Annotated in this window: 231 protein-coding genes, 2 tRNA genes, 6 pseudogenes and 1 CRISPR repeat array (2 of these 240 cut by a window edge); of the genes and pseudogenes, 119 read left to right on the forward strand and 120 right to left on the reverse strand. The window is 38.3% G+C overall.

Features of this window, described 5'->3' with window-relative positions:
- From CSP5_RS07745 to CSP5_RS07755, 3 genes are all read left to right on the forward strand, one after another.
- Positions 1-893, forward strand: partial view of a hypothetical protein gene (locus CSP5_RS07745; protein WP_148690055.1) — the 3' portion only. 391 nt of this gene lie to the left of the window's left edge; the window shows 893 of its 1284 coding nt (coding positions 392-1284); its start codon lies off the left edge, out of view; the stop codon is at positions 891-893.
- Entirely contained in the window at positions 890-1075 is a 186-nt protein-coding gene (locus CSP5_RS07750; protein ID WP_148690056.1) for a hypothetical protein, read from the forward strand. The genes CSP5_RS07745 and CSP5_RS07750 overlap by 4 nt, the downstream gene beginning before the upstream one ends.
- A 415-nt stretch (positions 1076-1490) precedes the next feature.
- Positions 1491-2012 (forward strand): hypothetical protein, encoded by a 522-nt coding sequence (locus CSP5_RS07755; protein WP_148690057.1) that lies wholly within the window; start codon positions 1491-1493, stop codon positions 2010-2012.
- Between the two features lie 376 nt (positions 2013-2388).
- On the opposite strand, the gene CSP5_RS07760 is transcribed toward CSP5_RS07755, so the two are convergent.
- Both CSP5_RS07760 and CSP5_RS07765 read right to left on the reverse strand, forming a co-directional pair.
- Positions 2389-3630: a TRM11 family methyltransferase gene (locus CSP5_RS07760; protein ID WP_148690058.1), complete on the reverse strand. Its 1242-nt coding sequence runs from the start codon at positions 3628-3630 to the stop codon at positions 2389-2391.
- Positions 3627-4364, reverse strand: coding sequence for an MvaI/BcnI family restriction endonuclease (locus CSP5_RS07765; protein ID WP_148690059.1), 738 nt, complete (start codon positions 4362-4364; stop codon positions 3627-3629). Before CSP5_RS07765 ends, CSP5_RS07760 begins: the two co-directional genes overlap by 4 nt.
- Before the next feature lie 121 nt (positions 4365-4485).
- On the opposite strand from CSP5_RS07765, the gene CSP5_RS07770 reads away from it, so the two are divergent.
- Positions 4486-4938: a hypothetical protein gene (locus CSP5_RS07770; RefSeq protein WP_148690060.1), complete on the forward strand. Its 453-nt coding sequence runs from the start codon at positions 4486-4488 to the stop codon at positions 4936-4938.
- Between the two features lie 1707 nt (positions 4939-6645).
- Here CSP5_RS07770 and CSP5_RS07775 read toward each other — a convergent pair.
- From CSP5_RS07775 to cas3g, 8 genes and pseudogenes are all read right to left on the reverse strand, one after another.
- A pseudogene (locus CSP5_RS07775) lies at positions 6646-6882 on the reverse strand (NYN domain-containing protein); the annotation flags it as partial.
- A 33-nt stretch (positions 6883-6915) separates the two neighbouring features.
- Entirely contained in the window at positions 6916-7155 is a 240-nt protein-coding gene (locus CSP5_RS07780; protein ID WP_148690062.1) for a hypothetical protein, read from the reverse strand.
- Between the two features lie 95 nt (positions 7156-7250).
- Positions 7251-11441: a CRISPR direct-repeat array (repeat unit 36 nt; unit sequence GCTTCAATAGAGCCATGATTATTCAATCATGGAAAC).
- Between the two features lie 318 nt (positions 11442-11759).
- Positions 11760-12050 carry a CRISPR-associated endonuclease Cas2 gene (gene cas2, locus CSP5_RS07785; RefSeq protein ID WP_021790462.1) on the reverse strand — a complete coding sequence of 97 codons (291 nt, stop codon included), beginning with the start codon at positions 12048-12050 and terminating at the stop codon, positions 11760-11762.
- Between the two features lie 3 nt (positions 12051-12053).
- The gene (cas4g/cas1g, locus tag CSP5_RS07790; RefSeq protein WP_148690063.1) at positions 12054-13742 is read right to left on the reverse strand and encodes a CRISPR-associated endonuclease Cas4g/Cas1g; all 1689 of its coding nucleotides are present in this window, start codon (positions 13740-13742) and stop codon (positions 12054-12056) included.
- A complete protein-coding gene (gene csb2 / locus CSP5_RS07795) occupies positions 13729-15189 on the reverse strand; it encodes a type I-G CRISPR-associated protein Csb2 (protein WP_021790459.1) in 1461 nt (486 codons plus the stop codon). The genes cas4g/cas1g and csb2 overlap by 14 nt, the downstream gene beginning before the upstream one ends.
- Before the next feature lie 10 nt (positions 15190-15199).
- Positions 15200-16261, reverse strand: coding sequence for a type I-G CRISPR-associated RAMP protein Csb1/Cas7g (gene cas7g, locus CSP5_RS07800; protein ID WP_021790458.1), 1062 nt, complete (start codon positions 16259-16261; stop codon positions 15200-15202).
- The gene (gene cas8g1, locus CSP5_RS07805; protein WP_021790457.1) at positions 16251-18620 is read right to left on the reverse strand and encodes a type I-G CRISPR-associated protein Cas8g1/Csx17; all 2370 of its coding nucleotides are present in this window, start codon (positions 18618-18620) and stop codon (positions 16251-16253) included. Before cas8g1 ends, cas7g begins: the two co-directional genes overlap by 11 nt.
- Entirely contained in the window at positions 18620-21109 is a 2490-nt protein-coding gene (gene cas3g / locus CSP5_RS07810) for a type I-G CRISPR-associated helicase/endonuclease Cas3g (RefSeq protein ID WP_172399443.1), read from the reverse strand. The genes cas8g1 and cas3g overlap by 1 nt, the downstream gene beginning before the upstream one ends.
- A gap of 161 nt (positions 21110-21270) precedes the next feature.
- Here cas3g and CSP5_RS07815 point away from each other — a divergent pair, with 161 nt between their 5' ends.
- The 3 genes from CSP5_RS07815 (at position 21271) to CSP5_RS07825 (ending at position 26270) form a co-directional block, all read left to right on the forward strand.
- A complete protein-coding gene (locus tag CSP5_RS07815; RefSeq protein WP_148690064.1) occupies positions 21271-22275 on the forward strand; it encodes a TrmB family transcriptional regulator in 1005 nt (334 codons plus the stop codon).
- 247 nt (positions 22276-22522) lie between these two features.
- The gene (gene malA / locus CSP5_RS07820; protein WP_148690065.1) at positions 22523-24427 is read left to right on the forward strand and encodes an alpha-glucosidase MalA; all 1905 of its coding nucleotides are present in this window, start codon (positions 22523-22525) and stop codon (positions 24425-24427) included.
- On the forward strand, positions 24420-26270 hold the full coding sequence (locus CSP5_RS07825) for an alpha-amylase family glycosyl hydrolase (protein WP_148690066.1): 1851 nt from the start codon (positions 24420-24422) through the stop codon (positions 26268-26270). The genes malA and CSP5_RS07825 overlap by 8 nt, the downstream gene beginning before the upstream one ends.
- Positions 26271-26321: 51 nt before the next feature.
- Here CSP5_RS07825 and CSP5_RS07830 read toward each other — a convergent pair whose 3' ends face one another.
- The 4 genes from CSP5_RS07830 to CSP5_RS07845 all read right to left on the reverse strand — a co-directional run bounded on the left by CSP5_RS07830 (position 26322) and on the right by CSP5_RS07845 (position 30902).
- Positions 26322-27443, reverse strand: a complete 1122-nt coding sequence (locus CSP5_RS07830) for an ABC transporter ATP-binding protein (protein WP_148690067.1) — start codon at positions 27441-27443, stop codon at positions 26322-26324.
- Positions 27444-27535: 92 nt separating this feature from the next.
- Positions 27536-28453, reverse strand: a complete 918-nt coding sequence (locus CSP5_RS07835) for a sugar ABC transporter permease (RefSeq protein WP_241869811.1) — start codon at positions 28451-28453, stop codon at positions 27536-27538.
- Positions 28454-28462: 9 nt separating this feature from the next.
- The gene (locus CSP5_RS07840) at positions 28463-29368 is read right to left on the reverse strand and encodes a carbohydrate ABC transporter permease (protein WP_021790450.1); all 906 of its coding nucleotides are present in this window, start codon (positions 29366-29368) and stop codon (positions 28463-28465) included.
- Positions 29369-29405: 37 nt separating this feature from the next.
- On the reverse strand, positions 29406-30902 hold the full coding sequence (locus CSP5_RS07845; RefSeq protein ID WP_077076889.1) for a sugar ABC transporter substrate-binding protein: 1497 nt from the start codon (positions 30900-30902) through the stop codon (positions 29406-29408).
- A 178-nt stretch (positions 30903-31080) separates the two neighbouring features.
- On the opposite strand from CSP5_RS07845, the gene CSP5_RS07850 reads away from it, so the two are divergent.
- Positions 31081-32361 (forward strand): MFS transporter, encoded by a 1281-nt coding sequence (locus CSP5_RS07850; RefSeq protein WP_172399444.1) that lies wholly within the window; start codon positions 31081-31083, stop codon positions 32359-32361.
- Between the two features lie 44 nt (positions 32362-32405).
- Here the strand turns inward: CSP5_RS07850 and bgaS are convergent, their stop codons facing one another.
- From bgaS to CSP5_RS07885, 7 genes are all read right to left on the reverse strand, one after another.
- Entirely contained in the window at positions 32406-33851 is a 1446-nt protein-coding gene (gene bgaS / locus CSP5_RS07855; protein ID WP_148690069.1) for a beta-galactosidase BgaS, read from the reverse strand.
- 80 nt (positions 33852-33931) lie between these two features.
- The gene (locus CSP5_RS07860) at positions 33932-35032 is read right to left on the reverse strand and encodes a DUF1648 domain-containing protein (protein WP_148690070.1); all 1101 of its coding nucleotides are present in this window, start codon (positions 35030-35032) and stop codon (positions 33932-33934) included.
- Between the two features lie 4 nt (positions 35033-35036).
- Positions 35037-35507: a GntR family transcriptional regulator gene (locus CSP5_RS07865; RefSeq protein ID WP_148690071.1), complete on the reverse strand. Its 471-nt coding sequence runs from the start codon at positions 35505-35507 to the stop codon at positions 35037-35039.
- 106 nt (positions 35508-35613) lie between these two features.
- Entirely contained in the window at positions 35614-36723 is a 1110-nt protein-coding gene (locus CSP5_RS07870; protein WP_148690072.1) for an electron transfer flavoprotein subunit alpha/FixB family protein, read from the reverse strand.
- Between the two features lies 1 nt (position 36724).
- A complete protein-coding gene (locus CSP5_RS07875; RefSeq protein ID WP_241869812.1) occupies positions 36725-37534 on the reverse strand; it encodes an electron transfer flavoprotein subunit beta/FixA family protein in 810 nt (269 codons plus the stop codon).
- The gene (locus tag CSP5_RS07880) at positions 37531-37806 is read right to left on the reverse strand and encodes a ferredoxin family protein (protein ID WP_021790441.1); all 276 of its coding nucleotides are present in this window, start codon (positions 37804-37806) and stop codon (positions 37531-37533) included. Before CSP5_RS07880 ends, CSP5_RS07875 begins: the two co-directional genes overlap by 4 nt.
- Before the next feature lies 1 nt (position 37807).
- Positions 37808-39094 carry an FAD-dependent oxidoreductase gene (locus CSP5_RS07885; RefSeq protein WP_148690073.1) on the reverse strand — a complete coding sequence of 429 codons (1287 nt, stop codon included), beginning with the start codon at positions 39092-39094 and terminating at the stop codon, positions 37808-37810.
- 585 nt (positions 39095-39679) lie between these two features.
- On the opposite strand from CSP5_RS07885, the gene CSP5_RS07890 reads away from it, so the two are divergent.
- The 3 genes from CSP5_RS07890 to CSP5_RS07900 are packed head-to-tail and all read left to right on the forward strand — an operon-like array spanning position 39680 to position 41652.
- A complete protein-coding gene (locus CSP5_RS07890) occupies positions 39680-39961 on the forward strand; it encodes a hypothetical protein (RefSeq protein WP_148690074.1) in 282 nt (93 codons plus the stop codon).
- A gap of 2 nt (positions 39962-39963) precedes the next feature.
- Entirely contained in the window at positions 39964-40683 is a 720-nt protein-coding gene (locus CSP5_RS07895) for a hypothetical protein (RefSeq protein WP_148690075.1), read from the forward strand.
- Positions 40684-41652: an SIR2 family protein gene (locus CSP5_RS07900; protein ID WP_148690076.1), complete on the forward strand. Its 969-nt coding sequence runs from the start codon at positions 40684-40686 to the stop codon at positions 41650-41652.
- Between the two features lie 519 nt (positions 41653-42171).
- On the opposite strand, the gene CSP5_RS07905 is transcribed toward CSP5_RS07900, so the two are convergent.
- From CSP5_RS07905 to CSP5_RS07925, 5 genes are all read right to left on the reverse strand, one after another.
- Complete coding sequence (locus tag CSP5_RS07905; RefSeq protein WP_148690077.1) at positions 42172-42642, reverse strand: chromate resistance protein ChrB domain-containing protein; 471 nt, start codon at positions 42640-42642, stop codon at positions 42172-42174.
- A 173-nt stretch (positions 42643-42815) separates the two neighbouring features.
- Entirely contained in the window at positions 42816-43979 is a 1164-nt protein-coding gene (locus CSP5_RS07910) for an alpha-hydroxy-acid oxidizing protein (RefSeq protein ID WP_148690078.1), read from the reverse strand.
- An 85-nt stretch (positions 43980-44064) separates the two neighbouring features.
- Positions 44065-45084 carry an N-acetylglucosamine kinase gene (locus tag CSP5_RS07915; RefSeq protein WP_148690079.1) on the reverse strand — a complete coding sequence of 340 codons (1020 nt, stop codon included), beginning with the start codon at positions 45082-45084 and terminating at the stop codon, positions 44065-44067.
- 30 nt (positions 45085-45114) lie between these two features.
- Positions 45115-46215, reverse strand: a complete 1101-nt coding sequence (locus tag CSP5_RS07920; RefSeq protein ID WP_148690080.1) for a serine hydrolase domain-containing protein — start codon at positions 46213-46215, stop codon at positions 45115-45117.
- Positions 46216-46217: 2 nt separating this feature from the next.
- Positions 46218-47204, reverse strand: a complete 987-nt coding sequence (locus CSP5_RS07925) for an SIS domain-containing protein (protein ID WP_148690081.1) — start codon at positions 47202-47204, stop codon at positions 46218-46220.
- 140 nt (positions 47205-47344) lie between these two features.
- Here CSP5_RS07925 and nagA point away from each other — a divergent pair, with 140 nt between their 5' ends.
- From nagA to CSP5_RS07945, 4 genes are all read left to right on the forward strand, one after another.
- Positions 47345-48502 carry an N-acetylglucosamine-6-phosphate deacetylase gene (nagA, locus tag CSP5_RS07930; protein ID WP_148690082.1) on the forward strand — a complete coding sequence of 386 codons (1158 nt, stop codon included), beginning with the start codon at positions 47345-47347 and terminating at the stop codon, positions 48500-48502.
- A 43-nt stretch (positions 48503-48545) separates the two neighbouring features.
- Complete coding sequence (locus CSP5_RS07935) at positions 48546-49370, forward strand: N-acetylmuramic acid 6-phosphate etherase (protein ID WP_148690083.1); 825 nt, start codon at positions 48546-48548, stop codon at positions 49368-49370.
- A gap of 48 nt (positions 49371-49418) precedes the next feature.
- Positions 49419-50492 (forward strand): dipeptide epimerase, encoded by a 1074-nt coding sequence (locus tag CSP5_RS07940; RefSeq protein ID WP_148690084.1) that lies wholly within the window; start codon positions 49419-49421, stop codon positions 50490-50492.
- Between the two features lie 118 nt (positions 50493-50610).
- Positions 50611-51615, forward strand: coding sequence for a BadF/BadG/BcrA/BcrD ATPase family protein (locus CSP5_RS07945; protein WP_148690085.1), 1005 nt, complete (start codon positions 50611-50613; stop codon positions 51613-51615).
- On the opposite strand, the gene CSP5_RS07950 is transcribed toward CSP5_RS07945, so the two are convergent.
- From CSP5_RS07950 to CSP5_RS07995, 10 genes are all read right to left on the reverse strand, one after another.
- The gene (locus tag CSP5_RS07950) at positions 51616-52632 is read right to left on the reverse strand and encodes a TrmB family transcriptional regulator (RefSeq protein WP_172399445.1); all 1017 of its coding nucleotides are present in this window, start codon (positions 52630-52632) and stop codon (positions 51616-51618) included.
- A 51-nt stretch (positions 52633-52683) separates the two neighbouring features.
- Positions 52684-54579, reverse strand: coding sequence for a TIM-barrel domain-containing protein (locus CSP5_RS07955; protein ID WP_148690087.1), 1896 nt, complete (start codon positions 54577-54579; stop codon positions 52684-52686).
- Between the two features lie 42 nt (positions 54580-54621).
- Positions 54622-55683: an ABC transporter ATP-binding protein gene (locus CSP5_RS07960; RefSeq protein ID WP_148690088.1), complete on the reverse strand. Its 1062-nt coding sequence runs from the start codon at positions 55681-55683 to the stop codon at positions 54622-54624.
- A gap of 4 nt (positions 55684-55687) precedes the next feature.
- Complete coding sequence (locus CSP5_RS07965) at positions 55688-56512, reverse strand: carbohydrate ABC transporter permease (RefSeq protein WP_241869813.1); 825 nt, start codon at positions 56510-56512, stop codon at positions 55688-55690.
- Positions 56502-57404, reverse strand: a complete 903-nt coding sequence (locus tag CSP5_RS07970; RefSeq protein ID WP_077076584.1) for a carbohydrate ABC transporter permease — start codon at positions 57402-57404, stop codon at positions 56502-56504. Before CSP5_RS07970 ends, CSP5_RS07965 begins: the two co-directional genes overlap by 11 nt.
- An 8-nt stretch (positions 57405-57412) precedes the next feature.
- Positions 57413-58972, reverse strand: coding sequence for an extracellular solute-binding protein (locus CSP5_RS07975; RefSeq protein WP_077076585.1), 1560 nt, complete (start codon positions 58970-58972; stop codon positions 57413-57415).
- 126 nt (positions 58973-59098) lie between these two features.
- Positions 59099-60508 (reverse strand): glycoside hydrolase family 3 N-terminal domain-containing protein, encoded by a 1410-nt coding sequence (locus tag CSP5_RS07980; RefSeq protein WP_148690089.1) that lies wholly within the window; start codon positions 60506-60508, stop codon positions 59099-59101.
- A 49-nt stretch (positions 60509-60557) separates the two neighbouring features.
- The gene (locus tag CSP5_RS07985; RefSeq protein WP_172399447.1) at positions 60558-62168 is read right to left on the reverse strand and encodes a CocE/NonD family hydrolase; all 1611 of its coding nucleotides are present in this window, start codon (positions 62166-62168) and stop codon (positions 60558-60560) included.
- A 77-nt stretch (positions 62169-62245) separates the two neighbouring features.
- Positions 62246-63457, reverse strand: a complete 1212-nt coding sequence (locus CSP5_RS07990) for an exo-beta-N-acetylmuramidase NamZ family protein (protein WP_148690091.1) — start codon at positions 63455-63457, stop codon at positions 62246-62248.
- Between the two features lie 59 nt (positions 63458-63516).
- Positions 63517-64206, reverse strand: coding sequence for a C40 family peptidase (locus tag CSP5_RS07995; RefSeq protein WP_148690092.1), 690 nt, complete (start codon positions 64204-64206; stop codon positions 63517-63519).
- Positions 64207-64435: 229 nt separating this feature from the next.
- On the opposite strand from CSP5_RS07995, the gene CSP5_RS08000 reads away from it, so the two are divergent.
- A complete protein-coding gene (locus tag CSP5_RS08000; protein WP_148690093.1) occupies positions 64436-64966 on the forward strand; it encodes a YdcF family protein in 531 nt (176 codons plus the stop codon).
- 34 nt (positions 64967-65000) lie between these two features.
- On the opposite strand, the gene lysA is transcribed toward CSP5_RS08000, so the two are convergent.
- Together lysA and CSP5_RS08010 are read right to left on the reverse strand one after the other, a co-directional pair.
- A complete protein-coding gene (gene lysA, locus CSP5_RS08005) occupies positions 65001-66296 on the reverse strand; it encodes a diaminopimelate decarboxylase (RefSeq protein WP_148690094.1) in 1296 nt (431 codons plus the stop codon).
- Positions 66297-66473: 177 nt separating this feature from the next.
- Positions 66474-67484 carry an alpha/beta hydrolase gene (locus tag CSP5_RS08010; protein WP_148690095.1) on the reverse strand — a complete coding sequence of 337 codons (1011 nt, stop codon included), beginning with the start codon at positions 67482-67484 and terminating at the stop codon, positions 66474-66476.
- A 369-nt stretch (positions 67485-67853) separates the two neighbouring features.
- Between CSP5_RS08010 and CSP5_RS08015 the strand changes: the two genes are divergently transcribed.
- Positions 67854-68954 (forward strand): DUF1343 domain-containing protein, encoded by a 1101-nt coding sequence (locus CSP5_RS08015; RefSeq protein WP_148690096.1) that lies wholly within the window; start codon positions 67854-67856, stop codon positions 68952-68954.
- Positions 68955-69003: 49 nt separating this feature from the next.
- Here the strand turns inward: CSP5_RS08015 and CSP5_RS08020 are convergent, their stop codons facing one another.
- Together CSP5_RS08020 and CSP5_RS08025 are read right to left on the reverse strand one after the other, a co-directional pair.
- Complete coding sequence (locus CSP5_RS08020; RefSeq protein ID WP_148690097.1) at positions 69004-69966, reverse strand: S66 peptidase family protein; 963 nt, start codon at positions 69964-69966, stop codon at positions 69004-69006.
- Positions 69967-70205: 239 nt separating this feature from the next.
- Positions 70206-73475, reverse strand: a complete 3270-nt coding sequence (locus tag CSP5_RS08025) for an ABC transporter substrate-binding protein (protein ID WP_172399448.1) — start codon at positions 73473-73475, stop codon at positions 70206-70208.
- Between the two features lie 279 nt (positions 73476-73754).
- Here CSP5_RS08025 and CSP5_RS08030 point away from each other — a divergent pair, with 279 nt between their 5' ends.
- The gene (locus tag CSP5_RS08030) at positions 73755-74849 is read left to right on the forward strand and encodes a D-alanyl-D-alanine carboxypeptidase (RefSeq protein WP_148690099.1); all 1095 of its coding nucleotides are present in this window, start codon (positions 73755-73757) and stop codon (positions 74847-74849) included.
- 50 nt (positions 74850-74899) lie between these two features.
- Here CSP5_RS08030 and CSP5_RS08035 read toward each other — a convergent pair whose 3' ends face one another.
- Positions 74900-75778, reverse strand: coding sequence for a GNAT family N-acetyltransferase (locus CSP5_RS08035; protein ID WP_148690100.1), 879 nt, complete (start codon positions 75776-75778; stop codon positions 74900-74902).
- A gap of 238 nt (positions 75779-76016) precedes the next feature.
- Between CSP5_RS08035 and CSP5_RS08040 the strand changes: the two genes are divergently transcribed.
- The 3 genes from CSP5_RS08040 (at position 76017) to CSP5_RS08050 (ending at position 79307) form a co-directional block, all read left to right on the forward strand.
- Complete coding sequence (locus CSP5_RS08040; RefSeq protein ID WP_077076603.1) at positions 76017-76742, forward strand: hypothetical protein; 726 nt, start codon at positions 76017-76019, stop codon at positions 76740-76742.
- A gap of 250 nt (positions 76743-76992) precedes the next feature.
- Positions 76993-78288, forward strand: a complete 1296-nt coding sequence (locus CSP5_RS08045) for an amidase (RefSeq protein WP_277868686.1) — start codon at positions 76993-76995, stop codon at positions 78286-78288.
- Between the two features lie 233 nt (positions 78289-78521).
- Positions 78522-79307 carry a hypothetical protein gene (locus CSP5_RS08050; protein ID WP_077076605.1) on the forward strand — a complete coding sequence of 262 codons (786 nt, stop codon included), beginning with the start codon at positions 78522-78524 and terminating at the stop codon, positions 79305-79307.
- Between the two features lie 46 nt (positions 79308-79353).
- Here the strand turns inward: CSP5_RS08050 and CSP5_RS08055 are convergent, their stop codons facing one another.
- Positions 79354-80463 carry a M20 family metallopeptidase gene (locus CSP5_RS08055; RefSeq protein WP_077076606.1) on the reverse strand — a complete coding sequence of 370 codons (1110 nt, stop codon included), beginning with the start codon at positions 80461-80463 and terminating at the stop codon, positions 79354-79356.
- Positions 80464-80468: 5 nt separating this feature from the next.
- Positions 80469-81557 carry an o-succinylbenzoate synthase gene (menC, locus tag CSP5_RS08060; protein WP_077076607.1) on the reverse strand — a complete coding sequence of 363 codons (1089 nt, stop codon included), beginning with the start codon at positions 81555-81557 and terminating at the stop codon, positions 80469-80471.
- Between the two features lie 184 nt (positions 81558-81741).
- On the opposite strand from menC, the gene CSP5_RS08065 reads away from it, so the two are divergent.
- Entirely contained in the window at positions 81742-82851 is a 1110-nt protein-coding gene (locus CSP5_RS08065) for a GNAT family N-acetyltransferase (RefSeq protein WP_077076608.1), read from the forward strand.
- A 79-nt stretch (positions 82852-82930) separates the two neighbouring features.
- Here CSP5_RS08065 and CSP5_RS08070 read toward each other — a convergent pair whose 3' ends face one another.
- Positions 82931-83944 carry an aldo/keto reductase gene (locus CSP5_RS08070; RefSeq protein WP_077076609.1) on the reverse strand — a complete coding sequence of 338 codons (1014 nt, stop codon included), beginning with the start codon at positions 83942-83944 and terminating at the stop codon, positions 82931-82933.
- Positions 83945-84709: 765 nt separating this feature from the next.
- Here CSP5_RS08070 and CSP5_RS08075 point away from each other — a divergent pair.
- From CSP5_RS08075 to speE, 3 genes are all read left to right on the forward strand, one after another.
- Entirely contained in the window at positions 84710-85450 is a 741-nt protein-coding gene (locus tag CSP5_RS08075; protein ID WP_021790439.1) for a DNA processing protein DprA, read from the forward strand.
- Positions 85440-86171 (forward strand): hypothetical protein, encoded by a 732-nt coding sequence (locus CSP5_RS08080; protein WP_077076610.1) that lies wholly within the window; start codon positions 85440-85442, stop codon positions 86169-86171. Before CSP5_RS08075 ends, CSP5_RS08080 begins: the two co-directional genes overlap by 11 nt.
- 172 nt (positions 86172-86343) lie before the next feature.
- A complete protein-coding gene (gene speE, locus CSP5_RS08085) occupies positions 86344-87168 on the forward strand; it encodes a polyamine aminopropyltransferase (protein ID WP_021790436.1) in 825 nt (274 codons plus the stop codon).
- Here the strand turns inward: speE and CSP5_RS08090 are convergent.
- From CSP5_RS08090 to CSP5_RS08115, 6 genes are all read right to left on the reverse strand, one after another.
- Entirely contained in the window at positions 87158-87535 is a 378-nt protein-coding gene (locus CSP5_RS08090; RefSeq protein WP_021790435.1) for a DUF3198 domain-containing protein, read from the reverse strand. The genes speE and CSP5_RS08090 overlap by 11 nt on opposite strands.
- Positions 87536-87567: 32 nt before the next feature.
- The gene (locus tag CSP5_RS08095) at positions 87568-88119 is read right to left on the reverse strand and encodes an XTP/dITP diphosphatase (protein WP_077076611.1); all 552 of its coding nucleotides are present in this window, start codon (positions 88117-88119) and stop codon (positions 87568-87570) included.
- Positions 88116-89696, reverse strand: coding sequence for a bifunctional N(6)-L-threonylcarbamoyladenine synthase/serine/threonine protein kinase (locus CSP5_RS08100; protein ID WP_021790433.1), 1581 nt, complete (start codon positions 89694-89696; stop codon positions 88116-88118). The genes CSP5_RS08095 and CSP5_RS08100 overlap by 4 nt, the downstream gene beginning before the upstream one ends.
- Positions 89697-89731: 35 nt before the next feature.
- Positions 89732-90949, reverse strand: coding sequence for a glycosyltransferase (locus CSP5_RS08105; protein WP_021790432.1), 1218 nt, complete (start codon positions 90947-90949; stop codon positions 89732-89734).
- Positions 90950-91040: 91 nt separating this feature from the next.
- Positions 91041-91946: a pirin family protein gene (locus CSP5_RS08110; protein ID WP_021790431.1), complete on the reverse strand. Its 906-nt coding sequence runs from the start codon at positions 91944-91946 to the stop codon at positions 91041-91043.
- A 75-nt stretch (positions 91947-92021) separates the two neighbouring features.
- Entirely contained in the window at positions 92022-92693 is a 672-nt protein-coding gene (locus CSP5_RS08115; RefSeq protein WP_021790430.1) for a helix-turn-helix domain-containing protein, read from the reverse strand.
- 54 nt (positions 92694-92747) lie between these two features.
- Here CSP5_RS08115 and CSP5_RS08120 point away from each other — a divergent pair, with 54 nt between their 5' ends.
- Positions 92748-93986, forward strand: a complete 1239-nt coding sequence (locus CSP5_RS08120) for an aconitase/3-isopropylmalate dehydratase large subunit family protein (RefSeq protein ID WP_021790429.1) — start codon at positions 92748-92750, stop codon at positions 93984-93986.
- A gap of 1 nt (position 93987) precedes the next feature.
- Positions 93988-94458, forward strand: a complete 471-nt coding sequence (locus CSP5_RS08125) for a LeuD/DmdB family oxidoreductase small subunit (protein ID WP_021790428.1) — start codon at positions 93988-93990, stop codon at positions 94456-94458.
- Between the two features lie 74 nt (positions 94459-94532).
- Here CSP5_RS08125 and CSP5_RS08130 read toward each other — a convergent pair whose 3' ends face one another.
- From CSP5_RS08130 to CSP5_RS08140, 3 genes are all read right to left on the reverse strand, one after another.
- The gene (locus CSP5_RS08130; RefSeq protein ID WP_077076614.1) at positions 94533-95651 is read right to left on the reverse strand and encodes a CaiB/BaiF CoA transferase family protein; all 1119 of its coding nucleotides are present in this window, start codon (positions 95649-95651) and stop codon (positions 94533-94535) included.
- Positions 95639-96682, reverse strand: a complete 1044-nt coding sequence (locus tag CSP5_RS08135) for a 2-isopropylmalate synthase (RefSeq protein WP_021790426.1) — start codon at positions 96680-96682, stop codon at positions 95639-95641. The genes CSP5_RS08130 and CSP5_RS08135 overlap by 13 nt, the downstream gene beginning before the upstream one ends.
- 91 nt (positions 96683-96773) lie before the next feature.
- Positions 96774-98141: an MFS transporter gene (locus CSP5_RS08140; RefSeq protein WP_021790425.1), complete on the reverse strand. Its 1368-nt coding sequence runs from the start codon at positions 98139-98141 to the stop codon at positions 96774-96776.
- 304 nt (positions 98142-98445) lie between these two features.
- Here CSP5_RS08140 and CSP5_RS08145 point away from each other — a divergent pair, with 304 nt between their 5' ends.
- On the forward strand, positions 98446-98835 hold the full coding sequence (locus CSP5_RS08145; protein WP_021790424.1) for a S6e family ribosomal protein: 390 nt from the start codon (positions 98446-98448) through the stop codon (positions 98833-98835).
- Complete coding sequence (gene eif2g / locus CSP5_RS08150; RefSeq protein ID WP_021790423.1) at positions 98832-100058, forward strand: translation initiation factor IF-2 subunit gamma; 1227 nt, start codon at positions 98832-98834, stop codon at positions 100056-100058. The genes CSP5_RS08145 and eif2g overlap by 4 nt, the downstream gene beginning before the upstream one ends.
- Here eif2g and CSP5_RS08155 read toward each other — a convergent pair.
- Positions 100031-100684, reverse strand: coding sequence for an endonuclease III domain-containing protein (locus tag CSP5_RS08155; RefSeq protein WP_021790422.1), 654 nt, complete (start codon positions 100682-100684; stop codon positions 100031-100033). The genes eif2g and CSP5_RS08155 overlap by 28 nt on opposite strands.
- 405 nt (positions 100685-101089) lie before the next feature.
- Between CSP5_RS08155 and CSP5_RS08160 the strand changes: the two genes are divergently transcribed.
- On the forward strand, positions 101090-101362 hold the full coding sequence (locus CSP5_RS08160) for an HU family DNA-binding protein (protein WP_021790421.1): 273 nt from the start codon (positions 101090-101092) through the stop codon (positions 101360-101362).
- A 20-nt stretch (positions 101363-101382) separates the two neighbouring features.
- Here the strand turns inward: CSP5_RS08160 and CSP5_RS08165 are convergent, their stop codons facing one another.
- Positions 101383-101673, reverse strand: coding sequence for a DUF5611 family protein (locus CSP5_RS08165; protein ID WP_021790420.1), 291 nt, complete (start codon positions 101671-101673; stop codon positions 101383-101385).
- Positions 101670-102707: a TIM barrel protein gene (locus CSP5_RS08170; RefSeq protein ID WP_021790419.1), complete on the reverse strand. Its 1038-nt coding sequence runs from the start codon at positions 102705-102707 to the stop codon at positions 101670-101672. Before CSP5_RS08170 ends, CSP5_RS08165 begins: the two co-directional genes overlap by 4 nt.
- 265 nt (positions 102708-102972) lie before the next feature.
- Here CSP5_RS08170 and dnaG point away from each other — a divergent pair, with 265 nt between their 5' ends.
- From dnaG to tatC, 8 genes are all read left to right on the forward strand, one after another.
- Positions 102973-104352, forward strand: a complete 1380-nt coding sequence (dnaG, locus tag CSP5_RS08175; RefSeq protein ID WP_021790418.1) for a DNA primase DnaG — start codon at positions 102973-102975, stop codon at positions 104350-104352.
- A 3-nt stretch (positions 104353-104355) separates the two neighbouring features.
- Complete coding sequence (locus tag CSP5_RS08180; protein WP_241869814.1) at positions 104356-105834, forward strand: ATP-binding protein; 1479 nt, start codon at positions 104356-104358, stop codon at positions 105832-105834.
- Positions 105835-105931: 97 nt separating this feature from the next.
- Entirely contained in the window at positions 105932-106540 is a 609-nt protein-coding gene (locus tag CSP5_RS08185) for a peroxiredoxin (protein ID WP_021790416.1), read from the forward strand.
- Positions 106541-106551: 11 nt separating this feature from the next.
- On the forward strand, positions 106552-106875 hold the full coding sequence (locus tag CSP5_RS08190) for a TA0956 family protein (RefSeq protein WP_172399449.1): 324 nt from the start codon (positions 106552-106554) through the stop codon (positions 106873-106875).
- Positions 106876-107010: 135 nt separating this feature from the next.
- Entirely contained in the window at positions 107011-107694 is a 684-nt protein-coding gene (gene pdo, locus CSP5_RS08195; RefSeq protein ID WP_172399450.1) for a protein disulfide oxidoreductase, read from the forward strand.
- Between the two features lie 45 nt (positions 107695-107739).
- On the forward strand, positions 107740-108105 hold the full coding sequence (locus tag CSP5_RS08200; protein ID WP_077076620.1) for a heavy metal-binding domain-containing protein: 366 nt from the start codon (positions 107740-107742) through the stop codon (positions 108103-108105).
- Positions 108106-108179: 74 nt separating this feature from the next.
- Positions 108180-108479 carry a Sec-independent protein translocase subunit TatA/TatB gene (locus tag CSP5_RS08205; RefSeq protein WP_077076621.1) on the forward strand — a complete coding sequence of 100 codons (300 nt, stop codon included), beginning with the start codon at positions 108180-108182 and terminating at the stop codon, positions 108477-108479.
- Complete coding sequence (gene tatC, locus CSP5_RS08210) at positions 108479-109315, forward strand: Sec-independent protein translocase TatC (RefSeq protein ID WP_077076622.1); 837 nt, start codon at positions 108479-108481, stop codon at positions 109313-109315. The genes CSP5_RS08205 and tatC overlap by 1 nt, the downstream gene beginning before the upstream one ends.
- Here the strand turns inward: tatC and CSP5_RS08215 are convergent.
- From CSP5_RS08215 to CSP5_RS08330, 24 genes are all read right to left on the reverse strand, one after another.
- Positions 109298-110041 (reverse strand): enoyl-CoA hydratase/isomerase family protein, encoded by a 744-nt coding sequence (locus CSP5_RS08215; protein ID WP_338417461.1) that lies wholly within the window; start codon positions 110039-110041, stop codon positions 109298-109300. The two genes, tatC and CSP5_RS08215, sit on opposite strands and share 18 nt — an antisense overlap.
- Positions 110020-110292: a hypothetical protein gene (locus CSP5_RS08220; protein WP_083705367.1), complete on the reverse strand. Its 273-nt coding sequence runs from the start codon at positions 110290-110292 to the stop codon at positions 110020-110022. The genes CSP5_RS08215 and CSP5_RS08220 overlap by 22 nt, the downstream gene beginning before the upstream one ends.
- Positions 110289-110639, reverse strand: a complete 351-nt coding sequence (locus tag CSP5_RS08225; RefSeq protein WP_021790408.1) for a hypothetical protein — start codon at positions 110637-110639, stop codon at positions 110289-110291. Before CSP5_RS08225 ends, CSP5_RS08220 begins: the two co-directional genes overlap by 4 nt.
- Positions 110639-112078, reverse strand: coding sequence for an NADH-quinone oxidoreductase subunit NuoN (gene nuoN / locus CSP5_RS08230; RefSeq protein ID WP_077076624.1), 1440 nt, complete (start codon positions 112076-112078; stop codon positions 110639-110641). The genes CSP5_RS08225 and nuoN overlap by 1 nt, the downstream gene beginning before the upstream one ends.
- Position 112079: 1 nt before the next feature.
- Complete coding sequence (locus CSP5_RS08235) at positions 112080-113567, reverse strand: complex I subunit 4 family protein (RefSeq protein WP_077076625.1); 1488 nt, start codon at positions 113565-113567, stop codon at positions 112080-112082.
- Positions 113568-115460, reverse strand: coding sequence for an NADH-quinone oxidoreductase subunit 5 family protein (locus tag CSP5_RS08240; protein ID WP_148690104.1), 1893 nt, complete (start codon positions 115458-115460; stop codon positions 113568-113570). It lies immediately after the preceding gene.
- Between the two features lies 1 nt (position 115461).
- On the reverse strand, positions 115462-115761 hold the full coding sequence (nuoK, locus tag CSP5_RS08245; RefSeq protein WP_148690105.1) for an NADH-quinone oxidoreductase subunit NuoK: 300 nt from the start codon (positions 115759-115761) through the stop codon (positions 115462-115464).
- The gene (locus CSP5_RS08250) at positions 115762-115980 is read right to left on the reverse strand and encodes an NADH-quinone oxidoreductase subunit J (RefSeq protein ID WP_241869815.1); all 219 of its coding nucleotides are present in this window, start codon (positions 115978-115980) and stop codon (positions 115762-115764) included.
- The gene (locus tag CSP5_RS08255; RefSeq protein ID WP_021790400.1) at positions 115973-116221 is read right to left on the reverse strand and encodes an NADH-quinone oxidoreductase subunit J; all 249 of its coding nucleotides are present in this window, start codon (positions 116219-116221) and stop codon (positions 115973-115975) included. Before CSP5_RS08255 ends, CSP5_RS08250 begins: the two co-directional genes overlap by 8 nt.
- Complete coding sequence (nuoI, locus tag CSP5_RS08260) at positions 116218-116658, reverse strand: NADH-quinone oxidoreductase subunit NuoI (protein ID WP_148690106.1); 441 nt, start codon at positions 116656-116658, stop codon at positions 116218-116220. Before nuoI ends, CSP5_RS08255 begins: the two co-directional genes overlap by 4 nt.
- Positions 116655-117695, reverse strand: coding sequence for an NADH-quinone oxidoreductase subunit NuoH (gene nuoH, locus CSP5_RS08265; RefSeq protein ID WP_021790398.1), 1041 nt, complete (start codon positions 117693-117695; stop codon positions 116655-116657). The genes nuoI and nuoH overlap by 4 nt, the downstream gene beginning before the upstream one ends.
- Positions 117692-118816 carry an NADH-quinone oxidoreductase subunit D gene (locus CSP5_RS08270; RefSeq protein WP_148690107.1) on the reverse strand — a complete coding sequence of 375 codons (1125 nt, stop codon included), beginning with the start codon at positions 118814-118816 and terminating at the stop codon, positions 117692-117694. The genes nuoH and CSP5_RS08270 overlap by 4 nt, the downstream gene beginning before the upstream one ends.
- A gap of 2 nt (positions 118817-118818) precedes the next feature.
- Positions 118819-119277: an NADH-quinone oxidoreductase subunit C gene (locus tag CSP5_RS08275; RefSeq protein ID WP_021790396.1), complete on the reverse strand. Its 459-nt coding sequence runs from the start codon at positions 119275-119277 to the stop codon at positions 118819-118821.
- Between the two features lie 5 nt (positions 119278-119282).
- The gene (locus CSP5_RS08280) at positions 119283-119747 is read right to left on the reverse strand and encodes an NADH-quinone oxidoreductase subunit B (RefSeq protein WP_021790395.1); all 465 of its coding nucleotides are present in this window, start codon (positions 119745-119747) and stop codon (positions 119283-119285) included.
- A complete protein-coding gene (gene ndhC / locus CSP5_RS08285; protein WP_148690108.1) occupies positions 119744-120184 on the reverse strand; it encodes an NADH-quinone oxidoreductase subunit A in 441 nt (146 codons plus the stop codon). Before ndhC ends, CSP5_RS08280 begins: the two co-directional genes overlap by 4 nt.
- 34 nt (positions 120185-120218) lie before the next feature.
- On the reverse strand, positions 120219-122033 hold the full coding sequence (gatE, locus tag CSP5_RS08290; protein WP_148690109.1) for a Glu-tRNA(Gln) amidotransferase subunit GatE: 1815 nt from the start codon (positions 122031-122033) through the stop codon (positions 120219-120221).
- Entirely contained in the window at positions 122033-123277 is a 1245-nt protein-coding gene (gene gatD / locus CSP5_RS08295) for a Glu-tRNA(Gln) amidotransferase subunit GatD (RefSeq protein ID WP_148690110.1), read from the reverse strand. The genes gatE and gatD overlap by 1 nt, the downstream gene beginning before the upstream one ends.
- Positions 123278-123372: 95 nt before the next feature.
- Positions 123373-124161, reverse strand: a complete 789-nt coding sequence (locus tag CSP5_RS08300; protein ID WP_148690111.1) for a DUF72 domain-containing protein — start codon at positions 124159-124161, stop codon at positions 123373-123375.
- The gene (locus CSP5_RS08305; protein ID WP_148690112.1) at positions 124158-125303 is read right to left on the reverse strand and encodes an acyl-CoA dehydrogenase; all 1146 of its coding nucleotides are present in this window, start codon (positions 125301-125303) and stop codon (positions 124158-124160) included. The genes CSP5_RS08300 and CSP5_RS08305 overlap by 4 nt, the downstream gene beginning before the upstream one ends.
- 131 nt (positions 125304-125434) lie before the next feature.
- Positions 125435-126010 carry a hypothetical protein gene (locus CSP5_RS08310; RefSeq protein WP_148690113.1) on the reverse strand — a complete coding sequence of 192 codons (576 nt, stop codon included), beginning with the start codon at positions 126008-126010 and terminating at the stop codon, positions 125435-125437.
- Positions 126011-126017: 7 nt separating this feature from the next.
- Entirely contained in the window at positions 126018-126701 is a 684-nt protein-coding gene (locus CSP5_RS08315; RefSeq protein WP_148690114.1) for a hypothetical protein, read from the reverse strand.
- The gene (locus tag CSP5_RS08320; protein ID WP_148690115.1) at positions 126685-127563 is read right to left on the reverse strand and encodes an ABC transporter ATP-binding protein; all 879 of its coding nucleotides are present in this window, start codon (positions 127561-127563) and stop codon (positions 126685-126687) included. The genes CSP5_RS08315 and CSP5_RS08320 overlap by 17 nt, the downstream gene beginning before the upstream one ends.
- Positions 127560-128432 (reverse strand): hypothetical protein, encoded by an 873-nt coding sequence (locus CSP5_RS08325; RefSeq protein ID WP_148690116.1) that lies wholly within the window; start codon positions 128430-128432, stop codon positions 127560-127562. Before CSP5_RS08325 ends, CSP5_RS08320 begins: the two co-directional genes overlap by 4 nt.
- Before the next feature lie 18 nt (positions 128433-128450).
- On the reverse strand, positions 128451-129176 hold the full coding sequence (locus CSP5_RS08330) for a hypothetical protein (protein WP_148690117.1): 726 nt from the start codon (positions 129174-129176) through the stop codon (positions 128451-128453).
- Between the two features lie 233 nt (positions 129177-129409).
- On the opposite strand from CSP5_RS08330, the gene CSP5_RS08335 reads away from it, so the two are divergent.
- The gene (locus CSP5_RS08335) at positions 129410-130060 is read left to right on the forward strand and encodes a phosphoribosyltransferase (protein WP_148690118.1); all 651 of its coding nucleotides are present in this window, start codon (positions 129410-129412) and stop codon (positions 130058-130060) included.
- Here the strand turns inward: CSP5_RS08335 and CSP5_RS08340 are convergent.
- Entirely contained in the window at positions 130051-131010 is a 960-nt protein-coding gene (locus tag CSP5_RS08340) for a carbamate kinase (protein ID WP_241810756.1), read from the reverse strand. The genes CSP5_RS08335 and CSP5_RS08340 overlap by 10 nt on opposite strands.
- Before the next feature lie 97 nt (positions 131011-131107).
- Here CSP5_RS08340 and CSP5_RS08345 point away from each other — a divergent pair, with 97 nt between their 5' ends.
- A complete protein-coding gene (locus tag CSP5_RS08345) occupies positions 131108-131494 on the forward strand; it encodes a DUF302 domain-containing protein (RefSeq protein WP_021790387.1) in 387 nt (128 codons plus the stop codon).
- Between the two features lie 66 nt (positions 131495-131560).
- Complete coding sequence (locus CSP5_RS08350; protein ID WP_148690119.1) at positions 131561-132376, forward strand: MqnA/MqnD/SBP family protein; 816 nt, start codon at positions 131561-131563, stop codon at positions 132374-132376.
- 28 nt (positions 132377-132404) lie between these two features.
- Here the strand turns inward: CSP5_RS08350 and CSP5_RS08355 are convergent, their stop codons facing one another.
- Both CSP5_RS08355 and CSP5_RS08360 read right to left on the reverse strand, forming a co-directional pair.
- On the reverse strand, positions 132405-132851 hold the full coding sequence (locus tag CSP5_RS08355; RefSeq protein ID WP_148690120.1) for a hypothetical protein: 447 nt from the start codon (positions 132849-132851) through the stop codon (positions 132405-132407).
- A 464-nt stretch (positions 132852-133315) separates the two neighbouring features.
- Entirely contained in the window at positions 133316-135070 is a 1755-nt protein-coding gene (locus tag CSP5_RS08360; RefSeq protein WP_148690121.1) for an MFS transporter, read from the reverse strand.
- 104 nt (positions 135071-135174) lie between these two features.
- Between CSP5_RS08360 and CSP5_RS08365 the strand changes: the two genes are divergently transcribed.
- From CSP5_RS08365 to CSP5_RS08375, 3 genes are all read left to right on the forward strand, one after another.
- The gene (locus CSP5_RS08365; protein ID WP_148690122.1) at positions 135175-135702 is read left to right on the forward strand and encodes a hypothetical protein; all 528 of its coding nucleotides are present in this window, start codon (positions 135175-135177) and stop codon (positions 135700-135702) included.
- A 144-nt stretch (positions 135703-135846) separates the two neighbouring features.
- Complete coding sequence (locus CSP5_RS08370; RefSeq protein ID WP_148690123.1) at positions 135847-137529, forward strand: B12-binding domain-containing radical SAM protein; 1683 nt, start codon at positions 135847-135849, stop codon at positions 137527-137529.
- Positions 137530-138630 (forward strand): Cdc6/Cdc18 family protein, encoded by a 1101-nt coding sequence (locus CSP5_RS08375; RefSeq protein WP_148690124.1) that lies wholly within the window; start codon positions 137530-137532, stop codon positions 138628-138630. It begins immediately after the preceding gene.
- Between the two features lie 4 nt (positions 138631-138634).
- On the opposite strand, the gene CSP5_RS08380 is transcribed toward CSP5_RS08375, so the two are convergent.
- The 3 genes from CSP5_RS08380 to CSP5_RS08390 are packed head-to-tail and all read right to left on the reverse strand — an operon-like array spanning position 138635 to position 141286.
- Positions 138635-140635, reverse strand: coding sequence for a type B DNA-directed DNA polymerase (locus tag CSP5_RS08380; protein ID WP_148690125.1), 2001 nt, complete (start codon positions 140633-140635; stop codon positions 138635-138637).
- Positions 140625-140852 carry a hypothetical protein gene (locus CSP5_RS08385; protein ID WP_145983999.1) on the reverse strand — a complete coding sequence of 76 codons (228 nt, stop codon included), beginning with the start codon at positions 140850-140852 and terminating at the stop codon, positions 140625-140627. The genes CSP5_RS08380 and CSP5_RS08385 overlap by 11 nt, the downstream gene beginning before the upstream one ends.
- On the reverse strand, positions 140795-141286 hold the full coding sequence (locus CSP5_RS08390) for a hypothetical protein (RefSeq protein ID WP_021790374.1): 492 nt from the start codon (positions 141284-141286) through the stop codon (positions 140795-140797). Before CSP5_RS08390 ends, CSP5_RS08385 begins: the two co-directional genes overlap by 58 nt.
- 100 nt (positions 141287-141386) lie before the next feature.
- On the opposite strand from CSP5_RS08390, the gene CSP5_RS08395 reads away from it, so the two are divergent.
- From CSP5_RS08395 to argS, 5 genes are read left to right on the forward strand one after another with little or no spacing between them, the layout of a single operon-like run.
- Entirely contained in the window at positions 141387-142442 is a 1056-nt protein-coding gene (locus CSP5_RS08395; protein ID WP_148690126.1) for a 3-dehydroquinate synthase, read from the forward strand.
- Position 142443: 1 nt separating this feature from the next.
- Positions 142444-143271 carry a shikimate dehydrogenase family protein gene (locus CSP5_RS08400; protein ID WP_148690127.1) on the forward strand — a complete coding sequence of 276 codons (828 nt, stop codon included), beginning with the start codon at positions 142444-142446 and terminating at the stop codon, positions 143269-143271.
- Positions 143247-144086, forward strand: a complete 840-nt coding sequence (locus CSP5_RS08405) for a shikimate kinase (protein ID WP_148690128.1) — start codon at positions 143247-143249, stop codon at positions 144084-144086. Before CSP5_RS08400 ends, CSP5_RS08405 begins: the two co-directional genes overlap by 25 nt.
- Positions 144079-145335 (forward strand): 3-phosphoshikimate 1-carboxyvinyltransferase, encoded by a 1257-nt coding sequence (locus CSP5_RS08410; protein WP_172399451.1) that lies wholly within the window; start codon positions 144079-144081, stop codon positions 145333-145335. The genes CSP5_RS08405 and CSP5_RS08410 overlap by 8 nt, the downstream gene beginning before the upstream one ends.
- Before the next feature lie 30 nt (positions 145336-145365).
- A complete protein-coding gene (gene argS / locus CSP5_RS08415) occupies positions 145366-147018 on the forward strand; it encodes an arginine--tRNA ligase (protein WP_021790369.1) in 1653 nt (550 codons plus the stop codon).
- Positions 147019-147443: 425 nt separating this feature from the next.
- Here the strand turns inward: argS and CSP5_RS08420 are convergent, their stop codons facing one another.
- The 3 genes from CSP5_RS08420 to CSP5_RS08430 are packed head-to-tail and all read right to left on the reverse strand — an operon-like array spanning position 147444 to position 152877.
- Positions 147444-150395 (reverse strand): hypothetical protein, encoded by a 2952-nt coding sequence (locus CSP5_RS08420; RefSeq protein ID WP_148690130.1) that lies wholly within the window; start codon positions 150393-150395, stop codon positions 147444-147446.
- A gap of 51 nt (positions 150396-150446) precedes the next feature.
- Positions 150447-151454, reverse strand: coding sequence for an amidohydrolase family protein (locus CSP5_RS08425; RefSeq protein ID WP_021790367.1), 1008 nt, complete (start codon positions 151452-151454; stop codon positions 150447-150449).
- Positions 151455-151461: 7 nt separating this feature from the next.
- Positions 151462-152877, reverse strand: coding sequence for an RtcB family protein (locus CSP5_RS08430; RefSeq protein ID WP_021790366.1), 1416 nt, complete (start codon positions 152875-152877; stop codon positions 151462-151464).
- A gap of 50 nt (positions 152878-152927) precedes the next feature.
- Here CSP5_RS08430 and CSP5_RS08435 point away from each other — a divergent pair, with 50 nt between their 5' ends.
- The 4 genes from CSP5_RS08435 to CSP5_RS08450 all read left to right on the forward strand — a co-directional run bounded on the left by CSP5_RS08435 (position 152928) and on the right by CSP5_RS08450 (position 155338).
- Positions 152928-153143, forward strand: coding sequence for a hypothetical protein (locus tag CSP5_RS08435; protein WP_021790365.1), 216 nt, complete (start codon positions 152928-152930; stop codon positions 153141-153143).
- 99 nt (positions 153144-153242) lie between these two features.
- Positions 153243-153572, forward strand: coding sequence for a hypothetical protein (locus CSP5_RS08440; protein WP_021790364.1), 330 nt, complete (start codon positions 153243-153245; stop codon positions 153570-153572).
- 4 nt (positions 153573-153576) lie between these two features.
- Positions 153577-154086, forward strand: a complete 510-nt coding sequence (locus CSP5_RS08445; RefSeq protein ID WP_077076904.1) for a GNAT family N-acetyltransferase — start codon at positions 153577-153579, stop codon at positions 154084-154086.
- Between the two features lie 292 nt (positions 154087-154378).
- Positions 154379-155338, forward strand: a complete 960-nt coding sequence (locus CSP5_RS08450) for a CPBP family glutamic-type intramembrane protease (RefSeq protein WP_021790362.1) — start codon at positions 154379-154381, stop codon at positions 155336-155338.
- Here the strand turns inward: CSP5_RS08450 and purN are convergent.
- Positions 155321-155917: a phosphoribosylglycinamide formyltransferase gene (purN, locus tag CSP5_RS08455; protein WP_148690131.1), complete on the reverse strand. Its 597-nt coding sequence runs from the start codon at positions 155915-155917 to the stop codon at positions 155321-155323. The two genes, CSP5_RS08450 and purN, sit on opposite strands and share 18 nt — an antisense overlap.
- Positions 155918-156010: 93 nt before the next feature.
- Between purN and CSP5_RS08460 the strand changes: the two genes are divergently transcribed.
- A complete protein-coding gene (locus CSP5_RS08460; protein ID WP_148690132.1) occupies positions 156011-156964 on the forward strand; it encodes a replication factor C small subunit in 954 nt (317 codons plus the stop codon).
- A 71-nt stretch (positions 156965-157035) separates the two neighbouring features.
- Here the strand turns inward: CSP5_RS08460 and CSP5_RS08465 are convergent, their stop codons facing one another.
- Complete coding sequence (locus tag CSP5_RS08465; RefSeq protein WP_148690133.1) at positions 157036-158571, reverse strand: DEAD/DEAH box helicase; 1536 nt, start codon at positions 158569-158571, stop codon at positions 157036-157038.
- Between the two features lie 155 nt (positions 158572-158726).
- On the opposite strand from CSP5_RS08465, the gene CSP5_RS08470 reads away from it, so the two are divergent.
- The 11 genes from CSP5_RS08470 (at position 158727) to CSP5_RS08515 (ending at position 165527) form a co-directional block, all read left to right on the forward strand.
- Positions 158727-158798 (forward strand) — tRNA-Ala (locus CSP5_RS08470).
- A gap of 49 nt (positions 158799-158847) precedes the next feature.
- Complete coding sequence (locus CSP5_RS08475) at positions 158848-160140, forward strand: site-specific integrase (RefSeq protein ID WP_148690134.1); 1293 nt, start codon at positions 158848-158850, stop codon at positions 160138-160140.
- A gap of 194 nt (positions 160141-160334) precedes the next feature.
- Positions 160335-160976: a hypothetical protein gene (locus tag CSP5_RS08480; RefSeq protein ID WP_148690135.1), complete on the forward strand. Its 642-nt coding sequence runs from the start codon at positions 160335-160337 to the stop codon at positions 160974-160976.
- A gap of 43 nt (positions 160977-161019) precedes the next feature.
- Complete coding sequence (locus CSP5_RS08485; protein WP_148690136.1) at positions 161020-161547, forward strand: hypothetical protein; 528 nt, start codon at positions 161020-161022, stop codon at positions 161545-161547.
- A 9-nt stretch (positions 161548-161556) separates the two neighbouring features.
- Positions 161557-161811 (forward strand): hypothetical protein, encoded by a 255-nt coding sequence (locus tag CSP5_RS08490; protein ID WP_148690137.1) that lies wholly within the window; start codon positions 161557-161559, stop codon positions 161809-161811.
- Positions 161812-161848: 37 nt separating this feature from the next.
- On the forward strand, positions 161849-162073 hold the full coding sequence (locus CSP5_RS09815; RefSeq protein ID WP_172399452.1) for a hypothetical protein: 225 nt from the start codon (positions 161849-161851) through the stop codon (positions 162071-162073).
- A gap of 64 nt (positions 162074-162137) precedes the next feature.
- A complete protein-coding gene (locus tag CSP5_RS08495; protein WP_148690138.1) occupies positions 162138-162767 on the forward strand; it encodes a helix-turn-helix domain-containing protein in 630 nt (209 codons plus the stop codon).
- Between the two features lie 33 nt (positions 162768-162800).
- Positions 162801-162983, forward strand: coding sequence for a hypothetical protein (locus CSP5_RS08500; RefSeq protein WP_148690139.1), 183 nt, complete (start codon positions 162801-162803; stop codon positions 162981-162983).
- Complete coding sequence (locus tag CSP5_RS08505) at positions 162976-163335, forward strand: hypothetical protein (RefSeq protein WP_148690140.1); 360 nt, start codon at positions 162976-162978, stop codon at positions 163333-163335. The genes CSP5_RS08500 and CSP5_RS08505 overlap by 8 nt, the downstream gene beginning before the upstream one ends.
- 3 nt (positions 163336-163338) lie before the next feature.
- A complete protein-coding gene (locus tag CSP5_RS08510) occupies positions 163339-163746 on the forward strand; it encodes a hypothetical protein (RefSeq protein ID WP_148690141.1) in 408 nt (135 codons plus the stop codon).
- Between the two features lie 5 nt (positions 163747-163751).
- Complete coding sequence (locus CSP5_RS08515; RefSeq protein WP_148690142.1) at positions 163752-165527, forward strand: ATP-binding protein; 1776 nt, start codon at positions 163752-163754, stop codon at positions 165525-165527.
- On the opposite strand, the gene CSP5_RS09820 is transcribed toward CSP5_RS08515, so the two are convergent.
- Positions 165522-165668: a hypothetical protein gene (locus CSP5_RS09820; protein ID WP_172399453.1), complete on the reverse strand. Its 147-nt coding sequence runs from the start codon at positions 165666-165668 to the stop codon at positions 165522-165524. The two genes, CSP5_RS08515 and CSP5_RS09820, sit on opposite strands and share 6 nt — an antisense overlap.
- Before the next feature lie 117 nt (positions 165669-165785).
- On the opposite strand from CSP5_RS09820, the gene CSP5_RS08520 reads away from it, so the two are divergent.
- From CSP5_RS08520 to CSP5_RS08585, 13 genes and pseudogenes are all read left to right on the forward strand, one after another.
- The gene (locus CSP5_RS08520; protein WP_148690143.1) at positions 165786-166538 is read left to right on the forward strand and encodes a ParA family protein; all 753 of its coding nucleotides are present in this window, start codon (positions 165786-165788) and stop codon (positions 166536-166538) included.
- On the forward strand, positions 166535-166810 hold the full coding sequence (locus CSP5_RS08525; protein WP_148690144.1) for a hypothetical protein: 276 nt from the start codon (positions 166535-166537) through the stop codon (positions 166808-166810). Before CSP5_RS08520 ends, CSP5_RS08525 begins: the two co-directional genes overlap by 4 nt.
- 40 nt (positions 166811-166850) lie before the next feature.
- Positions 166851-167285, forward strand: a complete 435-nt coding sequence (locus tag CSP5_RS08530; RefSeq protein WP_148690145.1) for a hypothetical protein — start codon at positions 166851-166853, stop codon at positions 167283-167285.
- A gap of 354 nt (positions 167286-167639) precedes the next feature.
- Positions 167640-168245, forward strand: coding sequence for a recombinase family protein (locus tag CSP5_RS08535; protein WP_148690146.1), 606 nt, complete (start codon positions 167640-167642; stop codon positions 168243-168245).
- A 261-nt stretch (positions 168246-168506) separates the two neighbouring features.
- Complete coding sequence (locus tag CSP5_RS08540; protein ID WP_148690147.1) at positions 168507-169550, forward strand: Cdc6/Cdc18 family protein; 1044 nt, start codon at positions 168507-168509, stop codon at positions 169548-169550.
- 43 nt (positions 169551-169593) lie between these two features.
- Positions 169594-172134, forward strand: a complete 2541-nt coding sequence (locus CSP5_RS08545; protein ID WP_148690148.1) for a DNA methyltransferase — start codon at positions 169594-169596, stop codon at positions 172132-172134.
- A 1-nt stretch (position 172135) separates the two neighbouring features.
- Positions 172136-175111, forward strand: a complete 2976-nt coding sequence (locus tag CSP5_RS08550) for a DEAD/DEAH box helicase family protein (protein WP_148690149.1) — start codon at positions 172136-172138, stop codon at positions 175109-175111.
- 601 nt (positions 175112-175712) lie between these two features.
- Positions 175713-177167 (forward strand): hypothetical protein, encoded by a 1455-nt coding sequence (locus CSP5_RS08555; RefSeq protein ID WP_148690150.1) that lies wholly within the window; start codon positions 175713-175715, stop codon positions 177165-177167.
- 2 nt (positions 177168-177169) lie between these two features.
- Positions 177170-177490, forward strand: a complete 321-nt coding sequence (locus CSP5_RS08560; protein ID WP_148690151.1) for a hypothetical protein — start codon at positions 177170-177172, stop codon at positions 177488-177490.
- Positions 177432-177968: a hypothetical protein gene (locus CSP5_RS08565; protein ID WP_148690152.1), complete on the forward strand. Its 537-nt coding sequence runs from the start codon at positions 177432-177434 to the stop codon at positions 177966-177968. Before CSP5_RS08560 ends, CSP5_RS08565 begins: the two co-directional genes overlap by 59 nt.
- Positions 177969-178153: 185 nt before the next feature.
- Positions 178154-179017, forward strand: a pseudogene (locus CSP5_RS09920) (IS256 family transposase).
- A gap of 109 nt (positions 179018-179126) precedes the next feature.
- A complete protein-coding gene (locus CSP5_RS08580) occupies positions 179127-180773 on the forward strand; it encodes an IS1634 family transposase (protein ID WP_148690155.1) in 1647 nt (548 codons plus the stop codon).
- Between the two features lie 60 nt (positions 180774-180833).
- Positions 180834-181067: a transposase gene (locus tag CSP5_RS08585; protein ID WP_148690156.1), complete on the forward strand. Its 234-nt coding sequence runs from the start codon at positions 180834-180836 to the stop codon at positions 181065-181067.
- Between the two features lie 282 nt (positions 181068-181349).
- Here CSP5_RS08585 and CSP5_RS08590 read toward each other — a convergent pair whose 3' ends face one another.
- The 6 genes and pseudogenes from CSP5_RS08590 to tnpC all read right to left on the reverse strand — a co-directional run bounded on the left by CSP5_RS08590 (position 181350) and on the right by tnpC (position 184891).
- Positions 181350-181577, reverse strand: a complete 228-nt coding sequence (locus tag CSP5_RS08590) for a transposase (RefSeq protein WP_172399454.1) — start codon at positions 181575-181577, stop codon at positions 181350-181352.
- A complete protein-coding gene (locus CSP5_RS08595) occupies positions 181562-181783 on the reverse strand; it encodes an IS110 family transposase (RefSeq protein WP_148690158.1) in 222 nt (73 codons plus the stop codon). The genes CSP5_RS08590 and CSP5_RS08595 overlap by 16 nt, the downstream gene beginning before the upstream one ends.
- Positions 181784-181872: 89 nt before the next feature.
- Positions 181873-182016 (reverse strand): annotated as a pseudogene (locus CSP5_RS10070) (FAD-binding protein); the annotation flags it as partial.
- A 224-nt stretch (positions 182017-182240) separates the two neighbouring features.
- Positions 182241-182663, reverse strand: a complete 423-nt coding sequence (locus CSP5_RS08605) for an FAD-binding oxidoreductase (RefSeq protein ID WP_172399455.1) — start codon at positions 182661-182663, stop codon at positions 182241-182243.
- A gap of 304 nt (positions 182664-182967) precedes the next feature.
- Positions 182968-183444, reverse strand: coding sequence for a hypothetical protein (locus CSP5_RS08610; RefSeq protein ID WP_148690161.1), 477 nt, complete (start codon positions 183442-183444; stop codon positions 182968-182970).
- Positions 183445-183520: 76 nt separating this feature from the next.
- Complete coding sequence (tnpC, locus tag CSP5_RS08615; RefSeq protein WP_172399456.1) at positions 183521-184891, reverse strand: IS66 family transposase; 1371 nt, start codon at positions 184889-184891, stop codon at positions 183521-183523.
- A gap of 233 nt (positions 184892-185124) precedes the next feature.
- Between tnpC and CSP5_RS09925 the strand changes: the two genes are divergently transcribed.
- The 6 genes from CSP5_RS09925 to CSP5_RS08645 all read left to right on the forward strand — a co-directional run bounded on the left by CSP5_RS09925 (position 185125) and on the right by CSP5_RS08645 (position 188745).
- Positions 185125-186108: a hypothetical protein gene (locus CSP5_RS09925; RefSeq protein ID WP_241869816.1), complete on the forward strand. Its 984-nt coding sequence runs from the start codon at positions 185125-185127 to the stop codon at positions 186106-186108.
- A gap of 363 nt (positions 186109-186471) precedes the next feature.
- Positions 186472-187092 (forward strand): halocin C8-like domain-containing protein, encoded by a 621-nt coding sequence (locus CSP5_RS08625; RefSeq protein WP_148690163.1) that lies wholly within the window; start codon positions 186472-186474, stop codon positions 187090-187092.
- Between the two features lie 29 nt (positions 187093-187121).
- Positions 187122-187364, forward strand: a complete 243-nt coding sequence (locus CSP5_RS08630) for a hypothetical protein (protein ID WP_148690164.1) — start codon at positions 187122-187124, stop codon at positions 187362-187364.
- Positions 187365-187367: 3 nt separating this feature from the next.
- Positions 187368-187577, forward strand: coding sequence for a hypothetical protein (locus CSP5_RS08635; protein WP_148690165.1), 210 nt, complete (start codon positions 187368-187370; stop codon positions 187575-187577).
- 132 nt (positions 187578-187709) lie between these two features.
- Positions 187710-188210: a winged helix-turn-helix domain-containing protein gene (locus CSP5_RS08640; protein ID WP_148690166.1), complete on the forward strand. Its 501-nt coding sequence runs from the start codon at positions 187710-187712 to the stop codon at positions 188208-188210.
- A complete protein-coding gene (locus CSP5_RS08645) occupies positions 188179-188745 on the forward strand; it encodes an IS630 family transposase (protein WP_148690167.1) in 567 nt (188 codons plus the stop codon). Before CSP5_RS08640 ends, CSP5_RS08645 begins: the two co-directional genes overlap by 32 nt.
- A gap of 28 nt (positions 188746-188773) precedes the next feature.
- Here CSP5_RS08645 and CSP5_RS08650 read toward each other — a convergent pair.
- The 3 genes and pseudogenes from CSP5_RS08650 to CSP5_RS08660 form a co-directional block, all read right to left on the reverse strand.
- Positions 188774-189100: pseudogene (locus CSP5_RS08650) on the reverse strand (transposase); the annotation flags it as partial.
- A 665-nt stretch (positions 189101-189765) separates the two neighbouring features.
- A complete protein-coding gene (locus tag CSP5_RS08655; protein ID WP_172399457.1) occupies positions 189766-190992 on the reverse strand; it encodes an MFS transporter in 1227 nt (408 codons plus the stop codon).
- Positions 190993-191015: 23 nt separating this feature from the next.
- On the reverse strand, positions 191016-191429 hold the full coding sequence (locus tag CSP5_RS08660) for a nuclear transport factor 2 family protein (protein ID WP_148690170.1): 414 nt from the start codon (positions 191427-191429) through the stop codon (positions 191016-191018).
- Positions 191430-191769: 340 nt separating this feature from the next.
- On the opposite strand from CSP5_RS08660, the gene CSP5_RS08665 reads away from it, so the two are divergent.
- The 7 genes from CSP5_RS08665 (at position 191770) to CSP5_RS08695 (ending at position 195679) form a co-directional block, all read left to right on the forward strand.
- Positions 191770-192048 (forward strand): AbrB family transcriptional regulator, encoded by a 279-nt coding sequence (locus CSP5_RS08665; RefSeq protein WP_148690171.1) that lies wholly within the window; start codon positions 191770-191772, stop codon positions 192046-192048.
- The gene (locus CSP5_RS08670; RefSeq protein ID WP_148690172.1) at positions 192049-192420 is read left to right on the forward strand and encodes a type II toxin-antitoxin system VapC family toxin; all 372 of its coding nucleotides are present in this window, start codon (positions 192049-192051) and stop codon (positions 192418-192420) included.
- A 200-nt stretch (positions 192421-192620) separates the two neighbouring features.
- Positions 192621-193556: a hypothetical protein gene (locus tag CSP5_RS08675; protein ID WP_148690173.1), complete on the forward strand. Its 936-nt coding sequence runs from the start codon at positions 192621-192623 to the stop codon at positions 193554-193556.
- The gene (locus CSP5_RS08680) at positions 193553-193855 is read left to right on the forward strand and encodes a transposase (protein WP_148690174.1); all 303 of its coding nucleotides are present in this window, start codon (positions 193553-193555) and stop codon (positions 193853-193855) included. Before CSP5_RS08675 ends, CSP5_RS08680 begins: the two co-directional genes overlap by 4 nt.
- Complete coding sequence (locus CSP5_RS08685) at positions 193855-194766, forward strand: IS3 family transposase (protein WP_148690175.1); 912 nt, start codon at positions 193855-193857, stop codon at positions 194764-194766. Before CSP5_RS08680 ends, CSP5_RS08685 begins: the two co-directional genes overlap by 1 nt.
- 112 nt (positions 194767-194878) lie before the next feature.
- Positions 194879-195274, forward strand: a complete 396-nt coding sequence (locus tag CSP5_RS08690) for a hypothetical protein (protein ID WP_148690176.1) — start codon at positions 194879-194881, stop codon at positions 195272-195274.
- A 195-nt stretch (positions 195275-195469) separates the two neighbouring features.
- Entirely contained in the window at positions 195470-195679 is a 210-nt protein-coding gene (locus tag CSP5_RS08695) for a hypothetical protein (protein WP_148690177.1), read from the forward strand.
- Between the two features lie 126 nt (positions 195680-195805).
- On the opposite strand, the gene CSP5_RS08700 is transcribed toward CSP5_RS08695, so the two are convergent.
- The 4 genes from CSP5_RS08700 to CSP5_RS08715 are packed head-to-tail and all read right to left on the reverse strand — an operon-like array spanning position 195806 to position 197944.
- Positions 195806-196315 carry an RNA-guided endonuclease InsQ/TnpB family protein gene (locus CSP5_RS08700; protein ID WP_172399458.1) on the reverse strand — a complete coding sequence of 170 codons (510 nt, stop codon included), beginning with the start codon at positions 196313-196315 and terminating at the stop codon, positions 195806-195808.
- The gene (locus CSP5_RS08705; RefSeq protein ID WP_148690179.1) at positions 196296-197171 is read right to left on the reverse strand and encodes an IS3 family transposase; all 876 of its coding nucleotides are present in this window, start codon (positions 197169-197171) and stop codon (positions 196296-196298) included. Before CSP5_RS08705 ends, CSP5_RS08700 begins: the two co-directional genes overlap by 20 nt.
- On the reverse strand, positions 197168-197467 hold the full coding sequence (locus tag CSP5_RS09930; protein ID WP_148690180.1) for a transposase: 300 nt from the start codon (positions 197465-197467) through the stop codon (positions 197168-197170). The genes CSP5_RS08705 and CSP5_RS09930 overlap by 4 nt, the downstream gene beginning before the upstream one ends.
- A gap of 60 nt (positions 197468-197527) precedes the next feature.
- Positions 197528-197944: an IS110 family transposase gene (locus CSP5_RS08715; RefSeq protein ID WP_148690181.1), complete on the reverse strand. Its 417-nt coding sequence runs from the start codon at positions 197942-197944 to the stop codon at positions 197528-197530.
- Positions 197945-198373: 429 nt separating this feature from the next.
- On the opposite strand from CSP5_RS08715, the gene CSP5_RS08720 reads away from it, so the two are divergent.
- From CSP5_RS08720 to CSP5_RS10000, 9 genes are all read left to right on the forward strand, one after another.
- Positions 198374-198568, forward strand: coding sequence for an SHOCT domain-containing protein (locus CSP5_RS08720; RefSeq protein WP_148690182.1), 195 nt, complete (start codon positions 198374-198376; stop codon positions 198566-198568).
- A 1-nt stretch (position 198569) separates the two neighbouring features.
- Positions 198570-198977 (forward strand): DUF302 domain-containing protein, encoded by a 408-nt coding sequence (locus tag CSP5_RS08725; RefSeq protein ID WP_148690183.1) that lies wholly within the window; start codon positions 198570-198572, stop codon positions 198975-198977.
- 50 nt (positions 198978-199027) lie between these two features.
- Positions 199028-199735 carry a class I SAM-dependent methyltransferase gene (locus CSP5_RS08730; protein ID WP_241869850.1) on the forward strand — a complete coding sequence of 236 codons (708 nt, stop codon included), beginning with the start codon at positions 199028-199030 and terminating at the stop codon, positions 199733-199735.
- Between the two features lie 457 nt (positions 199736-200192).
- Entirely contained in the window at positions 200193-200600 is a 408-nt protein-coding gene (locus CSP5_RS09880; RefSeq protein WP_197685803.1) for a DUF4396 domain-containing protein, read from the forward strand.
- Positions 200597-200791 carry a hypothetical protein gene (locus tag CSP5_RS09885; RefSeq protein WP_197685804.1) on the forward strand — a complete coding sequence of 65 codons (195 nt, stop codon included), beginning with the start codon at positions 200597-200599 and terminating at the stop codon, positions 200789-200791. The genes CSP5_RS09880 and CSP5_RS09885 overlap by 4 nt, the downstream gene beginning before the upstream one ends.
- A 107-nt stretch (positions 200792-200898) precedes the next feature.
- Positions 200899-201390 (forward strand): helix-turn-helix domain-containing protein, encoded by a 492-nt coding sequence (locus CSP5_RS08740; protein ID WP_148690185.1) that lies wholly within the window; start codon positions 200899-200901, stop codon positions 201388-201390.
- Between the two features lie 10 nt (positions 201391-201400).
- Entirely contained in the window at positions 201401-201547 is a 147-nt protein-coding gene (locus CSP5_RS09825; RefSeq protein ID WP_172399459.1) for a hypothetical protein, read from the forward strand.
- Positions 201548-201572: 25 nt separating this feature from the next.
- Positions 201573-202637 carry an argonaute/piwi family protein gene (locus CSP5_RS08745; RefSeq protein ID WP_148690186.1) on the forward strand — a complete coding sequence of 355 codons (1065 nt, stop codon included), beginning with the start codon at positions 201573-201575 and terminating at the stop codon, positions 202635-202637.
- 87 nt (positions 202638-202724) lie between these two features.
- A complete protein-coding gene (locus CSP5_RS10000) occupies positions 202725-202859 on the forward strand; it encodes a hypothetical protein (protein ID WP_277868662.1) in 135 nt (44 codons plus the stop codon).
- A gap of 13 nt (positions 202860-202872) precedes the next feature.
- On the opposite strand, the gene CSP5_RS08750 is transcribed toward CSP5_RS10000, so the two are convergent.
- The 5 genes from CSP5_RS08750 to CSP5_RS08770 all read right to left on the reverse strand — a co-directional run bounded on the left by CSP5_RS08750 (position 202873) and on the right by CSP5_RS08770 (position 206818).
- On the reverse strand, positions 202873-203148 hold the full coding sequence (locus CSP5_RS08750) for a hypothetical protein (protein ID WP_206744756.1): 276 nt from the start codon (positions 203146-203148) through the stop codon (positions 202873-202875).
- Positions 203117-204496: a transposase gene (locus CSP5_RS08755; protein WP_148690188.1), complete on the reverse strand. Its 1380-nt coding sequence runs from the start codon at positions 204494-204496 to the stop codon at positions 203117-203119. Before CSP5_RS08755 ends, CSP5_RS08750 begins: the two co-directional genes overlap by 32 nt.
- Positions 204497-204754: 258 nt before the next feature.
- The gene (locus CSP5_RS08760; RefSeq protein WP_148690189.1) at positions 204755-206173 is read right to left on the reverse strand and encodes a hypothetical protein; all 1419 of its coding nucleotides are present in this window, start codon (positions 206171-206173) and stop codon (positions 204755-204757) included.
- A gap of 151 nt (positions 206174-206324) precedes the next feature.
- The gene (locus CSP5_RS08765) at positions 206325-206579 is read right to left on the reverse strand and encodes a type II toxin-antitoxin system RelE family toxin (RefSeq protein ID WP_148690190.1); all 255 of its coding nucleotides are present in this window, start codon (positions 206577-206579) and stop codon (positions 206325-206327) included.
- On the reverse strand, positions 206576-206818 hold the full coding sequence (locus CSP5_RS08770) for a DUF7557 family protein (protein ID WP_077076664.1): 243 nt from the start codon (positions 206816-206818) through the stop codon (positions 206576-206578). The genes CSP5_RS08765 and CSP5_RS08770 overlap by 4 nt, the downstream gene beginning before the upstream one ends.
- A gap of 350 nt (positions 206819-207168) precedes the next feature.
- On the opposite strand from CSP5_RS08770, the gene CSP5_RS10090 reads away from it, so the two are divergent.
- The 3 genes from CSP5_RS10090 to CSP5_RS08780 all read left to right on the forward strand — a co-directional run bounded on the left by CSP5_RS10090 (position 207169) and on the right by CSP5_RS08780 (position 209684).
- Positions 207169-207279: a hypothetical protein gene (locus CSP5_RS10090; protein WP_449240207.1), complete on the forward strand. Its 111-nt coding sequence runs from the start codon at positions 207169-207171 to the stop codon at positions 207277-207279.
- 649 nt (positions 207280-207928) lie between these two features.
- A complete protein-coding gene (locus CSP5_RS08775; protein WP_148690191.1) occupies positions 207929-209236 on the forward strand; it encodes an ATP-binding protein in 1308 nt (435 codons plus the stop codon).
- A gap of 184 nt (positions 209237-209420) precedes the next feature.
- Positions 209421-209684, forward strand: a complete 264-nt coding sequence (locus CSP5_RS08780) for a hypothetical protein (protein WP_145984006.1) — start codon at positions 209421-209423, stop codon at positions 209682-209684.
- Between the two features lie 165 nt (positions 209685-209849).
- Here the strand turns inward: CSP5_RS08780 and CSP5_RS10075 are convergent.
- Positions 209850-210074, reverse strand: a pseudogene (locus CSP5_RS10075) (putative immunity protein); the annotation flags it as partial.
- Positions 210075-210267: 193 nt separating this feature from the next.
- Here CSP5_RS10075 and CSP5_RS08785 point away from each other — a divergent pair.
- Together CSP5_RS08785 and CSP5_RS08790 are read left to right on the forward strand one after the other, a co-directional pair.
- Positions 210268-210489 carry a DUF7557 family protein gene (locus CSP5_RS08785; RefSeq protein WP_077076667.1) on the forward strand — a complete coding sequence of 74 codons (222 nt, stop codon included), beginning with the start codon at positions 210268-210270 and terminating at the stop codon, positions 210487-210489.
- Complete coding sequence (locus tag CSP5_RS08790) at positions 210489-210743, forward strand: type II toxin-antitoxin system RelE family toxin (RefSeq protein WP_077076668.1); 255 nt, start codon at positions 210489-210491, stop codon at positions 210741-210743. The genes CSP5_RS08785 and CSP5_RS08790 overlap by 1 nt, the downstream gene beginning before the upstream one ends.
- Before the next feature lie 103 nt (positions 210744-210846).
- Here CSP5_RS08790 and CSP5_RS10080 read toward each other — a convergent pair.
- A pseudogene (locus tag CSP5_RS10080) lies at positions 210847-211026 on the reverse strand (hypothetical protein); the annotation flags it as partial.
- 581 nt (positions 211027-211607) lie between these two features.
- A complete protein-coding gene (locus CSP5_RS08800; RefSeq protein WP_148690192.1) occupies positions 211608-212132 on the reverse strand; it encodes a hypothetical protein in 525 nt (174 codons plus the stop codon).
- A gap of 319 nt (positions 212133-212451) precedes the next feature.
- On the opposite strand from CSP5_RS08800, the gene CSP5_RS08805 reads away from it, so the two are divergent.
- From CSP5_RS08805 to mtnC, 4 genes are all read left to right on the forward strand, one after another.
- Positions 212452-212937, forward strand: a complete 486-nt coding sequence (locus CSP5_RS08805; protein ID WP_148690193.1) for a GNAT family N-acetyltransferase — start codon at positions 212452-212454, stop codon at positions 212935-212937.
- Between the two features lie 308 nt (positions 212938-213245).
- A complete protein-coding gene (mtnB, locus tag CSP5_RS08810) occupies positions 213246-213902 on the forward strand; it encodes a methylthioribulose 1-phosphate dehydratase (RefSeq protein ID WP_083705384.1) in 657 nt (218 codons plus the stop codon).
- A 4-nt stretch (positions 213903-213906) separates the two neighbouring features.
- The gene (locus CSP5_RS08815) at positions 213907-214479 is read left to right on the forward strand and encodes a 1,2-dihydroxy-3-keto-5-methylthiopentene dioxygenase (RefSeq protein WP_077076671.1); all 573 of its coding nucleotides are present in this window, start codon (positions 213907-213909) and stop codon (positions 214477-214479) included.
- Positions 214476-215180 (forward strand): acireductone synthase, encoded by a 705-nt coding sequence (mtnC, locus tag CSP5_RS08820; RefSeq protein WP_077076672.1) that lies wholly within the window; start codon positions 214476-214478, stop codon positions 215178-215180. Before CSP5_RS08815 ends, mtnC begins: the two co-directional genes overlap by 4 nt.
- 5 nt (positions 215181-215185) lie before the next feature.
- Here the strand turns inward: mtnC and CSP5_RS08825 are convergent, their stop codons facing one another.
- Both CSP5_RS08825 and CSP5_RS08830 read right to left on the reverse strand, forming a co-directional pair.
- Entirely contained in the window at positions 215186-216379 is a 1194-nt protein-coding gene (locus CSP5_RS08825) for a M24 family metallopeptidase (protein WP_077076673.1), read from the reverse strand.
- 150 nt (positions 216380-216529) lie between these two features.
- Complete coding sequence (locus CSP5_RS08830; RefSeq protein ID WP_083705385.1) at positions 216530-217072, reverse strand: YceI family protein; 543 nt, start codon at positions 217070-217072, stop codon at positions 216530-216532.
- A 58-nt stretch (positions 217073-217130) separates the two neighbouring features.
- On the opposite strand from CSP5_RS08830, the gene CSP5_RS08835 reads away from it, so the two are divergent.
- From CSP5_RS08835 to CSP5_RS08845, 3 genes are all read left to right on the forward strand, one after another.
- A complete protein-coding gene (locus CSP5_RS08835) occupies positions 217131-217475 on the forward strand; it encodes a winged helix-turn-helix transcriptional regulator (RefSeq protein WP_145984007.1) in 345 nt (114 codons plus the stop codon).
- A 101-nt stretch (positions 217476-217576) separates the two neighbouring features.
- Positions 217577-218329: an ABC transporter ATP-binding protein gene (locus tag CSP5_RS08840; protein ID WP_077076675.1), complete on the forward strand. Its 753-nt coding sequence runs from the start codon at positions 217577-217579 to the stop codon at positions 218327-218329.
- Positions 218326-219948, forward strand: coding sequence for an ABC transporter permease subunit (locus tag CSP5_RS08845; protein ID WP_077076676.1), 1623 nt, complete (start codon positions 218326-218328; stop codon positions 219946-219948). The genes CSP5_RS08840 and CSP5_RS08845 overlap by 4 nt, the downstream gene beginning before the upstream one ends.
- Here the strand turns inward: CSP5_RS08845 and CSP5_RS08850 are convergent.
- Complete coding sequence (locus CSP5_RS08850) at positions 219945-220412, reverse strand: AAA-associated domain-containing protein (RefSeq protein ID WP_077076677.1); 468 nt, start codon at positions 220410-220412, stop codon at positions 219945-219947. The two genes, CSP5_RS08845 and CSP5_RS08850, sit on opposite strands and share 4 nt — an antisense overlap.
- 180 nt (positions 220413-220592) lie before the next feature.
- On the opposite strand from CSP5_RS08850, the gene CSP5_RS08855 reads away from it, so the two are divergent.
- From CSP5_RS08855 to CSP5_RS08875, 5 genes are all read left to right on the forward strand, one after another.
- Positions 220593-222197 carry a B12-binding domain-containing radical SAM protein gene (locus tag CSP5_RS08855; RefSeq protein ID WP_083705387.1) on the forward strand — a complete coding sequence of 535 codons (1605 nt, stop codon included), beginning with the start codon at positions 220593-220595 and terminating at the stop codon, positions 222195-222197.
- Between the two features lie 110 nt (positions 222198-222307).
- Positions 222308-224128, forward strand: coding sequence for an amino acid permease (locus CSP5_RS08860; RefSeq protein ID WP_148690194.1), 1821 nt, complete (start codon positions 222308-222310; stop codon positions 224126-224128).
- Positions 224129-224259: 131 nt separating this feature from the next.
- Entirely contained in the window at positions 224260-225081 is an 822-nt protein-coding gene (locus CSP5_RS08865; protein ID WP_148690195.1) for a glucose 1-dehydrogenase, read from the forward strand.
- A gap of 267 nt (positions 225082-225348) precedes the next feature.
- Positions 225349-226506 carry an NAD(P)/FAD-dependent oxidoreductase gene (locus CSP5_RS08870; protein ID WP_148690196.1) on the forward strand — a complete coding sequence of 386 codons (1158 nt, stop codon included), beginning with the start codon at positions 225349-225351 and terminating at the stop codon, positions 226504-226506.
- Complete coding sequence (locus CSP5_RS08875; protein WP_077076681.1) at positions 226503-226952, forward strand: DUF1641 domain-containing protein; 450 nt, start codon at positions 226503-226505, stop codon at positions 226950-226952. The genes CSP5_RS08870 and CSP5_RS08875 overlap by 4 nt, the downstream gene beginning before the upstream one ends.
- 25 nt (positions 226953-226977) lie before the next feature.
- Here the strand turns inward: CSP5_RS08875 and CSP5_RS08880 are convergent, their stop codons facing one another.
- The 4 genes from CSP5_RS08880 to CSP5_RS08895 form a co-directional block, all read right to left on the reverse strand.
- Entirely contained in the window at positions 226978-227325 is a 348-nt protein-coding gene (locus tag CSP5_RS08880; protein ID WP_077076911.1) for an ArsR/SmtB family transcription factor, read from the reverse strand.
- A gap of 1 nt (position 227326) precedes the next feature.
- A complete protein-coding gene (locus CSP5_RS08885) occupies positions 227327-227938 on the reverse strand; it encodes a formylmethanofuran dehydrogenase subunit E family protein (protein ID WP_077076682.1) in 612 nt (203 codons plus the stop codon).
- Between the two features lie 14 nt (positions 227939-227952).
- Positions 227953-228312 (reverse strand): DsrE family protein, encoded by a 360-nt coding sequence (locus CSP5_RS08890; RefSeq protein ID WP_077076683.1) that lies wholly within the window; start codon positions 228310-228312, stop codon positions 227953-227955.
- 170 nt (positions 228313-228482) lie between these two features.
- Positions 228483-228555, reverse strand: a tRNA-Pro gene (locus tag CSP5_RS08895).
- A 146-nt stretch (positions 228556-228701) separates the two neighbouring features.
- Here CSP5_RS08895 and CSP5_RS08900 point away from each other — a divergent pair.
- Together CSP5_RS08900 and CSP5_RS08905 are read left to right on the forward strand one after the other, a co-directional pair.
- A complete protein-coding gene (locus CSP5_RS08900; protein ID WP_172399460.1) occupies positions 228702-229931 on the forward strand; it encodes an MFS transporter in 1230 nt (409 codons plus the stop codon).
- Positions 229932-230010: 79 nt separating this feature from the next.
- Positions 230011-230686: the start of an oxidoreductase gene (locus CSP5_RS08905; protein ID WP_277868663.1), read on the forward strand. The gene runs 977 nt beyond the window's last position; only the first 676 of its 1653 coding nucleotides appear in the window; its start codon is at positions 230011-230013; the stop codon falls past the right edge of the window.

Below are 230686 nucleotides of genomic sequence, written 5' to 3' on the forward strand. Positions count from 1 at the left end.
GTGAAATATTCGCCGGACTTGGCCTTAAACTCATGCTTACCATCACCCCGGTTTCAATACATAACTTTGCATGGCTCCCCGTATGGAACTGGTGGGGTCTTTTATGGGCAGAACTATCCATGGTATTTTTGGTAGCTGTACGGGGCATGACAAAGTTGAAAGTAGTACTGATGGGGCGTATGATAAAACAGAAAATGCTTGGTTGGAGAGGAACCCTGCTCGAAGAAGGTTTCCTTTATCTTGGATTTACGGGACTTTCGTACGGTTTTCTAAATGTTTTCATGGGTTATATCCCTTTTACAGTAGTCTATCCTAGATTTTGGCCCGGAGCACTGATTATGGTTATCGCGGCAATAATACTTATTCCGGTAAGGGGTTACCTGAAGCATAAGGTTGACAGGATAACCATGTCCTACAGGCGCACACTTGGGCTAATGGCCTTGCTATACCTTGGTGTAATGGTTCTCATGTACGGAATGATTGTAATGCTCATGGGAAGATTCCTGGTAGTTACAACAACTCTGGGACTTGTTCTGGGGCTATTTTTACAGATACTTGGTATTAGTGTAATAGTATTTGGCAGGGCAAGATCGATAATGAATGACAGGAAAGGTATGCTGCCTCAGATGCTCTGGGTTTTATCCCATGCAGATGAACAGGACAGACAGAGAGTCATGAAAACGAGATTGGAAATCTTTGCATCAATGAATGAAAAGGAGAGGTATGTAAACATGAAGAATATGTATGATGCCCTTATGCAGCTACCAGATGAAAATCAGTCCAAAATGCTTGGAACACAGATGATGGCACTTTCTTATCTAGAATCAGAAAAAAGGGGCAGGTGCATGCGAACAATGGATAGAATAACTTCAATGGGGGTGTCACAAGAATGAGTGATGTGTTTGACAGGTTGCCTAAGGCCCCAAAGCTGCTATCAAGAATGGCTTGGTTGGAATATTCTACAGTAATTGCTGTTATTGTTTACTCACTAATTATTTTCAACGAAGCTATTCTCGCTATAGGGTTAGTAGGGATATTAATCGTCTATTCCCTTCAGAGACTTGGCGCCGCCTGAAGAAATTAATATCTAAGTGTCTCTTCAACTCTTTGAGGGTAAGTTATAAACTCATATTCATTTAAATTTTTTTGAAATCTGAAGAACTTTTTAAGATTGTCGATATATTAGATTTAGAAAGTGATTATAGACCATGTTAAAAGATCTAACACTCATAATGATGACATGAGGAAGCATTTCTGACCCATAAAATACGAATTGGCTCTAATTTCTATGATAGATGAATAGCAGGAAAAAATTAATATGCTATTAGGAATCTTCAATTATGAAGAATAAAATTCTGGTAATATCTGCAATAGTTGTCGCAATCATCTTAGTGGCAGGAGGTTTGTTCTACTTTACTAACAACTATAAAGTTCAGATAAAACCAAAGACATATACAGTAACCATTGGCCAAGCTGGTTAGCCCTCAGATATGAACTGGACAGTCTCCGAGCCAAATCAACCCTTTAAGTTTGTGAGTTCAAGTAGTTTTATTACTCTTCAACTTGGGAATGGAAAGTATAGTTTTTTACCTTTAGCGTCCCATTCCACTTACTATTCAAGTAGTATTAACATAACCGTATCTGGTTCAAATGTAACGTGTTTAGTAAGTTTTAATGCAATTCCACAATCCATTATTGCAGTCAACGTTGACTTTAACTACTTAGGCACAACAAGTGGTTATTTCGGTCCCTCCACTCAAACATTTGCGGGTTCTAATTATGATGCGGGTTTTACATTGATAGAAGACCTTGAGCTAAAATCAAGTGCCAGTTTATTTGATCATAACATTTCAAGCATTAGAACAAACACTCCCGGTTTTTCCGTAATTAGTATATCACCTGCTCTCCCGGTAAGTGTTTCTCCAGGTGGAACGGTAACTATTGTTGTAACTGTTCAGACCGCGCCAAGCAGATATTCGGGAGCTTTAGATTTGATTATAAATACTTACTAAAATTTCCACAGTTCCACTCTTTCACTCCCATTAGAAATTTTGACAATCAGGCTCAAACGCATGTTTTCTCTTTTTGAATTCAATCTTTACGTAAATTTTATTATATTATTAATCAATGGCTCTTCCGGATTTCAGAAAAACTAGTTAGTATGGAAATCAAAATAATATTATATTTACAAACTAATATTTTTAATACATTTACTTGGTTTTAGCACCTGCAACGATTAATACTATAATCTATTGCTCAATTTCATAGAAAAATATCTTAAAAAATTAAAAGTAATAAATCATTGAATATTACCTAAAAAAAATAAGTAAATCTAATATTTGAATTACCAACATCCAAGATCGATTTCCTGACATTCGTAGTGCAAAACTAATCCTTTCTCATAAGAATGATGTATTCCTTAGTCATAGTATCATCAAGTTTTCCCACCTTGTTAGAAGGGCTGTTCTTTGAGGGCATTCTCTTATTTGGTATGCCTCTTGTAAAAGTCTCAATATTTTTAAACCCATTCTTTTCAAAAAAGCATACGATGGATTTGTCAGTTGGAAGCAACACACCTGCAACCTTCCTGTTGGCTACAACATAACATGCATATCCACCACTCTTTATGGTCTTTGACACATTATTGATTGAACTCCTAAGATCTGAATAAAAGGAATACACTTCCAAAGATCTAACATGGTTTATTCCTTCTACTTCCCTAAGACTTCTATCCAGATCCTCACATCCAAAACTAACGGGCTTTGATTTCTTTCCGCCCATTGATGCTGTATCAACGTTACTCTTCAGGATCCCAAGCCATTCTGAAGAGAGTTTTGAATATTGACCATAGGCAACAGTGGTATGCGAATCTCCATAGGGCGGTGAAGTGATTACGATATCTATTGAATTTTCCCTTATTTTGCTCTTTGGGATTTGATTTACAGTATTGGCAAGATATATCTTTGAGATAGGCTGATAATTGAGTTCAGCCATCTTCCTGTGGAATGATTCATATCCTTTGAAATTCCTGACTAATTTTTCCTTCATGATGGCAAACGGATCTGGATTATAGTCTTTCAGCTTCTCTTTGTTATATCTATATAGCTTGAATTCACCTTTCCTGGTATTGGAGCTTTCCCTTATGGCCTCACTGGCAGTTGCTTCAAAGAATTTCCTGATCCTTTTGTCCTTGATCCTGCTGATATATCTTAATATCAGGCCTATGCCCTTTACTGCATTGGGCTTAAACCAGAATTCAAGGTTTTCTTTATCTATAATCTTTGGCGTTCCCTTTGGAAACATTGTAAATTCAACAAAACGGTCTATTTCGTTGCTTAAATCAATGGGTTCCATATGATATTCTGTCTTTGCCTCTGATATTAGTTTAGCAAGCGGGTTAATGTCGGTTCCAATTACGTTTAATCCTGCCAATAATCCTTCTACCAAGGAGCTGCCAGAACCACAGTAAGGATCAAATAATAAATTCCTCTCTTTCTCTTCCAGCATTCTTATTATGTTTCTTGGAATTTGTGGGATCATCCTTGCTGGGTAATCGTGGTATATATGGGTGTATTCCCTAGTATTCTCATTAAGAAATGTCCAGTCCCTTTCCTTGATCTCTTCTATCATAGCTTCCCCATTTTTGGTATTATCCTATCTCTATATGCAAAGCAGTCTTGAATGTTTCCCTCAAGCACTCTAAATGCTGTGCCATGATCATGAGGTTTTCCTTCATTTTTGCTTCCCTTTGGGTAGATTCCAAGCCTTAGCTCAACCTTTACAATGCCATTGCTGATAAGGGTTATAAATCTTTCAAATGAAAAGCCCATCAAAACCCATGCCTCATTGTAGTTGAATTCCTCATTCATCTTACTTCCCCTTTTATCAGCCTTCACAAGCAAAACTCTATACATTTTTAATTCAAAGGATTTCTTAAGTGTTTCATAATCCCATCCGCCATAGATCTTTCCATGAATATTCACAATGTCAATTCTGTCAGGAGTAACAGCAAGCTTTAATGAAGGAATGCCTTTGATCTCAGTTGTTCTATTTCCATAAAGATCCACATGGAGATTCTTCTTTGTCGGATCATTAACACTCTGGTAGCCGTAATCATCCAGCAGATTTTTTATGGACTCGCCAGGTTTAGGGCTCTTTGTAAAGAGGGTTATCATTGATGATGAATCTTTCCGTATGGATTTTAATTCCACCTTCTCTCCATTTGGCCCTGGAAAGTTGTTTTCTTGTATTCCCAATAGATCTTCAAGTGTTTTGCCTATGCCAGTATCATGGGTTCGATTTGAATGGATCCATTGGTTGCTGATTTCATTTAGTCGATCAACCAATTCGTTAAAGCCTTTCATTTGGTTGTGTAATGGATAAATGTATAATATAATTACTAGAGGTTAGATATTAGCATAGATGCTCATATGCTTTAATACCCCAAATCTTATAGGTTATAATAGCAAAAGAAAATAGTGTGAAGTGAGTAAAATCGGTTTTTCCAATAGGCAGATTACTGGCAACATTGGGCTGTATTACATTTGTTACAAGCTCTCGAGAATGGGATGGAACGTTCTTCCAACATCTAGAAATGCAAAGGGCATAGATATTATAGCTTATGGAAAGCAAGGCGAAAAGATGCTTATGATTCAAACAAAAGGATATACTAAGAAAGCCGCCGTGGGACCATTTAAAGATGTCAGCGAAATTATTGCTGATTTTTATATTGTATCTTGGAATGTTTACACATCGCCCGTTACTTATATATTGACGAAGGAAGAACTGAAATCGGTCTTGTCCAAACACAAAGGGGTGTATTGGGCAGAATCTAAGGATTATGCCAAGGACGACTTTCTCCAAAGATGGGATAAAATTGGATATGGATTTGTAAAAAATGAGGAAATTGAGTATATTACCAAACTTGATCAGGACTAATCAAGTAAATGTTTGATTTTACGATCATTTTTACAATGAAATATCACTTTTTAAAACAACAATCGCCGTCATATCCCAAAGCAGAAACAGAAAAACCTAGCTGCTTGATAGAAAAACCAGAGATATCAGTCTGGGTTCACTCACCACCTCTAATGAATTCTTCATTTTAATCTCTCTATAAATTCCGAGGTAGTCATTCCTATTATTTGCAAATAGATAAATATGGTAAACACCGAGGGATGAATTATGCGAAGTTACATTATTTAAAAATATACACAGTCTGTTGCGCATTTGCCTTTAAAGATAAGCGTGAACTCTTAGCAGGATTTGCATTTTGTGGTTCAGGCTCCAATATACTCTTTTAAGAACTATATTTCCAACGTCAAATGTCTGGAAGTCAGGATAGTCGCTATTCACGTTTGTGCCAAGCATATCTATTTCCTTCTAACTCTTTTATATTGATTCCTATAACTTCCTGATGCCATTGCCTGTATGAACACCAGCTTCAATCTGGCATTAGTTGAAATTGCCAGATAATGTGCTTACAAATTGCACTGAATATATTTTCAAACTCCCATAACAATTCTTAAATTATTTTTTTTATCCAAATCTTCATGTCATGGAAATGATGATCCTTGTCACTGTAACCCTGTCCACTTTTTCAATATTGATTTTTTCATTCATAATTTTTCATCTTAGTTAATTCTACCATGTTATTGATATGAGTATAGGGTTGTCACACCTGTCACACCCATAATTTTTTTTCTTAATTTTCTAATCTTCAACTTTTTGATCTTAGTTAATTCTACTAAGACGTATGACTATTTTAGGGGGGTGTCACCCCTATAATGCTTGTCATATATAGTCGCTTTTTAGGTGTGACAGTGTGACAGGTGTGACAGTGTGACAGCACTGCCCAAATCTTACGTGATTTACTGACTATTTAAGCTGTCACACCCATGACAAGGGGCTGTCACATGTGACAGGGGTGTGACAGCCTTTTAGACAAAAAAGATGTTCTGACCTGTCACATGTGACAGGGGGTGTGACAGGTAGTGTTCTAAAAAGGTATATTTTACAGCATTTACAAGCTGTCACACTGTGACAGGTAGTGTGACAGGGGGTGTGACAAGGTTATAGGTTGAAGCATGTCTGACATTCAAATGGCATGACAGTAGTGAAATATTTCATCCACTAATTAACAGTCTTCTTTCACATTTTATGATATGAGCAAGTCTTTATTGTGCACAGTGTCTATATTCAAGGTATATGTGTCTTAATAGCATATGCTATTTCCTATTCAGTGATGCATTTATAATTTCATGTATGGAGTACCATTTTGTTACGATTTCCGTGTTTGCAAAAATAATACCATGGAAATCCTTTTCATGATCTCATGGATACAAAATCCATGATCATTTACCACACTGTGATAAATGATTTCACAGTAAGCTTGTTCCCTATTTGTTAACAAACAGAAATTTCAGACAGGATTAATTGTGAAATAGATCAATCCAGTATTTTCTGATGCTTACATGGAAGGCAAATTCAGTGTAAATATTGAGATATTTTAAAGATTTTCTATCACTTATTTGTGTCATTATGAAATCTTTCTGATCAAAATCTCACCTTCAACTTCATAAAATCCAATATGTTCTGATTCTGAAATATTTATTCCAAATTCCAGTTCCTTAAATAAGTTTATATTTAGCGATGGAGAGTTGAATATTTAACAAGCACATCTTCAGTAAGAGGGTTTGCTCCATCACAGTTTCGTGCGAGTTCCCCATTATTATCTTTATTTGCAGACCAAAGATATACCATGGTTCCCTGATCTTGGACATATTTGACTACTGGAATGAAATCAGTATCTCCAGATACAAGAATGATATTTTGTATATTTGATTTTGAGAGTGTGATCATGTCCACTGCAAGCTGGATATCTACCTGTTTCTGTACAAAATGAAATCCTACCTTTTATTTCTCTCCACGCCCAACTTTAAAATTAGCCAGTTTTTCTAACCTGTCAAGGAGGACTTCATTTGATTTGAACTCACAATCATACACATAAGTTCTAAACAAAGAAGAATTATGTTTCTGGCATAATAAATCACAAAATGATTTATAATCAAGTTTGAAGGTGCCTTCCATGTGATTCAGCACTTCCTTTTTCAAATAATAGTTGTCAATAAGTATTGCTGCCCTTTCTTCACTCATTTTTTCTCCGCCTGTTTTCCTGAGATATTAATAATATGAGGTCTTCCAAAAACATTCACAAAAAACCATTTTCATGGTTATGTTTGCACAAATAAATTTCAATAGAGCCATGATTATTCAATCATGGAAACTAGTGGGCACTCTCGATATATGAAAGGATGGATTGCATGCTTCAATAGAGCCATGATTATTCAATCATGGAAACCAAGAAGTGGAGGGACATGTCGCCGCAGCAAAGAAAGGCTTCAATAGAGCCATGATTATTCAATCATGGAAACTCTTTAACTTTTCAGGCTTCAAGTACGGGATACAACGGCTTCAATAGAGCCATGATTATTCAATCATGGAAACCACCAGTAGCATTCTTTGTTACTGTTGAAGGGAAATCGCTTCAATAGAGCCATGATTATTCAATCATGGAAACCTTCACTCAGGGAGGGGACATTAAGGTCTCTGTCCTGCTTCAATAGAGCCATGATTATTCAATCATGGAAACACCCCAGACCTCTTCGCTTTCTTTCTGTGAGAGATTGCTTCAATAGAGCCATGATTATTCAATCATGGAAACGGCGTCAGATTCATCCAATGCCATCACCAGATCTGTGGCTTCAATAGAGCCATGATTATTCAATCATGGAAACTTTCTCCACCAACCTGCAACCAGAAGGAGGAATTTGTGCTTCAATAGAGCCATGATTATTCAATCATGGAAACAAGTCATTGTTATTGTTCCTATCCCAGAAACTCCTCCGCTTCAATAGAGCCATGATTATTCAATCATGGAAACGTTGTTTTACCGGCTTTTGAGAAAAATCCAGACATGGGGCTTCAATAGAGCCATGATTATTCAATCATGGAAACTATAGTTTTTTTTCAAAATATTTTAGTAGTAGTAGTGCTTCAATAGAGCCATGATTATTCAATCATGGAAACTCATATCACTGATGACAAAATATGTCAATCGAATGACGCTTCAATAGAGCCATGATTATTCAATCATGGAAACAATGGAAATTTGATGGTGATTTTTGTTGTAAACAGTTTGCTTCAATAGAGCCATGATTATTCAATCATGGAAACAAAGAGGACTATGCCAAATACTATTATCCAGTTTGCAGCGCTTCAATAGAGCCATGATTATTCAATCATGGAAACATAAAGGAATTCTTCCTTGAAGATGGTTGGATTGTTAAGCTTCAATAGAGCCATGATTATTCAATCATGGAAACGTGAATTTTCTTTTATTTCAGGATATCGATGTATTGCTTCAATAGAGCCATGATTATTCAATCATGGAAACGGTTGCTGCACATTGAGGTATGTATGAAGACCTTGTGCTTCAATAGAGCCATGATTATTCAATCATGGAAACTCTTATCATGTGAGCATCAGCCATACTGTAAGATTGAGCTTCAATAGAGCCATGATTATTCAATCATGGAAACATAGTTGATATTTACCAAATGTAAGGGGATTGAAAACTGCTTCAATAGAGCCATGATTATTCAATCATGGAAACTTTGTAATGAAGTCATGCCATCGTATCAGGTAAGGGCTTCAATAGAGCCATGATTATTCAATCATGGAAACAACATAGGGAAAACAAGCGATTCTATTGATTTATATAGCTTCAATAGAGCCATGATTATTCAATCATGGAAACTTGGGCTCTATGGAAACACTGGCACAATGCATATAATGCTTCAATAGAGCCATGATTATTCAATCATGGAAACCCGGACTAAGTACCACATACAAAGACCCAATAACCGTGCTTCAATAGAGCCATGATTATTCAATCATGGAAACTAAGGAATTATCTTGAGTATTTTATCCAGATTTTCTTCGCTTCAATAGAGCCATGATTATTCAATCATGGAAACCACCTCCAAGGTTTTCTGGGTTGGCTCCCTTTTACTGGCTTCAATAGAGCCATGATTATTCAATCATGGAAACATCGTGAATGATTACATACACTGAATCTGTACCAGATGCTTCAATAGAGCCATGATTATTCAATCATGGAAACCCTGTATCGGCAGGATTTACTGAGGATGATACTGAAGCTTCAATAGAGCCATGATTATTCAATCATGGAAACAGTTACTGGTAAGAATGTCAATGCAATCGTCAATTCGCTTCAATAGAGCCATGATTATTCAATCATGGAAACTTGTTCAGCTCTGCCACCGTCATGTTCGTCTCGACATGCTTCAATAGAGCCATGATTATTCAATCATGGAAACCCCAGTACTGAGGACGAGAACTGCACGCTCAGGGGACGCTTCAATAGAGCCATGATTATTCAATCATGGAAACTACGAGATTGCATAAGGTTCCTGAAAGGTGTGATCACGCTTCAATAGAGCCATGATTATTCAATCATGGAAACAGATCTATGAACTAAATGGACTTCCGGTGCCTGATCCAGCTTCAATAGAGCCATGATTATTCAATCATGGAAACGTTCTTCCCCTGATGAGAAAGTCAGGAGAGCTGTGGAGGCTTCAATAGAGCCATGATTATTCAATCATGGAAACAGTATGGGATAGGGTGCGACAGCCATGATATCATGCCGCTTCAATAGAGCCATGATTATTCAATCATGGAAACCCTCCGTGGAAAGTCTTGCAAGTTTTAACGCAATCATGCTTCAATAGAGCCATGATTATTCAATCATGGAAACTGCCACACCAATTTCGTGTCGTACAGATGAAATTTCTTCGCTTCAATAGAGCCATGATTATTCAATCATGGAAACGTTACCATAAGAGCATTGACAAAGTATGGGTCGAGTGCTTCAATAGAGCCATGATTATTCAATCATGGAAACTTCTATAGATGAAGCATGTTTTTCAACACCATTAGGCTTCAATAGAGCCATGATTATTCAATCATGGAAACAAGTTATCCGAGTAAGCCTGTTCCACCGTTTACAGCAGCTTCAATAGAGCCATGATTATTCAATCATGGAAACGTGTGATACAAGTCGGAGTGCTAATGAAAATGTGGCAGCTTCAATAGAGCCATGATTATTCAATCATGGAAACGATCTGGAATATGAATGTTGTAAACTGGAAAAGCTGGGCTTCAATAGAGCCATGATTATTCAATCATGGAAACTTTTTAAAATGAATAGTAGATATAATAGTTTTGAGAGCTTCAATAGAGCCATGATTATTCAATCATGGAAACAATCATTCAAAAAATAAGGAGGAATTGAAGAAATGGCTTCAATAGAGCCATGATTATTCAATCATGGAAACAAGATAACAGTAAAGTCATTTATCCAGACTATAAACGCTTCAATAGAGCCATGATTATTCAATCATGGAAACCATCGACAATAAGCAACAGCCATGCGATATACACCCAGCTTCAATAGAGCCATGATTATTCAATCATGGAAACCATTCCAGAAATGCCTTTAAGGGAAACAAACATCAAAGCTTCAATAGAGCCATGATTATTCAATCATGGAAACAATAAAGGAGTTTAAAGGCATGGATACCAGAACCATAAGCTTCAATAGAGCCATGATTATTCAATCATGGAAACTCCTCAAAAACATACTAGACCGGGAAATGACAGAAAGCTTCAATAGAGCCATGATTATTCAATCATGGAAACAGAAAACTCGCAGAGGAACTCCCACAGGAAGAGGAATGCTTCAATAGAGCCATGATTATTCAATCATGGAAACCAGATTGTGAATTCACAGCTCCACATTCAGGGCATTTGCTTCAATAGAGCCATGATTATTCAATCATGGAAACACCATACTGGGCCGTTGTTCACGGGATTTCTTCTGTGCTTCAATAGAGCCATGATTATTCAATCATGGAAACAGCAGACCTGATAATAGAAAATAAAAAAATCGAACTGGCTTCAATAGAGCCATGATTATTCAATCATGGAAACAACACTCCTACGGAAAATAGAAGATACCTTCAATCCCAGCTTCAATAGAGCCATGATTATTCAATCATGGAAACATAAAGGAGATCGAACAAACAAGGAAGGCGAAACAATGCTTCAATAGAGCCATGATTATTCAATCATGGAAACTCGATGGTACTGGAAGTTCAATACACAGCAAACCAATGGCTTCAATAGAGCCATGATTATTCAATCATGGAAACTGGACAGATGCAGATCATCCAGATCAGGGCCTAGATGCTTCAATAGAGCCATGATTATTCAATCATGGAAACCAGATCTCCCATGAGTTTGTCTGACTGTTCAGGTGCGCTTCAATAGAGCCATGATTATTCAATCATGGAAACAGGTATATATGACTAGTATTTGTATAAAGTTTACTTTTGCAGCTAAAACTTCAAATATTGATACGTGATAATTTATTTTTGCGAGAGAATGGCCATATTCTGTGGAACAAGAGTAAGATGTGGAAAGCTACCCATTAGAATAATCCATCATAAACCGTGAATTACCAAGATCGAGAGGGAAATGAAGTATTATCAAAGGTTCGCCTCTCGCAAAAAGGCAGTGATGTTAACGATCAGGATGAGATCCAATTCTCCACCTCCTGCCAAAGGCAGTGTTTTTCATCAAAACCGATTGGTAAATTAGGATAAATTCAAGCTTTATATAATGATTGCTCCACGATCCTCAAACTTTTTTACCTTCCCTATTGACATTATCTTATCTTGATATTTTGAACTGGAATTTCCAAGGTCAAAAATAAGGACACTATCCTCAGAATGATTTAATATGTGAGAAAGCTCAGAGATCATAATAATCTTTTCTTTATCGGATAGATCACAAATAAAGACAGAATACTGCAGTGCATCTCCATAGCCCTTCATTTTCTTGTATATCTGTCCTAATCTTTTTTGATCTGTTATATCATAGGATACCAAATATTTTCTTCTCATGTTTCACCTGGTTGTAAAAACTGGATAATGTTTTATTTCCCCGTTTAGGTACCTAGCAAGCATTCTTGCCTGAACCTCAAAAACTCTTCTATAGCTAACAGAATATTTGAACAGTGGATGACTGATTAGGTCATCAAGCCTTCTTTCATATGCCCTTATTGTTTTTTTCCTCCCATTAGATGTTAAGGCAACTGAATTCCCCCTCCGAATAAAGTCATCCTTGTTTATTTCGTTGCTATTAAGTGCTGTAATTACAACAGAGTCACAGATTATTGGTCTGAACTCTTCCATCAAATCCAATGCAAGTGCAGGTTTTCCATATTTTGGTTTATGTAAAAATCCCAGATAAGGATCAAATCCAACAGTTGCTGCAATAATAGTCATGTCCTTTGCAAGAATAGAGTATAGATAAGAAAGAATTGCGTTTACTGGATCCTTCGGTGGTCTCCTATTTCTGCTATTAAAATTGAAATCTGCATGATTTTCAGAACTCTTTAACATTTTAGTGAAATTACTGAAATAAATTCTGGCAGCAAGTCCCTCTATTCCCAATAGTTCACCCAAATTCTTCGATGTTAAAATTTTTCTTGAGAGTTCACTTAAATTTTCAAGTGTTTCAGATTTGATATCCTTTCCGTTTCTTCTAAGCATTGTTCTAGAATTCTTTATTTTTCCTGTAATGAATCCTTTTGCAATTTCTAGTGACTTTTCATTCTGCGATGCTGTATCGAACTGTTTTATTCTGAGATCTATATTGTTGCCAGAGATTCCATTTGTCATACCTGTAAACCATCCACCTGATGAAAAATAGCATATAGGAATGTTCCTGTTACATAGCTCTTTTATTGCCTGCGTTGAAATCTGGACATTGCCAAATATGGACACACTTGAAATTTCCATTATTCTGTAACTTCCGATTGTTACATTATCCTTTTTGGCTACCAGTTCCTCTCCCTTTTTAGATATATAAGCTCCCTGTTCCCCTACATAGAATGGATAACTATCCGATCTTGCTGGAAATAATCTCCTTATTTCATCTCCCGATTTTTCAGATTTTTCCATTTTTAAGGAAAGTGTTTCATCTGGCAGGCAGATTGAAACTAAGGAGCATTTAATGCACTTTGGACTATCTACTAGTGGATCAGGTATAATTTTTTTAGTTTTAAGATCTCTTGCCTGTTTTATAATATTTTTTGCCCACTCAATTGTAGCATCATCTATTTTGAGATTTATTTTTTTATTAGATTCTGCATAATATACTGTGGCCTCGCTGCATTTGTAACCGTTTTCAATAAGTATCATTGCTTGGACGGTCACTTGTAATTTATCTGAATCCCAAATTCCACCATTGCTTTCGTTCGGTCTCCCTTTTTTATATTCCACAGGCCTGACCTCTCCTCCATTTCCTTCGATCAGATCAATCTTTGCAACTATTTGTTCGATCTCGGAGGATAATGTAACTGATGTTGCATGTATTCTATCATTTGCATTGCTAAATTGGTCGGAATCTGGTAATTCACCACTCTCTTTATCAACTCTCTGGTGTTTAATTCTTCCCTCTATTGTGTCAGAAGAATCTTCGAAATATCCCTCTACGTATTCAAGATAAAATAATCTAGGACAGTATACAAATTCATTTATCATTCTGAGGGGTATGTAGTCTATATTTTCCTCTTCATTACTCCCTGTCACCTTCCATTACCTCCTTAACCGGCATGAATGTACCAAGTCCAAAATGGGCTCCATATCCTACAGAGAAAGGGCCAGGAACATAATCTTCAAAAACAACTTCAAATCCGTATCCCAGATTAACTGGATCATTTTTTCTATTTCTTCTAAAATCTAGCCAGTAATAACTGTGACCATTTTTTGATGATTTATTTAGAAGCTTAAATGATACTGGTTTTGGTAATCCATGATTTGCAAATTCATGGTTCAGTTCATTGCATAACCACTGATAATAATCACCCCTTCCTTTTCTATAATGCCTTGTTAATACCACAGGGGTGATACTTTTGAATCTTTTTGATTTCTGTATGACACTTATTTCGTTATCTTCGCCCCACTCTTCCGGAATGAGTTTAATATCTGGTCTTCCATTTGATTGCCAGATGGATCTTGTGCGATCGAGCGCGAGCAGTTCCTTCTGTGTGAAATATTCTTTGTTTCTTATTAATATATGACTTATTCGTCCATTATTATTCAGATCAAGGGGAAGGATAAAAATATGCCTATGGCCCTTAGAAATAGAACCATCAGGATTTATTCCGCTTAAATTTACTGATCTACCATTATTAGACATTTTTCCATAAATGCCATTAATTTTCTTATGTATTCTTTCTGCTATGATTAATGAATCTGTTGCCATTGGTGGAACCTTGGAATCTATTGAATAAAGAAAATTTTTAACTTTAAGTCTTCCTGCCAACGACTTTTTGCTTTTGTCTTCTTTTATTTCTGGATTTTCAATTAAGTAATATGTAAATTCCAATGCATATGGCGAACTTATTCCCTTATAAATTATATCAGAAGTTTTAAGCATTAGTGCATCAAACCACTCAGTTTTTTCATATTTATAATTTTTTTTCGCGATTGGAATTGCAACCTTGACTTTTTCCTTGTTACCATCAAAGTAATTTAAATCTTGTAAAGGCTCAACATTTATTTTGTCTCCAAATTCTTTAAAATCCTTTAGAGTTTCAATTTTAACCCATGAATCGCTTCTGCCCAGGTAATTTATTAGTGATAATATCTCTTCCAATTTTTGCACTTCTATTTCTGTAAATTCTACGTTCTTCCAGATAACATATATTTGATCCTCAGGATTGATACTTATAAAGCCATCATATATAAGCTGCTTTTTAGTGATCTCTTTTGAATTTTGACTCATATAACTGAGTATTACTCCTTCAGTGAACCTGGGTGTACTAAATAGCGGAGGGTTTTCAGATAATTTTTCAATTATCGTTTGCAGGATATCAATATCCCAGGATGGGCGCTTTCTAAGCCATGAATCAATGATTGCTCTTACTATTCTATACGGCGATGGAGGGAATTCTGGGATGCCCTCATTGACGTTTCTCCCCCAGGGGGTAGAATGGTATCTACCTGATAATAGTGTTATTTTGAAGGCTATCATAAAGCATCATTTATTCATCTTCTAATGTATCATCTTCATTTTCTTTATCTATATTCTCCTCGCTATTATTTGGCTTTTCCCCCTCTTTTTTCCATTTTGCCTTGACCTGCAGTTTTGTAACAGGAGGAGTGCTGAAACTATGTTCACATTTTTTGATGAGGTCGCTGAGGATTTCCATTATTTCTTTTTCCTCTGGAAATTCTACATATTCGTCTTTTTCTATATTAAATACAATATTGCTATCAACCATCAGATCGCATGCAGTCCTAAGTCTGAGAGAACTGTCAAGAAATTTTCTTATCTTCAACATACAGAGAAAGAACACCAACTTTGTCTCATTCTCTCCAAGCTCATAACTTTTCAGAAGAGACGTATCTATATTGAAATAGGCATTTATACTCTCTGCAGTAAACTCAGTCCTGTGATAGGGTACGTTTCCATACACATCTTTTGTAATTTCATTTGTCCTCAGTTTTCCTGTTGGGTCTATTGGATTATTTTTAACCCCTCCAGTGGAAACTTCCCTTATATTTTCAGCTTCTATAAAAGAGCTTAGAATTCTTGGTAGTTTTAACCTGCCATCTTCAAGATTTGCCATAAAAACTCCGTGAATTAAGGAATTAACATCGTATTTAAAGACTGCCTTTGCCACCTTTTTCCAGTTCATAGGCTGACCTTTGAAATACGAGGCTTCCTTCTTTAATTCTTCCCTGAAGTTTTTATCTGATATTATGTAAGGCGAGTTCATTCTATGTGCCTCGATGAGAGATGATGTAAATTTTAACTCTCCATCAGCTGACAGTTCAGATACTATATATGAAATTCCCTTCAGACTTTCTATCACATTGTATCCATCTGCACCAATTATAGTTGATTCGAGCCGATTGGCCATGGATTGGGCGCTTTCTACTAGAACCATCCTTGTTCCGTCTGGTCTTTGAAACTCAGCTGCACCTATTTCTGGAAACCCTGTTGGCTGAAACCTATCACCTTGTGTTGGCTTGAGCTTAACATCCATTAACAGCCTTGGCTCTTCAATCAATATTTTATAATCGAATTTTTTATTTATCATTGACCTCAACTTTCCTTAAAACCATACTCTTTAACTCCTTAAAATCTTTTTCCCTTAATGGAAATAGTAGAGAAGCCACATACCTTTTATCCATAGGCTTATCATTATCTATCTTTATAGGAAATACGTTTTGTTTCAACATCTGAATATTCACCAATCTAAATGTTTCTCTAGATTTGCCGGATAAGAGCAGATTTATCAGATTCCTGTCTGGATTAAAACTAACCTTTGAGTTTTGAGAAAATTGCTCCGGAGAAAGATATAGCCTTACCAATGCCCAGAGCCTATCTATTGGATAATCAAAGGATGAGTTTATTGAAATATAGTCATTCATTTCCATTATGTTTTGTGATGACTTGTTATCGTCCCATCTAATTAATGAAAATGCAAACAATAGTTCTTCAATGCATCTTTCATCTATTTCGCCATTTATAAATTTCATCACATCATTAAGACTTAATTTGATCCTAGAAAAGAAGGGGAAAGTAGAATTTTTGTTTGATTGAGCCTCGGTCAATCTCTTTATTAGTGTATTTATCAATTTTTCTGTAAGGTTAGCTCCAGTCCACGAAAACTGACCTATATTATCATCCCATTTTCTGTCATCCTGAAGACTTGTCCCTTCAATATTTGACCGAAATGAACCAACCTTTTCTGTTCTCCCTATTGAAGAAAGGGAAAGAGCTATCCTAAACTCGCTACTCTTATCATCGGATTTATTTATCCAGTTTGTACTCAGTCCAAACAATGGCCTGAGTTTCTGCCCTCCCTTATTTTCATATTTACCCCTAACTCTGGAAAAAGACATTTCTGCCCTTCCAATGGCCCTTAGCAATCGTACAGCAGTTAGAGGATTCCCGTTATTTAGAAGATCATATGTGGATTCATACATATTTCTTTTTATGGATTCATATATTTGAGGCAGGGTTTTTCCCGTCCCCTGAATTACTTTCAGATTTTGTTCAAATGTCCGATATACTAAGTCCAGATCTTCAATTAAATTTACATATTTGCTATATTTAACTCTATGCAGGCCAGATGGCAACGCTATATATGACTGACCCCTTCTTACAAGAAAACAATATCTCAGGAATCCAGTTATGCCCCTATCCACTCCTAGGGAATTTATGGCTTGAAAGAAGTCCAGTCCCTTTTTCACAACTTTTCCCCTCAAGGCTACCCTTCCTTCCTTGAATAGCGACTTTAGTTCGTCCGCGTATGCATAGTTATTCCATATTGGTGCCCATATTTCCAACGATTTCTTGAAATCCGAAACGTTTGAAGACTCATATCCGTAAGGAGAGTATGAGACAGTGAATGGTGTAACGATTTTTGTTTCTCTAATGGCATTCCTTCTTCCTATGGAATTGCTCCAGATAAGAATTCCTTCCATCATAAGAATAATGTCCCATGGATTTATTTTAACGATTTTTGTTTCTATTTCATTACCCTGATTGAAACCTCCAGCTTTTCCTGGATCAAATTTACCAACGGCCGATTCCTGTAATTTATCGGTTAAGTCTCCAAATAGTGAATTTCTCAGTAATTCAGTACTTGAATTTGTCTTGTTTACAAACACCTTAGTTAGAGAAGCTATAAACAGACTTGAGTAATCCAACCTACCTTCATTTCCACCGCTACCAGACAACGGAGGGAAAACAGGTTTCCCTTCTGCGTTGACGAGTATGGATGCATCGATCCACTCTAGATACCTTTCATTTATAGTATCCCTTAATTTTGTCACAATTTTACTTTTGTATTCATCCCTCATAATTTGATAAAAATCATTATTCAATTTTCCAATCTCTTTAATTTCTGACTTTAACTTAGAATTTCCAACCGCACTTAAAGTTTCTATGCTCTCTTTATCTATTTTGTCTGAATTCTCTAATTCTGTAATTATTTTCCCCTTAAGTTTCTTTATCTTTTCTATTTCCTTGTTTTTCCCTTTCTCAGTGAACTTTTCAATTAAGTCCTCTAGAGTTAGGGGTGAACCAAAAATCTCTGGAAATGATTTTCCAAGTGTTTCTTTAATCAACTTGTAGGTAGAAATGAAGTCACAAAATCTTTTATCTCCGAGATTTAAAATTTTATTTATGTTTTCTTTTGCTTCAGAGTCATTAGGATAAAAGCCACTTCCACCGTTCCAAGGAGACATTATTGGGGACGGGCTATATTCTTCTGAAAAAAATCTAATTAATTCATCTTGCTCACACTTAGTTTTTATTACTAAGTGATTATTCTCCCACTTGCACATTACTTCTTCATCTTTCTGCTCAGAAAGTATTTTGAATATGCCCAAAGCTTTTAAGTAGGAACTGAGGGGCTCTGTCTGACAGCCATATAATTTATGTTCCATTATAAACCACCACTTGCCCTTTGATCTGCAGCCCTCAATAGAGATTCCAAATAAGCTAACCTAAAAATGCCTATTTCTTTATCTTTAACCATATTTAAAACGGTCTGTACCCAGCTTTTTTTCATAGATTCTGAGCCCAGTTCCATTAAATCCAGATCTAGAATGACATTATTAATTGTAACGTTAGGGAGATTTACTTTTTTTATTTTATCTCCATCCCATACACCCTTTGCAAATCTTATTTTCTCATCTGTAGGTATTTTTTCTCCTGGCATAGACCTGATAGATGTCCTAATTTTTCCGTGATGAGATAGTGCAAGAAAAATTGCAATAGGGTCGACTCCATTTTGAATCGCTATTAGAGCTGAGGCTAGCTCATGACGGAAGTACTTTCTTCCACCTTCTGGATGGTTTATCCATTTATCATAGGGAGCTTTTGCTATCTGGTTTTCTTCGATCTCTTTTGGAACCCCTTCAAGTTTATTAATTTTTGATTGAAATGCTGGATGTGCCTTGCCTACATCATGCCATAGGGCTCCCTTTAGAAGAGCATCCTCAAATTTTTTCGAATTTTGAGGAATACCTATAACCTTTACTATATCACGACATTTGTTGACTACTTCTTCCGTATGCTCGTAAATTGACTTCCATGGAAATTGTGACGGATTATCGTCATTAAAACTACATGTTTCTCTTGTGTTTCCTGAACTTTGATTTTTTGCAACAATAGGAACCTCGTTTTTATCTTTTAGAGACCAGCCCATCACCTCAGAATAATGCCCCTTTTTTGAGTCTAGCATCACTATCTGGCCATGATATAGCCTTTCTCCCTTCATGAGCATGTTCCATCCTCCATTTATCCAGTCCCATTTATACAATCTTTCATCCTTAGAATTTTTCAATAGTTCATTTAACTCGTTTAGTGGAACAGGGCAAAGTTCATCCCTTTCCGGTAAATTCTCCTTTTTTAAATTTTCCCGATCTAAATCACGCCAGAAAACTGAAACATGCCTTTCGTCAGAATTTCTTACAAATCTTGAGATATCTATATCATAATCGGTTAGATCGGGTGATGTGTCAAATAGTTCTAAAATATCTTTTCTTCTAAGGGATCCATCATTTCTGATTTCAAAGTCAAAACCGTTAATACCTGATAATGAGAACTGTTTTCCATCGATCTCCTTAAGGAATTTTCTGGACTTCTCAATTTCTATTGTTTCATATGGGGCTGACATAGTTCTACCTTTCTTATCAACAGGATCAACCCAGAAAATATCTGACTGATCATATTCTCCAGATCGGTTACATCTTCCAAATCTCTGTACAAGTGATTGCAAGGGTGCAATTTCTGTGAACAAAGTTCTGCATGAAATATCAACCCCTGCTTCAATTACCTGAGTTGTTATTATTATACTGTCGTTGCTTTCGATATCATTTACTATTTTTTGAATAATTTTTTCTTTATCCACTGGCCTAAATTGTGAGTGCAAAAGCAAAATATCAGGTACCCTTATGTGTTCTGTATTTCTTCGTTTGGATAATAATTTCTGAATGTTTTGGAATAAAGTTTTGGCTCTTTCCACGGTATTTACTATTACAATGGTTCTAGAGTCTGTCTTGTGATTTTCAATTATTTCTATTGCAAGTTCATAACTTTCTAATGCATTATTCTTTGAAGCCGTCACCATTTTAGTTGAATTTATTATTTTATTTATTTTTATATTTTCTTTGTCATCCTTGGACAGTGTTAATATTTCTTCATCTGATATATTCCCTTTAAAGTCCACAGTGTAAAACCACTGCTTGTTTAAGGTAGCGCTCATCCATATTGAGTGGGCTTCCTTGATCATTCCAAAATAATTTCTATGAGAATCTAGTTGAATGCTTGTAGTTAATCCTGAACCCATTAGTTGAATTTCGTCTAACACCCACAGAGTGTCATTATTCAATAATCCAAACTGGATTGGCCATCTATATCTGCTTATTCCATATCCCCTGTTCAGAGCTCTAGACAGCAGCATATCCTGTGTTCCTACTATTATCATATTACTTTCTGGAAAAATATCCCATGGAATGGTCTCTTCTCCTCCCATTAGTGTAACTACGGAAATTTTCCCCTTTTTCGTGAAATCCGGGGTGTATTTAATTATCTTTGAATGATTTATCTTGTCCAATTCTAATTCTCCGGAAAGAAGACCTAAATTATTTAACCATAATATTGCACTGTCTCTTGTTTGCTCTACTATAACCCTCATCGGAAGAGCGTAAACTAACCTCCTCGGAGTAGCATTTCTTGAGTTCTCTTCCTGATAAAACCTCCTCCAAACCCATCCTATTACTATGTTGGCAGTCTTTCCAAGACCTGTTGGAACATTGATCCACTGATATAAGTTTTTACTTTTAGCAAAATTGGACTGATATGGATATGGTTGATTCCCAGTGGCTCTCTGAAAAAAACTTTCATACTCTTCGTTTAAATTATAATCCATGATAAGGACTGATAAACTGAACTGTATATTTAGTTTTTTACAGACAACAATTACAAATATCCAACACATAGAGCTTTGATTTTATTAAAACAATTACTTCAAATAGGATGTGTAGGATGAAACATTAAATACGGACAAACGCATTATTATAGGGTATCCCCATGGGCTCAGAACTTTTTGACATACTGAAGGATTTTGGTCTTACTGATTACGAGTCAAGGGTGATGGAATCTTTACTTCTCAACGATTCACTCACACCTGGAGAAATAGTCTCCATATCTGGAATACCTCAACCGAGGGTTTACGATGTTCTTGGCAAATTAAAGGAAAAGGGTATGGTTGACGAAAGCCCAGGGAAGAAAAAGATGTACAGGGCAAGGGACATTGAGGCATCTCTGGGCATGAGGGTGAAGGAACTTAACACAGGCATAGGCAGAATAAAGAAAATAGTGCAAAAAACTAGAACAGTGAATTCCAGTTCTAAGCCATACCTGTGGCTCATGGAGACGGAAAAGGTAATCATAAATGAGATGAGAAAGAGAATTGACAGCGCAAGGGATGAGATCATAATATCCTGCAGCAAGACCAGGCTGATCAGAATGAGAGAGAACCTTATAAATGCCATTTCAAGGGGAGTTACCGTTGCAATTGTTATATTTCCAGAACTTGACAAAAAGCTGCTCGATGATTTCAGGGGTGCCATAATCAAGGTAAGAAATGGTATGACTTCAGAGGTGCTCATAACAGACAGGTCAATGGCCATAATCAGCGTCGGCAAGACAATGGAAATGAAGGATTATGCACTGCTGAATGAAGAAGATGAGATAATTCACATAACAGGATACTTCTTTTATCACACAATTTGGGAACCATCAAGTATCTATTCAGCACCTGAGACCCTTTCAAAGCACACTTTCAGAACCACCTGGCTTCTTTGTGATGCACTGAATATGACTTACAGGGTATCAGATGGAATAAGGTGTCGGCTGAGTGGGTGGAGAAATGGAAAGGAGATAACCGTAAATGGCATCATTAACAGAGTAGAGATAGTAAATGGACTTAAACATTCTATTTACATACAAACTGGAAAGAAGACATACTCCGTTGGCGGAAAGACTGCAAGGGAAGAGGACATTGCCATGAAGGAGATAGAGATACTGAGCTGATCAATTGTAAATTTTTTTGGCTCCCACATAGATTTATCATCCATAAATGAACACTAACACGATCATGATTTTTTGAATTTTGTTTATCCTGCGAAAATAATACTACTTTGAGTTGTCTGTTTTACTTAATATAAATTATTATTATATTATATATAATAGCATTATAAGTAAGCATTTTCACGCACTTTGCAATGATTTAGATTAAATTTTTAAAAAGAATTATATCCCCAATATGACTTAGCCTTTAATGGATATAAAAAGCTGGTCAAACAGCGCTTATTTCAGGTATAATATAAATAATAATGAACCACTTGTTTCCTTCAATGATGATTCTGAAAAACCGGTGGAACAGAATCTGAAGGATTTTGGTATCGAGATCAGGGAGAATCCAGATGAACTTCTTCTCCTGATTCCACTTCCGCTCAATGCCCACATACTTGGACTTGGAGAAAGGGCAATTGGCATGGACAGGAAGAGGAAGAAACTCATATCGAAGAACAGGGATCCAGGAGGATACGGCAGAAATAATGATCCATTATACATTTCAATACCATTCTACTTTCAGGTTGTTGATGGAAAGCCCATGGGTGTATTCGTAAACTATCCAGGAGAGATCATATTTGATTTCGGAGTGGAGGTATACAACAAAACAAAGATCACAGTTAAGTCCAATTCTGTTGAATTCTTCATATTTACGGGCGGCACACCGGAAGAAATATTAAAATCCTATTCCAGCCTGACTGGGAAAACATTTCTTCCACCAAAATGGAGCATTGGGCATGCAATCTCCAGATATACCTACTATCCCTCAGATGTTGCAGTTGATGTAGTTAAGAGATACAGAGATTTTCTACCCGTTGAATCCATATATCTGGATATTCACTACATGGAGGACTACAAGCTATTCACATGGAATAATGAACGATTTGGAGATGGTTCAGATTTTATAAAGAGGATTCATGAAATGGGTGTGAAGGTTATTCCCATTGTTGATCCATCAATCAAGGCAGAGCAGAATTATGATATTTTCAGGAGAGGCTTAGGATCATACGTGGAGGATAGCAACAGGGACATATACACAGATAAGATGTGGCCAGGAAAATCTGTATTTCCAGATTTCATAAACAGGAATGGCCAGAATTTCTGGAAGGGTGAAGTCAGATCTTGGATGAAGCAGGGTGTGGATGGCATCTGGCTTGATATGAATGAACCCACAATTCTCACAGAGGATCACATGTTCGATCCGGAATCACTCCACAGGATGGATGATGGGAAAATGATTCAACATAGGAAGGTAAGGAATGCATATCCATATTTTCAATCAAGGGCAACCTACGAGGCAATGGAAGAGTCAGGAAAAGACCCATTCATACTCAGCAGGTCAGGGTACTCCGGCATACAGAAATATGCAGCCATCTGGACAGGAGATAACATGTCCACATGGGATGATGTGAAATTGCAGATTTCCATAGTTACCAATCTCTCAATTTCGGGTGTTGCGGTTGTGGGCTGTGATCTTGGGGGTTTCTTCGGGAGCAGCTCACCAGAACTCATAGCTGCATACTACAGGATGGCCCTTCTCTTCCCACTGTACAGAAACCATAAATCAATGGATGGCAATGATCAGGAGGTGTTTCTTTTGTCAAACAGGTCAAAGACCGACATTGAGACCAGTGTGCATTTAAGATATGACTTTCTTGATCAGATTTACAGTGTAATATATCTGTCACATAAGCTTGGTACTCCAACTGTTTCCCCGGTCTCATTCCAGAACTTCAGGGATAATGAAAGCTTCTTCATTGAGGATGAATACTATCTTGGTGATAACATCATTTATGCACCCCAGATATACGAAAATACCACAGAAAGAACTGTTTATCTGCCAGAAGGAAGATGGTACGACTTCGAGAAGGAGATAATGCTGGACGGCAGCTGTTACTTCAGGACAGAAAATAATTACCCCATATATGTAAAGGATAACTCATGCTTCCTCTTCAGAGGTGAAGCTGTTGTAATTGGATCTGGCAAATTCACCCTGTTCTTCAACGACAGGAAATATGAGATCACAGCTGAATCAGGAAGTGTTAAGGTTTCACCAGAAGGGCTGAAGGCAAAGATTATAAAAGGCAGGAAAAATACAGATCATGAGTGAATCTGGGATTCATAAACAGATCTTATTCTCCTTACCCTTTGAGGAAGGTGAAGAATCATGCTATCTGAAGGGTAGCTTTAACTGCAATGGTGATGGAAGTGTTGAACTCCAGAAAACTGATGATGGCAGGAATTGGGAAGTTACTTTGAAACTCCTGCCTGGAACATATAACTTTTTTTATTCGGTAAATCAGTACAACCTCTTCAACGAACACAGGGAAAGAATAAAAAAACCTGTGACTCTCCATATAAAACAGGAATACTTCTTTCACGATCCAGATTCTTCCCGCTTTTTTTCCAGAAATGGTGGCTTTTTTGTAATAAGATGCATAACACCTCCCGATGTTCTGAGTGTGAAAATTGAACAGGTTGGGAGCAGGAAGAAAAATAATGATTTCAAATTCAGGTCCAGCGATTACAATCTCTTTGAATTTATAAGCAGGACTGATGGAAAGTATATTTTTTATGACGACCATGGAAATAGATACGGACCTTTTACTCCGCCTGCTAGGGATGAGGCAAATAAATCATCGAATATTATATATCAGATATTCCCCGATAGATTCAACAGGAAGGGTTCACCAGATGCCGAATTCACAAAATGGGGTGAACCTCCAGAGAGAAATTCATTCTTTGGAGGTAACATAGAGGGGATTATAGAAAAGATACCATATCTAGCAGATCTCGGTGTGGATCATCTTTACCTCACTCCTTTCTACAGTTCCAGGAGTAATCACCGTTATGATATAGATGATTATTTCTCCGTAGACCGCAGATTTGGAACCCTTGACCAGCTAACCACTTTATCCAAAAAATTACAGGAAGATAAAATTTCAATGATCCTTGATATGGTTTTCAACCACACATCCATATATTTTCCACAGTTTGTAAGAGAACTCAGGGAAAAGTTACCCCACGATCAGAGCTGGTACAAATTCATAAAGGATACAGATGAAGGAATGAGGATAAGATGGCCTGTAAAAGATGGAAAAACAGATGCGTTCTATGAATCTTTCTTTGATAATGGAGGCATGCCCAAGCTGAATCACAGAAACGAATCCGTGAAGAAATTTATGCTTGACGTGATGAAATTTTATGCAGAAAGATTAAATATTTCATTTTTAAGATATGATGTTGCTGATTCGATAAATCTGAATAGCATAGGTGAGATATTCATGAAGTTCAAGGGAAAATTTCCTGAAATAGGCCATATTGCTGAAGTTTGGTGCGTTTCTGATATATTCTTTCGCAAAGGATTATACACATCATCCATGAACTATGGATTGCGAAAACTGATCATTTCCCTTATGAATAAGGAAATTAGTCCTAACAGAATGAACAGCGAACTCCTGAATATGAGATTTATACTTGGGGATGATGTATACGGAAAGATGATGAACATCATTGATTCTCATGATACACCCAGAATAAGGACCATCCTTGGAAGCGAGAAACTTGCCATGGCAGCCTATGGAATAATCATGATAATGGATGGAATGCCAAGCATATATTACGGTGATGAGCTATCAATGGAAGGTGGTCCTGATCCTGACTGCAGGCGTACGATGGAGTGGGAAAAGGTTGGAAGTGAATTCTATCTGAAATTCAGGGAATTGGTAAAAATCAGAAAGGAAAATCCTGCTGCCTACAACGGGATAATAAGATTTAGCAGGGATAAAAAAGGACTGATTAACATAACGAAGTATTCTATAGATCAAAAAATAGAAATGAATCTGAATCTTGGTGACAGTGAGATTAAAACAGAAGAAAAGAAGTCCTTGAATTCAATAGATGAAAAATCAACATCCATTAGCCCAGAAGCATTCTCCATTCATTTTTATTGAAGATATTGACTTTCCAACATAGTTCGATTAATGGGTATTGTTTTAGATAATTTAGTTGACTGCCTTAGGCATATCTTCTTCCTGATATTTCTTCCTTCCGTATCTATATATCAGACTGCCGGTATTTGTTTCAAACAGGTATATGGATTTTGGATCAATTACAACCATGGACCTGTCACCCAGTGCAAGCTTTGAACTTACAACATCCTGCCTTACTATGTTATCACCATGTTGTGTTTTGAAATATTCATATATACTCTTTCCCAGATTCTGAATCAGGTTCAACTCAACAGCGATACCATCATCACCAAGCTGTACATCCTCAGGCCTCATCCCGACCATGACGTCCCTGGGAGTCTCTCTTTCTGTATGAATATCTGGCATTTCTACGGCGAAATCTTCAACCGTCAGGTATGTTTTTCCATCCTTCACTGTGATCTCCCCCGGAATCATATTCATTGCAGGATCTCCAAGGAAGGTTGCTGAAAATGTATTCACCGGCAATGTGTACAGATCATTTGGATTTCCCATCTGAACTATTTTTCCTCCATTCATGAGGCATGCCCTGTCAGCAAGTGTTGTTGCCTCCACCTGATCATGGGTTACATACACAGTTGTTGTGTTGAATTCCCTCTGTAACCTCTTCAATTCCACCCTCATCTGTCCCCTAAGTTTAGCATCCAGATTGCTTAAAGGTTCATCCATTAAAAACAAACTTGGTTCTCTTACCAGAGATCTTGCAAGTGCAACTCTCTGTTTCTGTCCACCAGATATTTCCCCTGGCTTCCTGTCCATAAGTTCCATGATACCGAGTTTCATTCCAATTTCTTCCACTTTTTGATCCATTTCAGATTTTGGCATTTTAAGAATTTTCAGTGGAAAAAGTATATTGTCCTTCACTGTCATAAAAGGGTAAAGTGCATAATTCTGGAAGACCATGGATATGTTTCTTAGCTTTGGTGGAAAGTTTGTGATTTCTCTCTCATCAAGAAATATATGACCACTATCCACTGTTTCTAGACCGGCAATCATTCTCAGTGTTGTTGTCTTTCCACAACCGCTTGGCCCCAGTATTACAAAGAATTCACCTTCCTTTACCTCTAGACTGACTCCAAGTACACCAACGTTCTTCTTGAATATCCTCACAACGTCCTGTAAAACAAGTTTCTCCATGCATTATCCATTAGTGATGTCATTTAACTTATATCAGTTTTTCGAAAAAGTGACTATTTTAAGTAGTAAAAATAATGTTTAAAATTAAATATTTACTTGTATGTGGACAGGCTGAATCCCGATACAAGATATCTCTGGAACACAAAGAATAGTATGAATATTGGTATTCCCATTAGAACCGCAAATGCTGAATAAGTACCGTAATTTATCACTATATCTCCCTGGGAAACGTAATAAAGCCCGATTGCCATAGTGTAGAGGCTCTTTGATGTGATAAACTGCCCGGCCAGTGCATAATCGGTGTATGGACCCATGAATGCTATTAGCATTGCAAATATGATTACAGGCTTTGACATGGGTACAAGTATCCTGAACAGGGCAGATCTTCTACTTAATCCGTCTATTTGGGCTGCTTCCTCATAATCCTTAGGCAGATTGTCCACGTAATTCTTTATGAGATAGGATGAATAGATCAGTGCCCCTGCGGAATATGGTATTATCAGACCGATATATGAGTCAAGAAGATGGAGCTGTGCAAACATGAAGTAATATGGTATTACCATCATTGTGAATGGAAACAGTGTGAGTATGAGAAGCATGTACAGGAAAGCATGTTTTAAGGGTATATTGAACCTTGAAAGTGCCAGTCCGGAGGTTATTGAAAGCATAACTCCGATAATTGTTGAAACACCAGTTAATATCAGCGTGTTTTTTAGCCACAGGAAGAACGGATGATGATACAGTATGTTGATATAATTGGCAAGACTGGAATGGGCAGTTGGTAGCAGATCACTCAGACTTGCCTCGGCTAGTGATCCTATACTGTTAAGAGATGTAATAAATACATAGTATATTGGAAAGACTGCAAATATTGCGAATATGATCAGCACTATGTGAGAAATTATCCTTTTTACAATCTTCATTCTTCTGTAGTAATTGTTCATCCTGTAAACATTTTCCAAGCTATTTTCAGTCATTGTCTTATTTTTATTTGAAAATTTATTTTCCATCTTTTCACCTCAGTCCAGAATGGTCATCATCTTCGTGTAATGATTTGCAACAACCACGAAAACAAGCAGTATGACTATAGATATTACAGCGTATGCGGCACCGAGTGCGTAGTTGGAATAGGAAAATGCCTGAAGATATGAGTATGTGATAAGTATCTCCGTTGATATGCCAGGACCTCCACCAGTCAAAAGGAATGGTACGTAGAAGTTGTTCCATGTAAATATGAAACCGAAAATTGTTATGAATGCAATCTGTCTCCTTAGTAAGGGTAAAGTTACGCTTGTCAGTGTTCTCAGAGACCCATAGCCGTTAACCTCTGCAGCCTCATATAATTCCTGTGGTATGCTCTGAACAGCAGAAGTGTAAACGAATGTGTAATATGGAAATGAAAGCCAGAAATTAACAAGGATCAGCGATATCATTGCATATTTTGGGGATGTCAGCCAGTCTAGAGATTTAAATCCCATTACGTTAAGAACCTCATTTGCGACTCCTCCAGTATATGCAAGCATATTTGACCATACCAGTATTGTAATGAATGCTGGAAATGCCCATGGAAAAAGATACATTGTTCTGTAGATGGTCTTTCCTCTCATCTTTTTCTGATTCATAATGAGAGCCAGAGCAAATCCCGCAGGAACCATTACCACTGTGCTCCCAATGCTCCAAACTAGCGTATTCCCAATGACAGTCCATAGATCGGAACTTGTGAACACATAAATAAAATTAGCAAGACCTACAAACCCGAAATTGAAGAAGTGTGCAGAATTAAAATCTGTAAGAGAGTAGTAAACACTCTCGAAAATTGGATAAAAATCCAGAAACACAAGAACAATTATTGCCGGTAAAATATAAACTATGCTTCTGTACTCTACCTTCTTTTTTTTCACCTTATAATCATCTGTTTCAACCATATTACTCACTCTAAAAATTAAAAAATTAGGGTTTGAATTATTTTTTCTTTCTTCTTACGTATACAACGCTAGCAGCTGCTGCTACTATTATTACCACAGCTACTATTGCCAGTATATCATAGAGGCTTATGCTTATGGATGTTGGTTTTGCTGAAAGCTCGTTGATTTCATTAACAACGGCTCTCTGGAAATCGTTCATGGTCTGTGAAACATTGTTTGTTCCATTATCATAAAGGTTTCCAACATATGTATGGAAGTTTGGCCAGTAATAATTCATATTTACGAATCCTGGCTGAGGCATTGTATGGTTTTCCTGATCAAGCCAGCCCTTTATGAGGGGATCATTGTTGCTGTGTGCCGTTATATAGTTTCCAGCAGCTATGGATGAGGGGAAATCTCCTGCCTTGTCAAACAGATGGATCTGTGCCGTGGTGTTTGTAAGCATCTCAATGAATTTCAGGGATGCCCATATCTGTGAGGATGTTATTCCACTTGCCTGAGGTGATGATATGAAATATCCTACTGATCCCCATATGGGTGTTGGCCATAGGCCAGTTGCGTTGTTAAATGGCAGTGCAGTAACGTGAAGATTTGAACCAAGGTATTGGGTGTATGTGCTCTGATCCCATGGTCCATCTATCATGAAGGCGCTTTGGTTGTCTTCAAACAGATTATACTGCTGTGTCATTGTTGTTAATCCGGTTGGACTTACGTGATATTTGTATGTTAGATTATAGAGGAATGATACTGCTTTAATGTCCCCTGTAGAATTAAGAACAGGCATCTGCTTTGAGTTGAATAATGTTCCTCCAAAGGCCGGGAACCACGCTGCAGACCTGTATCCTGAATCTGTACCGAGGCCATATGCAAGCCCCCAGACCTTTGTTGCTGATCCAGATGGATTTAATGTTGTATTATGGGTGACATTCAACGCATCCTGAATCATCTGGTATACTGTTTTTGGTGCTGTTTTTACAAATTTACTGTTGTAGTAAAGACCAACACCGTTTGTGTTAACAGGTATACCATACAGAGAGTTGTTTGCGCTCCACGCGGTTATTGTACCAGGGCTGAAGCTTTTAATATATGTACTATTCAGATACTTGTTCAATGCAAGAACTGTTCCCTCAGCATAAAGAACACCGGCGTTATCGCTGCTGTCCCTGTAGATATCCGGAGCTTTTCCTGCATGAGCAGCACTTGTGTAAGTTGTAGAAGCTATACCAACGGCAGGACTATCATCAACTGTCACGTTTGGATATACCTGCTCAAAATAGGCAAGTGTGCTGTTAAAAACCTCTTCTTCTCCTCCCGGGGAACCTGATCCCCAAACAGTTATTGTTACATGATTCCCAGATGATGCACTGGGAGTTACCACACCTGACGAGCCTAATGTTGGGTGATCATATACCGTCACAAATGCAGTCAGTACAAAAATTCCCACAACCATTAAAACTGAAAGAACCTTGAGTTTATTCCTCACGGAAGTTCCAGTTATTTTTTTCCGTTTTAATTTAATATTATTATTTGCCATAATAACATCTCCCGTAGATATTAAAAAGACCATTGATAAACTTTTCTTATTTCCATACTATTTTAAGTAGTGAATTTATAGACAGACTTTATCACCGTGAAATACATGGTTTGAAAAATTCAGGTTATACTAAGAAAAGTCTGAATATTGAATTAATAAAGCTATGGGAGTGAAGTCGATGAAAACCAAGGCGAACAGATCTTATATTTACAGGAAGATCAGGGATTATACAGTTTCATCAGATGATATCATAAAGACAACTGCGAATCTATCAGTAACAGATGGACTTTTCTGGTCCATATATTCAAGCCTTACAACACCCTTTGTAATACCTCTTTCCATATTTCTACTGGGACAGAGTGCTCCTGTTGGTTACATTACAGGTTTCCCAGTCCTTGTAGTACCTCTTGCACAGTATCTTTCCAGATATTTTTCCAGGAAGGTGAAGGATTTGAAGAAACTTACTGTTTATACAACCCTTCTGGATAGACTGTTATGGCTTCCTGTTGTGTTTCTTGTATTTGTCCATGGACTTCTCCTGACATATTTACTTCTTATAATCCTGCTTTCAGCAAGGACATTCTTTGCATCATTTAGTGGAACAACCTGGACACTGTGGGTACCCGGCGTCATACCTGCAAGAAAAAGATCAAGCTACTTTGCATTCAGGAATTTTGTAATGAAGGTATTTTCGCTGGTAGGATATGCCCTGGCCCTTGGAATCTTCCTCGGAATAACAGATGAGGAAATTGCATTCATCGTTGTTTTCCTTTCAGGTGCACTAATATTCTCATCAGTTTCCCTTTTCATAATGACCAGAATTAGTCCATATTCCATACCCGATTCTGAAAGAACAACTACGAGAAAAAAATGGACCAGAACATTCAGCTATTTTGTCATATTCTCACTGGTATGGAACCTGGGATACAGCATGGTCATGCCATATTTCCAGCTATATCTTGTTTCTCCTCAGTACCTTAACCAGAGCGAGAGTTTCTATACGATCGTGTATGTTGTAATTGCCGTTTCTTTCATAGCCTCACAGATATTCTGGGGAAAACTTGCAAATAAGCTTGGAAATTTCAAGGTTATCCTCATTAATTCTTTTATTATTATCCTCTCTGCCCTGCTAATACCGTTTATTCATAGTCCTTCACTCATTTTTATACCATCCATATTATATGGAGTAGGGCAGTCTGGACTTACCCTGTCTATGTTCAATGAAATGCTGGGAAGATCAGAATCCTCAAGAATAAATTCCATATCAATGTACAATCTGGTTCAGTCTATATCCGTGGGACTGGGTCCTATTTTTGCAAATTTTCTCATTGAGATATTTGACGTTGACATACATTTCATCTTTGAGGTATCTATAGGATTCATGTTCTCTTCCATACTTTACTTCGTCCTAAGCGATCTCAGGATCAAAAAAATAGATAAAGAATTGTCATTAGATTGATTTAAGAAGTGTGATTGATGTTTTCAGTTACATGGTTAAGCCATTCAGTAAAACCTTTCACCAAGCCATTCCAGTTCCTCTGGAACGCCTGATTTTTTAGATATCTCCCTGAAGACCAGTGCACTTGGTCTAATAGATCTCTTCTTTGTTCTGTAATCCACCCTGAGAAGTCCGAACTTCTTGCTGAAACCACTGGACCATTCAAAATTGTCTGTCAGTGACCAGTGAAGATAACCTTCCACCCCTGCACCATCCTTAATTGCCCTTTCTATCATCTTCATATGGGATATAAGAAAACCTGGTCTATACCTGTCCATATCGTCTGCTATTCCGTTCTCCGTTACCATCATTGGCAGGCTGTATCTTTCTTGATAACCCATGAGAACGTCGTATAGTCCCTGAGGATATATCTCCCAGCCCATCTCTGAAACCACCCTACCATCCTTTGATTTTTCGTAGCCACTGCATAAGAAACCATATCCATCAATGGCTTCAAAACCACTCTCAATCCTCCTGACGACATACCTGCTATAATAATTGACACCTATCCAGTCCAGCCTGTTTTCAAGATCTTTCCTGAAAACGTTCTTCTCTGGCCATCTACTGTTTTCCTCCATATTCTTTGTGCTGAATGTTTTTCCAGATTTGATCGAATCTATGAATGAATAACGATTTCTCCATGTTACCTCCTCTACAAGCTCAGGATCACTATTCTCCAGAGATTCTATATGCTCGTTGGCATAAATGACACCTATTCTCTTCCTGCTGATGGTTCTTATGCAGTCATATGCCCTTGCATGGGCTTCTATAAAGAATTTCATTTTTGAATAATATTTCTTTTCTGAGTTGTTATTACCGCCTGAGAAGACGACATTTGGCTCATTCATTGTGGAGTATACATCCACCAGATCATCAAATGAATATGCTGCAAAAGCTGCAAATTTTGCGAATTCAATAACTGACTTCTCACTGAAAAAATTTCCAAGATTATTGCCTTTTGAGATTTCTCTCTTCCTTGGATCGTTTATCCATAGAGGCATGCTCCAGTGAAATAAATTCAGTATCATGTAGAAATTCCTGTCTTTAAGATCCATGAATATTTCTCTGTATTTTTTAACAGCATCCATATTGCATATTTTTTTCAGACTTTCGAGATCGCTCTTTTCTATTGTTATACCCGTAATATTGTCTCCGTCTCTGTCAATTCTAACTTTTACCCCTTCAGTTGATGTGGGAAATATCCTTGACCACTCAATTCCAATTCTTGTCGAATTCATTCCTATATTTACTGCCGTTTCGTGATCCTTCCTGAAAAGGTCCCAGTATGCCGCACCATTCTCAGGAAAATCACCTGATACCACTCCATTTTTTATATTGTACTCATCGTGGCACCACTGGTACCAGTCACTGTTCTCATCCTTTCCTGACAATCCCATTTCAGACTGAAACCCTGCGAGGGAAAAACCGAATCTGAACCCTTTTGGAAGCATGTATGATCATGTTTTCCCTATATTTACTGGTTATCCTGTTACTTAAACCCCAAAAAATTCAGGTGTTTAGTACTCTTCAGTTACTGCCTAAGAAGTATTAACAGAACGGTGAGTGTAATTGGTACTCCAATTATTATGATAAGAATAAGCCATGACCACTTGTTGGAGAAGTTGAATGTATATCCGACACCGTATCTTTTTGGAACAAGGATTTTGCTATCCTCTTTATTATGGTAAACAAGTCCACCAGCCCACTCTTTGTCGTCATCGACAGTATTGCCCTTATCGGGAGATTCCTCCAGATTCCTATACATTTTCCAGCCAGTTTGACCTGAACTTGCAGCAAACCAGAACACCAGAGGAAGAATCAATATTACCGGAAGGGTAAGGATGGCGACATATGATGAGGAAATAACGTTCCAGATAATAAGTGAACTGAGAAATAGTGTTGCCAGAATGATCATGTTTATTCCAATAAGCAGCTTGACCATTCGTGCATTGAATCCCTTCATCTGAATGGACGACTTTCTTGGTTGCGCATTGTTGCTTCCTGATCTTGTCCTATTAATTGCATAGGAGATACCCTCCAGAAGAACGGTGAGTGGGATGGCAGTGAATACGAGAAGTGAAAATACAGAGAAGATAGATTTTGTTTCATACTCGTTGGGTTTGCCATTCAGGCCGAAATGTGTTGCAAACCTGTTTGGAATGGCAGGATAGTGAAGTATTCCTGTAATGATGAAAATAATCAGTTCTATCCATGGGAGTGCGTACCAGACAGCACCCACCTTCATACTTGATTTTGAAATATAAGCTGATACTGTACTGTTTTTATTATTCTCCTCTCCTGCACTGGATTTCAACTCCTTTGTAGACATCCTGAAATGAAAATACACTAAAGTTAGAGGTATAATTTCAGCAATTGGGAAAAGAGAGGCAATTATTGCTGATGTATATACTGAAAGTATCAATGCCAGCACAAGGAATAAAACTGATATTAGAAGATCGTAAATGACATTCCTTTTTTTCATTCCATTAATTACTGGAACAAAGTTCTGGTAATCCATTAACCTGACTCCAAATATGAGTTCAGGTCTGGTGAAATATGGATTAAATGCAAAGAATAATCCTATGAAAAGGACCACCGGAATGAAGATTGAAAGAGTTAGGAAAGAAAACATTTGATCACCTCTTTTGTTCCACTATTTCCTCAATTAGCTCATTAATTCTTTGCCTTACCTGGTCCACTGAATACCCCTTTGATATTGACTCCAGTAGAAGATTTTTCATCTGCATTTCCCACATACTGTCCATCTTCCTTTCCTTACTTTCCATTATTTCATTTACGATAATGCGCTTCCTCCGATCCTGAAATATGTATTCCTCCATTTCCAGATACCCGTAGGCCTTATTCACCGTATGATAATTGATTCCAAGGATGGATGAAAGCTCCCTCGAGGATGGCAGCCTATCCCCTTTTTTCAATATTCCCATGGCAATGTTCTTAACAATGTCATTATATATCTGTTTATAAATCGGTTCTGGCGATGATAGATCTATGGTTATCCTGAAATCTTCATTTTCATTATACATATCCTTCACCCCGGATCTGTACTCTTTCCTGTTTCCAAATTTTTCATTCACAGATTCTGGCAACTTAAATCACTCTGATATAGAATATGTATAACACGTATTTAAATACTGTTGTTTAGAAAATACTGCAAAATAATAAAAAATAGAATATTTCAGTTTTTTTAAATGACTATTCCTTACTTTCCGGACTTACTTCTTTCTTCTCTTCTTCCTTTGAACTCTTACTTATTTTTTTATCGGGTGTTGATAATTCAGCCTTCTTTTTTCTTATGGCATCAGTAAGTTTTGGAAGAACTTCGTAAAGATCTGCGTTGATTATATAATCAGATATACTGTTAATCTCTGCCTCAGGATCAGTGTTTATTGAAACTATATTCTCGCTTAGCTTCATTCCCATAAGATGCTGTGCCTTACCTGAAATACCGCAGGCAATGTACAGTTTAGGCCTGACGGACTGCCCTGTCTGCCCAACCTGATGATCCTTTCCGATCCATCCCATATCAACTGTTGGCCTAGAAGCGCCGACATATGCACCAATCTCATCTGCCAGTTCCTGTATAAGCTTGAATCCAGAAGCTTTTCCCAGTCCCAGACCTCCACTCACTATGTATTTTGCAGAAGTGAGATCAACAGTGGTCTTTGGCCTGAAATCTACTACCTCTTTCTTTAGATATTCCTTCTTTATTTTTGCCTTCCTAACCTCACTTTCATATTTGGTATCTTTGTTTCTTTCAGGTACTGGGAATATTCCTGGCCTTGCAGTTGCCATCTGTGGTCTGTGGCTTCTGCACAGAATTTCTGCAAGTGTGCTCTCCCCATAGGTTGGCCTTCTTGCCTGAAGGATTCTTCCATTAGGGTCCACATCCAGTTCTGTACAGTCTGCAGTCACACCTGTTCTTGATCTAACTGCAATTCTTGACGCAAGATCTCTCCCATTCCTTGTTGCAGGAATCAGAAGTATATTTGGCTTCAGTTCCTGTATAAGGTCACTGAGCAGTGTTGCATATGGAATTGTTCTGAAATCTTTCAGATCCGGAGATTCGTAACCGATCACCCTGTCACATCCATACTCCCCTGCCTCCTTAACCATGGTACCTACTTTTTCACCAAATGTTATGCCTATGAGAATCTCATTTACCTTGTGGGCCATGCTTGCGCCAACAGAGATCATCTCAAGACCTGGTTTCTTTATCTTTCCATCTCTCGCCTCAAGGAATACCATCACATTCTTATAATCGTCAAGATTTTCCGGCTTCTCAGCATTGATTAAACCTACCATATCATTCACCTCCGAATTTGAGAATTTCCTTTGATACAAGCTCGTCAACAAACTTATCCATTTCATCAACTCCGAACTTCTTTCCCTCTCTCTTCTTCTCATTTATTGTTCTCATTGACTTGACAATGGTTGGCGATCCCTTTAGACCAACCCACTCTGGCTTAAGATTTATATCTGCAAGTGTCCATGTTTCAATACCTTTCTTCAGTGCATCTATCTTCATCCTGAGGGTTGCTTCCCTGGGTATATTGGCATTGGTAAGTACTGTTATGAGGCATGGTGGTTCCATCTTAACAGTCTCAACGCCATCCTCAAGCTGCCTCTCTGCAAACACTGAACCATCCTCAACCCATGAGTTTGATGTGTATGATGCCTGCTCAATGCCAAGGAATTCGGCCACACCAGGTCCCACATGTCCTGTTGATGAGTCCGTGGATTCCTCCCCTGCATAAATGATGTTAAACTTTCCAATCTTTGTAATGGTTGCAGCAAGTGTCAGACCTGTAGGATAGGTATCTGCACCTGCAAACGCTCTATCTGTAACCAGGATTGCCCTGTCAACCCCTCTTGCCATGCAGTCCAGAAGGGCAGTTTCTGCAAAGGGTGGACCCATGGTTATAACTGTGATATGGGTTTCAGGATTTTTATCCTTTATGAGGAGAGCCTGTTCCACTGCATTTTCATCTGCTGGATTTATTACATTCCTTGCTGCACCCCTGTTGAGAGTGAATGTAACAGGATCTATAACGACCTCTGAACTGTCAGGTACCTGTTTTATCATAACTATTATTTCCAGTGCCATTTTGATCATCCGTATTTGTATTTTACCCCATGACCGCCCTTTGTGTTTGTCCACAGGACGCTTCCGTGGGAACATGCAATATCACAGGTCCCGCATTCTACACAGTCCTCATACTTGAAATTCAACTGACCTTCTATGAGCGTATAGCATTTTGCAGGGCATGCAAATGTGCAGAAATGGTCCGGGCACACTGCACAGATATCATGGTTCACTGTGATATGCTCATAGGACTTGTCAATCTTGTAATTCAACAACGATAATCTGTCTTCTATTTTTGTCATTTTACAACCTCTTCATCATTCTGTACATATCCACAATCATATCCTTTCTTTTCTGCCTGTTCTTCAGGGCAGATTCCATAACTATTCTTGAAAGGTGTTTCTTCGGTTCTCCATTCTCTGAGAATATATTGAGCATTATCTCTTCTGCCATTGCAGGAACTGTGTTGTGAATGCTTTCACTCCATGTTACCCTGTCAGAACCTTTGAAGGTTTCCATGTCTCTCAGTACAAAGGTTTTCTTAAGGGTATCTTTGTATAATTCATATCTGTCTGCTGATGTGCTTCCCTTTGTTGCAATATATGCATCTGCTGCTGCAATTCCTGAAACAATGGCATAGTTCATTCCCTGAAGCACGAGTCCGTTACTGAACGTAAATCCTGCTGCATCACCGGCAATCATGTATCCATTACCATAAATCTGATCTACGGATTGCCCGGCCTCTGGCACTAAATGAGCGCTGTATTCTTCAACCCTTCCATCTGCAAGAAGTGGTGCAATGAATGGATGTTCCTTGAACTGTTCAATAATGTTGAAGGAGTAAGTTTGATTATTTTTTCTTAGATCCTCCATTGAAATAACCGCGCCAATGGATATGGATTCCTTATTTGTATACAGGAAACCTCCTGCCTTTACTCCACCCTCAAGAAAGCCGAGAACATATTCAGATGCATATCCTCTCTTTGCGCTTGTCAGGTTGAATCTTTCGGTGATGGTCTTTTCAGGTAGTTTTATAACCTCTTTCACACCGATTGCCATATGCCTGTCATCTGGTTTTTTCTTAATCCCAGAATCAATGGCTACCCTTGAATTTGCACCCTCAGCAAGGATCACAGTATCAGCTGTAACAGTTTCACCGTTTTGCATCACGCCTGTTACCTTCTTTCCTTCCATTGCCAGTTTATCCACTGTAACACCTGATACAACCATTACACCTGCATCCTTTGCCTTTTTTGCAAGCCATGCATCAAACTTTGTCCTCAGTACGGTGTAACCGCTCTTTACCTCACCAAATTTTGTTGATCTGAAATCCAGGGCAATTTTTGAATCCTTTGTAAGAAAAGTAACACCCTTTGCCTCAACGTATCTTTCAAGCATATTGCTTTTTTCCCAGTCGGGTATGACCTGACCCAGGGAATCACCCCAGAGTACTCCTCCCGATACATTTTTGCTTCCTGGGGGATCTGCCCTGTCTATAAGTAAAACGTTGGCCTTAGCAGAAGCTAACCTTATGGCTGCTGCAGAACCGGCTGGTCCGGCACCAACTACGATGACATCAAACTCACTCATTAAACCTACCTGTTATCTGTTAATTACTCCTGACGTAATAACTGTTTTCCAAATATTTAAATCGTTTCGTATAACTAGCGCTTACAATTGTTCTGATAAACCATCAACTAAGATTCAACGCTTAGAAATTATTGAATGACAATTAACAAACTTCTAGCAGTGTCATGAATCTGATTGACAGAATTTGTAAGATTAATTATACTTTTTTAAAATCTAACTGAAATAGAAAATTGATATTAAATAATGATTTCTAAAGAAAGGCGCGTACACTATTAGCTCATGCTGAGTAAGGAAGATATTAAGGGACATGACCCATCTACTATCATATACATTGTGAACAAAATTTCTGCAGTGCAAAATTCATTCGGCAATTCCCTGATGTGGAAAATTTGTCGTTAAATAAAATCCATTTATGCTCTGTGTTTAAAATATTATTTTCTTGAGTTCAAATTGGAGTTATTGATAGAAAAAGCTCATGAAGCAATCTCGAAAATTAGCATTGCCTGAAACTTAACAGAATGACTTCATTCCATTTATCTATTAAATCTATTGAAAGTATTATTTAGTGATATATGATACTATTTTATGGATTCGAATGAAAAAAGGATAGTCAAAGTTATTTCTATTCAACCTTTTCCAAGATCAGACACTGGAGAAAACCAGTTTCAGATTACATTTGGAAGATTTGCTCCTGTTCCAACGGAGAATATTGAGTATTTCAAATCTGACAATGCTGTTCCTCCAAAAACATTCCCAATAGTAGAGTTTGTTCTGTTTATGGAAAAAGAGGAAATTCCATATAGAGTAGGAGAGAACTGGGAGTTAACCATCGAGGAAAAAGGAAGTTTTAGACTAAAAAAGATGTGATTATGCTTCACGAACTGGCAAAACTTAAAATTTCTCCAATACCTTTCAAAAGTAATTCTGGTTATTCAGCTCCAAGCAAAAGAAATCTGGAAAAAAGATATGGGAGAGATAGAGAAGAAAATGAAAATTACGCCATGAGATCAGTATCTTATTCTGGTCTGATAAATTCGGAAATGCAAAGAGTGACCAAACCATATCTCAGAATAGATCGAACTCAAAGAAAATATGGAAGTAATATAATGGAAACAGGTCATATCAAGGTATCAAATTTCCTCGGGGAGATTTCAAATGAGGACCTTCTGAGCTACTCAACAATTAATCCTTTTATGCAAAAATTTTTGCAAAGTAACCATGTTATTCTCATATCAATTGATGATAAAAATAAACTCCTTGACGTGAAGGATTTGAAGTCAATGATAATTACTCAAAAATTAAATAACGCCCTCACAAGTAAATTTGAATCAATATTGTATAGGGATATCAATAGTAAAGCACAAAAGAATGTTTATCAGATTGACGCAATTATAAAACAAAAAATGGATTATATGCTAAAAGAGAAGACTTTCAAAGCATATCTAGAAGTAGAAGCTATTTTAGAATACTCTAAGCTCCACAGCGAATTGTGGCAAAAATTCGATAATAAGGAGATTGATTTCGACACTTTGCTTAGAGAATCTCAGGAAAAATACAATTTAATTTTATCAGATTTGAAAGTTGATTGAATGGATTTTAGTTACTTAGGCAACAGATTATCTAAGGATATTGAGGGTGAACTGAGTGAGTATCTACCAGATTATCCGGATATTGGATCTCTTGCCTGGATAGTAGCCAATACAGTGATTACTGAAGTTGAAAAGAATGGATCAAATATACTTCCTATGGATGGTATTGACCCTGAGATTTATTTGTTGCTTTTAGCAAGAGAATACTCCAAAAAGATATCTGAAAGGGTTTTTAAACTAAAAAACGAGGCTAAAGGTTTTTTTCAAAGTAACTACAAAATCTTACTACTTGTTGGTGCTGGTTTATCTTACGAGGCCGGGATGCCATTAACCAGACAATTAAAGGCGATTTTGAAAGCCATTGGCATTAAAACAACTGATGATAGAAATTTGAATGAGGCATTTAAGACAGTAAAGACGAACCCTAGTTTAGATATAGAATTCAAGAAGAGATTTAGAAATTTAATCAATCAAAAAGTTTGTGAAAATAGTTCCCACACACTGATAGCACAAAAATTCCTGGATGGAAGTATGCAGGAAATATTTTGTTTGAACTGGGACAACTTAATAGAACAAAGTTACAATAAATTGAATGGCAGTTATCCCATCAAAAAAATATCAAGTGAAGATGATTGCCCTCAAATTAATGATTCTTTTATTCACGCACTGTGGAAATTAAATGGTGATGTAGATGAAATTGATACAACTTGGATCTATCCTGGCGAGAATGGGAGAGTGTTCAATGGTTTGGATAAATATCTAAATTTTTTATTTAAGCAAACAGAAAAAACATTTATATCCTTAGCTGTGGGATATTCTGAATCTGATGAGAATATAAATAATAGTATAGTAACTAGGATCGAAGATCATTCAGCGTTTTTTAGAATTGGAATGGACATGCGACTTTTCAATAAATACGAAAATTATTTTTTAGTTTCGGCACAGTGGATACTACCTCAACTATTATGAACATAAACATAAAAATTTAAAAAACTCAATAAAGATTATTGTTTGGATTGAGTTTGCTTAGTAATTTCTGTTACTCTTACCTGAGAACAACTCATCGCTCAATTCCTTTAGTGAGAGTTTAGGAAAATATGTAAAGATTTCATTTGACACCGCACTTCCCTTATTCTTGCATATACAAGATCACAAAAACTGTTTTTAGATGCAGAGTTCATGAAGTTTACTGGTAATTGTTTAATTTTCTATTTTTATAAATGCTTTTAATAAATGAACACGAAAGGAGTTTGTTTTGTGGATAGATTTGTTATATGATAAAGTAGGATATTCTCACGACCATAACCTATCAAAGGTTCTCACTTACAGTAATTTCAACTAAATTAGTTAATCTTCATTTTGAAGATGCAATATATTTAAATTTTGCATCATTGGCATCAGAGAAAAATCACTAAAAAACTTGATATGTACACTCTTATTCCAGACAAAAAAAGAATTACTTCTTAATATACCTCTGTTTTACAGTAATTATTTTTTTGCTGAATGCTCCAGTTTCTGTCCAGATTCCACTCTTTCCTTACAGTAGGCGTACAGGGCATCGTACATTGGAAACTGCAATTTCATATTTTCCATATCATTATGAGCAATAATTCTGAAACCCATTGCAGCTGCTTCAAGTCCTGCAGATTCCACTGGTGCATCAGGTATGGATGCATCTGCTCCCCTTACTATTTTTGCCAGATCTAAAAGAGCCCGATCCATGATGTTGTATTTTTTAATTATTGCGTCAAAACTGACGTATTCCTTTCCATTCTCCTGAAAATGCATCAGCTCAACACCTGGAAAATCGAAAGGAGTAGCATTTTCCTTTTTTGCAGTTTCCATTACCTTGTCCTTTGGAACGAAGAGAAATATAGCGTCTTTATCAACAAATCTTGAAATCAACCATGGACATGCAATTCTATCTACTTTTGCCTTCTCCCTTGTGACCCACTTCATATCAATCTTTTGTTCTATCTCCGTGGAGTATATAGTTATTGCTGAAAGGATAGTATAAGCTGGGAAATACGACTATCCCAATGTTTCACTTTTATGGAACAGATATAACATGACTCTGATGATAGAACATGTTATTTGCACATCGTTTGAATTATTATTTCCACCCTAAGGAGTTATTTATAATACTTCCTGTACAGTGATTCCCTGTTTAACTCTTTCAGGTTTTTAATTCCTGATAGACCCATTTCAAGATCCATCTCTGCCATCACCTGCTCAAGATATAATTCTATGCCTTCCCTGCCTGCAACTGACAGTGCATACGCGTATGGCCTTCCTATCAGTATACCACTTGCACCAAGAGCAATGGCTTTTATTGCATCTGCTGCATGCCTGAACCCACTATCAAACAGAATTTCTCCCTTTAAGTCACCACTTTCTGTAACTTCCTCAAGTGCGTCCAGCGATGATATGGCACCATCCACCTGCCTCCCACCATGGTTTGATATCACCACAGCCCTCGCTCCGGATTTGAACGCCAGCTCAACATCTTCCCTGTGGGTTATGCCCTTCAGTACTACAGGAATTTCTGTAGTACTGCATATTTCTTTGAAATCCTTCCATGAAAAAGATGGGTTTACATATACCGATGTGAATTCCATAATGGCACTTATCAAATCTTCCTCAGGTGGTTTTTCCAGTCTCTTTCGAAATTCTGGATCTGAGAAGAAGTTTGCCAGTCCCTCACCTCTGAGAAAGGGCAGGTATGCATTATTCAGATCCCGCTCTCTCCATCCAAGCATTGTTGTATCTGCAGTAACAACAATTGCCCTGTACCCTGCTTTTTCTGCTCTTTTAATGAAACTTCTAATAATGTTTTTGTCCTTTGATGGATAAAGCTGAAGCCATTTCTCCCCTTCTGGCGACTTTTTCACTATTTCTTCCATTGTAATGGATGAAACAGTGCTGAGTATGAAAGGCATATTCATTTTTGCTGCAGCCCTTGCGCTTGCAATTTCTCCGTCTTTGTGAAGTATGGACTGCACCCCTATGGGGGCAAGTATGAATGGTGACTCACGATTTTGACCAAGAAACTCTGCCTCCATTGTTCTTTTGGAAACATCTTTCAGATATCTTGGCCTTATACGCCACTTCTTGAATGCTGATCTATTTTCATGAACGGTATCTTCATCCCCCGCTCCGCCTTCAAGATAATCCCATGCATCTTTTGTTAGTGTGCTCCTTGCCCTTTCCATCCATTCATCGACCGACTGTGGCAGCTTCCTGTTTTCTACACCTGTAAAAATCTTTGTCTGGTATTTAGTTCCCTCATCTGTCATTATGAATTAGTATGCATTCCCAAGTATATTTTATTTAGGGGAAGTTATAGCTGAACTATTTCTTCACTGCGGGAATTTAAAGATTTCAATGCATAAGGAGGTATCTATCCCTTTCATATTCTGAAATCCTGCTGATCTGATTTTCTATGGATTTTACCTCACTGTCGAGATCAAATTTCAAATCCATATTTTCCTCTTTGAGCATAAGATATATGGAACCAATCACTGCATGATATCCGTATAAAGGTTCAGATGGAAACATATCTGGATGCTGATCTAGTACGATTTTTCTGATTTTATCCCAGTAAATGTTTGATGCTCTGAATAATCCCCCATAGCCACTAAAATGTACCTTCTCCTCACCAAACATTGATTCCGTGAGTGATGTAATACATCTTGCTGCCTCTGCGGCAGATTCTTCCATGAGCAAAGTTGCAAGATCATCCTCTTTTTCAGCCAGTTTTGATACTATGCTGGCGAATGAAGCTATTCTTCCTATTTCAGGTGGATTTGTGTACACCTTATTCACAATCTCTTTCAGATCATTTATTTGAAAATAGTCCTTAACATAATCTGGAATATCACTTCTTATGCCTGAACGACCATCATAAATTTTCATTGTTTCCTGCAGTGCCCTTTTTGCTATGTAAAAAGCTCCACCCTCATCGCCCAGTATCCACCCCCATCCACTGACTCTTTTGAATATGTTTCCCTTCCTTCCATAGGAAACCATTCCTGTACCTGGACATATTACTATTCCATCCATTCCTGGAAATCTGCATTCGAATCCCGCTTCTCCATCGTTAAGTACTCTTACCTTTGAAGCCCTTTCCTTATCAACGATACTTGATACAAGTTCATTTTTTAAATTTGAGTCCTTCACACCTGCCAGTGCTATGGAAAATTTTGTTATTTCACTCTCATCCACATCTGCCCTGTGAACAGCCCTTAATATGGCTTCCCTTATGTTTTTTCCAGCTTTCTCAACTCCAGCGGTCCTGTAATTGCCTGAACCTGAAATGCCCATTCCGTGGATAATTCCATCTTCAGAATAACAAACCGCCACGGTCTTTGTGGCACCACCATCCACGGAAATAAACATCATTCTTACTGTTAACCTTCAGGAATACATAAATTAATCTGAATTGTTGAGCACAGAGAATACAAAGTTATGAAATCTTCTTCTGAATTTTAGTATCCTGATATTTTCCCTTGTTGGATATACCCTGTTAGTCAGTACAATTGCATAGGATCCTGTTTTTGGATCTATACAGATGGATGTTCCGGTGAATCCAGTATGTCCGAATGCACCATAATTAACAGTTTCTCCCATGAATGCATTGTAACCAAATGATGGCCCTGAAACCAATGGTCTTGGAACCTTTATCATCCATCCCAGGCCGAACATTCCTCCTATATTCTGGTTCTGTGGTGTTATCATTTGATTAAGTGTTTCCTTTCTGACAATTTTTCCGTTTAAAAGAGCTTCAGTAAAGATGCCCAAATCGTGAGTGCTGCTGAATAACCCTGCATGGCCGCATACACCCCCATAAAAAAATGCCTTCTCGTCATGTACCTTTCCCCATACTGGCATCCCCCTTTCTGGATCCTCCTCTGTTGGTGCAATGTTTTCTTTTGCAACAGAAGGATTGAAGAATGAGCTCTTCATTGAAAGAGGTGAGAATATCTTCTCTTTTGCAAGAATATCAAGAGATTTTCCTGAGATTTCCTCGAGAAGGAAGGCAAGCAGTATGAAGTTTAGATCACTGTATTCTTCCGTTGCTGGAAGGGTATTATGCTGGTGCATCAATCCAATGGTTCGGAGGTAGTCTTCCTTCGTTTTTCCATATTTGTATAGAGGAAATGTTGAGGTAAGACCTGATGTGTGTGTTATGAGCTGTTTAACCGTTAGATTGGAAATTAACAGATCCTGATTATAGAGACCAAGTGATCCAAGGCTGTCCTCCAAACTTAGTTCTCCTCTCTCCACATATTTCATTACAAGACTTGCTGTTACTACCGGTTTTGTAAGAGAAGCCATATCATATATGGTATTCTCATTATATTTGAAATTGAGTTCTTTTATTTCTCCTGTAAAATATGATGTTTTATATGATCCTTTTCCAACCAGAACGTTCATTCCTGATGATACACCCTTATAATTTTTCTCAACGAATTCCTTCAGCTCTTCTGAGAAACCATTCATATTCCTTCCACTTTTGCGGTTTTCACCCATGTTCACCACCTCACGACCTTGTTCAGATTCGAAGGATGATCAGGATCCAGACCCATACTTACAGCCTTGAAATTTGCAAGAAGCTGAATGAAAACAAGTGAATTGAAAACTTTTTGAAACGGTTTTTCCTCGTTGAATTTCAGCACTGCTTCTCCATTCCCTATTGTAATTATTTCTCCAGATAGTTCCTCTAGTTTTTCCATAATTTTTTTGTTTGGTAAACTACCCTCAGTCAGCCATATAATAGTTGTTTCCCTGTCCAGTCTGTGGATCGGTCCATGAAAATATTCCCTTGTTGGATATGATTCTGTGATCAGTCCAGTGGTTTCCTTGAACTTAAGACCACCCTCAAGAGCCACTGGATAGCTCTTTTCTGAACCCAGGAAAACAACCTTATTATGGATTTCAGATGAAAGTAATCTTATTTGCTCTGTCAGTGAAAATATTTTTTCTATACCACTGCATAAATGATCCAGATCTTCAACCAGTTTTTTATCATTCCTGAGACTGTAGTCCATGAGCATCGATACAGCCACCTGAGCAGCGTGGGACTTGGTTGCCGCTATGGACTTTTCCTTTCCAGCGTGTGTGAGTATGGGATGATCGGATTCCATGAATAGCTGACTTTCTTTCTCATTTGTTATTCCTATGACTGTAAATCCATATTTCTTTGAAAGCTTCAAATTGGATATTGCATCGCTACTTTCACCTGACTGGCTAAAAATTATGTTAGTGATAGTGCCTTTCATATTCCTTACAATATTTTCAGTGTATTCTGACGATGTCATCGCCACTGATCTTATGCCGTTTTCCAGTAATGTATAATTTAGGATGAGAGCAGCGTTATAACTGGTTCCACTACCTGTAATAAAGACCAGAGATGAATTTTTTATTTGATCTATTACTTTTTTAATTTTATCAGCGTTTTCATTGATAGTTTTCCTTATGGCCTCAGGCTCTTCCTGGATCTCTTCATACATGACTGTCATATGGGGTTGTATGGGTATTAACGCTATAAATCTTCTTTTGACTCATCCTGCATTTATATCTGTAGATTACACATTTCAATTTCATGTAACCGTTTACATTAATATCTTATATAGATGGATAAACTCACTTTATTAAAGTGATGAGTCTGGAAAGCAGTATTCTTTTGAAGAGGATCATTACAATCAATGGTTGCAGGGATAACTGCTATCTAAATGTGAAAGATGGAGTTATACACAGCATAACGGAGAAGAAAATTTTTGATAACGAAATTGTGGATTTTTCAAATCTCACTGCAGTTCCAGGATTTATAGATATACACACCCACGGTTATTTTGGTGTTGACGCAACATACTCATCTGAAGAAGAAATTCACAGATGGGCACAAATGCTTGCAAGAAAGGGCATCACCTCATTTATACCCACATGCGTCTCCCTTCCCCTTGAAACCATGATAAAATTTATCAATAAAATCAGATCAGCATCACTTCATCAAAAGGAAGATGAGGCGAGAATACTTGGTATGAGGAGTGAAGGCCCATACATAAGCCTAGAACAAAAGGGTGCACATAATCCACTGTACCTGAGAAGACCAGATATAGATGAATTAAGAAAAATAATTCAGGCTGCTGGCAGTTCCCTTTTCATAATTGATATGGCTCCTGAACTTGAAAATTTCAGAGAGTCGCTGGAGTATCTACTGGAAAATAATAAGGTTGTTTCTATTGGACATTCAAATGCCTCCTATTCCCAGGCCACGGCAGGAATAGATTCTGGTGCAAGACTGATGACACACTTTTTTAATGCCATGTCTCCCCTAAAGCACAGAGAGGCCGGAATGGTTGGTGCTGGTCTCTTATCTGATTCAGTTTATCTGGAACTCATAGGAGACATGCATCACGTTTCCAGAGAAGCTATTAAGATTTTGCTGAAAACAAGAGACATTGATCACATAATTGGAATAACGGACTCATTATCCATAGGAGGGACAACTTCAGCTGATGCAAAGCTAGGAGGTCTTGATGTCATTAAGAAGGACGGTGTGGCATGGATCAGGGATACAAACACCATAGCTGGTAGTATCCTAACCATGGATACAGCGTTCCAGAATCTTCATGAAATAGTTTCTGATCCGGTGAATCTTACAAAGATATTTTCTACCAATGCCTCGAAAGCACTGAGCCTGAAGAACATTGGATATATAGATGTGGGAATGGATGCTGACATAAATATCATTGATGATCATATGAAAGTTAAAGGAACCATGATAAGGGGATGTATGATCGGTGATGTAAAATGAAAATCTTTAAGGAGCAAAACCATAAGGTGGAGAGATACTAAATATGACTCTGTCCACTGAAGATGTAAACCCTTTCTCCATAGATATTGGTGAATGGGATATAGAAACAATTAGCTCATTTATTCACCTCTCAGATATAGCTGCATATGAAGCAGTTGGAAAAGCAATGAATAAAATTTCTGAAGCCTGCAAAATGATTCTGGAATCGCTCGAAAAGGGTGGTAGGGTTATTTATCTTGGAGCAGGTACAAGTGGGAGGGTTGCTGCCCAGGATGTTGTTGAACTGCTTCCCACATATGATCTTGGCACAGAATTTTTTGATTTTATACTTGCTGGAGGACCCGGATCGCTGGTGAAATCCGTTGAAGGGGCAGAGGATGACGAAAATGGATCTGTTGAAGAATTGAAGAAGAGAAATATCAATTCGAAAGATATTATTGTTGGAGTAACGGCCTCAGGTTCTACCCCTTTTGTCCTTGGTGGTATGATCTACGGAAGATCCTTAGGATGCAAGACCATAGGAATAACAAACAATCATGCCAAAAGAATAGAGCAGTATTCTGATCTGTGTATAGAGCTGATTACTGGACCGGAAGTGATACAGGGATCAACCAGAATGAAGGCAGGTACCGCACAGAAGATGGCACTGAATATAATTTCAACTACTGTAGCAGTAAAACTAGGAAGAACGTATAAAAATACCATGTCTCATATGGGTTCATGGTACAATGAGAAACTGAAGAAACGATCGGTTAACATACTTATGACACAGTTCTCAATGAAGGAAACGGAAGCCATGAAGTTGCTTGCTGAAAACAATTATAACATTAACAAATGCATAGAAATTTTGAAAAGGGTAGATAAGTAGAATATTGCCCCAGTCAAGTTAATATTACCAATTATTATGATCCGGTAGATGATAAAATCAGTAAAATTTAAAAAGATGAATCTTGAAATGAAGAAGCCCTTCAAGATTGCACTGGGCTCAACGGACTTTTATGAAGGTTTTCTTGTTTCCATAGAAACCGATGATGGGATAACCGGTTATGGAGAAGCTACAACAACACCATTCATTACGGGAGACACCATAGGTTCAATAGAAAGTGAGCTAGCCTTCTTTTCAAAGAAACTGGTTGGCGAAGATGAATCACCAGAGACTATTAACACAAAGATGAAAGCGTGGATGAGATCATCAAAGGCAAGCAGAAATGCTATTGACTGTGCACTGTGGGATATCATAGGAAAAAGAGCAAATATGAATCTTGTAAAATTGCTGGGTAATCATAAGAAGTCAATCCTGACATCATACACTGTAGATCTTGTTGATTCAGAGACAGCCAAAACACAGGCAAAGGAACTATTATCACAGGGTCTCAGGGTATTCAAGATAAAGGTAGGTTCTGGGATCGAGGAGGATCTTAAGAGGGTAAAGGTTGTAAGAGAGATAGTTGGGGAAGACAAGATGATTTACATAGACTTCAACCAGGCATACAGCGTGAAGAATGCGGTTAAAATATCAAGACTTCTTGAGCCCTATAATATAGAATTTATGGAACAACCCATAGCATCTACGGATATTTCTGGACTGCGTTTCATCAGAGATCATTCTGAAATACCTGTTTATGCAGATGAGACTATTTTCACACCACAGGATGTTTCTGAAGTTATGAGGAGAGAAGCCGTGGATGGCATAAATATAAAGCTTATGAAATCTGGAGGTATTTCTGATGCAATGCAGATGGCGAACACAGCAAAGTCATTTGGAGTGCCTGTAATGATCGGATGTATGGTTGAAACCAGAATTGCAAACACCTCTGGTCTTATAGTAGCTTTGAGTAATTCTGCAGTTAAATATGCTGACCTTGACGGATACAATAACATAAAGGAAGATCCTGTCACAGAGGGCATTTTGATGAGTAAGGGAGAGGTAAGGTTATCTAATGATTTACCAGGTACGGGTATATCTGTGAAAGAAAAATTCAGGATATAATAAATTTATAAATTATATTAATAAAAATTTTAATTAAAAGAATTAAACAATTAAAATTACAGGTATTTTTGTTTTATTAATTGCCAAATGAGTAAATTTAAGTTCGTTCCTTACATCAATGAGTATGTTGCTTGCCATTGACGGGGGATCTACAAAAACCATATCTGTTGTATTTGATGAGGAAAAAAATGAGATAGTTTCTGTTGGACTTAGCGGATCAGCAAATTATACTACGAATAGTCTGGAATTTGCCATAACAAACCTAAGCAAATCTATAAATGATGCAATAGAAGCGGCAGATATAACAATGGATTCGATTGAAAAGGTAATCGTGTCAATAGTAGGAATAGGAGATTCAGAAGAAGCAACAAAAATGGGAAATGAGATAATTTCCAGTCTTATTGGGAAAAGAGAATATAGTGTAATTAATGATGGCCTGGCTGCTTATTACTTAGGAAACGGTAGTGAAAATGGTATAGTTTTTGCACCTGGTACTGGAAGTGTGGGATACATAAAGATAGAAAATAGAATGAAAAGATTTGGAGGATGGGGATGGAGCATTGGAGATATGTCCTCTGCCACATGGTTTAGTAAAAAATCTGTTGAGGTTGCAATGATGGAAATGGATTCAGAAAGTGGTAGAAAACCATTTCTTGAAACTGTAGAGAATCATTTCAAGACTTCGTTAAGGGAATTATCCTGGCAGATTGAACGCAGATATATACAAAAGGAGAAATTAGCCTCATTTTCAGTAAATCTATCAAGGATGGCAAAGGATGGAAACAAAGAGGCACTCGCACTGTTCGATGAATCTGCATCCTATATGGGTAAAATTATTAATGGAATTAGAAGTAAATATTCTGATGCAAAAAGAGTTTCCATAATGGGTGGGACAATGCAGGCAGGAGAATTTTATTATAAAATGATTAGAAAATATATACCTGATGTTAACATATTTTTTGGATATGAAATTGTAATTGGAACTATTATGCATATGAAGAATGAGATGGATTTTAAATTCAGAGACAGTTTGCTTAAGCAGCTTGATCATTCCCTTGAAAAAATACCGGAAGGTGAATTAAAGGGGTATTTGAATATAGACAAACCAATGAAACTTCCATGATCATTCTTTTTCAAAATTGAAAACGCCAGATACCATCTTTATATCCTCAAGGGTGGCATTTTTTCCCCCTACTGTATAAGTACCAGTTATAGTTTTGATTACAAATGCGTACTGCAAACCCTGAATTCTCTTTACAGAGATAACATCTGCATTAAGTGAAACAGGTCCACTGGCGTCAAATCCTTCTACTTCAACCTTGCACTTATATCCTTTTGAAAAAGCGTTATCAATTAGTTCACATGCAAGCCAGGATGAAGAAATTTTAACATTTTCCATTCCATCGAAGTCGCGGTAATATCTTGATGAGACCCAGTTCATATTGAAAAAGTAGTAATCGAGAACATCAACGAGCTCTTCCTCCTGTATAAATATAGAATAATCAGAAGTTTGAGAAAGAGAATTTGCATTCAAGAAAGCTATTTTTCTATCAACAACCACAATTTCAACGGGCATTATACTTCTTATTCTTAGTATGCCAAGTTCAGATAATGTGACCAAACTTTTTTCATCTATGCTCTCTTTCATAACAGAGCATATTGTGACCCCTCTTTTTCTGGCCCTCCTTAATGCAGGCAGGAGTTCAGCTAGCTTATGATATTCCATAGATAATATAATTTCTGAATTAGACTCTGAAATCATCAATTCAAGCTTCAACATCACGCTCTTGCTGTTTTCTATAAACCATACATTGGGAGCCCTAATTTCAAAATCACTCCTGTTCTCCAGAATATATTTATCCAAACGATCAATGTACTCATTCATATATTCTACATTGTGCCTGAGAGCTGCTGAAGGCATTATGGCCTCATAAGTTTTGTTTATGCTCGAGTTCATGATTATGAGCCCTTTTCTCTGAAGTTTACCAAGAACATCATATGTTCTTGGCTGGGGAATTCCAGTAACCTTTATTATTTCACTGGCGCGCATAGGACCCTTTAACAACAGTGAGGAATAAGCCTTGATCTCGTAGTTAGATAATTGAAATTTTTCTAAGTCTCTGAATGTATCTGAATCCAAATCGATCACATAGTTCATGCGTTAAAAATATTTAACTATAACATTATATCGTTATTTACTTATTTCAATTGCCTTAACTTGAATTCTCTTTTCCCCTATTAGAATATCTTTATCCTTATCAGAATCAGAAACTTTGAATTCGTCTCCCAAATACATATCGAAACTCCCCTTCCCATAAATAAGTATTTTATCATCGTAGATAATTGCTGAATTGTTCTTTACAAAAATGGGAAAATGATCATCGACTTTCAAATAGGCTGGACCGATAATCTTTTCGTTATTACTGAAACGAATCCATTCACCTTTCGGAATGTAAACCTCCCTTGATTCTTGATTTTCAATTTTTGGTGCATATATTAAATTGTCTCCGAGCATATACTCATCCCTCAGATGAATAGTAGTTTCATCATTCCAATAATAAAATGAAAGTGGTGATATGCTTGGCTTTAGATATTTGTGAGAGAAGAATAAACACTGATATATTTGATCCGTAAATTTGTAGCGCATTAGTACACTTTTAATTATATCATCCCGGATTCTTGGTGGCTGGAGAAAAATCTCCTGTTCATTCCCAGCTATGTCTTTGTGGTTTCTGTATAATGGAAAAAGTAGGGCCATCCTGTAATAGTCTGCAAGTAGCTGAGGGTTGCTATTACTGAAAAATCCTCCAAGATCGCATCCACAGGAAGTTATACCACTTATTGAAAGAGATGGAACCATAGACATTTGTAGATATAGATCATCATAGGAAGAAATATTGTCCCCGGTCCACATAGCAGCGTATTTTTGTATTCCAGAATATCCAGCTCTTGTTAGTATGAACGGATTTAGATCTTTTTCCTTCATAGAGTAAAATGTGGCCATTGCTTGAAAATTTGGATAAGCGTTTCTTATTTCTTTGTGTTTCCTTGTAGTTCCATCATCACACTTATGAATGGATTTGCCGTCTATTATTTTATCCCCCTGAAGAACAGTGGGCTCATTCATATCAAGCCATATGCCATCTACACCATACTCAAGCCATCTTTTAATTTCATTTCCCCATCTCTTTCTAGACTCTTTGTTAAAAAAATCAGGAAAGGCAGATGTACCTGGCCACATTGAACCTGAATATATCTCATTATTCTCCGTTTCCATATATGTACCGTTCAATCTATTAAAAACTTCATAATTCTGATCTATTTTAATAGAAGGGTCGATAATAGTTACAATTTTTGTGTCTCTTTCGTGAAGACTCTTTATGAATGATTTGGGATTTTTGAAACGTTTTCTATTCCATGTGAAAAGTTTGTAATCCTGCATATGATGTATATCAAAATACATAGAATCTACAGGTACAAACTTTTTGTAATTAATCAGAACCTCAAGTGCGGCCGTGTCAGGATAATAGGTATAACGTGATATGGAATGCCCTGTAGCCCATTTCGGTATTAAAACTGGGCTTCCTGTCAATCTAAGATATTGCTCCAATATTTTTTCCGGAGTGTCTCCATTAAAGAGGTAGAAATCACATTTCTTAGAATCCACTGTTATCTTAATTTTGTCATATATCTCTACACCAAAATCAAGCACTATTTTACCGGGATAGTCCACAAAGTATCCAAATGCTTTATCTTCCAGTGTTAGGATGAAAAATGGAATCGATGAATATATTGGATCCTCGCCAGTTTTGTATGTATCCGGGTCTCTATTCAGCATTACAAATTTTTTCCGCTTCCTATCTACTGGAAAAGCTTTTGCTCCCAGTCCTATAATATGTGACTTGACTGCGAGGTTGATCAGAATGACAATACAGTCATTCTCCACACTAAATTCTATACCGTCTGGCATTGCGTCAACTTTCCTCCTTTCCTCCTCCTTTTTGGTATTTCTGAAATTCATAATGGATCGATATCCATTAAAACTTACCAACCTATAATCATCAAATAAACTTATTTTATAAGCCATGCTTTTACCCCTATTTTTTAATATAACTATTCCCAATATTCCTCAGTTTTTATCTATTCTATTCCCATTTTTTCCAAAGATGTATAGGTCAGATATGGAAATGTATAGAGCCATTTCAGATTTAGAATTTAAATCAAAATCTTCACTAAGTCTGACCCTTACCTCCTTATTTGATTTTGATTTACCTATGATCACTGAATAAGAGCCAAAACTTTCTATTGTTTGTGGCCTTATTTTTAGTTCTATATCATTTTCTTTTTCCCGTTTCAACTTCATGGATTCTGGTCTTATACCTATATTTATTTCCTTTTCTTCAGCGTTTATTCCCTTGATGATCAGGTCATCTGAAACATAAACTCCAGAATCTTTTACCATTTCAAAGAAATTTATAACAGGTTCTCCCAGAAAAGCAGCCACATATTCATTCCTGGGATTTTTGTAAACTTCCATGGGGGCTCCTACCTGTTCTAACTTTCCGTTTCTTAGAATCGCGATATGATCTCCAAGTGACATTGCTTCCTGCTGATCATGGGTTACATAAATGAAGGTTTTTCCTAAATTTTGTTGAATCAGCTTCAACTCTACTCTTATTTGGTTTCTTATTTTTGCGTCCAAATTTGAGAGAGGTTCGTCAAGAAGAAATACTCCTGGGTCCCTTACAAGTGCTCTTCCAAGGGATACCCTCTGGGCCTGACCTCCAGATAGTTCTCTTGGGTATCTATTTAAATACTCTTCAAGTCCAAGGGTTTTTGCTACTTCCTCCACCTTTTCATCTATTACATCCTTTGTATATTTTCTCATTTTTAAAGGAAACGCTATGTTGTTTCTAACTGTCAGGTGTGGGTATAACGCATAATCCTGAAACACCATTGCAATTCCTCTCTGAACTGGACTCATACTATTTACGATTTTATCGTCAAAAAGTATATCTCCGGAGGTTGCTCTTTCAAGCCCTGCAATTATGTTTAGCGTCGTGGATTTTCCAGACCCCGAAGCGCCAAGAAGAATAAAAAATTCCTTGTCCTCTACATTTAAATTCATGTTGTTTAATACAACAGTGTTTGAAAATTTCTTGTTTATATCTTTAAGTTTTACCGATACCATACTTTCACCCCTTTACTCCTCCAACTGAAAATGCTTTTATTAGGTACTTTTGAGCGAATATGTACATAATTAATGTGGGAATCATGTAAACTACTGATGCTGCTGCAAGCTGGTTATATTGTACTGAATATGCACCGAAATATGTGTAGATATATACTGCGATAGGAAATAGATGCCTCGAACTTAGAAGTATATATGGAACATAGAAATTCCCCCAATTTGTAATAAAATCAAGAAGAATAAGAACTGCTATTGTTGGGAAAGCAAGTGGAAGGAAAACTCTTGTAATTGACTGGAATGAGGACGCACCATCAACCAACGCTGCTCTTTCAATTGATCTGGGAATCTGATCGAACGAGTTTTTCATTATCCAGATTGTTATTGGTAGATTTAAAACTCCCAAAAAAAGGATTACCCCTATCTGAGTGTTATAAAGATTGACATTCTGATAAAATACATACATAGGGATCAAAAGTGAAAAGACAGGAAATCCCGTAAAAAAAAGTATTGTTAATATAAGTGCTATTCTGAATGGAAATCTCTTCCTTGAAAATACGTAAGATGCGAAGACAGCCAGTGTGATTGAGATTGCTGTTCCACCTAAAGACTGGATCAGGCCATTTTCTATAGATAAAGAAAAATACTTATTTGTAAAGATTTCCGCATATGCAGCAATAGTAAATGAGCCAAAATTACCGAATCCCTCATTGCTAATAGATGCAAATCCTTCCACGAAAACCCATACAAAGGGTATAAGGAAAAAAATAGCCAACAGAGTTAATAATATATATGAAAGTGAACTTTTTATTGTAGCATTTTCAATCTTCAATTTTGATCACCTTCAGGTATAAAAGGGACATTATAACACCAGCCAAAATAATGATAACTCCGATGGCATTTGCCAGACCAACGTTAAAAACGGAAAACGCAGTGTTATACTGGTATATTGTTAGAATATTAGTCGAGTCTGATGGCCCACCATGAGTAAGTACAAAAATGAGAGTAAAAGCACCAAGTGTCCATAAAGTGATGAGAATCATATCCGTAAGGATAGTTTGCTTTAACATTGGAAATATTATTCTAAAGAATCTTGAAAAGGATCCTGCACCATCTACAACAGTTGCCTTGATGACTGATGGATTTATGTTTTTAATTGCAGAACTGAATAAAAGGACTGAAAATCCCATTCCCAGCCATGCATTTGCAATAATAATCATATATAGCGCGTTATGAAACGATAGAAAATGGATTGGAGCGACACCAATACTATTTAATATATAATTGGCCAGTCCCATCGGCACATAACTCAGGGTACTGTACCATGTTATCCCACTTACCACTTGGGGAGTTGCCCACGCCATAAGTATTGTAAGTGTGATTATAGTTCCAAAAAATTTATTAGTTCCATTAATAACATAGGCCACTATAGCTCCAAAAAACATCTGACCAATTACCGCTGAAAATACAAAGAAAACGATAGTTATAACAATTGATTGTTCAAAAATAGAACTTGTGAAAAGCCTCGTATAGTTAAAAAATCCTACGAAATTAAAGTTGTTAATGTTTAATAATGAAATGTTTGTAAAAGAGTAATATATGGAAAGAAACAATGGATAAATAAAGAATATACCTAAATATAAAAAAGCCGGTATTAATGCTAAAATGTAAAAAATAATTGAATTTTCCTTGTCCTTCAGTTGCCTGCTCTCTGATGGGAACATTTTTTCACTCAGGCTTTAATTTTTGATACTAAGTAAAGGTTGTTATAAAACTGCAGTGATGGTGATTGAACGTCCTTAGATTGTAACTGAGCATATTGAGTTGCGATAGAACTGGAAGCTGATGGTCCTATTTTTGGACCTTTCACTATTTGTACCTTTGAACTGCCGAAGTCTGTTACGAGTGCGGAATCGTATGCACTTAATGCACTGGATACACTCATTTTGCCCACCACGACATCACTCATCGCAGCCTGTAGTGCCGTTGAGACTGTTGGGTATGTTGATACTGGAGGTCTATAACTTCCATATTTCAGTGCTTTTGCATAGAATGTATCAAGTTGTGGTGCGTTAGGCATTAGATCTTTGAACATTGGATTGCTTGATGCACTTGTTGTAGCTGGTAATCCTCCCGCAAGCGCCTGGCCTGGCAAATTTATTTTTATTTGATTTGTTGTGTTATCCAGTGCCTGCATGAATGAGTAAACGAGGGACTTGTTGCTAACGCCGTTATACATTGCCCACCCCCATCCACCTACCATGGAATTATAATATGGGGCCTGACCAAATTCAGTTGGTATATACGCGAGACCAATATATTTTGTAAAGTTATGAATCTCATGAGATCCGGAAGCCCATTGGTAACCATACATCCAGCTTCCATCTACAGCAATTCCTAACTTACCTTCCTGTAAATACTGACCTGTGGTTATATAAGGAGTTGTGCTAAGATCAACTGATGCAAGGTTGTCTGTCACAAATGCTGTTTTATAGAAATGTAATGTAGCATTAAGACCAGGATTGTTACCATACCACTGTGAACTTGAAAAGTTATAAAGACCCCATCCAGTTCCATATAGTAACCCTTCAAATCCAGTAAAGCTTGAAGCCTCTCCACCCCTGGTATCAGTGTATATATTCATTGGAATGAATCCTTTTATTGACGATAGATTAGCCTTAAGTTCCATTGACGTGTGAAGTATATCTGCCCAGCTTGTTGGTTGCCATGGAGTTTTTATACCGGCTTCGTGGAAAAGTGACATGTTGTAATATATTAACGTGTCTGTTACCTGGGTTGGCATACCATATATTGTTCCGTTTATTTCCATCTGACCCAGGGCTGACGGGAAGAATGAATTCTTTTCTGTGGAATTCATATAGTTATTTAGTGGTGCTATCACTTTTTCATGTGCATAGGTTGCAGTATAGAACATATCCTCCAGCATCACATCTGGAGCAGTAGAAGCTTTTGATGTCATCAAATCAAGCTTATCATAATACTGTGCCTCACTACTTGCGTCAAAAGGCCCTACGAATTTTATTTCCACGTTTGGATGTGCTTTCTGCCACACAGCAGTTTCGTTATTTACGAAATTCTCCCATATGGTTGAACTAGAGCTGTACACAGGTCCAGCTACCGTTATTGTTACCTTTTTAGATGTTGTCGTTGGATGGTTTGTTATAATAAAATAGGTTCCAATACCAGCAACAATAAGTACGATTACAACAGCAATAGCAATTATTACTTTCTTGCTACTTCCTCCACTACTATTAGTCCCACTACTTTGCATAGTATAACCCATGATTAAAATACTATATATGTTTTTTTATGGGTTTAAATATTGCCATGTCCAGTGTCGCAAAATATCGTGCCATGTTTTCCAATTTGAATTATTGGAGCTATAATACAACTGCCTTCACGCCATAAATCCATATGCTTTCAGAATTGCTCCAACAATTACTGAGGGCTTCTTTGAGTAGGCGCTTATATATCCCATTTTTTCTGAAACTATTCCAATGTCTCCGTCAAAACTGGTAGATATAAAAACACAGTTGTTTTTTCCAGAGATCGCATTCATTAAATTTACCCTGGACCTGAGATGTTCATTTCTTCCAACAAGGATGATCTGTCTTCCCGATTCTTTCATGTTTTCCAAAAATTCTGTTCCGTAATGCAGTTTCAGTTTTAGATTTAAGTCTGCCAGGTGAGTTGATACAAGATTTGTTGATTTGGATATTTCAGCAACCTGACTCTCATCCTTCGAATCCATTAAAACGAGATCTGCTTCAATATCTGGATTAAGTATTTTCCTTCTTCGTATTCTTGAAGAAACTGTCTCTACAGATCTCATGAGCAGGGGAGATGGTTTATATGATAGTTTCTTAAAAGGCTGCATGAATTGCACGATTCTCTCTTCCTTAGGTTTCAGCAATGCTGTGTCTATGTTTTGGATTTGTTCATAAAACTCCATTGATCCAACAATATCTGCATTTTCGATCACATCTACCTCATTTTTAATTGAACCTTTGATTATTTCCGAAACATCATATCTTCCCTTAACAGCCTTCATATCCATTGAGTCAGATATTATGAGATTTTTATAATTGAAACTGTGTCTTAGCAATTTCTGTACTTCTGCAGAAAGGGTGGCTGGATAATTCTCATCCAGAGAGTTATAGAGAACGTGTGACAGCATTATGGAACTAACGCCTGCATCTATGGCTTTTCTAAATGGGTATGAATCATTGATAATTGATTCTACATTTCTTTTATCTTCCGGTAGATCCACGTGGGAGTCTACCATTACTGATCCGTGTCCTGGAAAGTGTTTAGCTGTTGCCCTAACATCATAAGACTGAATTCCTTTTATAAATTCTGCACCATGTTTTCCAATAGTTTCTAGATCAGAACCGAATGACCTTTCAAGAATTACTGGGTTATATCCATTTAAGGTATCCAGAACAGGGGCAAGGTTCCACCTTATCCCAAGAGAATTTAGCTGGTAACCTGTCAGCATACCTACATAATTTGTGAATTCTGGATTGTCTAATTTGCCAAGAAAAAGATTGCTTGGGCTGTAATCAATCCATGGAATTCTCACCACATTTCCGCCCTCCTGATCAACTGCAATAAATGGGGCTGGAACATTATTTTCAACAACATAGATGTGATTTATCTTACTGATCAGTTCAGTCAATTCCTTCTCATTGCTGAAATCGTTGCCGAATAAAACAACGGAAAGAGGCAGCATTTTTGAAATGTACTTTAAGCTTTCCTCTCTTTCAACTCCCCTCAAACCTGTTTGAATAAATAATCCAGTTCTCATGGCACTCTTATCCTGCAAATTTATTAAATATATTCCTTTTTAAGATTGGTTAAAGATTATCAACAGTTTGCATCTCTATTTCTGATGAGTACTGCTGTCCATGGTAAACCTTCTGCTTTGCAACCTTATAATTGGTAGTATCATACTGATTTCCTGCTATATTCTGGTTTCTGGCGTACTTTGGAAATGCACTGGAAGATATTTCAATCCTTAATCTGTGATCTTTCTTTATTTCATGGAACATACCCCACATATCAATCTCTATCTGAATGATTTTTCCAGGTTCATAAGAAGCCTCCTGGAATGGACCGTTCCTGTACCTCAACCTTGTTATACCGTCCTGAAGTCTCTGTGCATATCCATCCTGATGAACATCAAGTATTTTCATTGTAAAGTCTGTATCCTCACAATCAGAAGAGATGAATATTCTCCCAGTAATTTTTCCGGCAATTGTTAATCCTTCTTCCATTTTCCCTGAAGTATATACAAGAATGTCCTTTCTCTTTTCTATTTCTGAATAGTCATCTGGTCCTCCTATCTGAGCAAATCCCTCTCCAGATAGGTATGGTACAGGATCCATGGGATCGTATGTGAACTGATCGGTTCTCAGTCCATATGACGGTTTATCAAAAATCAGTCTTCCATCTCCAGATATACCTGCCGCACTTTTTTCTGATGATAGATACATATGTATGTTTTTGCAACCTTTGAGAGGCCAGTCGCTGGATTTTATCCATCTATTGGGTCCCATTGCAAAAACCATAACCCTCTCGTCATTATCCACATATCTATGTTCAAGAATAGTATTTATCCACTGAGATTCTATTTCAACCAGATCTAGCTTAGAGTTGTTTCCAAAGTCAATATGATCGTTTTTTATGTCCTTGTTAACTGAATGTCCCCACGGACCAATTATAAGACTCTGGTTATTCCTTGAAAAATCACTTTCTGAATATTTTCTCATATTCTCATAATTTATGAATGTGCCTATCTGCTCATCATCATACCATCCTGAAATGTGCATCACTGGGAGATTAATATTATTCATCTTTCCCTGATAAAAAAGTGGTTTCCAGAAATCGCTTTCCGGCCTGTTTATGAAATACTGTTTCCAAAAAGGAATGTCTACTCCAATTTTTTCAGGCATATTAATCAGAGGTAAACTCCCATACACTTCTTCCCAGTCTACGCTGTTGATGTTCTGCATTCCTCTTCCCCTGAGAGAGAATAGCCAAGAAAGATTCATTGGTGAAGTCGAAACTGACGGATTTTCAACAAATGGATCAGATGGTGGGACAATACTTATCATTCCCCTCAGATGCTCAGGTTTCTTCAGTGCAGTTAACCACTGAATCCTTCCCGAATAGGATGCTCCCCATGTAATTACATTCCCATTTGACCATGGTTTGCCCGCGAATATTTCAATGAGCCTTGAACCATCCTCTGCTTCTGAAAAGTATGGTATAAATTTTCCATCGGACTCTCCCCTTCCCCTCACATCATTTGCAATAAATACGAAACCTCTTTTGCTGAATTGCCTTGCAGTATTGAGTAATTCATCTGAGTTTTTACCGTAGGGAGTTCTGAAAAGTATTACGGTACTCTTTCCCTTTCCCTCTGGTAGATAGATATCTGATGACAATTCGATCCCATCTGGCATTTTAGTTCTTTCATCATAGATAATCATATATTTTACCGATCATGAGTTGATTTTCATATATAAAACAGACATTTTTCTCAATAAAGCATTATTTCCTTTATCTCCTCCCTGTATCTTTCCAATTCTCCCTGATAACTTTCTATAATATCCAATGGACTATCACCTGAAATGATCCTTTTCCTTATTTCCTTATTACCCGCAACAGAATCAAAATAGTGATCATAAAATTCTATATTATCAGAGTGGAATGTGTATATTGATGATAATAGATGTATCACAAATTCAAATGGCTTGAATAGATTTCTGTTACTCACATTAATCATTATCCCATTGCACTTTTCTCCTGTGTATTTGGAGAAATAGGGCTTGAATCTTACCTCATTCAGAACGACTCCTGCAAGTTTTTGCTTCTCAATAGCTGAAATTACCTTTCTTGCATCCATCCATGGGGAACCTATGAGCTCGAAAGGTCTGGTCGTTCCCCTCCCCTCTGATATGTTTGTCCCCTCAATTAAAACGCATCCTGGATAAACTATGGCAGTCTGCAGCGTTGGCATATTTGGAGATGGCAGGGTCCATGGTATTCCTAGCTGATCGTACCACATATCCCTTTTCCACTGCTTCATTTTTACTATTTTAAGTCTAACATTTTCTCGGGATATTTTTCTGTTGAAGAAATTTGCAAGTTCTCCAATTGTGAGAGAATGCTTAATTGGAACTGGCAGAGAACCAATGAAAGATTGAAGATTATCAAGAAGCACTGGACCATCAGGATTCTCTCCGCTTAAGGGGTTTGGCCTGTCAAGCACTACAAAATCTATGCTAGATCCACCTACTGCTTCCATTGCATATATCATTGTTGCAATATATGTATAAATCCTGCATCCCACATCCTGAAGATCGAATATGATTGTGTCAAACTGATCCATAACATCTCTGGAAATAAATTTGGAAGAATCTTTAATTGAATCTGTTTCCCTCATTTCCCTGTCAATATCAATGGAACCTGAACTTTTTTTAGAGTCAGGTTTCCTGTAAAGACTTTCTACCTGTACTCCAAGTGCATTATCGTAATAGGATTCAACTGTCTCTCCTGACTGATAATCACCAAAATACCCATGCTCAGGGGTCAGTAAGGTTAGATTTCTGTAACCTCCAATTTGTTTAACTGCGTCGAGAGATGACAATCCTTCATGATTTCCGGCCCAGTTGTTTGTTATCAACCCTACCCTCTTATTCTCTATAAAATCTGTCTTTATGGAACCTAACTGATCAATCCCCATCAACATGGCTGCATATATGTACGGGGAATTTAAATTATAATATTGGTTATTATTCTGTCAGCCAGTTACAGGCTTTTTGTTACACGCCCAATTTTCTCAAATATTTCGTGAAGATTCTTAGAGTATTTGCTTCCATCAAAGAGATTATTCACCGATACACTTGCTGAATTTCCGTTTGCGTGTATCATATTTCCATCACCAAGGTAGAGACCTACATGACCCTTAAAAAACACCAGATCACCTGGTTTAGCACTGTCAAAATTATCAACAGTCTCTGTAAAATCTCTCTGTGAACCAGAGTTTCTTGGAATCTGTACACCTGTGAATTTGTAGAGCCTTTGTACAAAACCCGAACAGTCATATCCAAATTCGGATGTTCCTCCCCACAGGTATGGTACCCCTATAAATTCCATTGAAAGATCACATACAGAGAAGTTGTTGTTTGAAACTCTAACAAGCTTATTTTCTGGTATTTTATATTTTTCAGCCTCTTCCTTACTCACGTAAGAACCAAAAGGGAGCTTGATTTCTGGATGACTGTGAAATCTTCTTAATTTATATGACTTATCTGTGTATTCTGTAATTATATTTGTTTTTATATATCCCTTAACGTGATCCTGAGATTGGATCAGCGAATAGGCATCTCCCCTTTCCAGAAGATCAAATTTCTCTCCAAAAACAACCTGAGTTTCTCGTTCAGATTCAAACATCGCCTTACTTCTTAAATCTCCTACACCTATTCTTATCTGATACATTCTGCAATATAGCCCTTAGGGATATGAAACTTATTATTGCTATCTGACCTTTATAATGAAAAATCTGGTTCTTTGGAGAATATATTTCATGTTAGTAAAGTTCACTCTAAAGTTCACTCAAAGCTTAATACAACTTTTATGCTTTTGTGTAAACAGACAAAATATGTGATTAAATCTAAGGTATAATATTGTTGGAGATTATTTAATAAAAAAATACGAAGGGAAGAATATGAATGTTGCAAATGTAGTAATCTTATTAGGATGCAGGTCCTCTGGATGCTCCCCTACTGAGGAGCTTAAGGGAAGAGTTAAGGAGACGGTTAATCTTTACAGATCATTGAAAGAAAAAGCTGTTATAATTCCATCAGGGGGAGTCTCAGAAGATGGTTGTGGTTTATCAGAAGCCGAATTTATGTTAAGGGAACTTTTAAAATATAATATTCCAAGAGAGAGAATATTCTTAGAGGAAAAAGCCAAAACCACAATTGGCAATGCATTCTTTTCAAAACTGCTTATTGAAAGTAATAATATTGAGTATGAAATGATTCATATCGTAAGTTCGTGCTACCACATGGATAGATCAGAGCTCATTTTCAAGAGCATATTTTCAACAGAAAACATTGGAAAGGGATATTGTTTTGGTCATGTTCAGGAAAGAGAAAGCGAGATTGATAAACTGAAGAGAGATTCTTCTATTCTGGAAAAGATGAAGGGAAAATCAGCAGAATATATAGAAAACACTTTTAGGGAATATCTTTAGTTTAAGTTTGTAATTTTAAGAGTTAAACATAACCTTAATCCTTTAAAGTTTTAGCAGACTCGTAGAATTTTGTGTGCCTGACAATGTCCTGGAAATTATCCTTCTCCCTTATTGTTATTAGTTTCCCATCACTGATCAGTAATTCCATTGGAAGTAACCTGCCGTTATAGTTGCTTGCCATAGACATTGTGTAAGCCCCGCAGTTGAAGACTGCAACTATATCACCTATTTGTGGCTCCTGCAGCATTACATCCTTCCCGATCCTGTCAGTGTTTTCGCAGATTTGTCCTGTTACATCAGTTTTAAATTTTCGTTCTTCGTTCATCCTGTTTGCTATGAGTATATGGTGATAGGCTCCGTAAAGAGCTGGTCTCATAAGTATGTTCATCCCTATATCTGTACCCGTGAAGTTTGACTCCTGTCTTTTAACGTCTGTAATTTTACCCACTAACAATCCTGAGTTGGAGCTTATGTATCTACCGGGTTCAATCACGAGCCTTGGTATTTCCCGACCTTTTTCTGTGTAAAATGCTTTGAATACGTCAGCTATGTTTTTGGCTGTGTCCATAACATCCAGTTCATCCTCTTCAGGTCTGTATGGTACACCAAATCCTCCTCCCATATCCACAAATTCGAATTCAATACCAAGCTCTTCCTCGAAATTTTTAACAACTTCCAGAATCTTTTGAGCAACTAATTTAAAATGGTCGGCGTTTCTTACGTTTGATCCAGCCATAACGTGGATTCCGAACATCCTGCATCCCTTTTCCTTTGCCTCCCTGTAACCCTGTAATGCAAGCTCCGGAATTTCTCCAAATTTTGCCCCTTTACCTGCTGTTTTTATGCCTGGAAATTCCCCCTTTCCATAATCAATTTTAATTCTAAAACTCACTATTTCTGGTAAGTGATCAAGCACCATTCTGAACTGACTTAGAGAATCAAAGTTTATTGTTATATTCTTATCAATTGCAAATTTTAATTCTTCTATAGTTACATTATTTGGTGTAAAAGATATATTATCAGGAGATACCCCACTCAGCAGAGCTATTTTTATTTCATTTACTGACGATGCATCCATTCCACATCCCTCAGATGAAAGAATGGAAATCAGTGAGGGATTGAAATTTGATTTTATTGCAAAATCTATGGACACATTTTTGAAATATTTATTAAAAGCATCTTTAATTTTTCTATAATTGCCACGTAAAATATTCTCAGAATAGATAATAAAAGGCGTTCCATAATCTTTTGCTACCTCTACAATGTCATTACCATACCAAAATAAATTCCCATCTATTATTTCCGTATAACGTGGCAGGATTTCATCCATTTTATGTCATTTTACCTAGGTTATTTAAGGTATCGAGTACGAACCTATCTTCGCCACTAATCTGATACACATGCATGTTAAAATGGATATCGAAAATTGTACCTTGCAATTCAAACCGTAAGTTGCTTATTTGTAGTTTATAGTTTAAATTACTATAATGCTTTTCCCACCCATGTTTTATAATTTTGAGTGAATCATTCTTTTCATCTTTAGGTACCGATGTTCAAGAATTATTTGAGTTATATCAGCTTCAGGGATTGCATATTCGAATCCGTGGAAAATGCCATCATATACGTGAAGGTCTACTCTTCCGTTGGAATTTATAAGTTTTCTAGCAAAGTCAACTGATTCATCTCTAAAAACCTCGTCGAATCCTACCTCAATATAAGTTTCTGGAAAACCTTCTAAATCGGTTGCTATGGATGGAGAGGCAAATTCAGATATCTCTTTTTCTGAGCCAAGATATCCTCTCCATCCCATTCTGTTATAGTACGTTGGCCAGAAAGGCCAGCTACCATCATACTGAGCACTGGAAAGAGTTGTATTCCTGTGATCTAGCATTGGTGCCATAAGGAATAGGTTCCTTATTTGTGGGCCATTTTCTCTAATTGAGCGCAAAACAACTGAAGCAGCAAGGCCACCGCCAGCACTTTCTCCCATTATGCTTAACATTTCCGAATTAATTCCAAGACTTTCGGCAAGAGCTGAACAGTACTGGAACCCGTAATAACAGTCATTCAATGGGATTGGAAATTTAAATTCTGGTGCAAGTCTATATTCTATGTCAAAAATTTTACATCCCAATTTAAGCGATATGGAAGCCAGCCTATTTATTTCCTCATCTATTCCTCCTACAAGTAAACCTCCTCCATGGATATGAAAAATACATGGGAGTAAATCTTTCGATCCTGACGGTGAGTAGAGCTTCGCTCTTATGTGCGTTCTATGAAATGATTCGTTAATTTCTGCAACTTCAATTCCTGGGATATCAAGCGAATCTGATGTGACACCGGCGGATTTTCTTGCATTAAGTAGATTTTGCTTAAATTGAATAACCCTATCTTCTACATTGGAAATTCTATTCAACTTCTCAATGTTGTTTCGAACAAGCAAAGACCTTCTAGCTGCCTCTTCTCTTACTTCCATCACAAGATTACTAACACGTGAATGGATTTCACTTGCTCCCATCAGGGGTCTAATACATGTTGTGTAAATAATTGTTTTTATCAATACCTTATGATCAGTTTTCAGATCTGTTTACATTTTAGTAAATCAAATCTCCTGAAATATTTATTTTCTAAATTCATAAACAGTCACAAATTCCTCTATGAGATATAAAAATGGATTAATATTGCCGATTTCCTTTGATACGAATAGAACATAACTTTTTGGCCTGAATTTAATAAATATTAAGTCGAAAATTGCCGTAAAACCTGGAAAAGTCGTTTGAAGGATCTCAGTTCGATGACCTTACTTTATTATTAATGTTAATATGGCAGAAATGGCTGCAGTATTCTATGATAAATAATATTATTATGTTATTCCAGATACAAACCAATGTCCTTTAACCTCGGGATTGAAAATCTTGGAAAAAATAGAATAAATGAGAATGTGGCCTTATTAACTAATGCCAGTGGAGTAACTCAGAATTTAGAGCAAAACGTTGAATTTCTAATAAGAAAAGGGTTCAGAATTAGAAGGATTTTTACAGCGGAACATGGTTTTTATGGAACACTAAACGATGGGGATGATGTTAAAAATGAGACATATAACGGGATAGATGTTGTATCCATTTATTCTGCAGATAGAAAGTCCATAAAACCGGAAGAGCTGGAAGATGTTGATACAGTGATATATGATTTACAGGATGCTGGCACAAGACCATATACATTTATCTCTTCGCTAAAAAACCTATTAATCACAGCCTCGGAGCTTGGAAAAAAGGTTGTTGTGTGCGATAGACCCAATCCCCTTTCCAACATTGTAGATGGACCTGTGTTAAAGAAGGAGTTTGTTTCATTTGTTGGAGCGGACGAATTTCCACTAAGATACGGAATGACCATAGGTGAATTAGCTCAATTCATGAATAGAAATATTGGTGCAGATCTGAATATTTCAAAGATGACAGATTACGATCCGTCAAGATATTATGACAATTACATGAAATATTACGTCCCACCATCACTGAACCTAAATTCTCTAGACTCAATGTTTAACTTTTCAGGAATGGTATTAATGGAGGCAGCTAATGTTAGCGTTGGTAGAGGCACTCCATACCCATTTATGCAGTTTGGATTGGAAGATCCAGTAGATCTTAGATCTGATGAGTTCGAAGGTGTCATTCTGAGAAAAACTTCCTTTATATCATTGCTAAATCCGCTTAAAGAAAAGAAACTAATAGGATATTTCATTCATATAAAGGATAAAAAGAGTTACAGTAGCATAAGGATGGTAGCCACTATCATGAAAAAACTCTATAACATGGATAAAAATCTAATTAATTTAAAAAAGCTGAATCTTAATTACGGATCTGATGAGATGTCAAAATGGCTTGAGAAAAATGAGATAGTCACAGATCTTTATGAAAAAATTAATTCAGAAATCTCCGAATTCATGAAAATCAGGAAAGATTACTCACTTTACAGGTTTCCTAATTAATGAACCATAATCTTTATTTTACATTCTTACATAGTTTTTTGTTTTGATCTCAATCAACCATAGATTCCATCAGTTCAATATAAGGTTCTGATTCGCTTATTCTTACCTTCAGGTTAAGAGGTATTAGCATCTGTTCATTTCCATGCCCAAAAGGTGCCATGGCTAGAGATGGTTTTGAATATTTTACCATGTATTCCCTTATTACATCTTCTATTGATGGTTTTCCTTCTCCTGAGGTTGACCTATTCTTAAATTCCCCAAATACAAATCCTGCAAGTTGATTAATCGTGCCATTGAGTATCATTATGTCCAGATATCTTTCTATGTCTACTGATCTTTCATTTGTATCCTCACAGAATAACACTTTATCAGTAAACTCCGGCATATAGGGTGTTCCAGTTAGAGATGAAAAGACTGACATGTTGGTTCCCATGGACCTTCCCTGGGCACTTCCTCCAACCACATACTTTACCAGTCTTTTTATATATGGCTTTAGGTCTGACAGTTCTCCTCTAAATATCTTAAACATTGTTTCCAGTTTTTCCCCTCGAAATTCTTCAGTGTCTGTGTCTGGCATAGGACCGTGAAATGTGACTAACCCAGAAATCTTATTTATGGCCATATGAAGATTTGTAATATCACTGTACCCCATGAATATCTTTGGATTATCTCTTATTACATCAAAATCTAGAAATGGTAAAATCTGCCTTGCTCCATGGCCACCTCTTGCACAGAATATTGCCTTTACCTTATGGTCCCTAAAAGCATCCATCAATTCTTTAGCACGCAACTCTGGATTTGCTGAATGATAAGTTTCCTGATTGAGCTTTTTCACGTTGATACCATATGTTACCTTATACCCAATTCTGGTTATTTCCTCAACTGATTGGTTTAAGGATATAATTTCAGGGTAACTTGACGGGGCTATTATTCTTATTTCATCCCCTATGTTCAGTCTAGCAGGCTTTATTACCTCTTTCCGTTCTCTGTAATTTTCAGAACTTCCTGTCATTTCATTCAGTTTGTAATATGGACTCCATATAATAAATTTTTAAGTATCAAATATAAATTTTAGACTAATAGCTTGTGGAAATGGTTGGGATAATTTCAGAAACAGACACAGGTATCCAAGGAATCTTAACCAATAAAATTAATGTGAAAATTGAAAATAAATATTTGGGTAAATGTTGAAATATAAAAGAAAAGATTTGTGATGCCAGAGATCTTTATCTGACATATTCATTTTAAAAATTAGTTTTTAGGTATTTTCGGTTTTCTTATGAGATAAACACCTGCAACCGCAACAATAACTATCACAACTGCTATTATGGCAATTATCTCATAGAGGTAGTTGCTGCTTGATGGTTTTACAACTTTTTCAGTTACGGTGTAATTGACGAAGGAGTATGCAGGTACGACAGAGCTATTTGATGTGCTTGCCTTGGCAACAATGCTTTCATTTGCCGTGACATAAGACCCGCTTCCTGAACTTGCATCCCCTACCGTAAATGTGAATACCGCAACACCAGCGCTATTTGTTGTCAGGTTATATCCACTGATTCCAACATTTACACCGGAAAGACTATATGATGTGATGTTAACATATGCTCCAGGTACCGCGGTTCCATTTTCGGTCACTGTGAATGTTATTTTACCTGTTTGACCTGACGTGTAACTGGTACTTCCCAAGTTATATGACATAACCAGAGATGGATTTATTACGAATACATTGTTGTATGCGTATCCCGCGCCTGTTTGGTTCTGGTTTCCCACAGATGCGACTGCAGTTATGTTAATCTCCTGATAATAAAGAGACATGGGATTTCCAGATGAACCATATGTTGTCATTAAGTTTGAAAGTGTCTTAGGAATTGTGAATGTGAAATTTGCACTGTTTCCAGTAGATGTGTTAAAAGTGAATGCACTGCTTGTAACACTTCCGGGTATTCCCGACATTACCACGGTTATGTTTGCATCTTTTACCTTTGTTCCAGTGCTATTAGTTACAGTGTACATGTATTTACCGCTGCTTCCTGCAGATAGATGGGTTTTGCCTGAATAAGTAGATGTAACTCTTAGATTATTCTTTTCGTTTGTGTTTATCAACTCTATGTTAAGATATGTTGATGTTGTAATTGTATGAATATCCTTAGTGGGTGGATTTACTGTTGCAGAAATGTTAACCTCTTCATCTGGCAGGTTTATTATGTTTCCGCTGCTTGATGTTGTTTGCAACAAAAGGTTGAGATTTTTGAATACTTCATACTTCCAAGTTGCTTGACCAGCTGAGTTTGTAGTAAGCTGGTTGGATGTTGTGTTGATCAACCCTTTTGCTATGGATGATACAGATACTCCAACTGTGGCACCCTGAACCGGTAAACCAGTTGTCTTATTAAGAACTGTGTATGTTATACTTCCACTATCTCCCTGCTTTTCTACGAGAGCTCCTGTTAATTTCTCTTGTACCTGCATGTTATACTTATAGCTTACGGAAGTTGTTGTCTTGGCCTTGTTTACCTCCATAAGTGTGAAATAAAGGCTGAATAGAGAATTCGAGTTCTCTGTGGTAAAGTTAGAGAACTGGTTTGTTTGGAATGCATCTATCGTTGTTGTATATCCAAGGTTGATTAGAGTTGCTTCTTCTATGATTAATGTCTGAATCTCCTTTGAAATATGAATTGCCTGCTGATATGAGTCCGACTGCAACAATTCATTTGATAGGTTGGTTAGAAGAGTGGTCACCTGTTGACCGGAAAGATGTTTCCCATTAAAGTTCAACGATGTATATGGTCCTAGAGTACAACCTACACTGAAATAAGCTGGGGCATCATTTATGAATAATGCGCATAGGTCTGCTGGATCTCCAGATTCTGTTCCCTGTCCATATTCTGCCATCTGATAGAAATTTCCTTTACCAGTGATGGTTTCGTATATGTTGTTAAACATTGTTGTGTAGGCTTCTTCTTTTATCACCGTCGTTATACCAAGGGCTGCGAATGAGGTTGACATTTCATTTGCAATTTCAGCAGCGCAAGGTGTCTCACTTCCTGGAGCTATCTGTATTTGAATTGTTACCTTCTTACCGTTATATGTCAGCGTTCCAGAATTGTTAGCCATTCCAGGTATGGCACTAATCATTGATTTGGCTTTCTGCATATTATAAGTATACTGCGGGCTTGATGAATTGTACCAGAGCACATTGCATGGAGGTACGGTATTTGAAGATGGTGTTAAGAGTCCATCATATACTGTTCCATCTATTGTTTGGTATGGAGTTGCATAGCTCAATGCCTGTCTGAAGGTAGTAATGTTAAGAGGCGTTTCGTTTTCATTTATTCTAACTGCACAGAAAACCTGAGATGGCTTAATATAAATATATGCTCCTGGAGTTCCCTTAACCAGTGACAGGAAAGATGGTGTTACTGGTAGAAGATCCAGTTGTCCTTTGGTGAAGGCTGCTACCATTGAAGACTGAGAAGAATAGTATGGTTGATAGAATTCATATATCTTTGGAGAGTACTGTCTTAGGCCACTGCTCGCGTTGGCGTACTGTGCAAAGAAATGTGGATTTACATAAAACTTATCATATTGGTTTGGTACAATGCCACCTTGAGGCATACCGTATCCATTAACGACCATAAATGGTCCGTCTCCGACCAATCCTGGAGCAGAACCAGTTGCGGTGTTCCATCCTAGATCCCAGCCATAATATCCATTTCCAGAAGACATTCCTGGAGTGTAATTGAATAATCCTTTAACACTCGTAAAGTCGTGATGTACCCAGATATTATATGGAAGAATATATGATTGCAGGGAGCTTGATTGAATTAACAGTGTTGGTTTTGGTACAAATACCTTTACTGAAAGATTTCCATTAGGAATTACATTAACTACTCCTGGCCATCCACCAAGGGCAGCCTCAAGCCTCCAGCTCAGAACTACATCCCCAGACTGCAGATAATATTTCTTCATTACAGTCGGTGCATAGCTCGTGTATGTGTGCGTGAATGATACTCCTGTTGAATTTCTATAATCTACCTTGTTCGAAAATGTATATGTTTGCGAAGCATTTGCCTTTGACCAGTCTGTCCACTGTGCATATGGTCTCAGATATATTGTGTACACATATGAGTAATTCGTCATTTTGCCAGTTTCAATGTCAAAGGTTTTATTGTTTGACGTAACGTGTGTCAATGTGTAGTTTGTGGCAAGCCATGGTTCTATTTGCCCATCAGGCATTGTTTTGTAAAGACTCCCGTATACCAATTTGGCAATGAATAAATCGCCAAAAGTAATTCCGGTAAATGTATTCAGATCACCTATGGTACAGTCGAGACCACAAGTAAATGTTCCATTAGTGTAACCGGGCTCTTCCATTGTAGTTGTTGGCATTTGCCATGCTGTTGATGATGAACCATCAGGCTGTACATTCAAATAACTACTCTGACTAATACCAGTATTTGTAGATGATGTATTAATTGGTAAATTAGTTCCAAAGACGAAAAACGCGGAACCTACCATTAATAATACCATAAATACTGATAAAACAATTTTTTATTTATCATTAGTGTCGAATCTGATCTCTTATTAATAAACATTTCTATAATTTTTTTTCCGATATAAAAGTTTTAATAATAAAAAGTAATCCCCTACCGTGTTTTTGACAATAACACATATTTTCTGATTGTCATTATCAAATTATTTAAATGTTCTTAAACTAAAAATTTAATTGATCTGATTTATTTCTTGTATCACTTATTGAGGTTCAAAAATTTAATTATCAGATTCCCATTTCTCACCATGAAAATACATAGAGAAAGTGTGACTTCTTTTTGCTTTCTGGATTCAGAGGGTAAGATTGTATTATCAAAAAACGAAAATTTACCAGTAATTCCTGCTTCAAATATGAAATTGGTCACCTCCCTTTGTGCACTGGAGTCCCTAGGAACGGATTATATATTTACCACAAGTTTTTCTTCAGATAAAGATGATTTACACATTGATGGTGACCCATCTTTCTTTTTAAATATAGGTGAATGCAGGAGAATCATTAAAGAATTAAAAATTGAAAAGGTAAACAACATTTATCTTGAAAAACCAAGAATCGATAGAGAGTTTTACAATGGTGATTGGGTTTATGGTGATTCCAAGTACAGTTATCAGCCAAGAATATCTAATTTTTTTATTGGTGAGAATTGCAAAATTAAAAGTGGTTTCAAATTTGACAATAATGATTTCAACTATATTCATCAGAACGAGCAATTATTTCAACCAGTTAAAAACCCAGATAAACATTTAGTAGAAGCTTTTTCAGAGGAAAAAAATCTGAGGACAATAAGGAAAAGTTTGTCTTCTAATAATAATTTTGAAAAAGTTATTTCCCACAGTGCGAATATAAGAGATGTTCTAAGACATATTCTCTTCGAAAGCTGTAATTTTTATGCTGAAGTTATATTCAAGTATCTTTCAAGTAGCGAAAAATCGCTGGGCACATGGGAAAATTCTTCTAAATTTGTAATGGATTATATTTCCAGGATAAATGGATCTGAAAATGTAAGGATTAAAGATGGATCTGGACTGAGTAGAGAGAATTTCGTAACCACAGGATTTCTTTCTAACATGCTTTTATATGCTAAGAAAAATTTTGGAAACACCTTTATAGAACTAATGCCAACAATAGGTCAGGGAACACTGAGGAAACGCCTTATTTCTCTTGAAAAAAATGGAATTTATGCAAAAACTGGAACACTATCTGGAGTCTCTGCTCTTAGCGGATATATAAGTTCAATGGATACTTTTTTCTCTATAATTATTAATAATAGTCTTGATGAAGGATCAGTTAGGCAGATGGAAATAGACAGGATTCTATCGGAATTTATTGACAAATATAAATAGAGAAACTATTTTTCAAATTGTTTGATTTACCACATATAGGCTGAATGATTTTACAGTAATAATGACATTATCTGAAATTTTCTTGTAATTCTGAAACCAAACCTTCCATATAGATGTGAAGCCTTTTCTGTAGTCCATAAAAAGTATGCATGTCTAATTCCATTTGATTTCATGTTTATTAGTGTAGCCGTCAGAAGCTTGCCTCCTATTCCCATTGAACGGTAATCCTCCAGAACCTCAAAACATCCGAACCTCTCGCCTGGAGATGATTCAAATGGCCCTTCTCCACTTGCATACATGGAATAACCAACAATTTTATTATTTACTATAGCAATGGTGATCTGATCTAAACTTCCGTGCTTTATTACCCCATCGACTCTAAGGTAGCAATCATAGGGAAAGTTACTTCTTACCATTTTTAGGAGTTCTTCTGTTTCTTCAATTTTTAGATTTCTGATTTCTGCTTTGCCTCCTTCTTTTTGAATATATTGGTGTTCCCCTATCTCTGCTTCCATTGCTAAAGCCTCTGATTCTGCAGTGAAACCTACTTCGACAAGCGAATCGTATAGATCTGAATATTTCTCTCTATCAATGCCAGGAAAGAAATACCCCGGTGAAAAATTGGAATAAAATATACGCTGTACTCCAACCTTTTTGGCCTGTTCTATCTGTTTTTTTAGAAGTTTTATAAGATCATCTTTCTTTGTATACCCGGCAGCAAAGATCCATGCTTTCTTTTCTGTATCTTCATCTATACCATTTCTTGCACACAAGAGTGAGAATGCCCCCTCGTTTACCTGCTCACCTATTGGAACCACGTACTCATTTCTAAAATATTTCCTTTCCAGTTGAAATTGAGATGTTGGATCGAATTTATAAAACTCATTCCAGATTTCCAGAATTTTTTCCCTTTCTGTGATCTTGATCATATGTTTTGGTATTCGAAAGTGATTTAACTAGATTTTCCAAGCTTTAAGATCCTTTTTTTATAACTAATATTTTCGGACAGATTGCATTTGGTATATTACCATTCAAAGAAGAGAATATTTTTAATTTGACTTATTTTAAAATTAGAGCTTAGACTCTTAACTTATTATGATATAAAAGCATTAAAGATGGGATTTGAATATTTATAAAGACCATCAAGATATAGCTTGAATGTGTCGCATGTTTTGTTTATCTGGAGATTTCTCTAAAGAATATAAAAAAATACTGGACTCCTTTATTGAGGTCACACGAAACGATCCTCTCTCCGTAAACAGTGATGGTAGTTTAACATCACATGATCATGGATACGGATATGTAAGATACGATAGTTCTTCACTGGATTTTTTTAGATCACGAACTCCGGTGTTTGAATCTAATATTCCAGACTTCAGGTCAGGTCAGTTTATTATGCACGCCAGAAAAGCTGCCCCTGATGAACCAATTGGAACTCTAGAGAGTCATCCCCACTATGAAGTTGATGAAGATTATGAAGTATTTCTAGCGCACAATGGATGGTTTGATAAGAAAAAAATTGCGGTAGAGCTTGGTATTGAAAACTTTACGAGATATGTTGATAGTCAATTATTTCTCAAATATATCCTTTCATTCAATGGAGAATTTAGAACTCGTTTGGAGAAAACAATATCCCTTGCAAAAGAGAAGGATTTGATCAGGGCAACCGCCAATTTGATGATTCTTTCAATAGATCGCAATACGCGAAATTCCAAGTTGTATTACTATACAGATGTAAAAGAAGGTAGTGAGTATAGTGATTATGTGAAGTTGTATCACGGAAATACAGACCTGTGGAATGGAGTTTTTTCTTCCAGTATTATAAAGTCCATTTCCTTCCCTAAAAATGTTACTATGAAAGAGGTGAGGAGAGGCGTTTTAAATGAGCTCTAATTTTTCTTTTTTTGTGAACTAATCTAAGAACGATGATAATATTTTAATATGTTTTGTTTTTATAATAAATAGGCTAAATATTAACTTTCGAAATTTTACTTTCTCTAAAAATTGGCTAAAAATAATCCATAGACAAGAAATAGTAATTATTTTTTAAACCAGTTGACTAAAACTAATACGTAGTTTCAATTACTAGAGAGAATAGTTAGCGTGGTGATAAATTTTGGAACTGAGTTTGGAATTTAGATCGTTGAATGAGATCGAAAGTCTAGTAAAAAGTAATGCAATTTCCCCATGCACGGTTTTAGAAAGACTCATGGAGAGAATTCACAAACTGGACACAAAACTCAAAAGTTACACAAGATTGAATTTAAATTCCCTTGAAGAATGCGCAAAAAGAGCGAAGTCGTCGGAAAATGTAATACCAGTTTCAGTCAAAGATTTATTTGATACAAAAAATATTGAAACAAATTATGGATCAACGATTTATAGAGATCATTTTCCTTCCAAAGATTCCTCGGTTGTAGCAAATATCAAGAAAAGAAATGGTATAGTTATAGGTAAAACTGTGACTCACGAGTTTGCCCTTGGAATAATTTCTTCACCAACTAAAAACCCATGGGATTTGAGAAGAATTCCTGGAGGTTCTAGTGGAGGGTCTGCTGCGGCTGTAGCAGCCGGATTGTCGGTATTTGCTACTGGAACTGATACTGGTGGATCTATTAGAATTCCAGCGGCGATGTGTGGTGTTACTGGATTTAAACCTACTTACAACCTCATACCCAGAGGTGGAATTTACCCAGAATCCTGGTCTCTGGACCATGCAGGGCCTATAACCAGATATGCCAGTGATTTGACCCTTGAACTGGAATTAATGACCAGAAAAAACTTTATTATTAAAGGAAGAGAAAGTAAAAAATTTAAAGTGGGTGTTGCCTGGGAAATGTTTGAATACTGTGAATCCAGTGTGAAAAAAGTCTCATTAGCTGCACTTGAGAAAATTAAAAAAGAGCTGAATATTGAATATATTCATGTTAAAGAAAAATGCCTGAGATTTAAGGAAATGAAGCACTTTCATGAGATTATTGATACAAGTGAAATTGCCCTAATTCACAGGGAGAACTATGAAAAATATCCAGATAGTTATTTAGATAGCTCTATTGAGCAGATAGAAGAAGGTATGCGGGTTAAAGCTGTGGATTATGTTAATGCTAAAAGATCCAGAGAGAAATACAGGGAACTATTAGACTCACAGTTTAAGACTCTCGATATAATTATAATTCCCACATTACAGGACGTGGCCCCTCTTACAGTTCACCAAAAGAAAAGAGAGGAAGTCGATGATATATCTGAAATTGATTTTCTTTCGCCTTTAAATTATTCAGGAAATCCTGCATTAACTATTCCAGTTGGGTTTTCACATGAACTTCCTGTTGGAATGCAGATAATCGGAAAGAATAATTCAGATTTAAGATGTATTGAGTTTGCTTCTCTTGTGCAGGATCTCACTGATTGGCATAAAGCAATTCCACAGGGCTTTTCCTGAACTATCTTTGTCTGGCACGGTAATCTTAGAAACCACAAATGGCAATTGCATTGTAGGATTGGCTGTTACATAATATCTGTGGTATTGTATTTCTATGACCTTATGAGTGATGCAATTAACTACTTCCTATATATTTCTATTTAAAATTAGTATAAAATTGAGCTTTTACTGATTTATAGCTATATCCTACTTATAAGAATATATTTATCATCTCAAGTACATTACAGTACTTTGTGGAAATTGAAACCGTAATGGATCCTGATAAATTAAGAGGCATGATTCCGATAATTAAATCAGCATGGGGAATGAGCACCATGGATCAACTTGTGAAAGATATGATTGCTGCAATGAGGTTTCATGGTGGTTTGGCCCTAATTGCCATGGAAGATGAAAAAGCGGTAGGAATGCATTTTAGTTTTACTGGAAGAAGAAACGGTAAGATATACCTTTACTCACATATGACTGGAGTTCTAAGTGATAAAAAGTATTCAGGTATTGGATTCCAGTTGAAAATGAGACAAAAAGAGTGGGCTATTGAGAATGGTTTTGATCTTATAGCATGGACATATGATCCACTCATGGATTTAAATGCCAATTTTAATATTCACAAAATTGGAGCCATTTCAAGGACATATCTAAGAAATTTTTATGGAGATATGGAAGATTCGATCAATTACGGGATTCCAAGTGATAGGTTCGTGGCTGAATGGTGGATACTTGACGACAAAATAGAGCAAAAAAAACCATTGATTAGCGTCAATACAGTTGATGAAAATCAGGAACTGAATGCTAAAGAATTGCCAGATGTGATTTCATTTAAAATCCCCGTGGATTTCTTATCTATAAAAAGAAATGATAAAGATACATCACTTAATATTAGATTATCAACCAGGGCTATGATAGAAGATTTGTTTTCTGACGGATTTATAGTGACTGATTTTAAAAGAGATTCCTCATCGTATATCATGGTTAGGCGTAATAAGGAAGATTTAGAATACCATAAAAATTTTTTTACCTGACTTCGCTACACCAACTATTAATTGGTTTTGAGATTAAATTTTGTTATCACATGGTCATTATCAGGCCTAAAAGGGCTGAACGTTCTGGAAGAGTATCAAGGAGCAGATATTCATTTTCTGAATGTGCACCATCACCGACAGCTCCAAGACCATCGATTACTGGACAGTATTTAGAGCAGATATTTCCATCGCTTGCTCCAGAAACTGAAACTTCATCAATATTTAATCCAATATTGCTGGCAAGTAGCTTTACTTTTTGAAAAAGATCTTTTGTTAAATCTGTTCTGGTCATGGGTTCTCTCATTCTGTAGGTAACTGATGTTGTAGAACCTGCCAGCCCTGTTTTTAATGATTTTAGAAATAATAACACATTTTCTGCAGATTCTTCAGAGCTGTATCTAACATCTATTCCAATCTCACAGAAATCAGGTATCACATTGGTTCTTGTGCCACCATGGATCGTACCTATGTTAATTAACGTACCATCATTAATACCCGCGGAAAAGTTTTTAATTTGCTCAATTATGGAACTCATTGCATTTATTGCATTAATACCTTTCTTTGGGTCCAGTCCTGCATGCGCCGCCTTTCCAGTTATTTTCAGCATTATTGTTCCAACACCTTTTCTTTCGGTTTTGAGATTTCCATTAAGAGATGCTTCCATGACCAGAGCAAATTTAGATCTCTTTGCCTCTTCCTCGATTATTGATCTGGAGAAGGCTGAGCCTATTTCCTCATCTGACGTAATTAGTAAAACAACTTTGTTTTTTATTGTTTTATTTCTAACAAGATATTCCATGGCAAAGATAGTCTGCACCAGGCCTCCTTTCATATCAAAGACACCGGGTCCATATGCTTTTCCACTTTCAATCCTGAATGGATTTTTCTTTGTGGTTCCCTCATCAAATACGGTGTCATAATGAGTTAACAACAAAATCTGTTCCTGTGCGTCAGGGTTGAATATACATCTTATAATGTTTCCAGCAGATTCTGACCTAATTAATTCACACTTTAACCCCGTTATATGTTCTATTATATCCAGAAGGTGATTTGCAAATTTATCCAGAAGTGGTTTATTTACTGAAGGAGTTTCCATATTGACAAAATCCTCCAGCATTTGTATCATATCCATCTTTCTGCTTTTCATATAATCCATTATGTCTATGATAACACCCCTTCTTCAACTTTAAATTGTGTTAGGACTGATTCATTGATTTTGACACCTATTCCGGGAGAATTGAATGGTTTTATAATTCCATCATTCATTTCAAACAGCCTATCCACTATATCCTGACTAAAATATCTTTCGTTTGGAGATGTGTCCCCTGGGTAGTCTATGAGTTCGCTGGAAGCCATTGCTATGTTGAATGATCTTCCTATGCCAGTTTCAAGCATACCACCAATCCATGCATGTCCCTTATTATTACTGGCTATTTTTGCTATAAGATTTGAATTATAGAGTCCCCCTACCCTTCCTGGCTTAATGTTCACAACTCTACATGCACCTATTTCAAAAGCATTTTCAGCAATTTCAGGGGATGTAATAGATTCATCCAGACATATGGGTGTTGAAAGTATTTTAGCCAATTTCGAATGGTATATTATATCATCATGGTAAAGAGGTTGCTCAAGGTATATCAAATCAAATTTGTCAATTTTTTCAAGCGTCTTAAAATCCTTTACTGTATAATCACTGTTCGCGTCCGCACTGAGAGGTATATCAGGAAAGTGGTCCCTTATTGGGGCCAATATTGAAACTTCTCCTCCTTTCCTGATTTTTACCTTGATCCTTTTGTAACCCTTATCCAGCGATTGCTGAATTTTCTCAAGTGTTACATTTATTTTATCAATACCAAGTGATATTCCAGCGTTTGCATAACCTCTTGGTTTTTCATTTATAAATTCAAAAAGGGGTTTTTCTGCCACTTTAGAATGATAGTCATACAGCAACATCTCCATGGCTGCTTTTGCCATATTGTTCCCCCTGATAAAATTTGAAATCTCATTAAACTTCTCCGGAGATGGCAAATTTTGAATCAATTTCACAAGATAATTCTTAATTATATGAAATGCTGTTGTATTATCCTCTGGTCCATAGAAAGGATCTTCACTTGTGATTAGTTCTGAGAATGCTTTAATACCATCATGATTAAGTTCAAAAATGATCACATCCTTATCCAGAGTAGTTCCAAAACTTGTGGTAAATGGAGACTTCATTGGAATCTTCAACCTGTAATATTTAAGGTTCATACAAATTCGATTGATGTGATATAGATAAATATTTTGCAATGTTCTCTAGGAAATTGTAAGATTTCAACAATGTCGATTATATATTTATATTAATTTATTAACATTAACTTAAGAAATACTAGCCTTCGGGCCTAATTTTAAATTTGTAGCAAACTTAATTTAATCAGGAATAATGTGAAGAATCATGTATAGTGAGGTTAAAAGAGGTTCAGTAGAAAATAGACAATTGCTTATAGATTCTCTTGATTCAGTTTTTCGACCAGGAAATGTTCAGGGCTCATCAATGGCACTTGAATTCCCCCATCTTTTTTCTGATGATAATATAGAAAACACCTTCTATATCGATGATGGCAAAATTCCTGTTAGCCAGGCAAGTGTACTTTTATCAAAAACATGCATAAACGGAGCCATACTTGACGTTGCTTCACTTGGTTCAGTATCCACAATGAAGGATCATAGACACAAGGGTTTATCCACAAAAATCATAAACAGAATGATTGAAGTTTACAGGAATTCTGAAATAGACCTTCTCCTGGTTTCAGGGGAGATTGAACTGTATACTAAGCTCGGTTGTGTGAAAACAGGATCGGATTATTCAGCAGTAATAGAAAAAATTGGAAAAAATGAAGATATAGAACAAAATGGAAAATATTTTGTCAAACTGTCCTCACCGGAGGAAAGAATTGCTAATGCAGTAGAATACCACAGGATTCATATTAAAGAAAAGTTCAGGTACATGAGAACTTCTAAAGAATTCAGTATCTTGTTAAACGCTCTATGGTTTAAGAGAAATGGATTTCGGATGGACCTGTTTGAAATCAGAAATGAGAATGAAACTATATTAGCTTACGTTGTAGCATTCAAGAAAATAGGAGATTCAAAGTTAAAGATAATGGAATATGCAGGTTCTCGAAAGGCCATAGCCAGTTGTCTTCTCGATATAATGGCTAAAATGGAATGTAGTGAAATTAGATTCAGAGTAAACGAGGAGGATTTTAATTTTATTGAGGAGCTCTCCAGATTAAATGTTAAGCTTGTTCAGGAAAACTCACAGGGAACTTTAAAGATTCTGAATTCCCAGTCCATCTTCAGAAAATTAAGACCGCTTATAATAGAAAGAATAGGAGAATATTTTGAATTTAGGGAAATAGGCAATGAAAAGTGGTTATTTATATCTGGTTCATTAAAGAAGGAGATTAATGGATATGATGATTTAACTCACTTCATATTTGATAAGAAGGAGGGTTCTCTGGGTATTCCCCTGATGTTTACCGATGATTTGAATTATATATGATGCGCTGTCTTTGCCATTTTTTTATTTGTTATTAAAGGGATTCAAGGATATAAATTAAAAATGGTAGAAATAATAACTTTCAATCAGAAATTCTCCCTGCTTTCTGCTGATCTTCTGCACGCTGATCATAGGGGTAGGTTACCTCCAATTCACTTGCATTGTTTATCCTTGCTATATCAGCTTTTGACAGTTCCCATCCGGTTCCACCAAGATTATCCTTCAGCTGTTCAAGGTTTCTCGCCCCTATTATGGGTGAAGTAACAGCTGGATTTCTCAGAAGCCAGTTAATAGATACCTGTGCCATGCTTTTATGATTCTTCTCGGCTACTTTTTCAAGTGTGCTGATTATGTTCTTTGCCCTTCTTGTTTCGAACTGTTTGTAAAATTCGGCATTGTTTGAGTCTCCTATTCTGGTTCCTTTAGATGCACCTTCTATTCCACCTTTGTATTTTCCAGTCAGGAACCCTCCTGCAAGTGGACTCCATGGCATAACGGCAATATTTTCTTCTCTGGCCATGGGTAACAACTCAAATTCAGTGGCTCTTACGAAAATATTGTAATGGGGCTGAAGACTTACCGGTTCATTCCATCCCTTTGATCTGCATAACTGGAGTGCTTTTTCAAACTGCCATGCCCTGAAGTTACTTATTCCAATATATCTTACATAGCCATCTTCAACCATTCCATTGAGTGTTCGAAACGTTTCTTCCAGTGGAGTCAGAGCATCCCATGTGTGCAACTGTAAAAGATCTATATAATCAGTATTCAATCTCTCCAAACTTTCCTTTACTGAATGGATCAGATGTTTTCTCGATAATCCGACACCGTTTGCATGATCACTCATCCTGAATCTAGCTTTCGTTGCGATGACCAGGGATTCCCTATCCTGTCTTTTTAGCCATTCACCTATAATTGTTTCAGATTTACCGTGTGAATATACATTTGCAGTATCAATAAAGTTGCCTCCATTTTCCGTGAAATGGTCTAATATCTCATGGCTTTGAACCTCATTTGCCTGCCATCCAAAGGTCATAGTTCCAAGGCAGAGATCACTAACGAGCATACCTGTATTTCCAAATTTCTTCATTTCCATAATGGAACATATAAGCCCTTAAACTTAAAAATGTTTACCCGCGTTTTAAAATCCTTTATTAAGGCTATTCGGGACTCCAACCATTGGTCAAACAACAAGAACCAATAATACGCCCTATGATCTTTACCTGACCTGATTTATCAACACTGCGCAATTGCATACCAATATCCTCTCAACAACAGAAACATCATAATTTCTGTTGCAGACATAAGATATATTAGAAATGATGTATCTTCCAAAGAATGAAAAATGTCCAATCTATCTCTTATCATAACATGTTTCTTCCGATTTCTCTTTTTCATTGATATTATCCCCTTGTTTCCCGTTGAATATTAGATCGCCAGCAAAATTCACCTACCACTATTTATATCATTAAGTGGAATTGCATATCTATTGCCCATGAAGTTTGTCCGCGAAGTAATAATATATATTTAATAAATCATAAGCAGTATGCATGAGAATGTATTCATGACCTAGAATAGAATCTATACTTCAGGTTTTTCTGAGAGAATTTTATGGCAGAAAATTTTAATCAGTTTAAGGGTGTTCTTTCCTTCAAATTAAATCAATACATATTAGGCAAGCGCATCACCTGATTTGATAGGGTAATTTCATGTTTAATCTCAGTCTATTGGTGGATATAACAGTAAATTGAGGTAAATAGAAAATATTTGTTAGCCTTCATCCTGCCATACGAAGCGGGAAATTGAGATGCCAACTGCCTGAGTTAGTCTAATTTTATGTTAAAAAATGATGATTTAAAGAATGAAAAGTGTTTATAACCCTTTTACATTTATAATACAGATGCTAGGAAATGAAGGTAACTTGAAAACACTGAGTTGCGAAAATATTCTTGGAAGGGAATTAAATGATGTGGAAAAAAAGTATGCACCTCAGAAGCTCTTTGTAAAGGGATCAATTCCTTTACCCATATATAAACCTAGGATATCAGTTGTTGGAACCAGGAAGCCCTCTGAAGTTGGAATAAATATTACCAAGAACTTGGTCAGATTGTTAGTTAAAAATGGTATTGCTATATTTAGTGGGTTGGCACGAGGAATAGATACTGTTGCGCACAAAACAGCAATAGAAGAAAATGGTGATACCATTGCGGTGCTGGGTACTCCAATTAATCGTTATTACCCACCTGAAAATAAAGAATTACAAGAACTCATGGAAAGAAGACAGCTGGTTATAAGCCAATTTGACATGGGTCACTATACTAACAAAAGGGACTTTTTAACGAGAAACAGACTAATGGCACTTCTCTCTGATATTACTATAATAATGGAGGCAGGTGAAGTAAGTGGCTCAATTTCTCAGGGATGGGAGACACTAAGATTGGGTAGAAAGCTTTACATATGTTCTCCTACTTTTGAGAATGAAAGCCTTGAATGGCCAAGGGAAATGCAAAAATATGGTGCAAACGAACTTGATATAGGTAATGTTGAACTGATATTAGAAGAAACATCAAATTATGTTAAGGCAAGTATGGATGATCAGTAACAAAAATGAACTTCATTATATTTCCATACTCTCATATCTGCCAAAAAAATACCTTCAAAGTATAACAGATAAAGACACTCTTAAGGATGCAATAAAATCAATTGATATAATGAGAACCTTGAAACAAAACCTTCATGTGATATCTCAAGGAAAGAGCATTCCCATCACAGAATGGTTGACTCATTATATCACACATGCAAATCAAGATAATTTAGGTTTAGACTTTGATAATTTTTTTAGGTCAGACACTGTATTAATCCCTGTCCCCAGAAGCATTATTATTAAAAAGGATACTCTTTGGGTTCCTAAAGACATCGCTACTACTTTCAGCAAAAAGATGAACTTAAAAATGATCCCTCTTCTAACGAGATTAACTCCAGTTAATGTTTCTTCTAAAAGTTTACCTAATAATAGACCTAAACCACTCGATCACTTTAATTCCTTATCATTATCAAAAGGCATGGATAGTCAAATTAGAAACATAGTAACAAATAAATTGGGAATTATTCTTGTGGATGACGTGATAACGAGAGGTTCCACTTTAATGGGATGTTACTGGAAAATTTTGGAAATTTTTAAATCGTATCAGTATTACCCACAAATATCGGGCTTTTGTGCAATGAGAACTATTAGTAATAGTCTTGAGTTTAGGAAACCAATTGACCCCCACGAAGGAGATATTACATATAGAGATTCAAATGGTGATACCTTGAGAACGTGATTGACACACAGAGAAACCATCGTGGAAATGGTATCATGATTTTGCCTTAAATTTCAAGAAAGTGTAAGAAGTCTAGATGAAAGATGAGTTTGGTCTATTCAGTTTCGATTAAATGGACATATAGAACTCATTCATGAAAAATAATTAAATCACAATCAGCATATACCCCATAATGAAATTAATCGAGAATTGGTTTTCGGAAAGGTATTCAGATAACCTTCAGCTGTCTTTTAGAGTTAGTGATCAGTTGTTATCAGTAAAAACTGATTTCCAGAGAATTGACGTTTTTGAAACCTACGATTTTGGAAAACTACTTTCCATAGACGGAACTGTTCAGCTAACAGAAAAAGATGAATTCGTTTATCATGACATGATAACAAGGATGCCCTTTTACTATGCAGATAAGATACCTGAAAAAGCACTGATAATTGGGGGTGGAGATGGAGGAGCTGCTGGGGAATTATTGAAGCTTGGACTTAAATCCATAATTAATGTTGAGATCGATGGCCAGGTTGTAGAAGTCTGCAGGAAGCATTTTCCAAAATTAACTGCTTCATTCAATGATCCTAAGGTGAAACTTATTGTGGATGATGGAATAAAGTATGCAAGGAACACAAAGGAAAAATTTGATATTATAATTGTAGATTCCACTGATCCTGTAGGTCCAGCAGAAGATCTATTTAATGAAGAGTTTTACTCCAATGTATCCAGAATTCTGAATGATGGTGGAGTGGTAGTTACCCAGTCTGGATCACCATTCTACCAGCCCAGGGGAATTGAACTGGCCAATAAAGGAATGAGAAAATCCTTCCCTCATGTGGCAAGTTATGTGGCATTCATTCCAACCTATCCAAGTGGCTTCTGGAGTTTTACCATGGCAAAGAAAAGCCAGATTAAACTTAGAACAGAAAATGTGGAGAAGGGTGAATATTTCAATCTTGAAATAGCAAAATCAAGTTTTGCACTTCCAGAGTTTGCAAAAAAACTCACGCTTTGATTTTCCAGAAACTCTTCTTATTTTGTAGCATCTGCTGGTAGAGGCTACCATGCTCCCTTGCAATTTTTTCCAGTTTTTTCATGTTTTTCATAAAGTGAGATTTACTATCTGAGTTGATATTTTTCATGAAGAATCTGTCATCATCAATCCACTTATACACATAGTACAGGAAAGCCCCGCTTACGAATAAAGAAATGATAAATACCCAGTCGTTCCAGTTTCCTATGGTGTTCATCCCAAATGAGTATGTGTTTACTGCTCCGTTGTGGAAGAAAATGTAATTTGTCGAAAATAGCAGGAATATTAATCCAACCACTGCAATTACAAGATAGAAATATAGTGAGAATTCTCTTAATTTTGATGCCATCAGTCAACACATATATATTTTAAATTATAAACTTAGTCCTCTATTCCTAGATAACTGATAAAACTCCTTAAGGCATTGATCCTGTGAGAATGCTGATTCTTTTCCTCAATGCTCATTTCTGCCAGTGTTTTTTCGCAGTTTTCCGGTACAAATACTGGATCGAATCCAAATCCTGTTTTGCCCTTTTCTTCCTCTGCAATTTTCCCATTCAATTTTCCCTGAAATGTCAGAACATTCGCTCCATCGAAATAAGAAATAACTGTCAGGAAATAGGCTGATCTTTCTTTATTTTTCAGGAGATCCAGAATTCCTTCGTTTCCTATTGTCTTTGAAATATACGATGAATATGGCCCTGGAAACCCCTTAAGTGAATTTATATACAATCCTGTGTCTTCCAGAAAGAATTTATCATCCATCTGTCTGGACAATTTCACTGCACTGTCCCTTGATATTTCCTCTGTTGATTCTCCCTGAATTTCCTCGTATTTCATCTTTACCCACTGGCATTCGATTCCAAGTTGTCCAAGAAATGCCGATATTTCATTGTATTTATGCATGTTACTTGTGAGAAATTTTAACTTCATGCATATCTCCTCCTTTTCTCTATATCATGAAGCACATTTATTACCTCGTTGCTAGTTTCACTCATTTTGCGGTAAATTTCTTCAAATCTATCATATGGCTCGCTTCCGTAAATTGAAATCATGCTTTCCTTCAGAAGTCTTATATCATATGCCTTATCGGTAACCGTTTTTGATATTTTTCCCATGCTTGGGTCAAGAATGTAAAGTGTGTTATCATGTATGATCATATTGTTCAATGTCAGATCTCCATGAATTATATCCCTTTCGTGGAGCTTTGAAACAGATTCTGCTATCTCTTCCAACAGTTTCTTATCCATTTTTTCAATGTTTGACGCCTGAGTTCCATGTATTTTTTCCATCTCAAAACTTACTCTGTCTTCATTAATTGAAAATACAGCAGGTACATTTATGCCTGCTTCCATCATTCTGTGGAGCATTACTATTTCATTTTTCATTCTTTTATTTCTCAGTTTTAGATCCAGTTCTACATTCCTGTAAGACTTTCTTATTCTTTCCTTTACTATTGAATCATAGTCGTGGAATTTTCCCTCAGTTATAACAGATTCTGCCCCCCTGTTGCTATATATAATATTCATCTCCGAAACCCATGGAGTGTTAACTTCATCAATTCTATACATCTGGTCAATTGCAGTATCTTCAATCTTCTGTGACCCAAAATTGTTATATGTGAGAATTGCAGCCTGTCCTATCATCGCACCATTATCCATACAGTATTTTTCCGGTGTTTCAAAAACCCTGATCTCAAGATCGTCTGCCATTCTTGAAATCATTTCCTTCAATCTGCTGTTTCTTGCAACCCCACCTGCCAGGAGTATTTCATTTTTTCCCGATGTGTATAACGCTCTCTCAAGAGTTTCTACAAGCATGGAGAACGATATTTCCTGAATGCTGAATGAGACATCATTTTCGCTCTCCCCCTTTTTTAGTAAATTTTTTGCCGCCGTGTATATGCCAGAAAATGAGCAGTCCATTCCATTGACTGAATATGGAAGATCAAGTAGTCTTGATCCATTGAGTGCCATTCTTTCAATTTCGGGTCCACCCGGAAATGGAAATCCCATATCTCTGGCTATTTTGTCCAGCATATTTCCAATTCCGATGTCAAGTGTTTCACCAAATACCCTGTATCTACCGTTCTTGTGTGCTATTATCTGTGTATTACCCCCTGAAACGTATAGCATTACTGGGTCATTTGCACCAGTTTCCCTCCTTCCGATTTCTATGTGCCCAAGAGGGTGATTTACCCCTACAATTGGTATATGGAGCTTTAACGCCATAGCCCTGGCAGCAACTGCTGTTATTTTCAGCGATGGAGGGAGACCTGGACCTTTTGAAAATCCCACCATTTCTATGTCATTTTCCGAGAATCCAGATTCCTTGATTGCAGTATGAATTACATCAACAACATTTTCAAAATGAAAATTTGCAGCTTCTCGGGGATTTATTCCACCCTTTTCCGGTTTATATGTTCTGGATACCATGGAGTATATTTGTTTCTCATCCAGTATGGATGCGCTTGTAGTATGAGCTGTGCCCTCAAGTCCCAGAGTTAGCATTGAAATGCATATGTCAGATCTTTATTTAATTATGATCAGGCCTTATTGTAAGTAAAAAGAGCGTATATTGTGGCAATGAAGAGTATTCCAGCTCCTATTGAACCGTAAGCAAGTGTTTTGAGCCTGTTCTTTAAGGTTCTGGTTGCAACGGAACCTGCGAAAACCATGGATGCAACAGCTGATGAAGTGGTACTTAACCTGTATAATATGTCTAAATTAGAAATATGACCATGAAAATGAAATCCAATCATGCTGAATATAGCGGGTATGAATCCCCTGAAATGTAACACTTCAAGAAAGATAAGTCCCTTTAGGAGAATAACTACAAGAAATACAATTGGAAGGGTGTATGTGAATATCTGCTCAAACTTATAGAATTTATTTGCTTTTTTCAGAGAGCCGTTTCTTAGACTCTTGAAGAATGTTCTCCATCCAGTCCTCGACCATCTTATGTTCTGTTTCATATAACTTTTTATGCTGTCCTTGGGGAGGGTTGTTACCCTTGCTTCAAAGGATTTTGTAGCGACATAGCCCTTACCAATTATGTATGAGGTAAGGTCTGCATCGTCACCACCTCCATAATATGGAATGTTTCCCTGAATCTTGAAATCATAAAATTCTGGTGATGTTATGTATTTTCCAACCACATCCATCCTGTAAGATCCGAAGCCACCATCTATCAGCATTACACTTCCGAAATGCTTCATTGATCTCTGGATGATTTCCTTTGATCTCTCTATGAATTGAGAGGCATAGGATACAAACTTACCATCCATGGTGTCAAATGTTATATTACCGCCAACACCTCCTACTCTGGGCGAGTATTCTTTCATGATATTTCCGATGGCATCAGATTCAGGGATCATATCCCCATCCATGAACACTACCACTTTCGTCTTTACTTTTGAAACTCCAAGAGCCATTGCTTTTCTTTTTCCTGAATGTATTCCAGTGGATAGAAAGGTAACACCTTCATCCCTGCACATGGAAAGATATGGTTGCTCAACACCATCCCCTACTACTATTATTTCACTGACCTGATCTCTGACTGAAGCTATGGCCCTTTTCAGATGCTCCACTGATTCGTTGAACACAGTTATAACAATAGTTGCATCCTGCGGTGTTAATCCCTCGGATTTTTCTTTAGGTGTATTCCTTTTTCTTGAAAGATATGAATTTAAAAGGTAATATGTAACGGAGAGTACGGATGAAACCGCCGTGATGGTAATAAAAAGGAGGAATTCTATTCGCATTTAATACTATAGTATATTACTGAGTAATACTAATAAGTTAGTGGTACGACTATTTAGTACATATAGTCTCTGTATCTGTATTTAACGAAAATCAGTTGAAGACAGGTTCCTTTTCTCTGACAAATGTGCCATTTCTCAGATCTTTAAGTGCTTCGTTCAACTGTTCCCTTGTATTCATGACCACAGGGCCATACCACTCAATATGTTCATCGGTGGGATTTCCTGCTATAAACATTATATCGCTTTCCCTTTCCCTTCCCTTAATTTCTATGTAGTCTCCGTTCCTCGAAAATATGAAAGCTTTTCTTTCTGTCATCTCTGTTTCTCCATTTATCCTCACATTACCGGAAAAGTTGAACATAATGGCCCTCTTTCTTTCGAGGTTACTCAGTTCGATGCTGTCCCCTTCCTTTATCTTTATATGATAATAATGAAGACTGAGGTCGTATGGAGATCTGTATGGCCCGGTGGCGTCTCCAAATTCTCCGGCAAATACCTTTACAATCGATCCGTTATCCGTTTTGTACTGAGGTATATCAGATGATTTGTAATATGCATATTCTGGTGTTTTCATCTTTCTTTCTGCTGGGGTGTTCACCCATAACTGCAACCCCAGAACTGTCCTGTCGAAGTTTTTATCGTTACTCCCTTTCATATTTAATGATGCTGGCATTTCCTGGTGAAAAATACCACTACCAGCACTCATATCCTGTACATCACCTGGATAGATGGTGCCCTTATTTCCGTTGCTATCCTCATGATCCGTTTTACCCTTTACCTGGTATGTGATGGTCTCAATTCCTCTGTGAGGATGCCATGGAAATCCCTTTTCGTACTCCGATGGTTCAGATGAGCCGAAATAATCAAGCAGAAGAAATGGGTCGGTGTATTCAAATGTAGAAGGCCCGCCAAAAACTCTCAGAAGCCTGACACCTGCACCATCTATTGTGTAATTACCACTCATTTCAGCTTCAATAGATTTGCTTTTGATATTCATATATAAGGAATCAAAAAATGAGAATAAGCATTATCGTTTTGTTTTACTTTTGTTACCTAATTTACTTTTTGGCAACTACCTTGCATTTTTCCTGAATAAAGTTTCCATAATCTTTTTCTCAGCATTTCTTATGTGATATAGTGTGGTAACCTTTGATGCTCCATTGTCTAAAGAAATCTCTTCCAGCCCATTTTTTCTGGGCCATTCATAATAGCCCGAATTAATGGCAACCTTCAGGGTTTCAATTTCCCTGTCTGTCAAACCATACAATGACGGGGAGGCACTGTGCAGAATATTTCCAGAGATTATATCTGATATGGATACCCTGTCGATAATCTGCCTTTCCACAACATTTTCTCTTCCAACTTTATCAACTATATTCTCAAGATCTGCCCTGAATCTTGATACCAGACGGAAATTCTCTATTCCATTTCTTGCAATTATAGGGAAGAGCATAAAAACATCCTGATTCATCACTGCCTTTAACATTCCATGCCCTATCTTATATGAATCAACAAACATGTTTCCCTTTAATGTTGATGTTTCATAACTCCTGAAATCACCCTTTAACACTTCTAATACCTGATCACTTTCTCTTTTGGCGACTGTCAAAATAACGTGGTTCAGGTTTCCCTTTATAATTCTTGCATTCTGGATCAGAATCGAGTCTGGACTATAACCACTGGCATTTGCTATGCTGCATTTACCTCCGACTCCCATTTCTAAATAATACAATGCGCTATGCATGAAGTGGATAAACTTAAATCTTTTGAAGGTGCCCACTGCATATTAATAGTATGAATGCATTTTTTGGTCGTGAGGACTCAAAAAACCGCAGCAGAGAAGATTTTTTCTGAAAAGTCAGGAATGGATGCCCACTCTGGAGAATATGTATGGGCAGTTCCGGATCTGGTTTACATGCATGATGTTCTTGGCCCTTCCTCGATTAAAGCTCTCAGGGAGATATCAGGAGGAAAGACAAGGTATAAGGGAAGGGTAATTGTTGTAAATGATCATATATTTCCTCCAAAGGATATTGAAAGCTCCAATAACATAAAAAATATGAATGAAACTTCAGAAAGTGAAGGATGGGAAACTATTCCATTTGGAGAAGGCATAGAACACACGTTGCTAATTGAAAATGGAATAATAAAACCAGGTATGCTTGTTGTGGGTACAGATTCACATACAGTTACTGCTGGTGCAGCTGGTGCCATGGGAGTAGGTCTTGGTTCTACTGACATTGGATCTCTACTGGCAATGGGAAAACAGTGGTTCAAGGTGCCCGAAACTATACTGCTCAATGTATATGGGAGAAAGGGGAAGTACATTACTGGAAAAGACCTGATTTTAATGGTTCTAAAAGATATAGGAGTGAATGGAGCTAATTATGCTTCCATGGAATTTCATCTTCAGAAAGATACTTCTTTTAACATGGATGATGATCTATCAATTGCAAATATGACCGTTGAAGCAGGAGCTAAAACGTGCATTGTAAAGAATTCAAGTATTTTAGAAAGTAATGAATTTCCAGAGAGCGATGCTGGTTCAGAATATACAGAAAAACAGTATGATATTTCTGAGCTGGAACCTCAGATTTCGATGCCATACTCACCCGGAAATGTAACGGATGCGAGAGAACTGGAGGGAACCGAGGTAAATCAGGTATACATCGGAAATTGCTCTAATGGCACAATAAGTGACCTGAGGGAGGCTGCTTCTGTCCTGAAGGGTAGGCGTGTTAAAAAAGATGTGAAGATGATAATTATCCCGGCAACAAGGAAAATATTCAAGCAGGCAATAAGTGAGGGGTTGATAGATATATTTATTGATTCGGGAGCAACAGTTGGGCCATCAACATGCGGGGCGTGCGCTGGTCTGCATATGGGAGTGCTTGCTGAAAATGAGGTGTGCATAACAAACATAAACAGAAATTTCAGGGGGAGAATGGGTCACCCAACAAGCAAGGTATATCTTGCAAACTCATACGTTTCAGCTGAGAGCGCAGTAAAGGGATATATACATGTGCCAGGTGAATAAGTTGGTATCTGTTTTTTTATTAGGAGATAATATTGATACTGACAATATTGCCCCTGGAGGATACCTGCATCTGTCCATAGAGAAGCAGGTTGAGCACTGTCTTGAATCAATAATAGATGGTTTTTCTAACAAAGTTACAAAGGGAGATATAATAGTTGCTGGGGAAAACTTTGGTACTGGTTCCTCAAGAGAACAGGCGCCGGTTCTTCTAAAGACTATTGGGATTCAGGCCGTGTTTGCCAGAAGTTTTTCAAGATTGTTTTTCAGGAACGCAATCAATGTTGGACTGTACCCGGGAATATATAAAGGTAATATTCCATTTTCAAACGAAGAAAAAGTGAATATTGATTTCGAACATTGCAAAATAAAAGGTGATCTTGGTATTTTGCCATTCGATTCACCTAAAGGAATTCTGAAGGAAATACTTGATTCGGGCGGGATGGTTAATTACGCGAGAAAAATTATAGAATGAGTATATGAGAGGTCAATGGTTTTAGATTGCATTATGTGAATAAGGAGAAACCAAATATTGAAATGATCTCTATGTTACTTTCCTGAAATTTTAGTGATTTCCACAGTGCTAAATCCGAGACTGGAAAGTATGTCAACTGTATCCTCACCAAGTTCAGGCACACGTTCTTTCCTGTTTGACGAAACTGGCACTGCTGGTAGAAAAATTTCCCTATCCCTGAATGTAACACTATTCATCCCCTTTAAAGCATCCTCATCATCTAGAAGATTCCAAGGTTTTCTTAGGAATGAATAAACTATTTGATGCTTATCCAGTAAGTCAGAAAGCTCCTTTGAGGCGTATTTTGAAATTGTTTCAGAAAGATATGGAATCAGTGTTTTCCTGTTTTCATATCTGTCCCTGTTGGTAGCATATCTGTTAGAAATATCTTCTCCTATTCCGAATACATTGCAAAATTTCTTCCATTGCTCATCAGTCGTAACTGCAATGAATATCTTCATGTTATCTGAGGTTGGGAAAAAATCATATATCCCCCATGCGAAACCTGCCTCGTTTATTGGTAATAATTCCTTCTGATTTATCTGATATGTTGATATGTGCTGACCTATCATAAACATTGCATTTGAAAATAATGAAGAGTCTATGCTCCTACCCTTTCCAGTTTTTTCCCTCTCAAGAATTGCATCATAAATTCCTATTACTGCCATTGAAGCTGAAAACATATCTACCAGTGAAGCACCAACCCTCATTGGCCTGTCCTTTAAACCATTCATATAGGCTATCCCGGAATCTATCTCTATTGGGTAGTCAAGGGACCTCCTTCCCTCCTTTTTTCCCTTGCCATATCCTCTTATTGATACATAAATCAACCCCGGGTTTGTTTTCTTCAGATTTTGATAATCAAGTCCTAGACCCTTAAGAAAATCACTGCTGAAGTTGTCTATTACTATGTCAGAGCTGTCTATCAATCTCTTAAGTGCCTCTCTACCATCTGGAACTTTTGTGTTTATGACAACACTCCTTTTGTTTCTGTTGTAATAAGGAAATGAACCAGCACTCTCTCCAGTAAGATTTCTTGCAATGTCTCCAACACCAGGTCTTTCTACCTTAATTACTTCAAAACCCATTTCGGAAAGAATTAAGCCAGCGGTTGGACCTGCCACTATATGTCCCAGTTCAACTACTCTGTACATAGATCCCTTGCCTCCTTAATTATTTCATCAGCTCCAATTACTCTTCCCTGAGTGGCTGAAATATCCTTTACCCTCCTCATCAATAGGGACAGATCCTCCTTTGTCAGATCGATTCCTCTTCCCTCAAGAATCTTCTTCAACATGGATTTTCCTGTGTAAACATTCACGGAAAAGTCATTTCCCTCAAATACATCGGAAAAAGCTGCATGAGTTCCTGCTGTATGTGTATTGGTATTTTTCCCAATATTTGGAAGATTGTTTTTGAAAAAATATTCACCGGTTTTCTTTATGACAATGTCCAGAAACTCAATTGACAATCGATCAATCTTTTCAGTTTGCAAATCGTTTGCCTCACCGATTTCCTTCAGGTATCTTGCCAGCGTGCCTGTATCAGTGATTCCGTTTCTCTCACCAAGGCCTAGAAATGTGGTATCAATTATGTCTGCCCCTGCTTCTATTCCAGCTATTGCGTTAGACACAGATAAGCCTCGATCATTGTGGCAGTGAATTTCAATCTTTGATTCTGAAACCTTTCTGGATTCGCCCACTACATTTCTGATTAATCCAGGAGTTGCCTTTCCCATGGTATCAGGGAGTTGTATTGTATCAACGCCCAGGCCTGATAGAATCTTTACAATTTTTACCAGTTGATCTGTTTTATACTGTGTTATATCTACGATACCAACTTCAACCTTCTTTCCCAGTGATAGGGCATATTTTACATTGCTGTATATTTCATCTAGAGAATCATACTTGAAAGGGAAGTGAAGAGATATATTGGCTCCAGTTGAGTCTATGAGATCAATATCTTCTTTTATTGCTCTCCCAAGTCCATAAACCTCTTGAAAATATCCCTTCTTTGTAATTTCAGATGCAACTAAAGCCTCTGATTCGTGCGCCGATGGATAGGAAACCAGTATTCTCTTCAATCCGCATTCAGATATTTTTTTCGCAAGGTTAAGCTTTTCATCTACACTAAAACTTATCCCGGGAGCCTGCATACCTTCCCTTAGAGAATCATCAGAAATCATAGTCAAATATTCGAAATATTTACTTAAATCAATACCCTAACACATTAGAATGAAATAAAAAATGAAAAGTGTTTATAAATTTTAGGAGAGTTTATTTTGCTATTGCTTCAACAAACTTGTTCGTGCTCTTAGGTCCAAGTAATATGAGAACCAGTGAACAAATTATGACCAATATCCATACAAAGGTGAAGATTCCGGGGGCGTTGTGACCCCCTATAAAGAATGCTATGAACAGCACAAGTATTGTTGTTGAAATCCTGCTTATGGAATAAACAAATCCTGCGGCGGTTGTTCTGACTCTCGTAGGAAATATTTCTGCATTATACTGGTGCATAAAGTTCGAGAAGTTCCATAACATGAATGCAGTAAGGAAACCGAATATCACTGCCTCATCTATTCCATGTATTACCGCAAAGAATGTGCCAAAAATACCTCCCAGAACTGCGAAAAGTATGATACCCCACTTTCTTTCTATCTTATCAATTATGAATATATTGAAAACGCTTCCTACCAAAAATCCAGAGAAAATTACTGCTGCAGCACCTAGAGGATCACTTGTAGGATATTTCACAGAAACCAGTCCTGGTGCAAAGGTTGTAAAACCATAGAATATACCGGATTGGAAAAACATAAAGATGGCCATCATTATTGTCTGATTCCTAACATCTGGAGCAAATATTTCTTTATACTTAGATACGTGCACTGGAGCCTCTATTGTATCTGTAACTGGAGGAAGAGCTGTCAATTTTGTTTCTTTTAAAACCTCAGCCTCGATTTTATCCATCTCTTTCTTTGCTTCGTCCATTTTTCCGTGAGTAGAAAGCCATCTTGGAGACTCTTTCAATCTGAACCTTATTAACCAGACCACTATTCCAGAAGCTCCCATGAACCATAGTGGAATTCTGAACGAGTAGTATCCAAGTCCTGCAGTCAAAGCTGTGATATATATTATAAGAGGAGCAGCTGTAACTGCTATAGTATAGATGAGAGCCAACCATGCACCTCTCCTTTTCCTGACAAAGATTTCTGTTCCATAACTGTCTACCAGTGGGAATTCTCCACCCACTCCAATTCCGCCAATTAGTACAAAGACTGCAACGAGTTGCCACGAATCCATGAAACCGGCTATTATCATACCAAGCCCAAAAATCAGTTGGTTATAAAGAAACACTGCTCTTCTTCCCCTGGTATCCGCCAGTCTACCAAAAAATATAGACCCCAAGAACTCTCCCACGAAGAAGAAAGCAGGCAAAGCATAGGTTGCTAATACAGAGGTGCTTGATATTGCAAAGTATGTTGCAACCAAACCAAGGATTGCTCCGTTACCCAGCAGCATTAAACTCTCTGCCCACTCTCCGCTCGTCAGCATAAGAGCAAATTTCACATGAAATCTGCTATATGGCAGCCTTTCCAATCTTCCGGCAATATTATTATCCGGATTCGAGTCATTTTCTACCATGGTGAAATAAAACTTCAACTCTATATATAGTGAGATTATAACAGGTTAGGGGTTGCGTGTGTCGTATATTATTGAATACTTATAAATATAGATAAAATTTTATTTTTTACCACTATATTCATAAATAGACTCACCAAAATAAATCTATGATACATGAACTAAAAATTTAGGCGCAACGGAATTAAATTGTTCTGTAATACATGGTAACTAAAATTTGCCTCTAATATGATAGAATATTTTTGAATTGATAAATTTATAAGCCATTTTAGTATTTCCCATAATCTTAGAAAGGAGGATTAATTAAATGGCTGGAGGAAATTCGTTGGCAATCATTGCTGACAAAAAGACTGGAAAAACATACAAGAAAGAGATTAAACCTGAGAACCTTAGTCTGCTTAATGGAAGGAGAGTAGGAGAGGAAATAGATGGGATATTTTTTGAAATGCCAGGTTATAAATTAAAGATAACTGGTGGCTCTTCAATAGACGGCTTCCCTATGAAGCCTGATCTTTTCATTCAGGGAAAGAAGAGAATACTTGTGACCTATAGTAAAGGGAATAGGGGAAAAAGTGGATTAAGGGAGAGAGTTACCTTCAGGGGAGCTATTGTGGGACCAGATATTTCTCAGTTAAACTTTATTGTTACCCAATATGGACCAGATCCACTTGAGAAGCCTGAGGAAACCAAAGAATGAGCAATCAGTTGCCACAGCCTGTGGTAAATATAGGAATGGTAGGTCACGTAGATCATGGTAAGAGTACACTTACAAAGGCATTAACTGGTAAGAAAACAGATATACATTCAGAAGAGATAAAGAGAGGGATATCCATAAAGCTGGGATACGCTGATACTCCAGTGTATATATGTGAAAATGGAGAAAAAGTTTATTCCAATAAACCAGTTAATGAAAATTGTAAACTTGAGCGTGTTATTTCTTTTGTAGATGCTCCTGGCCATGAAACTCTGATGGCGACAATGCTTTCCGGTTCGTCTATTATGGATGGTGCACTTTTAGTTGTTGCAGCCAATGAAAAATGTCCCCAGCCTCAAACAAGAGAACATCTAACTGCACTGGAAATAATGGGAATAAAGAATATAATAATTATTCAAAACAAGATTGACCTTGTTACTAGAGAAAGAGCACTGGAGAACTTCAGAGAAATCAAGAATTTCGTCAAAGGCAGTGTTGCTGAAAATGCGCCCATAATACCGGTGAGTGCTTATCATAACAAGAATATAGACAAGGTTTTTGAGGCAATTGAGGAATATATCCCAACACCAAAGAAGAGAAAAGATCTTGATCCAATTATGTATGTGGCCAGGTCATTCGATATAAACAAGCCTGGACTTATGCCTTCAGAATTAAAGGGAGGTGTTCTTGGAGGGTCACTTGTTCAGGGGACACTGAAGATTGGTGATGAGATAGAGATAGCACCTGGGATTCAACAAACCAAAGGAAACAAAAATGTATGGGAAAATATATTTTCAGAAGTTTCATCTCTCATGGCTGGTTCAAGCTCTTATAATGAAATTATACCTGGTGGTCTCTCCGCAGTTGGGACATACCTTGATCCATTTTTGACTAAGAATGATTCCCTTACGGGGAGGATTCTTGGAAAAGCTGGAAAGGTTCCAGCAGTTGCTACGTTCATAGTGGCTGAGTCTCATCTTTTGAACAGGGTTGTTGGATTTGATGAGGAAATGAAGGTTGAACCAATCAAAACAAGGGAAAGCGTGATGCTTACCTTTGGTACTTCAAATACCATAGGAATGATTTCCAATGCAAAAGAAAATGAAATAGAGATAATGCTTAGATATCCAGTAGCAGTTCAGCAAGACGAAAGAATATCCATTGGAAGAAGGATCGCAAACAGGTGGAGACTTATAGGTTACGGTTCAGTCAAATCCTTTTCATAATTACAGTTCTGCCTGAGAAAACAGATTTCACAGAGTGGTTTTGATTTACATATTTCTTTGCTTATTTCAACTATTTCCCCGTGAAAATTTTTGAGATCCTCAAGATCCATATTCCGCTGGATTTCAACACCCATGGAATAGGCATTATTCATTCCTGGTTCAATGAGTCCTAATCTGGAGAAAAACCTTTCAGTGTATTTATCTACAACGAACACTTTTCTGTTGAATGCGTAAATCATTATGTCCTGCATCGTTTCAATACCAATCCCCTTAGTGTTTAAGAGAAAATCCTCGATATCACTATCTTTCATTTGATCAATCTTCTCAATGCCACCCAATTCCTGAATTCTAGTGCATATTTCCTTAAGATAGACAGATTTCTGGTTAAAGAAACCTGCAGGTCTTATCATTTCTTTCAGATCCTCCTGATCCACATTGGTAATTTCTGGTATAGTGTCAATTTTCTTTTCTTTTAGATTTTTCAGAGCTGCCTCAACATTTTTCCATGATGTATTCTGCGTTAATATCGCACCGATTATTATCTGATCTCTTGTTTCCGATGGCCACCATCCAAGGTTTCCATATTTTTCCTTTAATATTTTATGTAATTCAGAATAATTCAACATATCATGATGATTTCTTAATAGGTAAGAATTACCATTTTAATTGTGTCCAAAAATCAATAAAATATAAGAAAAAGATTTCGCATTGTTATTCCTTCCATAGGTTTTTGATCTCCATTTTGAAGGATATTGTCAGGTTTTAATTTACACCCAATCTAACATATTACTCAACTTTTTTTATCCCCGTTGATCCAATATTCGTGACATCCGGGTTCCTGAATACTTTATTCATAAATATGGAAAATAATCAGTAAAAATCATTAAAATTTAAGTTTGTCCGATGGAGTAAGACAAATTATTATTTTAATAAAAATAATAGTATATCCCGTATATGGCATTTTTACTATGTTTACTAAAAAAGGAATAAAAATATTTTAATACTAGTATGTGTATTAAGTATTGGTAAAAATGGTAGGCATAAGCGAATTGTCGAAGGAGGTTTCTAAAAAAACCGGACAGACACAGAAAGTTGCCAGAGAGGTCATTAAGGTCTTTCTGGACGAAGTTGTAGCTGAGGCAAACAGGAAGCAGAAAATAAACCTGGCAGGCTTTGGAATTTTCGAAAGAAAGACACAGAAGCCCAGGACTGCTAAGAACCCGCAAACAAGAAAGGAGATAAAAGTCCCACAGAAAGAAAAGTTTGTTTTCAGACCATCAAGCAAAATAAAATACAAGAACTGAGTTCAAATTTTTTTTTATTTTTAAAGTTTAGAAAATCTTTTTTTCCTTTCTTTAGAATCAAAGCCCGTTAGTTCCAGTAGTAGATTGTTGAATATTTTTATAGAATTCATTGGCTCTTTATAGGTTTCATCTGTTTCGGTTGAGATGAAAAGATTCTTCTTGCCGCATTCAACATCCACTTTCTTAAGACCTGGTAAAGTGAATGTGATTATTTCCCCATTTGCCTTTGCGTCCTTTGCAAATTTTCCAACTTTCTCCAGTACTGTGCTTACGTCAGTTTTGTATCCTTTTTTAACCGGGTATTCCCTCATTTTTCCTTACCTCTCTCCTTTTTTCTCTGCAGATGCCTTGCAAAATTCCTTGCATATATAACTTCCATATACTGAGCATCGTGTTCCAGCAATGGCGAACATGAAATTAGTGTGAGATCATCCTGATAATCCATCAGCACCTCAGACATTGTTTCAAACTTCAGATCACCGTGTTTGATGGCCGTTAGCTTTGTTTCTGTTGAACCGCTGTAATCAACACCTGCAAACTCAATATACAGGTCACCCTTGGAATGAGCTTTGAACTTATTTATTACTTCTGTAAAATCCTTTGCCTGTATCAGGCTCCCATTTGTTCTTGCATGATAATGAGGCATATTCAGGATTGGCTCAACAGATGGGACCTTCTTTGCTATGGAAAACAACTCTTCAGCTGAACCAAATATTTCTGGTTTTCCAGATGTTTCAACTCCAATGTATGGAAAGCCATGGTCAGTGCCCATTTCTTTATCGATTGATGAATATATCTCAATTGCCCTTTTGAGACTCCCTTTTTTTGTCTCGTTGTAGAAACCAGTATGAGTAACAACTCTCTTGGCACCCATGGCTTTTCCTATAATAAGAGACCACTTAAGGTGATTTATTGATCTCTCTGAAATATCCTCATCGTTTGATAAGGTCTTTGTCGTTAACATATCCATATAATATGGACTGTGGAGTGAAAGCAAGACATCAAGCTCTCTGGCAAGATCTCCCCCCATCTTGAGTTCATCATAGTTTTTTGCCATGTTCCAGAACAGTTCTTCCACAATATCGTCTTCCTGAATTACTGTGTCAGTTCCTATACTTGAATATATACCCTCTTCGTTTGGTCTTAGAACGTCAATTATTATGGAATTTTCGTTATCTTTTGGTAACATTCCCGCGTATTCAATACCCTGATTTTCCTGAACATTTACCCTGAGTAGCTGCACTTCCAGCGCCTTTAGCCCCAACTTATAAATTTCCTCAACGGAGTCGACAAATGTTCTTCCCTTGCTGGTAAGTGGTATCCCAGCTATACCATATCTTATCATAAACTCTTAGTATATTGAACACACCAATTTATTAGTTTTTATTTTCCACAGACACAACAGTTCATTACTGAAAATTGAAAATACCCATTTTTGCAGTCGCATAATAATTGAAGTTATACTTTTCAATAACTATAAAATTAAATCGATTCTTCTCTTTATATGAGAATAAATTAAATATTAACATGCAATCAATTCTTAATGGATGTAGATTGGGATAAATTAAATATTAGCCATATTCTACCCATAAATAACAAAGGTGTACTTAATGAATGTAGATCCAAATATCACAAAATATCTGATAAAAGCAAAAATTTCTGCCGATGGGGTGGTTGAAAAACCCGATGTTGTTGGGGCCATATTTGGCCAGACAGAGGGTCTTCTTGGTGAAGAACTTGATCTTAGAGATCTCCAGAAAGGAGGAAAGATTGGAAGGATAGAGGTTGAGATTGACAGTAAAAAGGGAAGAACAGAGGGCTTTGCTCTAATACCATCTGGTTTAGATCAGGTAGAAAGTTCTATCCTGGCTGCTTCTCTTGAAACAATAGACAGAATTGGACCCTGTAAGGCGAAGGTAGAAATTGAAAGCGTTGAAGATGTAAGACAGGAACGCAGAAAGAAAATTGTAGAAAGGGCAGAACAGTTATACAAAAAAATGAGTGAGTCTGGAAAGACTGTTAGTGAAAGTATAATTTCAACCGTAAGAGAAGAAGTTGAGAGGGGAGAGATTATATCCTACGGAGAGGAAAAATTACCTGCAGGTCCAGCTATAAGAGATTCTGATTCAATCATAGTGGTGGAGGGAAGAAACGATGTCCTTAACCTGCTAAAGTACGGTATAAAAAATACAATAGCAGTACAGGGAACAAACATTCCAAGAGCTGTTCAGAAGCTTTCAACTGAGAGAACTGTAACGGTATTTCTTGATGGCGATAGAGGAGGAGACCTCATACTGAAAGAAATGCTTCAGGTTGCAGAAGTTGATTTCGTTGCCAGAGCACCACCAGGAACTGAAGTTGAGGAACTGAGCTACAAGCAGATTGTCAAGGCACTGAGATATAAGACTCCCACAGAGCAGTATCTTTCAATGAGAGGGATGAATGACGAGCTCAAGAGCTTTAATGAGAAGAATGACAAGGACGCGAACAAGGAAAAACACGAGCCAGAACATGTTAAAAACGACCAGAAACTGCATGATCATGAAAGACATGAACAGAAGAAGCCAGATCATAAAGAGCAGGAAAATGAGCCAAAACATGAAAAACAGGAGCATCATCAGAGAGAAATCCATGTAATAGAGGAAAAGAAAGAGCGACAGCCTGAACCCGATGAGGTCAAAAAGACCAATAAGTTTTCCATAATGGATCCAAACAGTGTAAGAAGAAGAATAACAGAGCTTCTGGAGAAAAAGGAAACTCAGGTCGTTGATGAAAAGGGAGAGCCCATGGAAAGCTTCAATCTGGCAGAGGCACCAGATAAAATTTCAGAAATGGAAAAGGTAGAGTATGTTATGACTGGAGGTGTTATTTCCCAGCGGCTTGTGGATATCTGTCACAAAAAAGGTGTTAAGATAATCTATGGCGTAAAAAAAGGGAATATCACCAAGAAACCAGAAAATATGAGAGTAGTACCAATAGAAGAGGCGTAGATTTTGCCAAAGAGAAAAGTGAATACAACAGAAGATGTTAAAATACCATCTAACCCACTTGACAGGGTTATAGGACAGGATGATGCTGTTAAGATAGCAAGAGTTGCAGCAAAACAGAGGAGAAATCTTCTGCTTGTAGGACCACCAGGAATTGGAAAGTCAATGATCGCACAGGCGATGTCTTTTCTTATAGAGGTTCCAGAACACGAAGTTAGGGTTATACATAATCTAATGTACCCCGAAAGGCCATACGTAGAGGTAAAGAGCCGGGCACAGGTTGAACAGGAGAGTGATGAGATCAATGCAGCTGATGGTATTATTGTAAGCCCCGAAGATATACCTGCAGATGTGTCTGAGAAACTCGGGTACAGATGCCCATCATGTGGATACATTTCCCTTTACACCGATACAACCTGTCCAAGATGTGGGGAGCCAAAAAATAAGAATAATGCACAGGGACCATTCGGAGATATGTTTAATGTTCTGGGTGCTGCCCTTGGAGTACAGAACAATATGGAAAGAGTATCTTCCACCAGAAGAGTAGGAGAAAAGGAGGAAGTGATAATCTACGAACGATTCAATGACAAGGTAAAGATTCTGGATGAGAAGGCCCTGGAAAGAAAAAAGAAAATGGAGAAGAAAAGCCCAAGCAAGGTCATAGTACCACTGAACAGAAATACATTCATTCTTGCAACAGGTGCCAGTGAAACAGAACTACTTGGAGATGTGAGGCATGACCCATACGGGGGTCACCCACAGCTTGGAACCATGCCCTATGAGAGAGTCATAGCCGGATCTATCCATGAGGCACATGAAGGTGTTCTCTTTATAGATGAGATAACACACCTTGGAGAACTGCAAAGGTCTATACTGACTGCAATGCAGGAAAAGAAATTTCCCATAACAGGTAGGAATCCTCAAAGTGCTGGTGCAAGTGTCAGGGTGGATTCAGTACCAACTGATTTCATTCTTGTGGGTGCATGTAACATTCAGGACCTCCCACAGATTCTCAGTCCTTTGAGATCGAGAATTGCAGGAAATGGATACGAGGTGCTGATGGAGGTATCCATGCCATATAACGAAAAGAATGTTGAAAGATATCTACAGTTTATTGCTCAGGAAATAATCAGTGACGGAAAGATTCCACATATGGAAATAGATGCAGCCATGATCATCGTTGAGGAGGGAAAAAGAAGGGCCAGTATAATAGATCACAGGGAAAATGCATTGACTCTAAGGTTAAGGGAACTCGGTGGTCTGATCAGGGCATCAGGCGATATTGCTGTGAGCAAGGAACATAAATACATAACAAAGGATGATGTGATGGAGGCATTAAAGATATACATGCCAGTCGAGGAGAAGATAAACAAGATATATGGTAATATGGGTAATGCTATTTCCAGCGAGTCAACAGCCTCACAGAAAATGTCTGGTTATTATGGTGGGTTTCATAACTACTATGTGGACCCTTCATACCAATAATATATTTTTTAATGTATTAGAGTCTTTTGCTATGTGCAAATTATGCATGTCATGACGATAGTTAATAAAGTTAATATAATATCTACATGGTGATTAAATGCCTATAGCACTAGGGGAGAAAGTCCCTGATTTTACCGTAAACACATCGAAAGGTCCCATAACCATGTCTTCCTATAAGGGAAAGTGGGTTTTACTGTTTTCACATCCAGGAGATTTTACTCCGGTATGTACAACTGAATTCATGGCTTTTACAGAAAGATATGATGATTTCAAGAAACTTGGAGTAGAACTAATTGGTCTCAGTATTGATAGCGTATTCAGCCATATAGCCTGGATAAGAGATATTAAGGAAAAGTATGGAGTAGAGATACCCTTTCCCATAATTGCTGACGTGAACAAGGAAGTAGCAAATATATTCAATATCATAAACCCGGCTGATGGAATGACTGTGAGGGGTATATTCATAATTGATCCAAATCAGAAGGTAAGGTGGATGGCTTACTATCCTGCTGAAGTTGGAAGAAGCATATCAGAACTCATTAGGGTTCTCAAGGCCCTTAAATTCAACTGGGATAGAAAACTAGCAACACCCGCCAACTGGCAGGAAGGTGATCCAGGAGTCATGGGAGCACCGGGAACACTTGAAGAAAGTTACGCAAGAGAAAAAGATGGCGCTGAGAGATGGTATCTTAAAAGAGTCAAATGACCGATTGCGCAATGTACAATCTCACACTGGATGGATCACATCCATCCACCATATGTGTGGAGATTTCAAATTTGAGGCCATCACTGGAGTCCCTATATGAAATGTTAGATTCCGAATACCTTTCAGAATATTTGTCCGATTTCATTTCCGACTTTGCAAGAACTGATGAAATTATGCCAGAAGATCACACACTTGGCTTCGTCATAATTAACTCGAAGAAGAAGCATCTTTCATTTGCATTCAATGGATTGAAAGAGAACTATATTAAGGATATCAGGGAAATCGGAACTAAGATTCAGCAAAAGGGTTACACAGTTGAATATGATATTGAATGATGTAATCAAAATTAAAACAAATTTTTCATTATTTTAAATCACGCTTAATTCTTAAATTTTATATTGCCACAAATAGATGCTATTATAAAGTGCTGTGTGATCAATTTTATATATCCAGCAATGTATGAGGTTTTCATGATAAACGAGAATACTGAACACTCAGCACTCATAAGGGAAGAAGATAAAAGATTTTTGGCAAACCAGTTCAGGAAGAAGCTGAGCAAAACTGTAACTCTGATAGTATTCACATCAAGTGACAAGAAATGTATGTACTGTGATAAAGCAGTTGAAATTATTGAAGAGGTTTCCAGCCTGAGCGATAAGATCAAGACAGTGAAATACTCCTTTGAAAATGATAGGGAAATGGTTGAAAAGTATAATGTAAAAAAGTACCCTGCCATTATTGTAACATCAGAAAGAATTAGGGATAGTAGGGTTGTTTTCTATGGCCTGCCATCCGGGTATGAATTCGGTTCCCTCGTGGAGAGCATAGAGAGTGCTTCCATGGATGAACCTGAGATTGCAGATAAGACTAAAGAAATAATTTCAGGGATCAATATGCCTGTTAAAATAACTGTTTATATCACACCTACGTGCCAGTATTGTCCCAGGGCAAGTACCATAGCAAACAAATTTGCCATACTGAATCAAAACATAAGTTCCGAAATTACAGAAATCCTGGAATTTGGGGATGAAGATGAGATAAAAGATATAGAAAAGGTTCCATACATTAAGGTAAATGACAGAATTATAGTAATAGGAACGCACACTGAAGAACAGTTTGCAGAATTTGTAATGGGAGCTACCAAAGAACAATAAATGTGATTTGCGAAAGATATATTAGTATAATAAAGTTGTTGAATTATGGAGAGCAACGAAATTATTGCAGTATCGACAAACTACATTACTGGATATCGGGTTACAAAGGTTTTTGGAACGGTTTGGGGATTGACCGTAAGAAGCAGAGGAATCGGTGGGAATGTTATGGCGGGTCTGAGATCTCTGAAGGGAGGGGAGATAAAGGAATACATAACATTACTAAACGATGCAAGGAATATTGCACTTCAGAGACTTAAGGATGGAGCAAAGTCACTTGGAGCTAATGCCATACTGGATGTGAGATTTGATTCATCTGATTTTGCTCAGATGATGACGGAAATAGTGGCCTATGGTACTGCTGTTATAGTAGAACAAACTGGCAAGCAGGGAGATCTTGTATCACTTTCCTGATTTTACAGTTAATAACGGAATATAATTGCAAATAGATCAAAGACTTAAATAATCAATTTACATTTAGTATTATTATGATAGATTCACTATGGGAATGGCTGATAGTAGGTGTTGTTATACTAGCCTTGTTTGGAAGCGCCAAGAAAATCCCAGATTTTGCCAGAAACCTTGGAAGGGCAACAGGTGAATTCAAGAGAGGACAGACTGAGATACAGCAGGAAATTAAGAAATCATTGCTGGAGCCTGAGAAAGTTAACACCCCTGAAAACGAGAAATTAATTGCACTTGCACAGTCAATGGGAATTGAAACAAGCGGAAAGGATCCGAAACAGATAAAGGTTGAGCTTTCAGAAAAGCTTAAAAGTGATAATTAATGGAAAATGGCCCGCTGAAGGTCATTACAAATAATATTGATGAACTGCGTTTCAGGGTTATAAGAATTGTAGTTCCGATTCTGGTCTTTTTTAGCATTTTTTTGCTGTTTGATCTAAGGTCATTTTATATTGGTCTTGGGTCTATTTCCTTTCATTTTCCCTTCATTTATCCTGATCCCTATGAAAATATGGGAGCACAATTCCTTAAACTCATAATTGACCATGTAATAACAGAACATTTCCAGCTGATTGCCATTAAGCCCACAGATGGTGTTGTGGCTGATTTTTACTCCTGCCTGTTCTTATCCATTATTGTAACTTCGCCAAATATTTCATACCAGACGGGGAAGTTTATTGGACCTGCGCTTAAAGCCTCAGAAAAGCATCTGATTAAGACAACAATTTACCCAGCACTTATACTATTCCTGATTGGAGCACTTGTGGGATTCTATTTTGTAGCCCCGCTTATGTTTAGAATACTGTATGACTTTGATCTTGGCGTTGGAGCCCAGCCTACAATGAGCATAACTTCCTTTGTCTCATTTTTCTTCATCTACGTTCTTTCCTTTGGATTATCCTTTGAAACACCTGTGATAATGGTTGGGTTGACCTATTTATCAATCGTACCAGCAAGCTACTGGAGGAAGAACTGGAGATATGCCATAGTGGCGGCACTTATCTTCGGTGTAATATTTTCTCCAGGAGTGACAGGATTTACCATGATTCTACTCGCCATACCCATAATCGCCCTTTATTTTGTTGGAATTTATGCATCCCAGAGAACGGAGAGAAGGAAAAATAATGAAATTCAGAAAGATCTAGGCGGTCTCTCTTAATTTTTGCCGGAAAGACTCAAGTTCTTTTAATCTGATTGTTTTTGTGTTAATTGTTTCTATGTGATGGGCATAAGCCTTTATGATCTCATTTTTCATGAACCTTGAACCCTTTATTCTCCTGAAGAAAGTGTTATTTAATGAAGTAGCCATGTTTTCGGCGTCTTGAAGATTTCCATCGCGAAATATTATACCATGTTCCAGTGACTCATTAAATGTTAAGATCCTCCCCGTGGCAAGTTCCTTCACAGTGTTGCCTGAAATGAAATGCCTCATTCCTTCAGGAGGTATTATGATTGATGGGAAGTTAAAAAGAATATCCGGTAAACCATATTTACTGTTTTTTTCGCCAACAGAATAGTCACTTATCAGGGTTAGTTCAAGTCCTGCCCCAAGGGTGAACCCCTTACAGTATGAAACAACAGGTGCCTCATAGTTTCTTATGAGTTGCATTATTCCAGTTCCCAGAGATACAACTGACAACAGGAAATCATTGTCTTTTACAAGATGACATGAACAGTCGTAACCCATTGAAAAATTATCTCCCCTAGATCTGATGACCACAGGTTTAAAATTACCATCTGAAGTTATTGCGGATAAATTTATGAATAATTGCTGCAGAACTTCCATATCCATTGAATTCTCAGGTATATTATTTATAATTAAAGAATGAAGAACATCATTTTCCTCATGAATTACCTTATTGCTCAGTACATTGTCAGGTTGTATCTTTCATCAACCTCCTCGTATGTCTTCCTGTCACTGATGCCGAGGATTTCTGAAACTTTTTTCATGATGCTTTCGTATGGTGAGTCTTCCTTTCCTTCAATATATGGCCATTCTTCTCCTATGATCAGTCTTTTGGCCTTATCACTGTACAAAAACTGATAACCTTCTTTTTTCATCTCATGGATTCGCTCTGCAACCTCTTCAGGTTTTTCAAGATTACTGAACTTGTGTTCAAGTTCTCCTATCATCATAGATCACCACATCTTTTGCCATTGAATTCCGGGAACCTCACATTATATCTATCAGCAGCATAATACAGATGATATATGAAATTCTTTAGAAAGCCCTCCTTATCATCAACATCATAGACAAAGTTTGAGTTCATGACGCTTTTCACTGTATCAATATCTATCTTCCCTGTTAAGAAATCACTAATCGACTGCATTACCCTTAAATGACTCCTGATTCTTTCGTTTTTTGATATATTTTCTGCGTTTTGAAGACTCTTAATTTTCTTTTGGATAAGTTTCATTGCATCATCTATCTCGCCCGAAAGGACCGCAGAATCTATTACTTCCAGATCATACAAAGGATTCATTACACACCAACTCCTAATCCTGAAACTATACTGCTCAAATATGGATATCCATAAATCAGGAATGAAAGCCCTATGGACATTACTGCTCCTATAACAACAGGTAGAAGTATGGAGCCTGAGAGATTAAATTCTCTGTCCTCTGTTGCAGGTCTGAACATGACCACAATTACTCTGAGGTAATAGAATACAGATATTGCACTGTTCAATATACCTATTACTGCAAGATACCACAGATTTCCGCTTATGAGTGAAAGGAATAGATAGTATTTAGCGAAGAATCCTGCAGTTGGTGGTATTCCTGCAAGGGCAAGCATCATTATTCCTAGAGAAATGGCGAATAGAGGTGACTTTAGACCAATGCCTGAGAGATCATTTATCATGATTTTTTCCTTCTTCACGGCACCAGATGCAATAAAGGCTCCTCCCTTCATGAAAATATATACAAGAGAATAGTACATTGCTGCAAAAATTGCTACTGTGATCGCAAACTGAGAGGCAGTACTGGAAACCACCGTAAGTACCAGGATCAGATATCCGGCCTGAGCTATGCTTGAATATGCAAGCATCCTTTTCAGATTATTTTCAGAGAGTGCCGCGAAGTTTCCATATGTCATGGTTATTATGGAAACTATGGTAAATAGATAGAAAACATCAGTACTTAATGTGGAGAATCCAACCAGAAATACTCTCAGTATAATAAGAAAGGCAAGTACTTTTGTTCCTGATGAAAGGAAAGCTGAAACAGGATTATTTGTCCCATCGTACGCATCTACTGCCCATTGCTGAAGTGGTACTAGAGCAAGTTTGAATCCAAATCCAACAAAAAGGAGTATTAAGGCAAGAAGCATTGAAGGTCTGGTAACATCAGAGATTGAAAACGAAGAAACAAGATTGAATGTGCCTGTTGATAGGAAATAGAATGATGAACCGAGTACTATAAAGCCTGTTGCTATAACTCCTGTAAAGAAATATTTAGCAGAAGCTTCCAGGTTTCTTTTTGATTTTCCATGAGCCGACAGAATGTAAGTTCCAATGCTGATTCCCTCAAATGCTATGAATATGAATATGAGGTTCAGACTAAAGGCTGCTATTATCATGGCTATGTTTACAAAAAGAAAGACAGAAAAGAAAATTTCAGGATCATGCTTCAGTTCCGAACCTGCTGTAAATGAGACATAAAGGGATGATGTTATTAGGATAAGTGCAAAGAACAGTCCGAAATTGTTGATAACAAAGGCTCCTCCAAAGAATGAAGAATTACCTGAATCGAGCAGAATTAGCATAATCATTGATATGAGCAGTGCTATAATTGAAACTGTGGTGTAGACCATCCAGTTTTTTACCCTTCTTCCCATCAACAACATTCCAAAAGCCACCAGGCCAAGGAATATCTCAGGGTACAGAGATTTTAGAATTGAAGAATCTAATATAAACGTCATCTTAGAATACCCCCTTTACGAAGCTTAGTATTGGACCAAAGAACAGATTTGGATATATCCCGAGGAGCAGTATGAGTATGAAGAGAAATGAAAGAAGTAATATTTCTGTTCCCTTTGCATCCTTAAGTTTTCCCATGTTTTCATTGAATGGGCCATTAAGAGTCTTTTGTACTACCCAGATGTGATAGGATGCAGTGATGATCATCCCAAAAATAATTAGGAAAATAATGGCACCGATCACATAATATGATGATAATACGATAGATGCTTCGGCTATGAACCCTGCAAGTCCCGGAAGACCCAGTGAGGCCATTATTCCTGCAAGGAAAAATGCTGAAATATATGGCATGTCCCTCCACAAACCGCTGACTGAAAGATTGGATTCTGTTCCAGCCCTCTGTTTAATTAGATACAGTGATGAAAAGACGAGACCCATTATGAGGCCATGTGCAAGTATTTGATAAATGCCCCCTGCATATGCTGTGTATGAGACCTGACCACTGGTGAGTATACCATCTCCAAGGGATATGCTAATAAAACCCATTGAAGCCGCACTGGCATACGCCATCATCTTCTTGGTGTTTGTCTGAAACATAGCAGTTAGAGCAAAATATATCAGACTGAAAATGCCCAGTCCGATTATTGTCCATGCTATTCCTGCTCCAATGACTGATGCTATTGGCATCAGTACAGCAAAGAAACCATAACCTCCCATAAGGGAAATGGCCCCAGCAAGTACAATGGTTACGGGGTATGGTGCAGATGTATATGCATCCGGTAACCATGAGTGAAGCGGGAAAGATGGCATTTTTACCAGGAAGGCAAAGAAAAATCCAAATAGGGCAAAATATGTCCAGAATGGTACCTTATTAGTTATATCATTGATTATAAATGATGGATTTAACAGCGTCGACATGTTTAACGTAAAAACGTTTCCATGTGAAGAACCATAGTAAGAGAATAGTGTCAGTATGGAAAGCAGAAGGAAAACAGATCCTATTTGTGTATATACAAAGAATTTTAGTGATGCCTTTTCCTTTCTTGAATCCCCGTATATGGCGATTAAAAGGAATACAGGAATGATGATTGCCTCCCAGAATACATAGAAGAACAGGAAATTTCTTGAAATAAGCAATCCATAAAGCCCAACTTCAGTGAACATCATCAAGCCATAGAATCTTCTGTCAAATTTTTCATTCTTCGCTGTATATATAGCAGCAAACATTATGACAGTTGTCAGAAATAGAAGTGCTATGGAAAGACCATCCACACCAGTGCTGAACGTAATTCCTATTGATCTGTCAATTGGGTATGAACTTATGGAAATTAGCCCTCCCGTATATGATTGAAATCTTACAAGAGCATAAATTACAGTTAATACAAGAATTACGAAACTCTCTGTTACTGCAACTTCCCAAACCTTTTTTTTAAGGAGAATGGATACGATTGCGAATATTATGGTTAATAAAAATATATATAAAATAAACATCTAAATCCCTCCAAGTAGCTCAAGGAGAAGCATCAGTATTGCCACACCTGCTATAAGAAATACGAAATAGTATTCCACCACACCATTCTCTATTCTCCTAAGTACTCCTCCAAATCCCATGGCTACCTTTCCAGTTCCTTCGATGGAAATTGAGAATCCTTTCTCAAGCCTAGATACACCAGAAGAAAGTGGAAGGATTACCCTCTCTGCTATGACTCTAGTAAATAAGGCATCCAGAAAGTACTTTGCCTTTAGAAGCCTGTAGACAGGGTTCCTGTCATAGTTCATTCTCTGCCATCTGGTTGTTGCATAGAGTCCTATGGTTATGAGAACACCTATTACAACCATTGTTAATGGTGTATATTCAATGAACAATGGGACAACAACCCTTGTGGTGTCTGGTACTATAAAGTCATAGAAACGGTACTGTATAAGCCCGAGTGTTAGAGATAGAAATGCAAGTATCATAAGTGGTATCAATACAACCTTTGGTGGATCTTTTGCCTCTTCTGCAAGCTTAGATCTTGGTTTACCAAGCGCCACCAGGAAGAACATTCTGAATGTGTAAAGAGCTGTCATTAAGGCACCTATAACCAGGAAAATCCAAGGTAGTATAGAATAAACGTTGCTACCATTCATTATGAAATAGTTATAAGCAACATCTATAATGGTATCTTTTGAGAAGAATGCTGCAGTGGGCGGTATGGCTGCCAGTGTTATGGAACCAATGAACATCAGGGAAATTGTTACCGGCATCCTCTTCCAGAGACCACCCATTTTCTTTACATCTCTTAGTTCCATGAGAGTCAGTAAAATGACTCCGGCTGACATGAATAGTAATGCCTTGAAAACAGCGTGAACAACTAGATGATAGATAGAATAGCCTATCACACTCTCACCAAAGGTGGAAACCATTCCAAGCGCTGCCATCATATATCCTATCTGGGAGATTGTAGAATATGCAAGAATCCTTTTCAGGTCGTTTACTACTATCCCTATTGTTCCTGCAAACAATGCGGTAAACGCACCTATGTAAAGTACTGACTCTGCTGCCAGAGGTGTTGCATTGGCATAAAGTGGAAGTACCCTAGCTATAAGATATACACCGGCTGTTACCATTGTCGCAGCATGAATCAGCGCTGAAACTGTGGTAGGACCTTCCATTGCATCTGGAATCCATACATGTAATGGAAACTGTGCTGACTTACCGGCTGCTCCTCCCAGGAAGAGTAATCCTATAATGGTCAGGTTTTGTGCCCCTATTTCTGTGGCTATTGTGTGGGCATTGTTTATCAGATATGGTATGCTAAGTGGTGATGAAACTCCTCTTACTGTTAGGAGGGAATACAGAACAGCGAGCCCTATTATAAATAGCAGATCACCTACTCGTGTAACTATAAACGCCTTCTTTGCTGCAGAAGCTGCATTTGGCTTGAAAAACCAGAATCCTACAAGGAGGTATGAACATAGTCCCACCAGTTCCCAGAACAGAAAGAATTCAAGAAGATTGGATGCAAGTATAAGACCAAGCATTCCTCCTGTGAAAAGGGCTGTCTCCCCGAAGTATGTATTCTTCCTCGGGTCATCCTTCATATAATACATGGCAAAAAGATGAATCATTAGGGAGACAAATGATACCATTAATACCATTACAACTGCAAGGTGATCTACATATATTCCAGCGTTTATGTTATCAAACCAGTTATAACTCTGGTAAATTGGTGTGGATGTTCCTCTTATATTTAGCCATACAATTATTGAAAGTATGAGCGATATAAATATTGACAGTGACGCTAGTATACCAGCTGTTACTTTGCTTCTTTTTCCAGCAATGACGCTTATGGGTGCAAATATTATTGGTGTAAGGAATATGAACCATGCATAGTTTAACATTTTACCACCTTATCTCCTTCAGCAACGAAATATCAATCTTGCCGAATTTCCTGTATATCGAAACCAGTATACTTATTCCAACTGCAGATTCTACTGCAGCAATTGCAATTGTGAAAAGGGCCATAACTAGTGGATCTACCTTTCCTGTGCCAATAGCTGCTGAGACTAGACTCAGTATGGCCCCATTCAACAGTATTTCAACTGAAATTAGCATCTTGATCCCCACTTTTGATACCATTATGCCGTAGAGACCTATGGTGAATAGCGCTAATGAGATTAACTGAACTATGAACTGATCCATTTATTCATCATCCTCCGCTGTATGAAACATTCCTATAATTCCTGCTACCAGTACGACAGAAAGAAGTTCAAATGGTATAATGTACGTACTGAATAACTCCTTTGATATGCCAGTTATGCTCTGCTGGGTGGGTACATATGTTCCAGAAATACTAACGACTGAGACAGCCATTACTATGAAGAACAGAATTGCAGATATGGAAGCCGGAATTTTATTCAATTTCCTTACCTCCTGTTATCATCATTGTAAATACCAGAAGGGCACTGACTGCTCCAACATAAACAAGCAACTCTATTGCTCCTACCAGTGTTGCTCCAAGAAATATAAAATTTGCAGAAAGTACGAAAAGGAATGCCATGAGGAATATGATACTTCTAACAATATCTTTCTGTTCCACAGAAATTGCTGCAAGAACTACGAGAATTATTGCGAATATAATTGTAATTATTGTAAAGATCATCTTCTTACCTCGTCCTCCCCTTTCTCAAGGTCTGTAGGAGAGTATAAGAAATTGTTCTTAGTTCTTGCAGTCTCGAACACTTCCTTAAGATATATAGCATCTGTTGGGCAGATCTCCTCGCAGTTCCTGCATACTGTACATGTACCAAAATTGACTGTTGGGTATATCTTCCTCTTATTTCTCTGATTCTCCTTGTCCAGATTCATCATGGTGATTGAGAGATTTGGGCATACCTGTTCACAAAGTGTGCAACCTACACAGTCATCAGTGCTCAGATAGACTCTGAATCTGAATCTATCTGGTATTTCACCCTTAACTTCTGGATACTGAACTGTGACAGGCTTTTGAAAGAGATGCTTGAATACGGTAAACATCCCCATAACGGAACCGATTATTGGAATTCTCTTGGGTTCCTTCACTTCTTTTATTTCTATCATGCTATCCCTCCAAATATTATGATTCCAGTAATTATCAGGTTGATAAATGAGATTGGTAGTAAATACTTCCATCCAAAGTTCACGAACTTATCTATTCTTACCCTTGGCATTGATAGCCAGATTGTAAGTGATATAACTACCAGCACAAGTGTCTTTATCATAAGCCATATAAATCCAGCATAGTTTGTGTATGGCCCAAGATATCCACCAAGATATATGGTGCTTATAAGCATTGAACCAAGGAAGATTGTTCCAAATAATCCAAGGTAAAAAAGACCGAATCTTAGACCACTGTACTCTGTGGTGTTTCCAGTGACAAGTTCACTATCACTTTCGCCCATATCAAATGGTGAATATGATGCCCTTGCAGCCATGGATATTAGGAAAACGAAAAATCCTAAAGGTTCCAGAATGGCAAAAGGTATTGACTGGGCAACAACAACTCCGTTTATGTCCAGTGGATCAGACACCTTGACTGATGCCATCATCACAACCGCAAGGATGGAAAGCATCATTGGAACTTCAAAAGATATATCCTTCGCAACACCTCTGAGTGCCCCAAGTACAGCATACTTGTTGTTTGAGCTTATTCCAGATAATATTTCTCCTATGGGCATTATGGCTATTAATGCGAATAATATGATAATACTCACATCAGAATGAGATACTGTAAGCTGTCCAAACCATGCAAGAGGCCCGTATGGAATGAATATAAATCCCATGATCAGTCCAAAGAATATTAGGATAGGAGCGACCTTGTATGCAAGATCATCTCTTCCTTCTGGTAAGATTGATTCTTTCTGTATTAGTTTCAGACCGTCAGCCATCACCTGTAATACTCCTCCCTTGCCCACCCTGTTCGGTCCGATTCTCATTTGGACCCTTGCCATATATTTCCTGAAGAAATACACCATGCCAGCGACAACGACTGTGGCAAATATTATTACTATCAGGGTTTCAATTATATATGCCAGAATGTATGAAGGATAGTGCCCCAGAACTGATAATATATCAGCTATCCTCAGGAGCAAATTCATCTATCCACCTCTCCAAATACCAGATCTATGGAGCCTGAAATTGCGACCATGTCTGCAATCAGTACATCCTTTGCAAGATAAGGTAGTACAGAAAGATTCTTGAATGATGGACTTCTGACGTGAACCCTGTATGGTTTTACAGATCCGTCTCCCACCAGATATACACCAAATTCACCTTTCGTTGATTCTGTTCTTGCATACACATCTCCTTCTCCTCTCAGTCTTACCATAAGTGATTTCTTTGCTTTTGGGTTGAAATAAGGTCCGTCAGGTATCTTGTCCAGAGCCTGATTTATTATCCTCACTGATTGCCTCATTTCCTCAAATCTGACTACAAACCTGGCAAGTACATCTTTTCTCTTTGATATTGGAATATCAAAATTTACTTTGTCGTATGCAAGATATGGTTCTGCCTTACGTACATCATATGGTATTCCGGACGCTCTCAGCATTGGACCTGTTACTCCATAGTCCAGTGCAACTTCTGGTTCAAGTATACCCACATTCTTTGTTCTTGATATAAAAATATCATTCTTTGCAAACAGGTTATAGACCTCGTCGAGTTTCTTCGGAAACTGCTTTGTAAACTCCTTTATCTTATAAATTATCTTATCATTGAAATCCTGATAGACACCGCCTATGCTCATATAGTTTGTTTCCTGTCTGGAGCCACATATTTCTGTGAACAGATCCAGAACTTTTTCCCTCTGTTCGAATACATAGAAGAAAGGTGTAAGCATTCCAAGATCCAGCCCAAAGGCGCCTGCCCATACAAGATGCGAGGCAATCCTGTTGAGTTCAGCCATGACTGTTCTTATCCATACCACTCTTTCTGGAGGTTCTATATTAAGGAGCTTTTCTGCAGCCTCAAGATAACCCACTTCCATGTTCATTGCTGCTACATAATCCATCCTGTCGAAATATATTAGAGCATCACAGTAGAAATCAAGTTCACATATTTTTTCAGCGTTTCTGTGAAGATATCCTATAACAGGTTCTACCTTCTTCACTGTTTCTCCATCCAGCAATAATTTTAATCTGAGCACTCCGTGAGTTGATGGGTGTTGCGGACCCATATTAAGCTCAATATATTTCTCTTTCAGTCCGTCTTTCTCCATCATTGTTACCACCCATCTCCCGGATCAAAGCTTACCTGATCGTTTCCTTCATCATCCATGTTTACATACTGTATCTTACTCAGATCGTAGTCCTTTCTTAATGGGTACCCAACCCATCCCTCTGGCAGCAGTATTCTTTTGAGATTAGGGTGACCCTCGAATATTATCCCCATCATATCATACTGCTCTCTTTCATCCCAGTTTGCGCTTTCGAAAAGTGATGTAACACTTGGCATTCTAGAATCTCTAGTTTCTGATTTTATAACAAGCATTTCCTCTGTTTTTGAATTGGTGAGATGATACACAACTTCAACCCTGTCCCTAAAATCAACTGTGCTTATGAGACTGAGTGAATCGAATCCTCCGTTCTTCATATCTTTCATAAGGTCCAGCAGGTCTTCTTTAGGTATCCTCAGAACCTTTCTGCCATCCTTGCTTTTTTCTTCCTTAACTTCATAGGCCATCAGGTTCACCTCTCTGCTTCATTTCTTATTTTTTTCTGTAAAAGTATTATCCCATTTGTCAGTGCTTCTGGTGTTGGAGGGCATCCTGGAACGTACACATCCACAGGTACAACCCTGTCAACACCAAGAACTACCGAATAACCCTGGTTATAAGGTCCACCCTGAATCACACATACTCCCATTGCGATAACGTATTTCGGGTACGGCATTTCATCATATAATCTTCTGAGCCTTGGTGCCATTTTCTTGGTTACTGTACCTGAAACGATCATTAAATCGGACTGCCTGGGAGAGTTTCTGAATACTTCACTACCGAATCTTGAGACATCAAGCCTTGATGCCTGTACCGCCATCATCTCAATTGCACAGCATGCGAGTCCAAAGGTTAGTGGCCATATGGAATTACTCCTTGCCCATTCCATAGCCTTATCCAGTGTTGTAGTTACAAAGCCTGTATCACCAGTTTTCATTTAATCCACCTCATATACCCCTTTCTGAACGCATAAAAAACCACACTCATAGGCATTGAAATAAAAATTATTGTCTCAATGAATGCATATACACCAAGACTCTTAAAATCGTATGCCCATGGAAGAAGCAACGCCATATCAACATCAAAAAGTATGAAAAGAAGCACTATTACGTAATACTGTACCCTTACAAATGAACGATATGAACCTCTTGCAACTTCTCCAGACTCATAAGGCTTTGTATATACAGAGCCCTTCAAGGGAGAGGATTCCTTTGAAAGATTAGATATTATGTCTGAAGGTTTGAATGAAATCTTTGCCGCTGGACCTTTTGCCCTCCCCTTATCCAGACTTGGGAGAATTGTGAAGACAAGGTACATAGCCAGTGCCAGTAAAATGATTGTAATGAGCGCAGGTATGTATCCATACAGTAACATAGTTCCATATTTTAGGAAAATATTTAAGTGTTGTTTAATTTGAATCCTTATTTCTTACCGTGTTTATTAACCTGGCAACAATTGATGGATCAATTACACCTTCATTCATAGAATTGAGCTTTCTCACTATATCAGTCATGTTTGAGTTTATGTCTATGTCACATTTTTTTATAAGATTCATTATGGATTCCTCAGAAACTGGTTTTAGCAAATTGAGATTTAGTATTTCCTTGACTGAGTTACCTGAATACAGCATATCAATTGCTCTTTCCATCGAATATCTTCCCAGTGAGTTCTTGATGCAGTATTCAATTACAATCCGTATTTGATCCCAGCTTACCTCTTTCCCGTATTTTTTATTCATCTCTGGTATGGTCTGGTTTATTATTCTGGATAATACCTTTCCATTTTTTTCATTAGCCAGGAGTGCAAATTTTTCAAGCTTTCCGTCGGATATAATTGTTTCGGCATCCTGAATTGATATTCCGTACTTCCTGCTAATACTACTTGTGAAAGATTCCAGCCCTTCTGGAATTTCCTCAGAAGCTTCTTCCAATATTTGCCCATCTATTTTAATCACCGGAATATCTGTCTCAGGATACATCCTGCTGCTCCCAGATAGTGGCCTCATATACCTCGTGGTATTGTCTTCCAGTGCTGCTCTTGTTTCTGAGAAATCCAGTGACAGTAATTTTTCAATTCTTTCTTTTATTACAGTAGATGCATCCTGGACTTTATCTGGCTCTATGATCAGTAAGAGGAAAGAATCATTATCTTTCAAACTGAAATATTCTGTTATGGTTTCCCTCTCATTGATTGTAAGTCCATAGGCTGGTAGCTCCTCATAGTGAATTACACCCTTTATGTTTATCTGTTTCAGTGCATCAGCAATCTCACGACCAAATCTGAAATGATCTGTTTTCATCACTCCCCTGAAGTTTGCGAGTTTTGTTGCATATATTTTTTTTCCGTCATTCAGTCCTTTCCATATTATTTTTGAGTCTGTATCCGTAAGAAGAGGTGTAACATCACTGAATTCCAGTTTTTCGAATCCACCATTTGCTTTTACCCTTTTTACTGCTTCTGCCAGCCACTTCTGTCTATCTGCTTCATTTTCAAGAATTTCTCTGAAAGCGGATAGTTTTGAAACTCCCTTTATCTCTACTCTTCCATATCCCATGGAGAAATTTACATCCTGCCTTATGGCGTCTGCCCCTTTTCGTAAAAGGCCCATAACAAGCATCCTGTTTCCTATTTCCCTTGCTATGGACATTGCATCTTCTGCGCTTTTCATGTCTGGAGAGGTTGAAATCTCTATAAGTGGTAACCCCAGTCTGTCCAGAGAATATACAACCATATTGGCTTTTTCCTCTACCTTTCTGCATGAGTCTTCTTCCAGACATATGGTTGTTATTCCAGCCAATGCCTTTCCTGATTTGATTTCTCCTCCGATTCCAATAAGTGAAGTTCTCTGAAAGCCACTGGTGTTTGATCCATCAATAACCACCTTCCTCATTACGGAAACTCTGTCCATTATGGAGGAACTGAATGCCATGGACATTGCAAGTGCTGCTTTCAGAGCCTTTCGATTTATCTCTAATGGAGGTTCCTCATCTGCTTCGACTAGACAGGAATTTTCTGAAACAATGTACTTGAATAGCCTGTCACGTGCCTCTTCATAATATGTTGATATATCTTTGGACCCTATTTCGCCGGATGATGAGTGAAGCCTTCTAATAAATGATTCTTCTAAAAGCTGACCCTCTGTATTACACTTGCAGAAAAGCTTTCCCACGTCGATCTGCATATGCACTTCGAGACCTATCATCGTATTATCCGGTAATACCATCAGAGAAACACCCCCAATTCCTCCCTTTCGATCAGTTCACCGCGCATATTTTTTCTCATCATGGTTTCAAATTCTTCTTCCTCATAATTACCCAGAACATGCATCATCTTGACATAGGCAGTTTCTGGTAGTATGTTTCCCACTGATATTATGCCTGCCTTTTTCATTTCCCTTCCTGTTGAATATATGTCAAGATTCGTTGTTCCAAAGATGCATTGAGTTGTTATTACAGCCTTCATTCCATCTTTCACCCTTTCACTGATGGACTCTAAAAATTTTGTTGCAATGTGTCCAAGTCCGGTTCCCATGAGAATTATTCCTTTCTTACCATCCATTGATTTTGCAAGTTCTTCATGCGTTAAACCTGGATACATGTAAATTATGGATACCCTCTTTTCTAGATTCGTTTTTAATTTATTTTCATTTTTTTTCCGCCTGTATGATCCATTCAGATTGACCAGACCTTCCTGGAATGACCCTATGGGTTGTTCACCTATTGCCTTGAATGCATCCCTCCTCGTTGAATGCATTTTTCTTGATCTGGTTCCCCTTATCAGGTCTATCCTTTCGTCTGATGTGTTGTGGTGCATTGAAATTCCAACCTCTCCGAAATCTGTGGTTGCAAAATCAACTGCAGCCTCAAGGTTCAGGTATGAATCGCTGCTTGGCCTATCGGAGCTTCTCTGTGATCCTACCAGTACTATGGGTCCGGTCTGTTCTTCAAACATGAATGCAAGTGCTGATGCTGTGTATGACATTGTATCAGTTCCGTGTGATATTACAACGCCCTCTGAATTATTTAATTCACTGCTTGCTCTTTTGGCAAGGCTTATCCACTGATCTGGTTCCATGTTCTCACTTAGAATATTTGAGAAATCCACCCTCTTCAGCCTGTATTTGTTTTCCATATACCTGAATTTGGATGTTAGTTCTCCTATGTCAAGAGATGGAAAAACCGCACCTGTTTTATAATCCACCCTGCTCACTATGGTTCCTCCCGTAGTGATAAGTGAAATAGGTTTACCTGTTCCAGACTCTCTCGCCTCTTCTCCTTTACTTAACGCCTGAATCTTGCCTTTTTTTAAAACAGTAAACGAATCGATCTTAACAGAAATATTATAACCATTTTCCAGTTTAATATTGAAAAAATCATTATCCATTGATATAAGGGTTCCGGTCATTTCCCTTCCCCTCCAGCTAAATTTAATTGTGTCACCCATTTGAGGTTTCCTTGAATCTGGCATGATTCATTATGTTTGATTCTTATTTTAATTTTTAAAAAAAATATGAATTTACTAGAGAAGTAAATCCATACTACTTTAGAAGACTCTTTATAGACTCACAAAAGTCTACTCATTTTATTTATTCCAAGCATGTTTCCAAGTTCCATTGCATTTAGAGGGGCATTTCCGTTAGGATGGTTATTAAAAAATATGAAAATTTCATTAAATTGCTTCTCGTATCTCATTATTTCATCCTTTATTTCAAGCAATTCCTTTTGATTGTATGCATAATTGAATTTTTCCATTCCTGATTCTTTTTCTGAAAATGCGGGGTTCCTTCCGTGAAGTCTTATGTAAACGCTTCCTTCATTTGAAATGTTTAACCTCAACGGATTGATATAATTGTCTGTGAAAGATATACTAAATCCGGCATTTTCAATCAATTTTTGTATTTCAGGGAAATCTTTCTCTTCCAATATCCTTGGCTCGCAGTATATATTGCTTTCATTAAATGTGATTTCTGACATGCTTACGAGATATTCCTCCAGGTTGTGATTTGATATCCATGGTGGCAGTGTGAATAGAAATTTTGATTCCTGATCTCTTTTTCTGGCTGGATTCATTACGTTTTTGATGAACAGATCCATACTCTTTTTCCTGTCACTAATTTCTCCAAAGTGACTTATTGATGAATGGATTTTAATTGATACCTTTATATCTTTATGAATTTTCCGGATTGAATTTTCAAATGTTTCCTTTGGAGGAATTGAGTAATATGTTGAATCTATTTCCAGTGCGTTGAAAAAATTTGTGTAGTAGTTGATTGATGGCCTTGTTCCTTCTGGATAGAATTTGCCCACCCATTCCCTGTATGCCCATCCACATGTTCCAAGAAATATTTTCAAGGATTAAGTTCCCTCATTACTTCCCTGGCAATTATTACTCTCTGAATCTGGTTTGTGCCCTCATATATCTGAGTTATTTTTGCATCTCTCATGTGCCTTTCCGCATCCAGATCTGTTGTGTATCCATATCCCCCGAAGATCTGAAGTGAATCAGTGGCTATCCGGTTTGCTGCATCAGAAGCGTAGAGCTTTGCCATGGAAGATTCCTTTATGCATGGTTCATGTTTGTCCCATCTTTCCGCCGCATTGTAAGTCAACAGTTTAGCTGCTTCAATTTCAGTGGCCATATCGGATATCATAAACTGTATTCCTTCCATATTTGATATATTCTGGCCAAACTGTTTCCTTTGCTGTGAGTAAATAACTGCCTCTTCAAAGGCTGACTCTGCTATGCCAAGGGCCTGAGCTGCAATACCTATCCTTCCTGCATCAAGGGTTTCCATCACCACCTTAAATCCCTCGTTCAATTTACCTACAATATTTGATTCTGGAACCCTTACATTTTCAAATATGAGTTCAACTGTTGATGAACCTCTTATGCCCATTTTATGGATATCCCTGCTAATCTTGAATCCAGGAGCGTCTGAGTCAACTACGAATGTTGTTATTCCCCTGTGACCTTTGGATGGGTCTGTAACAACATCAACGACGAAAAATTTAGCAAGTCTTCCATTTGAAATAAAAATCTTGGTTCCATTTATTACATAATCATTTCCATCCTTAACCGCAGAGGTTTTAATGGCTGCTGCATCGCTACCTGCTCCCGGTTCAGTAAGGGCCAGTCCCCCTATTTCACCCTCAGCTACCCTTTTTAAATATTTTTTCTTTAGATCTTCCGACCCGAACATCAGAACAGGCTCACCAAATAATGTTAAGGCGCCATCAAGAACTAATGAAGTGCTTGGACAGGCTTTTGATATGATTTCTATTGCTCTAATCAGGAAGCTAAAACTCATCCCATATCCACCATATTCTTTTGGGATGTAACTCGCAAATAACCCAAGTTCCTTCATTCTATCAATAAGTTTCCGTGGAACCTCCTCTTTTAGATCTATATCTCTTGCAAGTGGTTTTACCTCTTCATTGGCGAATCTCTTTATGTATTCAAGAACATCCTTTTCCTCTTCCCTTAATTCACTCATACCCTAGTAATGTTATTTCAGATATTATTTTTTGGTGGAATTTAATATGACCTTATATTTTTCAGATTTCACATTTTTGAAGTATGAATTTTTCAATGTAAGAAACAACAAAATAAACTGGTATGAACGGTTTAAATAGGTATTCTATTTTTACTTTTTTTGAAGATCAGGGAAAGCAATCCTATAATAACTAAGCCATCAAGGATTTCAAAATAGTTCAATACTGAAAACCCTTCCTGATTCATAATTATAGTATTCTCCTTTCCTGAAAGCGTGCTATTAAGAAAATCAGATTTGTTGTAATAGTCAAATATAGTTACCGCATCAATTTTGTACCTCCCAATTCCAAGTTTTATATTTTTACCATAAAATTCCTTATTAGTAATTGTAAAATTATAGAATTTAACCAAACCAGATGCAGTATCACCCTTCAAGCCACATATTTTTATAGACTCTATAATATTGGCTCCTTTTTGAGATGTACTGTTATAAACAAAATTGTTGAAAATGTATAGTTTTGCCATTCCAGTATAGTCAGAAAAGGTTGAAGTGCTAAAAATTTCACCACACAGATTTTTTGTGTTTAGTGTTTTACATGAATTTGCCTCGAAACGAATTTCGTTTCTCTGATAGGGAGATGCGGAAAATATCAACATGATTATTAATAAAGAAGAAAGAATTACAACCATCCTTGTATATTTTATCATTCTTGATTCACCTTCCACTCTTTAGTCCAAAATTTAGCAACAACCTACTTGAAATCACAACCATTAATATTGAAACTACCAATACTACAATAGACTCTATAAGTATGTAGAAAGGATCGATTGAAGATAAATTTAGGTGAAAGTACAATTCTAACTCTATATCGGCTTTATTTTTTGAATTCCCCGCTATACTAATAGCCTCATACGCAGCAAAAAGTACACCCATTGAAGCGATTCCATCCCTTACAAATACACCTATTATTCTTCCCGCTGCAATAAAAAGTGAGATCACAGCAACTGAAGCAATCCAGTATAAAACAACATCTTCAACTGGAATGTAGAAGAATTTGATATATAATAAAAGAGATATTTCAATTATTATGGCAGAGGGTAATATTATAATATCTATAAAATGGCTTACAAGTAGTGTTGTCATTCTTTTCAAAGGTGCAGTGAACAGGTATCCGAAAACGCCAGATTCTATGTTTCTTCCATAAAAATATGACTTTATAAGAGCATAAGCTAATATAGGATAGAAAGCAAAAGACATTGAATTATATAAAAAATATCTATATCCAAAGCTAACAGCTGAGTATCCTATTATAAGAGATGAAATTAAAATAATTAATTCCTGTACGTGATACTGATTTGAGAGATAGTCAGAAATCCTTATATTAGGGTTTCTGAACATATGAAAATTCATCCTCCATGACTCTTGGAACTGGTATGATGCTCATTATGCTGGCAACCTGATCTGCATTAATTGACGAAATGAAATTTTTGAAATCTTCATCTCTTATCAAAATATTGTTCCTGATAATTTTATACACTAACTTTCCCTCAATTTTCTTCACTATCTGATCTATTTCCCTAAGTTTTATGGAAAATAGATTTTCTCCAATTCCTGTTTTTATTGGTATTGGTCCTATTATTTTTTCTGGTCTAAAAATCACTATATTTTCAGCAATTGGAAGCAAATCATCAAGAATATGGCTTACTATGATGAATGACAGATCATTTTCATGTCTAAGTCTCTGAATAATGTTGGCCAGAATATTCCTGTTTTCCAGATCTATGTTTGAATTTGGCTCATCCAGTACAAAGAATTTACATTCAGTAGAGAGGCAAATGGACATGGATATAAGTTGGGTTTCACCCATGCTAAGGTATTTAGTTCTGGCTCTCTTTAAGCCGTAAACTCCTAACTCTTCCATTATCATTTTTAATCTTTCAAAATTAATCTTTCTCAATCCAGAATAAAACTCGATCCAGTCCATTACAGTAAACCCACCTATGGGAAGCGGTCTTTCAGGCAAAAAAGAGACGTCCCTAAAAGCAAGATCTGGATTATAATACGGAAGATGTCCCCCAACCTTTACTTCATCTTTTCCCTCTATCTTGGCCAATCCTTCTATGACAGAAATGAGTGAACTCTTTCCTACGCCATTGTGACCTATTATTATTGTAATCCCATCTACAATTGACACATTAAGATCAGAGAGAGATCTATTCTTAGCATAACTTACCTTTACATGATTTACTTCAAATTTCATTGATTTATCCTCCTTCTAATCCTCTTTCTTACATGTCTTACTGTTAGAACTAAGAATAAGACTCCCACTATCCATATGGCAGCTATAAGATTTATATTCTCAATAAGATAATAAGTATAGTCTAAATTAAACTTGACATTTGTTCTTGTTAGAGATATGGTAAAATCGCATATAACTTGATCTTTTGTTCCGAGTAATTTATTTGCGAGGGAAAAATTTCCTCCCTGCATAACCATATCTGATAAAACGTAATAAGAGCCACTTTGAGACAACCCAACCATACTTTGAGGAAATTCCTGGTAAGCAGAGTGTTGAGATGGATTTTTTATTATCGACTCATTATTAATATTTAATGGCACATATAGTCTTTCAATTGCAACTTCTCCATTTATATGAAATACATCTTGAGGCGGTCCAAAATCAACAGTGTCATCAGAGCAGATGATCTTTCTTGATGCTACTTTCAACAACAGTGAACCGTATTCAAAAAATTGCCCAAATTGGGAAAGATTTCCCATAAAATAACCTATTGTGCTACCATTTCTGCTTTGAATACCTGAGATTTTAGACAGTTCAGGTTTTCCTTTTTGACTGCAGCCGTGTATACTTAATGAGTAGCTGTATTTATTGTTTCCAATGCTAGTTATATTAAGATATGAACAAGGAGTTTCAAGTAAAGTTGTTCCATTTCCATCGTTCTTTAGAATGAATCCACCTATCTGATACGAAAAATTTGCACCACTACTATCTGGATTAGCCACATAATTGTTTAAAGATGTCTTCTCTATTTCTAGCGGTATAACTGAGATGGTGATTGTAGATATGATAAGTATGATCAATGTTACAACTATAAAAATTTTAAGTTTCAACCTGAGGTTCACCTGTTACTATTGAGCAAATGATGTTCCTGCCTGTAATACTGTATTTATGATACTAGACCAGCTTATTGATGCACCTGATTTGACTGAATATTTTCCTATATCAGATCCGTTTATTCCCCCGTTTCCTATTAGCATATACATTTCTACTGTGGTACTAGTTTTAGTTACTACGTTTACCGTGTTGAAAAATGTGAATGACCAGATATATAATGTTCCAGTTACCCCATCTTTAGTAATTTGAGTTAAGTTCATTAAAGTTCCTGTTGAAAGAGATGCTCCACCTGTCAGAATTGGATTAGGGTTAATAGATGCAGAGTTTTCAACCTTAAGCGGGATATTGCAAACTATAACTGGATTTTGCCCTGGATATTCATAAACCTTCTTTTCTATAAGGAAAGTTAATTTACCTGTTTCTTTCACACATACTGGTGAATATTGTGGATACGCTTGAACATAGCAGGTTTGACTAAATTCAATCCCTCCTTGTCTAACTTGCGTTCTACATGTCGGTCCTCTTGATATTGTAGAACAATTGACGTTGGTAGAAGAGATTGCTGTTTGTTTATTACCACTCGTTGGAGTGTTAATATTTTTGGAGTTTCCAAAGGGCATGGCTATCATTGAAATTATGGCCAGGAAAAATAACCCCCCCCCAATTACTAATTTTATGTCAGAAAATTTAATTTCTGCATCCATCAGGGTTGAATCCCATGGTTCGTTTATCTTTTTCATAAAATCAAATTCTTTTAATGTTATATAAATATTGCTGATATTTATATCACACGATTACTTTTGTTCCAAAAATAAAATAAGATAATTGTTTTAATTTAGAACTAAATTTATGAACAATTTTTAAACCACAATTTTATGAAAATTATACTGTTATACAAAACTTAAAAATTGCATGAATGACCATCGTTTTATTTTTGCAAAAGATTTTTACTTATGCACTAATGCCAATCCCAATGGAATTTAAAGCTAAACTGGTTACGTGGGATGATATTGAGAAGTGGTGTGAGGAGATCAATAAAAAGATGCTAAAAGATGGAATTCCGGATGCGATTATTGGACTGTCTAGAGGTGGTCTTGTTCCTGCGAGAATACTCTCCGACATGATTCTTATGAAAAACCTCTATGCTATAAAGACAGAACACTGGGGATTAACTGCAACGGTTGACGGAAAGGCAGATCTGAAGTATGGTCTCAATGTGTCTATTGAGGGAAAGAATGTTCTTGTGGTGGACGATATTACAGATACAGGACAGAGTATGAAGCTTGCATACGACTATATAAAAACACTTAAACCAAAATCTGTAAAGACTTCCACCATGCTTCACATTGGTCACTCTTCCTTTGTTCCGGATTATTATGCCCAGTTTGTTACTGACAAAGAATGGACATGGTTTATATTCCCATGGAACGTTTACGAGGATATTACTAACCTATCCTCCAAGATTGAAATGAAATCAAGTTCTGTGGACGAAATAGTAAAAAAGCTTAAAGAAAGCTTTGATCTCTCCGTGAATCATAGTGTTCTGGAAAAAATTTTGATGCAGATGGTACATATGGGAAAGGCAGAACTGAAGAACGGGGAATATACTTACATTCAGGCCTGAATAATCGTTCCTGATGTGCCTTCTATTACATTATTTGCGTCTTTAAGTGAACCTATCCTTGCAACTTTTCCACCATGTTCCACAAAACTCATGGCTGCAAGAACCTTTGGTCCCATGCTACCGGTTGAGAACTGACCTTCATCATAATATTTCTTTATTTCGTTCAGCTTGACTTTATTCACTGCTTTTTGAGTACTTTTACCAAAATCAATGAATGCATTCTTCACATCAGTGAGTATGACAAACTCCTCGGCGTCCAGCATGTGTGCAAGAACATATGAAGCAAGATCCTTATCTATTACTGCATTTACTCCACTGTAATAATTGCCAGTTTTGATAACTGGAACGCCTCCACCGCCTGTACATATGGGGAGGAAGCCTGCGTTTAGTGAACTTAGAATTGCATTTTTTTCCAGTATATCAAGAGGCATTGGAGAAGGGACACATCTTCTCCAGCCCTTTTCCGTCCTTATAAATTCCCAGTCTGTGCTGTTCTTTAGTTCGCTGTATTCCTGATCTGAATAAACTCTTCCAACAGGTTTTGTTGGATTCATGAAAGCCCTATCATTTTTGTCCACGATGGTTCTTGTTAGTATATTTATTGCCTCTTTCCCAATGCCATATCTTGATCTTACATTCTCATATGCTTCAATTAATATTTCTCCAATCAGACCCTGAGACATTGCGCCAAGGGTATGCATAGGCATGGGTGGAGGCAATTCCTTTGTATACTGATTTCTCAGTATTAGATCTCCGACCTGAGGACCGTTCCCGTGAGTGATTATGACATCTTCCTTAACGATTATATCAGTCAATGACTCAAAGGCATTTACGGCCCTTCTTACCTGTGTTTCATAATCCCTTGAATCACCGCTCTCCATCAAGGCGTTTCCTCCAAGTGCGATTACAATTTTGCTCATTATATCACGGAAAACACAGATTTGTTGCACCTATATAAGAGAAAGCTCAGTTTTTAAAGGCTGGTTTCTGAAACTACGGAATTTAAAATAATGAAAGAGCTTTTAAATCATACTGCAATTTTATTATATGAATGTGGAAATTCGAATTAAGAGTAAAAAGAGCTTTGATGATTTGTGTTCAGAAGTCCCTAAAAAAGTTAGTGAAGCAGGTTTTGGTGTACTTGCTGAGATTAAGACCAGTGATGTTCTTAAGTCAAAGGGTTATGAATATGCTCCTCTGAGAACTTTTGAGATATGCAATCCAGAATATGCTTCAAAAATACTGAATACAGATATCAGATTTGAGTCCATGCTTCCCTGCAGGATTGTGATAAAGGGAACAAAAGACGGAAGTGAGGTCATAGGGCTTCTACCTGAGGCTATGGCGGGATTAGTTGGAAACAGAGATGCAGATGAAACAATGCTTAAGGTTCAGGAACTGGTTAAAAAAATTGTTAAAAATATTGCAGAATAAATTAACTTTATTAGAAAATTAAAATATTCTGCGAACCTCTTTTATGTAATCAAGAAATACCTTATTATGAAATTAACAGTAGCACACACACCAGATCCGGATGATGCATTTATGTTTTATGCGATGATCACTGGAAAAATTAAGACCAGTATGGAGTATGAACAGATAATAAAGGATATAGAAACTCTTAATCATGAGGCTGAAACAGGAATGTACGATGTTACAGCCATATCTGCAAATGCATATGCCGATGTGAATGAAACCTATGCCCTGACCAGATCAGGCGCAAGCTTTGGACTCACCTATGGACCTTTAGTGGTTGGTAAGAGTGAAGTAGATTTTAAAAAAGCGATTATAGGTTCTCCGGGACTTGGAACCTCGTCTCACTTACTTTTCAGAATGTTTGTTGAAAAAGATGCAGATCTAAGGCCCATGAGATTTGATCTAATACCTGATTCAATTGTTAAGGGTGATATTCAGGCAGGAATAATTATTCATGATGAACAGCTAACCTTTCAAAATAAGGGTTTGATAAAGCTTGCAGCAATCTATGATAAATGGAAAGCATATGCAGGTGATCTGCCTGTACCTCTGGGTTTTAACGCAATACGAAAGTCCCTGGGAAAGGATGTTATTGCCAACTATATCAAGGACTTCGAAAACTCCATAAAATACGCACAGCAACATGTAGAAGAGGCTGCCACTTATGCAATGAAGTACGCAAGATACAAAGACCTTGAATTGGAAACAAAATTCATACAAATGTATGTTAACGATCTTTCTGTTGATTTTGGAGAAAAGGGGAGGAAAGCACTCAAAATGTATTACGAAAGAGCATTCAAGATGGGTTTACTTCCGGAATTTAACATGGAAATTGTTTAAAAATTTATATTTATAATTCATTTTGTTGTTAATTATCAAGTACATTAGATTGATACTTGAAAAGAGATTTCCCTGCATAGTTGCAAACTACAATATGGATAAAGCCTTCTGTTACTCTATTTGCAGATATTCTCCAGTATCCTCTTGGTGATAGGGCATAATTTTCAGGAGATGAATATACCATCCCAGTACCTCCTCCAGAATTTCTTCCGGGTTTTCCTGTCAGGCAACTTGCTATGCAGTTTTCTATTTCTTTTGCTGCCGATGTTTTATTTTCGCTCTTAATTAATAATAACCCCGAAACATTTGTCCTACAAACTATATTTGTAAAATTTACAGATTCTCCTATGTATATACAACCAAGCGTTTCGTTGCCATCCACCGTAAATGTTTTATTGAAAACAATCCTGTAAACAGGAGGGTATGTTACCTTGGGTATTACCCTGTTGGTTGGAGAAGTTTTATGTTCGCTCAAATGATAAAAAGTGTATCCAGCAAATATAAAAACTATTACCAATATCACTGTTATAATTTTATTTTTATTAACCAATTAAGTATACCTCCTTTTAATATATAGAGTCAAGGAACATAGATTAATACTGATTTATTTTTACCTTATTACAGATATAAATGCTTTTATATATATATATATATACATTTCTGTTATTTTAATTTAGTTTTCACAATAATTACTTTTCTTTTTCAAGTCTAATGTTTATCGGTTATTAGATGTATAAACTATCTTAAACTCTCTCAATTCAAAGAAATTTTGTATTCAGAGCATTATAAAATAATTTTAATATGTCAAATAGTAAAATGTTCATTGCATTGAAACATTCTAAAAATGAACTCTTCCATTTCTATAAATTGTGGAAAGACATTTTAATTTAGTAATAATTTATGCGTAGTTTAAAATCTATTATTAAAATTTTTAAAATTTTAGTTTCTTACTTCCTCTGTCTTCACTGTTGAAGGAGATACAGATGGTGAAGGAGAGGATGATCCAGATTCATTTACAACCTCCTTCTTGGAATCGTCATATATAACCCTCTTTCCCCTCAGTGCTGAAAGTATTGCTCCCACAATGAAGATGAAGAATCCAGCTATGAATGCCATCCTTAGAGATGTCATGAATGATCCTGCCAGTGCAGTTGGGAACCATATCTTTCCTTCAAGTGTTACGATTACTGAATGTGGTATTAAGGCACTTAATCCAGCCAGTGCGGGTTCTGAAAGAATTGTACCTACTGGATTGTAGCCAAGAAATGCTGAGAACAGTGCTGAGGTTGGAGGCAGCTTATCAAATATTGGTATGAGAACAGGTGCACCGGATGTTGCAAGTGCAGGACCGAAAGAACCCGGTATGAGTCTTGTTAGATATACAAGAACGATTGTGAAGAATATACCCATACTTGCTGTTTGACCTGTGTTTTGCAAGGTCGCTCTCATTCCTGAGGCAACACCTCTTAGCTGTGGCTTTACTGAATTCATTACCGCTGTTATGTTTGGAGCAGCGAACATTCCCATTCCTGATCCCATCATAAATAGCATCAGGGCAAATGGAACGTACGCGAAGTTATATGGTAGGGTTGCAAGTAACAGGAATGCAACTGCACTTATTACTAAGCCAACCGTGGATATAAGTCTGGCTCCTATCTTGTCCGATAAAGCGCCACTAACTGGACCGAACACCACAAATCCCAGCATCATAGGGATGGTATAAATCCCAGCCCAGAATGGTACGGAACTGTAACTGTAACCGTGCAATGGTAGCCAGATTCCCTGAAGAAGAATGATTATCATGAACATCAGACCACCCATTCCCATTGACTGTAGCATACTTGCAAAACTTCCAGTTGCGAACGCCCTGTTTTTGAATAATGAGAGGTTAAACATTGGCTGTTCAACTGCCCTTTCTATGAATATGAATGCAATAACCAGAATTACGCCGATCGCCATTGAAGCAATTACATACGGATTTCCCCATCCCATGCTTGAGTTATCATATGGCATAAGACCATAAGTTACGCCGAGAAGTATCAGTGTTAGACCTCCAGCGAACGCAATATTCCCTGGAATATCCAATTTTTGTTTCTCGTGACGTGTTGAGGTTTCCTTAAGCTTTGCATATGACCATACTGTACCTATAATACCAACCGGAACACTCACCAGAAACACATCTCGCCAGTATATTGTAGCAAGTATTCCTCCAAGAATTAAACCAATAAGGGATCCAGCAAGGGCCGCTATCTGGTTTAGCCCCATGGCTTTTCCCCTTTCATTTGCGGGGAAACTGTCTGTTATGATTGCTGCAGAGTTTGCAAATAAGAATGAAGCTCCAACTGCCTGAACCATCCTGAATAGAATTAATTCAAGTCCCGCTGTATCTCCCGTTCCGGGTGTAAGATAAAGCAATATGGAACCTACTGTAAAAATAAGAAAACCAAGGTTAAATAACCTGACTCTTCCAAATATATCTGATAATCTCCCAAATGTAACCAATAGCACTGCGGTTACCATCATGTAACCCATCAGTATCCAGAGCAGATATTGAAAAGATGAACCCAGGAAAGGATTCAAATGTATACCTTTGAAGATAGCTGGTAAGGATATTAACACAATGGTGCTGTTAATTGAAGCCATCAAAACACCAAGTGTAGTATTAGATAATGCAACCCATTTGTACTGAACCATCTTTAATCAAGCTTGTATTTCAGGGTTGTATAAATACTTAATTCATAATTGATTAAGTAATGAAATATTAATAACTATTTTATATGCAAATGTAATCACATCTTATGTTAGGCAGAAAAGGAGCTATAGTTTTAACTGTGGCACTTCTTGTTGTATTTTCTGGAATGACTTATGTGACAATATTCAACAGCAAGACCGCCCTATCTACAACAGGCGGTTATCTGAACGTTACTGCAGCACAATCACAAAAGGATCTGGTATTTGTCAAAAGTCCCGGATGCATAGAATTTAACATAACAGTGAAGACAGACGCATCCACTGTTTCTGTATTTTCCTTTGGTAATGTTTCAACCGGTTCTGGTAGCCAAACAAACCTTACATCTTTCATCAATACGTCATCCACTTATAATGGACTGGTAGTAAATTCAACGGATAAATACAATTACATCACAGTGACTAACTTTAAGAATAATACCATAATAAACCTAAAAATGATGGTTTCATTAACTGCGTTTGAAAATATGCAAACATTCAATCCTGAAAACAGTAACACAGTGTATCCTGTTACGATCTTGGTTATAGGATCTAACGATGGAGCTGATGGAACCGGTTTCGGTCTGGCAAAAATGTGAGTAGTTAAGATATGTTATTTAGTAAAAATCAATTAAATGTAATGAAAAAACTGGTAAATACGATGCGAATTTATCTATTTATGTTTAACGGTATTTTCAAAATATTTATGAACCATAAGTTTTTAACTGACTGAGGGTGAAAAAATGACGAGATTTGTATTAATATCGGATAGCACATTGAGTTATGAATACAGGAATTTTCCACTTTTAGATTTTCTACCCTGTGCGCCTGGAAAGGCAATACCAGAAAGAGTTTACAAATTCCTGAAGGGGCCTGCTCCCCCTGCTAAACCAAATGGAGAAACAGTATTTGCACCATATGCCATAAGGAAGCTTGAAGCCAGTCTTCTTACTAAATTCAAGAGAGAAGAAATAGCAGTTGCACACGAAGATCATCTTGAGAATTTTATCAAGGATGACACGGAAATCATAGCTGTTTCAACTATGGATCCACTGGGTATCGGACCGACAACAATGTCCTACTATGCACTTTTTGGAGGTAATCTCGATGCATGGGTAAGGAGAGACTGGGATAAACTGATGGATAGAATCAACGTGGTAAGGAAGGGAAAGAAGGCAAAACTGATCGTTGGTGGACCAGGAGTATGGGAATTTACAATTCTAAGAGACGAGATAGAGAAATATCATTACGACTATGTATTTTCAGGTGAGGCAGATGATATTGCACCAATGTTATTTGATCAGATAGCATCAGGTGATATAGACAAAAATGTTTTCAGAACTGGTTTTGTAAGTTATGATGAAAACTTCAAAAGAGTTACAATAAATGATCCACTTTTCCTTTCAAGAGGATTTTCCAAGGCAGCATACCCGAGACTTGAGGAGATACCTAGAATTGTTGCACCTTCCATGAAGGGAATGGTTGAAGTTATGAGAGGTTGTGGTGTGGGGTGTGATTTCTGTGAAGTAACACTAAGACCGCTTAGATATGAGCCTACCGAAAATATCGTTGCTGAACTTGAGATAAATGCATCCGCCGGGATAACTAATGGGTGGCTTCACTCAGATGAATTCTTCGGTTACAAGCACGGCAATTTATTTGCACCAAATGAAGAAGCACTATCAGAACTTCTAACGGCAGTAATGAATGTTAAGGGTATCAAGACGTCAAATCCGACCCATGGACGTGTTTCCATACCTGCAGGTTATCCAGAAATGATGGAAAAACTTTCAAAGATACTTAAAACAGGACCGAGGAACTGGATAGGTATCCAAACAGGAGTGGAGACTGGTAGTGATGAACTTGCCAAAAAACATATGCCTAACAAGACCCTTCCACTCAGAATTGGTCCAGACGGAAGCTGGCTGGATATTGTCTGGCAGGGAGTATACGTAGAAACAAAGAATTACTGGAGACCGGCATTCACATTACAGGTTGGTCAGAACGAAGAGACTGAAGATGATAACTGGCAAACGGTTGAAATGATAAACAGACTCAGTAACTCATACTCTGAAGGTGGCAGACCTTTTGAGTTTACAGTCACACCACTTGTAAATGTTCCTCTTGGGAGAATAAAGTCCAGATCGCTCAACACAAATATGCTCACAAAGGATATGATGGCAGTTTACTATGCATCCTACAGACATCTTTCAAAAATGGCCACAAGAGATGGTTTCAGGGACACCGATGGTAACTTCTTATCAAGGATAGGAACAGGATCACTTATTTCCGGTGGTGGATATCTTATGATGAAATACATCGAAAAGAGGGCTGCAAAGATGGGAGTGGATATAGAGAAAGTGAAGCACTATGGAGTAGAGCATTCCAGGGAAATCACATCCCTATCGGCACTTGCAAGAGCATAATTGGGAAAAATAATAAAAAATCCTGAACCCCTGGAGACATCTTATATTCCAGGGTACCTTATTAACAGAGATAATGAGATAGATTCTTTACGGAAGAATGTAGTATTTCCAGTAATGAGAGGTTTATCAAGCAACATTTTTATCTACGGTCAGTCAGGTACAGGTAAAACTGTTACACTGAGATTTCTTGCATCCATGGAAACTGGATGTTATTTCCACTATGAAAATGCCATATCAGTAGGTTCCTTCAAGAGAATTGTGGTAAAGATACTTAGTTCACTTGGAAAACAGGTCTCCGAGAAACAGCCATTTGATTCTCTATTCATGGCACTCAAGAGATCTACCTCCATGCCCATTATACTTGTTGTGGATGAATGTCTGAATCTTGTAAAGACTGATCCAGATGGATTATACAATGTGCTCAGGTCGGCAGAGCTTTATGATCTCAGAATGGGTCTGATCCTCGCATCAGTTGATAATCCTGCCCTCCACATGACATCCAGGGAGATCAGAAGAATCGGTATTTTCAACGAAATGAAATTTAATAAATATTCAACGTCAGATCTTTCAGGCATTCTGGATCACCGGTCTAAGGAATCGCTTTATGATGGTGTTATTGAGCCAGAAATAATTGATGGTATAGCGTCCATAAGCGAAAGATCTGGAAGTGCAAGGATGGCCATAGAAATATTGCAGAAAGCTGCATTCATCAGTGAATATGATAATCGAAGGACAATTGACATGGAAACTGTCAGGAAGGCTTCTGCAATGATCAACCCGTATATTACTGAAAGTAAATTGATGGAACTGGATCAGAAAGAACTGCTGATCCTCCTGTCTATCTGTCAGATACTTGAAAGAAACATTGATGCAACCATGGAACATATAACCGATCAGATAGGAGTAAATTTTGAAACAAGGGATCAACCAATCCCAGATCTTCCTCTTATCTACAGGGCAATAAGACACCTGGAATCTCTTGATATAGTTGAGGGTGTGAGGGAAAGTTTAGGCAGGGGAAAGGGGGTTAAAAAGAGATTTTTCATGGGCGATCTACCAGTTTCAGTCCTTATACAGAAAATATTTGAAATAATAGAATGAAGATTTAGAACCACCATGAAAGATCTGATTGCTTTTTTACAATGAGTTTGGAGAAGAGAAAATCGAATGGCTCAAAGTTTCTAAGAAGAATCCTGGTGTAGAACTTCCTGTCAACCGGTTGATCATCAAAGTTAACAACCTTTTTTACTGAATCATTGATTATTACATTCATGGATTGCCCTGGCATGATCTCGATCCCATCCTCCATCAGCGATTCCATTGATGCTTTCTGTATGTTCTTAATCATATAATCCTCATAATATTTTGACGGCCTCAGAGTGAGTGAAAAATCGCTTTTCGGAAATCTGTCAATGTTTCTTACATATCTGTCTTTTAATTCTATATATCTTGTGTATATGGAGTGATCATTTACCCCCGGCTCAAGTTCTTCAAGTAGCCTCAGTATATCTTCCTGAGCCCTTATTACCAGTGACGGAGAATCTGAACGTCTAATCCCTATTCCTCTCACCTTGTAGCTCCCGTCATATTTCAGTCCGAAATATCTGTTTAACGCACCAAGACCAGATCTTGCTGGCAGAAACACCATCCACTTATAGTATCCATCCATCACTATATTTATGGATGTGTTCTTCCTCACCCTTTTCAGAAGATTTTGTATGTTCCCATTTCCCTGAATAAACAGTGAATCCACAATTCCATGTATGGGGGTGAAACCCTCAGATTCGCCTATCCTCATGGCCGTCTCAAGTGCCCATCTTCCAACGGAAGTTATGGCTTCATGCATCTCTATCTTTCCAAACCTTGCGTTCTTGAAACCTGTGTATCCAAAGGATGTTAGAAGAAGCCATTTCAGAACCTTATCCCTCAGTTCAAAATCTCTTCTTATCCTCTTATTATATTTGTATATAAGTCTCCTCTTGAGCAGTATGTCAAGTGATGAGGGGATGAATCCTTTCAAAACGCTGGTACTGTATGGATTATCCCCAGGGAGTTTTACCTGTTTATCTGTCCCTATTGTTTCTGGTGACATATTGAAATGATGCATTATGGATGGATACATTGACGAGAAGTCAATCTCGTAAACATTTCGATAAAATCCCGGGAGCGGCTGAAATACGTATCCTCCACGATCACTTTCCATGAAAGCACTCAGTGGCTTTGGATCTTCATGATCATCCTTGTCTGTAATTATAAGAATCCCTGATCTTATGGCCTCGTAGTTTTCCAGTGATGATACAGCAGTTCCAGGTGTTACCCTGCATACTGTCTCTGGAGAGAGCCCGGTTATGCGACTTATCTCAAATATGCCTTCAATGCCGCCTTCTTCATACATGAAAGAATTCCCATTTATTGATATCTTTCCATTTATGTGTATTGAAGGTGTGGAATATGAGACTCTTCCATATGACATGAATGATCTGCCACCACTTATTCTGTATCCTATCCTCTTACCGATGATCATGTCTATGCGTGAAAGGAATGTTGCCATTGAAGTTGCATCGTAGTATATTATTATGGGAAAACGCTGGAAATTATCCATAAAGAATTTCATGGCATCCATTTCGTTGGTGAATTCCACACCATTTATTTCAGCATGTTTCCATCTGTATCCATTGTATTTAACATTGAACTTCATGTAGGGTATTTCTGGATCATGATCCAGAGGGTTTTCTATGGAAAAATAGGTTAAATTACTGGCAGCCATGATCTTCAGTCCAGGATCGAGGAGACCATTATATATCCTGAATTTCCTTCCATATCCTATGCCCTTTATTATTTTTATGAATTCCCTTTCCCTGATCTGTGGTATATAGATTCTCAAACCTTCAATTCTTGAATATACATCTCTTTCCACCGAATGTTCATAAACTATATCTCCAGCATCTTCCATTTGCCTTTCAAGAAATTCCATATCAAACTGGTCTCCGGTGACGAATATCCAGTTCCTCCAGTGGATCTTTTCATATTGTATTTTGCCATTTTCATAAATCCAGAGTGCAGGATTTTTCCCTGCTGTAAGATTGACTATGGTTCTACTGCCCATGATCTATTCTATCCATCATTTCCATGATTACTGATATGAGAAAGGCTGTCTCTGGAGATAACTTTGAAAGGTCCATCTGAGAGGCATGAATCCTACCCATGAGGAGTATTTCATCAAATAACCTCCTGTCTCTTTCAGGCATGGAGCTCTCCATGGACTTCATTGCCTTTGCAAGACTTTCCATAACCTGCCTTGACGTGTACGTGTTTCTGCCCATTTCTCATCACCCCCTGTATCTGGCATGTAAAATGCTCTCTTCATTAAGTGGTTTGTTCTCACACTTATGGGTGGTTTTCCAATGAATTCAACGAATGCAAAAAGTCCACGGGTAATGGGCCATACGGCCATTGCATCCATCATATAGCTTACGGATTCTGAGTCCCAGTCCTCAACTGCCCTGCTATTAAGAACCATAGCACATGCTGTTGTCTCCTGCTCCCCCATCACCCTTATGAGCTGGTGAGATGTAAGTATTCTCTGTATCTTTACATTTCTGACTGAGAGATGTGAGAGGAATGAAGGGGAGAGCATTATTCCATCGGTTATAAGAAGGTTCAGTGAATCAACACCTTCGAATTTCTCCAGTATTTGTCCCTGAGCTATCTCAGAGAATGAATTGTATACAATTATGGTCAGTGAGCCTCTGTACATAAATTTGAAAACTCTTATTTCCCTTAATAAGCTTTGGCATGAGAAAAAAAATGAAAAAATGTAATTTTTCCGCGAAATTCAACACGAAAAGGTGGGCAACATGAGTGGAGAAACAGTGAGAAAAAAGCTTACCATAGGATATGATGAAACTGAGTATGTATGCGGAAAAAATGCAATAGAAGTTGAGAACGATGAGGGAACATTCATTGTAAGTGAAACTATAAGTAATATTTACCCAGAGAAGATAAAAAGGTTTTCAGAAGGAAAAATTATCTTTGTTGAAGATGGTGAAAATTCAAAGAGAATTGATAACTATGAAGAAGTCTGCAGGATTTTAATGGAACGAGAAGTGGAGAGGAACAGCTACCTGACATATATAGGAGGGGGTACCATTGGTGACCTTTCTGGTTTCATAGCATCCACGTACAAGAGGGGACTGAGACTGAAAGCAATACCAACAACTCTACTATCACAGATTGACAGTTCCATAGGTGGAAAGAACGGAATAAATTTTTCTGGAGTAAAGAATGCCATAGGAACATTCAGGAACCCTGAAAGAATAGTGGCTGATACTGACTTTCTGATGAAAAATGATCAGATTATAAGAGAGGGCATGGCTGAGATAATAAAACACGGATTTTCCATGGATTACACTATAATTGAAACGCTCCTGAATAATGATATAGAAAGTGTGAAGAATGGAGATATTCTCAGAGATCTGATAGTGAAAAACGCAGATATAAAAGCTTCAGTGTGTAATCAAGATCCATATGAACTTCTGGGAAGAAGATATGTACTGAATTTTGGGCACACAGTAGCACATGGAATTGAAGCAATATCCAGAAACAGAATAACCCACGGAGCGGCAGTGATATATGGAATTATGTATGAAATGAAGATGTCAGAGATCTATGGAATGATGAAGTATGATGGGATAAGTATAATGAACAAACTGATGAAGAGATATGGCGTAAATAAGATAGCGGTCAGTGATGAAATGCTTGATGGAAGCCTTTCATACATAATGAATGACAAGAAAATAAGAAATGGAAAAATTTCAATTCCAATGGCCACTAAACCGGGAATAACAAATATGGCAGAACTTAAAATAGAGGTTTTCAAGGAATTGTTTTTAAAAGCAGGGAGAATGATGTGAGATGATGTATGGACTTCTTGGATCACCCGTTGGAAAGTCCTGGAGTGAGGTTCTATTCAACAGAATATTCGAACTGGAAGAAAATAATAATATTTACACAGCAATAAATGTTAGTCCTGTAACATTGAAACGGTTAATGGAAAAAATGGATGTGAGCTTCCAGGGCTTCAACGTGACAATTCCATATAAGGAAGATATCCTCAGGTATACTGAAAACAGGGACCCGCTTGTGTGGAAGGCTGGTGTTTCAAATGTTATAAAGCGTGAGGGAAATGGTTTTACAGCCTTCAACACAGATTATGCTGGAATTGAGGAGCTATTCACTAAGAATGGTGTGAGGGTGGATGGAAAAAGAGTTGCTATAGCTGGAGCTGGTGGAGTTGCCAGAATAATGATCTATTACATACTTACAAACTTTAGCCCTGACACCATGCATATATTTACCAGAAATCCAGAAATAACCAGAAAAAAAATTAAGGGAACATGGCAGTACGGGAACATGAAAATTAGAAGTTACGATGATATGGAAAAATATGATGTCCTGATCAATTGCACACCACTGGGAATGAATGAAGATGACCAATCACCGTTCTCTCCATATTTTTATGACGAAAAGGCCACTGCCATAGATCTCACATACCAGTATGATGAAACAAAATTCATGAAATATGCTGCTGAAAGTGGAGGCAGGGCAATCAATGGCAGGGATATGTTCTTCAGACAGGCAGAAGAGACTTACAGGATCTTTTTCATGGATGAATGCGAAAGGGAAATATTCAGCAGGGCAAGAGGTGATACTTTAAAATGGATGACGGAACGCTTATCCTGAAAATGAATTCGGGGATATCTGTTCTCAGTGCTTTCGTGAACTGGAAAGGGGCAGCACTGGCACTGGACTATCAGATGGAAATAATGGCAAGAAAAGGAGAGGCAAAGAAAAACCAATGGAATATAAGGAGGATGCTCTCCATATTGAAAAGCCAGTATGGGAAGGATTCAGAACTGCAGATAGATGTAAACAGGAAGATACCTTCAGGGATGGGGCTTAAGAGCAGCAGTGCTCTGGTTTCTGGAGTTGTGAAGGCTTATTCCCTATTCAATGACATTAAAATGGAAATAGAAGATATTGTGACAGTATCAAGCCGAATATCAAGACAGATAAGAGTCTCAGCCACTGGAGCATCTGATGATCTATATGCTTCGGTGCTTGGTGGATTGTGCATAACAGATAACAGGAATGCGAAGCTGCTCAGGCATTACAGGATTAAGGAAAAACATTACATAATAATAACCTCGAAAGGAAGAAGATCGAGTTATGATTTTGGCAAGATTGATCTATCATTCCTCAGGAATGCATATGAGAGAATGTTTCAGAGACTGAATTCATACAACTTCGAGGATATTGCCATCATGAATGGATTTTATCTTGGAACAATATCGGGTATCAATATGCCGGGTGAGATATTGAACAAACTCAGGTTCAACATAATGGGAATAAATGGTAAAGGGCCTTCCCTCTTTCTTCAGTATGAAAACCCAAAAACACTGGAAAGAGACGTGGAAATTCTCAAAAAAGATAATGTGGGCTTTCTTGTTGCCTCGAGTACAAACATTTCTTCATCTCATGAGTGGAAAAATGAGTAGGATTTTAATTCCGCAAGAACTAAATGGAAAGGTGGATGCCCCTTCTTCCAAGAGCATGTCACAGAGGGTTTTATTGCTTTCTGCATTCCTTCCGGGTCACAAACGAATTGGACCGATCTCTGGATGCGATGACGAAATAATTGCACTGGGAATATGCAGTTCTAACGGAATGAAGATAATAAAGGACGGAAAATATTACAATATTTACGGTTCATTCACTAATCCGGAGTTAATAAATGTTGGAGAATCTGGTACTGCTCTCAGAATGGTGCTTGGCCTTCTTGCATCAAGAAGATGCAGTTGCGCAATTGAGACTGAAGGGAAGCTTTTGGAAAGACCATTGAAACCACTTATAATTTCACTGGAAAGCATTGGATGCAGATTTTCAATGAATGGCAGAACACTCATTTTTGATGGTACTAATGCCAAATATGTGAGTGAAATATCCATAAACGGAGAATTGAGTTCCCAGTTCACCAGTTCTATTCTTTTATACATGGCACTCAACCCCATAGACGAAAAGATAGTACATATTGAAGGAGAGATTAATTCAGAAGGATATCTAAATATGACTGCAGATATACTTAGAAAATTGGGGCTGACCATAAAAAGAACCGGAAGTGATTTCATTATAAATGGAACGCTGAATGAAATGAATACTTCATTTGAAATAGAAGGAGATTATTCATCAGCCTCATTCCTTATTGCAGCTGGACTATTACTATCAGGAAAAGGAATAGAGATAAATAATCTGAAAAAGGAAAGCATGCAACCTGATGCAAATATTCTAAATTTGCTTAATGGACTCCTGCAATATGGAGAAAATTCAATAATTGCCATGAAAAAAGATATTACTAGTATGCTAGAGGTTGATGTCAACATAAATCCAGATCTGGCACCAGTTATAGCCCTTCTTGGAATGTTTTCCCAAAAGGGAGCCAGCATTAAAAATTCAGATAGACTATCAGGAAAGGAGAGTGACAGGAAAATGGCCATTATTCAAATAGCTGAAGCCTTTGGGTCGGATGTAACTGAAGAAGACGAAACTCTGTATATTGGTCCATGCCGAGACGATATTTCACCTGCACTCCCAATCTCATTAGATCACAGAATTGTTATGGAGACCATTCTGGCTCAGTCTATGGTATCAGAGAAATTCATTGTACACAATCCTGAAAGTCTTAACAAGAGTTATCCTTCATTTATAGATGATTTAATTTCTCTTGGATTTAAGGAGGAATTGGAATAAGGATTATTAGCAACCAAATGATTTCAAAACATGCTTTTATTTCAGGACATATTGGAATTAACAAAGTCTGAAGCCAGAAAACACATCGAGAATCTGGATGAGAAGGATGTGATTTTTGATCAGACTGAACATGCACATATTACAGTCAGATTGGTAAGATATGAGAAAACGGTTGATAACTTTGATACTAAATTAAATGCAATAATGAATGAGCTGAAGAAACTTCCATTTGTGCAATCCCTGGAATATGAAAATGGTTACATAAATATCATTACAGATGGTTGGTATCTCCTGAATGCCATGCATGAATCCCTTCAAACTACGGGATCTTTTCCTGAATCATTTCAGGACCCGGAGAGGGTGTCTGTTGAACATACAAGCACAAATCCCACTGGTCCCATACATATGGGGAGAATTAGAAATTCCATAATAGGGGATTCCATAGCAAGACTGATGGAAAGGTATGGTTACAGGGTTGTCACTCAGTATTATGTAAATGACTCCGGTAAACAGATGGTATCACTGTATCTCGGCTATGAGAAATTCCACAAAGGTGAGACATTAACAAAGGAAATCCTGCTAGATGGATATAAAAAGATTTATGAATATTTTGAACAAAAAGGTGACGAGAAAGAAGTAGAATTACTAATGGAGAAATATGAGAAAGGGGATGATGACCTCATAAATCAGATCAAGAATATAGCCCAGATAATGCTGGATGATATTGTTTCTGATCTAGAACTCCTCAACATAAAGATGGATGAGTTCACATGGGAGTCAGAATTTATTGTTACTGGAGAAACAGAAGAAGTTATTAAAGATCTATCAGAGTATATACTGGACGAAAATGGGGCATTATACATAGACGTCCCCAATGTCAGGAAGATTTTTGTCAAAAGAAAGAACGGTACAAGTCTCTATGTAACAAGAGATATTGCATACCATATGTACAAATTCTCACAGTATGACAAATGCATTGTTGTGGTAGGGGAAGATCATAAGGAACATGGAAAGATCATGGATTATGTTATGCATCAGCTCCTTGACTATAAGAATTCTCTTGATTTTGTGTATTATGGAATGGTAAATTTAGAATCTGGAAGAATGTCTACAAGAAAGGGCACGAGTGTCACCGTGAAGGAAGTTTATGAGAAGTTATATGAAAAGGCCAGAAACGAAGTGCTGAGTAGATATAGTGAAGAAAAGGATGTTGACAAAATAAGCAGGGATATAGCAGTTTCTTCCCTAAGATTCTATATGCTGAAGATCAATATGCAAAAACCCATTACATTCAAGTGGGAAGATGCCCTGGATTTCAATGGAGAAACTGCTCCCTTTATTATGTATTCCTATACAAGGGCAAGTAGCATAATGGAAAAGGTAAAATCAAGTTCAGAGGAAGCGTCATCTAAAAACATTGAAAAGGAAGAAAATGATCTCATTCTTGAGATGTATAAATATCCATATAAAATAATGAACGCAACCAAAAGCCTGAGACCAGATATCATCACAGGTTATATTCTGGATTTATCTAAAAAATTCACTACATTTTACGAGAAATGTAAGGTACTCGGTGAGGAAACAGGTATACAGGAGAGAAGATTAAACATCCTGAAAACATACATGAACATTATTGACGACAGTTCACAAATTGTTGGAATAAAGAATGTGAAAAAGATGTAAGAGGTATATTAATACTGTAGGTTATGACTCAGGGAATATAGATAATAATAGTTAATAGTTTAAATAATTTAAAAAAATTCTGAAAGGATAGATTTGTCTGGTTTGTATCATGTAAAATGTCCCAATTGCGGAAATGAATTCAATGTGAATTATTCTGAGTGGAATAGTCTTTCTGACACATCATTAGGTTTGATTTTCAGGTGGGGACCTTACTCTTTCTCGGTAAAGTGTCCACAATGTCACAAGAGAGAAAGGTATCATGTTACGCCTGAAGATGCAATTTCTCAGGAAGGACAGCCTCAGGATTAGAAATATTTAAAGACTCTTACCTGTTGGAGAATCTTTTAAACTTTGATGAACTCAAAAATAAATCTATTATGCTGTAAAATAAATTATTAATAAATTTAATTGTAAAAAATAAAGGATTATTGTTTTGTGTTACTGTCCTTCTTTGGCACCTGCTTCTGGTCTGTTATCTTTTTCTGGTTGGACTGTGGGAGAGACTGTTGCCTTACTCTTGCTGCGCCTGGGAATTTTCCCTTTGTGAGCCTGTAATACAGTAGGGCAAGTATCAGTATTATTACTATAATTGCAACTATAACCAGAAGTACTCTATCGGATGAAACACCCACACTCACAGTCTTAACAAGCTGGCCATCCTTCTGTACAAAGTTTGGCTGCGCTGAGTTAGAGGCCTGGAATGACAGGCTCTGTGAACCAGAATTAGCCAGTGATATGTTAATATCATATGTTCTGGTCTGGTTAACTGCCAAAGTTTGTGTGAATGATTTGCTTTTCAAAAGAGCACCATTATCATATACAACTATGGTAAGCCCTGTAACAGATACTTTACCATGATTCGTAACGTTTACCTGAACCTCCTTTGTAACACCTTGAGAGAAAGTTCCCGAATAATGAACACCGCTAACAAGCAGTTTTGGTCCACTGTAAGTAGTTGTGTATGAAATGTTATCATAACCACTCAGTACAGGGTTCGTAACCTTTAGAGATATGTGGATCTTTGCAACAAGGTTGAATTGAACTTCCACCCATGCTGATCTATTCCAGACACTGGAGGAACTGTCATACTTTAGAATTGTAAGATTTGCTGTGTTCGCAGGTATTTTCGTTCCGTTTGCAAACATGAATGTCCAGTTATAGCTAAGCTTTGATTTTCCATAATATTTGTCAGCTGAGTAATTAGCTGTCAGTATCACTGGTGAACCTGCTGGGATTGCAGTAATATTCTTATTTGATGGATTCTGAATTGTTACAACTGCACTTGGATTTGTTGTATCATTGACTATTGCCTTTATCTGAACAGACCTTGTTGTATTTCCTGCACTGGTAACGTTCAGCATTCCAAGTTTAGGGACTCCGTTAATTGTTGGAGTTGTAAACTGGTAGTTTACGGTTGCACCTTTAAGTGTTGAATTTGGAAACATCCAACTGTAACTTAACTGAACACTGTATTTTTCTTTGTTATAGGTAAGGTTCAAGGAACTCAGTGAAGCGTCGAACGTGACCTGTGAGTTTTGTGGTACCGTTATTGATACTGTTCCTGTGTTAGCTGTTGATGACATCACTTTGTGAACTTTGCCGTTAAATGTGTATGTAAAATTTACATTTGGTGATTCAGTGTTCTTCAGCACAATGAACGTTACATTAGTAACATTGGAGAATCCAGAGCTATCCATACCAGTAAGCAAGAACTCTGTAGTTTTCATCAACTTCAAGCTGTAGTTATAGCCATTGTAACTGGTTGTAGAATTTTTCCACATAAACGATACTGGTGACTTATACTGATATTGGCCTATAATTGGATTATAAAGAGTCTTTGACATGTTAATTGAGAATATAGTATTGTATGGAACCACTACAAGTGTGTTTCTTGCAGTTGTGTTAATTACTGAAGAAGTTGTAACCATTCCCTTGTAATATACTACTGCATTTGAGTTTACGAAATATGGATTCTGAACCTTTCCAAAGGAAACAGTTACCATTGAACTTTTGCTTACTGGCATAATTTCAAATGGATTTCCATAGGTAACAGATGATGATGCGGACTGGACTGAAACATTGATGTTGTTGTAATTAATGTAAGTTAAATAGTTTACAGTTGATGGAGTATATTGTGTTCCTTTCTGATAAACCTTCAATACAAGATTCTTATAGTCTTTTGAAGACATTTTTGTATTTGTGTAATTGGCAAAGGTGTAAAGGCTAAGGCTGTATTTATTGTACACCAGGCTTTTCATATCCACATGGCTGTTTGTTAAATTATAATAGGAATTGTTTGCCATGAATGAATAATATGTGTTCGCAGGCATATGTCCTGCAATCTTTTCAACATCATTCACGAACCCCGTTGATAAATTATCCAACGCCTCCTGATATGATAGACTCATTACTGTACTGTTTGCCATATCAGGAAAAGCAGTTCCTGAATTCAAGTTGTAATGTGTTACTACAGATACTGTTTGTAAATTCTTACTTAGGGAATAGTTCTTGAAAACGTTTGATGTGGATGGTATTAGTGTTAATGTTCCTGATGTGGTAATTGAAACCGGTTTATAGCCATTAGCTGCTATCATGAACTCAGTACCACCCTGAGCACTAATATAGTATAAGCCTGAATTAAATGACACAGTTGTATAATGATTTATTGTTGAGTTGAACTCAACTATTTTAAACGAATTTATCTTTGAACCTGATTTTGAGTATACTGCTCCGAAATAGTTAACGGCACTTCTACCAAGCTCTATGGTGACAGTATTTTTTGATTCCAGTGTGAGAATTTGAGATGTTACTCCCTGACTTGGCTCGCTGTTGTAGTAACTGTTTGCATAGAACATGGTGCCATTTGGCAGATATGCGCTGAAAGATGAAGAATTTGTTGTCTTTGTGAAAAAGTTATAACCCTCAGTGGTGGAAAACATTAAAGTCGTGGTTTCACCATTTAGATTTTTTAAGTTAACCGTTGAATATGTGAGAACAACTGCTTTCAGATTTATTGCAACTGCCTGATTTGCAGAATTAACATCCAAATAGTAATATGTCTTGTTTGTTAGATAATGCGCTCCACCTATTATGGAAAGTGTAGGCATTACCGTTACCAGATAACTTCCATAACTTAGTGATACATTTAAGCTGTTGCCAGTATCCGTAAATGTGTACTGACCCTGTGAGGCATTTATGTATATTACAGGGTTAACTGCGAACCCAACTTGATTTTTCCCTTCCATCACATACATGTTGAGATTAACATGGGACGTGGAGGGAGCATAAGAACTTGACGATGATGCTGCGGTGACATTTGCCATGCCCGCAAGAAATACTGCTATCAGAATTGCTGACAACACTTTTTTACTGTCCAATGTGATCTTCCTCTTTTTCGCTAAATAAACTCATACTTATAAACATTCCTTTTAAAGTTCTATTTCCGTAGTTTCTACAGGATTCATAAGATGAAACTTGGTTACTATCTGATATGGCGTTGGAATTTTTCCACTGAACTTAAGCCATTTCTTTTGAATTTTTATGTTCATTTGCTTGAGGAAGTTATATGGGTTCTCAAACGCCATTTTCATTATGTCTTCATGCGAGATTCTGCTGGTATTTTTTTGTATTCTATAAAGGAAATCCATTTCTTCAAAGATACTTGGATTGACAGTCATTACATTATCAGTGCCAAGCATGAGTTTAAAGCCACTTTCAACAAAGACACTGTAATCCGGTCTTATATTAAAAAAATAATTTGACCTTGGTGTTATTGCAATATTATCAGTGATTTCTTTCAGTGGAATAAGCTGATCTTTTTTCAGGGCTGTACAGTGAATCAGAAGGTCCGGTTTGAGATCATATAATGGCCCTATGGGTTCCTGCCTATTTTCACTAAAATGAATTGACACTATGAGCCCCATTTTCTTTGCTTTTTTCCCTATTGATATAATTAAATCATTATCATCATCAGAAACTGCACTAAACCCAACTCCCTGTATTATATCCTTGATTGTTTCAAGATCTTCAATATTTTCTGGTCTTCCAAGCGTTATAGCGTTTGGCTCAGCCTCCCTTATTGCCCTTAATGTTTCAATAGATTTTGATCCAGCTTCTCTGTAGTCAAAAAAACTGCCTGTTCCAATATTCTTCATATATGAAATGGTGTTTTTCATCTCCTTTATTATTTTTGGGTTGCCAGCATTTTTTAGATTTTTAATCTTGAACCCACCTGGGCCAACTACTTCTTCGAGCGATCCGGTTGGTTCGTCCTTGATGAATGAGTCTCCAATGTGCGTATGGGCATTAATTGGTTTTGTAATATAGAAAGCTTCTTCCTTTATATTTTCGTTCTCCTCAAATATCTTTTCGTCGGTATAATAAATGCCTTTCTTATATTCTCCGTTTAAATAGAAAGTTCCTCTGTATTCTGTCATCTCACATTCACCCCTTTATAACCCCAATCGGTTTCAGTCTTGCGATTCCCTCTGCAATTTTTCCACCTACTATGGAATTATATATCTCATCTATATTTTTGTAACTCTCTGGTGCCTCTTCAGTGAGCGCCGAAGTACTTGCAAACTTCATTTCAATCTTCAATGCTTCAAGCTCTTTTTCAATTAATTCTGGAGATAGTTTTTCTTTGGCCATCTTCCTTCCCAGAACTCTCCCTGCACCATGGCAGCTGGTTGAGAATGAAATCTTGCTGTTTCCTCCTACTCCTCTCAGTACATATGAGGCTGTCCCCATACTTCCTGGAACAATTACAGGATGTCCTATTCCAGCATAATAACCGGATGTAGATTCTGGAGGGAGTGCTCTTGTAGCACCCTTTCTATGAACAAGAACCTTTTGTCTCCTCCCTTCGATATCATTCTCCTCGAAAGCTGCAATATTATGTGATATATTGTAAACCAGTTCTGACTCATCTTCCACGAACTCATTCCCCATCACTTTTTTTAGTGCATTTCTAATTAGACTTATGATCATTTGCCTGTTTGCGAATCCATAGTTCGCAGCCCCATTCATGGCGGAAATGTATCTTTCAGCATCCCTGCTGCTCAATTCCATATATGATAGCTGGGCGTCCTTCAGACGTTTGTTGTGATCCAGATCCCTGATTTTCTGAATATAATCTGTTGCCACCTGATGTCCAAGACCTCTTGAACCGGTATGAATCATTACATATACCATGTCCTTATGAATTCCAAATTCTTCTGAAATTTCACTGTTAATGATCTGATCTGCGAATTGTAATTCAATGAAATGGTTTCCGGATCCGAGTGTTCCAAAAAAGTTCATTCCCCGTGAATAAGCTTTTTCCGAAATGTTCGCTGGTTCTGCGCCAAATATAGATCCATTATAATCTGTCTTATTTATATCGTCCTCTGTTGCCATGTCCCTGAAATATAACCACTGAATCCCTTCAGAAGTTATAGCTTCAATATCTCTCCTAGATAATTTATTTCTGCTTCTGGCCATACCTACAGGTACCTGGTTGAATATTTCTTTTAATATATCCTTAATATGCAATCTACATGTCTTTTTGTCCATCCCGGTATTCATCAATGCAACCCCACAGTTGATGTCGTAACCTACCCCGCCTGGAGATACGATCCCGTTATCAGAATCAAATGCAATAACAGACCCGATTGGGAACCCATATCCCTGGTGAATGTCAGGAAGACCAATAGGTATACCAATCTTTCCTGGAAGTTCTGCCATGTTGAGGAGCTGTGTAATAGCTTCAGTTCCCATTGCCTGATTTATTATATTCTCTGTACCTATGACTCTGGCGATTGAATGACCATCTTTTATTAAATAGGAAAAATCTTTTTCTCTACTAACTTTCAGTCCCATCCCAGATGATATTTAATAATACTTAATAAACAGTGAAATATTAACATCATATGGATGATATCCTGGAAGTTGAAACACTTGAGGCCGACTTTTCATTCAAGCTTCGTCTGGAGATATATCTAAGAAATACTGCAATTAGAATAAGGGCCCGCTCCAATACTCCAGAAAAATTTGATGACTATATAGCAGAAAGAGAGAAGATAATAAGGTCTATGATAGGAAAAGAACAGAGTGTTTCAGACAAGGGCAAAATAATTTATCCATGAAAATTCTTTATAAAATCTACTTATCACTTTGCCTAAAAAGGAAATTATATTTTTTCTAAATAAGAATTAATATTCCTTAATGATTGTGGATGGATTATTGTGGCAATTGGAGATAACGTATTTAAGGAACTGCGGGATGCGCTGGAAACCGCAAAAAGGCATATTAGTATTATTGAATCTCTTATGAGAGAACAACCCTCAGGAATTATCAAAATTTCTCAACTCACAGGTCTGCCTGATCATAAAATAAGGTATTCCCTGAGAGTCCTTGAAAAGGATGGCATTATAATACCATCAAAGGACGGAGCGATCATTACACCAGATTTTGTTGAAAAGAAGGAAGAACTTCTGGATGGTATCAGAGATATCCTGAAAGACATGAACTCACTTGAAGATGAGATAAACAAATCACTTGTGGGAAGAAAGTGAATCAATGGAAGAAAACTCCTATGAAATAAGAGTTGCCGTTCCGTCTGATGCAGCTGGCATCATTAAGTGCATGCAGAACGTAATGAGTGAAAAAATATACCTCGTAAGCGAGATATATCTTTACACAGAAAGAGGACAAAAGGATATATTGCGAAACCCCGATGATCTTACTCTTGTAACCGTTTTTAATGGGGAAATAGTTGGAACCATGAATATACAGAGAGGCTTTTATAAGAAAAATCGACACACGGCCAACCTTGGAATTGCGATTGTTTCTGAACATCGGGGAAAGGGGATAGGAAAAAGGATGATCGAGAATGGAATAAAGTGGTGCAGAGAGAATGGAATTATAAAGCTGAATCTGGAAGTATTTTCCTCAAATGAGAATGCAATATCACTCTATAAGAAGTTAGGATTTACTTTAGAAGGACAGAGAAAAGGGCAATTTCTGGTTGAAAATAGCTATGTTGACGACATATTAATGACCATTTATCCCATGGAGCATAAAGAATAGGAACCCTAAAGGATTATGACGTTTTGAATAGAACTTACAATTTAGAAGAACAACAAAAAGATGATCAATGATTTTAGAATTGTTTAATGTTTTCAGAGATTTATAGGTATCCGCTGATCATGGAGATAGATTTATTATTTAGGATAACAGGCTACGGAATATGGTGTTATAAGTTGAAGGAAACCTTAAATTCTACTAATTTTTTCCATATAAATTTAAAATTAGAAACCGGGAGCAATTCATTTTAGACTGTGGAAAGTGATTTAAACCCTTAAAGCGATCAGTACTAATAATGAGGTCGTTCGGAAAGTCAGATATATTATTTCTGATATTTTTTGCAGACATGACCGTGCTTATGTTATATGGAATGAGTGAACTTCTCAGTTACACATATATACACGGTGGGATGGTAGCATCATCCATAACCTTGAAGAATATGTTTGTCTACTTTTACTATCCACCGAAGAATATTCTCTCCCTGTATCTCCCTATTCCATTCTTTGCTGGTATTGGTGTCCTTTTTGCACTATACCTGTATATTTTCTACTATAATTACAGGACTACCGCAAATCATAGAGGTAAAAATCCCCTTGATTCTCCAATTGGTTATATAGCTGGCATTGGCTCACTCATATACTTTTTATCTATAGTTCTGGTTCTGTTTCAGGATGCTTTGGGAGCCCCAATCAGTGCAAAGGGGATCACTGAAATTGAGAATACAGAACCCGTCTTCTTTTATTTTCAACTAATTTATGCTCCTTTTGTGGAAGAACTTGAATTCAGGATTCTTCCTATTGGTATCTATCTGGCAATAAGATATTATCTGCAGAAAAGAGATTACAAAATCTGGGAGGTATTTCTTGTTCCGGGGAAACTGATGAAGAAATTCCATAGAAAACTTGACCTGTACGACTGGATAATGATTTTTGGAACCAGCATTCTATTCGGATATGCCCATTATGCATATGGAGACTGGAGTCTTTCTAAAATACCTCAGGCTGCTCTTGGTGGATTTGCCTTTGCTATTGGATTCATGATCTTTGGTCCATTTGTGGACATTCCAATGCATTTCTTATTCGACGGTACATTTACAGTTGATATACTGCCATATGGAAGTGCAGCCCTGTCTCCAATAATAATCGGGATAGTACTGGTTTTCATATGTGCAATCATCACCATAATTCTCATAATTATCAGGTATACAAAGAATAAAATGGAAGGAAATGAGGAACCTTCAATACAGGTTCAGTAAAAATCTATTTTTCTCTATTTTGAAGTTATTTTTGAGCATACTTTGGATTACTGCTGGATAGTATTGTAGTTCGTATTTATGAATTCTTTCCTGTAAAGATTCAGGGGAATCTTCTGCAAGAACAGGAACAGCATACTGAAAAATTACTGGTCCACGATCAACTTCGCTGTTCACAATGTGGATTGTGAAGCCGCTGTACTGTACCCCATAATCAATGGCTGCTCTATGCACTTTGATTCCATAGAAACCCTTTCCTCCAAATGATGGAAGAAGAGAAGGATGGATGTTTACAATTCGATCTGGAAATGCCGCCAGAAGAGATGGTTCTATTATCCTAAGGAATCCTGCAAGGACTATCATGTCTGGTTTCTTCTTTTTAAGAATCCTTGGAGTTTCTGAGTTATATTCTATGATTTCCACACCATTGTTTTTGGCTATACTTACAGCCCCTGATTTCATTCTGTCAGAAACAAGGCTTGCCACATTGAAAGATGAATCCTTTCTGTGTGAATATTCTAGTATTGCACTGAATGTTGTACCGGAGCCAGAGGCAAAAACTATTATGGATTTTCCTTTCATATTGTGGTAATTATCCCTTAAATAAAAGAATGACCATTATTTGAATGGAAATCATTCGTTCAGTTTATATGTGTGATATGTGATAAGGAATGGATGGAAATCTGGATTGAGAAATACAGACCAGAAAAGGTAAGCGATGTTGCTGGTCAGAAAGAAACAGTAAAGATGCTGGAAGGTTTCATCAAGTCGGGAGAGATGCCCCATCTTATTTTTGCAGGTCCACCAGGTGTGGGAAAAACAACAATGGCTCTCTGTCTTGCAAGGGAGATGCTGGGAGAAAACTGGAGAGATCACCTGCTTGAGCTTAACGCATCTAATGATAGAGGCATTGACGTTATAAAGAATGATGTTAAGGAATTTGCAAGAAATGGATCAATAACTGATGGGAAATTCAAGATTGTTTTCTTTGACGAGTCAGATCAGTTAACGCCAGAGGCTCAGGCAGCCCTGAGAAGAACGATGGAGATATATTACAAAAATGTGAGGTTTATATTTTCATGCAATTACAGTTCTGGTATAATTCCACCCATACAATCGAGATGCGTTATTGTAAGATTTAGAAAGATATCATTAGAAGATATGGTAGAAGCCCTTAAGAAAATTGCCGACACAGAGAAACTTCCAGTAGATGGAGAGATACTTGAGGCAATTTTTGAAAATTCTGATGGCGATATGAGAAAGGCAGTAAATATTTTACAGTCCATAAGCTTTATAGAGAAACCCACAGTAAAAGATGTTTTCGATGTGGCAGGGTCAATAGATGAAAAGGAGGTTGTGCCACTTTTAAGCAACATGAGGCATGGGAATTTTGTTGAGGCTTCAAGGATTTCTACAGGTCTCATAGTGGATAAGGGATTTTCCGCCATAGATATTATAAAGGCGCTTCATAAATTAATATCAAGAGAACAAACATCACCAATAATAAAGAGAGAAAGTTTCATGGCTCTTGCAGAAGTTGAACTGAGGCTGGCTCAGGGTGGTTCTGATAATATACAGTTAGACTATCTTGTAGCAAGGATGTGCAAGCTGTCAACTGAAAATCTATGAGGATTTATACTAAGGATGTCCATGTAGATTATATCTAGATGGATTGCCCGGCTTGATAATTTTCCAAATTCCTAATATTCGTCAATTTTTCTATTTCTCTTTGAATCCATGTCCTTCTTCATTCTTGTTACCATTACCTTTTCTTTTCTTTGACTGGAATAATAGTATGCCTGATCCCTGGTTCCACTGAATATCAGTATGTATACCTTTCCAGCCTTGAACCTACCTGTTCTTCCTCTCCTCTGGATTGTTCTTATTTCTGACGCAACTGGTTCGTAAAATATTACAAGATCTGTTGACGGTATATCCAGACCTTCTTCTGCCACACTGGTCGCAAGCATTACATTATAGGTACCATTTTTGAATTTATCTATACCTTCCCTCTGAGAACTCTGAGACATTCCCTTATCTCCTTCCCTGTTTCCCTGGCCAACAAACCTGATTGCCCTAATGGTTGCTGAATTTTCTTCCAGATACTTCAAAAGAATTTCTGATGTTTTCCTGTAATGTGTGAATACCAGACACCTTGACTCTGGATGTTCCTTTATTAGAAGTTCTGCCATTTCCTTAACTTTTTTGAATTTAGGGTTTTCATAATTTTCTGAGGCTGTTTTAATAAGTGTTTCCACCTGCTGAAATGTCGAATTTCTCTTCCACAGGTTCAGGGTCCTGATCAGAGACTTATCTTCTGAACTTTCCATTTCCTGCAAATAATTATTTCCTATTTCTATCCCCTGTGTTTCTATGTATTCCATCAACACATCAAGTCTGATTACTGCGGTAAAATATGGAATGGATGTAAATAATGACTTGTCTCCAGAAGTTGCCCTTTTTGATAGATCACGAATGTATTCACTCATCTCTGATCTTGATGCACCTTTCTTAACATAACTGAATTTCTTCTGGATCTGGTCCATAAAATCCTTCTTGGTTTCCCTGAGAAGTGAAATACACTTTTCCTGTTCTGGGCTGATCCTTATGAAAACGGGTTCTGTGTCCGAACCCTTAACATAAGGAGCAATATCAGGATCTTCATCGGTTCTGATCATTACACTATTAATTTTCAGATTCTCCTTGATCTCGTCAACTTTCTCATTTTTAGAGCCTGGACTTGCGGTCATTGCAAGGATTCTCCTGTCGGGTAGATTGTGAAATTCCTTAGCCACGTTAACGTAGGCATAGTTACCAGTTGCCCTATGTGCCTCATCCACAATGAGAAGGTAAAAATTGTTCATAAAAACTATTTCACGCTTAATGTCCTTTTCCACCGTCTGAGGAGTTGATATTATGAACTGTCCTTCTGCCCATTCACTCATTCTCTTATCCACAGGGTCATGCCCCGTAAGGCTTCTTATTTTGATATTCTGTCCTTCAAATAGCTTCGTCATAGTCTGAAAATGCTGGTCAACAAGTGGCCTTGTGGGTGAAATCATAATGACTTTTTTGTTTTGCTTAATGTATGTATATGCCAGCATGGCAGAAACTAAAGTTTTTCCAAGTCCGGTTGGGAGTATCAGTAAAAGATTTGATCTCAGTGCTTTCCTATATGCTTCTACCTGATATGGTCTTGGCCTGAGATCGTTAAATTCTGGTATGTCTTCGTCCATTCCTCAGGTACATCCTGAGAGATTTAAATATTCTTTCCTTCCTTTGTGCCAAGTATGTGGCAGTTTTTAATTGGTATAGAACCACTTTGATATGCTATATTTTATGATAAAAACTGACTACAAATTATAATAACTTTGATTAAATGCTGAATGAAGGGCCGGTAGATCAGGGGTAGATCGCTTGCTTCGCAAGCAAGAGGCCTCGGGTTCAAATCCCGACCGGTCCATTTAATCTATTAATCGAATACTTTTTATCCCGGCACCCGTTATGTTCTCATGACCATGCAGCCGAAGTACCAGGAACTGCTTCTTGATGATGATGTGAGAAGGTGGTACGAGAACCTCAGGGCAAAGTCGGTTCTTACTGCGACAGTTGCATTGAGGAATCTGGGCCACTATTGTGAGCTTACCCACACAAATCCAAAGGGCATATTGAATAAAGCAAGCGCCAGCGAGAAGGATTTCAGGTACGAATTCACGGATTTTGTCAGGAGGATGGAAAAGGAAGGCAAGGCAGGATCATACATAGCGAGATTCAAGAAGGTCATTATCTCTTGGCTGAAGTTTAACGGTATTGGTTTGCAGTTAACCGTTAACATATCCGGGGAAAACGAAACACCGACAATCGTTAACGAGAGAGTTCCAAGCAAGGAAGAACTGGGTAGAATACTCAGGAAAGCCACATCAAGAGGGAGAGTTGCCATAGCCATTATAGCGTTTTCAGGCCTCAGACCGGAATCCCTGGGAGATTACGAAGGCACAGACGGATTGAAACTTGGCGACATCAAAGAATTACGTATATCTGATGAAATACAGTTCGAAAAGACTCCTGCAATGATTGTGGTGAAGAACAAGCTGAGCAAGGCAAGGCATCAGTACTTCAGCTTCATCGGAGAAGAAGGCGCAACCTACATAAAGGAATATCTTGAGGAGAGAAGGAAGCTGGGCGAGGAGCTGACCTACGAGTCTCCATTGTTGCAGTTCGATGTCAGAGGAGTTAAGAAGAACGCATTCCTGAGAACCACTCTTGTTACCAGGGATATAAGGGAAGCAATAGAAAACTCAGGCCTGAAGATGCGTCCATATGTCCTGAGAGCGTATTTCTCAACGGCATTGGATATTGCAGAGGCAAAGGGCCTGATATCCCATCCATGGAGACAGTTCATCATGGGCCACAAGGGAGACATAGAAGCCCGATACTCTACGAACAAACGGCTACTACCTCCTGATGTAATTGAGGAGATGAGGGAGGCATACAGGAAGAGCACGAAATTCCTTGAGACCAGATACAGCGAGCTTGAGGAGGACAAGGCCCGGTTGTATCTGCAGCAGCAACTCCTATCAGCAGTTGGCTACAAACCGGAGGAGATTGACAAAATGGATCTCACCGACATAAGCAGCGACGACTTCCAGAAGCTACTCAGGGACAAGGTCGCGGGAGCCATGGCCAGCAACGGCTCGAAACAGAGGCTTGTTCCAATGAATGAGATAGAGAAGCTCCTGAGCGAAGGATACGAGTTCCAGGCAGTTCTGCCCAACGGAAAGGCTATAATGAAAATGCCGTTTTAGTTGGGCTATCTAGGGGTTTCGATAAATGAAGTTAGATAGAGTTATAGGCTCTTGTTCGCATTATGCGTGAAGGTAATAAATATAATTCGATTAGCTAAACTGATAAAAGCAGAAGCCTGCGATCATTTCTATGCTCTTATGTCGCCCTAGTTAATAGGGTCAACATTTTTATAACATGATTTTATTCATAAATTATGAGCTGCAGTAATTGTTTTGACGCAAAGGGGAGGAAGATTACCAAAATAAGCGTGCCACACACAGAGACCTATAAGGTGGGAGCAACAAACGTAACCGAAGGAGTTACGGTTGTGCAATTTAAAGAGGGCCCTGGAGCGATCCTTAACTGGAAGTACATTATCGAAGGAGAAACTTCATCAAATGCCTCGATTACATACGTAATACAGCATAGCGGAAAAACAATAACCAATAAATTCAGGACAAAGTACATTGACACAATCAACGGTAAGAAAATTGTTCATGTTGAGGGAAGCGGACTGAACTCGAACGGCAGGGTTACGACTGCTAACCAAGATGTCGCTCTCTCGAACATAAAATCGGACCCAAATACCATCGAGTGTCTTATCTGCCATGCTCTTGGAACGGTGCTCTGTACACTTCTCGCAGATGGAGTTTCTGAGGACTTGGCTTGCGAGGAGGCATCGGGTATTGTATGCCTGGAATTCATAGAAGACCCTATTGTTTATGTCGTCTGTTTTGGAGTCGTGGCATCTATTTGCGATGTTGTCCTTCAAACGGTAGTAGATATTGGCGTTCACGTAGCGTGTGAACTTGGTGCAGATTATATATGCGAGAAAGCAATCGGTTGTTCTCTATGATGTATTTAAATAGTTACACCCATATATATAGCGAGGTAGTTCTATGAGATACAGACTTGCGTTAATCGTTGTTGGGATCACAATAATATCTGTTGATACTGTAGTCTCTCTCAGATATCCAAAAATTCTAATTTACAGTTATTGGGGGTCCTTCCTTGGATTCTTCGTCCCCTTTGGGATTGGCCTGTCAGTTCTCCTGTATGGCATATTTAAGGCACGTGATTATGGAATAAATCCGATTATTGGGACAATCGGATCAGGAGGCTTTACAAGAGTGATGAGACAAAATAGGATTCAGGGCACAAGAATGTGGAAATCCGACCACGACATTCTTTCTGATCTGCCTGGGGCGGTGAAATCACCGGATGGTAAGACTGTAGAATACACTAACATGTTCATAAGAAAACCATATGGGACAACGAAATATTCTAGAATGCTTAACGAAGCGGCGAATAAATACCTTAGCGGTGAATTAGATGAGGAGGGCTTTTACAACTACGTCGGAAAACATGGAGCGAAAGAGGAGCAAATGCTCGAATTCATTAAGAAATTCAAAAATGACTATAAATGAGATGATAAAATGGTTAAATTTCATCCGATAAACAAAGTAATGACCGTGGGTACCTTTCTGTTCTTCGCTTCTCTTATTGTTTTAGCTATAGGGACAATTTTTCATTCTAACGGTCCAATATTGGCAGATACTTTTCTGTACGGAGGATTAGCTTTCCTAATTTCTATCATTCTCCTGACAATAGGTGTACTCACCGGTGCACGAAGTGGTAAACTCAGACAGAGGACAGACGAGATATTTGGCAAGAAACAGAAAAGAGAATAAGGTGTTAAAGTGAGCATTCAAGGAGCTGTAAATCCAATTGCTGAGTAAATACCCACATCATTTGCTCTTTGTCATTTTAGTCTCTATCGTGACACTTATAGTCAATGTCCTTGCATTCTACACAAGGAATGTCTCTAACTATCTCTATCTTTTCGACATAGCTTATGTAATTGGAAACAGTGCCCATTTTGTTGCATTGTCCATCTCATCAAATGGCATTAGTGTTGAGGATGAAAGAGACCAAGATAGCCTTGGTTTCTGAAACTCCTGACTAAATTGCAGGATGCCCAACGGAAAGGCTATAATGAAAATGCCTTTCTAGAATTGTGCTTCTTTCTACGCCCATAGATTACCGCCTTCCCGAAGATAAGAATGCGGAGATGGTGCTGAGGACCATTCAGGACAGAGAAAGAAGTTTTGAGAGGACTTACACCACAGACTTATACATGATGTTTTCAGACAAAATGGAGGATGAGATTACTTCCACCAACGAGCTCAAGCACGAGTGGATCGATAAAGCCATTAAAAGGCTCAAAAAGAGAAACTTCATCGACAGAATTCAGGATGAAAAAGATAGGCGAAGGGTAGAGCTCAGAACCAGGTCCGAGGAAATATACACCCATATGATCAAAAGGGACCCCATGCTCTTCTGGAAGCTGATAGAGAAGGGTCACTTTTATTTCATAGTCAGGTTCAGGAATTCCGGTGGCAATGTGATATGCCCGGAATGCGGCCGCCGCAGGCCTCTTATTGCCGATATAACCGGCAACAGGGCCGCAAGATACGTGGTGAATGACGATCTGCACATAGATGTAACAATCAGGCACCTTGCCATCAGATTCGACTGCGGATGCGGATATTCCTACTCGGATGAGGTTGATATGTTCGATCCTCTGACCGTGGAGGACTTTTCCAGACTTCATGATGCCGCAGACAACCGTCGTAATCCAGTGTAAATCGACGTATTATCCTGAAAGCCATCGTTAAGCATGGGAGAGCACGCCAGAAAGATTGATATTTCCGGAGTTAAAGTAGCTTTTGTGCGCAATTTTCCCTCGCATCCATTGTCAAAAATACTGCTTTCTGAGCCGGACAGCGTAACAGGTGAGGAATTGCTTGCGAAAGCCCAGACCTGGCTAGCTTTCTTCCATGGAGAGAAAGAAAATGAGTAGAAGGCAGAGAGTAATTTTGGGTGAAAACGAGCCAGAATACGCAGGAACTGTCCAACCGGAGATTGTGCGTTATGAGATAGCGAATCCCCGAAAGAAGGGCACAATAGAGAGACTCCAGGAGACAATCATTGAGAACACCGTGAATCAATACGAAATCGAAGACCGGAGGCAGATAGCAGCCATACGGGATTTCATGGAGCGGAATCCCGATATTAGTTATGTAGAATATGAGTCTAACCCCGTGTTGAGCATGGACCTTGTGATTACAAGACGTGGTCTCATATTCAAGCGTGAAGAAGCCTCGATATCGGCAACGCTCACCCCTAACAGGAGATTCAGGGCACAGAGGTGAATTATGGAAGCCGAAGATCTGTTCACTGAGGTGTTTCCCGCCATGGCGCTGATCATGATTATTGCGGGTTTCCTTGACCCCACATTCTGGCCAATGCTCCTTCAGTGGCTGGTATCGGGAAAGGCATTCCTGATGGTTCTTGCAGCTTCAGCATTCCTGATAGTTATTGTTGGAGGCGTTGTTCTGATCTACTATGCAATCGTTGCTCTCATCTTCATAGCGATATTTTCTATTTTTGTCCTGGCTCCCCTGTATTTTCTTTATCTGGTTCTGGGGCTCACATACTCTGTGATTCTGGGGGCTGTTGTCGGTGCCGTTATCCTGCTGTATCTCGTGGAAACCAGGACGGTGAGGATCGAGCAACACACCATAACACTCTCCGTGCACAGGAAGTACATTGTCAAAAGGTAGACAGAATGGATAAATATTTGCGATGCGAAGACAGAAATATGCGGGAAATGGGCTTTTCCGATCTCATCAAGGCACGAAAGGTCCTATCCAGACCAATAATAGAATTGCCCATAAGGAACGAGGAAAGACTATTCTATCATCCAGAGAAAAGGCTCAAAAGGTTCACAGGTAGAACTGCAATTGCTTACGCAATAATCCCTGACGCCGAGAGAGGGAAATTCAGGAGAGAAGAATGCTCTCCAAAGGCGTCTTCCCTCGGGGACTATATCATCCACAAAGGCAACAGGAATGTGTCAATAACGGGAGTATCAGGACAGGGCAAGAGCTATCTGACCACTCACCTAATATCGATATTCAGCGACAAGGAGATAATCATTTTCTCATTCAAGCCAAACGACCACGAATTGCACCTTGGAATTCCGGTCATAGATGCAAAGGAGTGTCTACCCAACCCATTCAGCGATATGAACGCCTTTTCTGAGGCATACATGACCGCATTCTTTGGTGACAAGACCTCATCCGGAATACAGCTTCAGCAGACTCCAGGATTCCTGCAGGAGCTTGCTTCCGATAGCAACAGCTGGAAGGATTTCATGAAGAGGCTGAAAGATAGGAAGAGATCTGCATCCAAGAACCAGGTGGAGGCACTGAACGCCATAGAACAGAACGTGAAGAGCCTGGTTATCGAGGATATGGGAAGCGTAGCTCTTGATGATGGAAGTGTTGTTTTCGACTTCTCATCCTTACCGACAAAGCAGGCTCAGAACTTCTATGCCGAGCTTGTGCTGAGGCAGATATACAGGGAAATGGAAGAGCGCAAGAGGAATGATGTTCTTATCCTGATCGATGAAGCCCATCGCCTGACCAAGTCATATCATACAATCCTTGATGTCATGTCCCGCGAGATAAGAGACAAGGGGATGCTCTGGATCATCACACAGAACCTTATCGACATACTGCCTGAGATGAGGGCAAACTTCGGCACGAAATTTACATTCAGGCTGGGAGACTCCGATCTCAACCTTCTGTCATATAACCCGCTCATGAGATACGCCGTCGAGGTGCTGCAGCCAAGACAGTTCATTGACATAGAATTTCCTGAAGGGTCATCATTCTCGCCTGTGTTCACGTACGTTTCCAATGGTTCGGAGCACAGAGATATACAGAAGGTCGTAGCGGTGGTATCAGAGCCAGGAAGGGAAGAGGGAGCCGGAGGGAGAGGAGAGGCTATCGACTACAGGAGGGAGGCCCTGGAGATACTCAGCGACAGGATGTCCTATGCGACGGAGATGGGAAAGATGATCGCCGAGAAGTACGGCGTCACGAAGGACCAGGCAAAGCTCAAGCTGAAATCCGCTCTTGAAGAACTTAAGAACAGCAACGAGGTCGGCAGGGTAAAATACATCAGGGACGGAAAGCCAATAGTGATGTACTATTCTAGGAGCCCGAACCTCTCCAACCTACATACGGGGATGCAGAGTCAGGTCGTTGGGATACTGAACGATTTGGGCGTCAACATAAACAGGATATCCGCCACAGGTGAAAGAAGCGCATTTGACATTGAAACCGACTTCTTCATGGTAGAAATCGAGACTGGCCTGAAACACAGCATGGAAGACCTGAAAGATAGGATTCGCAACACAAATCTGAGAGTAATAATTGTGGTTCCAAACAAAGAGCTAATGGAGAAATATACAGGATTAGGAGAGAACGTCGCTGTTGCTACCATAGACTCCATCAAGTTCCTTCTTGAGGAGCCTCAAAAGAATAGAGGCTCATAAATGTAGCATGAAGAGGATGGCCAAAACTATAACGAATGCGATACCTGCCTTGACTAGACTCTTGAAAATAACGAATAGAATGAAGAATACAATCAGTGCTCCTCCAATCGAGGCTTCAATTGGTGAAATTGGAACTGCCATGTTTTATATTGGTAGAAAGGGGATAATAATCTTCCATTCTAACAGAAGTTAACCGCTAACCGTTATTCCAAGAGAGTTAACCATAAACTTTTAACTCTTTCCACACAAGCTTGATTGATGATCATATCCATCGCCAACCAGAAGGGAGGATGCGGTAAGACAACCACCGCAGCCAACCTCGGAGCATTGCTTGGGAAGAAACATCGCGTACTCTTAGTGGACATAGACCCGCAGGGAAATCTGACCACTCATTTTGGTATCAACAAAGCGGAGCAGAAGCATACAATCTATGATGTGATGCTCAACGGAAGGATTGAGGACGCAATCCTACAGAAAGACGGAATCGACATAGTGCCCAGCACCATCGATCTTGCGGGCGCAGAGGTGGAGCTAACCGGAAAAATTGGCCGTGAATACATCCTGGATAACGAGCTAAAGAAGGTAGCGAGGAAATACGACTTCATCATCATTGATACGCCGCCCAGCCTTGGGATATTCACCATCAACTCGCTGGTTGCATCCGAGTACGTTCTAATACCTGTACAGGCTGAATTCTTTGCCCTGGAGGGATTGACGCAACTCATGAGAGTCATAAAACTCGTGAATTCAAGGCTTTCAAGAAACCTGAAGCTGCTGGGATTGGTCATAACGATGTTCAATTCAAGAACAAGGTCTTCCAGGGAAGTTCTTGATGATGTCAGGAAGCATTATTCAAAGAACCTGCTTAAGACAATTATTCCAAGAAACGTGACCATAACGGATTCCACCATGGCAGGTTCTCCTATTGTAAAATACAGGAAAAATGCCCCTGCGTCAAAATCCTATGTTGCGCTTGCAAATGAAATAGAGAGAATAGTCCAGGTGAAATGATGGCAGATATTAAGAAGAGAGGCTTGGATAGTCTAATATCACAGAATTCCAGCACCACTGCTGAAACAAGCGAAACACCAGAGAGATATACAAAGACCATAGGCTTCAAGGTGACGGAAAGGCAATATGAGACCTACAGAAGGTTTGCTAAATACTTCGGAAATGAGGAACTCATAAAGAAGTGGCGTTCCGATCTTGACCACATAGCGCAGGAGAAGGGCAAGGATATGGAAAGCGTGGAAACTGAAATCAGGAAACGGTTAACAAAGTAGCGGTTAACAGTAAACTTGGATAAAAGGGAGGTATATGACCTTGGTAAAAGCTAAAGAGAAGGAAAACACGTATTGGTACTTCTCCGATGGAGGTGGAGTAAGAATGATAACATATTCCGGCAAGCTGTTCTGGGTAACCTTTTTCGTAGTATTTGTCTTATTTTGGTTGTTTGTAGGAATTGGTGGCGCTATAGGTGGCGCGATTACTGGTGGAATAGTCAGTATTGCTTTCGAGGCCGTTGTAAGTTCACCAAAAGTAAAAAGATGGGATAGCATGCCCTTGAAACAACTTGAGGGTGAGGAAAAAAGCAAAACCCTTCCCTGGTCAAGCATGAAGAAGGTGACATTTAACGCGCCAGAACGGTTGGAGGTCACAGTGGACGAACGGGTGCATAAAATGAAGGTTCTAACGGATGTGGAAGTGACTCAGAAACTCCTAAAGGACCATTTGGGAAGTAGATTTTCAGAGATTTGAAGAGTGTGGAGCCCGTTATCGAAAAACTATTAACAAAGTCATGGTTAACCGAAAACCTCATTCGGAGAGACAAATTCGATATCATAAGGCGATAGAATGGTCAAGTTGGATGAAAATCTATTCCAGTGCGAAATTTGCAAGCTCCACTATGAGAACAAGACCGATGCTGGTAAATGCCAAGAATGGTGTAGCCAGCATAATTCATGCAACCTAGAGATAACTTTCAGGTCCATTGAAGCTTCAAGAAGTAGGCGAACATTATCCTGATTTTTATGTCACTAAACTTGTAATTTTAGTAACGCCGCTAAACACAGGATTTTAATAACGTATGCGCCCCTAAATTCTATGAATTAAATGACACTCGCTTTTGCCTACGTAAGAGCCAGCACGCAGGAAGAGGTCAGGCAGGGCTCAAACGAGAGACAGAAGGAGGTAATCAGACAGTGCGCCGAGCCCAGAGGCTACGAGCTTGAATTCTTTGAAGACAAGGCAAAATCCGGGAAGAATACGCAGAGGCCCGAATTCGAAAGGATGCTGAAATCCCTTGACCTGAGGCCTAAAGTGGTCATAGTATCAAAGATCGACAGGTTTGCCCGATCCTTATCCGACCTGTTAAGAACGCTTGAATACCTTGACCAGAAGGGCGTAGGATTCGTCAGCGTCAATGACCCGGGCATAGATACCACCACCCCAAATGGAAGACTCCTGCTGCAAATTCTGGGCGCCTTTGCTGAATTTGAAAGGAACATAATCAATTCCCGCACCAAAGCTGGCAGAGAGCAGGCAATGAACAAGGGAGTTAAATTTGGAAGGCCTGCACTGAAAACCAGGAATGGGAACTTCATAGACAGGAGAAAGGTTCTAGAGCTGAAAGGAAAAGGTCTGTCCGCCAGAGCTATAGCGAAGTCCATGGAATGCTCAGTAACCCCGATACTGAGCATTCTTAAGGAAACCCCATAGTCTCACGGAAAGAGAGAGAGTCGCCGAACGCGTCAGTGTCCTTCTTATATATTATATAACTAATACAATAGACATAACATACCAGAAAAATGGAATTTAGTTATCTTTTGAACAGCATTATCCTATCTGGAAGCCTCACTCGTTTTCTGACACTCTCTCTCCAAAATGTGAAATTACCATTTTACAACACTGCAATATTCGGCTTGTTCGGAAGTCTTAAGAATTTTGCGTGTCCAATAAAATAGTTGCAAGGGTAATTCTATGTCAATGAAAGACCCCATATCGTTTGTGGAGGCAAAGGTGAAGGAACGAGCCAAGGAGACGAGCAACATAAAGAATGCAATCATCTTCGACATGGACTTCAAGCCACCAAGAATACTCATAAGAAGCGAATTGAACAAGGTAACAAACGACCTTGCTGATTACGTTAACCTGAATCTTCCAAGGCACATAATCATCTATGGTTCCAAGGGTTCAGGAAAAACCCTTAGCGCGCTAACAATAGCATCCGCCTTCAGGGAGAGCAAATCCATGCCTTTCTTCTATGTGAATGCCAGAGAGAATCCCACTTCAACAAAGATCTATAGAAAGATGACAAGAATAGACAGCCGGGGTCACGACATAGACGAGGTGAAGAGCAGGCTCGATTCCATGCTCTCTGGGAAATCCATCGTCATTCTTGACGAAGTCGATTTCCTCCAGGATTATGACGTACTGTATCACTTATCCAGACACACAAAGGCCAATCTTATCCTATTAACGCAGAAGGTCTACTGGTACAAGGACATGAACGACGAAAGTGTCAAGAGTTCGATGCAACCTGACCACATAGTGTTCCATGAATACAACGCTGACGAGATTCGCGAAATATTGAAAATGAGGGCAGAGGAAGGCCTGAACAAGTTTGACAGGGAAGCTTTGGGACTGCTTTCGGCAATGCTCGTCAGGGAATACAGGAGCGATGCAAGAATAGGGATAAAAGCTCTTGAGATACTGGGCAGGATCAACAAATGGAACGATGACGCAGTTAAATCAGCATTAAGGCAGGCTTACGTTGAAGTGGAAGGCGAAACCCTCAGGAACCTTGGCGGCAGAGATTTATTGATTCTCGCCTCGTTGATCAAGAATCAGGACACCAACAAGGCATATTCAGAAGTAACAAATATCAACAATTTCCTTGTAAAGGGAATGAGCAAGTCAACATTCTTCCAGAGTGTCAACTACCTGCAGAACCTTGGCCTTGTCACGCTGATAAAGAAGAAGATAGGCAGATATTATACTATGGAGTCGCAAATATTATTATAGGATGAGTCTATAGTATCAGGAGAGCTGAAAAAGAGGTTGTGAAATGGTCAGAAATGAAGATGAATTTTACCAAGACTTAAAGAATATTTTTATTGGTGCCAAAGTTGAGGGAAATTCTGGCTTTGTAAATTTAATGAAGATAAAGTCGACATATTTTGAAAAGATTCTCAAATTTTTGAAATCTGATATTGAAAAGGAAACGGCTGAATTCCCAGAATTCAAAGAAGAGTTATTTACTAAGCTCCATACATTCTTCAGAACTTACTTTTCAGAATCAGGAAGTATATATTTTAGTTATACGCCGTTAAAATCAAAAGTATATGAAAAAATATATACCAACAATCAGGACGTTATGCTTTTTTGGAAAACCAACATGCTTTACTATGTTAAGACTGACAATCTATACAAGACTTTATCAATTAGTTGCGAAATAGAAGGTTCAGAATATACAATCAAATTTGATGCAACTCAGATAGAGGGGAAGAGGTCTAACGAGAAAAGGGTACTAATCTTTGAGCTTGAGAGCATAAACGATAGAACCATAACGTTCAAACCGCAATATTCAGAACATGGAAAGGAAACAAAGGTATCTGAGATTTTAAAAGAGTTCTATAGAAACAACATAAATATAACTGAAGATCAACTAGATGGATTGTTCAAGACGTTTAAGAGACAGACAGAAGTCGACTATTTTATCAATAAAGATGCAAAGGCATTTTTGAGAGAGCAATTCGATCTATGGTTAAAGAATTACATTTTTGATGATGAGAGCGATTATTCGGAAAAGAGACTTAAACAGTTAAAAACCTTAAAATATATTGCTTACAAAGTAATTGATTTTGTTGCCCAATTTGAGGATGAACTGGTAAAAATATGGAATAAGCCTAAATTCATTCTAAACTCGAACTATGTCGTAACCTTAGACCGGATTGTGCAACAGGAGGGTGGTTACCAACTCCTTCGTGAAATAATAAGTCATGCTAATTTTTCTGAACAGGTTAAAGAATGGGTAGATTTAGGAATAGTCAAAGATGATTTTAAAGAGAATTCGATTATAGTTGCGGAAGGTTCTTCAATCAGTGTAAACAGCAAGTACGAAACCCTCCCCATCGATACCAAATATTTTAAAGATATGGAGCTAAAGATAATACAGCTATTTTCTAATTTAGACGCGGAGCTTGATGGGTACTTAATACACGGCGAAAATTATCAGGTTCTTAGGACAATTTTTCCCAAATGGAGGGAAAAAGTCGAATTGATTTATTTAGACCCCCCATTTAATACAGGTAACGATTTTATCTTCCTAGATAACTATCAAGTATCTTCTTGGTTGACAATGATCAAAAATAGACTTGACATTTTATATCCTTTCCTCAATCCACAAGGCAATCTATATCTACACCTTGACCACATATCAGAGCATTATGCGAGAATCTTGTTGGACAATACTTTCGGAGCTGATAACTTCAGAGCGAAGATAACATGGAATACGGGCGAAAATATATCTGGATTTAAGTCACAGGCATTAAACTGGATCCGCCAAGCTGACTTTATACACTACTATGTAAAAGGACCATCACCAGTTTTTCATAAAGCATATGAACTGCTAAATCGAGAAGATGCCAACATAGGTTGGTTGGATGTTATTGGCGATAATAAAAAGTCACTTTACGTAGAAAAATGGAACAACGGAAGCTTTGTTCGTGATAGTGTTAAGTATAGAGTTAAAGCCAAAGGTACGGTCTGGAACGACATCTATTCTTTCCAGTATAGCGAGCCCAGGATCACAGAGAGTTTATCATTTGCCAGTAACCAGAAACCGGAGAATTTGCTCAGACGGATTGTTCAAACTTCATCCAACCCACAAAATTTAGTGTTAGATTGCTTTCTTGGGAGTGGTACTACAACCAGTGTAGCTCAGAAGCTTTCAAGAAAGTGGATAGGAATAGAAATGGGAGACTACTTCAACGAAACCTACTTAGACGTGGTAAAAATAAGTAAAACAAAGGCTGAGGAGGATTCTGAAAACAATGAAGAGCTAATAGAACGAAATAATCTATCTATCATAAAAGTGATTTCTGAAACAAAGAATGAAATGACCGTTATCATGAGAAAAATTGGGGCACTTGGAAGAATGAAAATCGTATTGCATGGAGACAAAGAGTTCCGAGCTATCCATAGCCCTGTTGTCAGGCGGCCACATCTAAGCAAAGATGTAAATTGGAATGGGGGAGGATTTTTCAAGTACTATGAGGTGGAACAGTATGAGCAAGCACTAAAAAACACCCATTACAGTGATTCTGAGCCCTTTTTTAAGTTGAATACTGATGATGTTTACAATCAATATGTTTTCCTAAAAGATAAAAAAATGATTGACAGAATGGAAGTAGATTACAAGAATAATAAAATAAAGATCAAGTACGATGAGATTTATCCTAATATCGACCTCGCGGAGACTCTGTCTAATATTAAGGGAAAGTTCATCAAGCGAATAGAAAAAGATGCAGTTATCTTTGAGGACGATGAAAAAGTATACTTCTCAGAAATAGATTTCCAAACAATTAAACCCCTAATTTGGTGGTAGAATGGCTAACAATGAAAAGGTACGACCAGTTTACCAACGACTTATTGCAGACATAACACTTGAGGTCTTGCCAGACACCTGGGATTTCAAATTTGAAAGGTTCTCTGACAAGAAATTTCTGTACGATTATCAAAAGGAAGCTTTGAGGTCAGGATTGAAATTTCTATATAATTACTATGCCAATCTTTTACACTTTCCGGTGTCTGATTATGATAACAGTGTCTTGGAAGGGAAAAAGTCACTCTTCAACTCAATCAAAGCACAAATAAAGCATGCAGACGCATTGGGCGTCTCAACTAAAAATAGCAATATTTTCAAGATTGCAAGTAAATTCTACAGTTCCGAAGATGAAAGGATACCGTTCTTCAACTTCACGAACAGAATGGGTTTTTGGATGGCTACAGGTAGTGGAAAGAGCCTTGTAATAGTCAAACTGATAGAAGTTTTGCACGAACTTAAAAAAAGAGGAGCAATTCCCGATGAAGACATCTTATTTCTCACGTATCGGGAAGACCTAATAGACCAAATTAAGGCCCATATCGACGAGTTCAATTCGTTTTCACCATTAAAAATAAGGTATTGGGATTTAAAAGAATACGATAACGTAAAGCATAATTTACTTTTTAGCAAGGAGGACATAAACATATTCATCTACAGGTCAGACCTGATTTCAGACACTTCTGGCGAGAAGCTCCTATCATTCGAGGATATTGAAAACAATGGGAAATGGTACATAATCCTTGATGAAGCACATAAGGGCAATAAGGAAGACTCCAAGAGGCAGATTTTCTACTCAATCCTCTCCCGAAATGGATTTCTTTTCAATTTCTCTGCCACCTTCACTGATGCTTGGGATTTGATAACAACGGTTTTTAACCTCAATTTAGAAGCTTTTACTGAAAGAGGATATGGGAAGAATGTTTACGTTTCACAACAGAGCATGGAGGCATTCGAAAGGGAAGATGATGACCCCAATTTTGAGGAAAGAAAAATCATTGTTCTGAAGACTCTGATCACTTTAGCAATGGTTAAAAAGGCACACCAAGAATTGTCGCTTACTTCGGATAAGGTCTATCATAACCCGCTGCTGGTACTTTACGGAAATACCACAAGTATAGAAAATTCAGATCTTCAAATATTCTTTGAAACTCTGGGAGAAATAGCGCTCAATAAGATAGACATGAGTTTGTTTGAGGAGGTTAAAAGTTCTATAATAGATGAGTTAAAAAATCAGCCGAATTACGTGTTCGGAAATAGAAAGCTTACATTGGGGAACGCTGAATTCACAAATCTAACCTTCGATGATGTTTTAAAATTCGTTTACAATGCCGACAGCACTGGGAAAATAGAGGTAATTAGGACACAGGCAAATAAGGAAGAACTTGCATTCAAACTTAAGACTTCGGATAAATATTTTGCCTCAATTAAGATAGGTGATATAACAAAATGGTTAAAGGATACCCTATCAGACTACGAGGTGAGCGAAAATCCCATGGAAGATAGCTTTTTTAGCAATCTTAATAGCAACAACAGTACTATTAACATACTTATGGGTTCCAGGGCTTTTTACGAGGGCTGGGACTCAAACAGGCCAAACGTGATGGTTTTTGTAAATATAGGGAGCGGGGATGCAAAAAAATACGTCCTACAATCGTTAGGCAGGGGAGTAAGAATAGAACCGCTTAAGGATAAACGCCAAAGACTTGAAACCTTGTCAAAGAACGGAGACATCGAAGCAAAGCAAGTATTTTCTCTTGTACAGGAAAAGAAGAAGGAATGCTCAATATCGCTTATAGAGACACTGTTCGTTTTTGGAACGAACGAACAAAACCTAAGAGAAATAATGGAAAGTATAAAATTTGAGCGAGAAAAAGCTGGTGAACTTATAGATGTTAGGAAGAGTAACTTTGACTTCAATCCAACACTTCTTTTGCCGATTTACGTTGAAAAGAAAGAGGTTCAGTTAAAGGAGCTACCAAAATTCAGAGGCAATTTCAAGCTTTTGGAAAATTATGTTAACTGGATTGGCGATGATAGAGTAATCTATGCACTCTATTCAGATAGATCCAGACCCGCCGCTTTGAGCAGATTACACGATTATTTGGAAGCGGACAATTTTGTGAATAATGATTTGAATAATGCCCATAAACAATTGTCGAATCTCATAGACCATCTTAATACCTCTATGAAGGAAATGGACAAATTTAAAGAACTTGAGGACGAGATCATTCATTTTAAAGAAATCAGTGTGGAGGTGATATCCGAAGATAAGAAAAAAGAGCTAACTGACAAGATAGATGAGGTAAGGAGATTTAAAAATCCGGAACTTATTAAGAATGAACTCAAGAAGAAACTTGAATCTAAAGAAATAGATATTGATGAATATACTTCTCAGATAGAGAAACTGGCAAGCAATAAGAAGAAATTACTGTTCGATTATGATGAAAGTAAAATAGAATTGATCAATATAGCTCATCATTACTATTTACCAATAATTTTAGCGGCATCGGACAAGGCAGATTTCATAAACCATATAATCAAGGTAGATAGTGAGACGAAATTTGTCCACGACCTAGATTCGTTTATATCAAGTGACAAGGGCAAGAGCCTTAAAATAGACTGGTGGGTTTTCTCTAAAGTCGATGAAAGTCTTGATAGAGTCAATATACCATACTATGATGGAGAAAAAAACAAGATGAGAGATTACTCTCCAGACTTCATCTTCTGGCTCAAGAAAGGGAATGAATATAGGGTAGTATTCATTGATCCTAAGAGCACCAAATATACAGATTATCAACAGAAAGCGGATTATTTCAGTAAACTTTTTGAGGACCATAGCTCGCAGAAGACGTTTCAGTTTGGTGATTTTTCCATAAAGGTGTATCTATTCATGAGAACAGATAACCCGAATTCAGTTGGTAAGAACTATAGGAAGTACTGGATAGATGATGTTGGTCAGATATTCTCTGTTTTCTAGAACAAACCAAAGCCTTGAAGCTCAGGCTCAAATTCACACCTGACCCCTCTTTGAGCCTTCGCCAATTACTATGTGCCCTTCGCTCGCCTGCACGCCGAGCACAGGACCCCATGCTTCGCCTTCAATCAAAATTCACCCCTTACCCCTCTTTTGATTTCCATCTCGCACTCTTCTTCGAAGAGCCCCTCATTCGCCTTGCTCATTCAGGGTGGTGTCCTGTGCTCGCCGCTCGTGGTGTATGGGTGGTGCTACACACCTTCGCTTCGCTTGGTGTTTCACACCACCCACCGCTAACGCTTACACCACTCGGTCTTGCTTCGCAAGACTTCCGGCTCGCTTCGGGCACATTATTCTCTCCTGCGGAGTGCAATTTGAGGGGGACAGGGAAAGGGGAATTTTTGACCGCACAATCTCGCTCCGCTCGATACGGGATAATATGAGGGGTTCTCTCGTGCCGTGCTGTCTCTCAACAATTCAAGGGGAAATAACTGCACAGCACTACGACCATACCTTTTGGGAAAAGGTAGGCGAAAACATAAAAGAAAGGGGTCTAACGCCAAACAAATATTAAGCTGCGAGTAACATGTGTTTTGTAGAGAATGTGACAAAACTGGCATACTCACGATTGCTTTTCGGCGACTTCCTACTGGACGATGTTGATGAGAAGGACGTCGTCGAGCAAATCAAGACGCTTGGCGTTACTGAACAGCTTCCGAAGGATAATGGCCCGTCCATGTTTCAAATACAGAATATCACCGAATTCATTGCTCAACTCGAAAAGACACAAAACTCGCATGATGGACTGTTTCAATACATTAAAGATGCACGTTTCTGGATCTATAGGGACGGTATACTCCCTATCAAAGTCGTCGTCATAGAAGTCGTCTTGAAAACTGATGACCTTCAGAAGCTCAAGAAATCTGATCTGGAGGGCAAAATATGGAAAGTTTCCCTTCTTCTTGGAAGTTGCTTCAGCGAAGGTTCAATTCCTATTGCAGATTCTTCTAAGGATTTTCGCATTCTTAAGTTCTCGTCTAGGGCCATACCTAACGTTGTCCTCCGGAATTTTGTTGCTGAATTTGTCATAGAAACTGAGCGCGAATTCTTTGATGATTTCAATAAAGAACTCGATTCGCTTGAGAAGGAAATATCCATAAGAGACCTAATAGAACAAAAAGTAATTGAAGCTCGAGAGAACTGCAAAATACCTGCAGATGAGGTTGACAAGGTTATTTCAAAAGGTACGCTTCAGCAAGAGCAAAAGATCAAGGATATTAGAACTAAAATCATTTCATTGGAGCCTGTAAGTTTCCTTGAGGGCGGATTTTCTTACGAACAGAGCATAGTCAGAGGGTATGCCAACAAGATGTTCATCATTGGAAAAATTGTTCAAGGATCCCTAGGGGATTCCCCTCCTTTGTACCTTTGCGTCCTGAGTATGGGGGGATCACAGATACCATTGGCTAATCTGGAGAGTATGCCTGTATTGCAGTTCCCAGAGAGACCCTCTCTCCTGGACTTCTCGTTTGGGGCCGGACAGATACTTGCACTACAATTGTTGAATTCGTGGAACAGACACGTAGAAAAATTGGTTACGGAGATTACCACAAAGCAGAGCCCCTCCCAGACGAATGCCAACACGGATGCTAATAAAACCCTAGAAGAATTGCGAGACCTAATATTCCATACAGGCATAAATGAAAAAATCTCGGTGAATTATCGGAGAGAATTACAGGATTTAGCCAACCCTTCCAGGAAGACATTTCTCTATGAGTTTCCTATCCCCCCAGAAGAAGCCACACTGTATTCAACAAATCCAGAACAATATGGATTGGAGAAACCTGGTCCCATAGCATCCAATCTCGCATCCCTCGTTCTAAAAGATCTCAATTCAAACGAAAAGCATCTCTTGGGTGCTACTGACTTAAGGAAATCGAAGATAGATGTCTTGAAAATTGAAGAGGACCGTAAGTATTCAAGAAGGATGCTGTGTCTCACGGTTGTTATTGCTGTCGCGACTATTGTAAATGTTGTTCTTTTTTTGATTAGGTTGTGAAAATGAGCGATTCGAGGAAACGTGAGAGATTTACCATTGCCCTTCTGTTGGTCGTCATTTCATTTATAATGCTACTATATTCGAATGTCGTTCCACAACTACAGGCAACAAGAAATTACATGTTACAAACATTTCCATTCCTAATCGCTGTACTCACTGGAATTCTTATATCCCTGAGTTCACAAATTATTTGGAGCCTTCTGATTAGGCCCTCTCTAAGTATAGATATTGTACCAAAAGCCGCAGGAAGTGAACCTTCCATTCATGAAACAAAAGAGTGGAAGAAGAGCGTATTACCATTTAAGAGTCAAGAATTCTGGTAGATCCCCAGCGTTTAACTGCAGAATACGCATAAACTTCCATGATCTTGGAGGCACTGAAAAATTTGGAATTAGTGGAAAATGGGATCGCGGTTCACAGCCCTTTGTTTACCAGCGGGTGCCCGTGAAATGGTGCAAAGATGGCACGATTAAAAGCGAAAATACTGAAACACCTAATGATTTCCTGATCCCCATTTCAGAATCCATTGATCTATATCCATCTGATGATCCAGAAAGCTTTGGTCTCATAGTAAAATACAATGATGATCCAGACTGCTACGGCTTTAGCGCTTGGGGCTATTTGCGTTTTGGACTAGGGCACAGAATTCCTGAATGGAGACTGCCTCAAGGCGAACATTTTGCCAAAGTCACTCTTACGTATTCTAGTGGCTCTACAGGACGCAAGTTCTCAAAGGAATTCAAGGTCGATAATCTGGGCAGAGAATTAGATAGTGTCGAGATAAGCGATGTTAAGAAATAGAATAGTATTCGCTTAAAACATTAATCAAATCCCGACCAGTCCATTCTGTCAGGACAGTGTCATAGATCTTGTGTAAATATAACTCATGAGTCACGGAATGGAATAAGTTTCATGAAACATGAAAGGATGCCTCTCTGATCAACCAAAGAGGCGTATAAACAACGGAAGAGATGGATAAAAAACTAATGGAAGTAGCAAAGAATGCAGTGAAGGAATACATAGAAAACCTCATGAAAACAGAGAGGGACGTCTTCCTGAGGGAGAATGGGGGATCAGCCAATGGGTTTTATGGGAGAGGCATGAAGACAAAAATGGGAGAAATACCCTCCATAAACGTTCCCAGAGACCGTGAAGGGAACTTCAGGACTGAAGTATTCCAGCCATATGATAGATCCATAGGGATCGATGAACTCGTCATATCACTGTATTCAAAGGGGGTGTCTACCAGAAACACTGCAGAGATTCTCCAGACAATATTCAGGAAGAGGTACTCAAGATCCACGATTTCATCCATAACGGATGCAACCATGGAAGAGGTGAACAGGTTCCAAAACAGATCCCTGGAAAAAAGGTACATCGCAATATTCCTGGACGGCCTCTTCTTCCTCAGAAGGGATACTGTGGAAAAAGATCCCATAATATTTGCACTTGGAATAAGGGAAACTGGAGAATATGAGATTCTGGGTTTTTATCTCACGGTGAAGGAATCACACAATACATACTTCACCGTGATCCGGGATCTTTATGACAGGGGAGTAGGGGAACCACTGCTTTTCATTGCCGATTGAATTCCGAAACTTGACGAGGAAATAAAGAAGATATTCCCCCGGGCAGATTTCCAGCTATGCACGGTTCATGCATCCAGAAATGTGGAATCAGATGTTCGGGAATCGGACAGGGAGGAGATAGATCGGGACCTGAAGAAGATATTTCTCTCAGAGGAAAAGGATGATGCGATCAAAAGGTTCAACAGTTTCAAGGATAAATGGTCTCAAAAGTATCCGCGACCATTATACAACGGAAGTTCCAGCTCCCTTTTTTTGATTTGAACCAGTATTTAACTGAAAATATCAATAATTTACATGTTTCAACATCCCACTAAGTATTTGGTAAATAGAAAAGTATTTAGCCATTCATGCATTATAGTTTGTAAGCACTATGTACGTGGATGTCAGCAAATCGACACAGTATGGGAAGACATACACCAGATATCTCCTGAGAGAATCCTACAGAGATAACGGAAAGGTGAAGCAGAGAACCATTGCAAACATCTCTCACTGTTCTCCTGAAGAGATACAGGCAATAAGACTTGCATTGAAGTACAAGGGTAATTTATCTGACATTCTCAAGGGTAAGGATGATATACAGTCATCACAGGGTCTCTCAGTTGGTGCAGTATTCTCACTGTATAAGGTTGCACAGGAACTTGGCATAGTGAAGGCTATGGGAAATACAGAAGAGGCTAAACGTGTACTGTGGATGATACTTGCAAGACTCATTGAACCGGGATCAAGAATGGCCAATGTACGATTGGCACAGAGACATGCTGCCGTAGACGTCATGGGTCTTAACTCATTCAACGAGGATGATCTGTACAGTGCAATGGACTGGATAGAATCGAATCAGAGATCCATAGAGAAGAGACTCTTCAGTTCAAGATATGAGGGAAATATACCCTCACTGTATCTTTATGATGTTACATCCAGTTACCTGGAGGGAGAGAAGAATGAATACGCAGAATTCGGGTATAACCGTGACAAAAAGAGAGGAAAGATGCAGATAGTCATAGGTTTATTGACAGATGAGAATGGATGGCCGGTATCCATAGAGGTCTTTAAAGGAAACACATCGGATGTGAAAACGTTCACATCACAGATAAAGAAGCTTGCATCAGATTTTGGCTGTGAATCTGTAACCATGGTCGGAGATCGCGGCATGATCAAGACGGAACAGATTGCGGATCTCTCTGAAGAGAAATTCTATTACATAACAGCAACAACAAAGGCACAGATGGAAACACTCCTTAAACAGAAGATCATACAGATGGAACTCTTCACGGAGAAGTTATGTGAGATTGAGAATAACGGCATAAGATACATACTGAGGAGAAACCCGGTAAGAGCAGAGGAGATCAAAGATAACAGGAACAAAAAGATCGAAAAGATCAGGAAGACAGTGGATGAGAGGAACAAATACCTCTCAGAACATCAGAAGGCTGATGTTTCCACTGCACTCTCCCTTGTGAATGAAAGGATTGAGAAGTTGAATGTATCAGGATTCATCAGTGTGGAGGCTTCAGGACGGACCCTCACGATCAAGTCGGACGAGAATGCACTGAAGGAGATATCACTTCTTGACGGCTGTTATGTGATCAGATCAAATCTTCCTGTTAATCAGGGAAGCAAGGAGATCATACACCGGAGATACAGGGATCTTGCAAATGTGGAATGGGCATTCAGGACGATGAAATCCGATACCATAGAATTACGCCCCATACATGTGAGGAAGAAATCACGCACAGGGGATCATGTATTCATTGCCATGCTCTCATACATCATTGAAAAACATCTCAGGGAGAAATGGAAGGATATCAGTATCACTGTGGAGGAGGGTATACATGAACTATCATCAATAAACAATATAATCACAAAGGTAGACAGGGTAAAGTACAATCAGATACCGAAACCACGGGAAATGGGTTCAAAGCTACTCAATGCACTTTCGGTAACATTACCAGAGGCAATACCATGCAGCGATACAGGTGTATCCACCAGAAAGAAATTGGAACTTAAACGGAAGAAGTAGGAAAACACGCTGTTTATATGTGATTATTTTTCTTTTTTTTCATGGAACTTCCGATACAACATGGAGAAGAGACTTGGATCACTGTTTACCTATTACTCATATCCGATCCAGATAAGAAGGTCAATACACTCTTCAAACATAATAGAGAGGATGAATAGGGAGATCCGTAGAAGGATCAAGGTCATTGACTCACTGCCAACAGAGAACAGTGCAATGAAAATTGTATACCTGAGAGCAGCAGAATTGAATGAGAGGTGGTCACACATTGTGATTAGAGACATTGTCAAAAAATAGTTGAAAAAATACTGATAGACTTCAGTTGAGAATTTGTCACTTCTCGACAGAGCCCCTAAAGAATGTAGTTTATACAATTTGTCAATTGTTAGCTCTGCGTATATTACCCGTGAAAATCAACTAAAAGTTGACAATGTCTGATTAGAGGATATTATAAATGCAAGGACGGGATCAGGGAAATGTTCCAGGAGAGGTATCCTTAAGTTTACACAAGATTCTGGACGGTATGGACAGACCTCTCAGAATGGAGAGATTCTTCTTTGTGTAACCTGAGAAATCCATTCACAGGCGGTACGATTGATCTCTAATCCTGTTCTTTATTGCTGTCCTCTGCCTTACGAGGAAATTACGATTCCTGCAAATGTTCCTCGATTCGCCTATTTCTCCAGACGGAAGATAGGATTCAGGCGTGTATTCCTTCGTGTATAGATCCAGCAATATATGTGCATCGTTTTTGCCCGTCTTGTTCATAGATTCTGCGATCAGTCTCACCTTCAGTGGATTGGCCACTTTGATCGTGTGGCGGGTAAGAATGAGACTAACTCGTCTATAGTGGGGGAGGCCTCCACTATAATCGTAGCTTCACTTATACTCTCAAGGAATCTGCTGAACTCCTCTCTGCTGGTAAGTACACACCCCTCCTTCACTATCTCACCATCCTTGTCGATTATTCCGTACGTTTTGTATTTCCCTACATCCATAGCTATGCTATACATTTCTTATCACCTTACCATGAGCTGCAGCATTATCTGACTTGCTGCAACTTCAACTAAGGGAAAAATCGAGCATCTCAGTCTAAAAACCATTAACCGAAGACAATTTCCAGCTTGGGTATCCAATCTTTGATGACCCCGTATCGAGCGCATCTCATCCCGCCGAAATTCTCGTTGATAGATCCGCCCACAGTGGCTACGCTCACGTTGGAGGGATCAGGAGGAAAGAAGAAACCATGCTTCCTGCATCGGAAGTTCCACGAAAATTAAAAGGAGTTACCTACAAAAATGGCTTGTGTTACTATTTCCCTCGTTTATGATTCAATTTTTTTTTTCGTGGGTACATGCGTGCCGGTGTGCTGGATTGCCTCTGGTATGAACACTATATGAGATACATGGAACGCCATAAATATTTCGTATGTTCGTGAGCATGTATATGAAGCGTTCAAAATATAACTTATTAAGTTGAATACAGGGAATTATGATAGTTTTCTATGGAAAATCTGATGGAACTTCCGCTGCATGCTGCATCGGCTTCGAATAGAGTGGTGCCCGCTTCCGCGACCATGTAACCGTTCTCAATCGAGACCTCGATCCTGTTCATGCGTTTCATGTCCAGCACTATCACTCCTTCCACCGGGACCACGGCACCGGTGGTGCTCAAGCCTCCACCCCTGACGACCACCGGAATCTTATGTCTTGCCGCGATGCCCATCGCTACGGTTACCTGGCCTGCGCTTTGTACCTGAAGCACTATCTCTGGCAGATGCTCGTAGCGATCTATGCTCCCTTTGCTGTAGAGGGACAATCTTGTTCTGTCCAGAAACACGTTCTCGCTCCCAAGCAGTTTTTCAAATGCAACTATGACCTTTTTCGAAATCATGTATTCTCCATCCCAAAGAGTTGGCATCTTATAGCTTTTATTTGGGATATAACCATTCGATGATTGCCGGAAAATTTCTCTATGTTTTCCCAAGAGTGCCATGGTTTCCACGCTTAGCGATGGAGAACTTTGTTAATTATGGGCCTGGTTTCCAGTTGGATCTGCATTCAGGGGGATGTAAAAGGGTGCGAATATTGTTTCCCCCGGTTGCAGGAAGAGAGCAATCAGCATAGGACTCACCTGATCCGATCGCACGTCTTTACATGTACAACGTGTACAAGTGGCCATTCGTAACCCCATTGCCTTAAATGGAAGCTTTCCCTCGCGGGAGGATAGCCGCTGAATAGACTAGGAAAAAGTATGAGATTACTGCCACGATGAATCCAATTGACATAGCAAAGGAGAAGACGTTATCCTGAAAGCCGGAAAAAAGGAACAGAAGGCCGCTTATGCCTGCCAAGAGGATTGAGAGTGATGCAACTGCGCTTATGGCAGCCGACCTGAAATCTGCCCTCATGATAGCCAATACAAATATCATCAGGGAAAGGAGCCCGATGAGGACGCCATTCATCATATGAATCATTAGCTCGGGCACCGATATCATAACAGTCATCATAGCATAGGGTTGAAACGCTACCCGAGCGGTAGGGAACGGTGCGAAGAGGTTCATCCATATCCCGAACACAAACTGCACGGCGAGAAGCAACAGTTCTATCGCTATGACCACTATAAAGAAACTCATGCCCTGCTCGTTTACAGAATTTGCATGCGTCCCTGACATCGGTTCTAGCCATGCTTCAAATATTAATAAGGATTCCCATTAACCGTAACTGGTCAGTCTGATGTGCCCGATCCTTTCATCCCGGTTTAGCACTCCTTTTTATTACGGATGACGTATCTGTAATGAAGCTTTTTCCCCTCAGCTTTGATGTGTAATATACGGAAAAGATCTTCGTATAGATATCAGCGCCTCTATCTGATCTGGATCCGCCTGATATTTTCCTGTATATGACCGAAGGTCTCAGTGCCCTCTCTGCCCTGTTGTTTGTCGCTTCAACATCAGGATCAATGACGAAACGGAACAACCACTCCTTCTTCCGTTTCAGAAGATTCTTAACAAACTTTCTCGATCTCGCGTTTTCATAATCTGTATCCAGGAGGAAGACAAGTCTGTGGTAAAGATTCTCAACATCATCCATGGTGCCATGGCCATGGAATCCCTTTGCCTCATCATATACTGATTGAATGGATCTCTTTATTCCTGATCCCTCCTCACCGTAGAACTGTTCCAGTTCCTTTGCATCACAGATTATGTGAGACCAGCAGTACTGCTGATTGTTGCCTGTCTCTTTGGCAAGTGTTTCGAATGCGGAATGCCTGTCATGAACATCGGTTCCATTATGTTCACCGAGAACCTCCATGGGAACATCATGGCCGTTTCCCCTGGATATGTGGAATATGGCCTCTGTCTCTGTGAGAAATGTCCAGAGGTTGTAATTATCGCCGTCAATCCTCCATGAAGTGGAATCCATGTGGCGGTAGGATGATTCCCTGATACTGTCCAGCAACCTGGTATATTCATCTCCAAGTGCATTGGAGAGTTGTGACAGGATATTCTGTATCTCCCCTTCTGATACATGGATGCCGAATACCTCTTTCATCATCCTCGAAACGTTCTCAATGCTTATTCTCATGCCTATGCGGAAGTAGGCAACGGTGATCATTGCCCTCAGTGATAATGTTGCATTGGGAAATGCATCGGGTATTTCTGGTTCATATACCCTGTGGCATTTTGTGCAGTATAATCGATCCATACTGTACTCTATGATATCAGGTTTTATGACCGGGATATCCTCTATGATCCTTGACCTTGATCCCTTTCTCCTCAGGGGGGAATGGCACTCGGGGCATTCCTTCAGATCCAGGTGGATCCTTATGCTTTCTGTTGGCTTTTTTCTGATCCTGAAGTGCCCGGGGTGACCTTCCTGTGATCCCGGTTCTCTCTTCCCAGGGTTTTCATGATCCATGATGTCAGGTTTTACATCCTGTGGTACTGCAATGTCATAGGTCTTTCCATTCTTCACACCTACGGTTGCAGGATGTCTCTTTTTGTATTCCTCAAGTTCCCTGTTTTTGTCCTCCAGACGTTTTCTCAATTGATCGAAGGCCCTGAGAATCTTATCAATCATGTCCTGGTCTCCGGGTGTTTCGGCAAGTAATTTAATCATTCTAATAATATAATGCATTACTTATATATAGACCTTTCGGTTCATAACACTGCGTCAGAATAAAAGTGTGGCACAAGGGACTGAACTGTTACCATTAACCCACACTCTCCGCATGTCCAACCGGATCAGACATGCATAATTCATCGGGAATGTAGTTTATTACCATACAAAAGGTTCTCATTATTTATTTATCCTGGCAGACGACTTAAAATTAGGGGGATTAATATTGTATTATGAAGACACAAAATAACGCCCCGTTGTGTAATGTAAAGGATACAAAAGAATTTTTCTCCTCAGCCTTGAAGAACATGTTCGCACCTGTCATTAAGGAACATTCCATCTATACTGAAGGCGATGTATCAGGAACACTGAGGAATACCATTGCAGATCATCTGTACATTGAAACATATGTGAGAAATTACGGAGATACAGGAACACCATCAGGTGATACCATGTTCAGGCTGTTGAAGGGAATTGCCTCTGAATCAGGTTCACACAGGAGAAAAGGATCTGACAGGAATAAGAAGAGGAAAACAGTGAGAACTGGAATACAAACGATAGAGTCACTGCTGGATCTCATCGTTAAGAAGGCAATCTCCATGGGTGCCTTCTCAACAGCCGTGAATGTTGCAATAGACGAACATGACCATCCATATTATGGTGCTGACAGCAGATATCTCATGGGTGTGGGATCAAAGAAGTTCAGGGGTACAGACAGGGCATACAGATTTGCAACACTGGAATCTGTGAAGAGGGGTGAGAGGTCTGTACTTTCAGTCATGCGACATGATCAGCCTGACGGTATTGACAGTTCCAGGGAGGTAGAGACACCTATTGAACATGCGGTGGAACCTGGAATAAAGATCAACATCATTCTCATGGATCGTGGCTATCTGGATGCAGGTGTGATGAATAATGTGGATACCATGGGGATGAAATACATTGTACCTGCAAGGGACAGTCCAAGGGTGTTGAGATTAAAGAAAAAGGATACGAATTACTCTGAAAGGAGAGAGGTGGCTAAGGCCAGCTTCGTACATGTGAAATACCATAAGGACGGTAAACTTCATGATTTCTCATTTTATACAAACATTGAGGTCACTGAAGACCTGTTGAGAATCTTGCAGAGATATACCGGGAAAGGTGGAGTATTGAGAATGGTTATGGAGAGAAGATGGTACTTGAGGAGAAGAGACATTCCCCTGACATTGGCGTGAGATATTTCATATTCTATTTTTCAGTGCTGATCTATAATTTATGGACTCATAAATCTCATGAGAAGTCTTTCAGGACTGGAATGGATCATATTCATGGATTTCGTAATAGACATGAAAATGGGGAGATGGGGATCAATAACCGGTGATTTTGGATAAAGTTGAAATCAAATTCAGGTCCTGGAAGGATAGAGAAGGAAGATCAACAGCCATGGCTATGATCATGAATCACATGAAGAGATGCTGTCATGAAAAGTGAAATAAGATTGGTGAAACTAGAAAATTAAGTGTCAGTTATCAACACACGCGGAGAGTGTGAATGAATAGGAATATGTATATATGGTGTGGTGATTTGTTTTTATTATTATGGCAAAGAGAATAAATAGTATAAAGGTTGTCCATTTTGATGAAACTACTGAAAATGGTGTCAGAACACAGCAAGCATCTGTACTTATTGAAATTGAAGGCGAAAGACCTAAATTAATTCAGGGAACGCAAGTATTGAAAGGAGATGTAAACGGTAAACACACTATCAGCTATACTATATTCAATGGAAGAAATATTGGGAAAGCAACCTACTCCATAAATACAATGGAAAAGAATGAAAATGATTCAAAACTAAAAATTGTGGGCATTAGTGAGGGAAAAGTTTGTTGCGGGAATAGTAAACCGATAGACACAACATTAGTGGTACCTAATAAAACATACTCAAGCAATGATCCATCTATTCAATGCGACATTTGTCAGGAATTAGTTAAGGAAATATGCGAGGAATTGGCAGACGGCATACCTTCGGATGAGATATGTGCGGACGTATGTGTTGCGGGAGCAGGAGATATTTGCTTATTATTTGTTGAAACCTTAATCGGTTACCTTATCTGTCTATCAATTTGCGCCTCTCTCTGTGCACTGGCAATAGAGGAAATAACAGATTACGGTTGTAGCGTGGGAGCCGAGTACATATGCCAAAAGGTAGGTGTATGCTAGATGGTTTACATTAACGTGGGATGATTATAGTGGTAAAATATCATAAACCAGTTAGTTATTTGAGTCTTATCGCAGGTTTCCTCTTCATAGCGTTTTTATTAATCGGAGCAATTGCGATAATAGTCATACATTCACATGTTCTGGCCTTTATTGATCTGGGTTTGTTACCGGTAATCGTAATTGTGGGAACAGTAGGATATATAAAAAGCCTAAAAAGCGGTTCAAGACAAGAGAGAATGAGAGAACTCTTTGAAAATTCAAAGAGGAAGTGAAAAATGGTTTCAAAACACGTTCACAGGTATATCATAGGAGGGGTGGCCATATTTTTCATAGTTTATGTGCTAGTAGCAAATGCCTATCTTAGTTTCAGGGACTTTGCATTGTATGCAGCGTTGCCTTCATTAGTGATAATGATTGCTCTTGCCTTTTTTTACCGCTATCTTGAAAACAGTATCAAATTTGAGCGGAGGACAGGAACTCAATAACCCGAAAGAAAAGTATGAGGGGTTGGGGAAAGAGATGGTATTATAGTCTTTATCATAACATTGTACCCTTATTATACATAACGTAATAATTACTGCCGCATATATTTAAATATTCAAAATTGTTATATAATTATGAAACGGCTTGAAATAAACAACGCAAAGGAGATGTCTGTTGCTATACGGAATGAGATATTCCGTTCTGAGGAATCAAGGTATGATCACCGACTGCACGGCCTTCTGCTCGTCAGTGAGGGAATGAGCTGCTATGAAGCTGGAAATATATTCGGGGAAGATCCCAGAACCGTAGAGAGATGGGTTAAGAGATTCAACGAGAAAGGTTTCAACGCCCTCAGGGAAGGAGTGAGATCCGGACGGCATTCAAGGCTTACGCCTCAGCAAATGGATCAGATAGGCAGCGATCTGAGAAAGAATCCGGGAGAATTCGGATATGATCAGAATCTCTGGGATGGGAAACTTCTCATGCACCACATATGGGAGAAGTTTCATGTGAAGATTGGTGTAAGGACATGCCAGCTCATATTTCACAGGCTTGAATTCAGGAGGAGAAAACCAAGAGGAATCATAGCCAAAGGCGATCCTGATGAACAGTACGCTTTTAAAAAAACTCTCTGAGGATCTGAAGAGAGGCGATACGGATATATGGTCACTGGATGAATGCCATTTCTACCAGCATGGAACCACCCTGGCCATGTGGATACCACCTGAAGACAAGGATCCAACAGTATTACAGTATCCCACAAGGAAAGGTGTCAGCGTATTCGGTGCAGTGAACATCAGGACGGGAGAATTCGTTGGCATGATGTCTAATGTATTCAACGCCATAACTTTCAGCAGATTTCTTACCGTCCTGATGAAAAGGGGGAAGGGAAAGAAGATGCAGATCATCCTGGACAACGCCAGGTACCATCATGCAAAGTTGATCCTTCCATGGCTGGAGGAACACAAAGATCAGCTGTTCCTTGACTTTCTACCACCATACTCACCGAAACTGAATCCCATAGAGAGGGTTTGGAAGCTCCTGAAAAAATTGAGGTTACATAACCAGTATTTTCCTGACCTGAAAGGAGTTATAAGAGTGGTTGCAAAACAGTTCCTGTTATGGAATGGGGAGAATGGAACCCTCAGAACACTATGCTACATGGAATGATTGTGTGTATGCGGTAATACTTATTTCGTTATGTATAGTTAACAAACATCTCCACCCATCTTTTACAGAAGGATTTGCTTTTTGAGAATTCAATGAAGCTTGCTTTAACAGTATCAACCATCATTTCCTGGTCTTTCGCAAATGTATGTGACACTACTTTCTTGATGAATTTCCATATGATTTCTATTGGATTCAGTTGTGGTGAATACGGAGGAAGAAATACCAGTTCAATGTCCAGTATCTCTGCGGTTATTGCAACATTCTCTGTTCTGTGGGCAAAGAAGTTATCCAGTATGAGAATGATATGATTGAACGGATTACTGTATCTTATCTCATTCAGGAAATCCATGACACTTTCCCGTTTTGAATTAAAAACGTGTTCACTGTACCTTTACACCGTTAGGCATATTTTATAATCTATATAGCAAACCACGGTGTCGGTTATCGCTTTTCTGTATGAGTAAAATAGGTGTAGGAATCAATGAATTCAAAACCGGCCATTTTCCGTCAGTTCTGTGATTTTGTTAATAAAGTCCATCTAACGCTCTGTGGCAGCCATAGTCAATGACTATAATCAAAAAAGAAAGGAGGAATAGCAGAATAGACTATGACTATTGGAACGAAGTACAGCGGTCTCACGTTTTCTCATGAAATGAACGGGAGGATAGGAAAAGAATCAATAAGCAGATGTGGTCGCTTCTGGAAGAGCAGTAATTCCTATTAAACTAAAAGACACTACCCCCAAAATGTTACACTTGTAACAAGTAATACCTGTAATAACCTTTGAAATGTGACTAATGTGCTACAGAGCAGATTGTGCTATTTTGGTAAGTATTCCCTTAAAACATTAATCAAATCCCGACCGGTCCATTCTATAACAATTAGAGAAAAAGATGGTTTTTACAACATAACCGAGGTTCGTTTAGTGCGGAATCATAGAATATGAGGAGTTCTCGTGCTGCACATTTTTCGGAAATTCAATAGAAAATAAATAAACGTGGCTGCAATCTTTCGATGCAACTAAAGAATGTGAAGACACACCTCCTTTGACATTGGGAATTTATAAGAAAGTACCAAAGTAGCAGCAACCACGTTTAGAGCCAATAGAATAAGAACGATATCTTTTGAGCCTATGGAAATGAATGAACCTATGCTCAGGCCGATGGACATTGCGACCGTACCCTGCAATGTCCTCAGAGCAGAACCAACAATCCTGTTTTCCTGTCCAAGACTGTTCATGGTGTAGGATGTGTTTGATGTGGTTGCAAGGCCCGATGCAATCCCAAGGAGAATTTCTGCAAGAATCAAGTTTATAAATATGGAAAAGGAAAACAGCGCCATTGTCAGAAAAGCAAGCATTGGTACAACTTTTCTACCAAACCTGTCGGAAGCTTTCCCTCCAGCAAGAGAAAAGAATGTGAATGACAACGGAAACAGGAGTATAAGAAGACCGTATTGGAGTGAATTGTAACCCAGATATGCATAAAGAAAAACGAGATAAGCAGCGAAGCTGTTTCTCGTTATTGAATGAAGGAAACCACTGAGACTCGATTTCACGTATTCTCTTGGCAATCTCACCCTAGAACTCATTATCAGACCAATAGCCATCACTGCTATCCCTGCCCAAATATTTAATGCCAGTAACACAACACCGGATAGTGCAAGGCTCGGTCCAAATGCGCGGCGTCCGATTGATGAAGCTTTCCTTATGTCCTCAATTCTCAAGGCAAAAGCAAGGCAAACCAGTGCCAGCAATGAAGAGACCAGGAAAAGCACTTTCCAGTCAAGGAGAGCAACGAAACCGCCTACTGGCAATCCGATTACATATCCTAAGCTCACTATGGTATGATTTGTCCCTATGGCGCTACCTCTGCTTGCGTCATCACCGATGCTTGAGGCATATGCAAGGGATGTTGGCAACACTATGGATGCGCCAACAGCCTGTATCATTCTGAAAAACTCAATTTCAATGAAGCTGGAACTGAAGAAAATAAGGAATCCCCCCGCCGCCAGCAGGGCACCTCCAAAAATCATGCCCAGTTTGAGGCTAATCCTTTCAAAAATCATGGCAAACGGAACAAATAGAAACGCCTCTATTGCCACGTAGATAGTAACAAGTAAAGAAGCCTGAAGGTGAGAGATGCCGAAATAGTCAGAAAGTACCGGAACAGCAACCAGTATCATGGTTGCCTCGAATGTGGAAATAAATCCCAGAAGAGATGCAACCACTATGTCCTTACCGTTCATTCTTGACCCTTGAAGAATAAAACTCATTGGAGTTGTCTAATAACGTCTAACATGTTGTAATAGGCTCTTTCCTCCTTTATAAGATTGCTACTGTCCAGTATCATGACGTCTACACCTTCATATTCAATTTTCTTAGGTTCAGTAACCTTGTTGCGCCCATATCTTTGCCCTTGAAATGTACCTTTCCCAATCCATTCTCCGAATCCTATGCTTCCATTCCATACGGTTCTAAGTAACTTGAACTCAAAATCAGGAATAGAATTCCACAATCCTTTAAGGTAGAGTTCGAATTGATTTTTTCCACTAACTATTCTTGGTTCTTCCCCTTGATGTTTGTAAACGATATCTTCCGCATATAATTCCAAAAGTTGATCAGTTGTATGATAGTTCCATCCTTTCATAAATTTTCTTTCAAAAGATTCACGATCAAAAGCCATGTCGGTTACAACTGACCATTATATTTACGGTTGTCGCTATATTTCCCTCTTATCCCAATTAGTACTCCTCAATCATACCGTTCATCGGTTTCGCCATGTCGGTTTTAGTGCATAAGATTTTTGCATAGTATTCCCTTAAAACTTTAATCAAATCCTGTTCGGTCCATTGTGTGCATTGAATGATTCATGCAACATATTACAGACCAATCTTGTGTCTTGATATCCAGTCCAACTCCACAGTTTACACTTGCGTTTTGTATTGTTGTGGAATACTTTAGAAATTATTCCCACAAATATACAGAATTCCCACAATCTTAATTAGTCTGTTCTGTATCATCATATGGCAATGATTGAAGAGGCAAAATTGGATGAAAAGGGACGAATTAACATAGGTCAAGAATCGAGAACATTATATGGGGACAGATTTTATGTTATCAAATTGTCTGGAGAGATTCTGCTAATTCCCAAGCCCAAAGATCCTGTTACTGAGTTACGAAAGTGGGGCAAAAAACTCGGTCTCGGCAAGCAAACGGCAAGAGATACCAGAATGTTGGCTGTGGACGAGGCAAACAAAGAAGTTGAAGAAAGGACCAACAGAAGACAAAAGGATATGCGATAAATGCCATACGCTGATACAGATTTCTTCATCGCAATTTCGAATTCAAATGATGGGTTGAACAATTGGGCTATCAAAGCACTGGAAAATTATAAGGGAACAATCTTCACTTCTATGCTTACCCTGGTAGAACTAGCGCTGGTAAGCGTCAGGAAAGGAGTACCCACCGAAGGCATGATTGCTAGCGTCCTATCCATTGCTGAACTGAAAGGGGCCAGTAAACAAAATGCTTTGGCAGCAGCACACCTTATCGATCACGAAGGTGTGGGTGTCTTTGACGCGTTCCACGCATCACTGTGTGAGGGTGAGATAATAAGCTCAGATCATATATATGAGAAGCTTGGTGTTAAGCGGGCGGGATCTGATTATCTCTGACATCAATCCCAGATGGGGAAAGTATTACGCCAAAATGAAATCTTAGAAGATTGTAGTATGGCATTCCCTTAAAACAATAAGCAAATCCCGACCGGTCCATCTTTTCTATATCAAAAAATGCTCTGAATTACAGTGTTTACTGATGAATGGAAATATATATATATATATATATATATATATAATAATTTGTTTCTATTATTATGGGTAGCAGAAAGCAGGAACTCACAATGTCGGAAGTAGTACGAGTGGTAAAGGATAAAGATGAAATAAAAACTGAGGTTATTACTTACAAGAAACCTAGAAAGATCTCTCCAAAAATTCAAACGCCTCAAACATTTGCTAATAGTGGTGTGAAAAACATTTCTCTAATTTTTTCTGATAAGACCCAAAATTACACTATGTCATTTCGAGAGATGGATTATGAACTTTCAGAGGAAAAAATATCTCAGTCGGGAAAAGCTTACTCATTATACTTTGAGATTGCCGATGATGAGGCCATAATATACTTAGAAGGGAGTATAGTTCCACTTGAAAACAACAAAGGCGCATTGTTTCTATCCATCAACGTTTCACCAAAGGACCTAAACCATGTTGACCTTTTCGCTTTACCAATAAGCATAAATTATAAAGGAGACTTTTTATCGGTTGCAAAAGACTTAAGTTTTGTTATAAACAAATTAGATAACGGTGTTTCAGAAAAGAGAAAGTGGATTTACAATAAAATGGCGCATCTTCTGAGCGCTTTTCCTGAAGTATATGACAACAACCGAAATAAATTGAAGCCAATTGATGTGATGGAACTATCTTACAAGGTGACCTTAATGGATTTTAATTTTACATGTTGCCTTGAGAATGCATTGAGTCTCACGGATTGCGTTCTCAGTGTTCCTGACATTGAGGAGATATGCGCAGAGTGTCTAGTTTTACCTGATTGTCTCGCAGCTTGCTTTGATTTTTTAACGTTACCTGCTTGTCTTATATGCTTTAGTCTTGATGTTCTTGCATGTGCCTATTGTATTTATAAAGCAGGGGAGTGCACTGAGTGGTCTGCCCCCTTAAATAGTGAGACAAAGTTGTCCTATAGGGTTAAATATATATTAAGAGATGAATTAAAGGGGGTCTGGGGGGAACAATGACAGAACGAAGAAGATGGAAAGCGGAAGAGAAGCTTGCCATAATAAAGGAGATCAAGGAGAGTGGCAAGGTTGTTGAAACGTGCAGGAAATACTCTGTAGATCCAGGCATGTACTACAAATGGAAGGAATCCTATGATACCTTCGGACTGGATGGTCTTAAACCACATTACAGGAGAATGGAACCTGGAGTGAGAAAACTGATGAAGGAAAATGAAAAGCTGAAGACACTCCTTGCAGAAAAGGATCTGGAGAATGCACTGCTCAGTGAATCTATAAAAAAAAAGATGGTGAAGAGATAATGAACCTGGCAAATGAATACATTGGCAAAGGGTTGGGAATAAGCCACATTGCAGACCTTCTTCACATACCAAGGTGCAGCTTCTACCGGAATGGTGTATTCAGTGAAAGACAGTTGCTGAAGAGGGGGAGGCACAACTCCCTCTTCACAATTAAGAGGGATGGCAATGAAACAATCATGGTGGATAACAGCATTGTGGTGGATGAAATGGAGAAACTTCTCTCAAGGGGGTTTGTCTGTTATGGATACAAGAAAACTGCAAAACAGATCAATCGAAATGGATATGAAATCAACAGGAAGAAGGTCAGGAGACTCATGTCAGAGAATAATCTTCTGAACCACTCATACAATAAGAGAAAGCCGGTAACAAGAGTTGTGCAGTCCACTGTTGAGGTTACGGGTCCGGATCAGGTGTGGGAATTCGACATAAAGTATGTCTGGATCCATGGGGAATCCAGGAATGCCTATCTTCTTGCAATGATTGACTGTTACACCAGGGAGGTTGTTGGTCACTATTTGGGATATCACTGCACCGGTAACGATGTGAAAGAAACAATGGCCTCTGCATTTGATCGAAGAGGGTTGGAGAATATCTCAGGCGTTCGTATGAGAAGCGATAACGGCACACAGTTTATATGCAATACTGTGGAGAATTTCCTCTCAATGATGAACATCCCGCATGAGAGGATCCATCCAGCAACTCCGAAGGAAGATGCACACATAGAATCGTTCAACTCAATTCTGGAGAGGGAAGTCATAAGAAGATTCGAGTTTGATTTCTTTGATGAAACGAAATCAACAATCGAGAGATTCGTGGATTTCTATAACAACGAGAGGCTGCACACTGCCATAGGATATATTGCACCAAGGGAGAGGAATGAAAAATGTATGGAAAAGATTCAGAAAGCTTGAAATGTTATAAGACAATAATGTCTCCAATTAGGGGACCTAACCATGAGGATGCTTATAATGTAATTCAATGTTGCACTGGGGCTTAATAAGATTAAGGGAAGGGGGAGTAAACATGAGATATGAGAACATCTATAAGTCCCTTCTTTTTTATATTGTTGGTTTAGCCCTTCTATATCTGTCAATATTTTTATCTTACAACCTAAAGTTTGATGGACATTTCATATCAGCATTGCCAATAGTTTTACCATTGGTTTTTTCCATAGCCTCTATTGGTGTGGCAGTTATTCTTATAATGGAAAAAGATTCCCCTTGGTTTTTTAGAACTGGCATTATGAGTTTAGTTGGTGGAATCACTTTATTTTCATTCGGTATTCTAACATTCTACTTAGGAGTAAAATCCTTAGTATGGGCAGGTTCATTTGTAGTTGGTATAATGTTTATTTTTGCTGCGATGGTTCGATTATTCATTCAGGGTGGTTTGAGTGCATACAGAAAAAGCAGGAATTAGAACATTATTCCCATCAATATTTGGAATTATATTTCTGATTTCAGGTGTTGTGGGTTTATTAGGATCTTTTAATGTTCAAACATTCTATTCATTTGGTACTTTGATTTCCGTAGTTTCCATTATCGCTGGAGTGTATTTTATTCTGAGTACTCACATAAGTAGGAAGAATAGAGTTAAATGGAGTACCAAATAATCATGAATCGTTATCTTTACCACTTAGTTCTTGTTATAGTTGTATCCATTGTTGTTCTGGCGATCAACATCATGGCATTCATGTCAAAGAACGTTTCTGATTACCTCTACATATTTGATCTAACATATACCGTAGGGAACAGTGCTCATTTTGTGGCTTTGTCTATCTCCGAAAGATGTATATCAGTAAAGGATCAAACTTCTAATAGTTAGTATTCCCTTAAAACATTAATCAAATCCCGATCGGTCCATAATTAGGGGCCCAACCCAAAATAGGAACTGTGACATCCTCCCCTCGCTAAAGCGTCGGGGCTTCCTGATTCAATCCGTGTGCTTGCCCTATGCCCTCTCCATGCGGAGGGAAAAGGTATTGGCACCTCTGTCCACAGGCGTTAATTCCCCACTGTCCGTGGGTACTCCGCTCTTGATCAGAGCGAATTTTCTTATGTTTATTGCGGCATTCAAGTCCCTGTCTATGGTTAAGCCACACTTATCACATGCGTATGTCCTTTTAGATAATTCCATGTGTTTCATGTATCCACAACTCGAACACATCCTCGTTGAGGGATCAAATCTCCCTATCTCCACTACATTCTTGCCCCTCAGCAATGCCTTGGTTTTCAGCATTGCCAGGAAGGAAGACCATCCCGCATCCATTATACTTCCAGCCAGACGATGATTGTTTACCATACCGCTGACGTTCAGGCTCTCGACCCCGATACTGTCACACGTTAGGATCAGGATGTCGGATACCTTGTTCTGGAAGTCCTTTCTCTGTTCCGAAATATGCTGTGACATGGACCCCGTTTGTTTAGACAACTTTCCGGGTTCATTCGAGGAGAATGACATGCTCATACCTCCCCATCTGTTTTTCAATCCATTTTCTTCTAAACATTTCATCCTCCATTATCCTGCACTCAAATTCCTCCGGAGTGAGATAATCCAGTGATGAGTGCGGTCTCACTGAATTGTAGTCATTCACAGCCCACCCGATGTAGGACTCGAACTCGATGTAACTGGAGAAATCCCTGGTGTATATATAGTCCTCCTTGAAATGGCCGAAATACGATTCCACATGGCCATCCTCCTCCGGCGTGTTGGGGTGTATTGTCTCGTGCCTTATTCCCAGGGACCTCAGGTATTCCTCATACCTGTGTGATGTCAGCTGAGAACCGTCGTCCGATCTTATGGACAGATTGGGGATCACGAGGTCAGGGAATTCCGTGAGGAGGGCACTGTCAAGTGCCAGCAGCATCTCTTCTGTCCTGGACATCATTGAGACAAGGAATCCCCTGACCTTCCTTGAGCAGAGGTCGATGTAGGCGGTGAAATATACCCACCCTTCTCCGGGTATGTATATCTTTGTGAAGTCGGTCTCCCACGTCCTGTTCAACGTGGAAACGACTACTGCCCTGGGGGCCTTCTCCCTGGCCACCTTTTTCCTCGCCATGACCAGGTTCATCGCCCTCATGTGCCTCCTGACCCTCTTCCTGTTCACATTGAGGCGGGAACGCCTTATCATTGCCGTAACCCTTCTCGTACCGTAGGAAGGCCTCTCCTTGATTATTTCGCTGATCCTGGACTCGATGGATGGGTCAAGGGGTATTGACCTCTTCCTGTGTCTGTAGTACAGGAGGGACCTGCTGTATCCTGAGAGGTCACATGCCCTGCTCCTGCTGATCCCTTCCCCAACAAGGTAGGTCATCGCATCCCTCCTCTCCTGGAGAGTTGAGTTTTTTTTAGTGTTTCATTTGCTACAGTCAGTTCTCCTATGATCCTCTTGAGGTTTTCGATCTCCATCTGCACCTTAGCGTCCTTTGATGATCTGCCTGCTTCAAGTGCAGCTGTGCCTGCTGCAATGAACGCATCCCTCCACTTGTAGAACGCCGATGATCCAACGTCGTATTTCCTGCAGATTTCAGCTATAGAGGCGGTGTTGGACAGGGCCTCCATGACAATCCTTGCCTTCTCTTCCCTGGTCCTGTTAGATTTGCCTACCATGATGAAGCCTCCATGGAATCCGGGAGGAGATTAAAAATTCCCCCTCTCTTGACTCTCCCCCTATTTAAACCTTTCTCCACTATCAAATTGTCTAACTCTAACTAGGTCCAGTACAGGTATCATTCCAACGAGATGCAGCTTTGCAAGCTTGAGGCTGTCCACCTTATCGTTTTTCTTCTTTGACTTTGTTATCCACGTCATCTCTTTCGGATGGGCCACGGTTATGTCATAATATCCAATACCTTTCAATGCGTTAGAAACTGCATACGCAGATCCCGATGCTTCAAACGCTATTCTCGTCTCTTTCGGTATCCTCTTTTCAAATTCTCTGTACCCCTCTCCAGTCATGGGGAACCTGAACTGTTCCCTTATGTCTCCATCAGGTGCCATATACGTGGCAAAGCTTTCCTTCTCTCCAAGATCTATTCCCACTACAGGACTGTTCATGCGATCAATACGCTTTTTCTGTTTATCCATTTTATCCCTCCCGGCGACTCTTATGGCTGACTGAGAGCCGCACACGGAAGGCTGACCGCCCAGGGAATTTACTATTCAGTCAAGTACAAATATTTCAATGCCACAAGAGGGGTTCCCAAATTCTATCAAGCTTTCGCCCCTGAAATCAGCCTCTCCTCCACTTCCACACCTCTAAGCGCCTCTTTGACCGGAATATATTTCACTCTGTCGATAAAGGAAGAGAACATATAACTGTCAGGAAGAGAAGGGCGAGTATAGCAATAAAAGGATTCACGTTCACTGCTTAATTTGTTGTGCACAGGATCAGTGCTTCAGTTGCCGAATCACGAGCCAACATGATAAAATACTTGCCATTGTGTAAGCTTTTATGAAGAGAATTCCACAAAATGCAAACACAATTGTTAAGTAGCAATCTGTAATTGTTGAAGCATGTCCTGCGGATGTATGAATCAATCAGAAAAAGGAAATGGCAGACACAGCATGCATGATCATGGAAACATGGGCGGCAAATCAGACGACAGCAGTATGACCGCGATGGATATTCTGGATATCCGTTACGCAAAGGGTGAGATCAGCATGGAAGATTACAAGAGCATGAAAAGTGAGATTGCATCGAGGCAATAATATGGCAACAGAATACAGGAAAAACTCCAAATTGACATTTGAAGAGGCGTGTTCTAAGGTACCGGATCTGGTGACGAGGAATGGTTTTGCCGTTCTGGCAGAAATAAAAACCAGTGAAATCCTGAAAAGCAAAGGTTTCGACTACACTGAACTTAGGACATATGATATCTGCAATGCAGGTCTTGCCAGCAGAGCGCTTGCAATGGATACCAGACTGGAATCACTTCTTCCCTGCCACCTCATCGTGAAAAATGCAGGTGATCATTCTGAGATATCAGTTCAACTACCTGGCGAGATATTCCGCACACTCAATTTGAGCCATTCGAAAGACATGGAACCTTTCCTGGTTGAAGTCGAAACGAAACTCAAGAAGATAGTGAATTCATTCATGGATAATGATTCTATATGAATTCAAAAAAGTTAGGTTCCGGAATGTTGACTCCTGCTGTTATGAAGATAATGGCTGATAACCTGAATAAGTCATCACAAACAATTGATCCAAGGACGACTGCATTGTATCAAAAAGTTCTGCAGAACCTAGGTCCCGAGCGTTCTATAATCGACATAGGAAGCGGAGTCGGCAGATTTGCAATACCATTGGCGCAGGCAGGATGTTCCGTGACAGCATTTGAACCAAGCGAGGAGATGCGCACGCGACTCCTTTCGACAGCTGAGAAAGAAGGTGTTTTGCCAAACATAAATGTAGTTCCGGATTCTTGGCCAACAAAGAAAACGGTAAACGCTGAAGTCACTTTCGCATCCTTTGTAATTCAATTTGCCAATGACCCCATTGAATTTATACTTGCGATGGAGCGTTCCGCAAGCAGGAAATGCATACTGGCTGTCCATGTGGATCAGATGTTGGGATTCCTGAAGGACGTCTGGCCCGTGTTTCGCCCTTCTGAGCCCATACCGACCATGCTGGCTTTCCCGGAAATTTATTCAACAATGCTGGACATGGGCATCATCGCCGATGTCTCCATCCTCAGTGAGCAAAGAGAGATCAACATGCCTGAACCGGCTCAGATCATGGAAATACTCTCTGATCTATTGGGATTACGCGATGATCCTCACGAGATGAAACTGCTGAAAGAGATGCTTATGTCAAGAAAGGATACGGTAAAACAGCAGAGGAATATACGTACGGCCATCATCTCATGGCCCTGAAGAGTCGCACCAGTGTTATGGAGGATAAGAAGCATGGGATTGCCAATTAGAAGAAGATTTCTCTGAAGCCCAATTTAGCGCGTAACACGTCTTTATACCTTTCTGTGATTCTTCATTATTGATATTGAAGAGTGACCTTGTCACCATGAATGAAAGGCTTATGGAGTTCAATCGGAGAAATAAATGAAGGAATCTACGGAAATCTATGGGGACTGTAAGGTTGGTTGAAATGTTGTTGGAAGGCATAATGATTCTTTGATTTGCACCGACACTCCCTTTTCTCCTGTTCGTTGCATTAGATATCAGATCCACTCCTGAAAATCCCGTGCTAAAGCTTTAATTTGTACTTGTAACTGCATACACTGGCCCCATTGGCGCCTTCCTGTATGTGCTCGGGTGACGTGAACCCTTGCCAGGATTACATGAAAGATATGTTTCGATTAGATGGCGCCGGGTGTTGGGCTCCACAATCCATTGTGTAGCCGGAGACGGGCTTGGTATCATGGCTGGTGCGATAATCAGATCATTTGCACATCTGCCACCACCCGTTAAGATAATCCTTGAATATCTGCTAGGATTCGGCTTTGATCGGTCTATATTCCGGTCGCTTTTCATGAAAGATGTGTCCGGAGGTTTGTATAGACATTCTTTGTCAGGCACCTTCATTCCGGAGTTGCTTTCGATGAACTTACTGATGTCTGGAATGGTGCCGGTCTCAAACATATTGTTCTCAAATATTGTAGGGAGTCATGATCCTGCCTCCTGTGCTTTCAGGTTCATAATGTCAATGGCCTTGCTTGCAGGACCGGCGTTGGCATATCCAATGAACCGGCAGCTTGTATCTAAGAGGCTAAACATGGTATGATGACTGTCGGGCGTTCTGGTGAGCTTACCAGAAATGGAGAGAGTGATTCTAAACATCCTCAAATGCTGCATCACGGAGAAAAAGAAGCAAATAAACCTGTTACCAGGAAGGCGATCGCATTGATGGCCACCACTTCATTCCTGATGTTAGTTATTGGATTAATCATTACCGGGATATTTGCGTCACTATAATCCTACTAACTGGCCTGCCATTTTCACACCCTTATCATTAACTTTCAAACACTTGTGGATTATAGTGTAAGACATAACTATATGGACTTATTCGTGTTTTCACATCCATGTCAAGAGTAAGTCGGATTGAAGTGAAGAGACATCTTCAGGCATCGGAGCTTCGGCGGCTGATAAGGGAAGAACAGAAGAGAGGAAAAATCATCCAGAGGCTCATCTTCATCAATGATCTCTATGATGAAAAGAGCGTTCCTGAGGCTGCGAAGCATGCTGGCGTCGTTAAGACAATAGCGTATGAATGGCTGAGGAGGTGGAACGAATCCGGATATGAGGGTCTTATTCCGAGGTATGCAGGTGGCAAACCCTCCAAACTTTCCACAGATCAGAAGAGCGAGTTGAAATCGCTGCTGGAAGCAAAGGATCTGTGGTCACTCAGGGAGATAGAGGATCTCATAAGAGAGAGATTTCAGGTTCAATATTCTGAGAGGCAGGTACGCAGAATGCTGAAGGGCATGAAGATGAAGCATGCAAAACCCTATCAGGTGGATTACAGGAAGCCAAATGATGCAAGGGAAAAACTAAAAAAAACTCGGTTCGGTTGATCCTCAGAGCATGATCATAGGATTCTTCGATGAATCCGCCCCACAGACCACATCAAATACAGTAAGGATGTGGTCCTTCCGTAAGCCGGTAATCTTGAAGAACACAACAAAGTTCAGGGCCAATACCTTCGGTTTCTACGCTTTCAATGGAAGATAATAGACCAGACGTGATTATTTGTACAATGCCTAGTGATATTGAAGAATATTGCGGCATTTCAGAGAAAACTCGTGGTGCGAAAAGACCGAAATTTACTCCGGAAGAGAAGTTGATCTCAGAATTGAAGGCTAAGGGTAATAAATTTCTGGACGAATGGGGGCTGGAAGTTCAAGACCCAACAGAGAGGGACCTTGATTTGGACTTTCATAATGCGCTTAAGGGGAAAGTTATGGAATTTGGCATCCCGATTCAACTGCTTCGTGAATCCACTGCCAGGGGGTTTGTTGATTTTGGTAACCCCTCGGTTAAACGAATTCAGGAGCCGGCCACTTTCGCCTATAACTTTGCCACAGCATTGTACTATAAAGCCAATGGAAAACCGTGGCGCCTGGCTAAATTGAGACAGGACACCTGCTACGTTGGAATATCTTTTTTTCACAACTTATTGAGCCCAAAGTTTGATGTTGAAACATCGATGGCACAAGTTTTCACACATAATGGAGAAGGAATGGTCTTACGAGGTGCTGATGTTGTAATAGATAAACGCACAAAAGAACCTCACATGAGCAAAAGACAGGCATATGAATTAATGAAAGAAGCTTTGAAATCCTATGAAGAGAGAGCGGGGAGGCAACCTTCTCGTGTTGTAATTCACAAAAAGACGACATTTTATGACGTCGAAAGAGAAGGTTTCATGGAAGCTATAGGAAATCAGTCGCACGACTTTGTTGCAATAACTGATAGGCATTCTTACAGATTCGCTCGAACAGGGCAGTATCCGGTCTTAAGAGGGACAGGAATACGTCTTTCAGAAAGAAGATGGCTTTTGTACACCTCAGGCTATATTCCAAGAGTGAGAACCTATCCAGGACATAGAATTCCTAGCCCATTGCTTCTGAATCATCAAGGAGACTCTCAGATTAATGAAATATGCGAGGAAATCTTAGGTCTGACTAAATTGAACTGGAACACCACATCATTTGCCACTATATGGCCCATCACGCTTGAATTCTCTAAGGATGTAGGAAAGGTCTTATCCGAGTTGCCTGAAGGTTCTCCAATACAGAATCACTATAGATTTTATATGTAATGAGGTGCCATTATCTCCAAATACTGTCTGTGAATCTCTCTGCTCAACGTACAGAACGGTTAAATATCTTGACCAGCTATTCAATTGTTGTCGAAAGGCAAAATGATTCCAAAGGCAGCAAAGAGAGTGCAATCCGCCTTTGATAAAGAGGGTACGCCAGAAGCTCAAGCTGCCAAAGGAAGAGTAATGTCAGTTACTGCGAAAGGAAGTAAGAAGAAATAGACTCACATAAGCTCTATGTTTTCTTGTAAGAGGTAGTGAAAATAGAGGTTTTGCCATCTATACCGGCGAATTCGTTGCATTTTATTATCCTACTCTCGCTGAGGAGCGCATTTATTGAAGCTTCATAGAGTTTTCCTAGAAGTTGATTGAGGATCGGAGAGAAAGTGTAGTCTTTTCCGAACGTTGAATGCATTATTTCAACACAGTTTTTGCAGCTGCTGTCAATTCCTAGGGTAATTTTTGATTTAAGCCTTAACTCACCCTTTTTTACGTAATATGTCCAGATCAATCTTCATATCAGACACCAGGTCTTTTGCTTTTTTAGGGAGTTCACTCATGATCTCCTGTTTCTCAAACCTGTACATCTTGATTCTTGACAGGATCAGGAGAACATCCCTGACGCTGTATTTCCCGTCCAGCATATTGAGGATCTGGAAGTGCAGATACAGGGACAGAAGGTTCAGGAACATGTACGTGAACATCATGTGGTCGTCCCTCAGGTATGATCTATCGGCCTCAAGATCGTTCTTGTAAACATTGAAGGCGTATTCCACGTATTCACGCTGCTTGTAAAGCCGGTATACCCTTTCAGGATCCTCATTCAGGTCGGAGAGAAGATAGAGCTTTCCAAAATTGATCTCGTTTTCATCGAACTGTTTCCCGATCCTCTTATTCTCCTCTATTCTCAGGAGAAAGTCCTTCTCCTCCTCGCTTTTCAGGATGGGATCCTCGAATATGTACACATCATTTTCACGTTTCCAGTACTTGACAGGTTTCCCGTCATAACGGAAAACACCCGTGAAACCATCAGCATCGGGTATCAGTGACGAATTCCTCCTCAATGGTATGATGTAGCTGAGACGTTTATTCTCCAGCTTCCTTATGTTATCAGGGGAGAAGAATCCCTTATCGGCAACGATCACGCATTTCTCTACGCCTGCCATGTCAATGGTCTTTGACATGGCTGAAACGTCCCTTATTGATCCTGGAAGTATCCTCACGAACGTGGGCATTGTCCTGGTGGATGAAAACAGTATCATGACATTGATCTGTGGAAGATGCATGCCCTTTGAGTTGTGGCCCAGTTCAAGGAATGACATGTTCTCCGACCTGGAGAATACTGCCGTTGAATCCATGAGAACGTATTCGCCCTTCTCCGTCAGTTCTCGCATGACCCTGATGCTCTGGTCCTCTGGCAGGGAAGAGAGCATCCTTGACAGCGAATCGGGAGACATGCTCTCGTCCATTACCCTGGAGAGGTATGTCTTCTCATACAGGTAATGCACGGATTTCATTGGCAATGGCTGTATGTTCCTCAGAATGACGTAAGATATGATGCGTTCCCACATGGTGGGATATATCTCCTTCAGCACGGGGATGATTGTCTTCTCAGCTATGCCATACAGCAGTGAAATATTCCCGTATTCATGATCGGATCTCGGAAGCCCCATGGATCGGGGCTTCACTATTCCCTCATGGGTTACGACGCCAAGGTACTGTCCGGTGATCTTGTCGGCCCTCTTCTTCTCCCTGTTCCATTTGCTGGACATCTCATAGGCATAGTAATTCTGTCCGGATACCCGGATTTCGACACCTTTTGTCTTGTATTTCCTGACCCAGTCGGGGAGAACAACCATATTACATAGTATACGTAATATGTATAAAGATCTTTCGCATTAAGGCAGAGATGCCATAAAATAGGCATTCGGTGGAGATTGAAATGCAGGAATATGTGCGGCCTATTACACAAAAAACACGGAGTTAAGGGTTAAACTGCTCTAGGTCCATCTTTAGAACTATTCCGTCAAAAGATGTCATACCAGCCACCTTGACTAGGCCATATTCGGAACCATAATAAATTTTGCTGACGTCCAGTTTCTGATAAGCATTGGCATTCACTCACCTTTCAGTATGCTTCTGAGGAGTGCGTTCATTTTCCCTTCGCAAAAGTCATTGAATCGTTTATCATCATAGATTGCTATCGTGTTTGCTCCACCTTTCACGGGTTTCGATGTTATTCCTTGTTCCGCTAACTCCCCTATTAAGACTTCAGCATCGTGAACATCAGACCCAATAGCTCTAAACGAATCATAGAGTGTGCTTGGAACAAATGGGTTATGTGCTCCTAGAATTGCCCACTCTGCGTAAGATTTGAGTTTATCCCTTTGAGAAGATTCTATCCATTCTTCTATGTCGAGTTTTCTGAGTAATGCCCTCAGAGGGGCCGAATACATTTCACCCCACCAATCGCCCTTGGAACTAAAGGCCTTTGTCTCATTCCCGAGTTGTGCGTCTGTAAGAGCTTTGTATACTTGTTTTAGCGTCTCTCGAAACAGAGGTGAACTGGTCACAACACTGGTTGTGTATGTAATTTCATAGTCAATATTGAATTCTTCAACGAGATCCCTTGGTACCTCATTCCACGAAACACCCACACTTGGAAGTTGAATTCCTGAATATGGGTAATTATTCAAAAATCCTGATAAGTCCGCTCTATCAACAAATCTCCCCATTTGCCCCAGCAGGGAAATTAAGAATGCTGAGTCACCGTACTTTCTGATGATTTGTAACAGCTTTTCCTCTTTTTCTCTGATTCTTTCGTCTATGATCCGTTCAGCCAAGTCACGCCCGTCTCTTGACAAATAGTAAATTGATTGCCTTCCAGTGTCATAGCTTCTTCCAGGTCGGTCCTCGAAAATAAGATTCCTAGCTCTCAGATATAGTACCTCCCTCGGCACCTCTGTTGATCCATAATACTCTGTTCCAACTGTTCCTTGTGCGTAGAACCCGAGATGTATCCCTCCTAACGCAGTTCGAAACACTATGTCCTTGACCATATCAACATCAAGCCCCTGGTCTCGAATTTCGTCAATAAAATCAGGAAGTGGATCTTTGGTACCAGTCTGGGGCTCTCTGTCTATTCGTTTCTTGAATTCATTAAACCATGTCCGTTTGTTTTGATTCGTAAATTCCCTTATCTTGGCCTCAAAAGCCACTTCTTCGTCTGGAGGACGTACAATCTCTATACTCTTTCCATTTACATTTGTAACCGGTCTTAAAGATAACGTATCTGGATCATCGGTCATAATCAGTCTCCACTTAAAGCTAGGTGTTTTAGCAAGCTTAGCCGCATCATGTTGAAAGTCGCTGGAAAGCTCTACCTCAATTCCAATGTCTGGGGCTATCTTATTCTTAAAATAGCCCACCACATCTACCCTTTCTTTGGTATCCAAAGGGAATTCAGTATCCGGAAGAATGTAGTAATAACTCAATATCTGAACACATTGTTGTTTGATTTCTTCGTGCCTATCCATGAGACTTCAACATTGGCATTGGTAAATAACTTTTGCAGATCATGGGCACTCAGTGCGTATTCCCTTAAAACTTTAATCAAATCCCGACCGGTCCATTCTTACTGAAATTGTCTTTCGTGATTTTAAAATACTATATAAAAAGGGAGGCTTGTCATTTGTAGATGTTCCTTCTGTGACCCAGTGATCTGACAACTATAACTCTCCTATTTTCTTCAATGTCGGCAATCACCCTGTAGTCACCGACTCGAAGCTTGTACTCGGTCCTCCCGACCAACCTGACAAAGAACCTGTGTGGATCACTTCTAGTGCTTTCTATTTTCTGGATAATCCTCTTAGCTAAGGGAATGTCCATGCCTCGAAGCTGAAAAAGAGATTCCTCTGAAAATTCAACTTCAAAGTTTGTCACTGTATTCCCAACTGTTTCTTCACTTCTTCTACTGTGTGGGTCTTCTTCTCTTTCACATCAAGGAGACCCCTAAGCAGAGATGCCCTGAAATCCTCAGTGTAAACCCCCTCATCATCACCCTCAGGAATTAGTGACATGAGTGCATTCAGCAACTCATCATATGTCATTCTCTTGTATGCCCTTAGTCCATTCAGTTTCTCTCTTGTGGATCGGCTAATCTGTATGGTTGTATAATCCATGTATATACCTTGTATACCCAATGTATAATTGCAATATAATTCTTGCCTTTTCGTCAATTTATACACGGGTGCAGTAATGTTTGGGCATTATGAGATAAGGGATAGTTTTCTTATATTCATGTAAAGCAGAAAGTATTCGCTTAAAACAATAAGCAAATCCCGACCGGTCCATCCTAACTATGGTAGAACTCTCCTATTGACGAAAGTATTAAAATAAGTTCGTTTGCAAGTAATCCAGAACTCAAATAATTCAAACGTATTACGGTACATAACGTGTATAAGCACATAAATCGTTATATGTAGAATATAGATGACATATAATACCTAAATCAAAATCCACAACGATTCAACTGGACAGGTCTGTTGTAGATGCTCTTAAAAAACTTAAAATATATCGACGGGAGACTTATAGCGAGATCATTCTTAATCTCATAAAAGTACTGAAGAAACAAATGAGTTAGAATCCTTTGTACAAAATGCCTAGGAAGAGAAGATGAAACAGCTCTGGGAAAAAGGTGATTACTCGGGATGGGAACATGCCTGAACCATGCGATGTTGTAATAACAAGGGTGAAATTTACCGATTCTGATGATTCTAAAATTCGTCCCATCCTTATATTGTTAGAGGAATGAGGTGGTGTTGTCCTAGCTTGGATCACAACTAACAGAAGAATGAACGGTATAATAATATCCCGGAGTTATGAAGCTGCTCAGGATAGTGTGATGAAATTGAATTATATCTTTACCATTACAAATAAAGCAATAATTAAAACAGTATTTCATTTGAATTAAGAAAAATAAATTTGGTTTTTGACGAGCTCTCAAAAAGTTTTTTGCATTGAAATATGATTGATAAATTCCTGTTATTAAAATTTTTTGAGGAAAAATCCATCAGGCTTGCAATTTGGAGAATATCACCACAATGAAGTATACATGCCAGATGTGTGAACCACATTTATATCTAAACCCTCATTTAGACTCACGATCCATAAATTATTTATCATTGTCTCACTCTGCTGGAAGCATCACTTATAGTCTCTTTAAAACTCTATCAAATTGTACATCATACTAAACATAAATTATAATAATATGTACAGTATACTATACAATAATGGTAACAGTTGAAGATTTTAAGTACGTTTTAACGCTCTGGAATGGCCACAAAATACCTGGCCTTATAGAACGTGATATAAAAGTTGATCTAGATTCAAATAAGATAATTGCTATTGCCGGGTCAAGACGATCGGGAAAAACCTATGTAATGTTTCAATGCATTAATGACCTTTTAAAAAAAGGCGTTAAGAAAGATAATATCCTTTATATCAACTTTGAGAACGAGAGACTTGTTGGAATAACAGCTATCAATCTAGACAACCTTCTTATAGCCCATAGGGAGCTGTTCAATTCTGACGGGATAATGTACGTTTTTCTTGACGAAATACAGATTGTTGAGAACTGGGATAAATGGGTCAGGAAGATCTACGATACTGGGAAGTATCGTGTAATAGTAACAGGTTCCTCTTCTGAATTACTTAGTAGCGAAATAGCCACTTCACTTGCAGGAAGGAACCTCACATATATTGTGTACCCTTTCTCTTTCAAAGAATATGTTGATGCACAGGGCCTGAAAATTAACAAACTGCAAAAATATTCTTTTGAAAAAGGGGTAATTCTTAAGGCAATGAATGATTTTTTGGAGTTTGGATCATTTCCCGAAATAGCAATGACATCAAGCATATCCAGAAAACTGGAGATACTTTCATCTTACTTTGATGCAATTTTCTTCAAGGACATAGTTAGAAGGTATGGAATTAGGGATGTTGGAGATTTAAACATATTTCTCAAAATTCTCTCCAGCAGCTACGCCTCATATTTCAGTTCGGTAAAGTTGTTTAATTATTTCAAAAGTACTGGGAGAAAGATAAGTAGAGTTACATTGCTAAACTTCCTTGATTACTCGAGATCGGTTTTTCTTCTGAGTCTACTTGAGAAGTATGAAAAGAGCGTAAGAAAGCGTATTTCAATGCAATCAAAGACTTATATAATAGACACTGGTATTTCCAGACTTTTCTCTGACATTGATAAGGGCAGGGCACTGGAAAATGCAGTTTTCATCGAGTTATCCAGAAGAAAAGAACCTATAGAGAGCATAAACTATCTTAAGCTTAAATCCGGTAAAGAAGTGGACTTCATTGTAGGCGGCAAAAATGGTGAGATCATACAGGTATCTTGTGAAGTGTCCCTACTAAGTACAAGATCTCGAGAAACCTCTGCACTTGTGGAGGCTGCAAAGGGTCTTGGGCTGAAGTCCGGGAAAATAATAACCTACGATTATGAAGGAGAAGAATTAATTGATGGAATTTTAATTCATTACATCCCATTCTGGGCTTGGGCTTTATATGATACAAAGCAAAAGTGAGTTTATCCTCAAGATAATCCACAAAACTCTCGCTGTCCTGCTAGATATGTGTTACATTTGGAATATCTCTTTAAAAGTTTGATCAAGTTCAATACTATTCTTTGATCCCATAGTTATGAATGTGCAACCTGTCCGTTTAGCAAGATGAATAGGGATATATATGTATGAATTCACTCATCATATTATGGTAGGGTTTCATCCAATAAACAAGACTATGACTGTTGAAACCTTTATGTTCATAAGTTCAATGGTTGTAATCGCGCTCGGAGCGCTGTTTCATTACCTACACTACTCTGCCTCAGTTTACCTTCCACTCTTCTTTTATGGTCTGGGAATATTCTTGCTTTTAGCAATAATATTGTTCATTGGAACACTGCTGGCAGCAAAGAGTGGCAAGTTGCAGAAAAGAACGAGCGACATATGGAATAACAAAAAAGAGAAGCAATGACCTTCGGCTCTTTGCCCCGGTTGATTTTAAAATCTAACATGAATCGTTATCTTTATCATACATTATTCGTCTTCATTTTGTCAGCTGTTGCTTCAAATAATCAATGATATGGTCTTCATCTAAAAAATTCCACCGATTATCTGTATCTCCTTTAACTTACCTATGCAATAGGGAACATTCGCCTCGTGCCCATGCGAGTGCTTGTTCAATTGCTATGCGTGGATGGCTATCATCTGGTCTCTCCTCCTGGAAAAGATGAAGCACATGCTGAGCGCAATCAGCTGCCCACTTCGCAATAAGACGATGATCAGAGTCATTAAGCGTTCCACCTCGACGTATGGTTACAAGCCTAAGATTCCGTCTCTTTTCAAAAATGTTCTGCTTGTCCATAATAAGCCTCTCATACAGAATATTATACTGGGAGAACTTACGAATGTTTTTCCTTTTTGTGGTTATTGAGATAATACTTTAATCAGATCCAAATATCCAGACACATTCTAAGCTGTAAATCTGCCATATCGACCCCATTGAGATAAAAGTTCTGTATGACAAAACTTTATACTATCGATCACTATAGGCAACTGTGACTATTTCAACAATACAGGTAAAGCAAGAAACAAAGAAAACACTACAGTCAATGAAACTGCATCCTAGAGAAACATATGAGGAAGTAATAGAAAGGATGATTGAGGATCTTAACGAACTAAACGAGGAGACTATAAGGGAGGTGGAAGAAGCTAGACGTGAAATCGAATCTGGCAAATTTGTCACCCACGAACAACTGAAGAAGGACCTAGGTCTTTAATGGATTATAGAATAGTATGGTCCATTCAGGCATCCAAGCAGTTGGAACGCCTTGACAGGTCAGTTGCCAAGAGGATTCATGAAAAAGTTGGACAATTGTATCAAAACCCAGAAAGGTATGTTGAGAAACTTGTTAGATATCAATACTACAGGCTTAGGGTAGGGGATTATAGAGTGATTCTTGATATTCAAAATGAAATGGTTAGAATATTGATTTTAAAAGTCGGACACAGGAGCAATGTCTATGAAAGGTAATTTTCTATTCCTTAATATTCGCTTAAAACATTAATCAAATCCCAACCAGTCCATTTTACGAACTTCATTTATATCGAATTTGCCACATATTTTTGGATTTCTTCTATTGTTTGTCTTTGGATTCTAACCGGAGAGTATCGTCATAGTACTCCCGTTCTCGCCTGGTCAGACCATTTTCAAAATCAATGCTTCCTCTTAAGGACTCAAGTATATTCTCCTTGCTCTGCGATTTTACCAATCTATCCAGAAGTTCGCTAAAACTCTCATTTTCCTTTTTGAATGCATGTAATTCTTCTTAAACTGACTTTTTTATGGAAATGGTTTTGGTCGTTACATGTGTTTATGTTTAAACATTACATTAATTTTTATAACCTCCTCGACAAAATTATTTTATTATATCATATTTTATTCTCTCACCGTAAATTTTACTCAAACATGACAAAACTATAATGCCATTACGAATGAAGGGGCTGCTCATGATAGCATGATTAAATTGAACTATATCTTTACAATCACAAATGCAGCCATAATTAAAACAGTATTTCGACTGAGCCCAGAAAAAAGGAATTTGGTTTTTGACGAACTCATGAGTGGGTTTTCTGCTCTGAGATTTTCTTGGTAATAGAATGCTTAATTTTTTGAACCGTTTAAATCTCGTTTCTTTTGTTAAAACAGTAATTGGGTATTCGGTATTGAGCAAACATTCTTTTTTTTCTCTTTTAGTTTGATCACTTTGACTTTGAGTATTTCTAAAAATTTAAAGAAAATATTTAGGTGTGACTGATAAAAAATGACATTTTACAAGAACTTGCTTTAGAATTTTATTCCAATTAGTGAACGTGAATTCTTTCCGTTGAGTAAACTTCAGAGTGGAAGTTTTTTCCAATCCATCAAATCCTCATTGTTCAGGGATCTGATTTCCAGTTTTTCAAGAAGATCTAAAAATAGATCGTCTTTGATTTCCCTTCCATAGACTTTATCCATAGAATGATGGAATAATGCTGATTTCAAAGCACTTGTTGTAATGGCCGACTGAAGGCCCGTTGCATTATCTGCATCTCCCTTTATCTGCCTTGAGAAATCTCGTGATATATCATCTTTTTGTAGATCTTTAAGGAAATCATCGACTACGCTTTCAAGCATCTTGTTATGTTCTTCCGCCATTACTATCCTGACTTTGTATGTTGGTTCAAAATCAATTTTTTCATCTTTCACCTTGAACCATTTTAAAGCATCTTTTTCGAAAAATACATCTGATATTATCCTTGCCACAGACTTTGGATCTGAGAAATCTACTCCTTTTGTAAGATCATAGGTAACAAGCGATCCATCGTCTGATATCTTTCTTGAATTTTCAATAGCTGATTTGAGGTTTTTTTCTTCTGGCATGATATTCTATATTGTAATCGAGTAATATAGATATTTTCCTCTAAAGGATTTAACACTGTAAGACTCCAAAAAACTTGTTTGCAGATTATCCTAACTATACGAAATTATATACTTACTGGATTTGTTAAATTGTCTTAACTTTAAGTGATATGGGTGAATCAAGCCGTCAATATTTATTATTCAATTCATTGCATAGTGTAAGACGCAGTTAAGTGTCATCCTCCCATCCCTCGATAGTGCTGGATTTCTCGCCGCAAATTCTAAGAGCTAATAGTGCCAATTGTTAAATAATTATCCCCGCTTATGTTAAAGAATAAAAGTGACAATACTATGTGATGGCGATATCAGGCTGAGACCGGTTGATTTAAAAAGAGACATGAATTCGTTCTTACTTTGGTATAATACTCCGAGAGTTATTTTTTATTCAGAAGGGCCAAAAGTAATGCCTTACGGTAGAGAGATAATAGAACGAATGATTAAGATACTCTCTGAAATTCATGAGAGCTATATTATAGAAATCTATAAAAAAGATGTGTGGACCCCCATTGGCGATGCAAGTATAACTATGGAGAAGACTCCAATCACTATTGGAGTTGAAGAATATTGGGAAAAGGGATTGGGGACAAAAGTTCTTGCCATTTTGATAAGTCGAGCCAGAAAAATTGGGTTGAAAAAACTTAAGGTCAGTGGAATTTATGAATACAATGAAAGAAGCCTGCGCCTATACCGTAAGGCTGGTTTCTCAGAAACAGAGCATTTTGAGGAAAATGGTTATAATTGCATAAAGATGGAGTTATTACTCTAGACCTCTGTGCTATCACAAAGAGATTGGTTGCAAAAAGATCAATTTTTTTTAGGAGTTATGAAAGTGTTTTGAAAAATTTTTTCTACAAAAATTGTTTTCGATGAGTTATATTTCCATTTTTCAGGATATACATTAATATATTGCATTTATTCTTACCTAGATCACTGCAAAATTTGGATGATCTATTAATTATCTTATTAAATCCTCTTAAAACAGATAAATATATTTCTGAAATTTGTTTGAAATATGAGTATTGGTAATATTTGTTAACTAAAATGTTAAGATAACCGGAATAATAATTATCACTAATGAGTGATTATAAAAGACAGATTACCATTCAATCAGATTTAGAATTCAAAAAAATCACAGATGATATAATAAAAGTGGGAAATAAGCTATATTCACGAGGTTTACTTTACGCTACCAGTGGGAACATAAGTTCTGTTCTAAAATACGATCCACTTGAACTGGCAATAACCGCGAGCGGTGTGGATAAGGGAAACATGGATGCTAAGAATGTTCTAATAGTGGATTCAAGTGGAGAAGTCATTGAGGGTAATGGAAAGCCTTCTGCAGAAACGTTACTTCATCTTGCTGTTATCAGAAATATGAAGGCTAAATCAATAATACATACCCATTCCATATGGTCTACCATACTATCGAGAAGATATTTATCCGAAGGATTCGTCGAACTTAACGGATACGAGATGCTGAAGGCCTTAGAAGGAAATACAACCCACAATGAAAATGAAATTTTACCTGTATTTGAAAATTCTCAGGATATGGTGGAACTATCTAAAAAGGTTTCAAAATACCTTATAGAACATCCTAAATCTCATGGTTTTTTACTTAGTGGACACGGACTTTATACCTGGGGAAAGAATCTTAGCGAGGCAATGAGGTCCCTTGAAGCTATTGAATTTCTGTTAGAGATTAGAGGAAGAGAAATAAGTTTGGAGAGGTGAATAAATGGTTTCTTTGAAGATAATTGAAAAAAATATTACAATTCATGACCCTGAAAAAGTGGCTGATTATCTTAGTAAATATGGAATAAAGTATGAGAAATGGAATTCTGATAAACTAAATTCAGAAGATGCATCGCCAGATAGAATACTTGAGGTATATAGAGAAGAAGTAGAAAGACTAAAGAAAGAAGGCGGTTATGTAACAGCTGATGTCATCGATATAAATAGCAATACCCCTGGACTTGATGATATGCTATTAAAATTCAACAAGGAACACTGGCACGATGAAGATGAGGTAAGATATACAATAAAAGGTCATGGATTATTTCATATTAACGCAGAGGATGAAGTAACGCTGTCAGTTGAGGTTGGAAAAGGGGATCTTCTTAGGGTTCCGAAAGGAACAAAACACTGGTTTGACCTATGCTCAGATAGGGAAATTAGAGCCATAAGACTATTTCAGAACAAAAGTGGATGGACTCCTCATTATACCAATAGCGGGAAAGATAAGAAATTCATGCCTCTGTGCTTTGGACCTGCGTTTATTCCTGCCGAAAATGACAGAGAAAAGGTATGACTTGCAAAATTAATATTCAGAATTATGTACTACTTGACGTAGAGGGAACCACAACGCCAGTAAATTTTGTGCACATTACTCTATTTAAGTATGCCAGAGATAGCCTAACTAAATTCCTGACAAAAAATAATAAAATCCCGGTGGTGAAAAAAGCACTATTAGAAATAGCTCAGAATGGAAGAATTAATGAAAATGGTGAATTTTCCCCCGATGAAAAGATTGTCGCGTATATTGAAAGGCTTATTGATCTGGACAGTAAACTTGGGGCACTGAAAACGCTGGAAGGACTTATCTGGCAGGAAGGCTATGAATCTGGAGAACTGAAGAGTGAGGTATACGATGATGTGCCAGAATCTTTAATTAGATGGAAAAAGTCAGGAAAAAAGGTTTACATATATTCATCAGGCAGTGTACTGGCACAAAAACTACTATTTAAATACTCTAAATTTGGCAATTTGACAAAATACATTGACGGATACTTTGATACAGAAATAGGACCTAAAAAAGATGTTAAAAGTTATGTTAATATTTCTAATAAATTAGGAGTTTTGCCTGAAAAAATTAGTTTTATAAGTGATTCGATAGATGAAGTAAGTTCATCACGAAATGCTGGCATAAATTCAATTCTAATAAACAGAGGAAATGAAGTAGACGATACAAATCCTGTGGACTTCATAATTGATTTTAGAAGCCTGTGCTGAACCGCCTAATCGCATATTGTTAGAGATTCAGTATCTTTAGGATAATATGTAATTACTTCAGGCCCGTCTTCATGCATGACGACAGTATCTGAATGTCTGAATCCTCCTAAGCCCTTAACATATATTCCTGGTTCAACTGAAAATGTCATGCCTGCCCTTATTTTTTCATTCTCTCCTACATCCAGAAATGGTGCCTCATGACCTTCAAGACCAATGCAATGGCCTGAATGGTGTAATCTATACTGAAGCACATCGTTCTCTTTTGCAAATTCTATTACCTTTCTATCAACTGCACTGAACTCCTTGCCTATTTCCAGAGCGTCTATTGCGACCTTTTGCATTTCCACTGCAAGCTTGTGGAACCTCCTTGTCCTTTCATCTGGCTTTCCCACGAATAAATTTCTCTCGATTTCAATATGATAACCATCAATTTCCCCACTGGCTCCAGAACCGAGGATATCACCTTTTCTGATTTTCCTATTAGTAAATAATGAATGTGGGTAATAGGAATGTTCTCCAACCTGCCCCCTAAATCCTGCACCTATTTCCATTGGAGAGTTAATTGAGGGTCTTGTATCCATCCCAAATGCATACATTGCCATTTTATTTGCTTCAGAGGAGGCTTTGTATGAGATTTCAAAATCAAATTCTCCATATTCTGTATACTCCTGTAAAAGATTATGTGCGAGGTTTCCCCACTTGGAACTTTCCCTCATAATCTCTATTTCCTCATCTGACTTGATCTTTCTCATATTGTAAAGGTCTTCCGATATGCCTGAAATGTTGAATCCTTTTACGATTTCATCGACTGGAATTGGCTTAAATCCCCATCCAGAACTGTAGAATGAAGGATTGTCTACACCAATCTTTTTCTCCTTTACGATCTTTTCTGTCCATTCTCCAAAGTACTTCAGTGGATGCTTATCTCCAGGATAGTCGGGATATCCATAAGAATCCTTTATATTAGGACACTGACCAAGTACATGTTCCTTTTCCATTACGGGACCAAAAAAGTGTATATCCAGATTCTTATCTATTAGAAATGCTGCTGGTCTTTCAGTGGCAATGTAAAAATAATCTGCAAAATACTTGAATGATGTAGTTCCAGAAATATATATTGCGTCAAGATCCTTCTCGCTCATCAATTTACCGAGCTTTTCAACTCGCCTTTTCAGTTCTCCCTTAGAAATCCTTATCATGAGTTAATAATCCTTTTTAGGATTTATAGATTTCCGCATTTATCATAAGTGATGAATTTATGAATGTTAATATATTTAAAGTAAAAAAATAATATCGAATAATTATAAAATTACTTAGTGATCAGAGAACTATTTTACGGTTCCCGTTATCTATTCCTGAAGAATCATTTCGGCATGGGCAGTGAATTTAATCTTGCTTCCGACCATTACCTTTCCCGCCTCTATAACCATATTCCACTTTAACCCGAATTCCTCTCTGACTATTTCACCTGAGACGGTTATTCCTGCCCTTGTCTTACCATATGGATCCTTTATTATTCCTTCAAGGTCCCCATGGAAAGTTATCTCTTTGGTTACATCTCTAATTGTGAGATTTCCCTTGATAATATATTCGCTTTCCCCCTTCTTGCTTATAGACGTGCTCTCAAACTTAATCTCTTTGTATTTTTCCGCATCGAAGAAGTCTGGTGACTTTAGGTGATTGTCCCTATCATTATCTCTTGTACTTATCGACGAGGGATCAATTGTCACTATTACCTTTGCGCTTTCCGGAGTCTTATCTGACCCAAATGCCGTTATTTCAAAATTTCCAAAATTCCCCTTGACTGTTGATATCATCATATGTCTTGCTGAGAACTCAATCTCCGAATGTGCCTTATCAGATATCCATTTCATTTGTTTCTGTGTTTCCATATAAGGGTATCAAAAATACATTAAAATACTTATAGTTACTTGCAATACATTAGATATCATGATGAATACGGTAAATAAGAATCAGGAAATTTGCCCTATAGTTGAGACAATAAAGGTAATTGGTGGTAAATGGGAGCTTACAATTATTAGGTATCTATCGGACAGACCTATGAGATTCAATGAATTACTCAGGAATGCTCATGGGATAAGTTCCAGGACATTATCAAGAATCCTCAAGATTCTAATGGAAAAGGGGCTAGTTAAGAGAGAGCTCATTTCGCTTCAGCCTGTTGTGGTTCTATACTCACTGACTGAATCAGGAAGCGAGATAAGGCCTGTAATAGATGCACTCAGGAAATGGGGTGAAAAATACATTACCTCTGGGGAAAACACCATATATTAATTTTTCTTTGAAATATTCACTTACAGAATATAATTTTAAAGCTTTCTTATAATATTTATACGATGAGTAAATGCCTCATATGGTGATTACTTGGAACAACGATGGAGGTTTTGGGCCTCGACTTCAGATATGACAACGGATACAAGGTTTTCAATAACATCAACATCAAGGTGGAAAGAGGGAAATTCGCAGCCATAGTTGGTCCATCAGGGGTAGGCAAATCCACACTTTTGAGGTTATTTGGCGCTTTTTTGAAGCCAGAAAGCGGTACAGTATTGCTGCATGGAAAACCTGTTTTGAGACCTACTCCATTAATTTCCATGGTGCATCAGTCAATAGTTACTTTTCCATGGATGACAGCAGAAGAGAATGTGATGCTATCGCTGAAAACAAAAAATATCCCCAAAGATGAATGCAAAGAACTTGCCTCTAAGGCACTGGAAATGGTTGGTCTTCAGGGATTTGAGAATCTTTATCCCAAGGAGATGAGTGGAGGAATGAGACAGAGAGTCTCTGTCGCAAGATCTCTTGCTGCAGAACCAAAAGTTTTGCTTATGGATGAGCCTTTTGCACATCTCGATGAGTTGACTGCAGAGGGGTTGAGACAGGATATTTATAACATTCTATTCAATCCAGAGAGTCCGCTGGAGTGTGTTATAATGGTCTCTCACAATCTTACTGAAGTTGTTGAGCTTTCAGATACAGTGTTCGTTCTTAACAACAGTCCTGCAACGGTTGTGGGACAGATCGATATTGAGATGCCCAGACCAAGAAATAGCAGAGATCCCGTTTTCGATAATTATCTTGATACTCTATACAGGCTACTTACAAAGAAAAAAGGGGGAACCAGGTGAACGAATATATCTTCATAATACTTGCAGTTCTAGCAACTGGTGGAAGAGTTATAGGATTGATTTTACTTTCAATTCTTTCAGGGTGGCTTCTTGCGTATGCGGCCATCAAAAGCAAAATATTTGAAAATTTATTTATTTCGTTTATCGAGGTATTTGAGAGTGTTCCAGTAATTTCATTTTTTCCAATCGTACTTATAATATTTGTTGACAGGATAGGTGGCCCTCTTGGGGTTGAATTTGCGGCTGATTTTCTTGTATTTACAGCAGTTGTGTGGAATATATGGATGGGACAGTATCAGGCATATAAGACCATTCCCAGTGAAATGGTAGAGGTGACTGAAAATTATAATTTTAGCCTATGGATGAAGCTCAGGAATGTGTATATACCATTCTCAATACCCAGAATTGTAGCAAATCTATTTCCAAGTATATCTGATGGTTTTTTTTATATAACAGTAAGTGAGGTATTTACCATAGGTATAACATCATACAGCACCTTTGGGGTTGGCAGTCCTATAGACAAATTTGCTGCCGATGGGAATTTCAGGATGTTAATAGTAACATTTCTAGCCCTTGGGATTTTCGTAATTCTACTCATAGAATTAGTAAGGAGGATAGGGAATCACGCAGTTGCAAAATATACGATTGATACAGATTCACCTATTATTAAAAGGGGTAAAGCCAGAATAAGGCAGACTTCAAGATTTTCTGCCATTGTTTCCCAGAACACCCTTGGAAAACTTGCCTCTTATACAAGAGTCAGGAAAGGACCAGAGGATTTGGAAGAGCTTTATTCTAAAGAAAAAAAGAATGGAAAAATTGGCATAATTGCCGGTGTTATAGTTCTTGCTATTTTTGCATATATTATGTATTCAATCATAATTTTTGTAATGTCTGTAAGTGGTTCTGAATGGTCATACCTTTTCTCACAAACACCGTCACTACTTTATGGATTGCTAATTGATTACATAAGAGTACTAATAATAACAGGAGCTTCCATTGCCTTTGCTTTCACACTTGGTTATCTGCTTGCAACAAGAAGGAAGGCGGAAGCAGTGGGAGTACCAATAATACAAACGTTCAGTTCTTATCCAGTTCCTGCCTACTTTCCCTTCATATTCCTTGGTATATATCCTATATTTGCTTCTGTTTTAGGAAGTCAGGCAGAGGAGGGAATTGTTCTTCTTCTGGGATTCATAGCAACCTTCTATTATGTGTTTTACAGTTTCTGGATGGGTATCAAGGCAATGCCAGCCGAATATAACGAGATAATGAAGAATCTGGACATGGGCTTCTTCAAGAAGATGAGATACGTGATTATACCCTCTACCTTTCCCTATCTTATCTCAGGTATTTCATCTACCATTAACAGCGCCTGGGGTGGCCTGGAAATAGGCGAATACTGGCCAGATATTGCCGGTGGAAAGACTCTTGAGATCCATACAGGGCTTATGAAAACAATTGACGTCGCAACAAGAAGTGGAAATATTGCCCTTGCGGGCTGGGCATCATTTCTGTTTGCGATTATAGTTGCAGTATATTCCATACTGTTTACAAGGAAAATGATGGATCTTGCCAGAAAAAAATATGTTGCAGAGGAGGGCATTTACAGTGTTTAAGCAAGAGCCTGAAAACCATCATCGTCTTTTTTTATTAACCCAGAATAAACTCCCCATTCAATGAGCGTTATTTCAAGATTATGCAAACCAGATGGATTGTTATACTTTTGAATCCCGTTCTTCTCTAATTCTTCCATTATATCATCCAGTTCAAACTTTACGAGCCGGAGTGCTGTTACAAATGGCTCCATTGTTATAAGTGATGCTTTTAGAATACTCTTTCTTATCTTTGGTCCAGAAACAAGAAAAGTCTTTCCCTTATCAGTTATCCAAATATCTCCCTGGTCCGTTCCAACGAAACCAAGATTTGCAGCGGTATATACAATTGGCATTAAATCATCAATATCAACTTCCATCTCTTTTTCAAGTTCAAAAAGATCTGTCCTGTCGTCAAACAAATGGTTCAGCACGTGAAGCAATCCTACCAAGTCTGCAATCCTTGCATCAGGGTCTACAGTTTCCAATTTCTATCATCTCTTTAGTATTTTCAGGTTATTAAGTTTTAACTCGCTCTTTATTTTTTAAATTACATATCAATTAATATAATGGACATAATCCTTTTTAACTATATAGTTTATCTAGAAAAGCTTTTTGAATAAATTATATTTACACAAACCTTATTTATTCTTAAATACTGTAAAATCATGGCAATCAGGGCAGTTCTAATAAGGCCAAGTAATAAAACAGGAAGTGCCTATTTGACAAAGTGGGGTTTTCTTCCAGCCCCACTCGGACTTCTTGCTCTGGCTGGCGAAATACTAAGGATTAATAACAGTAATGTTAAGATAATAGATATGGAGGGGGACAATCTATCTCTGGATCAGGCAATCGATCTTGCAGTTGAATACAGGCCAGATCTTGTAGGAATTACCCTTCATGCAACAGCCGCACACAATAATGCAGGTTATCTTGCGAGAGAAATCAAGAAAAGACTTCCTTCAACTATTCTGGTAGCGGGAGGACATCACGCAACATTTTTACCGTATGAAGTCCTGAGATCAGGTTTTGACATATCGGTACTTGGAGAGGGCGATGAGACCATATATGATATCAGTAATGCCATAGTAAATGGGACGAGTATGCTTAAGATTCCGGGAATAGTGGTTCGGGATGGAGACAAATTTGTTAGAACAGCACCAAGAAAATTGATCCATGACCTGGATTCTTTGCCAATGCCCCCGCTTGAACTTCTGGATGCGTCAAAGTATACTTTTAAAGTGTTTGGAAAAAACGAAAAGGTCATGTGCCTTGAAACTTCAAGAGGATGCCCATATGGGTGCGATTTCTGTTCTGTTACCCCAACATGGGGTAACACATGGAGAAATAAATCGAATGGAAGAATACTCATGGAAATGGAAAGGGCTAAAGAGGCAGGATATGACTGGATTTTTTTCACTGATGATATCTTTATAGTTGAACCTAATGTTAAACACAGGGAAAGCCTATTTAACAGTATTCTGGAAAGAGGACTTGAGACAAAATGGATTGTACAGATGAGGGCAGATGTAACCGCGAGACATCCGGACCTCATACAAAAGGCTGCCAGAGCAGGTATGACCATATCATTCCTTGGAGTTGAATCAGGAAGTCCTGAAGTTTTAAAGAAGATGCATAAGGGTGAATTCACACCCCAGTCAGTAGAGGCGGTAAAAATTTTATCATCAAATGATATAATTGTACTTATTGGTTTGATGATTGGTGCACCATATGAGAGAATTCGAGACGCACTGACTACTGTAAAATTCTCCAGAGAACTGGCAAGGGCAGGTGCTGATGCAGTGCAATTTTCAATATATACCCCCCTTCCCGGAACAAGAATTTTTAATGAAGCCCTTAAGGATAGTTCACTGTTTACCCTGGACTGGGACAGGTATGATGTATTAACCCCGGTAATGAAGACAAGGGTTGGGCCAGTGTTTGATCAGATACTTCAATTTTATGCCTCTTATTCATTTTATATATACAAGTTCATAAGGGGAAAAATTAAGGGTATAATACTCACTAAGAAAAAAGGTATCCTTATAGAAACAGGAACGAAATTTATAATGAAAATGATGCCAGAGTATCTTAAGGACATAAAAAACTTTCCAAGATTTCTTTTCAGGACTTATGACATGTACAAAGAAGCAGTAAAAAATGGATTTATATCTCAAAAGGATCAGGATGAAATATCAGGTGATTCTGGAAAGATAATTTATGATTTGGAAAATGGCAGAAATCCGTACTTCTTAATAAAAAAGGAGAGCTAGGAAATTCTGATTCACTTTTTATCTTTTAAGTATTAATTTGATACAAATTATAGTTTGATTTTATTACAATAACCGAATAAACTATTAAGCTTAAACTATTGAACGGTGATATGACAGAAGCTTCGGATAATAAGGGGGAACTGGAAAGACATCTTACCTTTAAGGATGTCTTTTTTCTCTCATTCGGTGGTATGTCACCACTCTTAAGTATACTGACTTACGGTGCTTTTGCAATTACTCTTGCAGGATATGATGCACCACTTGTAATGATAATTGGTACCTTACTTGTTCTTGTTAATGGACTGTCAGTCACTCAGCTTTCAAAGCGATTTTCAACATCTGGTGGTTATTATACATATGCTTTTCAGGCTCTTTCGGCAAGAATAGGGTTTGATACCGGATGGATGTACATGTTTTATTCTGTTCTATATGGACTGGCTTATCTCGTTGGAGGTCTATTCATTATAACTACCGTTCTTGGAATATCAACATACATTGCATTTTTGATAATCATGGTCCCATCAATTACTTTCCTTATTATTGGAGTTACAATGTCTGCAAGGTATGCAATATTTGCAGTAATTATAGAAATAGGGTTAATGCTTTCCATTGCGTTTTATTCCTTTTTCGTAACCAAGGGAACTGCCTATATACCAAATCCAGTGGTGTATCCAATATCAGGAGGTGACTTTGTACTTGGAATACTTTTTGCGATGGGGATTCCAACCGGCTATGGTTCCATTGCCCCGGTCTCTGGAGAAATAAAGAACCCAAAGAAAGTTGTTGGAAGGAGCGTGATCACTGTGATACTTGTAGGTGGATCACTGGCAACATTTATGATTTATGCAATTGCAAATCTGATTCTTCAGAATCACATAACAATACCAGTAGCTGATAAATTGCCAGTTATAGGTATTATTCAGCATGACTTTGGAGGTGCTGGAAGATTTTTCTACTATGCTGTTGCCATTGCAACCATTAACGATTCTATACTGGCGATCCTCTCCTTTGGTACTGCTGCCATAAGAACTCTCTTTAGAATGGGTTATGACAGAACATTACCAAGTGTATTTGCACATAAGGTCAAGGAAAAACCAATGTTTGCAACACTCTTTATTAGTGGAATTCTGGTTATTCTCCCATTGATAATCTTAAACTATATTTCGGCCGAAACCGCATTCATTATACTTGGAACAATTTCAGCACTAGGAGGTCTTTTTATTCATGTAAGTGCCAATTTTTCACTGTTAAGAATTGGTCTAAGGAAGGGGAGAAGGCTGATGATTCGTGCTAAGAAAACCTTTTTTACAACTCTTTCAGATTTTAAAGAATTTTTCCTGGCACTTACGGGAGCTGTTATCAGCTCAATTGTACTTATATATTCGGCATATTCAACAGTTCCTGTTTATACAACAGTCTTTCTTGTTTGGATTGTGATAGGATTCATCCTGTCTGAAGTAAAGGGTATAATTGGAAAGACGCCAAATGATGTGGATATAAGTAAGGAAGGAATAATAGTTGCTCAGAATCTAATGAATGTTTCTGTCTCCGATATGATAAACCCGCTTAAGGAGGCAATTGTATCAATAAATGACTCGTTGAAGGATGTACTCAATGGATTGCTATCGAAGAATCTCCCGGGTGCAATAGTTGTGGATAGCCAGAAAAGACCAATAGGCAAACTTGAAGTTGTTAATCTTCTGCTGCTTCCAAAATCAAGTATTGAAAATGGTAAAGTCAGGCAAATCCATCTGGAGAGAAGTGTGAACATAAATGAGCGAGAGAATGTGGCAGATGCAGTGAGAGTTCTCAAGGAAAACAATGTCAATATCCTAACAGTAGTTGATCAAAGTGGAATGGCAAAGGGCGTTATTAATGAACGAGACGTGCTTGCAAAATTAAGTGAGATTGATAAACTGGATATAGTTTGATGTCGTAGAATTATTATCCGGTACCATGTTAGTTGAAACCATGAATTGGCCTGTTGGTGGATAAGCCAAAAAAACAGAAAACGCTTTAGATTTTATAGATACATTTATTTTTCTCTTTGACATAAAAAGGCATGACTGATGAGAATGGAAAAGATGTTGGAACTCATGGCATTAACATAAACCTGAATGGAAAGATTGCCCTTGTAACAGGTTCTAGTTCTGGACTGGGAATGGAAATTGCAAGATATATGGCAAAAGCAGGAGCAACGGTTGCAATTCACTATCGTAAGGAAGTGGAACCTGCTACTAATCTGGCAGATGATATAAACAAAAGTGGTGGAAAGGCTGCCATATTTGGCGGAGATGTTTCAAAGCGAAGTGATGTCGAAAAGATATTTAGTGATATAGACAAGAAATTTGGACCAGTAGACATACTGGTGAATAATGCAGGTATTGATGGGAAAAGGGAACTGTGCGGTGATGACGATCCTGATGATTGGGAAAGAGTTATCTCTATCAACCTTCTGGGTCCTTACTACTGCTCCAGAGAAGCAGTCAGGAGGATGAAGAAATCTGGCCACGGAGTTATTGTCAACATAACTTCAGTTCACGAATTTGTTCCCTGGTCCGGATATACCGCATACAGCAGTGCAAAGGCTGGACTGTCGATGTTCACCAAAACTCTAGCACAGGAAGTCTCTGAGTCGGGAATAAGGGTAGTAGCTGTGGCCCCCGGTGCAATCAAAACCCCAATAAACAAGGATGTGTGGAGCAATCCTGAAACATATAAGGATCTGCTGACCAAAATAGCAATGCCAAGAATGGGAGAAACTAAAGATATTGCAGAGGCGGTCACTTTTCTTGCCAGTGATTATGCTTCGTATATAACTGGAACTACTCTTGTGGTGGATGGGGGGATGCTTTTATATCCTGCGTTTAAACATGGTGGATGATAGTTTACAGTATTTACGACTAAAAGAGGTAACTTCCAGTATTAGTGATACTCATTCCCCTTTCGGGTATTAAATGGACATCAATTTAATATTATAAATTCACCAGATCCGATCCTTTAACTTGAGAAATAAGGATTCACTCTTGCAAATGTTGTGAAGAAAGGGTTACTATAATTTTATAATCCACACAAAAATTGTGTTAGATTTGAACTATTTAAGCAAATCTCTTAGATATAAATTATTATAATTACTGGTTATTGTTATATTATGAAAACGGTAGTTATAGTAGGGGGCGGTAGCGGTGGAATGAGCACAGCCAACCATCTTGCCTATAAGTTGAGAGATAATATTAAGAATGGAGATGTAAAAGTTGTATTATTTGATGGAAGCGGGCAGCATTATTATCAGCCAGGATTCCTTGAAATACCTTTCGATATGATGGCGCCAGCATCAACATACAAGCCTATGTTGAGATTAGCGGCAGAGGGTGTAACTATTATTCAGGAGTTTGTAACTGAAGTGGATCTGAAAAACAGCGTGGTGAAATCAGAAAAACAGAAAATAAACTACGATTATATAGTTATAGCAACAGGTGCAAGATATGATTATGATTCCATACCTGGTCTCAGAGAAGGAACAGATAATTTTTATAGTCTAGAAAATGCGATATCACTGAAAAAGAAGTTAAACAGCTATAAGGGTGGGAAAATTGTTGTTGGGGTTTCTTCAATGCCTTACAAATGCACTCCAGCACCATTGGAAGCTGTTTTCATGTTAAATGACTATTTTACCAGGAGAGGAATGAGGGATAAGGTTGAAATTGAGTACACCTACCCAATGCCAATGGCCTTTCCTAACAAGGAGATATCAGATATTTCTCTGAAGATGTTTGAAGAGAAAGGAATAAAGAGTAGTCTCGGATTCCAGCTAAAGTCTGTTGATGCTAATGCAAGAGAGCTTATATCACAGAATGGAGAGAAGATATCTTACGATCTGGCTCTTATTGTTCCACCACACAAGGGAAACAAACTTATGGAAAATTCTGAGGTAGTGGACAAGATGGGATGGATAAATGTAGACGGATTTACACTAAATATAAAGGGATATGAAAATGCATTCGCAATTGGTGATTCTACAAACCTACAGGTTTCTAAGGCCGGCTCGGTTGCAGATGCAGAAGCGGTTGTTGTTTCTGAAAGGATTGCACAGTCACTGAGAGGAGAAGAGCCTATTACTACATATGATGGTACTGGAGGGGCCCTCATGCTCACAGGTATTGGAAAAGCTTCAATGATAAATTCTGACTATACGCACAAACCCATAATGCAACCTGAAAGTTACTCGTTCTATTGGTTGAAGCTTATCTATAACAATTTGTACTGGAACATGACTGCAAGACCAGTTCTTAGTGGGGTGATTCCATGAGCACAGATATAGGAGAAATGTTGAATGAAAAACTGAATAATCCTGAATCCAGAAAAGCTGTAGAATATCTTCTGGAAAATGCGGGAACTTTATCCGGCATTGTTGAGTGGATTAAAACAATGGAAGATACGGGCATGGCAGAATCTCTAAAAGGCCTGATTTACCTTGTGGCTAATATGCGGGGTATCCTTACAGACGATATGTTAAATGGCATTTCCACAATTCTCAACTCACTTTTGGAGATTCTTGCAAAGGTATCTGATCCGCACATTGCTGATAGTATGGTGGGTCTAATAGACGATATTTCTTCTGGAAAACTTTCGAAGGAACCTAAAATTCATGGAACTTTAAGTTTATTGGGAGAATTGAAAGATCCAGAGGTTGAATCTGGACTCGCGGTGACTATTAATATGCTTAAGATTTTGGGAAAACTTGGTAGAAGTTAATTGGCTGTTCAAGATTTACTTTATTTTACTTCTTACATTTTAAATGTTCCTGAAGGCCATTCAATTTAAGGAGTTCAAAAGAAATATCTGGTAGGGTATTTATTATATTCTTAATTATCGGGAATTTTTCCGGGTTTAATGAATAGTACACCCACTGTGCCTGCTTCCTTTCTTTTACGATACCTGAAGACTTTAATTTTGCGAGATGCTGCGAAACATTTGATTGGGATAACCCAAGAATAGCGGTCAATTCACAGACGCATAGTTCCTGCCTGCTGATCAACGATGTAATATGCAGCCTATTAGGGTCTCCAAGAATTTTCATAATGTTAGCCAGTGACGATATATCCGAACTAATATTATCCGGTATCATATTACTCAATCACATTCTTGAATATAATATCCGTTCTTATTCCCTTATTGGTATAGGGCACCTCTATCCATTTATATTCAATTCTTGTTGAATGATAATGCTCCTCTGGCTTTGTTTTTAACAGGGTGTTTTCTATCCACTCGTCCTGTAAAGCTTTCAATGCGTTAAGTTTTTGTGGTAGTTCATCCGAATTAGCTGAGTTTAGATCCGATTCTGCCTGCAATATCTCTTTATTAAAAAACCCAGGGTCTTCTTTAACTTCCACCGTTTCTCCGGTTGAAATCCTCTGAACTATGTACCACACTCCTGCCTGTTCTCTTACATCCTGTGTCCCAAACCTTACTCTTGCTCCAGTAAGATAAGAGGCTGCATCTCCAAGACATGGACTATTCCTTGAAATTGATCTCAAATCTGTTCGATCGATTATGGCACCACGAAACAGATCTCCTAATGCTACAGATAATGCATACACCCCTCTGTACAATCCATCACACGCATGACCATGGAACTTTACAAGATCTTCAAAACTAATTTCTTTAGCCTGTTTGCTGTATCTACCATGGCTAGATTCTGTGTCTAGAACTTTGAATGATGGTAAATTATTTTTGTACATCAATCCACCACTATTCAGAATGATAGGACAGTATATCCTTCAACCGCATATCTGGAAAAAGCATCTCTTGCGAATTCTAGATCTATTCCATTTCTGGAGAATGTGTCTTCCATTTTCCAGTTCTTGACCTGATTTGAACACGCTTCTATGGAGATTCCAGACTCTCTTAATTCCTTAATTAGTTCAAGCATTTCGTTATTATCTTCCCCTTTTTCAAGAGCTCTTACTCCACCCGTGAAAAGGAATAACTCCACTCTTTCTACGCCATTTTCTTCCCTGGCTTCATCAATTCTTTTTGCCACGTGAAGACCAGCCATTACTTTATCTCGCTGGTCCAGTCCTGAAATTATGACTATTGCTATTTTAGCTCCCATTATATTACCTAATGAGTATATGCTAATATACTAATTAAACCTTCTTTAATGGGATGAAATTTTGAGATTTCCTCCATTTTTGTCTAAAATAGATAAGAAGATTCGATACGAAGTAAAATGGATGTAATGAAGTTCAATTTCTGATTTCTATGTAAAAACTCTGTTTAAAATGGGGCTGCCCGGATTTGGACCGGAGTCTCAGGCTCCCAAAGCCCGTAGGATACCAAGCTACCCCACAGCCCCATAGTAAGGGAGAGTTTACGAATAAATAAAAAGTTAACTACGAGCAATGCCAAATTTGATGAATTGAGATAACAGTTAAAATGGAGTTGATATTGGTGTGAATAATATACGAAGTTTTTTCTTTAGTGCTAAGATAACCAGTAATCGTGCTTTCCGAGAATAGGATAGAGAGAGGTTTTAATTTTTTGCTGCTTTCAAGAGCAGTTAGAAGTGGCGCGCTAAGCTTTTCCGCGATTGCCTATCCACTGTATCTAAAGATCCTGGGATTCAGTAACCTCTATGTGGGTTTTCTTACTGGATTTGTCGTAGTATTTACCGTGATCCAGACTATGATTCTTGGTGTTCTGGGTGATCGGATTGGTTATAAATATTCAATGATAATTGGAGAAATATTTCCCCTTATTTCAACAGCTGTGCTCTTTTTTGTGACCTCAGGACCGCTAATTTATCTTTCAGTAATAGGTGGAATTGCAGGAGGCCCTGGCGGTATGAGAGGTGCTTTTTCCCCAGGATCAACAGCACTTGTGGCTAAAAACTGGAAAGAACCTAACGATAGAGTGAAGAAACTTGGACTGATGACAACTGTTGGGTCCATATTTGCTGTCGTGGGAGGTGTGATGGTTATAAGCAGAAGTGATGTATCAAGTTTTGTAGGAAATGCTGGATCCTACAGGACTCTTTTCGGAATTAGCTTTATTCTGGTTCTGATATCATTTATATCACTCTTTCTTGTTGCTGAAAGAAAGTCAGAAAAGAAAAAAACAGGTTTCGTTGGGAAAGGTTCGGTTAGACATATAGGAAAAACTGTTTTTGCTAATGCATTCAACGGTGCTGGGATAGGAATATCAATGCCCATACTTTCATTATGGTTTTCAGAGATGTATCCATCATCCACAACAACCATAATCGGAATTGTATTCACAATATCATATATATCAACTGCAATAGGTTCATACATTTCGTCAATATACAGGAAAAGAGGGGAAAAAGCAGCAAAGATTGGTTCCTATGGAAGAATGCTTCAGGGGTTGCTGATGATTCCACTTGCCCTTTCACCATATTTTTATATTGCCGGAATTTTTTATATATTCCGGGCGGGAATAGCAGGTTTTGGATTACCATCCAGGAGCAACATTAATGTAAGTGGGTTGAAAGAAGGTGATTATGGTGCTGGAACTGGATTACAGGCAAGTGCTGCAAGAATCGCACAAACTACTTCTGGAGCTTCTGGAGCGCTGATGGATGTATATCTGCCATTACCGGAAATAGCTGGCGGTATAATTCAGTTCCTCGCTGGTGTAGCATATTACGATCTTTTTGCACGAAAAAAGAAACCTGAAGTTGATGAGATTATTCAACGACCTTCAGATAAATGATAAGGGATAAAAATATTAAAGCATCTTTTTGCCTTAACTTAGACCCTTAACAACTTATAAAAGAATGGAATATGGAATTATGGACCCTTTTGAACCAGTAAATATAGGAGACTTGACGGTGAAAAATAGGTTTGTTATGGCACCCATGATTTCTAATCTGGCTGATCCAAACGGTTTCACCAATGAAATTCACACTTCTTATCTAGAACAGAGAGCAATAGGTGGATTTGGGATGATTGTTACTGAGTATTCATATATAGACTCACCCATGAGCAGGGGATCTAGAAATGAGCTTTCCTTTGTTTCCTACGATCAGGCACCCAGATTGAAAAGACTCACAGAGAGAATTCATTCCCATGGTACGAAAGTGTTTGCACAGCTGGTGCATGCTGGAGGCAAGGCTCTTGCAGAGTACTCAGAAAACCCAAGAGCACCATCTTCCATGCCGTACCTTGGCAGGGAGACCGATGAACTTACCGTGGAACAGATAGAAGATATTGAAAATTCGTTTCTTAAGGCAGCGAAAATAGCCGAGAAATCTAACTTTGATGGAATTGAACTCCATGGTGCACACGCATATTTGATACAGGAATTCCTGTCCCCTTCGCTGAATAAGAGGAAAGACAGGTATGGAAATGATTTTGCAGGTAGATTAAGATTCCCCCAGGAAATAATAGACCTTATAAGAAAGGAAACTGGCCTAAAGATTGGTATCAGGCTCAGCCTTTATGAAGATGAGGAAGATGGGTATGATT

The sequence above is a fragment of the Cuniculiplasma divulgatum genome, from assembly GCF_900083515.1.
Lineage (GTDB): Archaea > Thermoplasmatota > Thermoplasmata > Thermoplasmatales > Thermoplasmataceae > Cuniculiplasma > Cuniculiplasma divulgatum.

Coding starts and splice junctions, on each gene's coding strand:
- CSP5_RS08515 (WP_148690142.1), top strand. CDS start 163,752: ATGGATAAATATTTGCGATGCGAAGACAGAAATATGCGGGAAATGGGC.
- dnaG (WP_021790418.1), top strand. CDS start 102,973: ATGAATGTAGATCCAAATATCACAAAATATCTGATAAAAGCAAAAATT.
- CSP5_RS07840 (WP_021790450.1), bottom strand. CDS start 29,368: ATGGTTGAAACAGATGATTATAAGGTGAAAAAAAAGAAGGTAGAGTAC.
- CSP5_RS08800 (WP_148690192.1), bottom strand. CDS start 212,132: ATGCCAGAAGAAAAAAACCTCAAATCAGCTATTGAAAATTCAAGAAAG.
- tatC (WP_077076622.1), top strand. CDS start 108,479: ATGGAAAATGGCCCGCTGAAGGTCATTACAAATAATATTGATGAACTG.
- CSP5_RS08370 (WP_148690123.1), top strand. CDS start 135,847: ATGACGAGATTTGTATTAATATCGGATAGCACATTGAGTTATGAATAC.
- CSP5_RS08610 (WP_148690161.1), bottom strand. CDS start 183,444: ATGTCAGGGACGCATGCAAATTCTGTAAACGAGCAGGGCATGAGTTTC.
- nuoK (WP_148690105.1), bottom strand. CDS start 115,761: ATGGATCAGTTCATAGTTCAGTTAATCTCATTAGCGCTATTCACCATA.
- CSP5_RS08520 (WP_148690143.1), top strand. CDS start 165,786: ATGATCATATCCATCGCCAACCAGAAGGGAGGATGCGGTAAGACAACC.
- CSP5_RS08450 (WP_021790362.1), top strand. CDS start 154,379: ATGAGGTCGTTCGGAAAGTCAGATATATTATTTCTGATATTTTTTGCA.
- gatD (WP_148690110.1), bottom strand. CDS start 123,277: ATGCCAGATTCAAGGAAACCTCAAATGGGTGACACAATTAAATTTAGC.
- mtnC (WP_077076672.1), top strand. CDS start 214,476: ATGACTTGCAAAATTAATATTCAGAATTATGTACTACTTGACGTAGAG.
- CSP5_RS08675 (WP_148690173.1), top strand. CDS start 192,621: ATGGGTAGCAGAAAGCAGGAACTCACAATGTCGGAAGTAGTACGAGTG.
- nagA (WP_148690082.1), top strand. CDS start 47,345: ATGAGTCTGGAAAGCAGTATTCTTTTGAAGAGGATCATTACAATCAAT.
- CSP5_RS08315 (WP_148690114.1), bottom strand. CDS start 126,701: ATGTTCAGAAACCCTAATATAAGGATTTCTGACTATCTCTCAAATCAG.
- CSP5_RS08660 (WP_148690170.1), bottom strand. CDS start 191,429: ATGGCTTTTGATCGTGAATCTTTTGAAAGAAAATTTATGAAAGGATGG.
- CSP5_RS08740 (WP_148690185.1), top strand. CDS start 200,899: ATGTCAAGAGTAAGTCGGATTGAAGTGAAGAGACATCTTCAGGCATCG.
- CSP5_RS08690 (WP_148690176.1), top strand. CDS start 194,879: ATGAGATATGAGAACATCTATAAGTCCCTTCTTTTTTATATTGTTGGT.
- CSP5_RS08870 (WP_148690196.1), top strand. CDS start 225,349: ATGAAAACGGTAGTTATAGTAGGGGGCGGTAGCGGTGGAATGAGCACA.
- CSP5_RS08595 (WP_148690158.1), bottom strand. CDS start 181,783: ATGTATAGCATAGCTATGGATGTAGGGAAATACAAAACGTACGGAATA.
- CSP5_RS08070 (WP_077076609.1), bottom strand. CDS start 83,944: ATGGAAATGAAGAAATTTGGAAATACAGGTATGCTCGTTAGTGATCTC.
- CSP5_RS07915 (WP_148690079.1), bottom strand. CDS start 45,084: ATGATGTTTATTTCCGTGGATGGTGGTGCCACAAAGACCGTGGCGGTT.
- CSP5_RS08130 (WP_077076614.1), bottom strand. CDS start 95,651: ATGTACAGAGTAGTTGAACTGGGACATATAGTGGCAGGTCCAACCGCT.
- CSP5_RS08880 (WP_077076911.1), bottom strand. CDS start 227,325: ATGATACCGGATAATATTAGTTCGGATATATCGTCACTGGCTAACATT.
- CSP5_RS09825 (WP_172399459.1), top strand. CDS start 201,401: ATGATCATAGGATTCTTCGATGAATCCGCCCCACAGACCACATCAAAT.
- CSP5_RS08105 (WP_021790432.1), bottom strand. CDS start 90,949: ATGCGAATAGAATTCCTCCTTTTTATTACCATCACGGCGGTTTCATCC.
- nuoN (WP_077076624.1), bottom strand. CDS start 112,078: ATGACGTTTATATTAGATTCTTCAATTCTAAAATCTCTGTACCCTGAG.
- CSP5_RS08510 (WP_148690141.1), top strand. CDS start 163,339: ATGGAAGCCGAAGATCTGTTCACTGAGGTGTTTCCCGCCATGGCGCTG.
- CSP5_RS08200 (WP_077076620.1), top strand. CDS start 107,740: ATGGAGAGCAACGAAATTATTGCAGTATCGACAAACTACATTACTGGA.
- CSP5_RS08080 (WP_077076610.1), top strand. CDS start 85,440: ATGATCAGTAACAAAAATGAACTTCATTATATTTCCATACTCTCATAT.
- cas2 (WP_021790462.1), bottom strand. CDS start 12,050: ATGAGAAGAAAATATTTGGTATCCTATGATATAACAGATCAAAAAAGA.
- ndhC (WP_148690108.1), bottom strand. CDS start 120,184: ATGTTACTGTATGGATACATACCTGCGCTCATTACAATCATTTTACTG.
- CSP5_RS08860 (WP_148690194.1), top strand. CDS start 222,308: ATGACAGAAGCTTCGGATAATAAGGGGGAACTGGAAAGACATCTTACC.
- CSP5_RS07940 (WP_148690084.1), top strand. CDS start 49,419: ATGATAAAATCAGTAAAATTTAAAAAGATGAATCTTGAAATGAAGAAG.
- CSP5_RS07760 (WP_148690058.1), bottom strand. CDS start 3,630: ATGATAGAAGAGATCAAGGAAAGGGACTGGACATTTCTTAATGAGAAT.
- gatE (WP_148690109.1), bottom strand. CDS start 122,033: ATGGTATTACCGGATAATACGATGATAGGTCTCGAAGTGCATATGCAG.
- CSP5_RS08055 (WP_077076606.1), bottom strand. CDS start 80,463: ATGGATTATATGAAAAGCAGAAAGATGGATATGATACAAATGCTGGAG.
- CSP5_RS08155 (WP_021790422.1), bottom strand. CDS start 100,684: ATGTTGAATTATTCTGAATTACATAAAATATTAAAGGAAAAATATGGA.
- CSP5_RS08235 (WP_077076625.1), bottom strand. CDS start 113,567: ATGTTTATTTTATATATATTTTTATTAACCATAATATTCGCAATCGTA.
- CSP5_RS08655 (WP_172399457.1), bottom strand. CDS start 190,992: ATGAACGGTAAGGACATAGTGGTTGCATCTCTTCTGGGATTTATTTCC.
- CSP5_RS08395 (WP_148690126.1), top strand. CDS start 141,387: ATGAGTGGAGAAACAGTGAGAAAAAAGCTTACCATAGGATATGATGAA.
- CSP5_RS07780 (WP_148690062.1), bottom strand. CDS start 7,155: ATGAGTGAAGAAAGGGCAGCAATACTTATTGACAACTATTATTTGAAA.
- CSP5_RS08320 (WP_148690115.1), bottom strand. CDS start 127,563: ATGAAATTTGAAGTAAATCATGTAAAGGTAAGTTATGCTAAGAATAGA.
- tnpC (WP_172399456.1), bottom strand. CDS start 184,891: ATGATTAAATTACTTGCCGAAACACCCGGAGACCAGGACATGATTGAT.
- CSP5_RS09820 (WP_172399453.1), bottom strand. CDS start 165,668: ATGGCAGTTCCAATTTCACCAATTGAAGCCTCGATTGGAGGAGCACTG.
- CSP5_RS08425 (WP_021790367.1), bottom strand. CDS start 151,454: ATGACAGAATACAGAGGAACTTTCTATTTAAACGGAGAATATAAGAAA.
- CSP5_RS08665 (WP_148690171.1), top strand. CDS start 191,770: ATGGCAATGATTGAAGAGGCAAAATTGGATGAAAAGGGACGAATTAAC.
- pdo (WP_172399450.1), top strand. CDS start 107,011: ATGATAAACGAGAATACTGAACACTCAGCACTCATAAGGGAAGAAGAT.
- CSP5_RS08700 (WP_172399458.1), bottom strand. CDS start 196,315: ATGTCATTCTCCTCGAATGAACCCGGAAAGTTGTCTAAACAAACGGGG.
- CSP5_RS08445 (WP_077076904.1), top strand. CDS start 153,577: ATGGAAGAAAACTCCTATGAAATAAGAGTTGCCGTTCCGTCTGATGCA.
- CSP5_RS08280 (WP_021790395.1), bottom strand. CDS start 119,747: ATGAAAACTGGTGATACAGGCTTTGTAACTACAACACTGGATAAGGCT.
- CSP5_RS08030 (WP_148690099.1), top strand. CDS start 73,755: ATGAAAATACATAGAGAAAGTGTGACTTCTTTTTGCTTTCTGGATTCA.
- CSP5_RS08025 (WP_172399448.1), bottom strand. CDS start 73,475: ATGGTAGGTTCCGCGTTTTTCGTCTTTGGAACTAATTTACCAATTAAT.
- CSP5_RS08115 (WP_021790430.1), bottom strand. CDS start 92,693: ATGCATAGCGCATTGTATTATTTAGAAATGGGAGTCGGAGGTAAATGC.
- CSP5_RS08705 (WP_148690179.1), bottom strand. CDS start 197,171: ATGACCTACCTTGTTGGGGAAGGGATCAGCAGGAGCAGGGCATGTGAC.
- CSP5_RS08165 (WP_021790420.1), bottom strand. CDS start 101,673: ATGAGGGAATACCCGGTTAAAAAAGGATACAAAACTGACGTAAGCACA.
- CSP5_RS08360 (WP_148690121.1), bottom strand. CDS start 135,070: ATGGTTCAGTACAAATGGGTTGCATTATCTAATACTACACTTGGTGTT.
- cas7g (WP_021790458.1), bottom strand. CDS start 16,261: ATGATAAATAAAAAATTCGATTATAAAATATTGATTGAAGAGCCAAGG.
- CSP5_RS08380 (WP_148690125.1), bottom strand. CDS start 140,635: ATGGGCAGTAGAACCATAGTCAATCTTACAGCAGGGAAAAATCCTGCA.
- CSP5_RS07920 (WP_148690080.1), bottom strand. CDS start 46,215: ATGGGTGAAAACCGCAAAAGTGGAAGGAATATGAATGGTTTCTCAGAA.
- CSP5_RS07870 (WP_148690072.1), bottom strand. CDS start 36,723: ATGGTAGGTTTAATCAATGCTGAGAAGCCGGAAAATCTTGACGATTAT.
- CSP5_RS08090 (WP_021790435.1), bottom strand. CDS start 87,535: ATGGCATCAAAATTAAGAGAATTCTCACTATATTTCTATCTTGTAATT.
- CSP5_RS07910 (WP_148690078.1), bottom strand. CDS start 43,979: ATGACAGATGAGGGAACTAAATACCAGACAAAGATTTTTACAGGTGTA.
- CSP5_RS08075 (WP_021790439.1), top strand. CDS start 84,710: ATGAAAAGTGTTTATAACCCTTTTACATTTATAATACAGATGCTAGGA.
- CSP5_RS08190 (WP_172399449.1), top strand. CDS start 106,552: ATGTACAATCTCACACTGGATGGATCACATCCATCCACCATATGTGTG.
- CSP5_RS08485 (WP_148690136.1), top strand. CDS start 161,020: ATGAGATACAGACTTGCGTTAATCGTTGTTGGGATCACAATAATATCT.
- CSP5_RS08140 (WP_021790425.1), bottom strand. CDS start 98,141: ATGGTAGAAAATGACTCGAATCCGGATAATAATATTGCCGGAAGATTG.
- CSP5_RS07750 (WP_148690056.1), top strand. CDS start 890: ATGAGTGATGTGTTTGACAGGTTGCCTAAGGCCCCAAAGCTGCTATCA.
- CSP5_RS08385 (WP_145983999.1), bottom strand. CDS start 140,852: ATGGGCAGAAACACGTACACGTCAAGGCAGGTTATGGAAAGTCTTGCA.
- CSP5_RS08770 (WP_077076664.1), bottom strand. CDS start 206,818: ATGGATTATACAACCATACAGATTAGCCGATCCACAAGAGAGAAACTG.
- CSP5_RS07830 (WP_148690067.1), bottom strand. CDS start 27,443: ATGGAGAAACTTGTTTTACAGGACGTTGTGAGGATATTCAAGAAGAAC.
- purN (WP_148690131.1), bottom strand. CDS start 155,917: ATGAAAGGAAAATCCATAATAGTTTTTGCCTCTGGCTCCGGTACAACA.
- CSP5_RS08275 (WP_021790396.1), bottom strand. CDS start 119,277: ATGGCCTATGAAGTTAAGGAAGAAAAAAGCAAGGATGGCAGAAAGGTT.
- CSP5_RS08035 (WP_148690100.1), bottom strand. CDS start 75,778: ATGATCAAGATCACAGAAAGGGAAAAAATTCTGGAAATCTGGAATGAG.
- CSP5_RS08545 (WP_148690148.1), top strand. CDS start 169,594: ATGGTCAGAAATGAAGATGAATTTTACCAAGACTTAAAGAATATTTTT.
- CSP5_RS08120 (WP_021790429.1), top strand. CDS start 92,748: ATGCATTTTTTGGTCGTGAGGACTCAAAAAACCGCAGCAGAGAAGATT.
- CSP5_RS08635 (WP_148690165.1), top strand. CDS start 187,368: ATGGTTTCAAAACACGTTCACAGGTATATCATAGGAGGGGTGGCCATA.
- CSP5_RS08680 (WP_148690174.1), top strand. CDS start 193,553: ATGACAGAACGAAGAAGATGGAAAGCGGAAGAGAAGCTTGCCATAATA.
- CSP5_RS07895 (WP_148690075.1), top strand. CDS start 39,964: ATGCTTCACGAACTGGCAAAACTTAAAATTTCTCCAATACCTTTCAAA.
- CSP5_RS07860 (WP_148690070.1), bottom strand. CDS start 35,032: ATGTTTTCTTTCCTAACTCTTTCAATCTTCATTCCGGTGGTCCTTTTC.
- CSP5_RS08875 (WP_077076681.1), top strand. CDS start 226,503: ATGAGCACAGATATAGGAGAAATGTTGAATGAAAAACTGAATAATCCT.
- nuoH (WP_021790398.1), bottom strand. CDS start 117,695: ATGAATTTGCTCCTGAGGATAGCTGATATATTATCAGTTCTGGGGCAC.
- CSP5_RS08720 (WP_148690182.1), top strand. CDS start 198,374: ATGTCCTGCGGATGTATGAATCAATCAGAAAAAGGAAATGGCAGACAC.
- CSP5_RS08185 (WP_021790416.1), top strand. CDS start 105,932: ATGCCTATAGCACTAGGGGAGAAAGTCCCTGATTTTACCGTAAACACA.
- CSP5_RS08830 (WP_083705385.1), bottom strand. CDS start 217,072: ATGGAAACACAGAAACAAATGAAATGGATATCTGATAAGGCACATTCG.
- CSP5_RS08480 (WP_148690135.1), top strand. CDS start 160,335: ATGAGCTGCAGTAATTGTTTTGACGCAAAGGGGAGGAAGATTACCAAA.
- CSP5_RS08000 (WP_148690093.1), top strand. CDS start 64,436: ATGAATGTTGCAAATGTAGTAATCTTATTAGGATGCAGGTCCTCTGGA.
- CSP5_RS08065 (WP_077076608.1), top strand. CDS start 81,742: ATGTATAGTGAGGTTAAAAGAGGTTCAGTAGAAAATAGACAATTGCTT.
- CSP5_RS08885 (WP_077076682.1), bottom strand. CDS start 227,938: ATGTACAAAAATAATTTACCATCATTCAAAGTTCTAGACACAGAATCT.
- CSP5_RS08270 (WP_148690107.1), bottom strand. CDS start 118,816: ATGATGGAGAAAGACGGACTGAAAGAGAAATATATTGAGCTTAATATG.
- CSP5_RS08670 (WP_148690172.1), top strand. CDS start 192,049: ATGCCATACGCTGATACAGATTTCTTCATCGCAATTTCGAATTCAAAT.
- CSP5_RS08170 (WP_021790419.1), bottom strand. CDS start 102,707: ATGATAAGATATGGTATAGCTGGGATACCACTTACCAGCAAGGGAAGA.
- CSP5_RS08535 (WP_148690146.1), top strand. CDS start 167,640: ATGACACTCGCTTTTGCCTACGTAAGAGCCAGCACGCAGGAAGAGGTC.
- CSP5_RS08625 (WP_148690163.1), top strand. CDS start 186,472: ATGGCAAAGAGAATAAATAGTATAAAGGTTGTCCATTTTGATGAAACT.
- CSP5_RS08640 (WP_148690166.1), top strand. CDS start 187,710: ATGAAACGGCTTGAAATAAACAACGCAAAGGAGATGTCTGTTGCTATA.
- CSP5_RS08330 (WP_148690117.1), bottom strand. CDS start 129,176: ATGAAAAAGATAAACGAACCATGGGATTCAACCCTGATGGATGCAGAA.
- CSP5_RS08815 (WP_077076671.1), top strand. CDS start 213,907: ATGGTTTCTTTGAAGATAATTGAAAAAAATATTACAATTCATGACCCT.
- CSP5_RS07880 (WP_021790441.1), bottom strand. CDS start 37,806: ATGACAAAAATAGAAGACAGATTATCGTTGTTGAATTACAAGATTGAC.
- CSP5_RS07935 (WP_148690083.1), top strand. CDS start 48,546: ATGACTCTGTCCACTGAAGATGTAAACCCTTTCTCCATAGATATTGGT.
- CSP5_RS07900 (WP_148690076.1), top strand. CDS start 40,684: ATGGATTTTAGTTACTTAGGCAACAGATTATCTAAGGATATTGAGGGT.
- CSP5_RS08255 (WP_021790400.1), bottom strand. CDS start 116,221: ATGATCTTTACAATAATTACAATTATATTCGCAATAATTCTCGTAGTT.
- CSP5_RS08565 (WP_148690152.1), top strand. CDS start 177,432: ATGAAACAAAAGAGTGGAAGAAGAGCGTATTACCATTTAAGAGTCAAG.
- CSP5_RS07815 (WP_148690064.1), top strand. CDS start 21,271: ATGGGCTCAGAACTTTTTGACATACTGAAGGATTTTGGTCTTACTGAT.
- CSP5_RS08400 (WP_148690127.1), top strand. CDS start 142,444: ATGATGTATGGACTTCTTGGATCACCCGTTGGAAAGTCCTGGAGTGAG.
- CSP5_RS08435 (WP_021790365.1), top strand. CDS start 152,928: ATGGATGATATCCTGGAAGTTGAAACACTTGAGGCCGACTTTTCATTC.
- CSP5_RS08305 (WP_148690112.1), bottom strand. CDS start 125,303: ATGAGTGAATTAAGGGAAGAGGAAAAGGATGTTCTTGAATACATAAAG.
- mtnB (WP_083705384.1), top strand. CDS start 213,246: ATGAGTGATTATAAAAGACAGATTACCATTCAATCAGATTTAGAATTC.
- CSP5_RS08205 (WP_077076621.1), top strand. CDS start 108,180: ATGATAGATTCACTATGGGAATGGCTGATAGTAGGTGTTGTTATACTA.
- speE (WP_021790436.1), top strand. CDS start 86,344: ATGAAATTAATCGAGAATTGGTTTTCGGAAAGGTATTCAGATAACCTT.
- CSP5_RS08855 (WP_083705387.1), top strand. CDS start 220,593: ATGGCAATCAGGGCAGTTCTAATAAGGCCAAGTAATAAAACAGGAAGT.
- CSP5_RS09885 (WP_197685804.1), top strand. CDS start 200,597: ATGATGACTGTCGGGCGTTCTGGTGAGCTTACCAGAAATGGAGAGAGT.
- CSP5_RS08390 (WP_021790374.1), bottom strand. CDS start 141,286: ATGTACAGAGGCTCACTGACCATAATTGTATACAATTCATTCTCTGAG.
- CSP5_RS08865 (WP_148690195.1), top strand. CDS start 224,260: ATGACTGATGAGAATGGAAAAGATGTTGGAACTCATGGCATTAACATA.
- CSP5_RS09925 (WP_241869816.1), top strand. CDS start 185,125: ATGAAGACACAAAATAACGCCCCGTTGTGTAATGTAAAGGATACAAAA.
- CSP5_RS08790 (WP_077076668.1), top strand. CDS start 210,489: ATGGATTATAGAATAGTATGGTCCATTCAGGCATCCAAGCAGTTGGAA.
- bgaS (WP_148690069.1), bottom strand. CDS start 33,851: ATGCTTCCAAAAGGGTTCAGATTCGGTTTTTCCCTCGCAGGGTTTCAG.
- CSP5_RS08475 (WP_148690134.1), top strand. CDS start 158,848: ATGACCATGCAGCCGAAGTACCAGGAACTGCTTCTTGATGATGATGTG.
- CSP5_RS07925 (WP_148690081.1), bottom strand. CDS start 47,204: ATGACAGTCATGTATGAAGAGATCCAGGAAGAGCCTGAGGCCATAAGG.
- CSP5_RS08685 (WP_148690175.1), top strand. CDS start 193,855: ATGAACCTGGCAAATGAATACATTGGCAAAGGGTTGGGAATAAGCCAC.
- CSP5_RS07945 (WP_148690085.1), top strand. CDS start 50,611: ATGAGTATGTTGCTTGCCATTGACGGGGGATCTACAAAAACCATATCT.
- CSP5_RS08010 (WP_148690095.1), bottom strand. CDS start 67,484: ATGGGAGCAAGTGAAATCCATTCACGTGTTAGTAATCTTGTGATGGAA.
- CSP5_RS08110 (WP_021790431.1), bottom strand. CDS start 91,946: ATGAATATCAAAAGCAAATCTATTGAAGCTGAAATGAGTGGTAATTAC.
- CSP5_RS08585 (WP_148690156.1), top strand. CDS start 180,834: ATGGAGAAGAGACTTGGATCACTGTTTACCTATTACTCATATCCGATC.
- CSP5_RS07755 (WP_148690057.1), top strand. CDS start 1,491: ATGAACTGGACAGTCTCCGAGCCAAATCAACCCTTTAAGTTTGTGAGT.
- CSP5_RS07845 (WP_077076889.1), bottom strand. CDS start 30,902: ATGGCAAATAATAATATTAAATTAAAACGGAAAAAAATAACTGGAACT.
- CSP5_RS08350 (WP_148690119.1), top strand. CDS start 131,561: ATGAAATTAACAGTAGCACACACACCAGATCCGGATGATGCATTTATG.
- CSP5_RS08405 (WP_148690128.1), top strand. CDS start 143,247: ATGGATGACGGAACGCTTATCCTGAAAATGAATTCGGGGATATCTGTT.
- CSP5_RS08135 (WP_021790426.1), bottom strand. CDS start 96,682: ATGATTTCTGATGATTCTCTAAGGGAAGGTATGCAGGCTCCCGGGATA.
- CSP5_RS07885 (WP_148690073.1), bottom strand. CDS start 39,094: ATGAGTGAGTTTGATGTCATCGTAGTTGGTGCCGGACCAGCCGGTTCT.
- CSP5_RS08540 (WP_148690147.1), top strand. CDS start 168,507: ATGTCAATGAAAGACCCCATATCGTTTGTGGAGGCAAAGGTGAAGGAA.
- CSP5_RS08755 (WP_148690188.1), bottom strand. CDS start 204,496: ATGGTTGTTCTCCCCGACTGGGTCAGGAAATACAAGACAAAAGGTGTC.
- CSP5_RS08100 (WP_021790433.1), bottom strand. CDS start 89,696: ATGCTAACTCTGGGACTTGAGGGCACAGCTCATACTACAAGCGCATCC.
- CSP5_RS09930 (WP_148690180.1), bottom strand. CDS start 197,467: ATGGTAGGCAAATCTAACAGGACCAGGGAAGAGAAGGCAAGGATTGTC.
- nuoI (WP_148690106.1), bottom strand. CDS start 116,658: ATGATAGAAATAAAAGAAGTGAAGGAACCCAAGAGAATTCCAATAATC.
- CSP5_RS07835 (WP_241869811.1), bottom strand. CDS start 28,453: ATGGAAAATAAATTTTCAAATAAAAATAAGACAATGACTGAAAATAGC.
- CSP5_RS08095 (WP_077076611.1), bottom strand. CDS start 88,119: ATGAAGTTAAAATTTCTCACAAGTAACATGCATAAATACAATGAAATA.
- CSP5_RS08560 (WP_148690151.1), top strand. CDS start 177,170: ATGAGCGATTCGAGGAAACGTGAGAGATTTACCATTGCCCTTCTGTTG.
- CSP5_RS08220 (WP_083705367.1), bottom strand. CDS start 110,292: ATGATGATAGGAGAACTTGAACACAAGTTCAGTAATCTTGAAAAACCT.
- CSP5_RS08775 (WP_148690191.1), top strand. CDS start 207,929: ATGGTAACAGTTGAAGATTTTAAGTACGTTTTAACGCTCTGGAATGGC.
- CSP5_RS08695 (WP_148690177.1), top strand. CDS start 195,470: ATGAATCGTTATCTTTACCACTTAGTTCTTGTTATAGTTGTATCCATT.
- CSP5_RS08725 (WP_148690183.1), top strand. CDS start 198,570: ATGGCAACAGAATACAGGAAAAACTCCAAATTGACATTTGAAGAGGCG.
- CSP5_RS08835 (WP_145984007.1), top strand. CDS start 217,131: ATGATGAATACGGTAAATAAGAATCAGGAAATTTGCCCTATAGTTGAG.
- CSP5_RS07765 (WP_148690059.1), bottom strand. CDS start 4,364: ATGAAAGGCTTTAACGAATTGGTTGATCGACTAAATGAAATCAGCAAC.
- CSP5_RS08500 (WP_148690139.1), top strand. CDS start 162,801: ATGGGAGAGCACGCCAGAAAGATTGATATTTCCGGAGTTAAAGTAGCT.
- CSP5_RS08505 (WP_148690140.1), top strand. CDS start 162,976: ATGAGTAGAAGGCAGAGAGTAATTTTGGGTGAAAACGAGCCAGAATAC.
- CSP5_RS08430 (WP_021790366.1), bottom strand. CDS start 152,877: ATGGGACTGAAAGTTAGTAGAGAAAAAGATTTTTCCTATTTAATAAAA.
- CSP5_RS08840 (WP_077076675.1), top strand. CDS start 217,577: ATGGAGGTTTTGGGCCTCGACTTCAGATATGACAACGGATACAAGGTT.
- CSP5_RS08825 (WP_077076673.1), bottom strand. CDS start 216,379: ATGATAAGGATTTCTAAGGGAGAACTGAAAAGGCGAGTTGAAAAGCTC.
- CSP5_RS08745 (WP_148690186.1), top strand. CDS start 201,573: ATGCCTAGTGATATTGAAGAATATTGCGGCATTTCAGAGAAAACTCGT.
- CSP5_RS07970 (WP_077076584.1), bottom strand. CDS start 57,404: ATGTTCCCATCAGAGAGCAGGCAACTGAAGGACAAGGAAAATTCAATT.
- CSP5_RS08460 (WP_148690132.1), top strand. CDS start 156,011: ATGGAAATCTGGATTGAGAAATACAGACCAGAAAAGGTAAGCGATGTT.
- eif2g (WP_021790423.1), top strand. CDS start 98,832: ATGAGCAATCAGTTGCCACAGCCTGTGGTAAATATAGGAATGGTAGGT.
- CSP5_RS08160 (WP_021790421.1), top strand. CDS start 101,090: ATGGTAGGCATAAGCGAATTGTCGAAGGAGGTTTCTAAAAAAACCGGA.
- CSP5_RS08890 (WP_077076683.1), bottom strand. CDS start 228,312: ATGGGAGCTAAAATAGCAATAGTCATAATTTCAGGACTGGACCAGCGA.
- CSP5_RS08580 (WP_148690155.1), top strand. CDS start 179,127: ATGTACGTGGATGTCAGCAAATCGACACAGTATGGGAAGACATACACC.
- CSP5_RS07980 (WP_148690089.1), bottom strand. CDS start 60,508: ATGAGAACTGGATTATTTATTCAAACAGGTTTGAGGGGAGTTGAAAGA.
- CSP5_RS08345 (WP_021790387.1), top strand. CDS start 131,108: ATGAATGTGGAAATTCGAATTAAGAGTAAAAAGAGCTTTGATGATTTG.
- CSP5_RS08145 (WP_021790424.1), top strand. CDS start 98,446: ATGGCTGGAGGAAATTCGTTGGCAATCATTGCTGACAAAAAGACTGGA.
- CSP5_RS08240 (WP_148690104.1), bottom strand. CDS start 115,460: ATGTTAAACTATGCATGGTTCATATTCCTTACACCAATAATATTTGCA.
- CSP5_RS08020 (WP_148690097.1), bottom strand. CDS start 69,966: ATGACAGGAAGTTCTGAAAATTACAGAGAACGGAAAGAGGTAATAAAG.
- lysA (WP_148690094.1), bottom strand. CDS start 66,296: ATGGATGAAATCCTGCCACGTTATACGGAAATAATAGATGGGAATTTA.
- CSP5_RS07955 (WP_148690087.1), bottom strand. CDS start 54,579: ATGGCTTATAAAATAAGTTTATTTGATGATTATAGGTTGGTAAGTTTT.
- CSP5_RS07905 (WP_148690077.1), bottom strand. CDS start 42,642: ATGAAGTGGGTCACAAGGGAGAAGGCAAAAGTAGATAGAATTGCATGT.
- CSP5_RS08550 (WP_148690149.1), top strand. CDS start 172,136: ATGGCTAACAATGAAAAGGTACGACCAGTTTACCAACGACTTATTGCA.
- cas3g (WP_172399443.1), bottom strand. CDS start 21,109: ATGGATTATAATTTAAACGAAGAGTATGAAAGTTTTTTTCAGAGAGCC.
- CSP5_RS08780 (WP_145984006.1), top strand. CDS start 209,421: ATGGTAGGGTTTCATCCAATAAACAAGACTATGACTGTTGAAACCTTT.
- CSP5_RS07975 (WP_077076585.1), bottom strand. CDS start 58,972: ATGCAAAGTAGTGGGACTAATAGTAGTGGAGGAAGTAGCAAGAAAGTA.
- CSP5_RS08760 (WP_148690189.1), bottom strand. CDS start 206,173: ATGGATAGGCACGAAGAAATCAAACAACAATGTGTTCAGATATTGAGT.
- csb2 (WP_021790459.1), bottom strand. CDS start 15,189: ATGATAGCCTTCAAAATAACACTATTATCAGGTAGATACCATTCTACC.
- CSP5_RS08730 (WP_241869850.1), top strand. CDS start 199,028: ATGGCTGATAACCTGAATAAGTCATCACAAACAATTGATCCAAGGACG.
- CSP5_RS07890 (WP_148690074.1), top strand. CDS start 39,680: ATGGATTCGAATGAAAAAAGGATAGTCAAAGTTATTTCTATTCAACCT.
- CSP5_RS08365 (WP_148690122.1), top strand. CDS start 135,175: ATGTTAGGCAGAAAAGGAGCTATAGTTTTAACTGTGGCACTTCTTGTT.
- argS (WP_021790369.1), top strand. CDS start 145,366: ATGCTTTTATTTCAGGACATATTGGAATTAACAAAGTCTGAAGCCAGA.
- CSP5_RS07995 (WP_148690092.1), bottom strand. CDS start 64,206: ATGTATCAGATAAGAATAGGTGTAGGAGATTTAAGAAGTAAGGCGATG.
- malA (WP_148690065.1), top strand. CDS start 22,523: ATGGATATAAAAAGCTGGTCAAACAGCGCTTATTTCAGGTATAATATA.
- CSP5_RS08490 (WP_148690137.1), top strand. CDS start 161,557: ATGGTTAAATTTCATCCGATAAACAAAGTAATGACCGTGGGTACCTTT.
- CSP5_RS08225 (WP_021790408.1), bottom strand. CDS start 110,639: ATGAATCCTTTGTATGATCTGGAAGTAATAGATTCTGCGGTCCTTTCG.
- menC (WP_077076607.1), bottom strand. CDS start 81,557: ATGAACCTTAAATATTACAGGTTGAAGATTCCAATGAAGTCTCCATTT.
- CSP5_RS07850 (WP_172399444.1), top strand. CDS start 31,081: ATGAAAACCAAGGCGAACAGATCTTATATTTACAGGAAGATCAGGGAT.
- CSP5_RS08465 (WP_148690133.1), bottom strand. CDS start 158,571: ATGGACGAAGACATACCAGAATTTAACGATCTCAGGCCAAGACCATAT.
- CSP5_RS07875 (WP_241869812.1), bottom strand. CDS start 37,534: ATGATCAAAATGGCACTGGAAATAATAGTTATGATAAAACAGGTACCT.
- CSP5_RS08645 (WP_148690167.1), top strand. CDS start 188,179: ATGAACAGTACGCTTTTAAAAAAACTCTCTGAGGATCTGAAGAGAGGC.
- CSP5_RS08410 (WP_172399451.1), top strand. CDS start 144,079: ATGAGTAGGATTTTAATTCCGCAAGAACTAAATGGAAAGGTGGATGCC.
- CSP5_RS08040 (WP_077076603.1), top strand. CDS start 76,017: ATGTTTTGTTTATCTGGAGATTTCTCTAAAGAATATAAAAAAATACTG.
- CSP5_RS08715 (WP_148690181.1), bottom strand. CDS start 197,944: ATGGATAAACAGAAAAAGCGTATTGATCGCATGAACAGTCCTGTAGTG.
- CSP5_RS07825 (WP_148690066.1), top strand. CDS start 24,420: ATGAGTGAATCTGGGATTCATAAACAGATCTTATTCTCCTTACCCTTT.
- CSP5_RS07960 (WP_148690088.1), bottom strand. CDS start 55,683: ATGGTATCGGTAAAACTTAAAGATATAAACAAGAAATTTTCAAACACT.
- CSP5_RS08605 (WP_172399455.1), bottom strand. CDS start 182,663: ATGATTTCGAAAAAGGTCATAGTTGCATTTGAAAAACTGCTTGGGAGC.
- CSP5_RS08015 (WP_148690096.1), top strand. CDS start 67,854: ATGTCCTTTAACCTCGGGATTGAAAATCTTGGAAAAAATAGAATAAAT.
- CSP5_RS07990 (WP_148690091.1), bottom strand. CDS start 63,457: ATGTTGATGGGGATTGATCAGTTAGGTTCCATAAAGACAGATTTTATA.
- CSP5_RS08335 (WP_148690118.1), top strand. CDS start 129,410: ATGGAATTTAAAGCTAAACTGGTTACGTGGGATGATATTGAGAAGTGG.
- cas8g1 (WP_021790457.1), bottom strand. CDS start 18,620: ATGGAACATAAATTATATGGCTGTCAGACAGAGCCCCTCAGTTCCTAC.
- CSP5_RS07985 (WP_172399447.1), bottom strand. CDS start 62,168: ATGCCAGATGGGATCGAATTGTCATCAGATATCTATCTACCAGAGGGA.
- CSP5_RS08525 (WP_148690144.1), top strand. CDS start 166,535: ATGATGGCAGATATTAAGAAGAGAGGCTTGGATAGTCTAATATCACAG.
- CSP5_RS08310 (WP_148690113.1), bottom strand. CDS start 126,010: ATGATAAAATATACAAGGATGGTTGTAATTCTTTCTTCTTTATTAATA.